The sequence below is a fragment of the Janthinobacterium sp. SUN128 genome (assembly GCF_030587275.1).
Classification (GTDB): domain Bacteria; phylum Pseudomonadota; class Gammaproteobacteria; order Burkholderiales; family Burkholderiaceae_D; genus Janthinobacterium; species Janthinobacterium lividum.
The window spans coordinates 2,639,328-2,864,882 of the sequence record NZ_JAPWHY010000001.1 but is presented as its reverse complement, the minus strand read 5'-3'; the positions used below and the strand labels follow the sequence as shown (position 1 = coordinate 2,864,882).

Below are 225,555 nucleotides of genomic sequence, written 5' to 3'. Positions count from 1 at the left end.
AACGCCGCGCACGGCATGCAATTCGTCGAAAAAGCACCGTGGATTGAAACCTTCAATATCTGGTACTCGCTGGGTATCGACGGCCTGTCGCTGTGGTTCGTGCCACTGACGGCGTTCATCACCGTCATCGTCGTCATTTCCGCTTGGCAAGTGATCGAGAAGCGCATCGCCCAGTACATGGGCTCGTTCCTGATCCTGTCGGGCCTGATGATCGGCGTGTTCTGCGCGCTGGACGGCTTGCTGTTCTACTTCTTCTTTGAAGCAACCCTGATCCCGATGTTCATCATCATCGGTATCTGGGGCGGTTCGAACCGCGTGTACGCGTCGTTCAAGTTCTTCCTGTACACCTTCTTCGGTTCGCTGCTGACCCTGGTTGCCATCATCTACCTGCGCAATGTGTCGGGCACCTTCGACATCCTGGCCTGGCATGCGTTCAAGCTGACGATGAACGAGCAGATCTTCATCTTCCTGGCCTTCCTGATGGCGTTTGCCGTCAAGGTGCCGATGTTCCCCGTCCACACGTGGTTGCCGGACGTCCACGTGGAAGCGCCAACGGGCGGTTCCGCCGTGCTGGCCGCCATCATGCTGAAACTGGGCGCCTACGGCTTCCTGCGTTTCTCGCTGCCGATCACGCCGGACGCCAGCCACTACCTGTCGGGTTTCATGATCGCCTTGTCGCTGATCGCCGTGATCTACATCGGTCTGGTTGCCCTGGTGCAAACCGACATGAAAAAACTGGTCGCCTATTCGTCGATCGCGCACATGGGTTTCGTGACCCTGGGCTTCTTCATGTTCAACGACATCTCGGTGCAGGGCGGTATCGTGCAGATGGTCTCGCACGGCTTCATCTCCGGCGCGATGTTCCTGTGCATCGGCGTGCTGTATGACCGCATGCATACCCGCAACATCGCCGACTACGGCGGCGTCGTAAACCGCATGCCGAAATTTGCCGCCTTCTTCGTGCTGTTCTCGATGGCCAACTGCGGTCTGCCTGCGACGTCCGGCTTCGTCGGCGAGTTCATGGTGATTCTGGGCGCGGTGAAATACAACTTCTGGATCGGTCTGCTGGCTGCAACGGCACTGATCTGGGGCGCGGCGTACTCGCTGTGGATGGCCAAGCGCGTGGTGTTCGGCAAGATCAAGAACAAGCATGTGGCCGAACTGACCGACATCAACAAACGTGAATTCTTCATGCTTGCTGTGCTGGCCATCGCCGTGCTCGTGATGGGTCTGTACCCAGCCCCGTTCACCGACACGATGCAAACTTCGGTTGCTGACCTGCTGCAGCATGTCGCCACCAGCAAGTTGCCTTAAATAGAAGACCGATAACATGACTAATGCACCTAATCTGGTACCGCTGTACGCGGAAATCTTTCTGCTGATCGCCACGTCGGCGCTCTTGCTGATCGATATGTTCTTGCCTGCGGCGAAGCGTTCGATCACCTATGCGCTGTCGCTGCTGACCCTGGCCGGCTGCGCCTTGCTGACCGTGGGCGACTTCAATGCGGGCACCACCGTCTACACGTTCCACAACATGTTCGTGTCGGACCCGATGTCGCAGCTGCTTAAACTGTTCTCGTACGGCGCCGTGGCGCTGACCTTGATCTACTCGCGTGCCTATGCCACCGACCGCAGCATGCTGTCGGGTAACCTGGGCGGCGAGTTCTACGTGCTGGCCCTGTTTGCACTGCTGGGTCAGATGATCATGATCTCGGCCAACAACTTCCTGATCATCTACCTGGGTCTGGAACTGATGTCGCTGTCGCTGTACGCACTGATCGCCTTGCGCCGTGACAATGCCAAGGCCACGGAAGCGGCCATGAAATACTTCATCCTGGGCGCGCTGGCCTCCGGTTTCATGTTGTACGGTATCTCGATGCTGTACGGCGCCTCCGGCACCCTGGACCTGGGCGAACTGCGCGTGGCGCTGGAAAACGGCAAGACCAACGGCACCATCATGGTCTTCGGCCTGGTGTTCCTCGTTGCCGGCCTGGCCTTCAAACTGGGCGTCGTGCCATTCCACATGTGGGTGCCTGACGTGTATCAAGGTTCGCCGACGGCAGTGACCCTGCTGCTGGGCGCGGCGCCGAAACTGGCCGCCTTCGCCATCACCCTGCGCTTGCTGGCCGAAGGCTTGCTGCCGATGGCACATGACTGGCAGCAAATGCTGCTGGTGCTGGCCGTGATGTCGCTGGCTATCGGCAACTTCACCGCGATCGCGCAAACCAACCTGAAGCGCATGTTGGCGTACTCGACCATCGCGCAAATGGGCTTCGTTCTGCTGGGCCTGCTGTCCGGTACCGTGGATGCACCGAACAACACCCTGAACGCGGCTGGCGCAGCCACCGCCTACGGCGCCTCGATGTACTACGTCATCACCTACGTGTTCACCACCCTGGGTACCTTTGGCGTGATCATGTTGTTGGCACGTAATGGTTTCGAAGCAGACGAACTGGCCGACTTCAAGGGCCTGGGCAAACGCAGCCCGATCTTCGCGCTGGTGATGACCCTGTTCATGTTCTCGCTGGCCGGCGTGCCGCCGCTGATGGGCTTCATGGCCAAGTACTCGGTGCTCGCTTCCGTGCTGGCGACGGGCCAGCTGTGGCTGACCATCGCTGCCGTGCTGTTCTCGCTGATCGGCGCCTTCTACTACCTGCGCGTCGTGAAAATGATGTGGTTCGACGAGCCGACGGACGGCAATGTGCTGGTCGTGCATGGCGACATGCGCGTCGTGCTGGCCCTGAACGGCGTGTTCGTCCTGGCGCTGGGTGTGATGCCGAACAGCATCCTGGCTGCCTGCGCGACCGCCATCACCAAGACGCTGGCGTCCTGACCGATGGATGTCACCGCCTCGAGCTGGCTGGTGATCGCCCTGGGCATCCTGGGCGCCAACCTGCCTTTCCTGAACGAGAAACTGTTTGCCGCCGTGCCCCTGAAAAGGGCGGCGCAAGCAGAGCAGGGCTGGCGCAAGCCGCTGGCGCTGCGCCTGCTGGAGATGGTGATTCTGTACTTCATCGTCGGCGCCGTGGCGTTCGCGCTCGAAGCGCGCATCGGCAACGGTTTCCCGCAGACGTGGGAGTTCTATGCCATCACGGGATGTCTGTTCCTGGTGCTGGCCTTTCCCGGCTTCGTCACACGCTACCTGCGCAAACGACATTAGCCCCATCGACCGAAAGCGGCGCCTCTGGCGCCGTTTTTTTTTATTGAGCATAATCAAGGTATGGATACTGAACGCATGGATATGAATTTAACTGAGACCAAGGTGGACGGCGAGCTCGTCTACCAAGGCGGCTTCCTGCGCGTGCAGCGCGACCGGGTTGCGCTGCCGGACGGCAAGATCACGGCGCGCGAATTCGTCCTGCATCCGGGCGCCGTCGTCATCCTGCCGCTGCTCGACGATGGCACGGTGCTGATGGAACGCCAGTACCGCTATCCGCTGGACCGCGTCTTCATTGAATTCCCGGCCGGCAAGATCGACGCGGGCGAATCGCACCTGGCGTGCGCCCAGCGCGAATTGCTGGAAGAGACGGGCTACACGGCCAGCGACTGGCAATTCGTCTCCACCATCCATAATGCCATCGCCTATTCCGATGAACACCTGGAGCTGTTCCTGGCGCGCGGCCTGGTGGCCGGCGAACGCCAGCTCGATGAAGGCGAATTCCTGGAAACCTTTACGGCCACCGTGCCGCAGCTGCTCGACTGGGTCAAGGATGGCACGATCACGGACGTGAAAACCGTCATCGGCATCTTCTGGCTCGACAAGATCACCAGCGGCGCCTGGCAACCGGCCTGATTCCGCACATGCGCGCGGCTCTCTTTTTGCTGCTGGCGTCTGCCAGCCTGGGCGCGCACGGGGCCGCGCGCACGCCGTTCCAGGTGCGCTGCGAAGACACGATCAGCAAGACGGTGTCCGTGCTGACGGCGCAGCAGAATGGCTACAGCATCGACACGCATCTGCCGTACAAGGCCCTGACCGTCATGAAGGGCACGGCGCGCGCCAATACCTGGGTACTCGGATTGACGAAGACGGATTCGCGCGTGGCCATCGCCCTGGCCGGCCCCATGCTGCAAGACCCGGCCAGCGGCTATGAATGCGTGGCGCCGCAGATTACCGTGTCCCTCACGTATGCGCCCGTGGTGATCTATATCGGCCGCGAGTTTGCCCCCGGCACTTGCGCGTATGATGAGATACTCGCGCACGAGCTGCGGCACATGAAGACCTATATGGAACATTTGCCGCGCGTGGAAAAGACCGTGCGCGCGGCGCTGGCCAAACGCTTCGAGGCGCGGCCCCTGTATGCGCCCAGCGGCACGGCCAAGGCGGCGCTGGCGCGCGAGATTGACACGGGCTGGTTGCCGTATATCAAGGCTGAAATGCGCAAGGTGGAAACCTTGCAGGCGGCCATCGATTCTCCGCAAGAATATGCGCGCCTGAGCAAGGCGTGCAAGGGCGAAATCCAGAACATCCTGGCGGGCAAGGCAGCCGCCGCCAACTAGACAAGGAATGGCATGACAGCAGCACCGAACACCGTCCGTTATTTTGCGCTGATCCCCGCCGCCGGCGTGGGCGCGCGCATGGAAGCGGGCAGTCCCAAGCAATACTTACCTATCGCCGGCAAACCCATGCTGCGCCACGCGCTCGACGCCTTTCTCGCCAGCCCCCTGATCGCTCACACGTATGTCGTCGTCAGCGCGGAGGATAGCGTGATCGACACGGTCGTGCCGGAGCAGGGCGTGACTGTGCTGCGCTGCGGCGGCGCCACGCGCATGGAGACGATCCTGAATGGCTTGCAGGCCGTGCACGGCAGCATCGGTGCCCACGACCAGGTGCTGGTGCACGACGCGGCGCGTCCCGGCCTGACGCCGGCCCTGATCGAAAAGCTCATCGGCGAGGTGGGCGACCACCCGGCCGGCGGCCTGCTGGCCTTGCCCGTAGTCGATACCGTCAAGCGGACGGGGCCGGACGGCCTGTCGGCGCAGACGGTGCCGCGCGATCATCTATGGCTGGCGCAGACGCCGCAAATGTTTAGCTATGCGCTGCTGTACCAGGCCTTATCCGAAGCGCCCGACCCGCAAGCGATTACGGACGACGCCAGCGCCGTCGAAGCGCTGGGCCTGGCACCCAGGCTGGTTGAAGGCCACCCGCGCAACCTGAAGGTGACCTTGCCGCGCGACATATACACGGCCGAACTGTATTTGGCCAACCCTTGAATTCTACAGAGACCCGCATGAACACAACGACTCCCGTACTGCCTTTCCGCATCGGCCAGGGCTATGACTGCCACGCGCTGGTGGAAAACCGCGACCTGATCATCGGCGGCGTGAAAATCCCCCATCACCTGGGCTTGCTCGGCCATTCCGATGCGGACGTGCTGCTGCACGCGATCACGGACGCCATCTTCGGCGCCGCCGCCTTGGGCGACATCGGCCGCCATTTCCCCGACACGGACGCACAGTTCAAGGGCGCCGATTCGCGCACCCTGCTGCGCGAGGCCGCGCGCCGCGTGCAAGCGACCGGTTATATCATCGGCAATATCGACGCCACCATCATCGCCCAGCGCCCGAAAATGGCGCCGCACATCGCCGCCATGTGCGCGAACGTGGCCGAAGACCTGGGCGTGAGTGTGGGCCAGGTCAACATCAAGGCCAAGACGAATGAAAAACTGGGCTACCTGGGCCGTGAAGAAGGCATCGCGGCCGAAGCCGTGGCCTTGCTGCTGCGCGCCTGAGCGTACCCGGCAGCTCCTTTTTAAGGATTCCTGAAAATTAATATTTCCAAATTGAAATTTGGTGAAAATTTAACGTTATTGTCATGATAATATTTGTCCGCTTTTTCGGACGCGACAAGACGTCACTTTATAACCACGGGAAATATTGAAAGAACGGAATCATATGCGTAGTCGTATGCAGGGCCCAACCACGCGCTGGTTGGGAGCGGGTATGTTGGCCATCGCCATGCTGGCCGGTTGTGGCGGCGGTAGCGGTGGTGGTGGCGGCGGAAACGATACCGTATCGCCGCCGCCGGTTAACACGGCGCCAAAAGCCGCTGTCTTCTTTGCCGGTACGGTCAGTACTGGCGCCAGCGGCGCCGATGCTACCGTCACCACAGGCGCTGATGTGGTACTCGATGCGTCTGGTAGCAGCGATGCGGAAGGCGACGTGCTCAGCTATATCTGGAGCCTGGTCGCCAAACCTGCTGGTAGCGCTTATGTGCCAGTTACTCCCACCAGTCCCAAGCTCAGTATCAAGCCCGATGTACTGGGTAGCTATGTATTCAATTTGCGTGTGACGGACAGCAAGGGTGCGTTTTCCGAAAAGAGCGTTACTGTGATTGCCGACAATACCCCACCGAATCCGGTCACTGTGATTCGGGCAACCTTTACAGCGGTGCCGGTGAATCAGCCACTCCTGACCGTGTCGGTCGGTTCTGGCGTGGCGCTTGACGCCTCGGGCAGTACGGATGTTGACGGCGACGTCGTCAGTACGACGTGGCAATTGATAACAAAGCCGGTTGACAGCATGTCCACGCTATATGTCACCGGCCAAGGTTCCGTCTTCTCGCCCGATGTGATGGGCATGTACCAAGTCCGCGCCCACACTACCGATGGCAAGGGCGCATATGCCGACACGGTGTACCAGATCAGTGCCGTCAACAGGGCACCGGTCGGCATCATTCGCGGTACGGTGGCTGTTATCAGCCGCGACACGCAGACGGTGCCGATAGGTCAGCCGGTGGTCACTAGCGGCATCCTGAGCTATGACGAGGGTGGCGCACCCCTGAGCTATGCCTGGGCGGTTGATACCCGTCCGTCCGGTTCTGTTGCCGCTGTAGGCGAAGCGACGGCTGCGATTCCTGCATTCACGCCGGACGTGGTTGGTGCTTACGTGTTGTCGCTGACAGTGAGCAACGGCCGCCAGACGGCGGTAGCGTACCTGAAGATCAATGCGGTCACGTCGACTTCGCGCGTGGTCGCATTGCCTTTCAAGCCGGTTGAGATGCGTTATAGCCAGGCTGTCGACCGTCTGGTCGTGGTCACGGCGGAGCCGTACGCCATCAAAGTCATCAATCCGGTCGATGGTGCGACCACCGGCATTGATCTGCCGACAGCGGTCAATGCCTTCAATCTGAGTCCGGACGGCAAACTGGCTGCTGTGTTGCATGATGGCGTGGTCAGTCTGATTGATCTGGTGTCGGGGAGCCTGTTGAAATCGACTGGCACTGGAGGCATGCAGACGGAAGTATTCGTTACCAACGCCGGCGTAGTATTTCTCTCAGGTCAATCGACTGTTTCATATGCGCGGCCCGCTGTTGCTGTTATCAACGCACGTACGGGACAGTCATTGCCTTCGCTTGAGTTTGCCAATAGTGGTTTCTATGGCGCCCTGCGCGGTGTGTTTGCGGCATCGAAGAACAAGGCCTTTCTCTCGCAGGGTAATTACGCGACGCTCTCGTATTTCACTATTGACCCGCAAACGCACGCCATCCTCACCAATAGCACTGTGTATAGCGACTATTACATTTCGTCACCGTTCTTCCTATCGCCGAAGGAAGATATATTGTTTGCCTCAAACGGTAGCTACTTTAATACTGACACGTTGCAATACATGGGGCGCTTTACCTTTGGCTCAAGCAGTGGCAGCAGCAACAGCATGCAATCGATGAGTTATTCGCCTGCCAGAGCGGAAGTGCTGCTGATGGAAAGCTCGCTTGACTACGCTTATCCAGCCTACGATAAGGTATATCAAACCAATTACAAGAAATATAGCGGCGAACTGCTCTTCCCTGCAGGCAGTGTCAGTCTGCCGGTGATTGGCGGCGAGCAAAGTTATGGCATCGGCATTTTCCATACGGCGGCCGGCGATCCGGTGGCGCTGGTCCAAACGGGCGGATCCCAGAAAAATACGCCGCGCGTCAAGTACCATCTGATCTATCGCTGATAGCCTCTGCCAGGCGGCGCGTCTACCTGGTAATCTGTGCTATTTTTAAAGGCGGCGCGATGGCAAAGACCATCGCGGCCGCCTTTTTTATTGACGACACAGGAGAATTCCCGATGCCAATCATCAAGCGCACACGCCTTGCCACCGCATTGCTGCTGGGAGCCTTCGCGGCCTTGGCCATGCCTGCCCACGCCGAACTGCAAGCCACGGGCGAGCCGCCTGCCGCGAAACAGGGTTGGAAGGCCGAGACCGTCGCGCAGGGCGTGCGCCAGCCGTGGGGTATCGCCTGGCTGGGCGAGGGCCGCGCGCTCGTCACCAGCAAGCAGGGAACATTGCATCTGCTGAATGGAAAGACTTTTAGCGACGTGGCGCTGGAAGGCATGCCCAAGGTGTTTACGGGCGGGCAGGGCGGCTTGCTCGATATCGTCCTGCACCCGCAGGATGCGGGCAAGGCGCAGCAGCGCGTCTACATGACGGTGTCGACCGGCAACAATGACGCCAACCGCACGACCCTGGTGCGCGGCGTGTTCGACGGCAAGAAGGTGACGGGCATCCAGACCCTGTTCAAGGTCGCTACGGACAAGAGCGGCGGCCAGCATTTCGGTTCGCGCCTGCTGTGGCTGCCGGACGGCACTTTACTGATGAGCGTGGCCGATGGCGGCAACCCGCCGCTGCGCATCGGCGACCGCCTGGCGCGCGAGCAGGCACAGAATCTGGCCACGCACCAGGGTTCCATCCTGCGCCTGACGGAAGACGGCAAGCCGGCACCTGGCAACCCGCTGGCCGCCAAGGGTGCCTTGCCGGAAATCTGGTCGTATGGCCATCGCAACGTGCAGGGCCTGGCGCTCGATCCTGTTTCCGGCCGCGTGTGGGCCACGGAGCACGGTCCGTATGGCGGCGATGAGCTGAACCTGGTGGCGGCGGGAGGCAACTACGGCTGGCCCCTGCAAAGCTATGGCGCCGACTACACGACGCATGAACCGGTCGGCAAGCATGAAGTGGCCGGCATGCTCAATCCGAGCGTGGCCTGGGTGCCGTCGCCGGCACCGTCGGGCCTGGCCGTCTACACGGGCGACAAGATTGCCGCCTGGCGCGGCAGCATCTTCAGCGGCGGCCTGGCGGCCAAGGATATCCGCCGCATCGCCGTCGATGCCAGCGGCAAGGTGACGGGGCAGGACCGCCTGGCCATCGGCGCGCGCGTGCGCGACGTGCGCCAGGGGCCGGACGGCTATCTGTATGCGCTGACGGATGAAGACAATGGCCGCTTGCTGCGCATCGTGGCGCAGTAGCACGGCAGGCGCCATCTTCGCTTAAGATGGCGCCTTTACTTCATTCAAGGTGGCGGCATGGCCCGTGATACTTATGCATACCGGCACGTCGCCGTCGAATCGCGCGCCATTGATGGCCGCGTGGAAATCCGCCCCGTGCCGGGCCAGGCTTTTTCGCCCGAGCTGGCCGTGCAGTGCTCGCGCCGCCTCGTCGACCTGCAGCGCTACCCGCTGGGCAGCCGCTTTCTGCTCTTTGCCAAGCTGACGGATCGCCTGGGCGGCACGCCCTTCCTGTATGCGTATCACGGCGATGCGGACGTCGTGATGACGCCGGCCGAAGTGACGAAATTCCTTGGCGAATTCCGCCGCGGCCGCATTTGATTCCTACGATGTGACGCAGGCCGCGCCAGCCTTGGGGTTGGCCTGTGGCTTGCCAAAGATGGCGATCGTCAAGGCGCAGCCGAGGGCGAACAGGCCGCCGACCACCATCGCGCTCGATACGCCCAGCCGGTCGACGGCCATGCCTCCCAGCAAGGCGCCCGACGCCAGCGACACTTGCACGATGGCGACAAACAGCGCGCTGCTGCCTTCCATCAGGTGTGGCGCCGCCTTGAACATCCACGTCTGCACGGCGATCGGCATGGCGCCGAAACCGAAACCCCATACGGCCACCAGCAGCATGGCGGTAAGCGAATGGCTGCCGAACGCGGCCAGGGCCAGGGTGGACAAGCCCAGCACGGCACCCGTCACCATCAGCGCGGCCCGTTCGTAGCGGCCGGCAGCCCAGCCGCCCGCGAGGTTGCCGATGAAGCCGGAAGCGCCATACACGAGCAGCATGGCGCTGACCGTGCCGGCCGCCAGGTGCGAGATTTGCGTGAGGAACGGCGCGATATACGTGTAGGCGGCGAACTGGCCCGTGAAGATCATGGCTGTGGCGATTAGGCCCAGCCTGGCCTTGCGGATGCCGAAAATCATCGGCAACTGGCGCAGGCGGATGGCTTGCGTCGGCGGCAGCTTGGGCAGCAGCAACAGCTGGCCGAGGAAGACCAGCACGGCAATGGCGCTGGCCGCGCCGAAAGCGACCCGCCAGCCCACCAGCTCGCCCACCAGCGCGCCGGCCGGCACGCCCGCCACCGTGCCCAGCGAGACGCCGGCGAAGATGATGGACATGGCGCGCGACGCATGCTGCGGCGCCACCAGGCGCGGGCCGATGGCGCTGCCGATGGCCCAGAAGCCGCCCACGCCCACGCCCAGCATGGCGCGGCCCAGCAGTATCCACGCATACGACGGCGCCAGCGCCACCAGCAGGTTCGACGCCACCAGCAGGGCCGTGAGAGCCAGCAGCACGATGCGGCGGTCCAGGCGGCCCGAGCCGACGGTGACAAAGATGGCGGCAAACGCGGCAACGATGCCGGGCGTGGTGATCATCAGCCCCGCCTGGCCCTTGCTGATGGCCAGTTCGGCCGCCATGGCGGGTAGCAGGCCGACGGGCAGGAATTCGGAGGTGACGAGGGCGAAGGCGCCGATGCCGACCGATAAGACGGCCAGCCATGGCGCCACGGTGGTATCGTCGCCAGTAGCGTTGGAAGGTGTGTGCATAGGGGTTCCTGAAAAGCCGGGAGGTTTTTAACCGGTCGGTATATAATCAGGGAAGGCGGACAGTGTTGTCAATAATTTTTTACCGAACGGTATGAAACAAGATAAAAATGAGGAAGCGGTCAAGGCGAAAACGGGGCGGCCACGCACGTTTGACGCGGATCAGGCGCTCGATTGCGCCATGAAAGTATTCTGGGAAAAGGGTTATGAAGGCAGCTCCCTGCCGGAATTGACGAAAGCCATGGGCATGAACCGGCCCAGCCTGTATGCCGTCTTCGGCAACAAGGAGCAATTGTTCCACAAGGCGCTCGAACGCTACAGCGACACGCGCATGCGGTTCTTCGACGCGGCGCTGGAGCAGCCGACGGCGCGCCAGGTGGTGGAAGCCTTGCTGACGCAATATGTCGACGCGCAAACCATGCCGGACGGTCCGCACGGCTGCATGGGCGTCAATGCGGCGCTTGCCTGCAGCGACGATGCCTTGCCGATCCGCGATGAATTGTTTGCGCGCCGGCTGCGCGGTGAAATCAAGCTGCGCGACCGCTTGCGGCGCGCCAGGGAAGAGGGTGATTTGCCGCCCGATTCCTGCCCGGAGCAGCAGGCGCGTTTTGTCGTGACCCTGTCGCAGGGCATGGCCATCCAGGCGGCGGCCGGCGTATCGCGCGAGCAGTTGCAGCAAATGGTGGGATTGCTGCTGCGCAATTGGCCGCTGTAACTATCCTGTCGGGGCGATGGTCTTGGCCAGGTCGCTGGGCGCCTTGCGCCGCCAGGCGGCCGTCAGGGCGGCGGCCAGCATGTCCAGCTCGGCGTCCGCCAGGCGCACCGTGATGCCGGCCAGGCGTTCTCCCCACCAGAGTTTCTCGCAGCCCGATGGCGTGATGACGGTGGCGATGTGCGCCGCTTCCGCATCGAGCAGCACGTTGATGTGCTCGTCATCGGGCAGGGTGGCAAAGATCTTCCCGCCCACGCGGAACGCCGGACGGTCGTGGTGTTCTTCCTCGGTGGTGTCGGGAAACGACAGTGCCAGATAGCGTAGTTCTTCCAGGTCGACCATTCCTCTTTCCCCCTCATCGGACAGATAGCAGCGTGACTGCATTTTGCCATGCTGTTTCACCCCGTGGTGCAGAGGCATGCGAAAAGAAATGCGCAAGATGCGACACTGACGGACTGGTCTGTGGTGCAGCCGCGACACGTCACGTGCCGCGCATGGTCGCCGCTCCAGAGTGAGGGATGGGTTTTTTCTGCCACTGGATAGGTGCTTGCCATAAAAATATCTTTCATGGTTAAAAGAAAAATACTTTTCTTCCAAGGAATTTGAGCTAGAATAGCTTCATCGTCTTACCTGACCCGTCAATTGTCTGGCCTTGTCCCGGGAACCCGAACCCTTTCCAGGACGCTTGCAGTGCCGCCATGGCACGCCGCAAGTCCGCGCTGTTTCGCGGAAGCCATGCCCCCGACCGCTCATTCCTGCAATCCCTAGCGCTACGCCGACACGCCTCAATGCAGCGTGTATTCAGCTCCAGCGCCCCTTGCTGCGCCCACTGAATACTTACTTACTGGATACCATCATGAAAAACTTGCCTAAAATCGCTTTGTCCCTGATCGCTGTCGGTGTGTTTGCCCACGCGAACGCCAGCACCATCACCCTGTCCACCGGCTATTCGGGCGCCGGCGCGCAAAGCTCCGCCGCCGACTACCAGTCCGTTGTGAATGCCGCCGTGGCCACGCCTGGCGCCGGTTATGGCTCGACGACGATTGCCAGCTATGACAACATCAACAACAGCGGCCTGTTTGGCAGCGGCTCGAACATCGCCTTCAAATCCGTCATCAACTTTGGCGTCGGCGCGGCCGATGCGGGCACCTGGAGCTTCCGCAGCGGCGTCGATTTCGGCAAGGGCGGCGCCCTGTTCCTCGACGGCGTGGCGCTGGATTTCAAGAGCAATGACATGTGGTGGGCAGGCAACTACAACAATGGCAGCCAGTTCCTCAGCGGTTCGAGCACCCTGGCGGCCGGCAACCATACTCTGAGTATCTACGGCCTGGAAGGCTGCTGCGATGGCGGCCAGCAAGCGCAGTTCAAGGCGGGCAACAACAATTTCGTCAGCTTCGGCGCCAATGATGGCTTGATCTCGGCTGTTCCAGAGCCAACCACCTACGCCATGCTGCTGATCGGCCTGGGCTTGCTGGGCTTTACGGCACGCCGCAAGCAGGAATCCAAGTTCTAAGTTTGTATCGCCGACCTCGCCGCGCCTGATGGCGCGAGATAAAAAGCCCGCCGGTCTGTCAGGACACGGCGGGCTTTTTGCATGGCGGCGGCTTAATCGCCGCTGTCTTCGTCTTCGTCGGCACCCTTGGCCGCCTTGCCGCGCTCGGCATCGACGGCGCGCTGCAGGCTGGCCGCATCGCGGAAGAAGGCGTCCGTCGTGTGATCCGGGCTCAGGCGTAAGGCGGGCGGGTAGATCACGGACATGTACGGCTCGTCGGCCAGGCGGCCGCTGCTCTGCAAATTGCTCAGCAGGATCAGGGTCGAGCCAAGGATGGCCAGCACGACGGCAACGAGGCCGAAGCGGCGCGGGTGCTGCGGCTTGATCGTGCACAAATGGTAGTAGATCATGGCGCAGACGATGACGATGAACATGTGCCGTCCGTAGCGCGTCAGCACTTCCAGCGACAGCGCATACGCCGCCATGTTGCTGCCCAGTTCCCACGCCTCCATGGCCAGCAAGCCGCAGCCGATGATGAACAGGTGGCGGCCGAAGCGCGCCACATGGCCGAACAGGCGGTTTGCCACGGCCCAGATCGACGCCCACACGAGGCCGCCGGCCAGCGCGTAGGCGATGATCATCAGGTAGGAAATCGGGTCGAAGGCGTCCGCATCGCTGAGCCAGTTGCTGAAGGCGGCCGAGGCGCCGATCATGGCCAGGCCGGCGACGGCGGGGCGCAAGCCTTCCCAGTCATGCCGGGTGGTGTCGCCCAGTTCGGGCGCCACAGGATGGTCGCTGGCGCGCACGCGCAGGCGCGTGTGGCCCAGGCGCACGATGCTGTTGCCGGTCATGGCCACTTGCAGTTGCCGCTGGCCCCGGTGGATCACGCCATTCTGGCTGCCCAGGTCGCGCAGCAGCAGGCCGCCTGCGCCGTCGTCCTCGACAATGGCGTGCGCGGCTGCCGTATGCGCATCATCGAGGATGAAGTCGTTGTCGTAGCCGCGGCCGATGCGGATCGGCAGGGATGCCATGCGCTGGCGCTGCCGCACTTCGCCATTCTCGGCGAGGATTTCGATGAAGTATGGTGCTTTCATGGCTTGCGCCCGCTTTCCCGCGACAGCGCTTCGAGGAAGGTGCGCGTGACGCGCATGCCGTTGGCGTAGGACACGCCGCGCGCGTCGATGCGGCTTTGCAGGCTCATCAATGGCTCATCGGTGCTGGCGGCCAGCAGGGCAAAGTCGTACAGTCCCGTAAACTTGCGGTAGGCGCGCACGCACAGGACGGCGCGCAAGGGTAAGGTCTTGTTCTTGACGAACTGTTCGGTGCAATGGGGGCCCGTCAGGTGCGCGCTCTTGTAGCTGCCGAAACTTTCATTCTTGAACGAGGCACTGGCCAGCTCGGAAAAGCGCAGCGGCCCTAGTTCGCTGCTGCGCAAAAATTCGTGGCGCATCGACACCTGCCCCGTCTGCAGGGCGCCGGAGATGAAGATGGCCGATTCCATGGCACAGCTGGTATTGTCGAGCATATAGGGTTTGTCGGACTTGACGTTGGAGCGGCCCCAGCAGCGCATCTGGTTGGATTCGCGCACGGGCACGCGGTACGGGCCCATGGCTTTCAGGCTCAAGGGCGTGTCGAGCAGGCGCGCCAGCATGACTTCCTGGTGCGCCAGCAGCTGCGCCGTCACCAGCGGCTTGAAGTCCTTCGGCGGCTTGCCTTGCTGCGCCACCTTGGCCAGCAATTGCTGGGCATAGCGGGCGGGCACGAGAAAACTGACGAGTTCGCCATCGAGGCGTTTCGATACGTTCACGCCGGCCACATCGCCATTTGCCGTCACGCTGGGGCCGCCGCTCATGCCGGAATTGATCGGTCCCGTAAACATCAGCTGGTCGTAGAAGCTGCGCGTGACGACGCCATTATAGGAACCTTCCGAAATGGCGAAGCCCAGGTCCAGCGGATTGCCCATCGAATACAGGTACTGGCCTTGCGTCAGCGGCGCCAGCCCTTCCGGCATCTTGAAGAAGCCCGTGCCATGGCGGTTCACGCGCAATACCGCCAGGTCGTGCAGCACGTCGACGGCCAGCAATTCCACATTGCCCCGCTGGCCGCTCGTGTCGACCCATTCGCCCACATAGGTGTCCGGGTCGAGGGCGAACTGGGAGACCACGTGATAGTTGCTCACCACCAGGTCGCCCGTGCCGATCAAAAAGCCCGAGCCGACGGACGACTGCGTGCGGCCGTTCTTCAGCAGCACGCGCACTTGCAGGATGTCGGCGCGCGCGGCCGTGTACAGCTTTTGTGCGGCCGAGGAGGGCGGCGGCAGGGCCGCATGTTCGGTGGCGGCTGGCGCGGCGGTGGCCGGCGGCGGCTTGATGGGGGGAGTCGAAGCGGTGGGGGCCGCGGCTGGCGCGGCAGGTACAGGCGCTGGGCCCGCGTGGGCGCCTGCGGCAGCGCTCAGGCTGGCCAGCAAGAAGGCGAAGTTAGATAATTTCATGCATCCTTTGTGCGTGAGCAGGAGCGCGGCCGGCGCGGCGCGGTATCGAGCACGCACCGGCCCGGGGCACTACAGGGCGCCGTCTTCCAGCGCCGGTGCCGTTTCCGGCGTCATCATGTGACCGAGCTTGCTTTGCTTGGTATTCAGGTAATGCTGGTTGAAGGCGTTGCGGTTGACCAGCAGCGGCACCCGTTCGGCCACCGTGATGCCCAGCGCTTCCATGGCGGCGATCTTGCGCGGGTTGTTCGTCATCAGGCGCAGGCTGTGGATGCCGAACTGCGCAAACATGGGTTTGCACAAGGTGTAGTTGCGCGCGTCGGCCTTGAAGCCCAGCTGTTCATTCGCCTGCACCGTGTCGGCGCCCGCCTCTTGCAGGCGGTAGGCGCGGATCTTGTTGATCAGGCCGATGCCGCGCCCTTCCTGGCGCAGGTACAGCAAGATGCCGCGGCCTTCCTCGGCGATGCGTTTCAGGGCGCCTTCAAGCTGGGCGCCGCAGTCGCAGCGCTGGGAAAACAGCACGTCGCCCGTCAGGCACTCGGAATGCACGCGCGCCAGCACCGGTTCGCCGTTGCCGATATCGCCCAGCACCATGGCCAGGTGTTCCTTGCCCGTGGCGTGCTCGACAAAGGCGTGCAGGGTGAACTGGGCCCACGGCGTCGGCAGTGCGCAGGAAGTCGTGTAATCCAATTCGCCTGTCGCCAGGATGTCTGCGCCGCTTTGCATGGTTGTGCTCATATAAGTAATTATCAAAAATAAAAGGCGCGCGACACCACTCCGGTGCCGGCGCGCCTTGCCATCATACCAAAAAGCAGGGAAACGTTTCCCCTGGCTGCCATTCGGTCGTCGCAATGTCTGGTGATAAGCCTTACTTAGGGACACTTCCTCCTTTTACAAGGTGAACTGCTGGCTTTGCCTGGCGGATGCCGCCGCCAGGCACGGGACATCAACTGCCGATGCGTCCGCCGTCGTTCTTGGTGATCACGATGGTGGCCGAGCGGGGACGCTTGCCGGCGCCATAGCCGGCGTTGGCCGGCCACTGGCTCGTGTATTTGGACGGATCGCCGATATTCGCCAGCGAGGTGTTTTCGCCCGGGTGCTGGATGTTGATGAACATGGTCTTGCCATCGGGCGTTTCGCTGATGCCCGTGATTTCCGAGCCGACCGGTCCCACTAGGAAGCGCTTGAGCGTGTCGGCAGTGGGTTTCTTGCCGATGAAGGTGTCGACCGCCAGGTTGCCGCCGGCCGCCGTCGCGTAGTTCAGGGTGGACTTGGCGCCATCGCCGACCTTGCCGGGAATGGCCGCCAGCATCATGCAGTTGGTCACATCCGTGTAGGCGCCATCATCGGTCTGGATCCAGCAGATGCCCGTGTACGGGCTGAAGGCCAGGCCGTCCGGGCTCGAGAAATCCTGATCGGCCGTCAGGTTCGACAGGTTGATCTTGCTGGCGTCGGCGCCGCTTTCGGCGCCAAACAGGTAGACATCCCAGGTAAAGCTGGTGGCCGCGGCCGCGCCCGTGCCTTCCTTGAAGCGGATGATATGGCCGTTCGGATTGCCGTTCTGCGCGCTGCTGCCCTTCATGTCCGTGTAGGCGCGCGGGTTGGCGCTGTCCGGCGCCAGCTGCGACGAGCCGCTCGGATTGACGGTGCGGTTCGAGTTGTTGGTCAGCGTGTAATAAATCTCGCCATTGGCAGGATTGACCGAGCACCATTCCGGACGGTCCATCTTCGTCGCGCCCACGGCGTCGGCCGCCAGGCGGGCATTGACCAGCACGTCGGCCAAATCGGCGAACTTGTAGGCGCTGTACGCCTGGATCAGCGCGTTCGACATGGCCAGCTCGATCCACTGGCCCGTGCCGTCGGCGGCCAGCTTGGCCACGTACAGCTTGCCCGAATCGAGGTATTTGTCGCCGGTGGCCATGCGGTCGGCCGGATTGGCGTCCGCGGCGGCCCAGACGGCGGTCGTGACGAACTTGTAGATGTATTCGTTGCGCGAATCGTCGCCCATGTAGACGGCCAGCTGCTGGCCCACGGCCGGCACGCTGAAGGCGGCGCTTTCATGCGCGTAGCGGCCCAGGGCCGTGCGCTTGCGGATAGCCTTGGTCTTGTCGTACGGGTCCATTTCGACGATGTAGCCCATGCCGTTCAATTCATTGCGGTAGTCGTCGCTGCCGTTGCTTGATGCGCCGATCTTGCTCAGGTTCCAGCGCGCGTACTTGTCGTCGCTGCCGCCCGTTTCCCAGCCGTGGCGCGAGGCGCCGCCCTGGCTGCGGCCATAGCGGTTCAGCGAAGCGACGGACTTGTCGCCGCGCGCCGCATTGTCGGTGGCCGAGCGGGTGAAGTAGCCGGCCCAGTTTTCTTCGCCGGAAAGGTAGCTGCCCCATGGCGACTTGCCCGTGCCGCAGTTGTTGATGGTGCCGCGCGTCTTGGTGCCGGTCGGCGAATACTTGGTCACCACGAGGGCGTTGCCGCGCACGGGGCCGGCAATCTCGATGTCCGTCAGCGGCGTGACGCGGCGGTTGAAAGCGGAATCGTTGACGGTGGCCCAGGCGCTGCCCGTCTTCCTGACTTCCACCACGCTCAGGCCGTGGACAGCCACTTCCTTGTCGACTTCGGCGGCGGGACGCGGCAGCGTGGTGGTGCCGCCATTGACGTGCAGGAAGTGCGAGGACAGTTTTTCGTCCGTGGTCGCTTCGTGGTTCATGGCCAGCAAGCCCCGTTCCGCGCCGGACGCCAGCGGCGCGCCAGCGGCGGAGAGGCCGTAGTATTCCATGCCGTCGTGGTGGTCGCCGGCGCGGTTGTCGAAATCGGTATCGCTGCCGTCGTTCTTGTAGGCAGGCGTCGCCGCGCGCAGCGAGTCGCCCAGCGCATACAGGGCGGTGGCCGTGTAGCCGGCCGGCACCGACACGACGTCGGCCAGGCTTTTCGGCACGGCCGTGAAGGCCAGCAGTTTTTCGGGCGTTGGTGTTGGCGTCGGCGTGATGGCGACCGCATCGCTGCCGCCGCAAGCGGACAGGCCCATCGAACCCATGACGGCGGTAGCGGCCGTGACGGCGCTGCCGCGCAGCCAGTTGCGGCGGCTCAGGCGGGCGTTCAGGATGCTGTTGAAGTGGTTGTCGTGGGACGCGTTGCTGTCAATGTCGTTCAGATCGGTGGCGCTGATGGCCAGATCGTTGGGCTTGTTCATGGGCTGCGATGTCCTGTGGTTGCGTGATTTAAAGGCAACCGCATGATAGTTGTCGAATGTGACAGCGCCATGTCAGCTTGATGACAAAACGGTGACAGGCTGCCGGCCGGGCGGGGCGCGTCCATGACGGGCCCGTTCGGTCAGGCAGCCTTGGCCTTATTTGGCCTGGCGAAAACCGCGCTCCACCAGCAACAGCATGCCGCCGAAGATGGACAGGTTCTTCAGGAAATTCGTCAACTGGTCCTGGAAGTGGGCCGCGTCGGCGCTCCAGAAGGCGTGGAAGATCAGCGTGGTGGGGATCAGGAACAGCGCCAGGGCCAGCGCCGCCCAGCGCGCCTGCCAGCCCGTGATCAGCAGCAGGCCGCCGCCCACTTCCAGCACGATCACGCCCACCAGCAAAATATTGGCGATCGGCAAGCCCTGGCTGGCCATGTAGCCGGCCACGCCCGCAAAGCCGCCGATTTTCAGCAGGCCCGAGACAAAGAACAGCACGCCAAGGGCGGCACGGCCGAGGGGCAGCAAGACGTTGGTTTTGTTTTCCATGATTTTTCTCTTTTTCTATATTGATCAATTATTTGGGTAAGTCGAAGACGAGGAATTCCGCGTCTTCCGGCTGCGTGATGATGACGCTGGCTTCCTGCGTCAGTTTCAGCGCATCGCCCGCTTTCAATGGCGTGCCGTTGACCACCAGGCTGCCGCGGATCAGGTGCACATAGGCGAGGCGGCCTTCGTCGAGCGCATGTTCGGCCTGTTCGCCTTCCTGCAGGATGCTGGCGTAGATGGCCGCATTCTGGTGGATCAGCACGGAACCCTGGCGGCCGTCGCTCGAGGCGATCAGGCGCAGCTTGCCCCGTTTGCTTTCCGGCGTGAAGTGTTTCTCTTCATAGCTGGGCGGAATGCCCGTCACGTTCGGCTGGATCCAGATCTGCAGGAAGTGCAAGCCATCCGTTGCCGAGTGGTTGAACTCGCTGTGGCGCACGCCGCTGCCGGCGCTCATGCGCTGCACATCGCCGTAGTGCAGGACGGAGCCCGTGCCCATGCTGTCCTTGTGTTCCAGCGCGCCGTCGAGCACATACGAAATGATTTCCATGTCGCGGTGGCCGTGCGTGCCGAAACCCTGGCCTGGCGTGACCCGGTCTTCATTGATCACCAGCAAGGGGCCAAAGCCCATGTGCAGCGGATCATGGTAGCTGCCGAAGGAAAAGCTGTGGTGGGAATTGAGCCAGCCGTGGTTGGCGGCGCCGCGTTCTTCGCTATGACGAATCTGTAACATGGTGGACTCCGTTTCTATAAGTTAATGTGCGATAATTTCGAAGGGCCGTTGCCTGGCGCTGTGCCGTGGCGTCTTTTCTGCCCCTCGCTGTACGATGAACAAAGTATAGGCCCCTCTGCAGAGAAAGAAAAACGGAAAATCTTGCGACCTATGATCGAAAAAATCGAATGTTAAGACTGAGCCTGGAAGCCCTGCAAATCGTTGACGCCATCGACCGCCGCGGATCGTTCTCGTCGGCCGGCAAGGAGTTGCATAAAGTCCCGTCCACCATTTCCTATACCGTGGCCAAGCTGGAAGACGACCTGGGCGTGCAAGTGTTCCAGCGCAATGGCCCGAAAGTCATGCTGACGGCGGCCGGCCAGGAATTGCTGAAGGAGGGCCGTTATCTGTTGAAGGCGGCGCAGGACCTCGAGCACCGCGTGCGCAGAGTGGCGTCCGGCTGGGAAACGGAATTGTCCATCGGCATCGACTCCATGTTTTCCGCCGTGGCCCTGGCCGACGACGTGCGCGCCTTCTATGACGTGGCGCAGCAGACGCGTTTGCGCCTGTCGCAGGACACCCTGTCGGGTACGTGGGAAGCGCTGCTGGACCGGCGCGCCGACTTGCTGGTGGGCGCGCCCGGCGACGGGCCGGCCGGCGGCGGCTATATCGCGCAGCCGATCGGCATGCTCGACTTCGTCTTTACCGTGGCGCCCACGCATCCTCTGGCGCAGGTGCGGGAACCCTTGTCGCGCGGCCACCTGCAGCAGCACCGGGCCGTAGTGGTGGCCGATTCGGCGCGCCAGATGGCGCCGCGCACGGTGGGGCTGTTGCTGGGGCAAGATGCCTTGAGCGTGCCGAACATGCAGGTCAAGTTCGACTACCAGGTGCTGGGGCTGGGTTTTGGCTTCCTGCCGGGGCCGTGCGCCCGCGCCGCCATCGCGCGCGGCTTGCTGGTGGAAAAGGCCGTGGAAGAACCGAAACCGTCGGAAACGTTTTACCTGGCCTGGCGAGTGGGGGAGGATGGCGCTGCGCTGCGCTGGTGGATGGCGCGCATGCGCGAACCGGATGTGTTTGCCCGCCTGGCGCAGCATCTGCCGGGCCATTCGGCGTAGGCCTTAAAATGTTGACATACGCCAACACTTTTAAGTTACCATATTCACAGTATTTCCCGCCCGACCTCCACGCCCCATAGTGGGATTTTGATGATTACACACACCGCAGCGCCCCTGATATGTTCCCCTGACCTGGCTCTAGAGTGGGGTTGCCATGCTTGAGGCGAAGGTTGCGCTGTGCCTGCGCCTGGCCCAGGATGCCCGTGAACAGGCGGGGCCGCAGCAGGCCGCCACCATGGCGCGGCTGGAGGAAGAACTGGAGCGGCTGCGCGGCGCCAGCCGCCCCGTGGTGCGCGTGGCGCCGGCCGACGCCTTGCTGGAAATCGATCCCGATGGCTTTTTGATCGGCTGGAACCATGGGGCCGAACAGATGTTCGGCTATTCCGAACTGGAAGCGCTGGGCCAGCACATCCTGTTTTTGTATCCGGAAGACGACGCGGAAGCGAGCGTGCTGGAGCTGCATTTCACCCAGGGCGACGTGGCCACCGATGTGCGCCGGCGCAAGAAGTCGGGCATGGTGACGTGGTTGCGCATGCACCGCCACGTGATCCACGACCAGGCCGGCAAGGCGTGCGGCATGGCCGTGCGCCTGTCGGCCATGAGCGAGCCCCTGTCCGACGTGGACAAGGTCAGGTTGCACGCGCGCATCATCGAAGACAGCGAGCAAGCCGTGCTGATCACGGATGCGGAAGAGCGCATCGTCTCGATCAACAGTTCCTTCAGCCGCATCACCGGCTATTCGCCGGCAGAAGCCATCGGCCGCACGCCGGACTTGCTGCGTTCTGGCGTGCACGACCCCGATTTCCGCGCCAAGGTGCGCGCCGCCATGCGGGGACACGGCTCCTGGCGCGGCGAAATCATCGGCAAGCGCAAGAATGGCGAACTGTTCCCGCAAGACGTCACCATCAGCGTCGTGCGCGATGAATTTGGCGAGATCAGCCACGTGTTTTCCCTGTTTTCCGATATCTCGGTGCACAAGGATGCCGAAGCGCGCATGCAGCGCATGGCCAACTACGACAGCCTGACGGGCTTGCCCAACCGCTGCCTGCTGAACCAATTGGTCGACCAGGGCCTGGCCGAAGCGAAACGCCAGGGTACGCATGGCGCGCTGATGGTCATCGACATCAGCCGCATCGGTTCCATCAGCGACACGCTGGGCCATGAAGTGGGCGACCAGCTGGTGATCGCCATCGGCCAGCTGTTCCGTGGCGCCCTGCGCGACGCGGACATCCTGGCGCGGGTCGACAACAGCAAGTTCGTCGTGGCCCTGCTGCATATCGAAAAGCGCGAACACGCGGCGAATGTGGCGCAAAAGCTGCTCAATTTGCTCGAAGCGCCGATCAATATCGATACGCACGCCCTGCACGTGGGCGCCAGCATCGGCATCACCGTGTATCCGGAAGACGGCCTGGAAGCGCCGGCCCTGTTCCGCTTTGCCGACGTGGCCGTGTCCAAGGCAAGCCAGACCATCGAATCGACCTTCCTGTTTTACCGCGAAGACATGAACCGCAGGGCCAAGGAACATTTGCGACTGGAAAGCGAAATGCGTTTGGCCTTGGGCGACAAGGAACTGGAATTGCACTACCAGCCGAAAGTGAGCCTGGCCAGCGGGCGCATCGTCGGCGCGGAAGCCTTGCTGCGCTGGAAGCATCCGATGCGCGGCATGGTCTCGCCCGGCGTCTTCATCCCCGTCGCCGAGGAAACCAGTTTGATCCTGGAGCTGGGCACCTGGGTGCTGGACGAGGCGTGCCGCCAGATCCGCAACTGGGAAGACCGGGGCCTGCACATGCCGGCCATCGCCGTCAACCTGTCGGCGCGCCAGTTCGATGAACAATTGCCTGCGCGCATAGCGGCCGTGCTGGAACGCTATGGCGTGCGGCCCGACCAGATCATGCTGGAAATCACGGAAAGCCTGCTGATGCGCGGCGCCGACAAGGTGATCGACATCATGAACCAGCTGGTGGCCATGGGCCTGGCGCTGGCGCTGGACGACTTCGGCACCGGCTATTCCAGCCTGGCCTACCTGAAGAAATTCCCCATCAGTACCTTGAAAATCGACCGCTCCTTCGTCATCGGCTTGCCCTTCGAGGAAAACGATTGCGCCATCGCCCGCGCCATCGTCACCATGGCGCAGCAGTTGCGCCAGGAAATCGTCGCCGAAGGGGTGGAAACGGCCGAACAGATGCGCTTCCTGCGCGAACTCGGTTGCGACCAGTTGCAAGGCTATCTGTTCAGCCCGGCCGTGCCGGCGGCCGAGTTCGAGCTGATGTTCGATGAAGGCCGGCAGTTGCGGCTGGAAGAGCTTGCCTGAGCCAGCGGCTGTCAGACCTTGAGTCGTCCACGGAAACCCCGGCTCGCATAATACGATTCGGCGCCATTGTGGTAGACGAAGACCTGTTCATAGCGGCGGTCGCAAAACAGGGCGCCGCCCAGCGCCCGGATGCTGTCGGGCGTCGCGATCCAGCTCGAGGTTTTGCGGTCGAACGGTTCCAGTTCCTGCAACTGGCGGTATTGCGCCTGCGTCAGCAATGCGATACCCATCGCTTGCGCCATGGCAACCGCGTTGCCGGCCGGCTTGTTGGCCTTGCGCGCGGCCAGGGCCGCGGCATCGAAACACAGGCTGCGCCGGCCGATGGGACTTTCTGCGGAACAATCGCAAAACGTGACGGCGCCCGTGTCGCCGGCATGCCCGATGACGTCCGGTTCGCCGCCCGTGTCTTCCATTTGCTGCAAGGCGGCCAGGCTGGCGGGAGCGGCATTCAACCGCGCCAGCACGCTGTCCCACGTCAAGTCCGGATGGCGGTGCATGTGCTGGCTGAAGCGGGTTTGCAAGGTGTGGATCAAGTCATCGTGCATGACGCGGCTCCCTGAAGTTTCAACGATATCAACGATAGGGCCGATTATAGGACGCGCTGCTTGTCGGCGGCGCTCACCCCAGTTTTACTTTTTCCAGCAGATAATCGAGCATCACGCGCACCCTGGCCGGTACTTGCAAGCCCGGCCCCACAAAGACGGCGTGCACGAGTTCCTTGTCGCCCGGATTGTAGTCCTGCAGCACGGGTATCAAATCGCCTTGCTCGATATCGCGCAGCACGTGCTGGCGCGAAAAGCGTCCCAGTCCCATGCCTGCCAGCACCAGCTGGCGCATGCTTTCGCCATCGCTGACGCAGGTATTGCCCTGCGGCGCCACCTGCACGGTGTGGCCCGCCTCATCGAGAAAGGGCCAGGTTTCGTTCTGGCAGCGGAAATTGAAGGCCAGCAGATTGTGCGTGGATAAGTCTTGCGGCGTGCGCGGCAGGCCGTGGCGCGCCACATACGCGGGCGAGGCGACGACTATCATCGCGTCTTCACCCAGCTTGCGCGCCACCAGGTTCGATTCCTTCAGCTTGCCCGTGCGGATGGCGATGTCCGTGCGGTCTTCCAGCAAGTCGACGATGGCATCGCTGACCACCACGTCAAGCACGATGTCGGGATAGCGCTGCGCGAATTCGGGCAGGATGGGCAGCAGATGGCGCACGCCGAACGGCACGAAGCAGTTGATGCGCAAGCGCCCGCGCGGCGCGGCGCCCTGGGCCGCTTCGCGCTCGGCGCCATCGATATCGTCGAGGATGCGCTTGCACTGCACGAAGAAGGCGTCGCCTTCGGGCGTCGTGTGCAGCTGGCGCGTGCTGCGCTGGAGCAAACGGGCGCCGAGCCGGGCTTCCAGGCGACTGACGAGTTTGCTGACGGCCGACGGCGTCAAGGCCAGGCGGCGCGCAGCGGCGGAAAAGGCGCCCGTTTCCACCACGGCCACAAACACGGCCATCTCGAACGCGCGGTTGATGTCTTGCCTGGCCATTATTGAATCCATTTCACAGGTGTTTCCATTATTGGAGTCTATATCAAAAGCGTTTCCATCGATACACTGGCTGGCTTGAACTCTGCCGGAGAAATACCATGACCACCGCAAGCCCTGTTTCCACTTCAGCCAGCAAGATGCCGCCCGGCGTGCTGGCGCTGGCCGTCGGCGCCTTTGCCATCGGCGTCACCGAATTCATCGTCGTCGGCATCCTGCCGACCATTGCCAAGGATTTGCATATTTCCATCGAGTCGGCCGGCTCGCTGGTCAGCCTGTATGCGCTGGCGCTGGCCATCGGCACGCCGCTGCTGGTGCTGCTGATGTCGCGCCTGCCGCGCAAGGCGGCCTTGCTGGGATTGATGAGCGTGTTCCTTGCCGGTAACCTGCTGGCCGCCTTTTCGCATACGTTTGAACTGTTGCTGCTGGGAAGGGTCATCACGGCCGTGGCGCACGGCACCTACTTTGCCATCGGCGCCACCGTGGCCGCCAGCCTGGTGGACAAGGCGCAGGCGGGCAGGGCGATTTCCGTGATGTTTGCGGGCCTGACGTTGGCCATGGTGATCGGCGTGCCGTTCGGCAGCTTCCTCGGCAATTTGATGGGCTGGCGCTTGCCCTTTTTTGCCGTCGCCGTGCTGGCTGCGCTGGGTCTGGCGGCAATGGCGCGCTGGCTGCCGGCCGGCTTACAGCAGGGCAAGGGCGGCAAGGCCATGACGCAGCTGGCGGCCCTCGGCAGCGGCCCCATCCTGACCATGATGGCCGTGACGACGTTCGGCTTTGGCAGCAGCTTTGCCGCGTTCACGTTCATTACGCCCATCCTGACGGATGTGACGGGGTTTTCCGCCACCATGGCCAGCGCCTTGCTGATCGTGTTCGGTGTCGCCACCTTTGCCGGCAACCTGGCGGGCGGCTACCTGACCAGCCACCTGGGCTGGCAAAAGGCCTTGCGTGCGATGCTGCTGTTGCTGGCCGTCACGCAAGCGGGCGTTGCCTTGAGCATCAGCTCGCCATGGATGATGACGGCGATGCTGTTCGTCTGGGGCGTGTTCGCCTTTGGCCTGTCGCCCGCCTTGCAGGCCGGCATGCTGGCCACGGCCGAGCGCTATACGCCGCAAGCCGTCGATTTCGCTTCGGGCCTGAACATTTCCGCGTTCAACCTGGGCATTTCCTTCGGCTCCATGCTGGGGGCGCTGATGGTCTCGCGCCAGTTGATGGCCTCGTCGCCGTGGGCCGGCGTGGCTGCCGCATTGCTCGCCTTGCTGCCGCTGGCGTGGCTGGCGCGCAAGAACCTGGCCGCCCATGTGGCGGGTGCTGCCGCGCACTGAGGTTCAGGTATGCACGGCGGCGGCCGGCGCCCGTTTCTGGCGCTGCGCCATGTAAGAGCTGCCCATCGATGCCGCCATGATCATGGCGATGGCCAGCCATTGCGGGGCACCGAGGCGCTCGTCGAGCAGGATGTACGCCAGCATGGCTGCCACGGCCGGTTCCATGCTGCTCATGATGCCGAACGCTTGCGGCGTCAGCCGCTTCAGGGCCACCATTTCCAGCGAGATCGGGATGGCGCTGGAAATGAGGGCCACGCCCAGCCCCACGGCCAGCACGACAGGCGAGAGCAGGGCGGCGCCGCTGTGCATCACGCCGACGGGCACGACCACCAGGGCAGCCATGGCCAGGCCCAGCGACACGGAGTGGCCCGCATGTAAATGGCTGGCGCGCTTGCCGAAGACGATATACGAGGCCCAGCAGACGGCGGCGCCCAGGGCGAACAGCACGCCGGTAGGATCGAGGTTGCTGACGTCGTGGCCGAGCGGCAGCAGCAGCGCCAGTCCCGCCACGGCTAGGGCCACCCAGACGAAGTCGATGGGGCGGCGCGAGGCGAGCAGGGCCACGGCCAGCGGGCCGGAAAACTCGATCGCCACGGCGATGCCGAACGGAATCGTGCGCAAGGCCATGTAGAAGCACAGGTTCGTCAAGCCCAGCGCCGCGCCGTACAGGGCCACGGTGCGCAGGTCGGCGCGGCTCAGCTGCCAGCGCCACGGGCGCCAGAACAGCAACAGCAGCAAGGCGGAAAAGCCCACGCGCACGGCCGTCGTGCCCTGTGCGCCCACCAGCGGGAACAGGCTGTGCTTGGCCCATGACGTGCCCAGTCCCAGGCAGGTGACTGAGCCGAGGATGGCCAGCAGGGGAATCAACGAGGAATAGCGGCGTAATGGCATGGTGATAAAAGGCTTGATATCGGAATAGCGAAAGTTTATTGTGTCTGCTCCGATATTTGCACTGCATTTTGACCTTCATGACGCAACTTTCGCTCACGCCTTCTCTTGCCCTCGATGCCTTCGACCTGGCGATCCTCGACATCTTGCAGCGCGATAACACGACCTCGCAGCGCGAAATCGCCCAGGCCGTGCACCTGTCCGCACCTGCCGTGCAGCGGCGCATCCGCCGCCTGCGCGAGAGCGGCGTGATCCGTCATGAAGTGGCAGTGCTCGACGCGAGCCGCCTGGGCCGCCCCCTGATCCTGACGGTGGAAGTGCATTTGCACGACGAGCACCCGCAGCGCACGGCCGGCATGCGCGCGCGCATCATGGCCGAGCCTGCCATACAGCAGTGCTACGGGATCACCGGCGAGGCCGATTACCTGCTGATCATAAGCGCCAGCAGCATGGCCGAATACGAAGCGCTGACGGAACGCCTGTTCGGCGGCGACGACAATATCCGGCGCTACCGCACCTCGGTGGCCTTGACCTGTCTCAAGATGGGCTTGTACGTGCCGCTGGGATAGAGAAAAGGCCAGGCAGATGAAGCTATCCAAAAGCAAGCAAGCCGCCGTGACGGCAGCCATGCCCGCCAGCCTGTCCGCTGCCGTGGCTGCTTATCAATGGGCGCGCGACAGCGGCGGCGAGTCGGACGCTGCCGTCTACCGCCTGCATGGCAGGGACGGTGTGCCGGACCTTTACATGAAGCACGGCAGGGGTTGTGCCGCCGCCGACATCGCCGATGAACTGGCGCGCCTGCGCTGGCTGGCGCAATACCTGCCCGTGCCTGCCGTGGTCGAGTTCGCCCGCGTGGCAGACCCGGAGCAGGCATGGCTGCTGATGACGGCCATCCCAGGCACAACGGCGTCAGCGTTGCTGGAAGCGAACCCTGCGCTGGGCTTCGCCGTGGTCGACGCGCTGGCGGCCTTCCTGCGCCGCCTGCACGCGCTGCCCGTGAGCGACTGCCCGTTTGACGCCGGCCATGCTGTCCGGCTGCCCCAGGCGCGCCAGCGCATCGATGCGGGCCTGGTCGATGCGGGCGATTTCGATGCCGGGCGGGCAGGCTGGACAACGGAGCAAGTGTGGCTGGCGCTGCAGGAGTGTCTACCCCTCGCACCCGACCTCGTCGTCACGCATGGCGATTTCTCGCTGGACAATATCCTCCTGCACGAAGGCGCCGTCGTCGGCTGCATCGATGTGGGGCGGGCAGGCGTCGCCGACCGCTATCAGGACCTGGCCATCGCCTGGCGTGGTCTCGGTGAGTTGGACACCTCGCTACAGCAAAGGTTGTTGCGGCAATATGGGATCCTTGATGCCGATCAAGGCAAGCTGCAATATCACTTGCTGCTCGACGAGCTGTTTTGAATGCGATCCGCGGGTAGCCGCCGCCTGCGTTCCGGGATAATCAGCAGGATGAATGTGGGAGCTGAATGATGGGTGAGCAAGAAAATTCGCGTCTGCTTGAGCCTGGCCTTCTTGCTGCCTGGCTGGCTGCACGTTCGATTGCCCGTGGCTTGGCGTTGCCCGTGCCGGATCACGGCGGCTGGCGCGTCGATACGGGCTTGCCCGGTGAAATCCGGCGCCATGTTTTTTCGGGACCTGTGCCAGGCATCAGCGCGCTGGCAGCCTCGATTGACCATCCGCATATTTTCATCAAGATGTGTGGCTCTGGAGAACAATTGCTCCGCCTCTTGCCGGATCGATGGCAATTGCTACCCGGAGGGTTCTTCATGACGCATGAAGGCAGTCTGCAGGCGCCAGCTCTGCCGGCCGGGTACCTGCTTGACGTCACGACGTCGCAGGCCATCACGACGGCGCGCATTCTGACCGGCGATGGCGCTGTTGTCGCCAGTGGCCATGCCGTGGAATATGCGGGCGTCTTTGTGTTTGACCGCATCGTCACCGAAGCCGGCCACCGGCGTCGGGGGCTGGGGCGGGCACTGATGGCCGCGCTGGCGGCCAGGCAAAGGTCGGGCGGTGCGCGCCGGGTGCTGGTGGCAACGGAAGATGGGTCGAAATTGTATGCGAGCCTGGGCTGGCATACTCAGTCGCCGTATTCGACGGCAACCATCATGTAAGGCCAGGATATTGCACTTGCGTACGTGGATGCTGACAGGCCATGGCACAGCTCACGGTTCGTCGCGTTCGGCATCGCGTTCCCGGCAGCTCAGTGACGCGTAATGGCCTTTCGGCATCCGGGTCTTGATGGCAACTTCGTTCAGTGCATGGCGGATATCGACAGGGTCGGTCAAGGTGCAGCGCTGGGCGCGGGCGAACGCTTGCAGCTTCTGCGTGTTGCCGCGCACCTTCACCGTCATGCCGGCGCCGGGGCTGACACAGCAGCCGATGTATTGCGTGATGTATTCTTCCTCGATGAGCACCAGTTCATGCCCCATGAAGCTGGCGGGCTTTTTCAGCAGGTAGTAATCGGTGTAGTCGGCGCGCTGGTCGGGGTGCTTGCCGATGTAGCCTTCGCGCATGTAGGCCCGGATGGCCTTGCCCGAGGTGCCGACTCTTTCCGTGGTGCCCTTTTTCAGCTGCAGCGCATGGAGCAAGCCGCTTTCAAGGCCTGGATCGGCTGCGGCGTGGGCGCTGGCGCAGCTGGCAGCCAGCAGAAACGAGCCGATCAGGCGGCGGGTGCGGCGCCATTCAAGCATGGGATGGATTGCTGGCATACATTTCACGTGAAGAAGAGAAGAGGCGCAGTGTAGCGCACGCCACGCAGTGCGCATGGCACAATGCGTGATCCGCACGCCACGTGCCACTCACCCCAGGACTTTCATGACCCGCGCCATCCTTGACGAAGCCCAGATCCATCCCGCCGCCCGCCCCTTGATCGGCAGCAAACACAAGGACATCGTGCGCGAGGTGCAGGCGGCCATCGCCGCGCACCAGGTGGTGGTGGTCGGCATGGCGCTCAATCCGTTTCCGCGCAAGGCGCGCAAGATCCTCGACGTGCTGGGCACGCCCTACCAGTACCTGCAATACGGCAGCTATTTGAACCAGTGGCACCGCCGCAATGCCCTCAAGATGTGGACGGGCTGGCCCACGTTTCCCATGGTCTTTGTCAACGGTGTGCTCATCGGTGGCGCCAGCGAGCTGCAAAAGCTGGTGGAAAATGGCGAGTTCAGCGCCATGCTGGCAAAGAAGGTGCGCCAGTTTTAAGGTCTGCCTTATTCCCCAGGCCGCCACGGCGATTTGCGCGTGCGCAAGGGGTCGAGCAAGCCGCGCAAATCGTTGTGGTCGAGCTCGTACATCAGCGCAATCAAGCTGCCCAATTCGCCCGAGGGGAAGCCCTCGCGCGCGAACCAGCCCAGGTAGTGTCCCGGCAAGTCGGCCAGCAAGCGCCCCTGATATTTCCCATATGGCATTTCGCGCGTGACCAGCAGCGCCAGTTTTTCTGAATTCATGGTGGTGATCCCGTGTGGATGCGGCCAGTGTAGCAGACCGCTCTATTGTTGATTTGTGCGCAACTATCTTCTGCCTGATGAGGTATTTTTCGAAACAAAGAAAACCCCGATACTGCATGCCAACATCATTTATCGGAGTTTGCCATGCCCATTGCCTTGCTCGCGCTGACCCTCAGCGCATTTGCCATCGGAACCACCGAGTTTGTCATCGTCGGGCTGTTGCCCACCATCGCCGCGGACCTGGGCGTCAACCTGCCATCGGCCGGCTTGCTGGTCAGCCTGTATGCGCTGGGCGTCGCCGTCGGCGCGCCCGTGCTGACGGCCCTGACGGGCAAGATCCCGCGCAAGACCTTGCTGCTGTCCCTTATGGTCTTGTTCACCCTGGGTAACTTGCTGGCGTGGAAATCGCCCGGCTACGAAACCCTCGTCATCGCCCGCATCCTGACGGGGCTGGCGCATGGCGTGTTCTTTTCCATCGGCTCGACCATCGCCACGTCCCTGGTACCGAAGGACAAGGCGGCCAGCGCGATTGCCATCATGTTTACGGGCCTGACCGTGGCCCTGGTGACGGGCGTGCCGCTGGGCACCTTCATCGGCCAGCATTTCGGCTGGCGCGAAACCTTCCTCGCCGTCTCGGCCCTGGGCCTCGTGGCGTTCATCGGCAGCCTGCTGTACGTGCCATCGAATATCGCCCACAGCAAACCGGCGTCCTTGCTGCAGCAAGTGCAGGTATTGGGCCAGCCGCGCCTGCTGTTGGTGTATGCCATGACGGCCGTCGGTTATGGCGGCTCCTTCATCGCCTTTACCTACTTGGCGCCGATTTTGCAGCAAGTATCGGGTTTCAGCGCGGGCGCCGTGGGCGTGGTGATGCTCGTGTATGGCGTGTCCGTGGCGTTCGGCAATATCTGGGGCGGCAAGCTGGCCGACAGGACAGGCCCTGTCAGTGCCCTGAAACTGATCTTTTTACTGCTGGCGGCCGTCTTGCTGCTGTTGACCTTCACGGCGCCGCATCCCGTGCTCGTCGTCATCACCGTGCTGCTATGGGGCGCCGTGGCCTTCGGTAATGTGGCTGGCCTGCAAGTGTATGTCGTGCAGCAAGCCGAGCACTTCACGCCCCGCGCCGTCGACGTGGCTTCGGGCCTGAATATCGCCGCCTTCAACCTGGGCATCGCCGGCGGCGCCTGGGGCGGCGGCTTGATCGTCGAACACCTGGGTCTCGTGCACACGGGCTGGATCGGTGCCCTCGTCGTGCTGGGCGCGTTCGGCTTGACGGCCTTGAGCGGCCGGATGGATCGGCGCTATCCCATCCCCGTGCGTGCTGGCGGTGAAAAGTCGATCCATGCGGTGGGGCATTAAATTTCTGGCGGCCCGGCCTGTACAGTAAGTTTCTGGCAGAAAACATCAAAACGGGCGAGAATAGGGCTTACCTTCCTCTGGCCCATTCTCCCCATGTCCGATACAGCAACGTCACCCCTGCGCTTGCGCGCCGCCATCAATCCGAAACCGCTGGGCGTTGCGCTTGTGCTCATCCTGCTCGGCGCGTGGTACCTGGCGCAAACGGTCGGCATCAAGCAGGCCGCGCTGTATGTGGTGGGTGCCTTGCTCGGCATCACCCTGTATCACGCGGCCTTCGGTTTTACGTCCGCCTGGCGCGTCTTCATCGCCGATGGCCGCGGCGACGGCTTGCGCGCGCAAATGCTGATGCTGGCCGTGGGCGTGGCGCTGTTCTTCCCCGCGCTGTCGGCCGGGACCCTGTTCGGCACGCCCGTCGCGGGCCTCGTTTCTCCCGCCGGCACCTCGGTGATCTTTGGCGCCTTCATCTTCGGCATCGGCATGCAGCTGGGCGGCGGTTGCGCGTCCGGCACCCTGTACACGGTGGGGGGCGGCAGCACGCGCATGCTCATCACCCTGGCCGCCTTCATCGTCGGCTCCGTGATCGGCACGGCGCACATGCCGTTCTGGACGGCGCTGCCGCAGCTCCAGCCGATTTCCCTCGTCACGACCCTGGGCCTGGCGCCCGCGCTGGCACTGAACTGGATCGTCTTCGCGCTGATCGCCGGCATCACGGTGCTGGTGGAAAAGCGCCGCCATGGCAAGCTCGTCGCCACGCCCCTGCGCCCGGCACAGGCATCACCCTGGCTGTATGGCCCCTGGCCGCTGGTGACGGGCGCCGTTGCGCTCGTCGTGCTGAACTTCGCCACCCTGGCGCTGTCGGGCAAGCCGTGGGGCGTGACGTCCGCGTTCGCCCTGTGGGGTGCCAAGGCCGCATCCGTGGTCGGCATCGACACGGCCAGCTGGGCTTACTGGTCGACCAAGGCGAATGCCGCCGCCCTGGCCGCTCCGTTGACGCAAGACAAGACTTCCGTGATGGATATCGGTATCGTGCTGGGCGCCATGCTGGCAGCCGCCCTGGCCGGCCGCTATGCGCCCGTATGGCGCATCCCGCGCCGCTCGCTGATCGCCGCCGTCGTCGGTGGCTTGCTGCTCGGCTACGGCGCGCGCCTGGCCTATGGCTGCAATATCGGCGCGTATTTCAGCGGCATCGTCTCGGGCAGCCTGCACGGCTGGCTGTGGCTGGTCTGCGCCTTTCTCGGCAACGTCATCGGCACGCGCTTGCGTCCGTGGTTCGGCCTGGAAGTGGAGAGAGTGAAACCGACCGGCTGCTGACGCCGGCGTAATCAGGGGCTTTGCTGTATATTTCTGCCCCTGTTCCCCTTTGTCGCCAGCGCATCGCCCATGTCCCCCCTCATCCTGTTTGCCGTCGTCCTCGCGTATTTCCTGATCCTGCTGGGCGTGGCATGGCGCACGTCGCGCCATGCCACCAACGACAGTTTTTTCATCGGCAACAAGGACAGCAACTGGATGCTGGTGGCCTTCGGCATGGTGGGCACGACGCTTACGGGCGTGACCTTCATCAGCGTGCCTGGCGCCGTGGGGAGCAACGGTTTCGGCTATATCCAGCTGATGATCGGCTATGTGCTGGGCTATCTGACCATCACCTTCATCTTGCTGCCGTTGTACTACCGGCTGCAGCTCACGTCGATTTACCGCTACCTGGAACTGCGCCTGGGGCGGCGTTCCTACCAGAGCGGGGCGGCGTTTTTCATCCTGTCGCGGCTGCTGGGCGCCACGGCGCGGCTGTATCTGGTGGTCAATATCCTGCAAGCGACCATTCTTGATAGCCTGGGCGTGCCATTCTGGCTGACGTCGTGCGTCGTGCTGCTGCTGATCCTGCTGTACACGTATGAAGGGGGCGTCAAGACCATCGTCTGGACCGATACCCTGCAAACGGCGTGCATGCTGGCGGGCCTCGTGATTTGCAGCGTGTTCCTGCTGCGCGAGATGGACCTGTCGCTCGTCGACAGCCTCGAGCGCATGCGCGCGCAAGGCCTCACGCGCATCTTCACCACCGACCCGGACAGTCCCGCCTATGTCTGGAAACACATTCTCGCCGGCATGTTCATCACCATCGCCATGACGGGCATGGACCAGGAGATGATGCAAAAGAACATTTCCGTACGGACCTTGCGCGATTCGCAAAAGAACATGCTCAGCCTGACCGTGGTGCTGACCGGCGTGCTGCTGCTGTTCCTCTTCCTCGGCGGCTTGCTGCACCTGTTTGCGCCGCTGGCGGGTGTCACCGCGACAGGGGATAAACTGTTTCCCGCCGTGGTACTCGGGCATTTCCCCGCCGTGGTGCAGCTGATTTTCTTCATCGCCCTCATTTCCGCCCTGTTTCCCAGCGTGGACGGGGCGTTGACGGCGCTGACGTCCACTTTCTGCATCGACATCCTCGGCGTGCAGCGCAGGCGGGATTTGAGCCCGGCGGCGCAGATGCGCTGGCGCCGCCGCGTGCACCTGGGGTTTGCCGCACTGTTTTTGATCCTGATCATGGCCTTCAAATGGCTCGATGATCCCAGCATGATAGTCGTGATTCTGAAGCTGGCCAGTTATACCTATGGTCCGCTGCTGGGCTTGTTCGCTTTCGGCCTGCTGAGCCGGCGTGGCGTGCGCGACCGCTGGGTGCCTTTGGTGGCCGTGGCCGGGCCGCTGCTGTGCGCGCTGATCGAAGGGGAACAGGCGCTGCTGTTCGAGCATTACCGCATCGGCCTGGAATTGCTGATACTGAATGGTTCCCTCGTGCTGGGCGGCCTGTTCCTCATTTCCACGCCGCCAGGGCAGGGCGCCCAAGGCGCGCAATACTTGTCAAAATAAGACGAATCCCAAGACGATCGCGGCCATTTTCAGCTATATTGATTTCCTTTAGGTACATAACCTCACGGAGCATCAATGTCACTCAACCCCTTCCCGCCGCTGCGCCGCGGCTTTGGCGCATTCTGGCGCGCGCTGGACGCCACCCGCCGCGCGGTCATCAACCTGATTTTCCTGCTGATCGTCATCGCCATCCTGATCGCCATCTTTGGCGGCGGCGCCAAGCCCCTGGCGGAAAAGACCACCCTGGTGCTGGACTTGCAAGGCCCGCTGGTCGAAGAAACCCCGGGCGGCGTGCGCGAGGCCGTGCTGGCCAATGTCAGCGGCGAAGTCAAGAAAAACGTGCAGCTGCGCGACGTGCTGGCGGTGCTCGACACGGCGGCCAAGGACAAGAACATCGGCTCCATGGTGATCCTGCTCGACGAGTTGCAGGGCGGCGGCCTCGCTTCGCTGCGCGAAGTGGCGGCCGGCGTGGAACGCTTCCGCGCCACGGGCAAGAAAGTCACGGCCTGGGGTTCGAGCTACAACCAGCGCCAGTACCTGGTGGCGGCCAAGGCCGACGAGGTATTCCTGCACCCGATGGGCGGCGTCATGCTGGAAGGCTTTGGCCGCTACCGCAATTATTACCGCGACGCGCTCGACAAAGTGGGCGTGACGGTGAACCTGCTGAAAGTGGGCACGTATAAAAGCGCGGCAGAGCCTTTCATCGCCAACGGCCCGTCCGAAGCGGCGGCCGAAGCGGACCGTTACCTGAACAACGGCCTGTGGACCACCTATACGACGGACGTGGAAAAGGCGCGCAAGCTGCCGGCCGGCGCCATCATGCAATCGATCGATGCGCTGCCAGCGCTGATGACGGCCGCCAGCGGCGACCTGGGCAAGCTGTCGCTGGACGCCAAGCTGGTCGACGGCCTGAAAACGCGCGATGAACTGCGCCAGTTCATGATGGCGCGCGGCGCCAAGAACACGGAAGGCACGAATTTCCGCCAGGTGAACTATGCCGATTACCTGGCGCGCCTGCGCCCCGTGCATATCGGCGACGCTGTCGGCGTGGTCATCGCCTCCGGTGAAATCGGCGACGGCATCGCGGCACCGGGTTCCATCGGCGGCCTGTCCACCTCGCGCTTGATCCGTCAGGCACGCGAAGACAAATCGATCAAGGCCGTCGTGCTGCGCGTCGATTCGCCGGGCGGCAGCGCCTTCGGCTCGGAATTGATCCGCCGCGAGCTGGAACTGACGCGCGCCGCCGGCAAGCCGGTGGTCGTCTCGATGGGCAACGTGGCCGCTTCGGGCGGCTACTGGATCAGCACCTCGTCCGATGAAGTGATCGCCGACGCGGCCACCATCACGGGTTCCATCGGCGTCTTCGCGATTCTGCCGACGGCCGACAAGGTGGTGGAAAAGCTGGGCATCCACACGGCCGGCTCGCCGACCACCTGGCTGGCCGACGCGGGCAACCCGTTGCGTCCGCTCGACCCCCGCTTTGCGCAAGTGATCCAGGGTTCGATCAACCACGTGTATGGCGACTTCCTGAACCTGGCCGCCAAGGCGCGCAAGACGACGCCGGAAAAGATCGATGAAGTGGCGCAGGGCCGCGTCTGGACGGGCTTGCAGGCCAAGGAGCGCAACCTGGTCGACCGCATCGGCAGCTATGGCGATGCGCTGGCCTCGGCGGCCAAGCGCGCCAACCTGGGCGCCGACTACCGCGTGACGTACCTGGAGCAGGAAACGTCGAACGTGGACCGCCTGATCGGCATGTTCGGCTCCAAGGCCATGGCCTCGCTGGGGCTGGGCGAGCACGTGAAACTGGGCCTGGCCACGACCGGCTTGCCGGCCGATGCGGCGCTGGGCATGGCGCAGGAGCTGAGCTGGCTGTCGGGCATCACGCGCGAGCACAAACCGTTCATGGCCCTCACGCACTGCCTGTGCGAAGTGCCACTCGGCAGCAAGTAACACCTGACCAAATCTACTGCGCTCGATGATTTGCGGCCTGCGATGCTCACTGTGCTCAAGCACAGCTCCGCTTCTCGGTCACAACTCATCTTCGCTCGCTACGATTTTGTCAGGCGTTACACGGCAATATAGATGACATACTCAAGCCGGCTTTGCCTGGCTTGTTTCACATCAGGAGCAAGGCATGGCAAGCGACATGAGCGGAGAAATTGACACGGCAGTCACCATCCGGCCGTGCGTGAAGGGTGATGAACAGGCGCTGGCGCTGGTGGGGCAGGCCACCTTCCTGGAAGCCTTCGCGGGCATCCTCGATGGCGCCGACGTCATCGCCCATTGCCAGCGCCAGCACGACGCGCAGCTGTACCGCGACTGGCTGGCGCTGCCGGCCATGCACTTGTGGCTGGCCGAGGCCACGCCTGGCGGGGCGCCCGTCGGCTACCTGGTGCTCAGCCCCGCCGGCTTGCCGGTGGCCGACCCGCGGCCGGACGACCTGGAAATCAAGCGCATCTACCTGCTGCACCGCTTCCAGGGCCAGCGCGTGGGCCAGCGCCTGATGCAGGCGGCGCTGAGCCAAGCGCGCGCCAGCGGGGCAGGGCGGGTGCTGCTGGGCGTGTACGCGGAAAACCACGATGCGCTGGCGTTCTATATGCGCTGCGGCTTTGCGCAGGTGGGCCGGCGCACCTTCCGCGTGGGTCGCACCGACTATCAGGATGTCATCCTCGGCATGACGTTGTAAGCGCAAACGTCCCCGCGCGGCGCCAGGTCAAGCCGGCTGGCGGGAGATTTGTAGCGAGTTTGTATCTGCATGCGAGTCGCCCGCGCACCGCTGGCGCCGGGGCGCGACGCCCCGCAAGCCTGATTTTTCCACCGTTCCCCCACAGGGGCGGCATGCCTGCCGGCCCGCCTGATCCTCCCATGCCTGCCAGGCTGTGTGTAATTGTTTCAAGTAGAAATGAAACAGTTACATGACTATGCTAGAGTCGTTTCACGCTAGGGAACGATGTTTTTTCAGCTGATTTTCAGCTCTTGATTCCCCCGGCTTTGTACCGAAACAACCCCGAAAAACGGTCGTCCGGCCTGAGTGTGTCCCACCTCGGCCGGCGCCACAGACTCGCCGTGCCAGCGGCCACTACAAGGATAAGCGATGGATTCGCAGACAACACCCAATACCCCGCGGCGCAGCCGCCGTTCGAAAATCGTCGGCACGGTCATCGCGCTGGCCGTGATGGCTGCGCTGGGGGGCGGTGCCTGGTACCTGACCCACTCCGGCACCAGCGCCCAGGGCGGCCCCGGCATGGGCGGTCCTGGCGGTGCCGGCGGGCCAGGCGGCCCGGGCGGGCGCCGCGGCGGCCCTTCGACCACCGTGGGCGTGGCCACGGCCGTCAAGTCCGACCTGCCCGTGGTGCTCGATGCGCTGGGCACCGTGACGGCCGCCTCCACCGTGACGGTGCGCCCGCAAGTGTCGGGCATCCTGAAGGAATTGAAATTCAAGGAAGGCGGCATGGTCAAGGCGGGCCAGGTGGTGGCGCAGATCGACCCGGCCCAGTTCGAGATGGCGCTGATGCAAGCCACGGGACAGCGCCAGCGCGATGAAGCGCAATTGGAAAACGCGCGCCTGACCCTGAAGCGCTATCAAACCCTGCTGGGCCAGGATTCCATCGCGCGCCAGGACGTCGACACGCAGGCCGCCCTGGTGAAACAGCTGGAAGGCACCGTCATGACGGACCGCGCGGCCGAAGGCACGGCGCGGCTGAACCTGGGCTACACCAAGGTGGTGTCGCCGATCAGCGGACGCGCGGGCCTGAAGGTGGTCGACATCGGCAACCTGGTGAGCACCGGCGATACGGGCGGCGTGGTGGTGGTGACGCAGCTCTCGCCCATCGACGTGGAATTCTCCGTGCCGCAGGATAAGGTGCAGACCATCCAGGAACGCCTGAATTCGGGTTCGGCCCTGGCGGCGCTGGCGCTGGACCGCACGCGCACGCATACCCTGGACAAGGGCAGCTTGAGCGCGCTGGACAACCAGGTCGACGTACAGACGGGCACCGTGCGCGCCAAGGCCCGCTACACGAATGACAAGATGGCCCTGTTCCCCAGCCAGTTCGTCAACGTGCGCCTGGAGCTGGGCAATATCACGGGCGCCGTGCTGGTACCCGTGACGGCCCTGCGTCACAGCAATAACGGCGACTTCGTCTACGTGCTGAAAGCGGATAAAACCGTCACCGTGCGCATGGTCACGCGCGGCCAGGCCACCACCGACATGGTGGAAATCCGCGCCGGCCTGGAAGCGGGAGAACAAGTCATCACGGAAGGCGCCGACCGCCTGAAGGAAGGCGCGAAAGTCACCCTGGCGGGCGACAAGCCTGCCATGGGCGGCGCAGGGGGCGCGGGAACCGCCAACGGCGAACGCCGCCACCGCCGCCAGCACGCTGACGGCGCGGCCAGCGCATCGGCCTTGGCATCCGCGCCGGCCAGTGCACCGGCTGCAACCCCCGCGAAGGGCGCAGCGCAATGAGTCCATCGACGCCATTCATCCAGCGCCCCGTCGCCACGGCGCTGCTGATGCTGGCCATCGTGCTGGCGGGGCTGGTCGGCTTCAAGTTCCTGCCGCTGGCCGCCTTGCCGCAGGTGGACTTCCCCACCATCCAGGTGCAGACCCTGTACCCGGGCGCCAGTCCCGAAGTCATGGGGCAGACCGTGACGGCGCCGCTGGAGCGCCAGTTCGGGCAGATGTCGGGCTTGCAGCGCATGAGTTCCACCAGCGCGGCCGGCGTCTCCATCATCACCCTGCAATTCACCCTGGGCCAGACGCTGGACGTGGCGGAGCAGGAAGTGCAGGCGGCCATCAACGCGGGCGGCTCGCTGCTGCCCACCGACTTGCCGGCGCCGCCCGTGTACGCCAAGATCAACCCGGCCGACGCGCCCGTGCTGACCCTGGCGATTACCTCCGACACGATGCCGCTGACGCAGGTGCAGAACATCGTCAACACGCGCCTGGCGCTGAAGATCAGCCAGGTCAATGGCGTGGGCCTCGTTTCACTGTCGGGCGGCCAGCGTCCGGCCGTGCGCATCCAGGGCGACACCAAATTGCTGGCCTCGTACGGCCTGGGCCTCGACAGCCTGCGCACGGCCATCGCGGCGGCCAACGTCAACAGCGCCAAGGGCAGTTTCGACGGCCCCACGCGCTCGTTTACCATCAACGCCAACGACCAGCTGGTCACGGCGGAAGACTACAAGCGCCTGATCATCACCTATAAAAATGGCGCACCCGTGCGCCTGTCCGACGTGGCGAATGTCGTCGACAGTGCGGAAAACACGCGCCTGGGCGCCTGGTCCGGCAAGCAGCCGGCCATCATCCTGAACGTGCAGCGCCAGCCCGGCGCCAACGTCATCAAGACGGTCGACGCCATCAAGGCCCTGCTGCCGGACTTGCAGGCCAGCCTGCCGGCGGCCATGAAGCTCGATGTGCTGAGCGACCGCACGACGGGCATCCGCGCTTCCGTCGAACACGTGGAAATGGAACTGCTGTTGTCCGTGCTGCTGGTGGTGCTGGTGATCTTCGCCTTCCTGCACAGCATGCGCGCCACGGTGATCGCCAGCCTGTCCGTGCCGATCTCGCTGATCGGCGCCTGCGGCGTCATGTATCTGCTCGGCTACAGCCTGAACAACCTGTCGCTGATGGCGCTGACCATCGCCACGGGCTTTGTCGTCGATGACGCCATCGTCATGATCGAAAACATCGCCCGCTACATCGAAGAGGGCGAAACGCCGATGGCCGCGGCCCTGAAGGGCGCGTCGCAGATTGGCTTTACCATCATCTCGCTGACGGTCTCGCTGATCGCCGTGCTGATTCCCCTGCTGTTCATGGGCGACGTGGTGGGCCGCTTGTTCCGCGAATTTGCCATGACGCTGGCCATCACGATCCTGATTTCCGTCGTGGTCTCGCTCACGCTGGTGCCGATGATGTCGGCGCGCTGGCTGAAAAGCCGCGCCGATGAAAAGGTCAGCGCCACGGGCCAGCGCATCCAGGCCTTCCTCGACCGCGTCATCGTGCAGTACGACCATGCGCTCGTGTGGGTGCTGAAACGCCAGGGCTTGACCCTGCTGGTGGCCCTGGCCACCTTGCTGCTGACCGTCGTCCTGTATATCACCATCCCGAAAGGCCTGTTCCCCACGCAGGACACGGGGCAGCTGAAGGCGCGCATCGAAACTTCGCAAGCCGTCTCGTACGAGCGCATGGCTGCCTTGCAGCAGGCTGCCGCCAGCGCGCTGCTGGAAGATCCCGCTGTCGATACCCTGAGTTCCCTGGTGGGCGTGGATGCGGCCAACAACACCATGCTGCATACGGGCAGCATGCTGATCAATCTGAAGCGTCCGCGCAGCGGCAACCAGGATGACATCATGGAGCGCCTGCGCAACCGCGTGGCCAAGGTGGCCGGCGTGACCCTGTATCTGCAGCCGACGCAGGATCTCACCATCGATGCGGAATCGGGCCCGACGCAGTACCGCGTGTCACTCGAAGGGGCCGACACGGCCACCGTCACCGAGTGGGCCGGCAAGCTGGCCGCGCGCATGCGCGAAAAATCGCAGCTGCGCAATGTCGTCACGGATGCGGGCGCCACGGGCGCCGCCGTCACCGTGGGGATTGACCGCGACAGCGCCGCGCGCATGTCCGTCACCACGGCTACCGTCGACGACGCGCTGTACAACGCCTTCGGCCAGCGCATCATCTCGACGATTTTCACGGAAACCAACCAGTACCGCGTGATCCTCGAAGCGCAGCCGGGCATCGTCACCACGCCGTCCGACCTGTCGGACCTGCAGGTGCGCACGGGTTCCGGCAAGTCGACGCCGCTGTCCGCGTTTGCCAGCGTCAGCGAAAAACAGGCGCCGCTGCAAATCACGCACGTGGCGCAATACCCGGCCACGACACTCGGCTTCGATACGACGCAGGGCGTGGCGCTGGGCAGTGCCGTCGACGCCATCCGCCAGGCCGCAAAGGATATCGCCTTGCCGCCATCGGTGACCCTGACCTTCCTCGGCGCGGCCGGCGCGTATGAAAACTCGCTGTCGAACCAGCTGTGGCTGATTCTGGCCGCCGTCGTCTGCGTGTACATCGTGCTGGGCGTGCTGTACGAAAGCTACATCCACCCGCTGACGATCCTGTCGACCTTGCCGTCGGCCGGCGTGGGCGCCTTGCTGGCGCTGATGCTCTCCGGGCAGGACCTGGGCGTGATCGGCATCATCGGCATCATCCTCCTGATCGGCATCGTCAAGAAGAACGCCATCATGATGATCGACTTCGCCATCGAGGCCGAGCGCGACGAGGGCAAGAGCCCGCAGGAAGCCATCCACCAGGCGGCGCTGCTGCGCTTCCGCCCCATCCTGATGACGACCCTGGCGGCGCTGTTCGCGGCTGTACCGCTGATGCTGGGCTGGGGCGAGGGCGCCGAGTTGCGCCGCCCGCTGGGCCTGGCCATCTTCGGTGGCCTGATCGTCAGCCAGGTGCTGACCCTGTTTACCACGCCCGTCATCTACCTGGGCTTCGACCGCCTGGGCCAGCGTTTCGCTTCAAAGACACGTGGCGTGAGCCTGGACAAGCCGGGCGATAACGCGGGGAGCGCCGCGTGAACCTGTCCGAACCGTTCGTCAAGCGCCCCATCGCCACCGTGCTGCTGACCATCGGCATCGCGCTGGCGGGTATCGGCGCCTTCTTCGTGCTTCCCGTCTCGCCGCTGCCGCAGGTCGATTATCCGACCATTTCCGTCAGCGCCAGCCTGCCCGGCGCCAGTCCCGCCACCATGGCCACGTCGGTGGCCACGCCGCTGGAACGGCGCCTGGGCGTGATCTCGGGCGTGAACGAGATGACGTCGTCGTCGGGCACGGGCTCGGCGCGCATCAACCTGCAGTTTGACTTGAACCGCAAGATCGATTCGGCCGCGCGCGAAGTGCAGGCCGCGATTGCCGCCTCGCGCGTGGACTTGCCGGCCACCTTGCGCAGCAACCCGACCTACCGCAAGGCCAATCCGTCCGACGCGCCCGTGATCATCCTGGCGCTGACGTCGAAAACGCGCACGCCGGGCCAGATCTACGATGCCGTGTCGAACCTGGTGCAGCAGAAGGTGGCGCAAGTCAAAGGCGTGGGCGACGTGGAACTGGGCGGCGGCTCGCTGCCGGCCGTGCGCGTGGAACTGCTGCCGTACCAGCTCAATCACTATGCCGTGTCGATGGAAGACGTGCGCGCGGCCATCCAGGCCAGCAACGCCAACCGCCCGAAAGGGGCGATTTCCGGCGACGAGCGCAGCCTGCAGATCTATTCGGGCGCGACGACGGCTTCGGGCGGGCGCAGCGCCGCCGATTACCGCAGCCTGGTGGTGGCCTGGCGCGACGGCGCCGCCATCCGCCTCGACGACGTGGCCGAAGTGGTCGACGGCGTGGAGAACAACAATACCCTGGGTCTGTTCAACGGCGACCCGGCCGTCATCGTGCTGATCACGCGCCAGCCGGGCGCCAACGTCATCGCCACGGTGGACGGCGTGCGCGCGCTGCTGCCGCAACTGCAGGCGCAACTGCCGGGCGACATCAAGCTGCAGGTGGCGTCCGACAGCACCAACTCCATCCGCTCCTCGCTGCACGAGATCGAGTTCACCCTGATCCTCTCCATCGTGCTGGTCGTGCTGGTGGTCAGCGCCTTTTTGCGCAGCGTGCGCGCCACCATCATCCCGGCCGTGGCCACCATCGTCTCCTTGCTGGGCACCTTCGGCGTGATGTACATGCTGGGCTTTTCCCTGAATAATCTGTCCCTGATGGCGCTCACGGTGGCCACGGGTTTTGTTGTCGACGATGCCATCGTGGTGCTGGAAAACACGCAGCGCCACATCGAGGCGGGCATGGACCGCTTCAAGGCGGCCCTGCTGGGCGCGCGCGAAGTGGGCTTTACGGTGCTGTCGATCAGCCTGTCGCTGGTAGCCGTCTTCATCCCGCTGCTGTTCATGGGCGGTCAGGTGGGGCGTTTGTTCCGCGAATTTGCCGTGACCCTGTCGGCCGCCGTGATGATTTCGCTGGTCATTTCGCTGACGACCACGCCGATGATGTGCGCCTGGCTGCTGAAAAGCGGCGAGCAGCACAAGCCACCCGGCCTTGTCGCGCGCTGGTTCGAACGCGGCTTCGAGCGCATGCTGAAAGTGTACGAGCATTGCCTGGACTGGGCCCTGTCCAGCGCCGCTCTCGTGATGACCATCCTCGTGTTCGTCGTCGGCTTGAACGTGTACCTGTTCGCGGCCGCGCCCAAGGGCTTCTTCCCGCAGCAGGATACGGGCCAGATCAACGGCGGCATGCGCGCCGACCAGAGCATCTCGTTCCAGGCCATGCAGGCTAAATTGCGCCAGCTGGTCGACATCATCAAGGACGATCCGGCCGTCGCCACCGTCGTGGGGTTTACGGGCGGCGGCAGGGCAGGGGGCGGCTTCATGTTCATCGACCTGAAACCCGCGTCGCAGCGCACGGACAAGGGCCAGGCCGTGATCGCGCGCCTGCGTCCGCAGCTGGCCAAGGTGACGGGCATCTCGCTGTTCCTCAACCCCGTGCAGGATTTGCGCATGGGCGGGCGTTCCAGCAATTCGACCTACCAGTACACCCTGATCAGCGACAACCAGGCGGACTTGAAGAAATGGGCGGCCAGGCTGGCCGACCAGATGAAGATGCAGCCGGCCCTGATCGACGTGGACACGGACCAGGCGGAAAACGGCGTGGAAACCTTTGTCAGCATCGACAAGGACCGCGCCACGCAGCTGGGCGTGCAAGTCAAGGATATCGACAATGCGCTGTACAACAGCTTCGGCCAGCGCCAGGTGGCGACCATCTACGATGAGCTCAACCAGTACCACGTGATCATGGAAGTGGCTCCCCGCTATGCGCAAAGCCCGGAAGCGCTGCGCTCCGTGTACGTGCCGGCGTCGAATGCGGCTGCCGTCGCCGCCACCGGCACGACGGCCGCCAGCGCCGCCACGGCCACCACCAGCGTTGCCGCGACGGCGTCCAACACGACGGCGGCGCGCGACCCGTCCAGCGGCTCGGCCCTGTCCACGACCCTGGCGCGCATGGTGCCCCTGTCGTCGTTCAGCAGCTTTGCCGAAAGCTCGACGGCGACGTCCATCAACCACCAGGGAGGGGAACTGGCCACCACCGTGTCGTTCAACCTGGCCGACGGCTATCCGCTCAGCGACGGGCAGGCTGCCGTGGCCCAGGCGGAGTCGGAAATCGGCATGCCCGTGAATGTGCGCGGCAGCTTCCAGGGCTCGGCGAAGAGCGCGCAGGACAGCAACAAGGAGCAGCCGCTGCTGATCCTGGCCGCCATCGTGGTGATCTATATCGTGCTGGGCATCCTGTACGAAAGCCTGATCCACCCGATCACCGTGCTGTCTACCTTGCCGTCGGCAGGGGTGGGCGCCGTGCTGGCATTGCTGATGTTCCGCATGGAGTTTTCCATCATCGCCCTGATCGGCGTGTTTTTGTTGATCGGTATCGTCAAGAAAAATGCTATATTGATCATCGACTTCGCGCTGGAGGCCGAGCGTTCGCGCGGACTGACAGCTGTGGAGGCGGTGCGCGAGGCATGTTTGCTGCGTTTCCGCCCCATTCTGATGACCACCCTGGCGGCGGCGCTTGGCGCCTTGCCGCTGGCGATCGGTTTCGGCGAGGGGTCAGAGCTACGCCAGCCCTTGGGGGTCGCCATCATCGGCGGCCTGATTGCCAGCCAGTTACTCACATTGCTGACCACCCCGGTGGTCTACATCCTGCTCGACAAGCTGCGCACGCGCAGCGCCGACGAGCAGCAATTGAGCCGCATTCCTGGGCCAGATAACCCGAGCACACAATCATGAAGCAAGTAAAACCTATTCCATCCGCCGTTCCCGCGCGCCACCTGCTGGCGCTGGCCGCTGCCGTTCTGCTGGCCGGCTGCGCCGTCAGTCCCGCGTATGAAACGCCGACGGCCGCCGCGCCGCAAACGTTCAAGGAGGCGGCCGGCTGGCAGCCGGCCGTGCCGGCCGACACGCTGGAACGGGGTCCGTGGTGGACCCTGTTCGGCGATGCGCAGCTGAACCAGCTGGCCGACAGCATTGAAGTATCGAACCAGAACGTGGCGGCCGCCATCGCCTCCTACGAGCAGGCGCGCGCGCTGGTGCGCGAACAGCGCGCCTCGCTATTCCCCACCGTGAACCTGACGGGCAGCGGCGCCCGCTCCGGCGGCGGGGGCGAGCAGCAGACGAACAACAACTTCAAGGCCGCCATCGGCGCCTCGTGGGAACCGGATATCTGGGGCCGCCTGCGCGCGGGCGTATCGGGGGCGGACGCCAGTGCCGCGGCCAGCGCGGCGGACCTGGCCGCCGCCCGCCTGTCGGCGCAGGGCGAGCTGGCCACCAATTATTTTTCGCTGCGCCAGAGCGATGCGCAGATCGCGCTGCTCAATTCCACGATCGACGGCTACAAGCGCGTGCTCGAGATTACCGGCAACCGCTTCAATTCCGGCATCGCCGCCAAGTCCGACCTGCTGCAGGCGCAGACGCAGCTGGCCAATGCGCAGATCGATCTGTCCAGCCAGACGCGCGCGCGCGCCCAGCTCGAACACGCGATCGCCATCCTGCTGGGCCGCGCGCCATCCGACTTCAGCCTGGCCGTGGCGCCGTGGACCCTGACCGTGCCGGACGTGCCGCTGGGCGTGCCATCGACCCTGCTGCAGCGCCGTCCCGACATCGCCGCCGCCGAGCGCAGGGTGGCCGTGGCCAACGAGCAGATCGGCATCGCCCGTTCCGCGTATTACCCGAGCCTGAACCTGACGGGTTCCTACGGTTCCGGCGCCAGCAAGGTGGGCGACCTGTTCAATGCATCGTCGAGCCTGTGGTCGCTGGGTGTGTCGGCCGCGCAAACCCTGTTCAACGCGGGCGCCACGACGGCCAGCGTGGACGCGGCCAAGGCGGGGCATGAAGCGGCCGTGGCGCGCTACCGCCAGACAGTGCTGTCCGCCTTTGGCGCCGTGGAAGACCAGTTGTCGGCCACGCGCGCGCTGGCCGAGCAGCTGGCCTTGCGCCAGCAGGCGTCATCGGCGGCCGACCAGGTCGAGCAGCAGATGCTGAACCGCTACAACGCGGGCCAGGTCGGCTATACGGAGGTGGTGACGGCGCAGGTGACGGCCCTGTCGGCGCGCCGTTCGCTGGTGCAGGCGCAGGCGGACCGCCAGACGACGGCCGTGGCCCTGATCCAGTCGCTGGGCGGCGGCTGGCATGTGCCGCAGGCGCAGTAGAGGGCGGGAGTAAAGGGCAGGCTGGCGCAGGGCAAATCCCTGCGCCAAATTTGCGTTTTGCCGCGCATCTTGAGTGCTAGAATGCAAGATTATCAATTGCTGGCCATGGCAAGGTTTGCCGAGGCTGGTTTCTAGCAGACGATGATAACCCGCAAACGCAGCAAAACCAGTCTGGTCAGCCTGCCCACTGTTCCTGAAGCGCCCACCATCGGTTTTCCCGTGGTGGCCATTGGCGCTTCCGCTGGCGGACTCGACCCTATTGTCGCTTTCCTGACCCATGTGCCGCTGGAAAGCGGCATCGCCTATGTGGTGATCCAGCACCTTGATCCCACGCAAAAAGCCCTGTTGCCGGAACTGCTGCAGCGGGCCACCAGCATACCCGTCACGGAAATCACGCACCAGGCGTCATTGCGGCCCAACCATATCTATGTGATTCCGTCGAATGCCGACCTGGGCCTGTCGAAGGGCCGTTTCCTGCTCAGCGAACCGCTGCAGCTGCGCGGACACCGCTTGCCCATCAATGCCTTCTTTGAGAGTCTGGCGGTCGAGCTGGGCGAACTGGCCGTGGGCGTGATCCTGTCGGGCATGGGCAGCGACGGCACGCGCGGCTTGCAGGCCATCAAGCAGGCCGGTGGCCTGACCCTGGCCCAGCATCCCGATACGGCCAAGTTCGACATGATGCCGCAGAGCGCCATTGCCGCCGACGCCGTGGACCTCGTCGATTTTCCCGACAAGATGCCGGAAAAGATCATCAGTTACCTGTTTCGCAGCAGTTTCCTGGAGTTGCCGGGCAAGGAGCCGAGCGGACGCAATTCTTTGCAGGAAATTGTCGCCTTGCTGGCCGAACATACGGGCAACAGCTTCTCGGACTACAAGGTCAATACGGTCCTGCGCCGCATCGAGCGCCGCATGAGCTTGTACCAGATGACATCGATGGAAGAGTACATTCCCTATCTGCGCAACAATCGCGTGGAAATCGACTTGCTGTTCAAGGAATTGCTGATCGGCGTGACGAATTTTTTCCGCGATCCGAAAGTGTGGGAATACCTGAAAATGGTGGTCTTGCCGCAAATGCTCGCGGCCCACCCGGAAGGGCGCGCCTTCAAGGCCTGGATTCCTGCCTGTTCCACGGGAGAGGAAGCGTATTCGCTGGCCATGGTCTTCCATGAAGTGGTAGCCGGCAGCAACCCGCCATCGAAGTACAGCCTGCAGATTTTTGCCACCGACCTGTCGGCCGACGCCATCGACCGCGCGCGCCAGGGCCGGTTTCCGCCAACGATCAGCAGCGATGTGTCGGCCGAGCGCCTGGAACGGTTTTTCTTGCAGGACAAGACCGATTACCTGGTCAGGAAAGAGATCCGCAACATGATCATCTTTGCCCAGCAAAACATCATTTCCGATCCGCCGTTTACCAAGCTCGATATCCTGTGCTGCCGCAACCTGTTGATCTACCTCAATGCCAAGTTGCAGCAGCGTTTGATTCCCCTGTTCCATTACGCCTTGAACCGCGACGGCGTTTTGCTGTTGGGCAGCGCCGACACGCCCGGACATTTTTCCGAGCTGTTCGCGCCGCTGACGACGTCGACCCGGCTGTACCGCCGGCTCGACAACCTGGCGCGCCAGCGCTTGCTGACGTACTTCCCCACGAAGGTATCGTCGGCCACTCCTCCTACCCCCAGCGACACGAGAGAAGTCAGCATGACTGGAAAAATCCAATCCCATGTCGAGCAATTATTGCTCCAGAAATATTCGCCTGCGGCCGTGCTGCTGAACCAGGATGGGGACATCCTGTATATCAACGGGCGCACGGGCGCCTTCCTGGAGCCGGCGGCAGGCAAGGCCAACTGGAATATCCACGCCATGGCGCGCGATGGCCTGCGTTACGAGCTGGCGGGTCTGATCAAGCAGGCGCTGCAAAGCGACAGCCTGGTACGCCTGAAAGGCTTGCTGCTCAAGGATCACGCAGGGCAGGCGCAGGCCGTGGATTTGACGGCGGAAGCCTTGCGCCAGCCCGAAGCGCTGCGCGGCATGCTCTTCGTGACGTTTGCCAGCATGCCGCTGGCCGCCACCCCGCGCCGGGGCCGCTCGCTGAATCCCAAGGTGCTGGAACTGGAACAGCAGCTGATCCAGGCACGCAATGAAATCCAGGCCGTGCGCGATGAAATGCAGACCTCGCGCGAAGAATTGAAATCGGCCAACGAGGAATTGCAATCGACCAATGAAGAGCTGCAATCGGCGAACGAAGAGCTGACTACCTCGAAGGAAGAAATGCAGTCGCTGAACGAAGAACTGTACACGGTCAATGCGGAGCTGCAATCGAAGGTCGACGATTTGTCGCTGGTCAACAGCGACATGAAAAATCTGCTTAATAGTACCGATATCGCCACCATTTTCCTCGACAGTGAGCTGCGCATCCGCCGCTTCACGGCGCCGGCCACGCAAATCTACAAGCTGATCCAGACGGACCTGCGCCGTCCGCTCAGCGACATCGTCAACGACCTCGCCTACCCGAACCTGGAAGTGGACGCGCTGGAGGTCATCCGCAGTCTGGTGTTTTGCGAGCGGCAGGTGCAGACCAAGAACGGGCGCTGGTACAACGTGCGCATCATGCCGTACCGCACGGTGGAAAATGTCATTGATGGTGTGGTCGTGACCTTTATTAACATTACCGAGTCAAAGGTACTGGAGGCCCAGCTGCGCCAGATCCAGGCCGGCGCCGTGGCAGACGGGAAAGCAGGAGAGAGCGCGTCATGAGCGAACCATTCGACGAGGAGGGCGGGCCGGCCAGATTGCGAGAGCAGGCCGGGCAATTGGCGGCGCAGCAGCGCCAGCCCGTAGCGCCGCCGCAGTCGAATGAAGACGTGATGCGCCAGCTGCATGAGCTGCAGGTCAGCCAGATCGAGCTGGAAATGCAGAGCGCGGCCCTGGCCGAACTGGAGCAGCTGAAGAATGAATTTGAAAGCAGCCGCGACCGTTATGCGCAGCTGTATGAGCAGGCGCCCGTCAGCTATTTCTCGCTGGCGCGCGGGGGTGTCATCACACGCGTCAACGTAGCGGCCTGCGGCTTGCTGCAGCGCGACAAGAACCGGCTGTTGGGACGGCGTTTCGAGCAATTCGTTGCGCCGCAGGCGCAAGGGGACTTCCGCCGCTTCCTCGATGCGGTCTTTACCAACGGTGCGCGCCAGGTGCTTGAAGCGCAATTGTTCGAAGGCGAAGCGGGTGGCATGAGCGGCATGGTGCGCATCGAAGCCAATTACGATGCGGACAGCGCCACGGCGCGCATGGTGGTGACGGACCTGGGCGACGAGCACGCGCGCGAATCGGCCTTGCGGCGCGCTTTTGTGATACTCGACAGTATCCGCGAAGGCGTGCTGGTGACGGACAGTGCCAACCGCATCATTTCCGTTAATCCCGCTTTCACTACCATTACCGGCTACCAGGCGGAGGAAGCCATCGGCCGCGATCCGTCCTTCCTCGGCGGCGGCACGCATTTGCCGCATTTCTATGAAGCCATGTGGCGCAGCCTGCACCAGGATGGCAGCTGGTATGGCGAACTGGTGAACCGCCGCAAGAATGGCGAGCGCTTCGTCGAGTCGCTGTCGATCACGCCCATGCGCAGCCCGGATGGCGCGATCAGCCATTTCGTCGGCGTGTTTTCTGACATCACCGAGCGCAAGCTGGCCGAAGCGGACTTGCGCGAGCTGCACCGCGAGCTGGACCAGCGGGTGGTCGACCGCACGGCCGAATTGCTGCGGGCCAACCAGCATCTGCAGCTGGAAGTACACCAGCGCGAGCGGGCGCAGGAAGCCTTGCGCGATGCGGAGCGCTTCTTTCACGCCACCATCGATTCATTGACGGACCGCGTGCTGGTGCTGGACCGGGCGGGCCGCGTCGCGCATGCCAACCAGGCGTGCCTGGATTTTGTCGGGCAGATGCAAAAACCGCAGAATTACCTGGAGTTTTGCGAGCTGGACCCGCGCTGGCAGCGCAGCGCCGGGCGCGAGCTGGCCGCCGGCATTCGCGCCGTCATTGCCGGCAATGCGGACACGTTTGCGCTCGAGTATGAGTTTGCCACGCGCGCCGGTCCCCGCTGGTCGCAGGCCAGGATCAGCCGCTTTCTCGGCGAAGGGCCGCTGCGCGTGGTGGTGGCGCATACGGATATCACCGAACGCAAGCTGATGGATGGTGCCCTGCGCCAGTCGCATGCGCAGCTGCGCCAGCTGGCGCTGCACCTGGAAACGGCCAAGGAGGACGAGCGCAAGCGCATTTCGCGCGATATCCACGATGAACTGGGACAAAACCTGCTGGCGCTGCGCATCGATATTTCCATGCTCAGCGCGCGCACGGAAGGTTCCCATCCGCGCCTGCACCGCCGCGTCGGCGCCGTGCTCAGCAACGTCGACACCACCATCAAGAGCGTGCGCGGCATCATGAACGAGCTGCGCCCGATGGCGCTGGACCTTGGCTTGCAAGCGGCCATCGAGTGGCAGGTGGGCGACTTCCGCAAGCGCAGCGGCGTCGCTTGCCAGCTGCTGATACGCGACGAGGCATTGTTTTCCGCCATCGGCAGCCAGGTCGAGATCGTGCTGTTCCGCATCGTGCAGGAAGCGCTCAGCAACGTCATGCGCCATGCCCAGGCCAGCCAGGTGGAGATCGAACTCAGCTCGGATGCCTGCGCCGTGTATGTGGCCATCAGCGACAACGGCATCGGCATCACGCCGCAGCAGCAGCGCAAGAAACAGTGCTTTGGCCTGATCGGCATCGCCGAGCGGGTGACGGCGCTGGGCGGGCAATTCGAGGTCGGCATGCCGGCATCGGGCGCCGGTTGCCGCCTGGCCCTGCAGATTCCCTTGCAGGGGACGGGGCGGCCGGCCGCCTGATACAGAAATTGCAATGGGTTAATTTTTGCCGACTCATGCCGCCTGGACAGGCTATACTTTCGCCTGCTATTTATGGAGGGGCATATCTTGTTCAAAACAATCGTTTTACCAGTCGCCTTGTTGGGCGCGTTCGCCGGCGCACACGCCGACGAAGGGCAGTGGCAACCACACCAATTGCCACAGCTGAAAGCCGAACTGAAACGGGTCGGCATCGAAATTCCTGCAGAAAAACTGGCTGACCTGAGCAAGCACCCGATGAGCGCCATTGTGTCGCTGGGCGGCTGCTCGGCCGCTTTCGTTTCCGACGCCGGCCTGGTGGTGACGAACCACCATTGCGCGTATGGCGCCGTGCAGCGCAATTCCACGCCGGAACACAATTACATCACCAACGGCTTCCTGGCCAAGACGCGCGCCGCAGAGCTGCCGGGCGGTCCGAACAGCCTCGTGTATGTGACGGACAAGGTGGAGAACGTCAGCGACCGCGTCTTGAAAGGCTTGACGGCCGACATGAGCGGCCGCGCGCGCCACGAAGCCGTGGAAAAGCGTATCAAGGACCTGATCGCCGAATGCGAAACGGACAAGATGTACCGCTGCTCAGTGCCTGCCTTCCACCGCGGCCTCGAGTACTACCGCATCCGCCAGATGATGATACGCGACGTGCGCCTCGTGTACGCGCCATCGGACAAGATCGGCAACTTCGGCGGCGATATCGACAACTACGAATGGCCGCGCCACACGGGCGATTATTCGTTCCTGCGCGCCTACGTGGGCAAGGATGGCCGTCCGGCCGACCCGTCGCCCGACAACGTGCCGTACAAATCGAAGGATTTCCTGGTGGTCTCGGCCGAAGGCTTGAAAGCCGGTGACGGCATCTTGCTGGCGGGCTACCCCGGCCGCACCAGCCGCTACAAGCTGCCGGCGGAAATCCGCTTCGCGCGCGATACGGCCTTCCCTTTGAAAGTGTCGGAACTGCAAGCGGACCTGGCCGTGATGGCTGACGCCACGAATGGCGACGCGGCCGCTGCCGTGCGCTATGCGAGCGTGGTGAAAAGCATCAACAACGTGCTGAAGAAAACCCAGGGCTTGCTCGATGGTTTCGCGCGCAAGGACATCGCCGCCATCAAGGACGTGCAGGATGCCGAGTTCCGCGCCTGGTATGCGAAGCAGCCGAACGTGTCGCCGACCCTGCTGGCCGAACTGGACGCGGCGATCGCCAGCGACATGGCCTTGAGCGAAGAAGAGTTCGCCTGGAGCGTGGCCACCAACAGCGACTTGCTGAAAAGCGCGCGCACCCTCTACCGTTTGTCGCTGGAGCGCCAGAAGGCGGACGCCGAGCGCGAATCGGGCTTCCAGCAGCGCGACCTGGCTTTCATCAAGGCCCGTCTGGCCCGTCTGGAACAGTCGTATGTCAACAAGGTCGACCAGGCGCGTTTTGAAGCCGGTCTGAAGCGCTACGCGCAACTGGCGGCGAAGAGCCATCCGCAAGGCCTGGACGCGCTGCTGCCGGCGCCAGCTGCCGTGGCGGCCCTGTACCAGCAGACGCAACTGGCTGACACGGCCAAGCGCCTGGCCTGGCTGGAAAAGGACCAGGCCGCTGTTGCCCAGTCCGACGACGCCTTCATGGCGCTGGCCATCAAGTTGCAGCCCGTCGAGGCGGCGCTGGAAGAGCGCCGCAAGGAAATCGACGGCAACCTGGAACGCGTGATTCCGCAATACATGCAAGCCGTGATTGCCTGGAAAAAGTCGCAAGGCAAACCGGTCTATCCTGACGCCAACTCGACCCTGCGCGTCACGTATGGCACGGTATCGCCGTACTCGCCGCGCGATGGCATCACCAAGGGACCGTTCACGACCGTGGAAGGCATCGTCGAGAAAGTCACGGGCAAGGCCCCGTTCGAAGCGCCGCAAGGCTTGATTGACGCCGTCAAGCAAAAACGCTACGGCCAGTTCCGCGACCCGGCACTGGGTACGGTTCCCGTCAACTTCCTCACCAGCGCCGACACCACGGGCGGCAATTCCGGCTCGGCCGTGATGAACAAGCGTGGCGAATTGATCGGCCTGAACTTCGATTCGACGTATGAATCGATCACCAAGGACTGGTACTTCGACACGGCCATCACGCGCGCCATCCACCTCGACATCCGCTACATGCTGTGGGTGATGAAGGAAGTGGACCATGCGGATAACTTGCTGCAGGAAATGACCATCAAGTATCCGAAGGCTGCCAAGAAGTAATTTTTCCCAGCTGGGATAAAAGCCGCATCCGCCGCAGGGCCGATGCGGCTTTTTTGCGGCGGCGCCACGTATAATTCCCATTCACCCTTATTCATTTCCGACAGGCCCGCCATGCCCCTGACTCCCGATTCGCCGCCTGATTGGCAAACGTTTGAAACAGCATACGACGTCGAAGAAACCTGCTTCAAGCTGGCCAGCGCGTCGCTGGCCTTGCTGGGCGCGTCCCCATTCAAGGATCAGGCATTTTCCGCCTTTGCCTTCAACGCCGTGTCGTTCCCATCCCTTTCGCTGAGCCTTGACACCGATCCCGCCAATCGGGAGCGCGATTACTATCCTCCGGACTGGTCGAACGAGTGCATCGAAGTCGACGTGCCGGAAATCGGCCAGCTGTGGGAGGAGGGGTATGCAAGGATCGAAGGCGCGCTGCTCGAGCTGATCGACGCTGCCGATGACGAACTGCTCGATGCCATCGAGGAGGGCTATCTGCACAGCCTGAGGAAAACCATGGTGCGGCTTGAAACGCGCCAGGCTTTCGAGCAGATCAAGACCTGCCCGCAATTCTGGACCGTGGTCACGCAGATCGACGCCGATACGGAGGAAGAGGAGCGGCTGCTCGACCAGGTGCGCCAGGGCCTGCCGGCGTGAGCCTCCGCCGCCATTGCAGGCCGCGCGCTATAGCAGGGCCTGCCAGCGCCTGACTTCCGCGTCCGTCAGCATCGGCCCCCAGCTGCCGCGCAGCGCCGCATCGTGCTGCACATAGTGCGCAAGCGGTGGCGTCGCCACGCCGTGCCTGGCACAGATATCAAGGACGGCTTCCAGCTGCCGCCGGCTTGCCGGAAGGTCATCGCCATACCAGGTGCAGGCGCTCGTTTCCAGCACATGCCCGACAAGCTGCTCCAGCGTGCCGAGCAGGTGCCCGGGCATGGCCAGGCGGATGTCATCCGGCCAGGGGTCGCCCATGCCGGTCACCGCCAGGGAAGCAAAACCATGCTCCCATGCCGAAAAATCCCCAGGCGCGATCTGCGCCACTTTCCACACGTGTTCGGCGAATGCGGACAGCGCCGGATGGTGAATGTCAAAGCGCTGGCAAAAGCGTTGCAGGCAGCTTACGGCAATGCATTGCCTGGCGGTCACCGAGAGCGTGTCTATCGATATGTTGTGCATGAAAGTTCCTGACGTTGGCACTCGCCGATCACTGGGTCAATCTGACTTGATTGCGGTTGCCCCGCCTGGCAAGGCAGCCTGCCGCAACGCCTCCACCGGCAACTGGAAAAAGCGCGGCACCATCGCCGGCGACAAATCGTCGCCGCCGTCCGCCATGGCCAGGCGGCCACTGAGCAGCAGCATCACGTAGCCATGGCCCAGCGACCAGCCGGCGCTGGCGGCGGCCTTGTCCCAGCGCGGGTCGAGGCCCGCTTCGCGCACGGCCGCGCCGGCCGTCTGCAGCACGTACTGGAAGCATGCTTGCGCCGCTTCCATCAGGGCGGGGAACTGGCGCACGTCTTGGTGTTCGAACATCAGCCGGTAGTGGGCTGGCGCGGCCAGGGCAAATTCGATGTATTGCTGGCCCAGCAGCTGAAAACGCTGTTCGGAGGGCAGGCTGCCCTGCGGCGGCAGTTCTGCCTCCCATTTGGCGATCAGGCTGGCGAAGCCGGCTGCCGCCACGTCGGCCAGCAAGGCTTCCTTGCTGGGGAAGTGGCGGTACACGGCGGCGATCGACACGCCCACCGTGCGCGCCAGTTCGCGCAGGGAAAGGGTGGCGTCGCTTTGCTGCGCCAGTTGGGCGATGGTGGCGGCGACCAGGGTGTCGCGCAGGTTGCCGTGATGGTAAGTACTTGTGCTTGTCATTCTATGTTATCGCTGTTCACATTGTCGTGTATGATGGCCATGTTATCACTGAACACATGGAGAGCACATGCAAGAGATAAGCAACGTGGTACGCGCCGTGGCCTTGCCGCCAGGCGCCAGCATCGCCCCCTTGTATCCGGGCAGCAACCTGGCCGACGCGTATGCCGTCGGCCTGCCCAGCGCTGGTGTACGGCAGATGGATATGCAGGCCCTGGCGCGTGTGGTGCTATGCAGCCAGCCGCGCTGGGCGCAGTGGCTGCTGGCGGTGCGCGACACGATAGTCTCACCCTTCGGCATCAAGACGGCAAGACAGCTGGCGGCCAAGCCTGATGGACGCATCGGCATCTTCCGCATCTTTGCCGTCAGCGATGATGAAATCATCGTGGGCGAGGACGATAGCCACCTGGACTTCCGTTTGTCCGTGCTGCGCAACCGGGACGCGGGGCTGCATGGCAGCGTTACCTTTTCCACCGTCGTGCATTGCCATAACTGGATAGGGCGTACCTACATCCTGGTGATCCGGCCATTTCACAAGCTGATCGTGCGGCGTACGCTGGCGCGCGCCGTCAAGGGGGGCTTTGCCTGAGTAGGGAAGGGCTGCGGCGGTGCGGGCAATCTTGCTTATTCATGGCTGGTATTGCATACTGCACCACCAGCCTCATCACGATTCCCATGAACGATACGCTTCTCCTGCTGGGTTTTGCCACCACGCCGCTTGAACTGATTTCCTTTGTCCTGGCATTGACAACCGTTGCGCTGAACATCCGCCAGAATCACTGGGCGTGGCTGTTCGCCATCATTTCCTCGGCCGCCTACGGTTTCGTGTTTTTCGAATCGCGCCTGTATGGCGACATGGCCTTGCAACTGCTGTTTATCAGCGTCTCGTTCTGGGGCTGGTACCAGTGGCTGCACCCGGCCAGTGGCGGCAAGACCTTGCCCGTCACGCGCCTCGATGGACGCGGCTGGATGGCGTGCGCCGCGGGCTGGCTGGTCGGTTTTCTGCTGATCGCCTGGCTGCTGACGACGACGGATACGGACGTGCCCCACGCGGACGGCTTCCTCACGGCCGGCAGCCTGGTGGGGCAATTCCTGCTGTCGCGCAAGAAACTGGAAAACTGGATCGCCTGGATCATCGTCGACGTGCTGTATGTGTGGCTATACCTGCACAAGGGACTGACCCTGACGGCCGTGCTGTATGCCTTCTTCGTCGTGATGGCCATCATCGGCTTGCTGGCGTGGAGAAAGTCGGCCCCGGCCGCGCCGAGCGCGATGGTCCTCAAGTGATGGAGCGTTGCGTGCGCGTGGACATCCTGGGCGCGGAATCGTCGGGCAAGTCGACCCTGGCAGCCGCCCTGGCCGAACGCTACGGCACCGTCTGGGTGCCGGAATACTTGCGCGAATTTGTCGAGAAGCAGGGCCGGGTGCCCGTCGCAGCCGACCAGTTTGGCATTGCGCGAACGCAAGTCGAACGTGAAGCGGCTGCCACCGCGCAGGCGCGCCACTTCCTGTTTTGCGATACGACGCCGTTGATGACGGTGGTCTACAGCCGCCATTATTTCAATGGCGCCGATGCGCCGCTGGCGGCGCTGGCCGATGCCACGCAGTACGACCTGACGTTGGTGACGGCGCCCGACAGCCCGTGGGTGGCCGACGGCTTGCAGCGCGAGTCGGAAGCCGTGCGCCAGCTGATCTACCGCTATCTGCTCGACGAGCTCGATGCGCGCGGCATCGCCTACCACGTGCTGCACGACAGCCTGGAGGCGCGCCTGGAACAGGCGGCGCCCTTGCTGCAGCAGGCGCTCGATGCGGCGCCTGCCTCTACGTCAACTTAATTAAAAGTCGAATTGCGCCGACACCTTCAAGGTGCGGCTTGCACCCGGGAACAGGTAGCCGCCTGCTTCCGGAGTCACATCGCGCCAGTAGAACTTGTCCGTCACGTTGTTGACGGTGGCGCGCAGCACGGCTGGCGTGCCGGCCAGGCGCGTGGCCCAGGCGGCGCCCAGGTTGAACACGCTGTACGAAGGCACGAAGGTGGTGTTGTTGTTTTCAAACGCCTTTTTGCCCGCATATTCCCAGCTGCCATTCACGCTCAAGCCCGCCACCTGCTGCACGGCGTAGTTCGCGTGCACGGCCGCCTTGAAGGCCGGCACGTTGGGCACGCGCTTGCCATCGTAGTCCGCACTGCCCGTGCCTGATTGCTGGCTGTTCAGGGCCGTGATGGACGCGCCCAGGTTCAGGTTGGCGCTGGCCTTGCCCTGGGCAGATAATTCCAGGCCACGGTGCTGGGCCTGGCCCGCGCGCACGAAGTTGTAGGTGCTCATGCTGCTGTCGAGGTACTGGTTGAATTCCAGGCCTTTGCGGATCTGGAACAGGGTGGCGGCCACCATGAAGTCCGGCGTCAGGTCCGCCTTTACGCCCAATTCGACCTGCTTCGAGCGGCTCGGCGTCAGTTCCACATTGGCATTTTCCGCGTAGCGGTCGGCCGTGCCGCCGTGCTCCATGCCCTGCGAATACGATGCATACACGGCGATATTGTCTTGCGGGTTGTACACCAGCGCCACGTTCGGCAACAGGAAGTCGTGCTTGGCGCGGATTTCCGTGTCGGCCTTGAGCACATACTGGTAGCCATCCACATTGATGTGGCGCAGGCCGCCATGCAGCTTCCAGTTGGGCGCCAGGCTGACGATGTCTTGCACGAAGACGGATTTTTCCTTGTCGTTGCGTACCAGGCGCACGGGGCCCGTGACGCCGTCGGATGGCACGACGATGACGGGGCGATAAATGTTGCTGATGCCCACTTCGTCGTACACGTACTTGCCGGCCCGGTCCTTGCGGTTGAAGTACGACACGCCGGCAGTGAATTCGTGGCGCAGGCTGCCGGTGGCGAACTTGCCCTGGATCATGGCTTGCGCGCTCAGCGGCTTTTTCGTTTCGCCCAGGCTGCGGAAGTCCCATACGGAGAAATCGCCATTGCTGCAGAAGACGGGCGCCCAGCCTTCCGGGCTGCAGCCATACGGATACGCCGTGTAGTCGTCGCGCTTGAACGAGTGCTGGTTGGCGGACAGGGTGGCGTGCCAGTCGTCATTGAAGGCGTACTGGAAGCGCAGGCCCAGGTTGCTGGTGACGGTTTCCACCGGATGCGTCCACGGCTGCTTGTTGAGCATGGCGTCGGCGCTGATGTTGGCCGGCAGGCTGCCGTTGCTCAGCAGCTGGAAGCCGGGCGCCGTGACCTGCGCCTTGTCCTGGTAGTCGGCGTCGAGCTGCAGCAGGGCTTGCGGGGAAATCTGCCAGTCGAAGGCGCCGGAAATGAACCGACGGTTGCCGTCCGCGCCCTTGATGTAGGAACGCAGGCGCTCGGCCGCCACGTTGACGCGGTAACCGAAGCGCGTGTCTTCCAGGCGTCCGCCCAGGTCGACGGCGCCATACACGGTGCCCCGTTCGCGCGCTTCCACGGTGACGGTGCGCAGCGGTGCGGCGGTGGGGCGCTTGACGATGAAGTCGATCACGCCGCCAGGCGCGGCCACGCCTGCCTGCAAGCCGGCCAGGCCTTTTAAGACTTCGATGCGTTCCTTGTTTTCCAGCGGAATTTGCGTGTCGCCAGGAATGGCTACGCCATCCTTGCGGTAGCTGGAGTTCGTGTCGAGCTTGAAGCCGCGGATGGTGAACTGTTCCGCGTAGCCGACGGCGTTGTACGACTCGTTGATGCTGGCGTCGAGCTTGACGGCATCGCTGAGATTGCGGATCTGCAAGTCCTGCATGTCTTTTTGCGAAATGACGGTGACGGACGCCGGTGTCTGCAGCAGCGGCGCGTCGGCAAAGCCGCCCACGGAGGCGCGCTTGGCGGCCGGCGCCTTGCTGGCCGTGACGACGACTTCGGCCATGTTTTGGGCCTGCGGATCGGCGGCTTCGGCGGTGTCGTTCGCAGCAAAGGCAGGCGCGGCAAACGCGTGCAGGATCGCCAGGGTCAGTACAGGACGGGAAAAATGCGCAGATAAATTCGGTGTGGACATAGATTGCTCGTGGTTCAAGCCGTCTCTGTAAAGAGCACGGCAGGCTGCTTGTTCGGCTGGCGCCAACGCAGGAGCTATCAAAGGAGGGAGGTACTTTGCGCTTTCCTTCGCTGGCATTATCCAGATCAGGTACGAAGGGTATCTCTCACCCGGATGACTGCTCCAGGACCCCTAGCGAAATGACAGCTTAGCATGAACCACGGCCAGCTGTCCCCCTGGCTGACCGTTTTACAACAGTGTGGCTGGAATTTGCAAACTGCGCTACAGACTCAGTTCCAGCACCTTGCGGCTGACGGCGGGCGTCACTTCGCGCTGCTCGCCCAGCGCCGTCATGCCGTGCGCTTCCAGGGCGGACACGACGGCATCCACGCTGGCGTGGTTCAGGCCGTAGTCGGCCAGGCGCGTTTTGACGCCCATGTGGCGGAAGAAGAATTCCGTGCGCGCGATGGCGGCCTCGATGCGGCCATCCTCGTCGCCGCCGTCGAGTCCCCAGACGCGGGCCGCGTATTGCAGCAGCTTGGCGCGCTTGGCCTGCTTGCGCACGCGCAGCATGCTGGGCAGGATGATGGCCAGGGTCTGGGCATGGTCGAGCTCATACAAGGCCGTCAATTCGTGGCCGATGGCGTGCGTGGACCAGTCCTGCGGCACGCCCACGCCGATCAGGCCGTTCAAGGCCAGGGTGGCGCTCCACATCACGTTGGCGCGCACGTCGTAGTCGTCCGGGTGCGACAGGGCTTTCGGGCCTTCCTCGATCAAGGTCAATAAAATGCCTTCGGCGAAGCGGTCCTGCACGGACGCGTTCACAGGGTAGGTCAAATACTGTTCCATGACATGCGCAAACGCATCGACGACGCCATTGCCCACCTGGCGCAGCGGCAAGGTGAACGTTTTCGACGGGTCCAGCACGGAGAATTTCGGATACACCTTGCGGCTCATGAACGAGCGCTTTTCCTGCGTGGCCTTGCGCGTGATCACCGCCGAGCCATTCATTTCGGAACCCGTGGCCGGTAACGTCAATACCGTGCCGAAGGGCAGGGCGGCCTCGACGATCTTGCCGCCTTTCGCCAGGATGTCCCACGCCTCGCCCTCGTGCAGGGCGGCCGCGGCGATGAATTTGGTGCCATCGACCACGGAACCGCCGCCGACGGCCAGCAGGAAATCGATGCGCTCGCTTTTCACCATGGCCACGGCCTGCATCAGGGTTTCATAGCTGGGATTGGGTTCGATGCCGGCAAATTCCAGCAAGGTATGGCCGGCCAGCGCCGCCTTGACTTCATCGTAGACGCCGTTCTGCTTGATGCTGCCGCCGCCATACGTCATGAGCACTCTGGCATGCGGCGGGATCAGCGCCGTGATGGCGGCGATCTGGCCCTGGCCGAAGAGGATTTGCGTCGGATTGTAAAAGTCGAAATTGAACATGGGGCTCCTGCCGCTGGGGTTTAGGCTGTTGCTGAGCCATGATTATGGCCGAACGGGTGGAAACGTGTCGTGGACGCTTGAGCTTTTCGCCCGCGCGGTGGAGAATGCAGCCGATGTCACCACCACGCGAAAAGGAATGCGCATGACCAACGTCCCACTGGAAGAATCCGGCTTGCCGGCCACCGCGCTCGATATGCACCGCGCCATCGGCGCCACCATCGCCGCGCTGCAGGCGCTGGACTTGAACAGCCAGCGTTTCGAGGCATGCACGGACCCGGAACTGCGCCGCGTGCTGGCGCATGCGGGCGACACCAGCCGCAAAGAAGCGGCCATGCTGCTCGAATGGATGCGCCGCCGCGATGCGCGCCTGGACGCGGCCATGAAGGAAGCGCTGTTCAAGGCGGGACCGATTGTTGCCCAGTATCACTATGACGAGAAAATATTGTAACTATTGGTTTGTTGCTGTGGCGTACCATGCGCCACTTTTGCATCGTTTCGCGTAGACTGTGCCCCGAACACGATTTTGGGGGAGTTTGCAACGATGAGATCATTACCATACCGAGAAGGCAGCTGGTTTGCCGTGCCCTTGCCGGGCGGCGGCTATGCCGTCGGCGTGGTGGCGCGCAGGGCGCCTGCCGGGCGCATCATGCTGGCGTATATGTTCGGGCCGAAGCGCGACAGCTTGCCGACGCTCGATGAGCTGGAAGGCTTGCGGCCGGAACAGGCCGTACGTCGCCTGCGCACGGGCGACATGGCCCTGCTCAACGAGCGCTGGCCCCTGCTGGGTGACAGCCTCCACTGGGAGCGCGACGCCTGGCCCATGCCGGCCTTTATCCGCCGCAATGAATCCTTGCAGCGCGCCTGGCGCGCCAGCTATGCGGACGCCGACCCTGCCAAGCTGAACCGCGAGGAATCGATCCCCTTCGATACGCCGGGCATGGAGAGCGATTCCCTGTACGGCTACGGGGCGACGGAATTGCTGATGAATAAATTGCTGGCGCAAGAGCAGGCGTCCGCTTGACCGTTGTCGGGCGGCGAAAACGCCGGAGCCGGTAGCGTAGGTCGGATTAGCGCCTGGCGCGTAATCCGACAGGAACAGCCGACAATGTTGTCGGATTACGCGAGGCAAGGCCTCGCTGATCCGACCTACGCCGCTGGCAAGCTGATCTGAAACGCGAGGCCGCCGCCTTCGCGGTTGCGCACTTGCAATTCGGCACCATGGCGCAGCAGCACGCGGTCGACGATGGCCAGGCCCAGGCCGGCGCCGTTTGCCTGCCCGCGCGCCGTGTCGAGGCGGGTGAACGGCTTCATCAGTTGCTCGATCTTTTCTGCCGGCACGCCCGTGCCGTGGTCTTGCACTTCGATGATGACCTTTTTCGCGCCGTGGCTGGTGCGCACCTGGCAGGCGATGTCGATTTCCGTCACGTCGCTGCCCGGCGTCTTGCCATAGCGGCGCGCATTCTCGATCAGGTTGTTCAGCACGCGGCGCAGGTCGGTGGGGTTGCCCATCGCATGCGCGCCGTCGGCGATGCTGGCGTTGATCTTCACATCCGGCAGGCGCATGGCTTCGCGCGTCATGTCGCTGAGCAGGCCGCTCAGGTCGACGTCCGTAAAGCTCGACGCTTCCGTCGGCTTGGCGTAGTCGAGGAACTGGCCGATGATGGCGTCCATCTGCCCGATATCGGACTGGATGCCTTCGCGCGCCTCGTCCGACAGGTTCGCCATTTCCACTTCCAGCTGCATGCGCGCCAGCGGCGTGCGCAAATCGTGCGAAATGCCGGCCAAAATCACGGCACGGTCCGATTCCACCTGTTTCAGATCATCGACCATCTGGTTGAAGCTGCGGTTCGCCTCGATAATTTCGATCGGGCCCTTTTCCGGCAGCGGCGCCGGCTGCTTGCCCTTGGCGATATCGCGCGCGGCCGCCGTCAAACGCGACAGCGGCAGATTGATCAGGCTGGAAATGATGGCTGCGCCCAGCAGGGACAGCAGCGACACCAGGCTGGCCCAGCCCAGCCACTGGAAGCCCGTCAGGCCGCGCAGGCGCTCACGGTCCAGCATCAGCCAGTACTCGTCGTCGTCGATCTTGAAGCTGACCCAGAAGCCGGCCACGCCGTTGACGCGCGCGGAAAAGCGCGTGTCCTTGCCCAGCTTGGCCTTCACCAGCGCCTCGATGTCGGGCATCAGGTAATTGTCGGGCGGCGGCTCGATGCGGTCGTCCTCTTCCAGCGAGAAGATGCGGATGCCTTCATTGCTGACGAGGTCGAACAGCAGCTCGCGGCGCAGTTCGGGAGCCGAGTGCGTCAGTGCCGCATGCGTGATGGTGACGACGGAAATGATCTGGGCGGAAATCTGCTGCGCCTGCGGCTCGCGCTGGATGAAGGAAATCATGCTGAACCAGGCGATCATGCTGACCGTGGTTAAGGTGCCGAGCAGCAAAAAGGTGCGCCAGAACAAGCCGCTTTTCAGCCGCGCCAGGCTGATATCGGGAAAAAGCTTCATCATGCCTCGCCTGCGATCAGCGCGGCTGTCCGTCCGGGATAAAGACGTAACCTAAGCCCCACACGGTCTGGATGAACAGGGGGCTCGACGGATCAGGTTCGATGAGTTTGCGCAGGCGCGAGATTTGCACGTCCAGGCTGCGGTCGAACACTTCGTATTCGCGGCCGCGCGCCAGCTCCATGAGTTTCTCGCGAGACAGCGGCTGGCGTGCATGGCGGGCAAACACTTTCAGCACCGAAAATTCACCGGTCGTCAGCGGCACTGTTTCGCCATTCTTTTTCAGGGTACGCGTGCCCAGGTCCAGCACGAAGTCGCCGAATTCGAAGGTTTGCGGCGTTTCCGACGGCGCGCCCGGGATTTCATCGGGACCCTTGCGGCGCAGTACGGCGCCGATGCGGGCCACCAGCTCACGCGGATTGAATGGTTTCGGCAGGTAATCGTCGGCACCCATTTCCAGGCCCACGATGCGGTCCACGTCTTCGCCCTTGGCCGTCAGCATGATGATCGGCGTCTGGTCGCCCGCGCCGCGCAGGCGGCGGCAGATCGACAGGCCGTCTTCGCCCGGCAGCATCAGGTCGAGCACCAGCAGGTCGTAGCGTTCGCGCAGCCACAGTTTGTTCATGGCCGTCGCGCTTTCTGCCGTGAAGACATTGAAGCCCTGTTCGGTCAGGTAGCGCCGCAGCAGGTCGCGCAGGCGCACATCGTCATCGACTACCATGATTTTTGCCTGGTGGCCGTGGATCGATTGCGTTGTTGTATTGCTGCCGGAAGTGGAGGTTGTGGTCATTTAGGGTGTCGTGTTATCTTATATTAGTTGCTATAGTAACGCCTCGCGCGGCGTCGGCAAGGGGCTGTGGCGACCCATTACAAAGTGTTACAAACTTTACCCAATTACTCTTACTGCACCGTGTAAAGCATCATACACTGGGGCCACAGTGGAAATCAGCTTTAGTTTATACGGCATCGCGGAAGAGGAACTCAATGAATATCTTTACTAAAAAAATTCACGCCGCTCCCAGCGCAGCTATTGCTGCACGTACGACCGTGCTGTCCGCATTCGCCGTTTGTTCCGTGTTTGCCGCCAGCCTGGCGGCAGCGCAAAACCAGCCGCCGCCACGCCGTGACGACCAGCAGCAAATGCAGGCCCAGCGGTATGAACAGGTACAGCGCAGCAACAGCAATGATACGCGACTGCGCGAACAGCGTGACGCACGCAGTTTCGACACGCGCGCAGAAGAGCAGCGCCGCGCCAACGAAGGCGCCGACGCCTCGCGCCGCACGGGCCGCATGACGCCCGACGAACGGCGCGACCTGCGCCGCCAGATCAACGAAGTGGGGCAGGACATTTACTCGAATCCCCCGCGCCGCTAGACAGCCATCCCCCTCCGACAGGGCCATCTCGCAAGACATGGCCCTGTTTGCATCTGGCCGCATGCATTGTTGCTCAGTCAGGCACACGGCCCCGCCCCGTGATATTGTTCTAGTGCACGGAGGCAATTCTTTGAAATGGCTGCTGGGGGAGGCAAGGCGTGAGCGACGACGACACACCCGTTCCGGATGCGGTCCCCGCAGGCGGCTTGCCGCACGGCCTGGTCCAGCGCGACGAGGGCGTGTTCCTTGACCTGTCGCTGGCGCCGGCGCAGCTGCGCACCGCCGTCGAGCAGCTGTTCCAGTCGGGCCAGCTGCTGGCCGGCCTCGATTACGGTTTGTTCCTGCTGACCCTGTTTCATGCCCCTACTCCCCGCGCCGCGCCCAAGGGCGATGCCCTGCTGCGCATCGCCGTGCGCGTGGCGCCATTCCCGCCCGCGCGCCGTGCGCTGTACAAACAAATCAAGATCCGCGGCGACAGCGCCGAATTTTACTTTGAAGCCTTGCCTGCGGACGCGGACGGCCAGGTGCCGGCGCGCCGCGAATTCGACGAGCTGGTGGCCGACCTGTGGTGCAAGGGCGTGCACTACGGCATCGATAGCGCGGCCGTGCGCGCCATTCTTGCCAGCGGCAAGGCCGAACGCATCACGGTGGCGCGGGTGCTGCCGCCACAGCCGGGGCGCGACGCCCAGCTGGTCGAAGTATCGCAAGGCATCCACCGCGACGATGCGCCGCGCGAACGCTCCGATGGCCGCCTGGATTTGCTCAGCTTCAAGAACCGCTTTCCGCAAGTGAAAAAACACGCGCGCCTGCTGCGTCTGCTGCCGGGGACTCCCGGCTTGCCCGGCTACGACCTGGCCGGCAAGGCGCTGCCACCGCCCGCGCCGCTGGAACTGGACCTGGCCACCGTGGCGGGGCCAGGCACGGCGGTCGAGCATTTCAGCGATGGCGATTTCGTCGTGGCCACGCAAGATGGCTATGTGAATGTCGATGAACACGGCAAGATGTCCATCGAAAACAAGATCGTCAGCCGCGAAGGCGTCAGCAGCCGTACGACGGGCAATTTGAAGCTGAGCGCCGCCTACGAGGAGTATGGCGAAGTGCAGGAGCAGCGCCAGCTCGACGGCAGCGACATCACCATCCATGGCGACGTCTACGGCCACTTGCACTCGCATGGCGGATTAATATGGCTACAGCGCAACCTGGTGGGCGGCACGGCCTTCAACGAGCGTGGCGACGTGCGCGTCGAGGGCGTCGCTTCCGGCTCCGTGCTGCAGGCGCTGAGCGGCGAAGTGCATGTGAAGCGGGCGGAAAGCTGCGTCATCGCCGGCACGCGCGTGGTGATCGACAGCGCCAGCAATTGCGAGATCATCGCCGACGAGGTCGTCATCGAACTGGCCGAAGGCTGCGCCGTGGCGGCGCGCACCATCCGCATCGGCAGCGCCGGTCCCCGCAAGCAGGTGGAGATGCTGCTGTTCCCGCTGGTGCCCGACTTGAGTGCGCTGGAACAAAAGATCGCCGAGAGCCTGGCGAAGGCGGCGCAATTCCTGCAGGTGCAGCACAAGCGCCAGCAGGAAATCGATGCCATCGCGCAATTGCCCGAGGTACGCAACTACCTGACCCTGGCGGGCCAGCTGCGGCGTGGCGAATTGCAACTGCAAGCAACGCAGCAGGTACAGTACGACAAGCTGGCCGCGCGCATCGCTCCCGTCCTGAAAGAGGTGGCGCGGCTGCGCGTGGAGGTAAAACAGTCGGAAATCCTGCACGCGCAGATGCTGGCGCTGGTGGAACAATTGCGCCAGGAGCGGCAGGCAACGGCGGGCCAGTCGCGCTGCACCCTGAGCCTGATTGATGGCGAGACGACGGTGCGCGCCCTCGTCGTGCCGCCCGGTCCGGCCAAGGTCTACGACCGGCCGCCGAAGGAAATCAAGGCCTTGCTGCGCAGCGCCACGCCGGCCACGCAGCCCGTGTTCGCGGACAGCACAGGCAGCCTGGACTGGGCCTACCAGCCGCCACTCTGATCAGTCGATAACCTTGCCGCGAGATTGTTTGAGGACGCTGTGCGTGCTCTTGCTGTCGAGACGGCGCCGCTGCGAGCTGCGCGTGGGCTTGGTGGCGCGGCGCACGGCGGGCAGGAAGGTCACGCTGTCGATGATTTCCTGCAAGCGCCGCAACGCTTCTTCCTTGTTCTGTTCCTGGCTGCGCGACTGCTGCGCCTTGAGCACCAGCACGCCATCCTTGCTGATGCGGCTGTCGCGCAGGGCCAGCAGCCGTTCCTTGTACGCTTCCGGCAGCGACGAGGCGGCGATGGGGAAGCGCAAATGGATGGCGCTGGACACCTTGTTGACGTTCTGCCCGCCCGGGCCTTGGGCGCGGATGGCGGAAAATTCAACTTCAGCGGGGTTGACGAGGTGTTGCATGGCCTGCCTGTTGGGGAATGATGGGGGTATTGTAAGGGAAGATGGCTGCGCCGGCGCAAGGCCGGGCGCTGAGGCCAGGCTGCCTTCCGGGAAAGTTGATGTTTCTCAACGCCGCCTGCGGCGATGCTGGTTAGCATGGGGCCAACGTTGCGCCACTGCGCATCCTGGCAGCGCCTACCGGATGAAAGGAACACCATGCAGCCCACGACCACGCCTGGCGCCGCAACGACCCAATACCTGACGCAGTACTTGAGTTTCCGGCTGGGCGGCCTGGAATACGGCCTCGATTATCGTTGCGTGCGGGAACTGCGTCCTCTGAAGGAACTCGACCGTTTTTCCTCGGAAGGGGAAGTGCTGCACAGCGTGGCCGTTTCGCGCGGCGTAATCATCCCCATCGTCGACATGCGCGCCGCGTTCGGCAGCGCCCACGGCGCGCCCGACCCGGCCACCGACGTGATCATTTTGCAGCTGAGCAATGGCGTGATGGGCATGGTGGTCGATGGCGTCACCGATATCGTCAGCCTGGCCGCCAGCGACATCGCCGCCGTGCCCGGCCTGGGCGAGGCGGAAGCCGATTACCTGCTGGGCCTGGGCACGGTGGCGGGACGCCGATTGATCCTCGTCGACATCGACCGCCTGATGGCGATCCGCAGCCCCAGTCCCATGCAGGCAGCCTAAAAAAAAGACGACCCGGGAGTCGTCTTTGTGTTTTGCGTTAGCCCAGTTTCTCTAACTGATCCTGCAAGTCCAGCCATTCCGCTTCCAGCTGCGCCAGGTCCTTGGTGAAGAAGGTCTGGTCGGCCAGCAATTGCTTGAGCTTGGCCTTGTTGGCCGCGTCGTAGATGGTCGGCTCGCCCAGCTTGGCGTCGGTTTCCGCCTTTTGCGCATTGCGCTTGGCGATCTGCTCTTCCTGGCGCTTGATCTTGTTTTCGATCGGTTTGCGCAGGGCGGCGGCCTTCTGGCGGTCTTCCGCTTCCTTGCGCTTGTCGCGCACGGGCGCGGCAGGGGCCGGGGCGGCGGCTACCGGCGAAGGTACGGAAGACGTCACGGGGAAGTCAGTCTTGTTGGCCTTGCCGGCGGCCGGCAGCACGTCCGTGCCCTTGCCCAGCTTGGTCTTGAACAGCCAATCCTTGTAGTCGTCCAGGTCGCCGTCGAACGGTTGCAGCTTGCCGTCGGCAACGATGATGAATTCGTCCGTGGTGGCGCGCAGCAAGTGGCGATCATGGGAAACGACGACCAGGGTGCCTTCGAACTGCGCCAGCGCTTCCGTCAGCGCTTCGCGCGTTTCCAGATCCAGATGGTTGGTCGGTTCATCGAGCAGCAGCAGGTTAGGACGCTGCCAGACGATCAGGGCCAGCGCCAGGCGGGCTTTTTCGCCGCCCGAGAACGGTGCGATGGACGCGGTGACCATGTTGCCGGGGAAGTTGAAGCCGCCTAGGAAGTTGCGCAGTTCCTGCTCGCGCACGGTCGGGGCGATCTTCGCCAGATGCCACAGCGGCGATTCGTCGTGGCGCAGCATTTCCACCTGGTGCTGGGCGAAGTAGCCGATGTTGAGACCCTTGCCCATGGTGGCGTCGCCCGTCAGCGGCATCAGTTCGCCGGCGATGGTCTTGATCAGGGTCGACTTGCCGGCGCCGTTCTGGCCCAGCAGGCCGATGCGCTGGCCGATCTGTAGCGAAAACTTGATGCCGTTGACGATGGTTTTATGCGTGATTTCGCCCGTCGCTTCGTTCTCGATCTTGTAGCCCGCATCGACGTCTTCCATCACCAGCAGCGGGTTCGGCGCGCTCAAGGGCTCGCGGAATTCGAACGAGAATTCGGCGGCGGCGCGCAATGGCGCCAGCTCTTCCATCTTCGCCAGCGCCTTCATGCGGCTTTGCGCCTGGCGGGCCTTCGAGGCTTGCGCCTTGAAGCGGTTCACGAACGATTCCAGATGGGCACGCTTGCGCTGCTGCTTTTCCAGCGCGCCGGCGGCCAGGATCATCTGCGCCGCGCGTTGGCGCTCGAAGCTCGAGTAGTTGCCCGAATAGCGCTTCAGCTTGCGTTCGTCGATATGCACGACCACGTTGACGACTTCATCGAGGAAGTCTCGGTCATGGGAAATGATCAGCAGGGTGCCGGCGTAGCGCTTGAGCCAGTCTTCCAGCCAGATGATGGCGTCCAGATCCAAATGGTTGGTCGGTTCATCGAGCAGCAGCAGGTCGGATGGGCACATCAGTGCTTGCGCCAGGTTCAAACGCATGCGCCAGCCGCCGGAGAAACTGGCCACCGGTTGCTGCATCTGGTCCAGGGTGAAGCCCAGGCCCAGCAGCAATTGCTCGCCGCGCGACTGCACGGTATACGCGTCGGCATCGGCCATGGCGCTGTAGATTTCGCCGATGGCGATACCGTTTTCCGACGTGGCAGGCTCCGATTCCAGGCGCGCTAGTTCCGCTTCCAGTTTGCGCAGGGTGACGTCGCCGTCGATTGCATAGTCGAGCGCGGCACGGTCCAGCGGCGGCGTTTCCTGCGCCACGTAAGCCACGCGCCATTTGGCCGGGAAATCGATCTCGCCCTGGTCAGGGTGCAATTCGCCACGCATCATGGCGAACAGGCTCGATTTGCCCGCGCCATTGGCGCCGATCAGGCCGATCTTGTCGCCCGGATTGAGGGTGACATCGACTTGTTCGAGCAACGGTTTGATGCCGCGCATCAGGCTTACTTGTAGGAAACGTATCATTTTTTTCTTTGTAAAGGCTGGGCTTTGACCCCCGCCGTAAAAACATCGTGTAGGTCGGATTAGTCCGAAGGACGTAATCCGACGGGTGCCGCACAGGCATGTCGGATTACGCTACGCTAATCCGACCTACCAATTCCATTAAACCAGCTTCAACTGCTCGGCCGTCAGCAGGAAGACCATGTCGTCGCCGGCGCTCGTCGTCAGCCAGGTCAAGCCCAGTTCGCCGAAGGCCGCTTCCGCGTAGGCGCGTTCGTTGCCGATTTCAATCATCAGGATGCCGTCATCCGTCAGGCGTTCGGCCGCGCCGGCGATGATCTTGCGCACCAGGTCCATGCCGTCGCTGCCGCCGTCGAGGGCGATTTGCGGTTCAGCCAGGTATTCCTGGGGCAGGGCGCCCATCGAGGCGGAATTCACGTATGGCGGATTGCTGATGATCAAATCATATTTCTTGGCCGGCACGTTGGCGTACAGGTCCGATTCGATCAGGGTGACGCGGTCCTGCAATTTGTACGTGTCGACGTTGCGCTTGGCCACGGCCAGCGCGTCGGCGGAAATGTCCACGGCGTCGACTGCGGCGTTCGGGAAGGCATCGGCCATCATGATCGACAGGCAGCCCGAGCCGGTGCACAGTTCCAGGATGTTTTCCACGGCTTCCGGTTCCGCCACCCATGGCGAGAAGTATTCAGGGATCAGTTCGGCGATGAAGGAGCGGGGCACGATCACGCGCTCGTCGACGTAGAAGTTATACGTGCCCAGCCAGCCTTCCTTGGTGATGTAGGCGGCCGGCACGCGGTCGATGCTGCGGCGGTCGATGACGCTCATCACGCTGGCCACTTCCGACGGCAGCAGCTTGGCGTCGAGGAAGGGTTCGAGCTTGTCGAGCGGCAACTTCAAGGTGTGCAGGATCAGATAGGCCGCTTCGTCGAACGCTTCGGCGCTGCCGTGGCCGAAAAACAGCTTGGCGGTATTGAAACGGGTAACGGCGTAGCGCAGCAGGTCGCGTGGCGTGGAAAACGGGTTCGGGGTCATGGCATTCTCGAAAAGACGGTGTTCTGGCCCGCCGTGACGGGCCTCGGTATTCTGGTTCAGACGGGCAGCAAATGCTCCAGCGTGCGCCGGTAAATATTCTTCAGAGGATCGATGTGGCGCAGTTCGATGTGCTCGTCGATCTTGTGAATACTGGCATTGGGCGGCCCGAATTCTATCACTTGGGGGCAGATTTGCGCGATAAACCGGCCATCCGAGGTGCCGCCCGTGGTCGACAGCTCCGTCGTGAGGCCCGTTTCTTCCAGGATGGCGGCGGACAGCGCATCGGAGAGGGTGCCGCGCGGCGTGAGGAAGGGCAGGCCGCTCAGGGTCCACTGCAAATCGTATTGCAAATCATGCTTGTCGAGAATGGCGTGGACCCGTTCCTGCAGGTTTTCCGCCGTGCTGGCCGTGGAAAAGCGGAAATTGAAATCGATCACCATGTCGCCGGGAATCACGTTATTGGCACCCGTGCCCGCGTTGATGTTGGACATTTGCCATGAGGTCGGCAAATAGTACTCGTTGCCGGCATCCCATTTTTCCTCGACCAGATCGGCCAGCGCCTGCGCCGCTTCGTGAATCGGGTTTTTTGCCAGGTGCGGGTAGGCGATATGGCCTTGCACGCCCTTGATCGTCAGCCGGCCCGACAGCGAACCGCGGCGGCCGTTCTTGATCATGTCGCCCAGCTGCGCGCTCGACGTCGGCTCGCCCACCAGGCAATAGTCGATCTGCTCGCCGCGTGCCTTCAATTGCTCGCAGACGATGACGGTGCCATCCGTGGCCGGGCCTTCCTCGTCGCTCGTGATCAGAAAGGCGATCGAGCCCGTGTGCCCGGGCGTGGCGGCGATGAATTCCTCGCAAGCGACCACCATGGCGGCGATCGAGGTCTTCATGTCGGCCGCGCCACGGCCGTACAGCTTGCCGTCGCGGTGCGTGGGAATAAAGGGCAGCGAACGCCATTGCTCGACGGGACCGGTCGGCACCACGTCCGTATGCCCGGCAAAGACGAAGACGGGCGATGTCGTGCCACGGCGCGCCCACAGATTGGTGACGTCGTTCGACTGTATCGTCTCGCAGACAAAGCCCAGCGGCGTGAGGATATCGATCAGGTGCTGCTGGCAGCCCTTGTCGTCGGGCGTGACCGAAGACAGGGCGATCAGTTTTTCGGTCAGGGCAAGGGTTTTGGAGGTGGTCATGGGTAAGGTCGTGCCGGCAACATCGTTCCGGTGGTCAACTAAGTATGGTTACAGCGAGAAAAGGGTCTTGTACTGCGCATCGGAAAACGCCACGCTGAACTGGCCATCCTTGTCCAGTACGGGGCGCTTGATGATGGACGGGTTTTCCAGCATCAGGTCCAGGGCACTGGCTGCATCGACGGTGGACGCCTTGCGCTCGTCGGACAGGGCGCGCCAGGTCGTGCCTTTCTTGTTGACCAGCACATCCCACGGCAATTGCTGCAGCCACGCCTCGACGGTGGCGCGTTCCAGGCCCTGCTTCTTGAAGTCGTGGAAGGTGAAATCGAGTTGTTGCGCGGCCAGCCAGGTGCGGGCCTTTTTGACGGTATCGCAGTTGGGGATACCGTAGAGTGTAATGGTCGTCATGGGTAGGGCTAAGGGGAATGAATGCGGTTCGCTTGACCGTGGCGCTTGCGCCAGGGAAAAATGCGATGGTAGCCGCCATTATACAGTCGATGCGCAGTCGATGCGGCAGTGCAACACGCCCCAGTGATTTGCCCTACACGGGCCGTGGCGCCGCCTTGCCCGATTCGGCCGGACCGAAATGCAGGCCAAGTCGCAAGGCCAGGGCGCGCAGGGCGCCGCTTTCCTGCAGGTGCAGGGCCAGCGCGATGTGGCCGTCGGGGCGCACGAGATAGGCCGCGTCGCGGCCCAGGCCGGCCAGTTTGGCGGCCACGTTATAGGTGTAGCAATGCACGGGCAGTTTCAGCACGCGCGCTTCGTCGAGCAGCTCGGGCGCTGCTTCGCCATAGATGTGCAATTGCCAATCCATGCTGCGCAAGGCCGTGAAATTGTCTTGCGTGCCGTCCGAGAACCACGGCAGGCGGTCGCCGCCGCGCAGGTATTCCGCATGGCCGGCGGAAAGGGCGCTGTCTTCATAGCTGATCTGGATTTGCGACACGGTCCGGAACAGCAGCCGGCGCGCGCGCGCGAAGCCGGAGAGGAAGGGCAGCGCGTGCGGCACCAGCCAGCGGCGCAGGAATTGCCCGGCCATGCCTTGCGCGACGATGGCCTGGAAGGCCCGGTCGGTGGTGGCGACGAGCTTGCGGGCAAACACGATGCGCTCGCTTTCATAGGTGTCGAGCAGGGCGTCGTTGCTTTGTCCCCGCAGTTTTTGCGCCAGTTTCCAGGCCAGGTTGACGGCGTCGCCCAGGCCCGTATTCATGCCCTGGCCGCCCACGGGGCTGTGCAGGTGGGCCGCGTCGCCGAGGATGAAGCAGCGCCGTTCGCGAAACTGGGCCGCCACCCGGTGGTGCACCTTATACGTGGAAAACCAGTTCACGTGTTCGACCTCGATGCCCAGCAAGGCTTGCACCTGCTCCCGCACGTCGTCGAAGACGGGCGCCGGCGCGCCATCGGGGCGGTCGGGCAGGATGCCGATCAGGCGCTGCATGCCGCTGGTGCGCACGGGCAGCATCAGCGCAAACGAGTTCGCGCCCAAATGGGCGTGCAAGTCCGTATTCTTGCCGGCCACTTGCGCGTCGGCCACGTAATACAGGTGGTCGTAGGTGCCGCCGGAGAACGCAAAGCCGGCGATCTCGCGCACCTTGCTGCGGGCGCCGTCGCAGCCGCAAATATAGTTAAACGTGCAATATTGGCGTTCGCCATTGTTCAGCAGGATGGCTTGCACTTCGCTATCGTCCTGCGTCCACAGGTCCAGCGCCACGTTCCATTCCACGTGCACGCCGGCCGCCGCCAGTTTGCTGATCAGGAAGCGTTCATGCTCGTCCTGGGGCAGGCTCAGCACGAAAGGATAGGGGCTCAGCCCTTCGCCGATCTCGCCCAGCGCCAGTTTCACCAGCTCCTCGCCGCCTTCGTGGATATGCATGGCATTGATCTTGATGCCCAGGTGCACCAGCTCGTCGGCAAAGCCCAGCTGCTGGTAAAACTCCAGCGTGCGCGCATGCACGGCCATGGCCCGCGACGCCTGGCCCGGACCGCTATTCCTGTCGATGATGCGGCAATCGACGCCATGGCGCGCCAGGCGCAAGGCAAGCATGAGGCCGGTAGGACCGGCGCCGACGATCAAGACGGGAGGAGTATTCATGCCATCCAGTATAGGACAGGATGGGGGATGGCTGCGCGACGATTGAAGTTGCTCGCCGGAAATGAAAATGTCCCGCCGAAGCGGGACATTCAGGGTGCTACGTGCGCCTTGCGGCGCAGTAATTAAATACCGCGCAGCAGTTCGTTGATGCCGGTCTTGGCGCGGGTTTTTGCATCCACGCGCTTGACGATCACGGCGCAGTACAGCGAGTACTTGCCGTCTTCCGAAGGCAGGTTGCCCGAGACCACGACGGAACCGGCTGGCACGCGGCCGTACGTCACTTCGCCCGTGGCGCGGTCGTAGATCTTGGTCGACTGGCCGATGTAGACGCCCATCGAGATGACCGAGTTTTCCTCGACGATCACGCCTTCGACGATTTCCGAGCGGGCGCCGATGAAGCAGTTGTCTTCGATGATGGTCGGGTTCGCTTGCATAGGCTCCAGCACGCCGCCGATGCCGACGCCGCCGGACAGGTGGACGTTCTTGCCGATCTGCGCGCAGGAACCGACGGTGGCCCAGGTGTCGACCATGGCGCCTTCATCGACGTAGGCGCCGATGTTGACGTAGGACGGCATCAGCACGACGTTCTTGGCGATGAAGCTGCCGCGGCGGGCAACGGCTGGCGGCACCACGCGGAAACCGCCCTTGACGAAGTCTTCCTTCGTGTAGTTGGCGAACTTGGTCGGCACCTTGTCGTAGAACTGCATCGTGCCGTCCGATGGCAGGACGACGTTGTCTTCCAGGCGGAACGACAGCAGCACGGCTTTCTTGACCCACTGGTTGACGACCCAGTCGCCCGAGGTTTTTTCCGCTACGCGGATGCTGCCGTTGTCCAGGCCATTGATGACATGGGAGACGGCGTCGCGCAGTTCGGCAGTGCCGTTGCCCGGATTGATCTCGGCGCGGTTTTCCCAGGCCAGGTCGATGATGTTTTGCAGTTGTTGGCTCATGATGATGTCTTGTTTATGTAGGGGTTGATGCGGATGCGGAAAGCTGCTGGCAGAATTTTACTATGCGCAACGCTGCTTCCAGCCCTTCGGCCGTTTCGGCCACGAGGGCCATGCGGATGCGGTTGCGGCCCGGATTGATGCCGTGCGCGTCGCGCGCCAGGTAGCTGCCAGGCAATACCGTGACATTATATTCGGCGTACAGCCGTTGCGCGAATTGCGTGTCGGACAGTCCCGTGCGGCTGACGTCGGCCCACAGGTAGAAGCCGGCGTCCGGCAATTGCACGTCCATCACCGATTGCAGCAGCGGCGTGATGGCGTCGAACTTTGCGCGATACTTTGCGCGATTTTCCTCGACATGGGTTTCGTCGTTCCAGGCCGCGACGGAGGCCGCCTGCACGGCAGGGCTCATGGCGCCGCCGTGGTAGGTTCGGTAGAGCAGGAATTTTTTCAGGACTTCCGCGTCGCCGGCGACAAAGCCCGAGCGCATGCCCGGCACGTTCGAACGCTTCGACAGGCTGGAAAACACCACCAGGCGCGCATACGGGCGCTCGATGGTGGACAGGCCCAGCATGTGCGCCGCCTGCAGCGCGCCCAGCGGGGGCGTGTCGCCGTGGTAGATCTCGGAATAGCACTCGTCGGCGGCGATGACGAAGTCGTAGCGCTCGGACAGGGCGAACAGGTGTTCCCAGTCCGTCAGGGTCAAGACGGCGCCCGTCGGGTTGCCGGGCGAACACAGGAACAGCAGTTTGACCTTTTCCCACACGCTGGCCGGTACGCTGTCGTAGTCGCAGCCGAAATTGCGCGCCGGGTCGGAATTGACGAAATACGGTTCGGCGCCAGCCAGGTAGGCCGCGCCTTCATAGATCTGGTAAAACGGATTCGGGCTGATCACGAGCGAGCCGGCCGACGGGTCGATCACCGTTTGCGCCAGCGCAAACAGCGCTTCGCGCGAACCGTTCACGGGCAGGATTTGCGTGGCAGGATTGAGCTTGGGGATGCCGTAGCGGCGTTCCAGCCAGCCGGCGATGGCCGTGCGCAAGGCTTCCGAGCCGATGGTGGTCGGATAGCTGGCCAGGCCATGGATATTGTCGGTCAATGCCTGTTCGATGAACGCCGGCGTCGGGTGCTTGGGTTCGCCCATGCCCAGGCTGATGGGCGCATACTCGGGGTTGACCGTCACGCCAGCAAACAGCTGGCGCAGCTTTTCAAATGGATATGGTTGCAGTTTAGCAAGAAGTGGATTCACGGAACGGACCAGGGCAAGAGTGGAAAGACGATGTTGCTAAGCGGCTAACTGGCGCGGCAAACTTGATGCCGGTCAAATAATAAGCTGCGTCTTTCATTATAGCCGTCCTCGCGGGCCCGCTGTGCAAGCCGCATCGGGCCGCGTCGGCCTGATCGTTGCCCGGCTTGCCACGGCATGCCGTAGCGGGGAGTGCCGCGCCATGGCGTGGCAAGGTAAAATACGCTATGTCTACCTTACTTCCCACCCTGCTTGCTATTGAAACGTCGTCCGAACTGGCCTCCTGCGCCTTGTTGCGCGGCGATGCCGTCCTGTCCCGCGCCTCGTCCGGCGTGCGCACCCATTCCCAATCCATCTTGCCGATGGTGCAAGAATTGCTGGCCGAAGCGGGCGTCAGCCTGGCCGACGTGGACGCCATCGCCTACGGCTCCGGTCCCGGCTCGTTTACGGGCGTGCGCACGGCCTGCGGCATCGCGCAAGGCCTGGCCTATGGCGCCAGCCTGCCCGTCGTGCCCGTTGTCACGCTCGACGCCATGGCCCTCGCTTGCCACCAGCAGCATGGGGCGCAACGCATCGTGACCGTGCTTGACGCCCGCATGGGCGAAGTGTACTGGGCGCAATATGATTACCAGGATGGCTTGCAGCTCGTTTCGCCACCGGCACTGAGCGCGCCGACTGGCGTAGCGCCGCAAGGCGATGTTGCCGGCTGTGGCAACGGCTTTAGTGCCTATGCCGAAGCACTGGCCGCGCTGCCATGCGCTGCGACTGCTGACGCGGCCATCATGCCGCATGCCGTGCAGGTGGCGCAACTGGCGCGCATCGCCTTTGCCGCCGGACATTTCGTGAAGGCGGCCGAGGCGCAGCCTTTGTACTTGCGCAACAAGATCGCTTACACGAGCGCGGAACGGCACGAGATGCAACAGGCCAAGGCCGCCGCGGAGCCGGCACAATGATGGAGGCGGGCAAGGACGCAGTGACGCAGGACGGCAGCGCGGCAGGCTGGGACTTGCTGCGCCTCGACTATCAGCCCATGGTCGAAGCGGACCTGGTTGAGGTGCTGGCGCTGGAGCAGCGCGTGTATCCGCATCCTTGGACACATGGCAATTTCGTCGATTCCCTCAAGAGCGGCTACCCGGCCTGGGTGCTGCGTGACGTGGACGGCACCTTGCTCGGCTACTTTTTGCTGATGCTGGTTGTCGATGAAGCGCACTTGCTCAACGTGGCCGTCGAGGGCGCCATCCAGGGCCAGGGGCTGGGCCGCTTCCTGTTGAATCAGTCCTGCGCCTGCGCGCGCCAGTTGGGCATGGAATCGATGCTGCTGGAAGTGCGCCCGTCGAACGTGCGCGCGCTCGATATTTACCAGCGCTATGGATTTGAACAGATCGGCCGGCGCAAGGGATACTATCCGGCCAGCAACTCGCAACGTGAGGACGCCATCGTGATGCGTTATACCTTATGAGCCGCAGCGCCGTTTTCCTCGATGAAATGGGCGTCGGTCCCCTGTGGCGCTTGCGCCAGGGCGCCGCACCCGAAGCCGTTGATGTCGTCGAAGCTCCCGTGGAGATGGAAGTCGCCGTGGCGGCTCCCATGGCCGAAGCCGCTCAAGCCGTGACTGAGGTGGTTGCCGAGGTGGCCGCTGCTGTCGTCGCCGAAGTGGTCGCCGAGGTGAAGGCTGACGTACCCGTACCCGTCGCCGTTGCCGCTACACCCGTTCCCGCCGCCGAGCCGGACGACACGGCCTGGTTCGACGATGCGCCGCCACCGCCGCCTGCCAAACAGCTGAGCGATACGGATATCGCCGCCCTCGACTGGGAAGGCTTGACGGTCGCCGTCGCCAAGTGCGCGCGCTGCGACTTGTGCAAGACGCGCAAGGGCGTCGTCATGGGCCGTGGCGACCGCCAGGGCGCTTGGCTGATGCTGGCCAGCAGCCCCTCGCGCACGGAAGAACGCGAAGGGCGCGCCTTGCCGGGCGAGCAGGGCAAGTTGCTCGACAATATGCTGAAAGCCATCGAAGTCGATGCGGGTCGCGACGTGTACATCACGCATTTGCTGAAATGCCGTCCGCTCGACGAGGCTGGCCAGGAGCGCTTGCCGACTGAATCCGAGGCCGCCGCCTGCCGTCCGTACTTTGATCGCGAACTGGCTCTGCTGCAGCCGCGCACCATCGTGACACTGGGGTCGATGGCCGCCGCCGGCATCAATCAGGGCGAAAAACCCGTGCGTGGCAAGGTGCGCCAATTGGGCAATGCCTCGGTCGTGGCCACCTTCCATCCGGAAATGTTGTTGCAGGACAAGACGGGCAAAGCCAAGGCGCGCGCCTGGGCCGACCTGTGCCTGGCGAAAAGCACGCACGGTGATTCGCACGGTGAGTGATGCGGCCGTCGTCACCTTCCAGGCCCGCTTCGAGCAGCGCTGGGGGCATCTGACGCACCCCCGCGTGCGTGCGCTGGCCTGGCTGCTGGACTCGCCCGACTTGCTGGACCCGGCCAGCCCCCACTGGCGCGGGCGCATCGCCAGCCTCGCGCCCGTCACGCCCTTTGTCGCGGCATGGATGGGGGCGCTGCAGGATGATCCGTCGCCGCTCGATGCGGCGCTGGGGCCGAAATTCTATTCCCGCCTGGGCCTGTATGCTGAAAAGCTGCTGGCCTTTTATTTTGAGCAGCATGGAGTATTGCAAGCGCATGGCTTGCAAGTGCAGGTCAATCGCAACGACACGGTGGGCGAGTTCGATTTTTTGCTGCGTGATGGTAACGACTTGCTGCACTGGGAATTCGCCACCAAGTTCTACCTGCTGGAAGGCGCACCCGATCCCGGCATTTTCAACCACTTGATCGGCCCCAATCTGGCCGACACTTTGGGCTTGAAGATGCGCAAGATTCTCGACAAGCAGCTGGCCTTGTCCCGTCATCCGGCCGCGCAAAGCCTGCTGGCGCAACCTGTGCGCGCGGCGCAGGCACTGGTCAAGGGCTGGCTGTTCTATCCATCGGACGCCACGCCCGCCATGGACGGCATTTCCCGGGAGCATGGACACGGCTTCTGGTGCACGCCGGCCCAACTGCCGGCGCGGCGCTATGTCGTGCTGCCGCGCCTGCAATGGCTGGCGCCATTCAAGGGGCGCGACGTGGAAGTGCTGGACGTGGATGCCTTGCGCGCACAGTTGTTTGATCTGGCGCAACCCGTGATGGTGGCAACGGTGGATACTATCGAAGGCTGGGAAGTGGAGTGCACGCGCGGTTTTGTCGTGCCACATGACTGGGTGGAGCAGGCTGCCGCGCGGCGGCTGACAGGCACGTTACCTGCGTAACCATGTACCGTGAGCCTAATGCCGAAGTCATGTAGGTCGGATTAGCGCGTAGCGCGTAATCCGACGTCACATTGCTTAATGTTTCTGCTCGCCAATCAAGGACAGATTGTCATGCTCTGCCTGGTTCAGCTTGTGCTTGCGCATGATCATGTACATGGTGCCGGCGACGAACAGGCCGAACAGGGTGATGATGATATTGAGCGGCAGGTGCAGGCGGATCATGATCGAATACACGGCCAGCATGGTCAGAATCGACAGGTTTTCATTGAAGTTCTGCACGGCGATGGAATGGCCCGCGCTCATCAGCACGTGGCCACGGTGTTGCAGCAGGGCGTTCATGGGCACGACGAAGAAGCCGGACAGGGCGCCGATCAGTATCAGCAGCGGGTAGGCGATCCACACGGAGTGCACTTGCGTCATCATCATGACGATCACGCCCATGGCGATGCCCAGCGGAATGACGGTCAGCGATTTGCGCAGTGGAATGAAACGTGCCGATAGCACGGCGCCGGCGGCCACGCCGATGGCGACCACGCCCACCAGGCTGGTCGCCTTGTCGAAGGGCATGTTCAAGGATTGCTTGGCCCATTCCAGCACGATCAGTTGCAAGGTGGCGCCAGCGCCCCAGAACAGGGTCGTCACGGCCAGGGTGATCTGGCCCAGCTTGTCTTTCCACAGGATGGAATAGCAATTGGCAAAATCGGTAATGAGTTTGATAGGATTGCGTTCCTGGTGCGGATACACGCAGCCCGTGTCGGGAATCTTCAGGTTGGCCAGGGTCGCCAGCACATAGATGCCGACCACCACGCACAGGGCCGCTTCCGTCTTGTTGGTGATACCCGTGTCGATCAGGGGGAAATCGAAGGACAGCAGCATGTCGGACACGTGGCCGCTGACGAGCGCGCCGCCCATGACGGTGCCGAGGATGATGGAGGTGACGGTCAAGCCTTCGATCCAGCCATTCGCCGCCACCAGCTTTTCCGGCGGCAGCAGTTCCGTCAGGATGCCGTACTTGGCGGGCGAGTACACGGCCGCGCCAAAACCGACGACGGCGTAGGCCAGCAGCGGGTGTACGTGGAAGAAGACGAGGGCGCAGCCGAAGATCTTGACCATGTTGGCGATGAACATGACCTTGCCTTTCGGCAGAGCATCCGCGAAGGCGCCGACAAAAGCGGCCAACAGCACGTAAAACAGGACGAATGACAGTTTGAGCAGCGGCGTGATCCACGCCGGTGATTTCATGGACACCAATAAATCGACGGCGACAAAAAAGAGGGCGTTATCTGCCAGCGAGGAAAAGAACTGCGCCGCCATGATGGTATAAAAACCACGATTCATTCTGGAATGCCTGAAATCATATCTGGCTTGCTTTATACCACGAAAAAACGGCAAACCCCAAGTTTGGACGGGGCTGCTTTGCATAGTCTTGTCTAAGCGAAGCTTAATTTTTCTGCCGTAGAAAAATACACATACATGTGAGCATTTTGTACATGCTGTCCTGGGCGACCATCGCAGGCATTCCCTTGCCGGCTTGCCGACCCGCATCCAGCCCATCCGGTAAAATACGGCTTTCCCACCCGCCGTGAACGACGCATATGCCCAGGCCCCTTATCGCCACCATCCATCTCGATGCCATGCAACACAATCTGGCGCGCGCCCGTGCCGGCGCCCGCGGCGCCAAGGTGTGGGCCGTCGTCAAGGCGAACGCCTATGGCCACGGCCTGGAACGGGCCATGCGGGGCTTTTCTGACGCTGACGGCCTCGCGCTGGTCGAGGTCGATTATGCCGTGCGCTTGCGCGAACTGGGGTGGACCAAGCCCATCTTGCTGCTGGAAGGGTTTTTTGATGCCAGTGATTTGCCGGTCATGGCGCAATATGGATTGAACGGCAGCGTGCATTGCGAAGAACAGATCGCCATGCTGGCAGCGGCGCACTTGCCGTACAGCATCGATGTGCACTTGAAAATGAATACGGGCATGAATCGCCTGGGTTTCACGCCGCAGGCCGTGGCGGGTGCGTATGCGCGCCTGCGCGCCATCCCGCATATCGGTACGATCACCTTGATGACGCACTTCGCCAATGCGGACGAGGCGGCGCCCACGCGCTTGCCTTTGGCCCAGCAGATGCTGCGTTTTGAAGCGGGCGCAGCCAGCATAGGCACGCCGCTGCCGCGCAGCCTGTGCAATTCGGCCGGCGTGCTGCTGCACCACCTGGACAGCGATTGGGTGCGCCCCGGCATCATGCTGTATGGCGGCACGCCCAGTGGCGCTCCCGGCGGCACGTCGGCGCAGGCATTCGGCTTGCTGCCCACCATGACCTTGCGCAGTCGCATTATCGGCATCCAGGATATCGCCGCCGGCGAAGTGGTGGGCTATGGCAGCCGCTACGAAGCGGCCGGCAATATCAAGGTGGGCGTGGTGGCCTGCGGCTATGCGGATGGCTACCCGCGCCACGCGCCCGAAGGCACGCCCGTGCTGGTCGACGGCGTGCGCACGGGCCTCATCGGCCGGGTGTCGATGGACATGCTGATGGTCGATCTGACGCACGTGCCGGGCGCAAAAGTTGGCAGCGCCGTCACCTTGTGGGGCCAGGGCATGCCGATCGACGAGGTGGCCCTGGCTGCCGGCACCATCGGCTACGAGCTGATGTGCGCACTGGCGCCGCGTGTGCCCGTGGTCGAAGCGACACAGTGACGGCGGCCCGCTGTTTGTATATACTGTATATATAGACAGCAGTTTCACCTTACCCGGGCAAAGTACATCATGGCAAAAGTCAAGACCATCTACACCTGCAGCGATTGCGGCGCCATCAGCAACAAATGGATGGGGCAATGCACCTCGTGCAACCAGTGGAACACCATGGTGGAAACCCTGCCTGAGACGGGCGGCAACAACCGCTATTCGAATCCGCAGCACATGTCGCTGGCGCAGACGGCGCCCGTGCTGTCGCTCGATGATATTGACGCCATCGACGTGCCCCGCTTCGGCACGGGCATCGAGGAATTCGACCGCGTGCTGGGCGGCGGCATGGTGGCGGGCGGCGTCGTGCTGATCGGCGGCGACCCCGGCATCGGCAAGTCGACCCTGCTGCTGCAGGCGCTGGCCAACATGTCGCACCACAAGCGCGTGCTGTACGTCAGTGGCGAGGAATCGGGCGCGCAGATCGCCCTGCGCGCCAAGCGCCTCGTCATCGATGCCAAGGAACTCAAATTGCAGGCCGAGATCCAGCTGGAAAAGATCCTGTCCACCTTGAACGACCTGAAGCCGGAAGTGGTGGTGATCGACTCGATCCAGACCGTGTATTCGGACGCGCTCAGCTCGGCGCCCGGTTCCGTGGCGCAAGTGCGCGAATGCGCGGCCCAGCTCACGCGCGCGGCCAAGCAGACGGGCGTGACCATCATTCTGGTCGGCCACGTGACGAAAGAGGGGGCGCTGGCCGGTCCCCGCGTGCTCGAGCATATTGTCGACACGGTGCTGTATTTCGAGGGTGACGCGCACTCCAGCTTCCGCCTCGTGCGCGCCATCAAGAACCGTTTCGGCGCCGTCAATGAGCTGGGCGTGTTCGCCATGACGGAAAAGGGTCTGAAGGGAGTATCGAACCCGTCCGCCCTGTTCCTGTCGCAGCATGACAATCAGGTGCCCGGTTCCTGTGTGATGGTGACGCAGGAGGGCACGCGTCCGCTGCTGGTGGAAATCCAGGCCCTCGTTGACACGAGCCACTTGCCCAACGCGCGCCGCCTGTCCGTCGGCCTGGAGCAGAATCGCCTGGCCATGCTGCTGGCCGTGGCGCACCGCCATGCGGGCATCGCCGCCTTCGACCAGGATGTGTTCATCAACGCCGTTGGCGGTGTCAAAATTACGGAACCGGCGGCCGACCTGGCCGTGTTGCTGGCGATCAACTCGTCGATGCGCAACAAGCCCTTGCCGCGGGGACTCGTGGTGTTTGGCGAGGTGGGGCTGGCCGGTGAGATCCGCCCCGCGCCACGGGGCCAGGAGCGCTTGCGCGAAGCGGCCAAGCTTGGCTTTACCCTGGCCGTGGTGCCCAAGTCGAACTTGCCCAAGCAAGTCATCGAAGGCCTCAAGGTCATCGGCGTCGAGCGTATCGATGAAGCATTCAACAAGCTGCGCGACCACGAGTAAAAGTTGGTATGGTTTAAATGCCAAGCTTGAGACAAGTCAAACAGAATTTCCGTTTAGAACTATAATATTTGTCCGATGGATTCTCCCCATGAATCCGCATCGACAATGAATTGATAGAGAAGCGGAATACAGTGTCAGTTGAGCAAAGGCAGGGCGCACGCAAGATATTGCGTGCCAAGGCGATGTTGGTAATGGATGGTGCGGGCCCCGTGGCGGCGCGCACCCTCGATGTGGGGCCGGGCGGGATGGCGGCCGTCATCGCGGAACCGGTGCCGACAGGCAAGAAGGGCAAGGTGCTGTTCGAATTGTTTTACGATGGCGCAGCGCACATCATCGAGGCGCGCGTGTCCGTCTCGCACTGCATTTTCAGCAGCGCAGGTTTCAAGGTGGGACTCACTTTCCTGCAGTTGGACATGGCCGTCAGCAGCGCCATCTCGAAATTCATGCGCTGAGGCAAGCCGGGAGGGGGCTGCAGGTGAACTGCGCTAAAATGGTGCATATGGGTTTGCAGTCAGGAAAAACCTGTTCTGTTCGCTGTTTTGATATTCCAGTAATACTGCATAATTATCAACCAGAAGAGGGGCCTTGCCGCGTCACGCGCGCCTGCCGTCCGTCTCTCGCGCAGCACGGTCACGACCTGAACCGTGCGCCATGACCTTACATCCGACGGGAATGCCTACCATGTTTAATTCGACCATCAACAGCAGGGCCTACACCAACAATACGCAGCAGACGACGCAGGGCAATATCTCGGCCGATGTGTATGCGAAGGTGGAGCGCCAGATGCAGTCGCAAAACACGGGCGTCGTCAAGCTCAACGCCAGCCTGGCGCGCGACCAGGCCAAGTTCTCGGGCCTGGGCCAGCTGCAATCGGCGCTGGCGAAATTTCAGACCGTGGCCAAGAACATGGCCGGCAGCGGCCTGGCCACGTCGGCCACGTCCAGCAGCAAGGATGTGCTGAGCGCCACCACCACCGACAAGGCCGCCAGTGGCAGCCATGAACTGAACGTCAAGCAACTGGCGCAGGGCCAGACTCTGCTCAGCGGCGCACAGAAATCCTCGAGCGCGGCGATCGGCACGGGCGCGCCCGCGCTGGTGAAGATCGAAGTGGGCTCGGCCGACGGCAAGCAATTTACGCCAGGCAGCGGCAAGATCATTTCGCTGACGATTGACAGCAGCAACAATAGTCTCGACGGCATCGCCGCCGCGCTCAAGCAGCAGGGGATCGACGCCAGCGTGGTCAAGGGCCCCGATGGCTACTCGCTGGCCTTGAATGGCAAGAGCGGCGCCGACAGCAGCATGCGCATCAGCGTGGCTGGCGACGCGGCCGTCAGTAATTTGCTCAGCTATGCGCCCGGCGCCGGCAAGGGCATGCAGCAGACGGCCGCCGCGCAGGACGCGCTGCTGACCGTTGACGGCAAGGAAATCAAGAGCGCCACGAATACCCTGACGACGGCCGTCGAGGGCGCCACCATCGAATTGAAGAAAAAAGGCACGACGGACCTCGTCATCGCCAAGGACAGCAGTCAGATCGCCAGCAACGTGGCCAACTTCGTCACGGCCTACAATGAACTGAACAGTAAGCTGCAGAGTCTGCAGCAGGGCGATTTGAAGTCCGACACGGCCCTGGGCCAGGTGCGTTCGCAGATGGAGCAGGTGCTGCGCACGGCCAGCACGGGCGTGCCATCGTCGGTGCTGGGCAGTGCCGGCGTGACCTTGGGCAAGAGCGGCGAACTGGTGCTGGACGATAAAAAGCTCAAGGCCGCCATCGCGGCCGATCCGGACGCCGTCAGCAAGATGTTTACCAATAACGGCAAGGGCGTGGCGGACCAGTTCGTCAGCAAGATCGGCGAGCTGACGGGCGAAACGAGCATCATCCGCAAGGAAGTGCAGACGGTCGGCAAGGACATCACGACGCTCACCAACAAGAAAGCCGTGCTGGCCAAGGCGCTGACGGCCCAGGCGCAGGCGCTGGTGAAAGCATATTCGGCCCAGGAACAGATGGGAACGAACTCGGCCTTGCCTGGTTATACCGGCAAGAATTCCTTGTTCGACTTCATGGCTTAAGAGCGCACCGCTAAAGCGCCCATGGCGGCGTTGCATCGCCTTGCCGTACCAGCGTACTGCCTGCGGCGCTGCGCCTTGCCCTGAGCGCTGTATCGGCGCGCTTTCCAGTTGGCTAGATTCTGTCGCCCTGGGCAAAGAAGGCTGACGGCGAGCTGCCGAAAGTCTTCTTGAACATGGCGGAAAAGGCCGACTGGCTGGCATAGCCCAGTTCTTCGGCCACTTGCGACAGCGGCACGCCGCGCGCGATCAGGGGCGCCGCGTGCGCCAGGCGCACTTGCTGGCGCCACTGGCCAAAACTCATGCCCAATTCCCGTTCGAACAGCCGCGCCAGGGTGCGCTCCGAGGCGCCGACTTGCTGCGCCCAGTGTTCCAGGGTCTGGTGCGAACCCGGTTTCTCGATCAGGCTGTCGCACAGGGTTTTCAGGCGCTTGTCGCTGGGCAAGGGCACGCGGATGGGGCGCGTGGCCGAGCGTTTCAACTCATCAAGGATCAGTTCGGCCAGCAGCGCCTCGCGCGCCGGTTCCTGGCCCGGATCCAGCTGTTCCAGCGCCATGATCAGCTGGCGCAGCAGGTTCGACACTTCCAGCACCTTGCAGTCGCGGCCCGCGAATGGCGCGCGCGCGGCATGGATGCACAGGGGGCGCAAGCGGGTTTTTTCCAGTATCGTGACGGCATGCTCCACGTTGGGCGCGATCCAGATGGCGCGCATGGGCGGCAGCACCCAGCTGCTGTTGTTGGCGGTGATGCGCAGCACGCCTTCGAGCGCCATGGTCACCTGACCCCATGGATGGCTGTGCGGCAAGAGAAATTCATCGGTTTGCAGGTCGCGCGCGACCATCGTCACGGGGATGGTCGCGCTGGGCACTTCCCGTGGCGGACACATGCGGGTATGGTGGAGGATAGGTACACCCATCAGCTTGGCCTTAATTCGATAAATTATGTCGTTCTGTCGGAAAACAGACGATGGTATTTTGCATACACTTGAGCTTCACCAGTATAAGACAGGGTATGACATGATAACAACTAACTCGGCAATGGACTTGCCACCTCACTCACCGCCAACTCTGCGCAACGATGCGCGCGTCATCGCCCTGGTGGGGCTGGCGCATGGCGTGTCGCACTTCTACCATCTGATCCTCGCGGCCCTGTTCGTCTGGCTGAAACCGGCCTTCGACCTGTCGTATGCGGAGCTGGGCCTGCTGATGACGGTATTCTTCATCATCTCGGGCGTGGGGCAGGCGCTGGCCGGCTTTGTCGTCGACCGTTTTGGCGCCCGCGCCGTGTTGTTTTCTGGCATCTTCTTGCTGGGCGTGTCGGCGCTGGCCCTGTCCACCGCGCACAGCTATGCGGCGCTGATGCTGGGCGCCATGCTGGCCGGTATGGGCAACAGCGTGTTTCATCCAGCCGACTACACGATCCTCAACCAGCGCGTTTCGGCGGCCCGCGTGGCCTACGGCTTTTCCGTGCATGGCATCAGCGGCAACATCGGCTGGGCCCTGGCGCCCCTGTTCATGACGTATGTGGCCACCCAGTATGACTGGCGAGTGGCGCTGCAATGCGCGGCCGTGCTGCCGTTTGGCGTGCTGCTGATCCTGTTCCTGAACCGCCACGCCATCCGCCCCGAGCCCGTGAAAATGGTTGCGCCAGGCCAGGCGGCCGGCGGCGAAGGCACGCTGGACTTTCTGCGTTTGCCAGCCGTGTGGATGTGCTTTGCCTTCTTCTTCATTACGGCCATCGCCCTGGGCGGCATCCAGAGCTTTGCCAGCGTGGCCCTCGTCAAGCTGTATGGCATGAGCCTGGCGCTGGCCACCAGCGCCTACACGGCCTATATGCTGGCCTCGGCCGTGGGCATGCTGGCCGGCGGCGTGGTGGGCGCGCGCAGCAAGCAGCCGGACCGTAACGTCGCCATCGCCTTTTCCGCCGCCGCGCTGCTGGCCGTGCTGCTGGCCATGGCCGTCGTGCCGGCCTGGGGCGCGGTGGTGCTGATGGGCGCCATCGGCTTGATGTCGGGCGTGGCGGGGCCATCGCGCGACCTGATGATACGCGCGGCAGCGCCGAAGAATGCCACCGGGCGCGTGTATGGCGTCGTGTATTCGGGCCTCGACAGCGGCCTGGCCGTCGGTCCCCTGTTCTTTGGCGCGCTGATGGATGGCAACCATCCGGCCCTGCTGTTTGTCTTCATCGGCGTGTTCCAGGCGCTGGCGATTGCCACGGCCGTGGGCGTGGGCGGCAAAACCCGCGCGGCGGCGCTGCAAAAGGCTTAGAATCGTTGCCATCTGCCACTCAAGGAACTCCCATGACCTTTGCCACCACCGACCTGTGCGACGACTATGCAGCCATGCTGGATGATGGCACCCTGGCCGTGCTGCCGCCCGTGTACCGCGCCTTTGGCCAGCGCGTGCGTTTCAGCGGCCCCGCCACCACCTTGCACGTGTTCGAAGACAACGCGCTCGTGCGCAGCACCCTGGAAACGCCGGGCCACGGCCATGTGCTGGTGATCGATGGCGGCGGCAGCCTGCGCCGCGCGCTGGTGGGCGGCCAGCTGGGCGTGCTGGCCGAAAGCAATGGCTGGGCTGGCATCGTCGTCGATGGCTGCATCCGCGACAGCGAGGAAATCAATGTCTGCCAGATCGGCGTGCGCGCCCTGGCCACGCATCCGCGCAAGAGCAACAAGACGGGCGCCGGCCAGCGCGACGTGCGCGTGCAGATCAGCGGCGTGGCCGTGCATCCGGGCGACTGGATCTACGCCGATGCGGACGGCATCCTGGTGGCGCGCCAGGAACTTGATTGAGGCATTCCTCTCCGGAAGATGCGTTGCAAATTGTCTACATTAAATATATTTTTGCAAAGTTCTTTGATTTTTATCATGGCTGGGATATGATTTCACTTAAGGTAACTTTAATGTCAACAAAGCAAGGAAATCAGATCATGAAAATCGCCACCATCGCCGCAGTTGCCGCCCTGTTCGTCGCCGGCAGCGCCAGCGCCAGCCCCGTCAACCTGATCGCGAATGGCAATTTTGAAACGGTCGCTTCCGGTTACGCCTTCGACAGCGGCTTTAAAGTCGTCAACAGCGGTTCGTCGGGCATCACGGGCTGGACCGTGGGTGCCAGTTCCGTCGACCTGATCCGCAATGCGTATAACGCCATCGATGGCTACAGCATCGATTTGCTGGGCACGCCAGGTCCGGGTTTCCTGTCGCAAAATTTCAGTGTCGTTGCCGGCCAGACATATAACCTGAGCTTTGACATGGCGCGCAATTCCGGCGGCCCGGCAGGCCAGGGCGTGAGTGTCAATTTCGGCGGCGTGGCCGGGGATTTCTACTCGACGGCTGCCGCTTCGAACACCTTGTACAGCAACACGCTGAGCTTCACGGCCGCTGCCACCGGCCTGGCGACCCTGTCGTTTGCCAGCGCCGCCAAGGCCGGTACGCCGTTCGACAATTACTCGGGCGCCGTGATCGATAATGTTTCCGTGATGGTCGCCGTGCCGGAACCGGAAACCTATGCCATGCTGCTGGCTGGCCTGGGCCTGATGGGTTTCCTGCGCCGCCGCAAGGCCGCCAGGTAATCCCGGCTCCGCCCCACGTCAGACCGCCTGCTGCATTGCACAGGCGGTTTTTTGTTTTTCAGGGGGCTGGTGCTGCCTCGGCATCTCCCCGCAACGGACAGGCGGCCGCCTGCGGCTCCATCCGCCGCGCCAGTTCGCCGCGCAGCTGCGTCAAACCGGCGATGCGCGCATCGATGTCGGCCAGCTTGCGCGCCAGCGCCGCGCGCAGCAGGTCCGCCATGGCCGGATCGCCTGCGCCGGCCAGCAGCGGCATGTCGGCCTCGATTTCCGCCAGCGTAAAACCCAGCTGCTGCGCCGTGCGCAGGTAGCGCAGCCAGTCGGCCGCCTCGGGCGGATAGTCGCGGTAGCCATTCGCGCCGCGCCGCGCGCGCAGCAAGCCCCGCTTTTCATAGAAGCGCAGGGTATCGCGGCTCAAGCCGGTCGCCTGCGCCATCTCGCCGATCTGCATGGAAATATTCCTTCATAAAATGCTTGACCATGGAGTGTACTCCAGCCTTGAGAATGAATGCTTTCCATACACAGGAGTTCCCATGTTATCTGTTGTTGCTTTCCGCCGCCTGGTGCGCGCCAGCGCCATTTATGATGTGCTCATGACGGCCGCGTTTGTCACGCCGTGGACGTTCCTGCTCATGCGCGAGCACTTGAACGCCCTCAACCTGGCCCTGGGCGGCGCGCCACTGCCAGTGTTCGAACCCTTGCATTTGCTCATCAGCAGCATGATGGGCAGCGTGGTGATGGTCTGGTCGGTGCTGCGCATGCTCGATCCGCAGCCGCGCTTCGGCCGCTACGACGCGGTGGCCCGCTACCTGTTTTCCACCTGGATGGCGTGGGCCTTGCTGATGACGGGCCAGCCCCTGCTGTGGCTGTTCCTCGTGCCGGAACTGGCCTGGGGCCTCGCGCAAAGCTTGCCATTGCGCCGCAGCGAAGGTGGGCGGGAAGGGCATCCACGCGAATCGCTGTTGAGATGACGATAACGAAATGCAATAATGGCCGTGCTCGCAGTGCAACAATGACTGCAATGAACGACTCTAAGGGAATGAATATGCAGCAGGATGCCGCTGGAAAAAACATGGCGTTGCTCGATCCGGTGGTGGCGCCGCGCATCGCGGTGACGCGCCTGGTGACGGGCCTGCTGCAAGGCTTGTTGCTGTACTGGCTGTACAGCACTGCCCAGGACAAGGTGTGGCCCGCCACGGAAGCCTATCTGCTGGGTCCGTTGATGTTGATCAGCCTGCTGCTACCGATCCTGCTGGTATCCAGCCTGGGCCATATGTCGGCGAAGCGCATCGTGCTGTGGATGGCGGGCGCCGCCGTCGTGCTGGCCGTGCTGGCCTGGCATGACGTGGCGCGCGGCGCCGAGCACGTAATCTGGGGCAACTACAAGCCGGGCGCGCCCCTGCGCGTCATTTCCGCCCAGCTGTTCGGTTTTTGCGTGGTGGGCTTCTATATTGCCCACGCGCTGGTGCTGGCCAGTGCCCAGGATGGACAGCGCATCGCCCGCTATCCCACCTACTTTGAAATCGCCTGGAAGCTCGGCATCCAGCTGCTGTTTTCCCTGCTGTTCGTGCTGGGCCTGTGGCTGGTGCTGTGGCTGGGCGGGCAGCTGTTCCTGCTCATCAAGCTGAGTTTCCTGAAAAAACTGCTGGGCCAGGCCTGGTTCGTGATTCCCGTCATCTGCTTCGCGTTTTCGTTTGCCATCCATATCACGGACGTGCGCCCGTCCATCGTGCGCGGCATCCGTACCTTGCTGCTGGTGCTGCTGTCGTGGCTGATGCCGATCGCCGCCGTGCTGGTCTCCGGCTTCCTGCTGACCTTGCCATTCATCGGTTTCGAGCGCCTGTGGGCCACGCGCCATGCGGCGTCCGTGCTGCTGGGCATGGCCGGCGTGCTGGTGGTGCTGATCAATGCCGCCTTCCAGAATGGCGAAGTGGGCCATGGCGTGGTGCGCGGCATCCGCCTGGGCACGCGCCTGGCCTGCCTGCTGCTGCCGTGGGTGGTGGGCATCGCCATCTATGCGCTGACCCTGCGCGTGATGTCGCACGGCTGGACATCCGACCGCCTGATCGCGGCCGCCTGCCTGCTGGTCGCCACCTGCTACGCCGCCGGCTATGCCTGGGCGGCCAGCAAGTATGGCGACTGGCTGCACCTGATCGCCAACGTCAACGTAGCCACCGCCGGCGTCACCCTGCTGGTGCTGTTTGCCCTGTTCTCGCCGCTGGCGGACCCGGCGCGCATTTCCGTGGCCAGCCAGATGGCGCGCCTGAACAGCGGCAAGGTTGGCGTGGACAAGTTCGATTTCGAATACCTGCGCTTCCAGGGCGCCCGCTATGGCCAGGCGGCCTTGCAGGAATTGAGCAAACGCACGACGGGGCCCGACGCGGCCATCGTGCGGGCCCGCGCCGACGCCATGCTCAAGCGCCAGAACCGCCTCGACGAAACGGGCGCGCTGAGCGACGTGTCGATCAACCTGACCCTGCGCCCGGCCACGGCGAAGTTGCCGGAGAGTTTCCTGCGCCAGGATTGGACGCAAGTGAGTCCGGCCTGGCGCCTGCCCGCCTGCTTGAAGCGGGCAGGGCCGCAGTGCGACGCGTATCTGCTCGATTTCGATGGCGATGGCAAGCAGGACGTACTGCTGATCAGCACTGACCCGCGCGCCTCGTCGGTGTTGCTCGCGGAAAAGGAAGACGGCAGCTGGTCGGCGCGCGGGCAAATCCCCACGGATGCCCTGCGCTGCAAGCCCCTGCGCGAGAAGCTGCAGGCGGGCGAATTCCAGCTGGTGCCGCCGAAAGTGCGCGAACTGGAAGTCGACGGCCAGCGCGTGCCGATGACTTTATATACGCCAGAGGACGAGGTCAGCTGCCCCGATGAGACGGCGCCGACTCCGTAAATGGCAGTGAGAGGACTTGGCGCACGGGACCAAGCCTCTTGCTGCTTCCGAAAGCAGCAACTTCGTGCGCTGAATCATTCAGACTGCCCGGTATCGGCTGCGGATTCAATCGCTCAACGCAACACACTGTTCAGATCGTTGAGCAGGTGTCTGGTAGTGTAGCGTCTTCCTGTGGCAGTTCGACTTGAACTCTGAAAGCGATGACGAGAGAAGCGAACAGCATCACAACGCCAGCAATAATGAAAACGCCTGTGACGCCACCAAACCCGAACATCATGCCACCCAATGCCGCGCCGGCAGCTATTGAGGATTGCACCGCAGCGACGACCATGCCGCCAGCCGTCTCCGCTTGATCTGGAACGGCACGAGCTACCCAGTTGGACCAGGCGACAGGTACGCCGCCGAACGCCAAGCCCCAGAGGGCCACCAAAAGCATCAGGCCGGTTCCCTGGACTGGCAGTAAAATCATGCCGAATGCCGCCAAGCCCACCAGCGCAGGCATACCCACTAAAGTAGCATGCAGGCTACGCTCCATTAGCCAGCCGGCCAGCAGCGTGCCAATGAAGTTGGCGACACCAAAACCCAGGAGCATCAGAGACAAACTGTTTACATCAATATGGGCAACGCTTTCAAGCGCGGGGCGAATATAGGTGAACAATGCGTATTGCCCCGTATGGGCAAGTACACAGCCCAACATCCCGATCCCGATCCCCGAGCGACGCAGCAGTGCCAGGACAGACGGGGTGCGCATCATCGTGCGCGGTGCCATACGGGGCAGTGTGAACAATTGAAACAACAGTGTTAGCCCTCCGACAGCTGCGGCTGCTATAAATGCACTGCGCCAGCCATATATCCCCCCCAAGTAGCTGCCCAACGGTACGGAAACAACCGTCCCGATGGCGATACCGCTGAAGATTATGGATAGCGCTCGCGGCACTGATTTTGCTGGCACCAGTCGCATAGCCACGGCTGCCGCCATACTCCAAAAGCCTCCCAAGGCGACGCCCAGCAGAATGCGCATCACCAACAACACTGTCAGGCTTGACGATAACGCCACCAACAAGTTCGACGCGATCATCAGCACTGTGAAAGCTAACAAGACGACACGTCGGTCAAAACTGCGCGTCAGGCGCGGCACTGAAAGCCCAGCGACCATGGCCACGACGGCCGTCACCGTCACTGCCTGACCAGCTAGCGCCTCCGACACACCGAGATCGAAGGCCATCGGGGTCAATAGGCTGGCTGGCAGGTACTCCGCCGTCAGGAGGCCGAAAACGCCCATTGCCAGTGAAAACACTGCCATCCATGCTGCTGCCGCTGGCTCTGCAACAGACGCATCGCTCGCGTTGGGCGTTTGCCCATTACCCAAAACATCATTGTTCATCTCTAACATTCCTAAAACGATCAGAGTCGAAAGTCTAGAGCTAAAGCCCAGGATGATCTATGATGACAAGTCTTGATGTTTTGATCGAAACTCCTGAAATGCCCAAGAAGAATCAAGTTTTCCCGTCCTCTGGTCTCGTCAGTGAACTGTTGATGGGGATGCGCCTGCGTGGCGTCCAGTACCGCCGCATTCAGACCGGTCCAGCTTTCGGCATAGGCTTTGAAGACAAGCCAGGCCACGCCTACTTCCACTTCGTGGCTGTTGGCACTGCCTATCTATGTACGGATGATGGCGAGTTGCATGAGCTGTCCGCCGGTAGCGCGGTGTTCATGCCGCACGGCAGGAGGCACCAGCTGCTATCGGATGCGGGCGTTGCATTTCAGGACATCGACAAGTTCGATGTCGCGCCCCTTGGTGACGCCGTTAGCGGAGTCGACACATGTCCCAGTACGGCCTCCGTGCCCAGTGCAATTATTTTTTACGGCTGCATGGAATTCGATCTCGGCGGGATGCAGGGGGTCGGTAAGTTGATGCCAACCGTCATGGTGGCCGACACGCAAGCGCAAGATTATCCGGGCTTGCTGCCTGTGCTGGATTCAATGAAGCGTGAAATCTGCGCCGGTCGTATTGGCTTTGCAGGCATTCTGGCTCGACTGGCAGAGGTTGCTGCAGCAATGATCGTGCGCGGCTGGATTGAATGCGGTTGTGAAAGCGCCTCCGGTCTCCTCGCCGCATTGCGTGATCCGCGCCTCGCTCTTGCCATATTGGCGCTGCACCGCCAGCCAGGACGGGAATGGACAGTTGCACAGTTGGCTGCGGAGTCGCATGTCTCTCGTTCTGTCTTCGCACGACGCTTTCAAACCACCATCGGGGTGCCGCCCCTGCGGTATGCCACGGAGCTGCGGATGCGTCTTGCTAAACAATTGCTCACTCACGAAAGAGTGTCCATCGACGCCGTTGCCCAACGCCTTGGCTATACATCTCAAGCCGCGTTCAGTCGTGCTTTTAAGCGCGTCATCGGCAGGCCGCCGGGTCGCGATCGGGAAGTGCTGTGAGGAGAATAGCTTTCGGGGAGCAAATATTGATTTGGTGCGCCACTTTTCAAACCTCGCCACTAGAAGGTTTATTTTTGATATGTTATTGAAAAGACCGTGTGTAACGTTTACACCGACGCAGGAAGACGACGCGGATGAACTTGTCGCACTGCGCATTGAGGCGATGCGCGATAGCCTGATGCAGGTGGGGAGATTCGATCCGGTTCGAGCGAGAGAGCGGTTTCTGTCAGGCTTCTTGCCGGAGCACACACGCCATATTGAAACAGAAGGCAAACGGGTCGGCTTTGTTGTTCTCAAACAGCAACCAAAGGCCATGCTGCTCGACCACCTCTATATTCATCCAAACAACCAGGGCAATGGTATCGGGGCCGTTGTTCTCGCTCGTATTATCGAAGAGGCAAACGCTCTTGGTTTGCCGGTTCGAGTGGGAGCCCTGCGCGGTAGCGACTCAAACCGTTTCTATGTGCGCCACGGATTTATATTGATCGAGGAAGGAGACTTTGACAATTATTACATTCGTCCATGCGAAATGGACACCAGGCGCCCGGATCAAATGTAAAGCGCCATTTATAATAAAGATGAGCCTCCGTTTTGTGGCGGAAACTGCCAATGAGCCCAATTGGCAATCCACCAGTTGCGTTGCGCGCCTGCGGTGGAGTTTGTCCGGGCAGGGCCGCCTGTATCGCCGCTGTAGCAGTCGTCCGACTGATACAGCATGTGCTTGTACGCGTCGCCTTGTGCCTTGTCCCTGCCGTGCCGCGCTTCTAGACTGGGGCCTTCTCCACGCTGCGACTGCCTGCCATGACCGAACTCCTGCCCCTGATGAGCTATTGCTTTGTGATGTCCGCCACGCCCGGGCCGAACAATGTCATGCTGGCCACCACCGGCGCCAATTTCGGCTATCGCGGTGCGCTGCCGGTGATCCTCGGCATCCAGGCCGGCATCTTCGTGCAGACCGTGCTCATGTGCGTGGGGCTGGGCAGCGTGTTTGTCGCGTATCCGATGGCGCAGCAGGTGCTGCGGATCGCGGGCGCGCTGTACCTGATATTCCTGGCCTGGAAGCTGGCTGGCGCCTCGGTGGCCGGAAGCAGCGCGCCGAAGGCCGTGTCGTTTGCGCAGGCGGCCCTGTTTCAGGCGCTGAATCCCAAGAGCTGGCTCAAGGCGGTTACCATGGCGTCGGTCTTCATGCCTGCGCAGGGCAATATGCTGGCCAGCGCGCTGCTGGTGTCCGTGACCGGCACCGTGGTGGGCACGCCGTGCAACGCCATGTGGGCGCTGTTCGGCGTCTCGATCCGCAGCGTGCTGAAAGCGCCCCGCAACCAGCGCCTATTCAATCTGGCGATGGGGGCCGTCCTGCTGCTCCTCGCCCTGATGTTTTTACGCTAGACTGCCACCCATGTTCGCCATCGACCGCTCCTCCCCCATCGCCCTGTTCAAGCAGATCGAGGCCGCATTGCGCCTGCAGATCGCGCAACGCGTCCTGCCTGGCGGGACCAGGCTGCCGTCGATCCGCCAGCTTGCCACGCAGCTCGCGGTCAGCACCAACACCGTGGTGGTGGCGTATGACAGGCTGGTGGCCGCAGGCGTCATCGATACGCACGGCACGACAGGCTTCTTCGTCTGCGCACCAAGCGATGCCAGCCGCGCCATTCCCGACGAGGTGGCGCTGGAAGCGGGCCAGGAGCAGGAGCCGGTTTGGCTGAGCCAGCAAGTGAACGACCAGCGGCCGGGCGTGCTGCTGGCCAGCAGCGGCGCCTTGCCGCCCACCTGGCTGCAGGACGCGCTGCCGGCGGCTGCCGTGCAACGCGGTCTGGCGCGCAGCGCGGCCGGCATGGCCTCGCGCTGTCCGCCGCAAGGGCTGGCCGAACTGCGCGAGCAGATCGCGCTGCTGTTGCGCGGCATCGGCATCGCTGCGGATGCCAGCCACATCCTCACCACTTTCGGCGGCACCCATGCAATCGACCTGATCTGCCGCACGTTTCTGCAGCCCGGCGATACGGTGCTGGTGGAAGACCCCGGATACTTCCTGATGTTCGGCAGGCTGCGCCAGGACGGCGTGCGCCTGGTGCCCATCAAGCGCCGCCCCGATGGCCTCGACCTGGACGAACTGGAAGCGGCCTGCCGCGCGCACCGTCCGCGCCTGCTGTTCGTGCAGACGGCTTTGCACAATCCCACCGGGTGGAGCAGCAGCGCCGCCAACCTGCACAAGGTGCTGATCATGGCGCAGCAGCATGGCTTCCTGATCGCCGAAGACGACGTGCACGGCCATTTCCAGCAGGGCCACAGCACGCGGCTGGCATCGTTGTCCGGACTGGACGGCGTGATCTATTACTCGAGCCTGTGCAAGGCGCTGAGCCCGGCCCTGCGCATGGGCTACCTGGCTGCGGCGCCCGCTTTGCTCAAGCTGCTGATGCGCACCAAGATCCACGCCATCATGACTCTGCCTGCGCTGAACGAATACGTTTTGCTGGAAGTGCTCAAGGCCGGCAACCTGCGCAAGCACCTGGAGCGGCTGCAACGCAAGATCATGGTGGCGCGCAACGCCAGCACGCGGCAACTGAGCGCGGCCGGCGTGCTGTTCGAGCAGCCCGGCGACGCCGGCATTTTCCTGTGGGGCAGCATGCCCGAAGGGCTGGACGTGGACTTGCTGGTGCAGGACGCCTACCGCAACAAGATCCTGCTGATGCGCGGCGCCGCGTTCTCGGCCAACGACACGCCCGACCAGCACATCCGCTTCAACGTCGCCTTCAGCCAGCATCCCCGCGTGAGCGCCTACCTTGAAGAACGCCTGCAGGCGGTGGCTGGCGCGCGCTCAAGCCTGGCCCGCGCCAGCGGCGCCGCCAGCATCGGCGGCAAGTTCTGAGCATGGTCTGCGCCTGCCTTCATGATTTGTTGATATTCTGGAGGGGCTCTTTTTTCGCCAGCGTGTCAATTTGGTGTGCCGCCACCCTTCACCGGGACGGCGCACCGGTTGCCCATTCCACTTTTATCAGGGAAGCGCCATGAACAGACAGATCATCCTCAACCTGCCCGTGAAGGACCTGGAGAAATCCAGGGCCTTCTTTTCCGCCCTGGGCTTTGCCTTCGATTCCCGCTTCAGCGGCGAAAACGCGGCGTTCATGAATATCGTCGACGGCAGCATCCAGGCCATGCTGACGACCGAAGCCTTTTTCCAGTCACTGATCGGCAAGCCGGTGGCGAATGCGAAGCAAGCCAATGAAGTCGTCATTTGCCTCAGCTGCGAAAGCCGGGAAGAGGTGGACAGCCTGATCGCCAGGGCCAAGGCCGCAGGTGGCCGCATACCGCATCCGCCCGAGGACCACGGTTTCATGTATGACCAGGGCTTCGAGGATATCGATGGCCACCTGTGGAACCTGGTCTGGACGGCGCCGGAAGCCTGACGCGCCGAGTCAGCGGAACAGGCCGTATCAGTTCTTCGTGCGCACCTGGCGCACATGGTTTTCCAGTTCGCTGAACGAGGGGCGTTCCGTGGCGGAAATGACCTTGCGGCCGAATTCCACGGCCAGCGCCGGGGCGTAGCCGTTCAGGCTGGCCAACAAGGTGACTTTCACGCATTGGTACATCTTTGCCGTTTCATGGTGCTTGCGGCGCAGCAAGCTGGCCAGCGGCGCGATGAAACCGTAGGCCAGCAAGATGCCGATGAAGGTGCCCACCAGCGCCTGCGCGATCAGCACGCCCAGCTCGGCCGGCGGCAAGCCGACGGAGGCCATCGTGTGCACCACGCCCATCACGGCGGCCACGATGCCGAAGGCGGGCATGGCGTCGGCCAGCTGCGAAATCGTCTGGATAGGCATTTCCGCATCTTCATGGTGCGTTTCGATCTCGTTATCCATCAGGTTTTCGATCTGGTAAGCATCCATATTGCCCGACACCATCAGGCGCAGGTAGTCGGTGATGAATTCCAGGATGTGCTCGTCACCAAGCGTGTACGGGTATTTCACGAAGATGGGGCTGCGGTAAGGGTCGTCGATATCGTCTTCGACCGACATCAAGCCTTCCTTGCGGATCTTGCTGAGGATTTCATACATCAGCCCCATCAGTTCCATATAGCGCGCCTTCGTGTATTGCGAACCGTGGAACAGGGTGGGCAGGGCGGCGAACGTGGCGCGGATGGCCTTGGCGTCATTGCCGACAAAGAAGGTGCCCAGCGCGGCGCCGCCGATCATCAGCAGTTCCAGCGGCTGGAACAGGGCGCCCAGGTGGCCCCCCTGCATGGCGAAGCCGCCAAAGACGGAAAACAGCACGACGAGAAATCCGAGTATGACTAGCAAAACCTACTCCTTCATAATATTGCCATATCGCAATATTGTAGTTTAACCTGATTTGGCCGCCGTGGCCGCTTCCGGCTGCAACTGCTGGATGAGAAAATTGATAAAAGCGCGCACTTTGGCGGGCAACTGATGGCGGCTCGGATAATAGGCGTACAGGTCGGCCGGCGCCAGCGCGTAGTCGGCCAGCACCACGCGCAGGCGGCCGCTGTCGAGGTAGCGGGCCAGGTCCCATTCCGAGCGCAGCAGGATGCCGTGCCCGTCCAGCGCCCAGCCCAGCACCACGTCGCCATCATTGCTGGCCACCGTGCCGCGCACCTTCACCGTGTGCGTGGCGCGGCCTTTACTCAGGCGCCAGATGCCGTAGGCGTCGTCGTTTTGCCGGTGCACGATGCAGCGGTGCTGCGCCAGCTCGTCCGGGGTGTGCGGCGTGCCGTGCGCCTGCAGGTAGGCGGGTGAAGCGCACAGGAAACGCCGGTTCGACATGATGCGCCGCGCCGACAGGCGCGTGTCGGGCAAGTCGCCGAAGCGGATGCCCAGGTCGTACGCCTGCTCGACCAGGTTGATGGGGCTGTCCGTCAGTTGCAGCTGCACTTCCAGCTGCGGGTGGCGCAGGGCGAATTGCGACAGCAGGGGGGCGATCACCGTGCGGCCGAAACCCAGCGTGGCATTCACGCGCAGCAAGCCTTTCGGCTCCGCGCTGCCGCTGGCCAAGGACTCTTCCATGGCGCGGATATCGTCGAGGATTTGCCGCGCCTGCTGCAGATAGCTTTCGCCGTCGCCCGTCAGGCTGATGCGCCGCGTGCTGCGGTTCAGCAAACGCACGCCCAGGCGCTGCTCCATGAGCACCAATCGCTTGCTGACGGCGGGCGGCGTGATGCCCAGCTCGCGCGCCGTGGCCGACAGGCTGCCCAGCTTGGCCAGCAGCACAAAGAAGGCCATTTCCGTCGTGGCGTCGCTTTTCATTATTAACTTCAAGTGAAGAATGGTTTAAATTACTATCGATTATACGGTTTCATATCGCGGTTAAGCTGGCGTCCTTGTTTTCACCTCCAGGAGACCCGCATGAAAATCGTCGAAATCCGCGAAAAGACCATCCCCATCTCTTCCCCCATCCGCAATGCCTACATCGATTTCACGAAGATGACCCTGAGCCTGGTGGCCGTCGTCACGGATGTCATGCGCGACGGCAAGCCCATCGTCGGCTACGGCTTCAATTCGAATGGCCGCTACGGCCAGGGCATGCTGATGCGCGAGCGCTTCATCCCGCGCATCCTCGACGCCGATCCGGCCAGCCTCGTGACGGATGACGGCAGCAACCTCGACCCGCACAAGGTGTGGGACTGCATGTACACGAATGAAAAGCCGGGCGGCCACGGCGAACGTTCGGTGGCCATCGGCACCATCGACATGGCCATCTGGGACGCCGTGGCGAAGATCGACAACAAGCCGCTGTTCCAGCTGCTGGCCGAGCGCCACGGCACGGGCGTGCCGGAAAAAAAAGTCTTCGTGTATGCGGCCGGCGGCTATTACTATCCGGGCCAGAGCCTGTCTGCCTTGCAGGATGAGATGCGCAGCTATATCGACCGCGGCTACACGGTGGTCAAGAAAAAGATCGGCGGCGCCTCGCTGGACGAGGATCTGCGTCGCATCGACGCCATCATGGAGGTGCTGCAGGACGGCCAGAAGCTGTGCGTGGATGCCAACGGCCGTTTCGACCTCGACACCTCGATCGCCTACGCCAAGGCGCTGCGCCAGTACGACCTGTTCTGGTATGAAGAGGCGGGCGACCCGCTCGACTTCGAGCTGCAATCGACCTTGCGCAGCTATTACGACAAGCCCATGGCGACGGGCGAAAACCTGTTTTCCATGCAGGATGCGCGCAATCTGATCCGCTACGGCGGCATGCGCGCCGACCGCGACTGGCTGCAGTTCGATTGCGCCCTCAGCTACGGTCTGGTGGAATATTTACGCACGCTGGATATGCTGCACCAGCACGGCTGGTCGCGCAGCCGCTGCATTCCGCACGGCGGCCACCAGATGTCCTTGAATATCGCGGCCGGCCTGGGCCTGGGCGGCAATGAATCGTATCCCGATCTGTTCCAGCCGTTCGGCGGTTTTCCCGATGGCGTGCGGGTGGAAAACGGCCATATCACCATGCCGGATCTGGTTGGCATCGGCTTCGAGGGCAAGGCCAACCTGTATGCGGAAATGCGTGCCCTGAGCGGCCAGTAAGCGCTATGGCGTTCTTTGCCAGAAGCGCAGCCGGTTGCCGAACGGGTCCGCCACTTCCAGGATGCGGCCCCAGTCCTCGTCGCGGATGCCGGGCCGCGCATACGGGTAATCCTTCGCCTGCAGCTCCGCGTGCAGGGCGGCGATATCGTCGACGGGGATCAAGAGCGCAGCACCCGGCGTGGCATCGCCGTAGTGCTCGGACAGGTGCAGCACCAGATCGCCGCGCGTCACCTGCAGGTATAGCGGCGCCGTGGGCGCGAAGCGGTGTTCCCAGTCCAGGGTAAAACCGAGAAAACCGAGGTAGAACTCGCGCGTTTTTTCTTCGGAAAAGCTGCGCAGGATGGGGATGGCGGGGGACAGCTGCATGGCGGCCCTTTCAACAAAGGTGGCAAGATTCCTATTCTAGCGTCAGGCCAGCGCCTGCCGTTTCATGCGCGCGGCGGGGCTGGCCTTCTCCCAGCGGAACAGCCACATGATGATCAATTTGGTCGTGGCGCTGACGCAGGCCAGCAGCAGCAAGGGCCAGCCTGTCGCCAGTCCCATGACGCAGGCAAAGAAGATGGTGCTGACATCCATCGCCAGGATGAACTGGCTCATTTTCAGGGACACGGCACCCGTCTTGCCCGAGCGCCAGATCAAGCGGATCTGGTGCGCGTAGCCCTGCGCCAGCAGCACGGTGACGGCAACGATCAGGCTTTGCGAGATCACGCGTTTTTCATCCGTGAAGGTGGGACCGAACAGCAATCCCGCCACGCCCGCACCCAGCAGCAGCGCGCACGCCAGCAGCGCGTTGCGCGATGCCCGGCTGCGGCGGTCGCGGTCGATTTCATACAGGATGCCCAGCGCGATCAGCGAGGCGATCAGGCGCGGCCAGACGATGTAGTGGTTGAAGGGCGTGATCGAATAGCCGTACACGAAGAAGGCGCAGTAGGCGAGGAAGCTGACGGTGAACTGGTTGAGCGACAGGATGTCCGTCGCATGGCCTGCGCCCAGGCTGGCGCCGTGCTTGCGCCGCCAGATTTTTTGCAGCTGCGACCATAAACCAAGCAGGCTGACGACGATGAAGAGGGAGTTGAGGCTGCCGGCGATGGCGTACAGTGAACTGGATTGCAAGGTGTCTCCCTGGAGGGCAAGGCAGCCCTGTGAGATGGGACGCCTTGTCTATACATTTTGCAACATATTCTCATGAGGTAAATTGCCATGCAAGCAATATTTCATGTCTGGCTGACTTTGCCAATACTTGCCCGAACTCACCTCTCGCCGTACTTGCCCCTATAATCATGGCATGACTTTCTTATCACTGCGTGCCCGCTCCGTGCTGGGCAGTATCGGCAAAATGGCCGTTTCCCTGATTCTCCTGTTGACTGCACTGTGGGGCGCGCTGGCGCTGTGGTACCAGCTGTCCGGCGGCACGGCGGCGCAAGCCATCGGCGCGCTGCTGTGGGGTGCGCTGGGCGTGGCCAGCATCGCGCTGTGGTGGACGCGCGGCGATGCGCGCGTGCTGCTGCCGTATGCGGCCGGTTTTATCCTGCTGCTCGTGTGGTGGAGCCTGATCACGCCGAAACAGCAGCGCGTGTGGGCCGACGATGTGGCGCGCAATGTGACGGGCACGCTGAAGGGCAATCTCGTCACCCTGGACAATGTGCGCAATTTCGACTGGCGCAGCGACGACGACTACACGGTCAAGTGGGAACAGCGCAGCTACGACCTCGACGAACTGCGCACGGTGGACACGGCGCTGTCGTACTGGACGGGGCCCTATATCGCGCATACCCTGATCTCGTTCGGCTTTGCGGACGGGCGCTTTTTGACGTTTTCCATCGAAATCCGCAAGGAGAAGGGCGAGAGCTTTTCCGCCATCGGCGGCTTCTTCAAGCATTTCGAGATGAGCCTGATCGCCGCCGACGAGCGCGACATCCTGCGCGTGCGCACGAATGCGCGGGGCGAGGACATGCATCTGTACCGCGTGATGATGCCGAAAGCGGCCATGCGCTCGCTGTTCCTGGCCTACCTGGACGAGGCGCAGGCGCTGAAGAACAAGCCGCAGTTCTACAACACCCTGACGGCCAACTGCACCACCATCGTCTTCGAGATGGTGCGCCGCATCGTGCCGGGCCTGCCGCTCGATTATCGGCTGATGGCTTCGGGCTACCTGGACCGCTACCTGTTCGACGTGAAAGGCCTGGTGCCCGGCCTGAGCTTCCAGCAGCTGCGCACAGGGGGCCACATCACGGCGCGCGCGCGCGCCGCCAACGACGATGCGGATTTTTCGCACACGATCCGGCGCGGCATGCCGGGCTATGACGAAGCGGGCTTCCCGAAGCTGCAAATGCCCAGGCAGTAAGCGCCTGCTTTATACTGTCGCTATTCCGACCGGCCGCACATTGCGGCCGGTCTCACTTCATGACTAAATAATAAGAAGGCCCGCTATGCCATTTTCCTCACTGGGTCTGATTCCCTCCCTGGTCCGCGCCGTCGACAAGGCCGGCTATGCCGCGCCGACGGCCATCCAGGCGGCCGCCATTCCCGCCATCCTGCGCGGCAGCGACGTGCTGGGCGCGGCGCAGACGGGTTCCGGCAAGACGGCCGCCTACGCGCTGCCGCTGCTGCAGGCGCTGATGGCGCCCGTTTCCGGCCCGCGCCAGGTGCGCGCGCTGATCCTCGTGCCTACGCGCGAGCTGGCGGCGCAGGTGGGGCAGACGGTGCACGCGCTGGCCAAGCCGCTGCCGATCAAACTGAAGATTTCCGTGCTGTTCGGCGGCGTGTCGATCAATCCGCAGATGATGGACTTGCGCGGCGGCGCCGATATCGTCGTCGCCACGCCGGGCCGCCTGCTGGACCTGGTGCGCCAGAATGCCATCAAATTGGGCGGCGTGTCGCTGTTCGTCCTGGATGAAGCCGACCGTTTGCTCGACATGGGTTTCAGCGAGGAGATCAACGCCATCCTGGCGCTGCTGCCCAAGCAGCGGCAAAACCTGTTCTTCTCCGCCACCTTCCCCGACAGCGTGCAGGCACTGGCCGACAGCCTGCTCAAGGAGCCCGTGCGCATCGAAGTGGCGTCCGAACCGCAGGATAGGCCCGACATCGTGCAGCGGGCCATCACGGTCGACGTGCCGCGCCGCACGCAGCTGCTGCGCTACCTGATCCTGCAGCAGCAGTGGGAGCGCGTGCTGGTGTTTGTCGCCACCAAGTACGCGGCCGAACACGTGGCCGACAAGCTGCAGCGCGCGGGCTTGCACGTGGGCGCCTTCCACGGAGAATTCAGCCAGGGCACGCGCAGCCAGCTGCTGGCCGACTTCAAGGCGTGCCGCTTGCAGGTGCTGGTGGCCACCGACGTGGCCGCGCGCGGCATCGACATCGCCGGCTTGCCGGCCGTCGTCAATTACGACTTGCCCCGTTCGGCCGTCGACTACACGCACCGCATCGGCCGCACGGGCCGCGCCGGCGAAAGCGGCACGGCCATCAGTTTCGTGACGGCCGACACGGAAGCGCATTTCCGCCTGATCGAAAACCGCAACGACTTGCGCATCGTGCGCGAAGTGGTGGCCGGTTTCGAGCCAACGGAACTGCCCGAGCCCGTGAGCACCGTGACGGACACGGTGAACGGCGGCGTGAAGGGTGCGCGCAAGAGCAAGAAGGATAAATTGCGCGAAGCGGCAGCCCTGGCGGCGAAGGCGGCCGAGGGCAATTAAATCGCCCTTATGTGCGCTAGCCGCTTGAACGGCTGGCCGTCCCGCTTTAAGATGATGTTTCTATAAAGCAAGGGGACTGTTGATGCACATGACATTCATCACGCGTGCGGGCGCTCTGGCTTGCGCGCTGGCGCTGGCAGGCTGTGCCGGCATGGGCGGCAAAAGTGATGGCAGCGGCATGCAGATGCCGGGCAAGGCGCCTGCCGATGCCGCCGTGGCCGCCACCTGGTACAACCCGCCCAGCGAATTTCCCGGCATTTGCCTGACCCAGTTCAAGGATGGCAGCCTGCGTTTCGATGGCGGCTTCGCCTTCTATAATCCGGGCCGCTGGGCGTATGACAGCGCCACGTCCGAGCTGCGTTTGCAACTGGCGCCGACGCCATCGCTGGAACTGTCGCACGCGCAAATCGTGCAACACATGAACCTGCTGCGCATCGAGGCGGACAGGAGCACGCTGGTGTATGGTGTGAAAGCCGATACCAAGGCCATCGGCCTGGGCGGTTTTGTGTTTTACCGCGATACGCCTTGCCCGCCACGGCGCGGATAGGTAGCGGATAAATGCCATACAGGAATATTTAGTCGTATAATTTCAACGCAAGCTGGCTGCCGCGCAAGACTCGCAAGACTGTCCCGCGTAGCAGATTCCCCCTCCAGGCAAGCTCCGATATCGCCATGGCGATGAGAGGATGGTCCGATGGATTTGCACGACGAGCATGGCATGCCGGCTACAGCGGTGCTGGCGGCGGATGCCGGGCAGCAGCCTGCGGCGCCACCGCGCACCTTGCTGCTGGTCGATGACGAGCCGAATATCCTCGCTTCCCTCAAGCGCCTGCTGCGGCGCGATGGTTACCATATCCTGACGGCGGGCAGCGGCCAGGAAGGGCTGGAGGTGCTGGCCAGCCATGTCGTCGACGTGATCGTGTCGGACCAGCGCATGCCCGGCATGCTGGGCGCCGACTTCCTGCGCAAGGCCAAGCTGCTGTGTCCGCAAACCATCCGCATCATGCTGTCGGGCTATACCGAGTTGCAGGCCGTCACGGATGCCGTCAACGAGGGCGCCATCTTCAAGTTCCTCACCAAACCATGGGAAGACCATCAGTTGCGCGAGCATATCGCCGAAGCCTTTCGCCTGAAGGGCATCGATGACGACAATGTGCGGCTCAATGGGCAGTTGCGCGAGGTCAACCTGGCGCTGGCGGCAGCCAATGCCGCCATGCAGGCGCTGGTGAGCCAGCAGCAGCACCAGATCAGCCGCGACGAAGTCAGCCTGGGCATCGCGCGCGAATTGCTGCAATTTCTGCCGCTGCCCGTGATCGGGCTCGATGAGGACGGCATGATCGCCTTCATCAACGCGGCGGCGGCCAATCTGTTCGAACGGGGTGCGGCCCTGCTGGGCAACGAAGCGGCGATCGTCTTGCCGCAGCTGTTCGGCGGGCAGGGCGCACCTTGCCTGGCCGCCATCGATGGCCAGCCGTATGCCGTGGCGATCCATCCGATGGGCATGCATTCGCGTTCGCGCGGCAGCCTGGTCACCCTGAGCCGTCATGGAGCGGGTACATGAGTATAAGCGTGAGTACAAGCGTGAGTGACAGCGGCCGCGAGATTTCCATGGAGCAGGCGCAGGAAGGTATGGTGCTGGCGCAGGCGCTGAGCGACGCCAGCGGCGCCGTACTGCTGGCCCAGGGCGCCACCCTGACGGCGGCGAACCTGACGGCCTTGCGCAGGCGCAATGTGGAGCGCTGCCACGTCGTCATGGACGAGGCGATTGACCCCGCCGCGCAGGCGCATGCCGAGCAGGAACGGGCGCGCCGCCTGGAACGGCTGGCCGTGCTGTTCCGCGCCACGCCGCCCGATTCCGCAGGGGCGGAACTGCTGGCGCTGCTGCAGCGCTACCGGCAAGGGGGCGCGGCATGACAAGGCTCAGTTTTGAACACATCATCCGCCAGATACAGGAACTGCCCTCGCTGCCGGTGGTGGTGCTGGAGCTGCTGTCGAGCATGGACCAGGACGACACGGACGTGCATGTGCTGGCGCAAAAGATCGAGCTGGACCAGGCCCTGGCGGCGAAGACCCTGCGCATCGCCAACTCCTCGTTCTACGGCATGCAATCGAAGGTCACCAGCATTCCGCAAGCCGTTTCCGTACTGGGTTTTCACAGCATCCGCACCGTCGTCACGGCCTGCGCGTTGACGGGCAGTTTCGCGCCCGTCAGCGGCGGCTTCGATTTCCAGGCGTTCTGGCGCCATTCGCTGGCCACGGCCATCGCCGCGCGCCTGCTGGCGCCGCACTTGCGCGTCAATCCCGAAACGGCGTTCACGGCCGGCCTGCTGCACGACCTGGGCACCCTGGTGCTGGTGACGCGCTTCCCGGCCGAGCACGCGCTCGTGCGCAGCTACCGCCAGGCGCATGACTGCCAGATGGCCGATGCGGAACTGGCCGTCATCGGCATCGACCACGCGCAGGTGGGAAGCGCCCTGGCCGCCTACTGGAAGTTTCCCGAGGCGATACAGCAGGCGGTGGCCGACCACCACGCCATCGACCGGCTGGAGGCGGGCGGCTTGCCGCTGGCCGTGCATCTGGCCAATGCCGTCGCCCTGGCGCTCGACCTGGCCGGCGTCGATGATGCGCTGGTGCCGCCCCTGTCGCCCGCGGGCTGGCGCAGCGTCGCGCTGGATGAGCAGGCCTGGCTGGCGCTGCTGCGGCAAACGGAACACACCTTCGATGAAATGTCGCGGATCATGCTGGCATGAACAGGATACAGGCCATGGAAACAGACGCAGGGCAGGCACTGTCCGCCACGCCGGAACGCCGTCAGGGCGATTCCATCGCGCTGTCGGCGTTTTTCGATGGCCATCCCGTGGCCACTTTCGCCATCGACACGGACCACGTGATCACGCACTGGAACAGCGCCTGCGAACAGTTGACGGGCTTTACGGCCGCCGAGATGGTCGGCACGCGCGACCACTGGAAGGCGTTTTATCCGCAGCCGCGCGCCTGCCTGGCCGACTTGCTGGTGGCCGACGATATCGCGCTCGGCGAAAATGACCTCTACCTCGGCAAGCTGAAGCGCTCTCCCGTGATCCCGGGCGCCTTTGAGGCCGAGGATTTCTTTGCCGATATCGGCCCCGAAGGCCACTGGCTGCATTTCACGGCGGCGCCCCTGCGCGACCGCCAGGGACGCCTGGTGGGCGCCATCGAAACCCTGCGCGACGTGAGCGAGCGGCGCCTTGCGGAACTGGCGCTGCGCAAGGCGCACGACAACCTGGAACACCTGGTGGCCAAGCGTACGGCCCAGCTGGCCGACATGAACGAGCGCCTGGCCGACGATATCCGCCAGCGCCAGATCGCCGATCTCGAATTGCGCGAGCGTAACCTGGCCCTGACGGAATTGAACAGCAAGCTGTCGCTGGCCCAGCAAAAACTGCTGCAGTCGGAAAAACTGGCCTCGATCGGCCAGCTGGCCGCCGGCGTGGCGCACGAGATCAACAATCCCATCGGCTATGTGTTTTCCAATGTCGGCACGCTGGAAGGGTATCTGGACGACCTGTTCAGCATGCTCGACGCCTATGAGGAAGCGGAACCGGCCGTCGCCGACCCCGTGGTGGCGGCGCGCCTGCGGGCGCTGCGCGAACAGGTCGACCTGGACTTCCTGCGCACCGACATTCCGCTGCTGATGGGCGAGTCGAAGGAAGGCATTGCGCGCGTACGCCGCATCGTGCAGGACCTGAAGGATTTTTCGCGCACGGATGCGCACCAGGAGTGGGTCTGGGCCGACCTGCGCCAGGGCATCGACACCACGCTCAATATCGTGAACAACGAGGTCAAGTACAAGGCCGACGTGGTGCGCGAGTACGCCGACATTCCCGATATCGAATGCCAGCCTTCCGAACTGAATCAGGTGATCATGAACCTGGTCGTCAACGCGGCCCACGCCATGGGCGAGGCGCGCGGATGCATCACCCTGCGCACGGGCAGCGACAACGCGACGGAAGTGTGGATCGAGGTCGAGGACACGGGCGGCGGCATCGCGCCCGAACACCTGTCGCGCATTTTCGACCCGTTCTTCACCACCAAGGCCGTCGGCAAGGGCACGGGGCTGGGCCTGTCGCTGGCCTACACCACGGTGCAGAAACATCACGGCCGCATCGACGTGCGCAGCATCATCGGCCGCGGCACCACCTTCCGCATCACCTTGCCCGTGCGCCAGGCGCAGGCCGTCGCACCATGACCGAACAGGACAGCATGAGCACCGGTACCAGCGCCAGCACCGCGGCCGCGCCGCCCACCATCCTGTGCGTCGATGACGAACCGAATATCCTCTCGTCGCTGCGCCGGCTGTTCCGCCCGCACGGCTACCGCGTGCTGACGGCCGATGGCGGCGCGGCCGGCCTGGCCCTGCTCGAGAGCGAGACGGTGGACCTGGTCATTTCCGACATGCGCATGCCGCACATGGATGGCGCGCAGTTCCTGGCCCAGGTGCGCCAGCGCTGGCCCGGCACCATACGCTTGCTGCTGACCGGCTATGCCGACATCCAGTCCATCCTCGACGCCATCAATCAGGGCGAGATCTACCGCTACGTGACCAAGCCGTGGGACGAGAACGATATCGTGCTGGTGGTGCGCCACGCGCTGGAACGGCGCGCGCTGGAGCAGGAAAAGCTGCGCCTGGAAGCGCTGACGGCCAGCCAGAACGTGGAGCTGCAGGCGCTCAACGCCAGCCTGGAAGCGAAGGTGGCCACGCGCACGCAGCAGCTGAAGCAGTCGCACGACGAAGTGCAGGCGGCCAACGAGCGCCTGAAGGCCACGTTTGTGACGACGATCAAGGTGTTTTCCAACCTGATCGAGATGCGCGGCGGCAAGCTGGCAGGCCATGCGCGGCGGGTGGCCGAGCTGTCGCGCAAGCTGGCGCAGGCGCTGGGCCTGGAAGGGCAGGAGGCGCGCGACGTGTTCATCGCGGCCCTGCTCAAGGATATCGGCAAGCTCAGCTTGAGCGACGATGTGCTGGAGTTGCCGGCCAGCGCCTGGACGGGCGAGCAGCTGGCCGCGTTCCGCAAGCATCCGCTGCGCGCCGAACAATTATTGATGGCGCTCGAGGAGCTGCGCGCCGTTTCCGTGATCCTGCGCTCGCAGCTCGAGCGCTTCGACGGCGGCGGCTTTCCCGATGGCCTGGTGGGCCTGGCCATTCCGATGGGGGCGCGCATCCTCGCGCTGGCGTCCGATTACGACGGCTTGCAGATCGGCGCCATGGTGCAGCGCAGCCTGCGCGCCGAGGAGGCCCGCACCCTGATCTACGACAGCGTCGGCAAGCGCTACGACCCGGCCGTGGTGGCCGCTTTCCGCAGCATCATGGAAGAGACAGAACCGCCGGCGCGCGACCTGACCGTGCTGTCGGGCCAGCTGGAACCGGGCATGGTGCTGTCGCGCGACCTGATCAGCCGTGATGGCTTGATGCTGCTGGCGGCCGAGCACGTGCTGACGGCCCGCGTGATCGCCCAGCTGCTCGACTTCGAAAGCAAGAATGGCGGCCGCCTCAGCATCCGCGTGTATGTGCCCGTCAAGGAAGGCTAGGACACTGCCTGGGCCGCTGGCGGCGATATGGGCAGGTGCACGGTAAAGCGCGTGCCGCGACCCACCTCCGACGCCACGTCGATGCGTCCGCCGTGCTTGTTGACGATGCCGTATGACAGCGACAGGCCCAGGCCCGTGCCGCTGCCGACGGCCTTGGTGGTGAAGAACGGTTCGAAGATGCGGTTCAGGTGCTCGGGCGCGATGCCGGCGCCCGTGTCGCCGATCTCCACCCAGACCCAGTCGTCCGCGTGGCCGGTGCGGATGCTGATCACGCCGTCGCTGCCGATGGCCTGGCCCGCGTTGACGAGCAGGTTCATGAAGACCTGGTTCAGCTGCGAGGCGAGGCACAGTATCGGTGGCAGTTCGCCATAGTGTTTCTCGATGCGCGCCTTGTATTTCAATTCGTTGGCGACGATATTCAGGGTGCTGTCCAGGCCCGCATGCAGGCTGGCCACTTGCCAGTCCGTCTCGCCCACGTGGGAAAAATCCTTCAGCGCCTGCACGATGTCGCGCACGCGTTTGAGGCCATCCATCGATTCGCGCACCAGGTCGCCGATGTCGTCCTGCAGGAAGGCCAGGTCGGCCTGCGCGCGCACCTGGACCACGTGCGCGGCCAGGGCCGGGCCGTCGAGCGGCTCGCGCATCGCCGCCTCATATCGGGCGATGACGTCGAACAGGGTGCCGACATAGGCTTGCAGCGAACTCATGTTCGAGTTGACGAAGCCGATCGGGTTATTGATTTCATGCGCGATGCCGGCCGCCAGCTGGCCGATGGACGCCATCTTTTCCGATTGCAGCAACTGGTCGTGCGCTTCCTGCAGCTTGCTGATCAGTAGTTGCTGCTCTTCGCCGCGCGCCTGCAGCATCGCTTCCATGCCCTTGCGTTCCGTGATGTCCGTCAGCGAGCCGATCACTTCGAACGGCACGCCATGCTCGTCGCGCACGAGGCGCAGGCTGTCGTGCATCCACAGATAGCTGCCGTCGCGCACGCGGAAGCGGTATTCGTAGGCGCGCGCGCCTTCGACGAAGATCTGCGCCAGGCTGGAAAAAATCCCGGGAGCATCGTCGGGGTGGATATGGTCGAACCAGAAATTGGGGTCGGCCACCATCTCCTCGGGCTGGTAGCCCAGCACATTCAGGGCATTGTTGCTGACAAACGTCATCTTGAAGTCGCCGCTGGGCACGGTGCAATAGATGATGGAGGGAGTATTGTCGAGCAGGTATTGCAGACGCACGGCCGTGGCGGCCGGTGCATCATCGCCAGGAGCCGCCCCGGCATGCCGGCCGGTATCGGGAGTGGAAAGGTCGAAATCCTCGAACTGCATCGTCACACCTCGCTGCCTGCACGGCATAGCTGTCATCCTGCTTCGATTATGCCTGATTCCGCCTGCCTTGGGCCGCCATCGGCGCGCTCAGGGGGCCAGCGGCTGCTCGACGATTGCCATGCGCCGCGCGATGCGCTGCGCCGCCAGCGTGTCGCCCGCCTGTTCGGCGCGCAGGCGCTGCACGCCCAGCCACGCCAGCAGCGGCCGGCGCCAGCCCTGGTCCGAGGCGGTGGCCACGGCCGTATCGAGCAGTTCCGGCGTGGCGCGGCTGGCACGCAGCAGCACGCCGGCCGCCACCAGTTGCGACAGCGGGTCCTTGATGGCCGCCACGGCGCTGGCGGCGGCCGTGTCGGAGCTGGCGCTGGCTGCCGCCCGCTGCACTTCCGGCAGCAGGGCGACGTCGGCCGCCTGCGCCTTGCCGGCCAGCCAGGCCGCATACGCGCGGTCGGCGGCTGTCGCATCGGCTTGCAGGGCGTCAAAGCCGGTGCAGTCCTCGAAGGCCAGGCTGGCCACGCGCGTGGCGCAGCGCAGCAGTTCGATGCGCGCCACGAGTTCAAGCTTGCCCGTGCCGGCCACCTGGCTGCGGGCGCGCCGGAATTCCGTCTGCTCGACGAGGGCGTTGCCGCCCAGGTAGGCCGCCTGGAAGCGCTCGACGGAACTTTGCGCATTCATTTTCCAGTCCGGCACGGGCGGGCCGCTGGAGCAGGCGGCAAGCAAGGTGCACAGCAGGGCGGCGATGGCGGGGCGGGATATTTTCATGGCAGTTTGATCTCCGGATTGCGCTTGAACGGCCATTTGCGGTTGATTTCATTGACCAACTGCTCGACCTTGCGCAGATTGCTTTCCACGTCGGCGCGCAGCGGACCCAGGTCGGCTGTCGCCGCCTTGGCATTGGCGCCCACGGCCTGCGCCTCGACCAGCACGGCGTCGACTTTTTTCAGGCTGTTGCGGGTGTCGGCCAGCAGGGCGTTCAGCTGCACGATGGTCGCCTGCGCATCCGTCATCACGCCTTTGTCGCCGAAGACGCGCGTATCGGCATTCGCCACCAGGCCATCCGTGCGGCGGGCCAGCTGGTCCGCCGTGATCAGCAGGGCGTTGGCCCGCTCGACCAGCAGGCGCGACTGCTTGTCGTCGCCCGTCAGCAAGCCCATGGCGCCGCCCGGGCCGCTCAGCTTGCCGGTGACGGCCTGCACATTGCGCAAGGTGCCGTCGAGCGCGGAATCGGTGCCCGTCAGGCTGGCCACGTTGTTCAGCAAGTCCTTGGCGGCGGCCAGCAGGCGGGGGATTTCGGCCGCCATGTCGCCCACCAGCAAGTCGCGCGTGGCGTCGTCGGGCAGCGGCGGGTCCGTCAGGATGCCGCTGTAGGCGCGCAGCTTGGCGCCGCCCACGATGCCACGTTCCAGGGTGAAGATGGAGCTGGTGCGCAGCCAGTGCGCATCTTTTCTCGGCACGTCGATGATGACGCGCGCGCGACCGTCCGGCGCCAGCTCGATGCGTTGCACGCGGCCGATGGGAAAGCCGGAAAAGGTCAGGTCGGCGCCCACGCCGACGCCGTCGGAATCGTCGGCCGTCAGCACCAGCGTCTGCGTGGCTTCGAAGGCGCCGCGCGCATACATCAGGTAGACGACGGAACCGACCACCAGCACGAACATGAAGACGAGCAGGATGGCCGCCTTCAGTTCCGCGTGGCGCACGGGCGGCGGGGCGGGCAGCACGGAATCTTGCGTGAGACCGGCGGGCGCCGTGACGTCGACCTGGTCGGGATTCGGGGGTTGGCTCTGGCTCATGGCTTCTGGCTCTCGTATGGGTGGTTCGGGATCGCTGGCGGTGGCGGGCGGGGCATCAGTAGTAATTGCCCATCAGCGAAGCCACTTCGACCAGCAGGATGACGGAAAACAGGCGCAGCATTTCGGACAGGCCGTGCGCGGCCCACAGGCGGTTGCGCCGGCCGTGCGGCTCCTCCGGATAGTAGGAAGAGGCCAGCGGGATCAGGGCCACGGCAAAGCTGAAGAAGATGACCTTGAGCATCAGGATCAGGGCCACGGCCGGATTGAATATCTGCCCCACGACGCGCGTGTAGCCCTGCAGCGCCCACGGCGTAAAACCGTAGATGGTGACATAGGCGAGGATGAGCGAGGTGACGCAGCTGACGATAGCCAGCATCCACACGGCGAAGATGCCTGACATGACACGCGGAAAGTATTCGCGGCGCAGCAGGTCGACGCCCTGGCGCTGCATTTTCTCGAGCATGCCGGACGAGCGCATTTGCGCGAACGCAATGCCGTCGGGCAAGGTCAGGCGCAGCGCCACGAACAGGGCGGCCGTCAGCGGTATCAGTTCCAGCACCAGCACGCGCACCACCATTTCCAGCGCATAGCGCGACAGGCCGTAGCTTTGCGCGCTGACGACGACGATGCGTATCAGCACCAGGCTGACCAGCGCGCAGGCGACGCTGAACCACACGAGGTTCGGCGCCGTATTCGTCACCAGGCGGTGCGCGAGGATGGGGCGGTTGTCGCGGTTATAGCTCGATGGCGACAGGGCCAGCGAAAACACGAGGATGGCGAAATGCAGCATGCGCCACCAGCTGACCAGCCAGGCCATGGTGGCCCGGTGCAGGCGGCGCAGGCTGATGATGAGGGAGACGGATAGAGTCATCATGGCATCTTAACATTGGATGCGTTCGATACAAGCGATTGTCCAGCAGTGCACGGCAGGCCCGCTATTGGCCGGCCACGCTGGCGACGCTGTGGATAATCGCGTCGGCCGCCGCCCGTACACGGGCAGAGCGGTTCAGGTCGGCATGCATGACCAGCCACACGTCGTAGCTTTCCGCCCGCTCGGGCCAGATGCGCACGAGCTGCGGGTCGATGTCGCCCAGGTGCGTGGCCAGTTCGGCCACGCCCAGGCCCGCGCGCGTGGCTTCCTGCAGCATCGCCGCCGAGTTTACTTCCATGGCGACCCGGGCGTTGGCGACGGGTTCGCAGGCGATTTTCTCCGCATGGCGGGGCGTCACGGAATGGTGGTAGATGACGATATCGTGGCCGGCCAGCGCCGTGCCGCGCACGGGTTCGCCCCGTTCGGCCAGGTAGCTTTTCGACGCGTACAGGCCCAGGCTGCGCTTGACGAGGTGGCGCGAGATCAGGTCCGGGTCGGTGGGACGCACGCCGCGCACGGCCAGGTCCGCTTCGCGCCGCGTCAGGCTGGCCAGCGCGGGCGCCACGTTGAGCACGATGCGGATGTCTGGGTGCGCCGCATGCAGCTGCTGCATGGCGCGGATGACGAAATGGCTGGCCATGGTGTCGGTGGTGGCCACGCGCACCAGGCCGCTTAAACGATTGTCGACGCCCTGCATCTCGCGCTGCAGCTTGTCGGCCGCCCGTTCCATCGCTTCGGCCGCCGTGAGCGCCAGTTCGCCGGCCGGCGTGGGCACGTAGCCGGACGGCGTGCGCAGGAACAGGGTGGCGCCCAGCGAGCTTTCCAGCGCGGCCAGGCGGCGCCCGCACGTGGCCTGGTCGATGTGCAGCAGGGCCGCCGCGCCGCGCAGGGTGCCGGCCCGGCCGATGGCCAGAAAGATGCGCGCGTTATCCCAGTCCATAAGCCCAGTCCATGACTTGTTTTCCTGTCGTGATGCTGATGCATTTTTGCATCATAGTGCTGATTTTATGCCTGTTTACTGCATCATGCAACGCTCGCATAATGGCTGCCCCGCTGTCCCTGCAAGGAAATACCATGTCCGCCCCCACACCGAGCCGCGCCAGCGGCTTCATCCTGCTGACCCTGGCGTTCGGCTTCGTCATGGCGATGATCGACGTCACGGCCGTCAACGTGGCCCTGTCCGATATCGCGCTGGACCTGGCCATACCGCTGACGGGCCTGGTCTGGGTGGTCGACGGCTACACCCTGACGTTTGCCGCGCTGCTGCTGGCCGGCGGCGCGCTGGCCGACCGCTACGGCCCGAAAGCCGTGTACCAGGGCGGCCTGGGCGTCTTCCTCCTCGGCTCGATCCTGTGCGGCGCCGCGCCCGACGGGCATTTCCTCACCGCCGCGCGCTTGCTGCAGGGGGCGGGCGCGGCCCTGTTCATGCCCAGTTCCCTGAGCTTGCTGACGCACAGCTTTGACGACGAGCGCGAGCGCACGCGCATGCTGGGTGCCTGGTCGGCGCTGGTGGGCGTGGCCGGCGCATCCGGCCCCTTGATCGGCGGCATCCTTGTGCACCAGTTCGGCTGGCGCAGCGTGTTCTGGGTGAATGTGCCGCTCGGCGTGCTGGCCATCGTCATGGCGCAAGTGCTGCTGGCCGCGCCGGCGCGCCAGCCGCGCGATCTGTCGCTGCTCAGCCATGCCTTGGGCGTGGCGGCGCTGGCGGGCCTCAGTTTCGTGCTGATCGAAGGTCCCGTGCTGGGCTGGCTGGCGCCGGGCGTGCTGGCGGCGGGGGCCTTGACGGTGCTGTCCGCCGGGCAATTGCTGCGGCGCGAGCGCAGCGGCAGCCATCCGCTGTTGCCGCGCGCACTGTTCCACAGCAGCAGCTTTGGCGCGGCCAATGGCGTGGGTTTCCTGATCAACTTCTGCGTGTTCGGCCAGCTGTTCTTATTGAGCCTGTTCCTGCAGCAGTCGGGCGGCGCCGATGCCTTGCAGTCGGGCTTGCGCCTGCTGCCCATGATGGCGGCCTATACGGTAGGAAACTTTATGGCGGGAAGTATTGCGGCGCGTTATGGCACGCGCTTGCCCATGCTGCTAGGCTTGCTGGTGGGCGCTGGCATGGCCTTGCTGCTGATGGCCTTGCGTCCGGGCACGCCATATTTTCTGCTGGCGCTGGGCACGGCCGTCATGAACGTGGCCATCGGCATCGCCATTCCCGCCATGACGGCCACCGTGATGCGGGTGGCCGGCAAGCTGCATGCGAACAGCGCGGCGGCAGCCCTGAATGCGAACCGCCAGATCGGCGCCCTGGTGGGGGTGGCCCTGATCGGCAGCATCCTGCACATGGTGCCGGACTGGTCGCTGCGCTTGCCGCTGGCCTACGCGACGATTGCCGTCGCGTATGGCCTGGCGGCGTGCCTTGTGTACAAGCATGTACATTTGCCCAAGGCCGTGGCCGCCTTAAGCTAGCTTACTGTTCGCGCGTGCTGCGCCACTCCACCAGTTCCTCGATGGTGAGGATCGGCATGCCGTGCAATTCGGCGAAGCGTTCGATATCGTCGCCGCGCATCATGGTGCCGTCCGGGTTCATCAGCTCGCACAGCACGGCGGCCGGGTTCAGGCCCGCCATGCGCGACAGGTCGACGGAGCCTTCCGTGTGGCCACGGCGCTCGAGCACGCCACCGGGCGCGGCGCGCAGGGGAAATACGTGGCCAGGGCGCACCAGGTCGGATGGCTTGGCGTTCGGCGCGATGGCGGCGCGGATGGTGGTCACGCGGTCGGCGGCCGACACGCCCGTCGTGACGCCGTCGCGCGCCTCGATGGAGATCGTGAACGGCGTGCCGTAGCGGCTGCCATTGTCGGACGACATGGGCGGCAATTCCAGCGCGCTGACGACGTCCGTCGGCAGGCACAGGCAGACGATGCCGCTGCATTCGCGGATCAGCAGGGCCATGGTTTCGTTCGTCAATTTTTCGGCCGACAGGATCAAATCGGCTTCGTTTTCACGGTCGAAATCGTCGAGCAGGATGACGGGAATGCCGGCGCGCATGGCGGCCAGGGCGGATTGGATGCGACCTTCCAGGTCGTTGGAAAGCAGGGTGTAGCTGTTGACTAACATGGTGAAACGCTCCTCGCATAGGCGAAAAACGCTGCAGGGCAAGCGAATAGACGCAGCCGGCCGCATCGACAGGTCGATCGGACATCGCGTTTACTGCACATCTTCTTTCATCCGGACTATACCGTCGGCTCTGGAATCACACCAGATCTGCTGACCTTATCAGGCGAAACCTGACAAGCGCTCGCGGGCTTGACCGTTGCCGGTCTTACCGCCGGTGGGGAATCGCACCCCGCCCCGAAGACGTATTGTTGTGCCGGTCCACATGACCGGCGGCAATACTTTAGCACAATTGAAAGAAGCTGGCAGGGCACTGTTGAGTTTGTCATTGGGCAAAGTTGCCTGGGGAAAGCAGTTCTTCCTAAGCTGTTTTTAATGGCGGAAAGACGATTTCAGTGTAAGGTACGCTTACTGAATCTTACCGTTGAGAATACATGAAGCTGAGTAAATTACGCCTGATCTCGGGCGCCGTCTTGCTGGCGTGCGCCTGCATGGCCCAGGCGGAAATCCGTTTGAGCGATCCCCTGCCGCTGGCACCAGAAGTTACCGTCGGAAAACTGCCGAACGGCTTGACCTATTACATCAAGAAAAATGCCCGTCCCGCGCAAAAAGTGGAATTGCGCCTGGTGGTGAAAGCCGGTTCCATCCTGGAAGATGACGACCAGCAAGGCCTGGCCCATTTCACGGAACACATGGCCTTCAATGGCTCGACGCATTTCAAGCGCAATGAACTGATTTCCTATCTGCAATCGATCGGCGTGAAGTTCGGCGCCGACCTGAATGCCTACACGAGCTTTGATGAAACCGTGTACGTGCTGCCGATTCCGACGAACAAGAAGGAAAACCTGGAAAAGGGTTTTCTCGTGCTGGAAGACTGGGCGCATGGCTTGAAATTCAATCCGGCCGATATCAACAGCGAGCGCGGCATCGTGCTGGAAGAGGCACGCCTGGGCAAGGGTGCCAGCGACCGCATGAACAAGATCCTGTATCCGAAGCTGCTGAACGGTTCGCGCTATGCGGAACGCATGCCGATCGGCAAGGAATCCGTCTTGAAGACGTTCAAGCCGGAAGCCATCAAGCGTTTCTACAAGGATTGGTACCGTCCCGACCTGATGGCCGTGATGGTGGTCGGTGATGTGGAACCGAAACAGGCTGAAAAGCTGATCCAGCAGCATTTCGGCAAACTGAAAAATCCCGTGAAACCGCGTCCGCGCCTGTACGCGGAAGTGCCGCAGCGCTCGCAAACGGAAGCGCTGGTGATCACGGACAAGGAAGCGCCGGACGACACCGTCTTCATCCGCTACCCGATCCGCGCCGCGCAGGAGCCCGTCACCATTGCCGACTACCGCCGCCAGATGATCGAAAACCTGTATGGGCAAATGCTCAGCGCGCGCATGCAGGAATTGACGCAGCAAGCCAATCCCCCGTTCATCCAGGGCGGCAGCAGCATGGGCAAGCTGGTGCGCGGCTATGAATCGTTCAGCGCGTATGCCTTGTTGGGCAAGGGCGGCGTGCAGCCGGCCGTCGATGCGCTGGTGCAGGAAGATGAGCGGGCGCGCCGCTTCGGTTTCAGCCAGGACGAGCTGGACCGCGCGCGCAAGAACATGCTGCGCAATTACGAGCGCGCGTACAGCGAGCGCGACAAGTCCGATTCGGCCGGTTTCGTGGCCGAGTATTCGCGTAACTTCCTGGAGCAGGAAGCCATCCCCGGCATCGCCAATGAATTGTTGTACGCGCAGGAACTCTTGCCGCAGGTAACTCTGCAGGAAATCAACGAGACGGTGGCCAAGGTGATTCCCGACCAGCAAAAGAAATTGGTGGTCTTCATGGGCGCCGAGCCGAAAGCGGGTGCCAGCGTGCCGACGCAGCAGCAATTGCTCGACGCGGTGGCGAAGGCCGAGCAGCAAACCATCGAGCCGCGCACGGAAAAAGTCCTGGCCAGCAAGCTGATGGACGGCCCGCCGGCCGGCGGCAGCATCGCCTCGGAAAAGTTGAATAGCGCCATCGGCGTGACGGAACTGACCCTGGGCAATGGCGTGCGCGTGCTGCTCAAACCCACGGACTTCAAGAATGACCAGGTGCTGATGGGCTCGACGCGTTTCGGCGGCCAGTCGCTGTTTGGCGATGCCGACATCTACAACGCCCGCTACGCGAGCGCCGTGGTCGGCAGCATGGGCTTGAAAGACCTGGCGCCGCTGGACTTGCAGAAAGTGCTGGCCGGTAAGACGGTCAACGTGGGCGCTTCGCTGGGCGAACTGAGCGAAGGCTTTGGCGGCTCGGCCAGCAGCGCCGACGTGGAAGCCATGCTGCAACTGGTGTACCTGTATTTCAACGATGTGCGCAAGGATGCGGGCCTGTACCAGTCCTTCATCGGCAAGCAGCAGGACCTGGCGAAAAACAGCATGGCGCAGCCGGAGGCCGTGTTTTACGATGCCATCCAGCACGCCATGTTTGGCGACAACCCGCGCGTCGATGGCGTGCCGCGTGTGGCCGACTTCGACAAGGTGGGCCTGGACCGTTCGCTGGAAATCTTCCGCCAGCGTTTTTCCAGCGCGCGCGGCATGACCTTCATCTTCACAGGCAGCTTCGAGCTCGACAAGATCAAGCCCCTGATCGCCAGCTACCTGGGCACCTTGCCCGTGGCCGACGTGCCGCACGCCTACCGCGACGTGGGCATGCGTCCGGTGACCGGGATCGTCAAGAAGGATATCTACATGGGCAGCGAGCCCAAAAGCACGATTTCCATCACCTTCAATGGCGACGTGGCGTATTCGGATGAGCAAAAGCTGACCCTGCAGGCGCTGGGCGAGGTGCTGAACCTGAAAGTCATCGAAGTGCTGCGCGAAAAGATGAGCATGATCTATGGCGGCGGCTTTGAAACCTCGATGGGCCAGCATCCGTACGGCCATTACTCGGTGGCCTTGAACTTGCCCACCGGACCGGAAAACGTGGACAAGGTGATCGCCGCGGCGTTTGCCGAAATCAACAAGATGAAGACGGACGGGCCATCCGCGGCGGACCTGGAAAAGGTCAAGCTGAACTGGATCACGCGCCAGCAGAAATCCTTGCGGGAAAACAATTACTGGATGAACCAATTGATGGGTTCGGTAACGCAGGGGCGCGACCCTGCGCACATCCTGCGCTACGAGCAGCGCGTGCGCGCCATCACGCCGCAAGCCGTGAAACTGGCGGCGCAGCGCTACCTGGACATGCACAATTATGTGCAGGTAGTACTGTATCCGGAACGTAAAAACGTTGCAGCCAAGTAAGCTTCATTGTTGAACTGCAGGGGCGGCAGTGTGGCGAAGCTGTTAAACTGCTGCTTATTGATGTGATCGCAATTTAACAAGCAAGGAAATACGATGGCTAAGAAAGAAGAACTCGATCCGGAAACCCTGGAGTTGATCAACTGGTGTATCGAGGTCGAAGGCTTCCTCGTGGCGGGCGGCGCCACCGTGGCGCAGGCGCAGGACCACATCGAAGAGCAGGTCGAGTGGTTTACCGACCAGTTCTACGACGGCTTGACGCCGGAAGAGGCAGCCAAGGAAGCCTTGGCCTGACCTTTCAGTCAGACTTCAGCAAGACATATGCGGGCGGTGCCTGCCGGGCATCAGCCTGGTAGCGCCGCCCGCTTTGCTTTTCTGAAAAGATTTCCACATGGAAATTGTTTATAATTCCACATTTTATTCTTTACCCAGGCACCCATGACACTCCGTTCGCGCATTCTCCTCCTGTGTTTCAGCACCTTGCTGGGCATCGTCCTCATCGCCTCGTTTTCCCTGTATTCCTTGCGCCAGACCATGATGGCGGAAAGGGTCGAGCAGCTGACGGTGCTGGTGGAATTGGCCAATGCCTCGGTGGAAAAGGCGTATGCGCTGGAACAGTCTGGCAAGCTCACGCGTGAACAGGCGCAGCAGCAGGCCAAGCTGGCCATCGGCAGCTTCGTCAAGGACGAGATGTATTATTTCGTGCGTGATTTCAGCACGGACTTGCTGTACGTGCACCCGAATGCGTCGCGCATCGGCACGCCGCAAAAGAACATGAAGCAGTCGGGCGACCGCTACCGCGCGGCCCTGGCCACCAGCCGCATCGGCCTGGTGCAGGCGGACGGCACGCGTCCGGGCGTGAAGGACCCGGTGGCGAAGATGTATGCCGTGGTGAAATTTGCGCCGTGGGATTGGCTGATCGGCACAGGCACGTACATCGATGACATCAACCACAAGTTCTGGGCCCAGGCAGGCGTGCTGCTGGCTATCGGCGGCGCGCTGATGCTGGTGGTGGGCGCCCTGGCGGCCTTGATGCTGCGCCGCATCCTGGGCCAGCTCGGTGGCGAACCCGACTATGCAGCGGCCATCGTGGCGCAAATCGCCCAGGGCGACCTGACCACGCAGATCGACACCCGCCCCGGCGATACGTCCAGTCTGTTGATGGCGATCAAGGCCATGCGCGACAACCTGGCCCATCTGGTGAGCCAGGTGCGCACCGATGCGGAATCCATTTCCACGGCATCGGGCGAGATCGCTTCCGGCAACCACGACCTGTCGGCGCGCACGGAGCAGCAGGCGGGATCGCTGGAAGAGACGGCCTCGACCATGGAAGAAATGACCTCGACCGTGCGTCAGAATGCGGACAATGCGCGCCAGGCGAACCAGCTGGCTATTTCTGCCTCGCAAGTGGCGAGCCAGGCGGGCGGTGTCGTGAGCCAGGTGGTCGACACCATGGGCGCCATCAATGCCTCGTCGAAGAAGATCGGCGACATCATCGCCGTCATCGACGGCATCGCCTTCCAGACGAATATCCTGGCCTTGAACGCGGCCGTGGAAGCGGCGCGCGCGGGCGAGCAGGGCCGTGGCTTCGCCGTCGTCGCCAGCGAGGTGCGCAACCTGGCGCAGCGTTCGGCTGCGGCCGCCAAGGAGATCAAGCAATTGATCGACAGTTCCGCCGAGCAAGTGGGCGCCGGTGAAAAACTGGTGGCGCTGGCGGGCGAGACGATGGAAAAAGTCGTCTCCAGCGTGCAGCATGTGACCGATATCGTGGCCGAGATTTCCTCGGCCAGCGCCGAGCAAAGCGCCGGCATCGAGCAGATCAACCAGGCCATCGTCGAGATGGACAACATGACGCAGCAAAACTCGGCCCTCGTCGAGCAGGCGTCGGCGGCGGCGCAAGCGATGAACGAGCAGGCGGCGGGGCTGGCGCAGATCGTCAGCGTGTTCAAGGTGGGTGCAGTGGCGCCGGCAGCGGCAGCACTACAGCGCAGCGTGCCTGCGGCGCGGCGCCTGACGCGCTAAGCGTTTTTTTCTGTCACTGGGGGAACTTAATCCCGGCTCACCTGTCCAAACTTTTTCGTCCTCACTGGACGCACAGAAGAGGTGAGCATGACAGACGGTTTTTCCTATCACGCGGCGTTCGCCCGCAACCTGGGCTGGGTCACGCAGGCGGAGCAGGATAGCTTGCGCGGCAAGCGCGTAGCCATCGCCGGCATGGGCGGCGTCGGTGGCGTGCATTTGCTGACCCTGGCGCGGCTCGGTATCGGCGCTTTTCATATCGCCGATTTCGATACCTTCGATATCGCCAACTTCAACCGCCAGGCCGGCGCCATGGTCTCCACCCTGGGGCAGCCCAAGGTGGCCGTGCTGGCGCAGATGGCGCGGGATATCAATCCCGAACTTGAGATTAAACAATTTCCAGACGGTATACACGACAGCAACCTGGCCGAGTTTTTTGCCGGTGTCGACCTGTATGTGGACGGCCTGGATTTCTTCGCCTTTCCCGCGCGCCAGGCTACCTTCGCCACGTGCGCCCGCCTGGGCATCCCCGCCATCACGGCCGCGCCGCTGGGCATGGGCACGGCCGTGCTCAGCTTCATGCCGGGCGGCATGACGTTCGAAGAGTATTTTGGCTGGGGCGACTTGCCCGAGGAAGAAAAAGCCTTGCGTTTCCTGGTCGGATTGGCGCCGGCCGGCTTGCACGGCCCCTATCTGGTCGACCCGTCCGCCATCAACCTGAAGGAGCGGCGCGGGCCGTCGACCATCATGGGCTGCCAGCTGTGCGCGGGCGCGGCCGCCACGGAAGCCTTGAAGATATTGTTAAAGCGGGGCAAGGTGATGGCGGCGCCGCACGGCATGCATTTCGACGCCTACCGCAACAAGCTCGTGCATACCTGGCGTCCGGGCGGCAACCGTCATCCGCTGCAGCGCCTGACGATGGCCATCATCAAGCGGCGCCGCGCGGCGCAGGGGGCATAAATGGCGCAAGCACCGCAGATCGATCCCGTACTGGAAAACATCCTCGACCAGGCGCGCTGGGCGCCCAGCGGCGACAACACGCAGCCGTGGCGCTTTGAAGTCGTGGACCCGCGGCACGTGGTCGTGCATGGCTTCGATACGCGCAGCCATTGCGTGTATGACCTCGACGGCCATCCCAGCCAGCTATCGCTCGGTGCCTTGCTCGAAAGCATGGCACTGGCGGCCAGCAGCCATGGCTTGCGCATGGAAGCGCGCCGGCGTCTGTCCATGCCCGACACGCTACCCACCTTCGATGTGCGCCTGGTCGACAGTCCCGGCATGCAGCCCGACCCGCTGGCGGCCTTCTTGCCGCAGCGCAGTGTGCAGCGGCGCCGGCTCAGCACGCGCAGCTTGCGCGCCAGCGAAAAGGCGGCGCTGGCGGCCAGCTTGCCGCCCGGGTACGGCGTGCAGTGGTTCGAAGGCGGGCGCGCGCGCCTGGCCTGCGCGCGCCTGATGTTCGACAATGCGAAGCTGCGCCTGACCATGCCCGAGGCGCACAAGGTGCACCGCGACGTCATCGAATGGGGCGCGCGCTTCAGCAGCGACCGCATCCCGGAGCAGGCGCTCGGCGTCGACCCGATGACGGCGCGCCTGATGCGCTGGGTCATGCACAGCTGGCGCCGCGTGGATTTTTTCAATACCTGGCTGGCTGGCACCGTCGCGCCGCGCCTGCAGATGGACTTGCTGCCGGGCCTGTATTGTGCCGCGCATTTCATGCTGCTGGCCGATGCGCCGCCGCGCCACATCGACGATTACGTGGCGGCCGGCCGCGCCATGCAGCGCTTCTGGCTGACGGCCACGCAGCTGGGCCTGCAATTGCAGCCGGAACTGACGCCGCTGATCTTTGCCCGCTATGTGCGCGAACGGCGCACTTTTTCGCGCACCGATGGCATGCAGGAGTTGGCGCAGGAGCTGGCCGCGCAATGCCAGGCCGTGCTGGGCGCCACGGCGGTTGAGCGGGCCGTGTTTCTCGGGCGCATAGGCGCCGGGCCGGCGGCCAGTGCGCGCTCGCTGCGCCGTCCGCTGCAAGACTTGCTGGTGGCGCCAACGGCGGGGCAGTGAGGCGCGCGTGACGCCATGCGCGCGCCTCAGCCTTGTCGGCGCCGTGGCGCCAGGCTGGCCAGCGCTGCCAGGCCAGCCGCCAATAGCGGCAAGGTTCCCGGCAGCGTCACTGGCGTGACGCCTGGCACGTAGACCAGTTCGGAACTGTTCAGCATGTTCAACACCAGCGTGTAGTTGCCCGCCACCAGGTGATCCGTGACGGCGCTGTACTGCCCGCCGCATGTCGTGCCGATGCCGGTGCCTGTGGGGGCGCCGCAGCCGCTGGGGTCGTAGGTGAACATGCTGCCGCTGGTGAGCGGCGTTTGCGCGTAGCCGGTATTGAGGTTGGCGGCATCGGCCAGTTCGGTGCCGCCCAGGATGCCGGAACCGAGATTGCCGTCGGGCGCCCAGCTGAAGACGATCTGGCCATGTTCATCGATGATGCTAAACGTCATCGCCATATTCGTGGTGGCCGCCGAGCCTGTGCCGGCCAAGGCGTCCAGGTACAGCTGCATGAAGGGCAGGGCCTGGAAGTCGAAGGCCATGGTTGCGCCCGGTTGGCCGACGACAAAATTGACGGTCATCGCGGTGCTGGAACCATTGCGTCCCGAGGCGTCGGCGCTGCCGCCGCCCGCCAGGAAGGTTTCTGCCGCGTTTACGGTATGTGTGCTGGTCGAGCCCGGTGGAAAGGGGGGGATTTGCGAGGTGACGATTTGCGCCTCGCCGCGCGCATACGAGGCATTGCCCATGCCTTGCTGGGTGAAATCATTCTCTCCCTTGGTGACGGCGCCGCGTGTCGCTTGCGGCGCGTCGATCTCATTGCTGCCGCCCTTGATGATGCTGCTGCCGTTGAGCGTGGCGGTGGTGCGCGACAGGTCGATGTTGCTGAGCAGGGAGACGGAGCCGGAGGGATTGCTGATGACCAGGCCAAAGACACTGGTGTACGAATAGCCGTAGGCGGCGGCGCTGGCGGTGCCGCTGCTGGCCAGCAGCAGAAAGGCGAACAAGACCGTTGGCAGTCGGGTGCAAGAAAATGTCGTCATGAAAAATCCTCATCTCCTGATCGGCCGCGTTGTAAGGAAAACCGACAGGCTTGCCACATAAAAAAGGCGAGGAGAGCCTCCTCGCCTGTGAATCCCCCTGTTGCCTGGTTCAGGCGGCAACCTTGCGGCGACGGGCATAGCCCAGGCCAGCCAGACCCAGGCCCAGCAGAGCCAGGGTGCCGGGCTCAGGCGCGGCCTGTTTCACCAGATCCACGCTTTCCACCGCATTCAGGGTCAAGGTGTAGTTGCCGGCTGTCAAAGCATTGCTGACGGAGCTGAAGTTGCTGCCGCACGCGGTGCCGACACCGGTGCCCGTGGGCGTGCCGCAGCCGGATGGGTCGTAGGTGAATAGATTGCCGCGCGTGAGGAAATTGGTCGCCAGGCTGGTGTTCAGGTTGGCGCCATCGGCGTTTTCCGTGCCGCCCGAGATGCCCGAGCCGATCACGCCATCGGGCGTCCAGTTGAACACGGTTGCGCCGGTCGCATCCGTGATGGTGAAGGTGACGACCAGATTGGCCGTGGCGGTGGACAGCTGCCCGACCGTGCTTTGCAGGAAGACCTGCATGAAGGGCGAGGCCAGGAAGTCAAAGCTCAGCGTTGCCGTGGGCGAACCGACGATGAAATCGACGGAGAAGCCCGTGGTCGAGCCATTGCGCCCGGACGCATCGGCCGTGCCGGCGGGGCCGTCCAGGTGGGCTTCGGCCACGTTCACCACCTGGGTGGAGGTGGAGCCGGGCGGGAACGAAGGGAACTGCGTGCTGACGATCTGCGCATCGCCGCGCGAATAGGTGTTGGTGGGGCCTTGCTGCGTGAAGTCGTTCTCGCCTTTGGTGACGGCGCCGACGTTGGCGCGGAGGGCATCGAGCGAGCCGGCGCCGCCATTGATGACGCTTACCCCATTCAGGGTGGCCGTGCTGCGCGAGATGGTGGTGCTGTTGGCCACCGTGATCTGGCCCGTTGGCACGCCGATCACGAGGCCGAAGATGTTGTTGTAGGAATAGCCGTAGGCGCCCGCCTGTGCGCTACCTGCGGCGCACAGCATGGCCAGTGCCGCTGCGGCCGGGAGCAGTTTCAGTTTCGAGAGTTTCATTGTATTCACCTCGTGGTTGAGTGAGTCTGGAAGTCTTGCTGAGTCCTGTCGGCAGGTGCTCATGGCCAGTACCTAGCGACTTCCATGCCAACGCATGAGGCCCTTTTGAAATCAATGACTTGGCGTGTTTTTGTTGATGCGGTGCAGGCTTTGCCGGACTCGCTGTAAGAAAAACCGACGCTGCCCGTCAAGGCTGGCTGCCTTGCGGCAACGAGCCCAGCAGGGCGTGCACATGGGGTAGCAAGCGTTGCCCTGGCACATAGTCGCGCATGGCCGTGGCCAGCTGGCGCGCCGCCAGCTTGACCTGGCCATCGTCGAGCATGCGCGTGGCGGCATGGCGCAGGGCGGTTTCCTGGAAGCGGTCGGCGCGCAGCAGCAGGCCGGCCCCGGCCTCCGTGATGCCGTGCATGTTGAGGAATTGATCGAGGTTGCCGGCGATACCGATGACGGGTACGCCCGCCGTCAGCGCCTGTTGGCTGGTGGGGCTGCCGCCGTTGCAGATCACCAGGCTGGCGCGCCGTGCGGCCACATCGCCCGGCAGAAAGGGCGCGACATAGGCATTCGGCGGCACGGCATCGACGCGGATGGTGCCGGCCGTGGCTGCCAATACGGTGACAGGCAGGGGCGCCAGCGCGCGCAGCACGCGCGGTAGCAATTGCCCCTGGCCGGAACTGCCCAAGGTGACATAGATGATGGGGCGTCCGCTGCTCAGTTCCGGACGCTGCCACCAGTCCGGCAAGTCGAGCGGCGGCGCCCAGATGATGGCGCCCAGGTAGTCGTGCGTGGACGGCATGGCGTGCGGCGGGAACAGTTGCGGAATATCCGCATACAAGGTGCGGTCGGCATCCGTATAGATGCGCCGCAAGTCGCTGCCCAAGGATGGCAGGCCATGGCGGCGGCGCACGCGGTTCAGGGGCACGGCATGCGAGGCGAAGGCCAGCGGGCGGATCAGGCGGAACAGGGGGGCGGCCAGCCAGATGGGCAGCAGGCTTGTCAGGGGCAGGCTGGGCACCGTGTAGTGCTGGCGCACGTACGGACTCCAATAGGCATTGCTGAGCGTAATGTAGGGAATGCGCTGCAGGCGCGCGCTGACCGACAGCGACAGGCGGAAGTCGCCGATCACGAGATCGGGCTGGACCGCATTGAGCAGGCGCAAGTCGTCTTCCACGTACGCGTGCAGGGTGCTTTCCGTGTAGACAGGCTTGCCGTGCGCCAGCGCCTGCAGGAATTGCAGCGATGAAATGCTGTCGATGCGCCAGCGCCGGAAGGAGGCTTGCTTGAAGCAAAAGTCATAGCCATCGGCGCAGGCAAAATGCATCTCATATTTGTCCTCGTCGAGTCCCTGGGCCAGGCTCAGGGGGCGGCCGACGTGGGCCAGGGTCACTGCCTCGGCCATAAAGAGGATTTTTTTGCGCGCCATGGGGATCGCTTGCACTCGCAGGAGAGAGACCTGCCAGGTTGGAGTGGCGCTGCGCCGTTTAGTTCCCCCGTCGCGTGCCACTGGCGGGCGCCAGGATTTGGCCGCATCGGCTAGAGTGGGGCAAAGGAGGTCACATGCAAACCCAATTCCGTCCTGCCCTGTTGCGTGCGCACAGCACGCCCGAACCCGATATGCCGCCACCGCCGGAAGGCGATCCCGTCACGCCGCCGCCGGAAACGCCGCCCCACATCGATCCCGTGCCCGTCGAGGAGCCGACGCCGCCGCCACCGCCCGTGAAAATGCAGTGACGGGGAGGTGTGTGCCGCGTTTATTTCCGATCGGAAATGGACTGCGCGGTAGCCGCCGGCGCCACGCCATTTAAACAACAAAAACGTCAATAAATGTTGCCGAGTGGATACAAATCAAACTCTAACTGTCGAGTGTCATGCGGCCGTCACGATTCTGTTCTTATAATGAGACATCATAAAAATTCTTGTACAGGAGACCATCATGGGCAATTCCTTGCATAACAAAATCTACCTGGGCCGGCGGCCTGTGATGACCAGCAAAAACCTCGTGGCGCTGGCCCTGGCGGGCGCCGTGGCGGGTTGCGGCCTGGCCTGGCTGCTGCTGCGCAACTATAAATAAGGGCTGTCCTGCCCGTCTTCCAGTCAGCCGTCCGCCGCGCGGGCGGTGACTGATTCACGTTGCCTGTTGCCGATGCGCAGCGGGGCGCGTACCATGGGGGCCGAACACCTGGCCTTTTATGGAAAAGTAATGAAGAACGAGAAATTAACAACCGATGAATATGACGCGCTGGAGCAAGTTGCACGCGGCATCAAGACCGAGCGCCCCAGCGCTTGCGTTGCCCGCAATGCCAAGCGCCTGTCCGGCCTGAAGCTGCTCAGCTATGCACGCGATGGCCGTCTGTCCATCACCGAGAAAGCACAGCAACTGCTGTTCCTGCGCCGCTGCATCATGGGGCTGCGCGCCGTCGCCACCGATCCCCTGACCAAGCTGGAATCGGACGTGGCTTACTTCCTGGGCAAGAAAGCCCACATCGTGGCGCGCGCCGAAGGCGAAGGCTACGACATTTCCGACAAAGGCCGCGAGTCGCTGGCCGATATCGACACCCTGGGCCTGTAAGGCTCACAACCGGCCCTCGTGGCCGGTTTTCACATCTCCCCTCACTTTTAATTTCCCCCTTTGGAGAATACTTTGGACAGCGCGATGAACTGGTCGGCCCACGAACTGACGATGACGGTCTTGATGACGCCCGATATGGCCAATTTTTCCGGCAACGTGCACGGCGGCACCATCCTGAAATACCTCGACAGCGTCGCCTATGCTTGCGCCAGCCGCTATTCGGGCAGCTATGTGGTGACCCTGTCGGTGGACCAGGTGATGTTCCTGCAGCCTATCCACGTGGGCGAACTGGTGACGTTCCTCGCGTCGATCAACTACACGGGCACGACGTCGATGGAAGTGGGTATCCGCGTGGTGACGGAAAACATCCAGCAGCGCCTGGTGCGCCACGCCAACAGCTGCTATTTCACGATGGTGGCCGTGGATGCCAACCGCAAACCGGTGGCCGTGCCGCCGCTGGTACTGGAAACGCCGGAACAGCACGCGCGCTTCGAGCAGGCCAAGCTGCGCAAGCTGTCGCGCCAGAAAGTGTCGAAGAAATAAATGCGGCGGGCATGAAAAAAACGGCCACCAGAGCGATCTGGTGGCCGTTTTTTATTGCTTGCCGCCCGTGGGCGGCATGGCGCCGTGATTAACGGTCGCCGTAGCTGCGGCGTGCGCCGTCGGTGCTGCGCGGGTTGGAACCCTTGTAGCCGCCGCCGGTGCTCGGTGCGCCGTCTTTGCGTGGTGCGCCTGGCTTGCTGAACGTGCGTTGACCTGGCTTCGCGCCGCCACGGTTGTCGCCTGGTTTCCAGCCGCCTGGACGGGCGCTCGAACGTGGAGCCGATGCCGTTTTCTTAGGCTCGAAACCTTCGATGACATTGACCGGGATCAATTGCTTGGTGAAGCGTTCGATACGCTTGACGTTCATGCCTTCAGCGTGGTTCACCAGCGAGATGGCCAGGCCATTGCGGCCAGCGCGGCCGGTACGGCCGATGCGGTGGACGTAGTCTTCCGGGAACTTCGGCAGATCGTAGTTGAACACGTGGGTGATCGTTGGCACGTCGATGCCGCGGGCGGCAACGTCGGTGGCAACCAGCACCTTGACCTGGCCGCGGCGCATGCCGTCCAGGGTGCGGTTACGCGCGCCCTGATGCATGTCGCCGTGCAAGGCGGCAGCCGAGAAGCCGGCGATGTTCAGACGGTCGGCGATGGTGTCGGCGTCACGCTTGGTGGCGGTAAACACAACAGCCTGGTCCAGCGATTCGTCGCGCAGCAGGTGGTCCAGCAGGCGATTCTTGTGCGACAGGTCGTCGACGAAGTGAACGCGTTGGGTGATGTTTTCATGCTTGTTGCTCGAGCTTGCCACCTGGATGACCAGCGGGTTCTTCGTGATGCGGCGAGCCATGTTGCCGACGACGCCGTCCAGCGTTGCCGAGAACAGCATGGTTTGACGGCCTTCCGGCGTCGCTTCCACGATCTTTTCGATGTCGTCGATGAAACCCATGTCCAGCATGCGGTCGGCTTCGTCCAGCACCAGGATTTCCAGTTGCGAGAAGTCGATCTTGCCCGAGTCCATGTGGTCGATCAGACGGCCAGGGGTAGCGACCAGGATCTCAGGATTCTTGGCCAGCAATTGCATCTGTTTAGGGTAAGGCATGCCGCCCAGGATCGACACAGCCTTGATGCGGCGGATGCCGGTGCTGTACTTGTCGGTATTGGTGGTCACTTGCAGGGCCAGTTCGCGCGTTGGCGTCAGCACCAGCATTTTTGGCTGGGCAGCCTTGAAACGTGGACGCTCGCCGCGGGCGCGCGATGCTTGCATTTCCTGGTTCGGCGTCTTGCCGGCGGCGCTTTGTTCGGCGCTGGCCAGTTTGTGCAGCGATGGCAGCATGAAAGCTGCCGTCTTGCCCGAACCGGTCTGCGACGAGACCAGCAGGTCACGGCCTTCGATCGCGGCTGGAATCGCTTGCGACTGTACCGCGGTTGGCGCGGTGTAGCCCGATTCGGTCAGAGCGGCGATGATGGACGGATGCAGGCCTAAGGATTCAAATGTCATTCTTTTTCTTTCGTGAAAATCAGCGTTCTTGCAAAAAGCAGAACGCAAAATAGCAACGCCAACCAAAACGAAATGACTCAACTAGAAAGAAATTTCGGCACAAAAGCTTTGCGCCGGGACGGTGTCAGGTGCGACACACAAGGCGGGAGGGCTTTATAAGCGGCATCCTGTGGATGCGCTAAGGCTTGCGAAGCTGCTAAGTTTGTAGTGCATGTAACTGCGGTGTTGCCAACGCTTCAAGGAAACATATTGCAGCGCACAACGACACTATACCGTATTTGCAGCCGTTTTGCACGGCTTAAATGGGAAGAAACGACAGTCCTACCACGTTTTGATCATGTTTCCTATGTGAAATCAGTAAGAATACGTAGTTTTCTTCCGTTTAATGGAGCATGGCCACGATGTCGGCGGGCAGCGGCGGCGCCTGTCGCGTTTCCCTGGCCAGGTTGATTTGCCGGGCCGCTTGCGCCACGTCGACCAGGCTGCGTTCCAGCTGGTAAGTCCCCTTGGCCTGCAGCCAGGCCAGCACGTCGGCCAGGTGCCAGATGGTGGCGCTGCCCTCATGTACGGGCGCGGGGAAGTTGTGGCGGTGTTTGTTCATCAGCTTGTGCAGGTTTTGGCGAGACAAGCCCAGCACTTGCGCCACGTCCGTCAGTCCCACGAAGTCGGGGGCGGCCTCGGCCAGCACGGCCCCGGGCACGATGGCTTTCACATCGGCCATGGCGCTCAGCAGTGCTTCGCTGGCATTGCTGGCCTCGCGCGTGAATTCCAGCGCCAGGCGTCCCGCTTGCCCGATGCCGGCCAGGGCATCGTCGCAACCGCCGCCGCCTAGGCGCTCGGTCAGCGCATCGAGGTCGGTTTCGTTATCGGGCAGGCGGTATTTGAGAGTAAAGATGTAATCCATGATGGCTACCCCTTGGATTTGCGTTGCATGCAGTCGTGCATCAGCTTATTGAAAGTGCAATTGTCGACCACCCGCCGTATCGCCCGCGCATGGTTGCCGGGATTTTTCGGCGTGCTCCAGATGCAGGCGATGCAGAATTCGCCGCAACGGCAGCCGGCATCGTTGTACGGGCAGCAGATCTTGCCCCAGGCATGGCTGCCACCCGTTTCCACGCGCCAGCCCTGGCTTTCCGCGTGGCGCAGCGCCGCTTCGATGTCCTTCTTCGGGTGCGGGGAGCGCGCCATGCGATGCCTCCAATGTAGGTCGATATTTTGTGGTTGTCAAGTGACAACCACAAAATATCGGCCATCACCGCCTCACTCTACTTCGGGATTCACGGCCATCACTTGCGAAAAGCCGCCATCGACGTAGGTAATCTCGCCCGTGATGCCGGAAGCCAGGTCGGACAGCAGGAAGGCGGCCGTGTTGCCGACCTCTTCGATGGTGACGTTGCGGCGCAGCGGGGCGTGTTCGGCCACAAAGCCCAGGAGTTTGCTGAAATCCTTGATGCCGGAAGCGGCCAGGGTCTTGATGGGGCCGGCCGAGATGCCGTTGGCGCGGATGCCGCGCGGACCCAGCGATTCGGCCAGGTAGCGCACGGATGCTTCCAGCGAGGCCTTGGCCAGGCCCATGGTGTTGTAGTAGGGCACGGCGCGCACGGCGCCCAGGTAGGTCAGGGTCAGCACCGAAGCGCCCGGATGCAGCAGGGGCAGGGCGGCCTTGGCCATGGCGGGAAAGCTGTAGGCGGAAATGTCGTGCGCGATACGGAAGCTGTCGCGCGACAGGCCATCGAGGAAGTCGCCGGCGATCGCTTCGCGCGGCGCAAAACCGATGGCGTGCACCAGGCCATCGAGATGTTCCCAGTGGCGCGCCAGGTCGCTGAAGACGGCGCTGATCTGTTCATCGCTGGAAACGTCGCAGTCGAATACCAGTTCGCTGCCGAATTCCGCCGCAAATTCCGTGATGCGCTCCTTGAAGCGTTCGCCCACATACGTGAAGGCGAGGGTGGCGCCTTCACGGTGGCAAGCCTTGGCGATGCCATAGGCGATGGAACGGTTCGACAGCAAGCCCGTGATGAGGATTTTTTTGCCTTGCAAGAAAGCCATGACGACTCCTGTCTGGGTAGGTGGGCGGGGTGGGCGGATGTACAACCGGCCGCGACAGCAAAGCTGTGGCGGCCGGTGAGGTAGGTCAATACAGCTCAGGCGATCAGTGACGGGCCTTGGCGCGACTGTTGCCACCGCCGCGCTGGATGCGCGGTTTCACCAGGGAAATTGGCGCGGCTTGCACCTTGCCACCCTTGGCGGCGCGGCGCAGTGCCTTGGCGGCCCGTTCCGGACGGTCCGCTTCCAGCAGCATGGTGGCGCTGTCGGCGATTTCCTGTGTGATGTCCTTGTTCATCGTGGCCGAAGTTTTCGGCACGAGGATGGTGGAGCCGGCGCGCAGGCTGGTGCGCTGGGGAATATTGTTGGCCTGGCGCAGCACGTCGGCCGTGGTGCCGAATTTCGACGCCAGGGTTTCGATGCGTTCGCGCGCATTGGTGATCTTGTGCGTCGTCCAGCTGGACAAGGCATGGCCCCATTGCGCCAGGTTGGTGGTGAACTTGGCGGCGTTTTCCTGCGGCAACAGAATCTTGGTCTTTTCGCCGCCGATGATGACGGGGCGGTTAAATTGCGGATTCAAGGCCTTGAATTCATCCATTGACAGCTCGGCCAGCTGGGCGGCAACGGTGATGTCGATGTCGCTGGTCTTGTCGATGGCCGTGAAATACGGCTGGTTGTCGACCACGGGCAGGGTCAGGCCGAACTGGGCCGGATTGGCGATGATGTTTTTCACCGCTTGCAGTTTCGGCACGTAGTTGCGCGTTTCGGCCGGCATCAGGTCGGCCAGGCTTTCGAAGTCGGTCGGCTTGCCCAGCGCCTGGTTTTTCTTGATGGCGCGCTGCACGGAGCCTTCGCCCCAGTTGTAGGCGGCCAGGGCCAGTTGCCAGTCGCCAAACATGTCATACAGGCGCTGCAGGTAGGTCAGGGCCGCATCGGTCGAGGCCAGCACGCCGCGGCGCTCGTCCTTGAACATGTTTTGCTTGAGGTTGAAATCACGCCCGGTGGCGGGCACGAATTGCCACATGCCGGCCGCATTGGCGCTGGAGAATGCTTGCGGGTTGAAGGCGGACTCGATGAACGGCAGCAAGGCCAGTTCCGTTGGCATGCCGCGCTTTTCCAGTTCCTGCACCACGTGGAAGATGTAGCGCGATGCGCGCGCCGTGGTGCGGGCGATGTAGTCGGGGCGGGTGGCGTACCAGTTGACGTGGTTCGCCACCAGCTGGTTGTTGATGTCGGGAATCGCATAGCCGCTGCGGATGCGGCCCCAGACGTCGGCTTCGCGCAGCGGATCGGAATTGTCGCTGAGGTTTTTCAGCAGACGGTCGGTCTTTTGCAGGCGGTTGTCGAGGGTGGGGAGTTTCGCCGTGACCTGGGCGGTCATCGGGATCAGGGCGGGTGCGGCGGCGGCGACTGGCGCGTTATCGCTCTCAACACCGGCTTCGTACGCCTGGCTGAGGGCGGGCGCAAGCGCCAGGGCCAACGCCGCCAGGACGGTAGATTTAAAGGAGTTTTCGTGCATAGTGTTCCATTGTTGTCGTCGGAGAAACATCGGACAGACCCATGATCAAGCAGCGAGTGTACGTATATCCACATGCCGGAGTCAAGAATTATGTCAGCATGATGACAGGAAATAAGCGGCAATAAGTGGGTAACGGCTGAGTTTCCATTCGCAAATGCTGTCATTATTGCAAATTTAATTTGCCCGATGCGTGATTCGGCCGCTGTTATAGCATACATGGAGAGGAGGCTGGCGCAAGCCTGGATGGCGCCCGGTATGAGGCTGCGCAAAAGTGCGTACAATTTGGCTTTGGCCGGCCATTCAGCCGCCGGCCGCCTTATTAATAGAGAGTTAAGTATATGAACACCCCGCCGCGCCACGACGACGACAACGCCGTCATCATCGCCAATACCGTTGCCTGGCTGGAAAAGGCCGTGATCGGCCTGAACCTGTGCCCGTTCGCCAAGGCCGTGCACGTCAAGAAGCAGATCCGTTATGTGGTGTGCGAATCGGGCAATCCGGAAGATCTGCTGGCGATGCTGATGGACGAGCTGCAAACCCTGGCCGACACGGATCCCGAACAGATCGACACGACCCTGCTGATCCATCCGTACACCTTGAACGATTTCCTCGACTACAACGAGTTTCTCGACGTGGCCGACGCGGCCGTGGAAGACATGCACCTGGCCGGCGAACTGCAAGTGGCCAGTTTCCATCCGAATTACCAGTTTGCCGAAACGTTCGAGGACGACATCAGCAACTACACCAACCGCTCGCCGTACCCGACCCTGCACCTGCTGCGCGAAGACAGCATCGAGCGCGCCGTCGAGGCGTTCCCGGAAGCGTCGGAGATCTTTGACAAGAATATTGCCACGCTGGAAGCGTTGGGTACCGAAGGCTGGGAAAAGCTCGGCTTGCCGAAGGTGTCCTGATGGCGGACAAGGAATTGCCGCCGCGTCCAGACACGCCCTGCGTGGCCGTGTGCTCGACAACCTTTGATGAAATCTGCCGCGGCTGCGGCCGCAGCGTAGTGGAAGTGGCCCACTGGGTGTCGATGACGGATGAAGAGAAGGAAGTGGTGTGGGTGAGGATTCTGGCGCAAGGCTATCCGCGCCGGAATACCTGATTTACCCCAACTGCGACTGTCGGGGTCAGACCAGACGGGGGAATGCTTCCCAATGGGAAGCATTCCGATTCCGAAGGAACTGACCCCGCTACTTTTGGCGCTAGTGATTAATAGCTGCCAATAAAATCTTTCTTGCCCACTTCAATGCCATTGTGGCGCAGGATGTCGTACGCCGTCGTCGCGTGGAAGAAGAAGTGCGGCAGCGCGTAGTGGAACAGATAGGTCTGGCCCGTGAAGTGCTTGGTCTTTTCGCCGCTGCCGGTGGTGATGGCGCGCGTTTCGCTGCCGTCGATGTCCGCTTGCGGCAGGCTTTCCAGGAAAGCGATGGTTTTCACGATGCGCGCTTTCAGTTCCGCAAAGCTCTGTTCGCTGTCTTCATACGGTGGCACGGCCACGCCGGCCAGGCGCGCGCCGCAGCCCTTGGCGAAGTCGGTGGCGATCTGGATCTGGCGCACGAACGGCAGCATGTCCGGGAACAGGCGGAATTGCAGCAGGGCGTTCGGGTCGATTTTCTTGTCTTGCGCGTGCGTTTCCGCCTTGTCCAGGATGGCAGCCAGGCTGCCCAGGATCTGTTTGAAGACGGGGATCGAAGCGGAGTAGATGGAGAAGGTCATGGTGGTTCCTCTAGGTAAAGTGGCGCGATGATAGCAAGCTGCGCGCTTTTCTGCTGGCGCCGGCCGGGCGCGCCGGGCGGCGTGTGGTTTTTCAACCCTGTTTATATGACATGAGGTAGGCGCTGGCGTGTGTTTATTGGTGACTTCCCCCGCTTTTTCCATGCATAATTGCTCCTGATAAAGTTTCTTCCCGCCTCACCACCCGATTCCCCTGTAAAGTCAATGATCGCCCGCCTGATCCCTGTTGCCCTGTTGCCGCATGTTTAATTCACCTTACCAGCGCCTGCGCGCCAGCCTGCGTGTGCTGTACGGCTCGTCTATCTATGGCGCCTTGCTGCTGGTGGTATTTGGCGGCCTCGTCGTTCCCGCCATCTTCGGCAGCTATGTGCTGGTCGGCGTGCATGAGCGCCAGTCGGCGCGCACCAGCCTGAACGAAGCCTTGCAGCGCAATGCCGATATCCTGGCGCTGGGCATGCAGGAGTCGCTGTGGAACATGAACGCGGAATCGGCCCACTCGCTGGTCGAGTCGGTGATGCGCGACCGTTCCGTGCTGCTGGTGAAGGTGCTGGGGCAGGGCGACACGGAATTCATCCGCCTGCAGGCGCCGCAGCGGCCCGTGGGCAATCTGTACCGCGCCGAGCGCGACATCCTCGTGCGCGGCGAACGCATCGGCCACGTCGTCGTCGAGATGGACGATGCGCGCAGCCAGCAGGAGCTGCGCGAAAAGCAGATCTCCTATATTTTCGTGCTGGGCGCGCAACTGGCCGTGTCGATGGCGCTGATCGTGCTGTTCCTGAACCGCCGCCTGTTGAAGCCCCTGCGCCGCCTGACGCGCTTTTCCGACCGCCTGTCGCACGGCGATTTCGACACGCCCCTGACCTCGCACAGCACTGACGAGCTGGGTCGCCTGACGGCCCAGCTTGAGCAAATGCGCGCGGCCATCGGCCAGTTGTTCGAGGATGTGGGCCAGCGGGAAGAGCGTTTCCGCACCATCGTCACGCAGGTGCCGGGCGCCGTCTTCCGCTACCGGCCCGACGGCCCCATCGATTTTGTCAGCGATGCCATCGAAGAGATTTCCGGCTATTCGGCGCGCCAGTTCATGCGCGGCACCACGCATGCCTGGGCCGACCTGATCTGCCCGGAAGACCGCCGCGAGCACCGCCGCGCCGTCCGCCAGGCGGTGGCCGAGGTGCGTCCATATGCGCTGGAATACCGCATCATCGACGCTTTCGGCATCGAGCGCTGGGTGGCCGAGAATGGCCAGCCGCAGGCGGGCGAGCAGGGCGTCATCTGGGTCGACGGCATCATTGCCGACATCAGCCAGCGCAAGCACCACGAGATGCGCATCGAAGCGCTGCTGACGGAGCAGAGCGCGATTCTCGACAACGTGATGTTCGGCGTGATGTTCGTGCGCCATCGCCGTATCATTTCCGTCAACCGCCGCTGCGAAGAACTGTTCGGCTACGAGCATGCCGAGATGACGGGTAATTCGACGGCCATGGTGTTTATGAGTTCGTATGACTTCGAGGAGGCGGGCGAGCGCCAGTATCCGGCGCTGGCCATGGGCGGCGATTTCAGCGAGGAGCGCCAGTACAAGCGCCGCGACGGCAGCCTGTTCTGGGCGTTGGTCAGCGGCTGCGCGCTCGATCCGCTGCGCCCCAATGAAGGCAGCATCTGGGTGTATGCCGACATCACGGCGCGCAAGGAAGCCGAGGAAAAACTGCGCCTGTCGGCCACCGTGCTCGAACATATCGCCGACGGCGTGATGGTGGTCGATGCCAGCGGCATCATCGTCACCGTCAATCCCGCCTTCACGCAGATCACCGGCTATGCCGAAGCGGAGGCGGTGGGCCAGCACTCTTCGCTGACCCGCTCGGCGCGCCACGACTCTGCGTTCTACGAAGCCATGTGGAACGAGCTGAAGGGCAGCGGCTTCTGGCGCGGCGAAATCTGGCATCAGCGCAAGAATGGCGAGCTGTATCTGGAGTGGCTGACCATCAGCGCCGTGCGCGACGCGCGCGCCGGCACCACGCATTACGTGGGCGTGTTCAGCGATATCACCCTGATCAAGGAGTCGCAGGAAAAGCTCGACCACATGGCCCACCACGATCCGCTGACGGCCCTGCCGAACCGTTTGCTGTTCCACGACCGCCTGCAGCACGCCTTGCTGCGCGCCGCGCGCGACCAGGAGCAGCTGGCCGTGCTGTTCATCGACCTGGACCGCTTCAAGAACGTCAACGACACCCTGGGCCACCATGTGGGCGACGAATTGCTGCAAAAGGTGGCCGGCCAGCTGGCGGCCCGTCTGCGCGAAGGCGATACCCTGGCGCGCCTGGGCGGCGACGAGTTCATCGTGCTGCTCGAACGCGTCGACGGCGAGTACGGTGCGACGCAGGTGGCGGAAAAGCTGATGACCATGTTCGATCAGCCGTTCACGGTGGCCGACCACGAACTGTTCGTCACCTGCAGCGTGGGCATCAGCCTGTATCCGGACGATGCGCTGGACTTGAACATGTTGATCCGCAATGCCGACGTGGCCATGTACCAGGCCAAGGCGCGCGGGCGCAATGGCTACCGCTTCTATGCGCCGTCGATGACGGGCGAAGGCGTCGAGCGGCTGCGCCTGGAAACCTTTTTGCGCCGTTCGCTGGAAAAGAACGAGATGTTCCTCAATTACCAGCCGCAGGTGGAAATCGACACGGGCCGCCTGGTCGGCGTCGAGGCGCTGGTGCGCTGGAACCACCCGGAACTGGGCCTGGTGCCGCCGGCGCGCTTCATCCCGCTGGCCGAAGACAGCGGCTTCATCAACCAGCTGGGCAAATGGGTGCTCGACGAAGCATGCCGCCAGATGATGCGCTGGCAGGCGCAGGGCTTGCACGTGCCGAAGATGGCCGTGAATCTGTCGGTAAAGCAGTTCGAGCGGGGCAGCATCGCCGGCATGGTGGCCGACATTCTGAAGGAAACGGGTCTCGAGCCGCAGCGCCTGCAGCTGGAAGTGACGGAGTCCGTCATCATGAACACGGGCGACGCGCTCGGTTTCATCAACGACTTGCACGCCATCGGTGTGGGCCTGGCCATCGACGATTTCGGCACCGGCTATTCCTCGCTCGCGTATCTGAAGCAGCTGCCCGTGCAAACCCTGAAGATCGACCGCTCCTTCATCAAGGATATCTCGACGGACGTCAATGACGAAGCGATTGCGATTGCCATCATCCAGCTGGGCAAGAGCATGCAATTGTCCGTGATCGCCGAAGGCGTGGAGACGGAAGAGCAGGCGGCTTTCCTGCTGCGCCATGGCTGCAAGCTGGCGCAAGGTTATTTTTATAGCCGCCCGGTGCTGGCACAGGATATGCTGGAGCGCTGGATCGACCCGCTGGATCAACCACTAACCAATTAAAGGGTATCCCATGGCCGGAGAAAAAAATACGTCGCGCCGCCGTTTCCTGCTCCGCGGCCTGGGTCTCGGCGTGGCCGGCGTGGGTGCCCTGGTGCTGGGCTGGGGCGTGCTGCCGCCGCGCCAGCGCCTGCATGGCAGCGTGCCGCTGCCGCTGCAGGATGGCGCCGTGGCGCTGAACGGCTGGCTGGCCGTCGGCACCGACGGCACGGTGACCCTGGCCATGCCGCGCAGCGAGATGGGGCAGGGCGTGCACACGGCCTTGCCGATGCTGGTCGCAGAGGAGCTCGACGTGCCGCTCTCCAGCGTGAAGCTGATCCAGGCACCCATGGACAAGATCTTCGGCAATGTCGCCATGCTCCAGGACGGCTTGCCTTTCCACCCGGACGACCAGGGCCGCGTAAAAGCGCTGGCCCAGTGGACGGTGGCCAAGGCGGCGCGCGAGCTGGGCGTGATCGTCACGGGCGGCTCGTCGAGCGTGAAGGATGGCTGGGGTCCCATGCGCGAAGCGGGCGCGTCGGCGCGCGCCATGCTGGTGGGGGCCGCCGCCGCGTTGTGGCAGGTGCCGGCGACGCAGTGCCGCACGGAAAATGGCGCAGTGCTGCACCCGGATGGGCGGCGCGCCAGCTACGCCAGCCTGGCGCAGCGCGCCGCCGCAATCGACCCGGGCACGCCCGTGCTGAAGCTGCCCAGGGATTTTAAATTGATCGGCCAGCCGGCGCCGCGCCGCGATACGCCATCCAAAGTCAATGGCAGCGCGCGTTTCGGCATCGATGCGCGCCCGCCCGGCATGCTGTATGCGGCCCTGCATCTGCCGCCGCGCCTGGGCGATATCCTGTCCGCGTTCGACGCGGCGCCCGTGCTTGCCATGCCCGGGGTGAAAAAGGTGCTGGACCTGACGCCGCACCTGGCTCAGCGCAGCGTCTCGTGTGCCGCCGTGGTGGCCGACACCTGGTGGCGCGCCAGGCAGGCGGCCGCCGCCTTGCCGACGCAGTGGAAGGCTGGCCCGCAGGCGAATTTGTCCAGCGCCGGCGTGTATGCGGAGTTTGCCCGTCTGCTCGATAGCGAAGCGGGCTATGCCTATCACACCAGCGGCCAGGTGGAAAGCAAGGCCGTGCAGGGCATGCGGCAGGTTACTGCCGAGTACCGCGCGCCATTCCTCGCGCACGCCGCCATGGAGCCCGTCAATTGCACCGCGCAAGTCAAGGATGGCAAGGTGATGCTGTGGGTCTCGACGCAGGCGCCCGGCATCGCCGTCGACGTGGCGGCGAAAGTGGCCGGCGTCGCTGCGAAGGACGTCGTCATCGAGGTGCTGCTGCTCGGTGGCGGTTTCGGCCGCCGCCTGGAAGTGGACATGATTGCCCAGGCCGTGGCCATCGCACTGCAGTGCGGCGGTGCGCCCGTGCAGTTGGTGTGGACGCGCGAACAGGATACGCAGCACGATATGTACCGTCCCGCCGCGCTGGCCCGCTTTGCGGCCCGCCTTGATGAACACGGCCGCATCGCTTCCTGGGACAATAAATCCGTCAGCGGCTCCATCACGCACCAGTTTTTGCAGCGTAATTTCGGCTTGCCCGGTGCGGGGCCGGACAAGACCACGGCCGAAGGCGAATTCGACATGCCGTATGAAATTGCCAGCCAGCGCATCGCCCACGTGATCGCCGACAGTCCCGTGCCCATCGGTTACTGGCGCTCGGTGGGACACTCGCACAACGCTTTTTTCAAGGAAAGCTTTATCGACGAACTGGCCCACGCGGCGGGGCAGGATGGCATCGCTTTCCGCCGTGCCATGCTGGTGCGGCACCCGCGCCACCTTGCCGTGCTCGATGCGGCAGTTGCCAAGGCGGGAACGCCTCCGCCCGGCCATGCGTATGGCGTGGCCTTGCATCAGTCGTTCGGCAGCATCGTGGCGCAAGTGGCGCAGGTGTCCGTGGAAAATGGAGAAATCCGCGTGCAGCGCGTGGTGTGCGCCATCGATTGCGGCATCGCCGTCAATCCGAACATCATCGCCCAGCAGATGGAGTCGGCCGTGCTGTTTGGCCTGTCGGCGGCGCTGGACGGCGAGATCACCTTCAAGGAGGGAAAAGTCGAGCAGGCTAACTTCCACGACTATCCCGTGCTGCGCATGGGGCAAACGCCCGAGGTGGAAACCGTCATCATCGCCAGCGCCGAGCATCCAGAAGGCGTGGGAGAGCCCGGTACGCCGCCGATTGCGCCGGCCGTGGCCAACGCCGTGTTCATCCTGACGGGAAAACGGCTGCGCAGCCTGCCGCTGCGCCTTGGGTGATGTTTAATCGGCCAGGGTGGCGGCGAGGAGGTTGCGCAGATTGCAGTCGCGCTGCCAGTCGCGCCGCTCCTGCGTGCTGGCGGCCAGCGCCGCCAGTTCCGCCCCGCTGAGCGCCTGCTGCGCCTGCACCATGCGGTGCGCCAGGCCGCCGTCGGGCAGCACGGTGCCGAAAAAGGCCACGTTGTCCTCGTGCTGGATCAGCAGGGTGGGGAAGTTGTCGATGTCGAGGTCGCCCACCACGTCGGCCTGGTCTTCGATGTCGACCCAGACGAAGACGGTGTCCGGATGGCGCGCGGCCAGTTCCTCGAATGTGGCGCGGTAGCTGCCGCAAGTGCCGCACCACAGCGCGCACAGGCAGGCCACCGTCCAGCGCGGGCCGGCCAGGGCTGCCGCGACGTCGGCGCGGTTATCGGTCGTGAGGGTCAGGCTGTGCATGGTCGTATCTAGTTAGTAGGGCGATGGACGCCGGGCGCCCGATGCGCGTATTCTACCGCGCCCGGCCACCACAGTCCCGGGAATGCATGGGCTTGTTTATCCGTGTTTTTTGATGCAATACACCTTTCTGGTGGATAATGCTGGTAATTGCGCGCTGATTACGCTGGTCCATGCTGTTTCCTGGCCCCGCAGCCTGACCCCTCCAGTCTGTTTTCATGCCCTGCCCGGTGTCAGCGCTCCCGCCTTTATTTATTTTTATTATGGAATTAGCCAGCTTATGTTGAGTTACCGCCACGCCTTTCACGCGGGTAATCACGCCGATGTGTTGAAACATTATGTGCAGATTCAGTTGTTGCAATATCTGAATCAAAAAGATACCGCCTATAGTTATATCGATACCCACTCCGGCGCGGGTGTGTATGCGCTCGACGGCGGCTATGCGTCGAAAAATGCCGAGTACGAAACGGGCATCGCGCCCCTGTGGGACCGCACGGACTTGCCGGCCTCGCTGGCCGAGTACATGAAGCTGATCAAGGAAATGAATCCGAGCGGCAAGATGCGCTACTACCCGGGGTCGCCGTACTGCGCGGACAAGGTCAGCCGCGAGCAAGACCGTCTGCGCCTGTTCGAGCTGCATCCGGCGGACGCAAAGATTCTGGCCGACAACTTCCGCAAGGTCGAGGCGCATGCGCTGGCCCAGGGCGAGCGTCCAACCGTGCGCGGCAAGCGCGTGCTGATCACCAAGGCGGACGGTTTCCAGAGCCTGAAAGCCCTGCTGCCGCCGCCATCGCGCCGCGCGCTGGTGCTGATCGACCCGCCGTATGAAGACAAGATGGATTACCGCAAGGTCAAGGACACCCTGGCCGACGCCCTCGTGCGCTTCCCTTCGGGCATGTATGCCGTCTGGTACCCGGTGCTGCAGCGCATGGAATCGCGCCAGTTTGCCGACAAGCTCAAGCAATTGCCCAGCTCGGACTGGCTGCACGTGACCCTGACGGTCAACACTCCGTCGCCGGACGGTTTTGGCTTGCACAGCAGCGGCATGTTCATCTTGAACCCGCCGTACACGCTGGAGCCGATGTTGCGCGAAGTCATGCCGTACCTGGTGAAGGTGCTGGGCCGCGACGATGGCGCGAAGTTCGTATTGGAAACGGGCAAGGGCGGACAGAAAAATACCGGTACAAGAAGAGTGTAATCATACTTCTCTTGGTAGTGCTGTAATAAAAAACGCCACGGGCAATGTACCCGTGGCGTTTTTTTATGGGCGGGGGATTACTGTCCCAGCAGCAAGAACACGGTCGGTTTCTTGTGGAAGTCAGGTGCCTTGCCGGCGGCCAATTGTTTCTTCCACTGGCCGCCATTCCACGTTTGCACGCTTTCCGTGTCCAGGCTCAGGTCGGTGGCAACGCAGATCAGGGTCGATGGCGCGCATTGCGCCACCAGCGCTTCGAGCATGGCCGCATTGCGGTACGGAGTTTCGATGAACAGCTGGGTCTGCTTTTCCGTGCGCGAACGCACTTCCAGTTCCTTGATGCGCTTGGCGCGCAGGGCCGCATCCGTGGGCAGGTAGCCGTTGAAGGCGAAACTTTGGCCGTTCAAGCCGCTGGCCATCACGGCCAGCAGGATCGACGATGGCCCCACCAGCGGGCGCACCTTGATGCCGTGCTGATGCGCCAGGCGCACCAGGTCGGCGCCGGGGTCGGCCACGGCGGGTACGCCTGCTTCCGAGACGAGGCCCGCATCGCGCCCCGCCAGCAGGGGTGCCAGCAAGCCGGCCAGCGCTTGCGCCGGGGTATTTACGTTAAGTTCGGAAATCGTGATTTCCTGCAGCGGCTTGGCCAGCGGATGCTGGTTGCCGATCAGTTTCAGGAAGGCGCGCGCCGTCTTGGCGTTTTCTGCCACGAAATAATCGAGCTGCGACGTGATCTGCCGTACTTGCTCTGGAATGATGTGGGCCAGCGGGTCGGCCGGGCTGTCGGACAGGCCGAGGTGGTTGGGAATCAGGTACAGGGTGCCGGTCATATTGTTATTGTCGGTAAATTAAAGGGTGAAGAACGCGACGCCCGCCTTGCGCAGCATGCCGGTGAGGGCGATCAGGGGCAAGCCGGTGAGGGCGGTCGGGTCAACGCTGTCGATGCGCTCGAGCAGGGCGATGCCCAGGCCCTCGTTCTTGGCGCTGCCGGCGCAATCGTACGGCTGCTCGATGCGCAGGTAGGCATCCAGCTCGGCATCGGGCAAGTCGCGCACGGTGACGAGCGTCTGGATATCTTCCACTTGCGCCACAGGCGGACTCTGGCGGCCATCGAGCAGGCACAGGGCCGTGTGGAACACGGTCTGGCGCCCGCGCATGGTTTGCAGCTGCAGCAGGGCGTTCGCATGGTTGCCCGGCTTGCCGATCTGCGCGCCATCCAGGGTGGCGACCTGGTCGGAGCCGATGACGAGGCTGCCAGGATAGCGGTCGAGCACGGCCTGCGCCTTTGCCTGGGCCAGGCGCAGGGCCGTGGCGCTGGGGCTTTCGCCTGGCAGCGGGCTTTCGTCGAGATCGGGAACGGCGACCTCGAAAGGCAGGCGCAGGCGTTCCAGCAATTCCTTGCGGTAGGTCGAACTCGATGCAAGAATCAAGCGCAATGGGACGGAAGTTGGTATCATTCGGTAGTGGATGGCGGCCGGCATGGTCGCGCTGGTCGATGTCAGTGGAATTTCACGCAAATTCCAGGGCGCAGAGCCCACAACTGAGGCTCCATGCGGCATGACGGTGTTGATGAAGTTGTCATGTTTATGGCAATGATTGCGTCAAAAAAGATGCTTAGCCTTTGACTCCGTGCTAAAAACCCTGTTATTATCGCAGGTTTTCCGGGGAAATTTTCTACCAATGAATGCTTTTGTGATCGACGCCTTTGATTTTTGTCGTATCAGCGGGAGCCGCGAGGGTGTAACTCCTGTCGCTGAAATGACCCGGTTGACCAAGGATTGTGCAGATAGTTCTGGCGAGATCGCCTGGAAGATCGTCGGCGGTACCAGCAAGCTGGGCTACCCACAACTGACCTTGTCGGTCAACGGCACCGTTCAGCTGGTTTGCCAGCGCTGCCTGACTCCGTATGCTTACGCAATTGATTCGACGACCACTCTGATGCTGGGCAAGGATGACGAGCACGCGGACGAGATCGAAGAAATCATCAACGATGAATCGATCGACGTGATCGTCGGCAGCCGCAGCATGGATGCCGCGGCCCTGATCGAAGATGAAGCCTTGCTGGCCCTGCCGCAGGTACCCAAACACGACGTCTGCCCCGATACGGCGCAGCTCGATGCTCTCAAGACTGAAAAGAAGTCGCCGTTTGCGGCACTGAAAGACTTGAAGCCAGAATAAGTAGTGTAAGAAAGGAAGCCTCAAAAGCCGTAGCGAGTGGTCAGCGCAGCAGGTTTGTGAGGTTCCGAGTAAAGAACGTGTCAAACGCGTGTAGTAATCGAGTATGGCAAGTGTAGTGAAATGTAATTGTAATAAACGATGTCGGTCCGGGCTATTTTCGGGTAGTCTTTGCCGCTGGGATACTCGATTCGCATGTATTTGCTAATCGATTGTGCTAAAATTTTAGAACTTATGTATTAGGAGTCATCATGGCAGTTCAACAGAACAAGAAAACCCCTTCCAAGCGCGGCATGCACCGTTCGCACGACTTCCTGGTCGCGCCGCAATTGAGCGTCGAGCCAGTTACCGGCGAAACACACATGCGTCACCATATCAGCCCTAACGGCTTCTATCGTGGCCGTAAAGTGTTGAAGACCAAAAACGACGAGTAATCGACGTTTTTGTTGGGTAAGATGAAAGCGGTGTTGCGTGGTTATTCGGCGTGGCGCCGCTTCTTCTTTTTTATCGGCTGCAATTCATCTTGCGCACCCGTCATTTTGAATCAAGCTTGCTCAGGCGGTGCATGACATGCTGCGCCCTGCATATGCTCCAGTCCGATTCACATCTTGCCGCACGCCCGCAGCGGTATTGAATCAACACAAATGACAATCAAAATTTCTATCGACTGCATGGGCGGAGATCACGGTCCCTCAGTCACTATCCCCGCAGCAATTTCCTTCGTAAAACATGAGCCTGAAGCTGAACTGATCCTGGTTGGATTGGAAGACGTGATCCGTGCCGAACTGAAAAAACATAAAGCCGACACGCATCCGCGCCTGTCGGTATTGCATGCCTCCGAACAAGTTACCATGGACGATCCCCTGGAAGTGGCCCTGCGCCGCAAGAAGGATTCCTCCATGCGCGTGGCCATCGAACAGGTCAAGAACGGCGTGGCGCAAGCCTCCGTTTCCGCCGGTAATACGGCAGCCCTGATGGCCGTCTCGCGCTATGTATTGAAAACCATGTCCGGCGTCGACCGCCCGGCCATCTGCAGCATCTTGCCGAATCAAAAGAACGGCCCCACCTACATGCTGGACCTGGGCGCCAACGTCGATTGCGAACCGCATCACTTGCACCAGTTCGCCATCATGGGTTCCGTGCTGGTGTCCGCCATGGAAGGCATCGCACGCCCGACGATCGGCTTGCTGAACGTGGGCACGGAAGATATCAAGGGCAATGAAGTGGTGAAACTCACCTCGAAGCTGCTGCAGGCCGACCACGAGCGTGGCGCGCTGAACTTCTACGGCAACGTGGAAGGCAACGATATCTTCAAGGGCACGACCGATATCGTCGTCTGCGACGGTTTTGTCGGCAATGTCACCCTGAAAGCCATCGAAGGTCTGGCGCGCTTCATGAAAGACGTGCTCACTTCCGAATTCAAGCGCAATCCGATTACCATGCTGGGCGCGCTGATCGCCCGCGGGGCCCTGAAAGCCATCGGCAACCGTTTGAATCCATCGCGTTACAACGGCGCCAGCCTGCTGGGCTTGCGTGGCCTCGTCTTCAAGAGCCATGGCAGCGCCGATGCCTATTCGTTCGAATGGGCCTTGCGCCGCGCCTTTGATGCGGCAAAAAATGACGTGCAAGCGCACCTGGCCAGCCTGATCGCCGAGCTGATGCCGCGCACGCCAGTACCGGACGAACCTACATCAACAAGCTCTACCATTTAGTGGACGGGTATTTGCATGACTGTTTTTAGCAAAACTTACAGCAAAATTATCGGTACCGGCAGCTACTTGCCGGAGAAGCGCGTCACCAACCAGGATTTGACCGAACAGCTCGCCGCCAAGGGCATCGAGACGTCGGATGAATGGATCGTGTCGCGCAGCGGCATTTCGGCGCGCCATTACGCGGCGCCGTCGCAAAACTCCTCGGACCTGGGCGTGGAAGCGGCCAAAAAAGCCCTGGAAATGGCTGGCCTGAACGGCAATGACCTGGACCTGATCATCGTTGCCAGCTCGACTCCCGATTTCTTCGGCAGCTTCCCCAGCACGGCCTGCATCGTGCAAAACAAGCTGGGCATCACGAACAACTGCGCTGCCGTCGACGTGCAAGCCGTCTGCAGCGGTTTCGTGTATGCGGTGGCCACGGCCGACAGCTTCATCCAGTCGGGCATGCACAAGAATGTGCTGGTGATCGGCGCCGAAGTGTTTTCACGCATCCTCAATTTCGACGACCGCGGCACCTGCGTGCTGTTCGGCGACGGCGCCGGCGCCATCGTCATGACGGCCTCGAAGGAGCCGGGCATCCTGGCCACCAAGCTGCACGCGGACGGCCGCCACTCGAACATCCTCAGCGTGCCGGGCAGCCTGGCTGGCGGCGCGCTGGACGGCAGCGCCTTCCTCTACATGGATGGCCCGGCCGTATTCAAGCTGGCCGTGTCCGTGCTGGAAAAGGTCGCGCACGAAGCGCTGGAACACGCCAACATGACGTCGGACCAGATCGACTGGCTGATCCCGCACCAGGCGAATATCCGCATCATGAACAGCACGGCCAAGAAACTTGGCTTGCCGCTGGAGAAGATGGTTGTCACCGTCGACCAGCATGGCAACACCTCGGCCGCCTCGATCCCGCTGGCGCTGGACATCGCCGTGCGCGATGGCCGCGTCAAGAAGGGCGACAACGTCATGATGGAAGGCGTGGGCGGCGGCTTTACCTGGGGCGCCGTGCTGGCGCGCATGTAATCCCGCAACACTATTAAAAAAACGGAGTCGACATGACACAATTTGCATTTGTTTTCCCAGGTCAAGGCTCGCAAGCGATTGCGATGCTCGACGGTTTCGCCGGCAACCCCGTGGTTGCGCAGACCGTTGCCGAAGCGTCGGACGCCCTGCAATTCGACCTGGGCAAGCTGATCGCCGAAGGTCCGAAGGAAGAACTCGATCTCACCACCAATACGCAGCCGGTGATGCTGACGGCGGCCGTGGCTTTCTACCGCGCCTGGCTGGCGGCCGGCGGCCCCGTGCCGACGGTCGTGGCCGGTCACAGCCTCGGTGAATACTCGGCGCTGGTCGCCGCTGGCGTCATCCCGTTCAAGGATGCCGTGCCGCTCGTGCGTTTCCGCGCGCAAGCCATGCAGGAAGCCGTGCCCGTCGGGCAGGGCACGATGGCTGTCGTGCTGGGCCTGTCGGATGACGACGTGCGCGCCGCCTGTGCGGAAGCGGCGGCGGAAAACCCGGCCTTGGTGGTCGAGCCCGTCAATTTCAATGCGCCAGCACAAGTCGTCATCGCCGGCCATACGGCGGCCGTCGAGCGTGCCTGCGAACTGGCCAAGGCCAAGGGCGCCAAGCGCGCCATGAAGCTGCCCGTCTCCGCGCCATTCCACTCGTCGCTGCTGAAGCCCGCATCGGACCGTTTGCGCGAATACATGGCCGGCTTGACGTTCTCGGCGCCGCAAATCGCCCTGATCAACAACGTCGACGTGGCCATCGTCAACGATGTGGCCGGCATCAAGGATGCACTGGTGCGCCAGGCAGCCAGCCCCGTGCGCTGGGTGGAAACCATGCAAAAAGTGGCGGCCGACGGCATCACGCAAGTGATCGAGTGCGGTCCGGGCAAGGTCCTGATGGGCCTGGCCAAGCGCATCGATCCGGTGCTGGTGGGCGACGCCATCGTCGACCAGGCCTCGCTGGAACGCATTTTGACGCAGCTCAAATAAACATCAGACCGCGGCAGCCTGCCTGCCGCGGTTGCTCTTAAGGATACTCATGAATTTAGCAAATCAAGTCGTGCTGGTCACGGGCGCCTCGCGCGGCATCGGCCGCGCCATCGCCACCGAACTGGGCAAGCAGGGTGCCACCGTGGTCGGCACCGCCACCTCGGAAAGCGGCGCGCAAGCCATCACCGATTACCTGGCCGCCGAAGGCGTGACGGGCAAGGGCCTGGTCCTGAACGTGACCGATGCGGCGCGCTGCGCTGCCGTCGTCGATGAGGTGCAGAAAACCTACGGCAGCCTGTCGATCCTCGTCAACAATGCAGGCATCACGCAAGACCAGCTGGCCATGCGCATGAAGGACGAAGAGTGGGACAGCGTCATTTCCACCAACCTGTCGGCCGTCGGCCGCCTGTCGCGTGCCGTGCTGCGCGGCATGATGAAAGCCAAAACTGGGCGTATCATCAACATCACGTCGGTGGTGGCTTCGTCGGGTAATCCTGGGCAAATGAATTACGCGGCGGCCAAGGCCGGCGTGGAAGGCATGAGCCGCGCCCTGGCGCGCGAAATCGGCAGCCGCAACATTACCGTGAACTGCATCGCCCCGGGCTTCATCGATACCGACATGACCAAGGCGCTGAGCGAAGAGCAGCACGCGGCCCTGTTGACGCAAATTCCCCTGTCCCGCCTGGGCAAGCCGGAAGACGTGGCAGCTGCGGTGGCCTTTTTGGCTTCGCCGCAAGCGGCGTATATCACGGGCACGACCCTGCACGTGAACGGTGGAATGTACATGAATTGATGTGAAAGCTAGACGGGGCGGGCGTTTGTGGCATGATTCAACGGCCGTTTTTGTCTATAATCGCATCTTTTAGCAGCAGCTTCGGTCGAATTAGCAGCAGACACCGAAATTAGTATTCGGACGCGCAAACCTGATAAAATGCGCGCACTTTCCGTAACACACACTTTGGAGCCATAACATGTCGGATATCGAACAACGCGTTAAGAAAATCGTCGCTGAGCAACTGGGCGTTGCAGAAGCAGACATCAAAATCGAATCCTCCTTCGTCGACGATCTCGGCGCCGATTCCCTGGACACCGTGGAACTGGTCATGGCCCTGGAAGACGAATTCGAAATGGAAATCCCTGACGAACAAGCTGAAAAAATCACCACCGTGCAACAGGCGATCGACTACGCCACTGCACACGTCAAGGCCTAAGCCTGTCTGACCGACTTCAGGAGAATCGCTTGAGCCGTTCTAAAAACCGTCGTGTTGTTGTCACCGGCCTGGGCTGCGTTTCACCTGTCGGCAATACTATTGCCGAGGCGTGGGGCGCAATCATTGAAGGTAAATCCGGCATTGCCACGATTACCAAGTTCGATGCACTGCCATTCACCACGCATTTTGCTGGTGAAGTCAAAGGCTTCAATATCGAAGAGTACATCTCCGGTAAGGAAGCCCGCCACATGGATACCTTTATCCATTACGGCATGGCTGCAGGCATCCAGGCGATGCAGGATTCCGGTCTGGAAGTCACTGAAGAGAACGCCGAGCGTATCGGCGTGATCATCGGTTCCGGTATCGGTGGCTTGCCGCTGATCGAAGAGACCAAGTCCGAGTACGAAAAGCGCGGTCCGCGCCGTATCTCGCCATTTTTCGTGCCTGCCTCGATCATTAACATGATCTCTGGCAACCTTTCGATCAAATATGGTCTGAAGGGCCCGAACCTGGCGATCGTTACAGCGTGTACCACCGGTTTGCACAGCATCGGTGCCGCAGCGCGCATGATCGAGTACGGCGATGCCGACGTCATGATCGCCGGCGGTGCTGAATCGACCGTGTCGCCACTGGGCCTGGGCGGTTTCGCTTCGGCGCGTGCCTTGTCGACCCGCAACGACGATCCGGCAACGGCATCGCGTCCGTGGGATACCGACCGCGACGGCTTCGTGCTGGGCGAGGGCGCTGGCGTCATGGTGCTGGAAGAGTGCGAGCACGCGGTGGCCCGTGGTGCCAAGATCTATGCCGAAGTGCATGGTTTCGGGATGAGCGCAGATGCTTATCACATGACCTCGCCGCTGGAAGATGGTAGCGGCGGCAGCAAATCGGTGATCGCGGCCCTCAACAACGCTGGCTTGAACGCGGATCAGATTCAGTACCTGAACGCGCACGGCACGTCGACCCCGCAAGGCGACGTGGCGGAAGTGATGGGCATCAAGCGCACCTTCGGCGAGCACGCCAAGAATCTGGTTGTCAACTCGACCAAGTCGATGACGGGCCATTTGCTGGGCGGCGCGGGCGGTCTGGAAGCGGTGTTTACGGTCTTGGCATTGCACCATCAGGTGTCGCCACCGACCATCAACATCTTCAACCAGGATCCGGCTTGCGATCTCGATTTCTGTGCCAACACGGCACGTGATATGAAGATCGATTATGCAGTGAAGAATTCGTTCGGCTTCGGCGGAACGAATGGCACGCTGATTTTCGGTAAAGCGAAATAAGCAGGAACTTTCAAGCGCTCGCTACGGTCAAACTGTAGTGAGCGCTGATTCGGCGCCAACGCTCGTTGGCGCCTGAATTTGCCCGGCATGGTGCTGGCGCGCCTTTTTTTCCCATGAAGTATGTCGATCGCGGTAGCGGCTGTCATTCGCACGCCTGTCTGTTTGCGCCTGTTGCAAGCGGTGCTGGGGTTGTGCGCGGTGCTGGCCGCCTGGCCCTTGAGCGGTGCGTGGCGCGTTGCTGCCCTGTCCGGGACTGCTTCCGGCCCTAGTCAGCTGGTGGGCGGCTACGCGCTGGGCTGGGGTTCTGCGCTGCTGAGCGCGGCTGGCGGCGTGTTTTTGCTGGCTTTGCTGCGCCGGCGCAGAAAGCCGCAGGCGCTTGATATTTCGCCGGTTGGCCAGTTGCGCCTGGCGGTATATCTGGAGCATGGCGAGGTGCCAGGGGCTATTGCTGACGGGGGAGCGGAGCCGGCCGGGCCGGGGCTTGCGGGGGTGCAGGGGCTGCGCCTGTTGCCGGGCTCGACCTTGTGGCCGTCGCTGCTCGTGCTGTGCCTGGCCGATGCGGCCGGGCGGCGCACGGATGTGCTGGTGCAGCGGGGCGGCGGCTGCGCCGCCTTCCGTCCGCTGGCCGTGGCTTGCCGGGCGATCGCGGCGCGGAACAGGGAAGAATAAAAGTGCGGCGAACACTGAACTTCTTGCAGCGGGCCAACTCTATATCCATACAGGCGCCCACGCTGCATGACTACAGGGACATCGGGCGTGAGGACAGAGCGCGAGTATGATCAGTTACTGGTCGAGCGGGTACAGGCTGGCGACAAACGGGCATTTGATGTGCTGGTATCGAAATATCAGCGCCGCTTGATGCGCCTGGTGTCGCGCCTCGTGCATGACCCGGCGGAGGCCGAAGATGTGGTGCAGGAAACCTTTATCAAGGCCTACCGGGCGCTGCGCCATTTCCGCGGCGAGGCCGCCTTTTATACGTGGTTGTACCGCATCGGCATCAATACGGCCAAGAATTATCTCGTCACGCAGGGGCGGCGCGCCGCCACGTCCAGCGATACCGACGCCGAGCAGGCGGAGTCTTTCGATGACGGTAATAAATTGCGCGATAACAATACACCCGAATCGGTGCTGGCCAGCAAGCAGATTGCCGCCACCGTCAATGCGGCCATGGATGTGCTGCCCATCGAGTTGCGCACGGCCATCGTGCTGCGCGAGATCGAGGGCCTGAGCTATGAGGAAATATCGGAGATCATGGCGTGCCCCATCGGCACCGTGCGCAGCCGGATTTTTCGCGCGCGCGAAGTGATTGCGGAGAAATTGAAGCCATTGCTGGACATGCCGATTGACAAGCGCTGGTAATCTGGGGAGTATGAGGTTGGCATGGCTGCGTCCGTTTTCCGCACCGACCCTCTTGAAATGGCAGGATCCATCATGGATACGCACACACGATTGCACGAGACTATTTCCGCGCTGGCCGATGGCGAGCTGGCGGCGAACGAACTCGAACTGGCTTTTGCCGCCCTCGATACGCCATCGGGACGGCAAGCCTGGGATGCCTATCGCCATATCGGTGACGTGCTGCGCTCGGAGCAGTGCGGCCATGCCTTGAGCGCCCAGTTCGATGCGCGCCTGGCCAGCCGCCTGGCCGCCGAGCCGGCGCCCGATGAGCCGGCTGCCCATGCGGAACCGCTGCCACCCCGTGCCGCCGGCATCGTGCCGCCGGGCGCGGCCGAACCGCTGGAGGCGGGGCCGCTGGCGCAGCGCTAGCTGTCGCGTTTTCCATCTTATGCCAGGCTTAACGTTCCTGTCGCCCTCTTGACACTGGCCTTCGGTACGATTGACACTGTGCACAGGCAATATCTTGCTTTTGCGATATATTGTTGCATTGTTTGCTATGCGCGCTGTCAGGTGGGTTTGCCCCTGGTTTTCCGACATGACGGCCAATCATGCGCGCAGGCAATTGCCTGATCCGCGTTTTGATCCGTTTACCGTTTATATATACTCGAAAAGATCCTTTCCATGAAAAAAAACATGTGTGCCGCCAGCAAGTCGTTTTCAGTGAAGACGCTTTCCGCCTTATTGTTCGGTACGGCTGGCGTCTTCCTTGCTCCCACCATGCTGGGCCTGGCGCCACAGGCGCAGGCCGCCGTGCCTTCCGTGAAACTGCCTGATTTTTCTGATCTGGTCGATGCCGTCGGCCCGGCCGTGGTGAATATCCGCACCACCGAGCGCCTGAAAATGGGCGCCGCCGGGGCTGGCGTGGGCGGCCAGGATGAGCAGGAAATGCAGGAATTCCTGCGCCGCTTCTTTGGCGGCGCCATGCCCACGCCGCGCCAGCAGGCGCCACGCGGTGGCCGCCGCGCCGTGCCGCAGGAGCAGGAAGTGCAGCGCGGCGTCGGTTCCGGCTTCATCATCTCGGCCGATGGCTATGTGCTGAGCAATGCCCACGTGGTCGATGGCGCCGACGAGGTGTACGTGACCTTGACGGACAAGCGCGAATTCAAGGCCAAGGTGATTGGCGCCGATGCGCGTACCGACGTTGCTCTGCTGAAAATCGAGGGCGGCAACCTGCCGCGCCTGACCATCGGCGACTCGGACAAGATCCGCGTGGGCGAGTGGGTCATCGCCATCGGTTCGCCGTTCAACCTGGAAAATACGGTGACGGCCGGCATCATTTCCGCCAAGTCGCGCGACACGGGTGACTACTTGCCGCTGATCCAGAGCGACGTGGCCGTCAATCCTGGCAACTCGGGCGGTCCGCTGATCAATATGCGCGGCGAAGTGATCGGCATTAATTCGCAGATCGCCACCTTGTCTGGCGCCTACAATGGCATTTCGTTTGCCGTGCCCATCGATGAAGCCATGCGCGTGGGCGAGCAGCTGAAAAAGACGGGTAAAGTTGTGCGCGGGCGCATCGGCGTGCAGATCGGCGAAGTGAGCAAGGACGTGGCGGAATCGCTGGGCTTGCCGAACGCCAAGGGCGCGCAAGTATCGATGGTGGAGCCGGGCGGCCCGGCCGACAAGGCGGGCATCAAGCCGGGCGACATCATCCTGAAATTCAACGGTGCTCAGATCGAGCGTTCGTCCGATCTGCCGCGCCTGGTAGGCGGTGCCGCCGTCAACGGCAAATCCACGATAACGGTCTGGCGCAAGGGCGCGCAGCAGGATATTCCCGTCACCGTCGTCGAGCTGGAAAGCGAGAAGACGGCGAAGAAGGGCGCCAAGGAGCCGGAAGCGCAAGCCGTCAACGCACTGGGGCTGAAGGTCAGCGACGTGCCGGCCGCGAAGAAGCTGGAATTGAAGATCGATGCGGGCGTGCTGGTCGACGAGGCGGATGGTGTGGCGGCCCTGGCTGGCCTGCAGCCTGGCGACGTGATTTTGCAATTGAATAACGTTGCCGTGAAAGACGCCAAGCAATTCAACGCCCTGGTCGCCAAGCTCGATCCGAAAAAGACATCGGCCGTGCTGGTGCGCCGTGGCGACGTGGCGCAATTCGTTTCGCTGCGTCCATCAGCGAAGTAACTATGTGATCATCCCGCATTCCGGCCGCAGCCGGGATGCGGTATTCTTCCCGCTATGCACTTCACCCTCTATTCCCGCAGTTATTGCCACTTATGCCAGGATATGCTTGATGCCTTGCTCCTGCTGCAGCCGCCTGAAACACCGTTTACCGTGGACGTGATCGATATCGATGCCTCGCCCGATGCCTCGCTGCTGGCCCGTTTCGATGAACTGGTGCCGGTGCTGTTTGGCGACCTGGCGCAGCCCGAGCTATGTCATTATTTTCTTGACGAAGAGGCTGTGCGGCGCTGCCTGGTGTAGCTTAACTGTCAATATTGACACTGCATTGCACCATTCTGGTGCCGAAAACAGCCGAAAATGTCGGCTTGCCCCGGTGCCGGCCTCATAAGACGGGCTTTCTACTCTGAAATCCGGTAAAATGGGGAGGTCGAAAAAGCTACTGTCCGAGGCAGCAGCTTCTGTCGCTTCAAAAGCGCTCGCCTGGGCATGCAGATGTCCTGCTCGGAGCGCTTTTTTTCATCATGAGTGGGGCGCCCGGTTTTGGCCCTGTTTGGCCCGAGCATGATCCCCATGATTCCTGTTAAAGCAGTGTCGTCAACTTCGCACTTATATTAGTTAATGAACAACATACGCAATTTCTCCATCATCGCCCATATTGACCACGGTAAATCGACCCTGGCTGACCGCATCATTCAATTGTGCGGCGGCTTGTCCGACCGCGAGATGGAGGCGCAGGTGCTCGATTCGATGGATCTGGAGCGCGAGCGCGGCATTACCATCAAGGCGCAAACGGCGGCCTTGCACTACAAGGCGCGCGATGGCCAGATCTACAATCTGAACCTGATCGATACGCCAGGCCACGTCGACTTCAGCTATGAAGTGTCGCGCTCGCTGTCGGCGTGCGAAGGCGCGCTGCTGGTTGTTGACGCGTCGCAAGGCGTGGAAGCGCAAACCGTGGCCAACTGCTACACGGCGCTGGACCTGGGCGTGGAAGTGGTGCCCGTCCTGAACAAGATCGACTTGCCGAACGCGGATCCTCCGAGCGCCATTGCCGAGATCGAAGACGTGATCGGCATCGACGCGGGCGACGCCGTGCATTGCTCGGCCAAGACGGGCTTCGGCGTGCTGGACGTGCTCGAACAATTGATCGTCAAGGTGCCGCCACCGAAGGGCGACCCCGATGCGCCGCTGCAGGCGCTGATCGTCGACTCCTGGTATGACGCCTATGTGGGCGTGGTCATGCTGGTGCGCGTCATCAACGGCACCCTGAAACCGAAAGACAAGATCCGCCTGATGGCCACCGATTCGGTGCAGCTGGTGGAAGACATCGGCGTGTTTTCGCCCCGTTCGCAATCCTTGCCGCAATTGTCGGCAGGCCAGGTGGGCTTCATCATCGCCGGCATCAAGGAATTGAAAGCGGCGAAAGTGGGCGACACCGTCACCCTGGCCAACCGTCCTGCCGCCGCGCCATTGCCCGGTTTCAAGGAAGTGCAGCCGCAAGTGTTCGCCGGCCTGTTCCCCGTGGAAGCGAACCAGTACGACGCGCTGCGCGACTCGCTGGAAAAACTGAAATTGAACGACGCGGCCCTGATGTACGAGCCGGAAGTGTCGCAGGCGCTGGGCTTCGGCTTCCGCTGCGGCTTCCTGGGCTTGCTGCACATGGAAATCGTGCAGGAACGCCTCGAGCGCGAATTCGACATGGATCTGATCACGACGGCGCCAACCGTGGTGTATGAAGTGATCCAGCGCGACGGCACCATGATCAACGTCGACAATCCATCGAAGATGCCCGATCCGTCGCGCATCGAGGAAGTGCGCGAACCTATCGTCACGGTCAATCTGTACATGCCGCAGGAATACGTGGGCTCCGTGATCACCCTGTGTATCGGCAAGCGCGGCATCCAGATGGACATGAGCTACCACGGCCGCCAGGTCAAGCTCGTGTATGAAATGCCGATGGCGGAAATCGTGCTGGACTTCTTCGACCGCCTGAAGTCGACGTCGCGCGGCTATGCCTCGATGGATTACGAGTTCAAGGAATACCGCGCGGCCGACGTGGTCAAGGTCGACATGCTGATCAACAGCGAAAAAGTCGATGCGCTGGCGATTATCGTCCACCGTTCGAACAGCCAGTACCGTGGCCGCCAGGTGGCTGCCAAGATGCGTGAACTGATCCCGCGCCAGATGTTCGATGTGGCCATTCAAGCCACCATCGGCGCCAACATCATTTCGCGCGAGAACGTGAAAGCCTTGCGCAAGAACGTGCTGGCCAAGTGCTATGGCGGCGATATCAGCCGCAAGAAAAAATTGCTGGAAAAACAAAAGGCGGGTAAGAAACGCATGAAGCAAGTGGGTTCCGTGGAGATCCCGCAAGAGGCATTCCTGGCAATTTTACAAGTGGATGGTTAATCAATGAACCTGCAAGTGATTTTAGGAAATTTCGCTTTAATCCTGTTCGTGCTGATGGTGTTGACGGGCCTGGTCTGGTGCCTGGATGTGTTTTATCTGTCCAAGCAGCGCCGCAAGGCGGCCGACCGCGCCCTGGCCGAGTTCGACGCACGCCAGTCCAAGCTGGCCGCCGAGGGCATCAAGTCCGATGCGGGCGGCAGCCGCGCCAGCATCGAGGCGGCCCTGTTGCGCCAGCCGACCTGGGTCGAGTATTCGGGCAGCTTCTTCCCCGTCATCGCGCTCGTGTTCTGCCTGCGCTCGTTCCTGTACGAGCCATTCAAGATCCCGTCGAGCTCGATGGTGCCGACCTTGCTGGTGGGCGACCTGATCCTGGTGAACAAGTTCACCTATGGTATCCGTTTGCCGATCGTCAACAAGCGCATCATTGAAGTCAACGATCCGCAGCGCGGCGACGTGATGGTGTTCAAGTATCCGAAAGATATGTCGCAAGACTATATCAAGCGCGTGATCGGTGTGCCCGGTGATAAAATCACCTATGAAAACAAGCGCTTGACGGTCAACGGCAAGGAAGTGGCCTACACGCCGCTGGACGACTACCTCGATGACGAAAGCACGGTCTACCACAAGCAGTTGGAAGAAAACCTGACGGGCGTGAGCCACCGCATCCTCAACGACGAGCCTGCTCCAACGTTGAACTTGCGCGAAGTGAAGGATTTCCCGCACAAGGATGCGTGCAACTACAACGAAGACGGTTTTACGTGTGTAGTGCCACAAGGCAATTACTTCATGATGGGCGACAACCGCGACAATAGTGCGGACAGCCGCTACTGGGGCTTCGTGCCGAACGAGAACATCGTCGGCAAGGCTTTCCTTGTGTGGATGAACTTCAGCAATCCGAAACGCGTGGGCGGCATACACTAAGCCGGTCTGGTCTGTAAAGGACCAGCCATGGCTGCCGCGCCGATTCCCCGCGTGGCGGCCAGCCGAATTACTCAGATGACACAGAAACAACAATGAATCTTCAGCTATTGCAAACCCGTTTAGGCTATACGTTCCAGGATGCTGGCCTGTTGCAGCAAGCCTTGACGCATCGTAGCCACAGCAGTTTGCATAACGAGCGGCTGGAATTCCTCGGCGACTCCATCCTCAACTGCGTGGTCGCTTCCATCCTGTACGAGCGCTTCAAGTCCATCGACGAGGGCGACCTGTCGCGCCTGCGCGCCAATCTGGTCAAGCAGCAGTCGCTGTATGAAATCGCGCAAAAGCTGGAACTGTCGCAATTCCTGCGCCTGGGCGAAGGCGAGCTGAAATCGGGCGGTTTCCGCCGTCCGTCCATCCTCGCCGATACCCTGGAAGCCTTGCTGGGCGCGATTTTCCTCGACACGGGCTTCGACGCCGCCAGCACGGTGATCCGCGCCTTCTACATCCCCATCCTCGATTCGGTCGATCCGCAAACCCTGGGCAAGGATGCCAAGACCCTGCTGCAGGAGTTTTTGCAAAGCAAGAAAATTTCGCTGCCACAGTACAACGTGGTGGCCACCCACGGCGCCGCCCACAGCCAGGAATTCGAGATCGAATGCCTGGTGCCGAAATTGAACATCCAGGTCTACGGCCGTGGCGGAAGCCGCCGCGCCGGTGAGCAAGCCGCCGCCAAACTGGCGCTGGACGTGGCCGAGCAGGCGCTGTTGAAGTCGCCTGCCGCCAGCCGCAAGCCCAAACCGCGCGCCGCCCAGCTCAAGCTGGCCGGCATTGCCACCATCCAGAGCGACGACGCGCAAGCTCCTGCAGCCCCGGCGATCGCCGCTCACACTAAACAGAATCGACACTAGCATGACAGCCACCAAAATGCCCGACAACTTCCGCTGTGGCTATATCGCCATCGTGGGCCGCCCCAACGTGGGCAAATCGACCCTGATGAACGTGCTGATCGGCGCGAAGGTCAGCATCACTTCGCGCAAGGCGCAAACCACGCGCCACCGCATCACGGGCATCCAGACGGTGCCGGACGCGCAGTTCATCTACGTCGACACGCCTGGCTTCCAGACGCGCCACTCGAACGCGCTGAACAAGACGCTGAACAAGACCGTCACGAACACCCTGATTTCCTCGGACGTCATCCTGTACGTGATCGAGGCGGGCACGTTCGGCCCGGCCGACCAGCAAGTGATGGACCTGTTGCCGAAGGAAGTGCCATGCATCCTCGTCATCAATAAATCGGACCGCGTGAAGGACAAGGCCGTGCTGCTGCCGTTCGCGCAAAAGATCGCCGCCATGCGCGACTTCGCCGCCATCGTGCCTGTTTCCGCCAAGCTGCACTTCCAGTTGGAAGGCTTGCAGAATGAAATCAAGCGCTTCTTGCCGGAAAACCAGCCGATCTTTGGACCGGACGACATCACGGACCGCAGCGAGAAATTCCTCGCCTCGGAGATCGTGCGTGAAAAACTCTTCCGTTTCGTGGGCGACGAACTGCCGTACACGAGCACCGTGCTGATCGAGAAATTCGAGCAGGAAGGCGATCTGCGCCGCGTGTTTGCCGCCATCCTGGTCGAGCGCGATACGCACAAGTCCATGATTATCGGCAACAAGGGCGCGCGCCTGAAGGAAGTTTCCACCCAGGCCCGCCTGGATATGGAAAAGCTGTTCGGCGGCCCCGTGTACCTGGAAATCTGGGTCAAGGTCAAGTCGGGCTGGGCCGACAACGAGGCGGGCTTGCGCGCCTACGGCTACGAGTAATCCGCAACCCGGGGGCGACGCCACACGCATGAGCACCACCACGCCAGCGCTGCACCATCCTGCGCCAGCTTCACCTGCTGTTTCCGCACCTGTCCCCGCGCCGGTGGCCATCGCGCCGCCGGCCGTACCTCCCACAGCACCCCGGCGCAGCCGTCCGCCCACGCGCGACGGCCGCATCACGGGCCAGCCAGCCTTCGTGCTGCACAGCTACCCGCATAAAGAAACCAGCCTCATCGTCGACGTGTTTACGCGCGAGTACGGCCGCATCGCGCTCGTTGCCAAGGGCGCCAAGCGGCCCCATTCGCAGTTGCGCGGCGTGCTGCAGACGTTCCAGCCGCTGCAAGCGGGCTGGACGGGCAAGTCCGAGCTGCGCATTCTCACCGGTGCGGAATGGGTGGGTGGTATGTTGCCGCTGGAAAAGACTGCCTTGCTGTGCGGCTTTTATTTGAACGAATTGCTGGTCAAATTGCTCGCGCGCGACGACCCGCATCCCGTCCTGTTCGACCACTACGTTGCTACCTTGAATCAACTGGCGCACAATGAGCCGCCGCCCATCGTGCTGCGCAAGTTCGAGCGCGCCCTGCTCAAGGAAACGGGCGTGGCGGCCGACCTGACGCGCTGCACGGGCACGCGCCAGGTCGTCGAGGCGGGGCAGGTGTACGTGGTCGACCCGGAACGGGGGCCGCGCCCGGCGCGCGCCGCCGACGCCTGGCCCAGGATCACGGGCAAGACCTTGCTCGACATGGAGCGCGAAGATTATCTTGACGTGGCCACGCAGGCGCAAAGCAAGCTGCTGATGCGCTTTTTGCTGGCCCATCAACTGGGCGGCGCCACCTTGAACACGCGCCAGATACTGATTGATTTAATGCAGCTGTAGCTGCGGTTTGCAGCAGGACAGCACTTTACGGATACCATTTATATGAGCTTTTTGCAGCCTTCCGGCCCCGTCATCGACCTGGGCGTCAACATCGACCACGTGGCCACCTTGCGCAATGCGCGCGGCACCGCGTATCCGGACCCGGTCCGCGCGGCCCTGCTGGCCGAACAGGCCGGCGCCGACGCCATCACCCTGCATTTGCGCGAAGACCGCCGCCACATCAAGGATGCAGACGTGATCGCCATCGCGCCGCAATTACTGACGCGCATGAACCTGGAAGCGGCTGTCACGGCCGAGATGATCGATTTCGCCTGCCGCATCAAGCCGGCGGACGTCTGCCTGGTGCCGGAAAAGCGCACGGAAGTGACGACCGAAGGGGGCCTGGACGTGGTGCGCTACTTCAAGGAAGTGCAGGCGGCGGTGCAACAATTGCAAGGCGAGGGCATCCGCGTGAGCCTGTTCATCGATGCGGACGAGCAGCAGATCGCTGCCGCCGCCGAGCTCGGCGCGCCCGTGATCGAGCTGCACACGGGGCGCTATGCCGATACGCAAGGCGCCGAGCAGCTGGCGGAACTGGAGCGCATCAAGGCGGGCGTGCTGTTTGGCGTGGGCCGCGGCTTGAAAGTCAACGCGGGCCACGGCTTGCATTACACCAATGTGCAGGCCATCGCCGCCATTCCCGATATTGCTGAGCTGAACATCGGCCACGCCATCGTCGCGCATGCCGTGTTTGTCGGCTGGGAAAACGCCGTGCGCGAAATGAAGGCCATCATGGTGGCCACGCGCCTCGGTCACAGGGCCTGACAGGGGAGTAGGGCATGATCTACGGCATCGGTACCGATATCTGCAAGATACCCCGCATCGAGGCGGCCCTGGCGCGGCACGGCGAGCGTTTCGCGAAAAAGATACTGGGGCCGCAGGAGCTGGAAAAATTCCGCGCCCGCAGCGCCAAGAATGCCGCGCGCGGCGTGCGCTTCCTTGCCACGCGCTTCGCGGCAAAGGAAGCGTTTTCCAAGGCCATCGGCCTGGGCTTGCGCATGCCGATGACCTGGCCCGCCGCGCAGATGCTGAACCACCCCAGCGGCAAGCCGATGATCGTCTGCAGTGGCGTGCTGGCGCAGTTCATGGAGAAAAATCGCCTGAGCGCGCAAGTGACCATCAGCGACGAGGAAGAATATGCGGTCGCGTTCGTGATCGTGGAACAGGCAGTGTAACTATAAGTGCGCAATGAGCCAGCAATGACCGAAGCAAGCCCAGAACCTTCCTTGGCGGAAACGCCACCCGATCCCCGCGCGCAAGTGCTGGCGACCGTCGCCAAGCTGCCGAATTTGCCCGGCGTGTACCGCTATTTCGACGCCGCCGACAAGGTGCTGTATGTCGGCAAGGCGCGCGACCTGAAAAAACGCGTCTCCAGCTACTTCCAGAAGAACCTGGCCAGTCCCCGCATCGCCATGATGGTCGAGCGCATCGCGCGCCTGGAAACGACGGTCACGCACAGCGAAGCGGAAGCATTGATCCTGGAAAACAACCTGATCAAGGCGCTGCAGCCGCGCTACAACATCCTGTTCCGCGACGACAAGTCGTATCCGTATCTGAAGATCACGAATGGCGATGCGCCGCGCATGGTGTATTACCGGGGCGCGGTGGACAAGAAAAACCAGTATTTCGGGCCGTTCCCCAGCTCCTGGGCCGTCAAGGAATCGATGCAGATCCTGCAAAAGGTGTTCCTGATCCGTACCTGCGAGGACAGCGTGTATGCGAACCGCACCCGTCCCTGCCTGCTGCACCAGATCGGCCGCTGCAGTGCGCCCTGTGTGGACCTGATCAGCAAGGAAGACTACAAGAACGACGTGGAAAACGCGGCGCGCTTCCTGCGCGGGCGCCAGAGCGAAGTGCTGGCCGACCTGGAAAAGAAAATGCACGCGTTTGCCGCTGAATTAAAATTCGAGCAGGCCGTGGTGGTGCGCAACCAGATCGCCTCGCTGTCGCGCGTGCTGCACCAGCAAAGCATGGAGACGACGGGTGACGCCGATGTCGACATTCTCGCCGTGCTGTTGCAGGGCGGGCGCGCCTGCGTCAACCTGGCCATGGTACGCGGCGGACGCCATCTGGGCGACCGCGCTTATTTCCCCAGCCAGCTCAGCGATGCGGCAGCGATTGCCGAAGAACCGATCGAGGTGGAAGTGCTGGCCGCCTTCCTGGCCCAGCACTACACGGAAAAATTCATCCCCGGCACCCTGATCCTGAATATCGAATTCGACCAGCCGGCCCTGATGGTGGCGCTGATGGAGCAGTGCGGCCACCGCATCAACCTGATCTTCCAGCCGCAGGGTCAGCGCCGCCAGTGGCTGGAGATGGCGCAAAAGGGCGCCGAGATTTCGCTGGCGCGCTTGTTGTCGGAACAGGGTTCGCAGCAGTCGCGCACGCGCGCGCTGGCCGAAGCGCTGCGCCTGGAAACGGAAGACCTCGACAGCCTGCGCGTGGAGTGTTTCGACATCAGCCATACGCAGGGCGAGGCGACGCAGGCGTCGTGCGTGGTGTTCCACCACCACGCCATGCAGAACGGCGAATACCGGCGCTACAACATCAATGACATCACGCCCGGCGACGATTACGCGGCCATGCGCCAGGTCCTCATGCGCCGTTACGAGAAAGTGGCGAATGGCGATGGCGTGATGCCCGACGTGGTCTTGATCGACGGCGGCAAGGGACAGATCGAAATGGCGCGCCAGGTGTTCGCCGAGCTTGGACTCGATATCAGCTTGATTGTCGGCGTAGCCAAGGGGGAGGGGCGCAAGGTGGGCCTGGAAACCCTGCTGTTCGTCGATGGCCGCGCGGCGCAGGAACTGGGCAAGGAATCGGCGGCTCTGATGCTGATCGCGCAAATCCGCGACGAGGCGCACCGCTTCGCCATCACCGGCATGCGCGCCAAGCGGGCCAAGACGCGCCAGACCTCGCGCCTGGAAGAGATCGAGGGCATCGGCGCCAAGCGCCGCCAGAAATTGCTGTCGCGCTTTGGCGGCTTGCGCGGCGTGGTCGACGCCAGCATCGAGGATCTGATGTCGGTGGAGGGGATTTCCACGCAGCTGGCAGAAGAGATTTACAAGCAGCTGCATTAGAACTCCTAACCAAACCTACTGCGCGTCGCGACTTGCGGCCTGCGATGTTCACTGGCTCGGCGCCCCCGTGTCAAGCACAGCTGCGCTTCTCGGTCGCAACTCACTACCGCTCGCTACGGTTTTGTGAGGGTTCTATGACGGCCTGGTCCGGTGCCGCGGTAACCGGACTAGGCTAATACCCTGGGGCCATGTAGACTAGTGGCGCTTTCTTCACGCTTTCCTCATGTTCAATTTACCCGTCGGCCGATTGCTCTCTTATGCCTTTTAATATTCCCATCCTTTTGACCTGGCTGCGCGTGGCCCTGATACCGCTCGTCGTCGGCGTGTTTTATCTGCCGCCGTCGATGCTGCTGCATGGCGACCAGAACCTGGTCGCCACCCTGGTCTTCATTGTTGCGGCCGTCACCGACTGGTTCGACGGTTTCCTCGCGCGACGCTGGAACCAGACCTCGGCCTTCGGCGCCTTCCTTGACCCGGTCGCCGACAAGCTGATGGTGGCGGGGGCCTTGCTGGTGCTGGTGCAGCTGGACCGTGTGAATGCCGTGCTGGCCTTCATCATCATCGGCCGCGAAATCACGATTTCCGCGCTGCGCGAATGGATGGCGCAGATCGGTGCATCGAAATCGGTGGCCGTCAGCTCGATCGGCAAGATCAAGACGGCCGCGCAAATGACGGCCATTCCCCTGCTGCTGTACCACGAAGTGATCTTTGGCGCGATCGACACGCACGTGTGGGGCGAGAAGCTGCTGTGGATCGCCTGCGTGCTGACAGTGTGGTCGATGTTCTATTATTTGCGTCTGGCATGGCCGCTGATCAAGGAAAAGGCCGGCAACCTGCATTGAGGTGGATAAACGCCGATAGCATTGGTCTGGCGTCTTTTTAACCCAAACGCAAGAGCTGGGGTCAGACCCAAAGGGTCTGACCCCAAATATTTTGCAAAACACCAGATATTGCCCGTTGACAGCCCCTGTAATCCCTCTATAATGCTGGCCTGTTGTTGATGACGCGGGAGTAGCTCAGTTGGTAGAGCGCAACCTTGCCAAGGTTGAGGTCGAGAGTTCGAGACTCTTCTCCCGCTCCAGTTTTCTGGATCGTGTCATAGGTAAAAACAGCGAATGCAGTAAAAAGTAGTACTGGCGATGTAGTAGAGCTTCTGATACAATGTTGTCCACTGCGGGAGTAGCTCAGTTGGTAGAGCGCAACCTTGCCAAGGTTGAGGTCGAGAGTTCGAGACTCTTCTCCCGCTCCAGTGAATACTGGATCAGCAGTAAAGCAGCACTGGTAAACGGTAGTAAAAAGCAGTAAAATAGCGGTTCGTATGCGGGAGTAGCTCAGTTGGTAGAGCGCAACCTTGCCAAGGTTGAGGTCGAGAGTTCGAGACTCTTCTCCCGCTCCAGCGAAAGCTGAAGCAGTACAGCAAGAATGGCAGTAGCAGAAAATAGAAGCTCCAATGCGGGAGTAGCTCAGTTGGTAGAGCGCAACCTTGCCAAGGTTGAGGTCGAGAGTTCGAGACTCTTCTCCCGCTCCAGAATTCTAAAGGGAAGCTAAGCTGGCTTCCTTTTTTTATCCGCCGCGGTACGCAGCGAGATTAAGCAGTAACCAAGCTCCAATGCGGGAGTAGCTCAGTTGGTAGAGCGCAACCTTGCCAAGGTTGAGGTCGAGAGTTCGAGACTCTTCTCCCGCTCCAGTTTTCAAGGTGTGCCGCAAGGCCCATCCAAGCAGTTCCTCTGGCGAGGTAGCAAAGAGGTTATGCAGCGGCCTGCAAAGCCGTTTAGACGGGTTCGATTCCCGTCCTCGCCTCCAGATGAAAAAAATAGCCCACTTTCGAGTGGGCTATTTTTTTGTCCGCGCATTTGCCTGACTTTTGCCGGCTGCGCATCTTGTATAATGCCGGCAAGCTCAGCCGCGCCGCCTGGCGCCTTGATGAAACTTCCCCTTTCCGCCATACCGATGTAGTCACTGACGACTTTCCTGCTCCGATCGACCTCAGCGCAGCTTTTTTGTGAGGCCCGCTGGTATGGCTGTGCCTGATGATTGTCCATCAGGCCGGCATTTTCCTGTTCCGACTTTGGATACGCATCAATGATCAACACAACTTTTCGGGATGAGTGGTTCTCGAACCTGCAAAAGAACGTCCTGGCGGGCTTGACCACTTCCTTTGCCCTGGTGCCTGAATGCATCGCCTTTGCCCTGGTGGCGCAATTGAATCCCCTGATGGGCCTGTATGGCGCCTTCATCATTTGCGCATTCACGGCCATCTTTGGCGGACGCCCCGGCATGATTTCCGGCGCCGCCGGTTCCATGGCCGTCGTCATCGTGGCACTGGTGGCTCAGCATGGCGTGCAGTATCTGCTGGCCACCGTGGTGCTGAGCGGCATCCTGATGGCCTTGTTCGGCATCTTGCGCCTAGGTAAGCTGATACGCATGGTGCCGTATCCGGTGATGCTGGGCTTTGTGAATGGCCTGGCCATCGTCATCGCCATGGCCCAGCTGGAACACTTTCGCCAGGCCACGCCGCAAGGCGAAACCTGGCTGCAAGGCAGCCCTTTGTATGTGATGGGCGCGCTGGTGCTGCTGACCATGGCCATCGTCTACGTGCTGCCGCGCCTGACCAAAGCCGTGCCGCCGGCGCTGGTGGCCATCCTCGGCGTGGGCGTGCTCAGCCATTTCTTGCACCTGCCCACGCGCACCCTGGGCGACCTCGCGCATATCGCCGGCGGCCTGCCGGCCCTGCATTGGCCCACCGTGCCGCTGGACATGGCGACCTTGCATATCATTTTCCCGTATGCAGCCCTGATGGCCATGGTGGGCTTGCTGGAAACACTGCTCACTTTTAATCTTACCGATGAGATGACTGAAACGCGGGGCCAGCCGAACCGCGAATGCATCGCCCTCGGCGCATCGAACGTCGTTTCCGGCCTGTTTGGCGGCATGGGCGGCTGCGCCATGATCGGGCAGACGATGATCAACCTGAGCTCGGGCGGCCGTTCGCGCCTGTCGGGCGTGACGGCTGGCGTGATGATTTTACTGTTCATCCTGTTCCTGTCGCCGCTGATCGAGCGCATCCCGCTGGCCGCCCTGGTGGGCGTGATGTTCGTCGTGGCGCAGCAGACGTTTGCCTGGGGTTCCTTGCGCGTACTGGGCAAGGTGCCTTTGCAGGATGCGCTGGTGATCGTTGCCGTGACGGTCATTACCGTATTCACGGACCTGGCGATGGCCGTGCTGTGCGGCATCGTCATCGCCGCCTTGAATTTTGCCTGGCAGCATGCGCGTGAAATGCGTGCCGATATCGATGACAGCAGCGCCGGCATGCGCGTGTACCTGCCGCATGGCACGCTGTTTTTTGCTTCCACTACGCATTTCCAGGAACTGTTCCAGCCAGCGTCGGACCCGGCCCGCGTCATCCTTGACTGCCGGCACCTGCACATGGCCGATCACTCGGCCATTGCCGCCATCGAATCCTTGTATGAACGCTATGACAAGGCGGGCAAGCATCTGCAGGTGACGCATCTGTCCGTCCGCAACCAGGCCTTGCTGCAGCGGGCCGGGGTGGATGTCGGCGTGGCGTAAAATAGGGGATTGTTGAATGTCTGTGGAGTGTGAATGCTGTCGAACGAACAAGAGCAATTGTTGCAACAAAGCCAGGCGGGATTCGACGCCTACTATGACGCGCTGGGCGCCTCGCTGGTGAATTTCGTTGAGCGCCTGGGCATCCAGCCGGCGCACGAAGTGCTGACCAACGCGGCCGAATACCTGCCGTATATCGACGCGGCCATGCGCACCATCGTCATCCGCGACGAGAGCTGGCAGTGGGTAAAAACCATGCTCGGCTATTTTATCGGCGAATACTTCGTGCAAGGCCATGCGGGCTGCTGGTATGTGGAAACGCGGGCGGAGTCGCCGCATTTTTGCCGCATCATGGTGGGGGGCTTCGAGCATGGCTTGCCAGCGGACGCCGCCATCGATCCGGAGGCGCTCGCGCTGGAATTTCTGGGGCAATCCGTGCCGCGCGAGTTGGCGGTACTGATCGCCAAAGCGCAAGCCCATGCGGCTTGATGCCGCACGGCTTGCTTAAGCAGATTTAAAACTCTTCCCACTCGCCTTCGGCCGGCGCAGTTGCCTTGCTGCTGGCGCGCGTCGCGGGCAGGCGCAGGGCAGGGGCCGAAGCCTTGCGGGCTGGTGCGGCAGCAGTTGGCGTTGCGCTGCGCTGTGCCGCTTTTACGCTGAAACGGTCGGTCGCTACTGCATTGGCATCGAGGCGGAAGACGCTGACCACCTGCGCCAGTTCGCTCGCCTGTTCCTGCATCGCTTCGGCCGCTGCCGAGGCTTCTTCCACCAGGGCCGCATTTTGCTGGGTCACCTGGTCCATTTCGGAAATGGCCTGGTTGACTTGCTCGATGCCCGCGCTCTGCTCTTCGCTGGCGTTGCTGATCTCGCTCATGATGGACGTGACAAAGCCGATGCTTTGCACGATTTCTTCCATCGTCTTGCCGGCCTTGTCGACCAGGTCCGTGCCCACGTCGACCTTTTGCACGGAGTCGTCGATCAAGCCCTTGATCTCTTTTGCCGCCGCTGCCGAGCGCTGCGCCAGGTTGCGCACTTCCGTGGCCACCACGGCGAAGCCGCGGCCCTGTTCGCCGGCGCGCGCCGCTTCCACGGCCGCGTTCAATGCCAGGATGTTGGTCTGGAAGGCGATGCCGTCGATGACGGAAATGATGTCGACGATTTTCTTCGACGAGGTATTGATTTCGCCCATGGTGGCGACCACTTCGGCCACCACGGCGCCGCCGCGGCTGGCGATGCCGGCCGCGTCGCCGGCCAGTTTATTCGCCTGGCGCGCGTTGTCGGCGTTCTGTTTGACGGTCGAGGTCAGTTCTTCCATCGACGAGGCCGTTTCTTCCAGCGAACTGGCTTGCTGTTCCGTGCGCGACGACAGGTCCTGGTTGCCGGCGGCGATTTCCGCGGAGGCCGTGGCGATGGTGTCGGTGCCGCTGCGCACCTGGCCCACGATACCCACCAGGCTGTCGTTCATGGTTTTCAGGGCATGCATCAGCTGGCCCGTTTCATCGCGGCCCTGTGCCGTGATGGTGCTGGTGAGGTCGCCAGCTGCCACGGTTTCCGCCACTTTCACGGCGGCGCGGATGGGGCCGGTGATCGAGCGCGTGATCCACCACGCGAAACCGATGCCCATCAGCACGGCCAGCACGCCCATGGTGATCAAGAAGATGCGGGTGCCGCTGTAGGCTTCGATGATGCTGGCGCCGACGCCGTCGGCAGCCTTGATCTGCATGTTGGCAAAGCGTTTGACTTCGGCCAGGTAGGCCACGGTGATGGGTGCCACTTCCTTGTCGAACACGACCTTGGCGCCTGCCACGTCGCCGTCGGCCTTCATCTTGAAGGCGCGCGCGCGCGTCGTCACGTAGTCGGTGCGGACCTTGCGCACGACCTTGAATTGCTCGATCACGGCAGGATTGAGCAAGGACGCGATGATGTCATCCTGCAGCTTGCTGGAACGCTCCGCATCGACTTTCAAGTCTTCCTCGATCTTGGCGCGCACGACAGGATCGGTGATCTCGAACGAGGCGACGCCGCGCACGCTGTTGAGTTCAATGATCTTCGACCATTCGGCCACCATGCGCTGGTTCTTGATGCTGGTATTGATGAGGCGGTAAGTCAGGTCGCTGGCCGTCTGCATGCGCACGAGGGCGGTGATGGTCAAGGCGGCAAGCAACAGCAATACGACAGCAAAGCCGACGCCAAGGCGGCTGCCGATGTTCAGGTTTTTCATGTAATTCCTAACAGTTTAATAGTCATGATCGCCGCCGCCAGCAGGGGCGGACAGGCGCCGCAAGGCGCAGGGGATCGGGGTCTTCGGGTGCCGCGTGATGGCTGTGCGGCGCGCCACGCTGAGCGTGGCGATGGAGGTGAAGCAAGGGGCATGTCGGTCAGGCTGACCGCTGCCCAGCAAGCCGCAAGTATAGCATTGACGCAGAGAAATAGTTTTTCAAAGCAATTTTAATTGTTTTTTGATATTAATTTCCTGTTGTGTTTTTACATCAAGTACCTGTTCTATAAGTACTATCACTTACATAAGTGCTGACTTATCGCATGGCCGCCTGATAAAATACTAATGATAATCATTCGTATTAAAACATCGACCAGGGAATTGTATGCAGCGCAAGCCAGGATTCAAACCGATCACCATCGCCGTACTGGGCGCCTTGACCTTTGGCGCCACGCCATTGGCTACTTGGGCACAGGAAAGCTTGCCCGCCGTCACCGTGACGGCGGCTAAGGACAAGGATGGCTATGTTGCCGCCACCTCCGCCAGCGGCACCAAGACGGAAATGGCTTTGCGCGACGTGCCGCAGACGATCAACGTGGTGCCGGCCGCCGTCATCCGCGACCAGAACGCCATGTCGATCCAGGACATCATGAAGAACATCCCCGGCGTGGGCCTGTCCACGGGCGACGGCCAGCGCGACCAGGTGTTCATCCGCGGCTTCACGGCCATCGGCGACCAGTTCGTTGACGGCTTCCGCGATGACGCGCTGTACTTCCGCGACCTGTCGAATGTGGAGCGCCTGGAAGTGATCAAGGGGCCGGCTGCCGTGCTGTACGGCCGCGGCTCCTCGGGTGGCCTGGTCAATCGCATCACCAAAAAACCGGGCGTGGATATCACGGACGTGGCTCTGAGCCTGACGAACACAAAAGGGCGCCGCGGCGAAGTCGACGTCGGCCGTGTCGGCGAGACGGTGGACTGGCGTGTCACGGGCGCGCGCGAATTGTCGGACAGCTACCGCGACCAGCAATTCATCAACCGCACGGCGCTGGCCCCTTCCGTGGCCATCCGCTTGTCGAGCGCGACGAAACTGCTGCTGCAGGGCGATTACCTGGAAGACCGCCGCCTGACGGACTTCGGCATTCCGTCCTACCAGGGCCGCCCCGTCGCCGTCGATGCGGGCACCTATTATGGCGCCGCCAACGCCCGCGATGCGGACTTCAGCCAGTCGCGCGTGGTCTCCACGGCCGCGACACTGACGCACAAGTTCAGCGATAGCTTGTCGCTGCGCAATGCCTTCCGTTACTACGATTACCACCTGGACCGCAACAACACTAACATTTCCGGCAACGTCAACGAAGTCAAGGGCACGATGAGCCTGGGTCACGCCAAGCTCAACCGCGACGAGAGCGGCTGGTTTAACCAGACGGAACTGACGCAAAAGCTGGTCACGGGCACCTTGCGCCATGAAGTGCTGTACGGCGCCGAATTCGGCAAGCAAACCAAGGATGCGTCGAGCTGGGCTTCGACCGTGGTGGCGACGAATGTATCGATCTTCAACCCCGTCCTGCCGCAGGTGAACCGCAGCAAGCTGGGCGTGCGCAGCGATACCTTCGGCACCTATGACACGGCCGCCGCCTACGTGCAGGACGCCATCAGCTTCAGCGACGAATGGAAGGCGCTGGCCGGCCTGCGCTACGACCGCTACAAGCAGCAGTCGCGCCTGGCCAATGCGCTTGGCGTGACGACGGCGGACCTGTCACGCACGGATTCGGCCTACAGCCCCCGCGCCGGCCTCGTCTGGCAACCGAGCGCCGTGCAATCGTATTACGCGTCGTGGAGCCGTTCGTTCCAGCCGAGCGGAGAAAACTTCGCCCTGGCCGCCAACAATGCCGACCTGGCGCCGGAAACCACGCGCAACACGGAAGTGGGTGCCAAGTACGACCTGTGGGGTGGCCGCGCCAACGCCACCGTGTCGCTGTTCCGCTTGGAGCGCGACAATATCAAGACCAGCGACCCGATCACGAACCGCATCGTGCCCGTCGGCACGCAGCGTACGGACGGCCTGGAACTGACCTTCAACGCGGACTTGCACGATGGCTGGAAGATGATGGCCGGCTACGCTTACCTGGACGCCACCATCACCGATTCCATCGCCGTCGACCGCAGCGTGAATGCGCCGGGCACGACGACGGCCAGTTCCGTCGCCATCAAGGGCAAGCGCGCCACTTTGACGGCGCGCAACACGGCCAATCTGTGGCTGACGAAAGACCTGGGCCACGGCTTCACCGTGGGCGGCGGCGCGAATGCCGTGGGCAGCCGCTTCGCCAACCCGGGCAACACCGTCGTGCTGCCAGGCTACGTGACGGCCGACGCCATGGCCGCTTACCGCACGGGCCGCTATGAAGTGCAACTGAACGTCAACAATATCGGCGACACGCGCTACATCGTCTCGGGTCACGGTTCCAGCCCGAACCTGAGCTTGCCGGGCGCGCCGCGCAACGTGGCGCTGACCTTGCGCTACAGCTTGTAATTTGTCATTTTTCTGACGCATACCAAACCCGCTCGCGAGCGGGTTTTTTCATGGTGGGTAGCGATGTGCAAGCGTGCCGGGCAGGCTGGCATTGTTTAGAGGGAATATTCGGTATCGTCAAATTAATGTTGACTAAAGGCAATTTTTTCCAGCGGACTAAGCCTTGTCGGAGTTTGAGGGGTAAAATACTGTCATACGGCACAGGCATGGTGCTTATATCTTGGTGATATGACACGACCACGACGCCGTATGACTTTTATTTACTCACATCATAGAGGCCTGAATATGGTTCAGATGTCCAGGCGCCAGTTCCTTCGGGTAACTGGCGCGACCATTGCTGGTTCCAGCCTCGCCCTGCTCGGTTTCGCACCGGGCCAGGCGATGGCGGAAGTGCGGCAATACAAGCTGTCTCGCACGACCGAGACACGCAATACCTGTCCCTACTGTTCGGTAGGATGCGGCGTCCTGCTGTATGGGCTGGGCGACGGCGCGAAAAATGCCGTTTCCAGCATCATCCACGTGGAAGGCGATGCCGATCACCCGGTGAACCGCGGCACGCTGTGCCCGAAAGGCGCCAGCCTGGTCGACTTCATCCACAGTCCGAACCGCCTGAAAGTGCCCGAATACCGCGCACCGGGCGGCACGGAATGGCAACCGATCTCCTGGGATGTGGCGCTCGACAAGATCGCGCGCCTGATGAAGGATGACCGCGATGCCAACCTGATCGAAAAGAATGCCGACGGCAAGACCGTCAACCGCTGGCTCTCCACCGGCATGCTTGCCGCGTCCGCCGGCAGCAACGAGGTGGGGTATCTGACCCACAAGACAGTGCGCAGCATGGGGATGCTGACCTTTGATAATCAGGCGCGTGTATGACACGGACCGACGGTGGCAGGTCTTGCCCCGACGTTTGGCCGTGGCGCGATGACGAATCATTGGGTCGATATCAAGAATGCCGATGTGATCTTGGTCATGGGCGGCAATGCAGCAGAAGCACATCCTTGCGGATTCAAATGGGTAACGGAAGCGAAGGCGCATAACAAGGCCAAGCTGATCGTTGTCGATCCGCGCTTTACCCGTACCGCATCCGTGGCAGATTACTACTGCGCCACGCGTACCGGCACGGACATCGTCTTCCTCGGCGCGATCATCAATTACCTGCTGACGAACGACAAGATCCAGCATGAGTACGTGCGCAACTACACGGACATGCCCTTTATCGTGCGCGAAGACTATGCGTTCGAGGATGGCCTGTTCTCGGGTTTCGACAAGGAAAAAGGCAAGTACACGGACAAGGCCACCTGGGATTACGAGATCGGCGACGACGGCTATGCCAAGGTCGACCCGACCCTGGAACACCCGCGCTGCGTCTACCAGATGATGAAGAAGCACTACGCGCGCTACACGACCGAGATGGTCGAACGCACGTGCGGCGTGTCGGCCGACAAGTTCCACAAGGTGGCGGAGGCATTGGCTTCGACCGCCGTGCCGGGACGCGCCGGTACCATCCTGTACGCGCTGGGCTGGACGCACCACTCGACGGGCGCGCAAACCATCCGCACGGGCGCCATGGTGCAGCTGTTGCTGGGTAATATGGGGATCGCCGGCGGCGGCATGAACGCCTTGCGTGGCCACTCGAACATCCAGGGCTTGACCGATCTGGGCCTGATGTCGAACCTGTTGCCAGGTTACATGACCCTGCCCAACGAAGGCGAGCAGGATTTCGACGCCTACATCGCCGCGCGCGCCACCAAGCCGCTGCGGCCGAACCAGCTCAGCTACTGGAGCAATTACCGCAAATTCCACGTCAGCTTCATGAAGACGTGGTGGGGCGACTTTGCCACGGCGGAAAATAACTACGCCTTCGACTACCTGCCGAAACTCGACAAGCCGTATGACTTGATGCAAGCCATCGAGAACATGCACCAAGGCAAGATGACGGGCTATATCTGCCAGGGCTTCAATGTGCTGGCGTCCGCGCCGAACAAGCAGAAGGTCACGGAAGCGCTGTCGAAGCTGAAGTTCCTCGTCATCATGGATCCGCTGGCCGTGGAAACGGGCGAATTCTGGAAGGCGCACGGGCAGTACCACGAAGTCGATCCCACCAAGATCATGACGGAAGTGTTCCGCCTGCCGACCAGCTGCTTCGCCGAAGAACGCGGTTCGCTGGTGAGCTCTTCGCGCGTGCTGCAATGGCACTGGCAGGCGGCCGAACCGCCGGGCCAGGCGCGCAGCGACCTGGAGATCATGTCCGGCCTGTTTCTGCGCATGCGCAGCATGTACCAGAAGGAGGGCGGCAAGTTCCCCGATCCTATCGTCAACCTGACGTGGAATTATGCGCAGCCGCATAATCCGCAGCCGGAAGAAATCGCCCGCGAATTCAACGGCCGTGCGCTGGCCGACCTGTACGATCCGAAGGACGCGACCAAGCTGCTGGTGAAAAAGGGCGAGCAGCTGGCTTCGTTTGCGCAATTGCGCGACGACGGCACGACCACCAGCGGTTGCTGGATCTTCGCCGGCAGCTGGACGCAGGCGGGCAACCAGATGGGACGGCGCGACAATAGCGACCCGACCGGCATCGGCCAGACGTTAGGCTGGGCCTGGGCGTGGCCGGCGAACCGCCGCGTGCTGTACAACCGCGCCTCGTGCGACTTGAAGGGCAAGCCTTTCGACCCGACCCGCAAGCTCATCGAGTGGAATGGCACGAACTGGAGCGGGGCCGATATTCCCGACTTCAAGGTCGACGAACCGCCGGAAAACGGCATGGGTCCGTTCATCATGCTTGGCGAGGGCGTGGCGCGCTTCTTTGCGCGTGGCGCCATGGCCGAAGGGCCGTTCCCCGAGCATTACGAGCCGTTCGAAAATCCGCTGGGCTACAACCCCATGCATCCGAAAAACCCGCAGGCGACCAGCAATCCGGCCGCGCGCGTGTTTGCCGATGACCGGAAAATGTTCGGCACGCACGAGGAATATCCGCATGTGGCCACCAGCTACCGCCTGACCGAGCATTTCCATTACTGGACCAAGCATGCACGCCTGAATGCCATCATCCAGCCGCAGCAATTCGTTGAAATCGGCGAAGAGCTGGCCAAGAGCATCGGCGTCGTCGCCGGTGGGGAAGTGCGCGTCAGTTCCAAGCGCGGTCACATCATCGCCAAGGCCGTCGTCACCAAGCGCATCAAGGCTTTGATGATCGAGGGCAAGCCGGTGCATACCGTGGGCCTGCCGCTGCACTGGGGCTTTACGGGCGTGGCCAAGCCGGGGTATCTGATCAATACCCTGACACCGGGCGTGGGGGATGCGAATTCGCAAACGCCGGAATTCAAGTCCTTCCTCGTGAAGGTGGAAAAAGCATGATGGGAGCTCAATAATGGCACTGCAATCCTTAGATATCCGGCGCCTGTCGGCTACCACGGTAACGCCGCCGCAAGCGCGCAGCCCGGTGACGGGCACCGTGGCCAAGCTGATCGATGTGTCGAAATGCATCGGCTGCAAGGCTTGCCAGACGGCGTGCATGGAATGGAACGACTTGCGCGATGAAGTCGGTGAAAACCATGGCACCTATGACAATCCGACGGACCTGACGCCGCAATCGTGGACGGTGATGCGTTTTGCCGAACACGAAAACAACGACGGCAACCTCGAGTGGCTGATCCGCAAGGATGGCTGCATGCACTGCGAGGACCCGGGCTGTCTGAAAGCCTGTCCGGCGCCGGGCGCCATCGTGCAGTACACGAACGGCATCGTGGATTTCCACCAGGAAAACTGCATCGGCTGCGGCTACTGCGTGGCCGGCTGTCCTTTCGACGTGCCCCGCATTTCGAAAAAGGACGACCGCGCCTACAAGTGCACGCTCTGCTCCGACCGCGTGGCCGTGGGCCAGGAACCGGCCTGCGTGAAAACCTGCCCGACGGGCGCCATCGTTTTCGGCACCAAGGAAGACATGAAGGTGCATGCGGAAGAGCGCATCGTCGACCTGAAGTCGCGCGGTTTCGAGAACGCGGGCCTGTACGATCCGCTGGGCGTGGGCGGCACGCACGTGATGTACGTGCTGCATCATGCGGACAAGCCGAAGCTGTATTCGAACTTGCCGGAGCGCCCGCGCATCAGTCCGATGGTGGGCTTCTGGAAGGGCTGGTCCAAGCCGCTGGCGGTGGCCGGCATGGCCGCCACGGCCCTGGCAGGCTTCTTCCATTACACGCGTGTCGGTCCGAACGAAGTGAGCAAGGACGAAGAGCACGAAGCGCTGGAAGAGGCCAAGCGCATCCGGGAGGAAGACCATGAGCCACAGTGATCTGCATGATGGAAAGCTGCGCGACAAGGATGGCAACCCGCTGATCCAGCGCTACGACCCGAACGAGCGCACGAATCACTGGGTGACTGCCATCACCTTCGTCATGCTGGCGCTGTCCGGCCTGGCCATGTTCCATCCCTCGATGGCGTGGCTGGCGAACCTGTTCGGCGGCGGGCAATGGACGCGCATCCTGCATCCGTTTGCCGGCCTGGTGATGTTTGTCTCGTTCGCGATCCTCGTGGTGCGCTTCTGGCACCACAACAAGTTCGAGGACGGCGACAAGCAGTGGCTGAAACAGATGGACGACGTGCTCAACAACCGCGAAGAAAAGCTTCCGAAGATCGGCAAATACAATGCCGGCCAGAAGATCCTGTTCTTCGTGCTGCTCGCTTGCATGGTGGGCTTGCTGCTGTCGGGCATCGTGATCTGGCGCGCGTACTTTGCGTTCTATTTCCCGATTCCCGTCATCCGCGCGGCCGCCCTGCTGCACGCCGTGTGTGCGTTCGGCATCATCTGCTCCATCATCGTGCACATCTATGCGGCACTGTGGGTCAAGGGTTCGATCGGCGCCATGGTGCGCGGCACCGTCACCTACGGCTGGGCGCGCAAGCACCATCCGAAGTGGTTTGAGGCTGTCATTCGCAATACAAAAGACTAAGTTCTTGATATTGATGACACCGGCATTACCCGGGGTCAGTCCCAGGACTGACCCCTTTCTTTTTATCGATTAGAATACTTTACAGCCCCTTTTTTGATGGGAAACTCCATTGGTACAACGCATTCTTCAGCCAGGCGAAATCGAAGGCCTGGACCACAACGCGATTCCGCGCCTGCTGCTGCCGCAGCCTGACAGCCTGTTCAAGGCGCGCGCCTTGCGCTTGCGCGAACTGGCGCAAGGAAAAATCAAGGGCATTCCCGTCGATGCGGGCATGCAGGGCTACCTGGTGCTGATGGCCGCGCTGGCCGATGCGCAGGCCGCCGTGGTGGGAAAACTGGCGCCCGGCGCCGTGCCTGCCGCCGACCCGGACGCGCTGCGCCGCGCCATCCAGCACCGCATGCCCGTGCTGCCCGTCAGCGGCGCCCGTCCGCCCGTCTGGCGCGACATCTTTGCCAGCCTGCTCGATGAACTGGCCGCCACGGCGACAAGCCAGCTGGCATTGTCCGGCGGCCTGACGCAGGTGCTGGCCCAGCTGCGCGCGCTCGATGCGCCAGCGCTGGACGCCTGCGCCGATGCCGTGCTCGATGAAAACGGCGACAACCTCAATCCCATGCATGCGCCGTTCGTCGCGGCCGCCCTGCAAATTTTATGGTCGGTGTCGGCCAGCGAATTGCGCGCCGCGCGCGTGCCGGACCTGGAAACGGGCGCCCTGTGCCCCGTCTGCGGTTCGCACCCCGTCGCCAGCGTGATCCGCATCGGCGGCGGGTCGCAGGGCTACCGCTATCTGCACTGCGGCATCTGCGAAAGCGAATGGCATATGGTGCGCGTGAAGTGCTCGACCTGCGAACAGAATGGCAAGATCGCCTACCAGGGCCTGGACGCTGCCGACGCCGCGCCGTTCGACCCCGTGACGGCGAAGGACGACAAATTGCCCAACAAGGCGAACGATCCGAAGAAGGTGGCGCGCGCGGAAACCTGCGACGACTGCCACACCTACCGCAAGGTCTTCAACCAGGAACACGATTACAACGTCGAACCGCTGGCCGACGACCTGGCCAGCCTGATGCTCGACCTGCTGGTGGGCGAAGCGGGCTACCAGCGCGCCAGCGGCAATCCGTTGCTGTGGCTGGGAAAGAGCGACAGCGGCGAGGGCCAGCAGTCATGACGACGGGGCAAACCGTGCGCCTGCCATCGGTAGACCGCATCCTGGGCGACACGGCTTGCCTGGCCCTGATTGCGCACCATGGCCGCGTGCAAACGCTGGCCTGTGCGCGCGCCGTGCTGGCCGAATTGCGTACGGCCATGCTGGCGGGCGCCGTGTGCGAAGAGGGCGCGTCGATTGCCGCCATCGCCGCGCACATGGAGGAACGGCTGCAATCGCAGTCGCGCTCGCAACTGCGCGCCGTCTTCAACCTGACGGGCACCGTGCTGCACACGAACCTGGGCCGCGCGCTGCTGCCCGACGCCGCCGTGCAAGCCGTGGTGGAAGCGCTGCAGTGGCCGATGAACCTGGAATTTGACCTGGAAACGGGCAAGCGCGGCGACCGCGACGACCTCGTCGAGGAATTGCTGCGCGAACTGACGGGGGCCGAAGCGGCCACCGTCGTCAACAACAATGCGGCCGCCGTGCTGCTGATGCTGAACACCCTGGCGCAGAACAGGGAAGTCATCGTCTCGCGCGGCGAACTCGTGGAAATCGGCGGCGCCTTCCGCATCCCCGACGTCATGACGCGCGCCGGCGCCGTGCTGCGCGAAGTGGGCAGCACCAACCGCACGCACCTGGCCGACTATGCGAATGGCGTGAATGACGACACGGCCCTGTTGATGAAGGTCCATTGCAGCAATTACGCGATCACCGGTTTTACCAAGAGCGTGGAGCTCGACGAACTGGTGCCGCTGGCGGCAAAACACCATGTGCCGACCGCCGTGGACCTGGGCAGCGGGACCCTGGTCGACCTGGCGCAATACGGCCTGCCGCATGAAACGACGGTGCGCGAAACCATAGCAGCGGGGGCCGACCTGGTCACCTTCAGCGGCGACAAGCTGCTCGGTGGCCCCCAATGCGGCGTCATCGTCGGGCGCGCCGACCTGATCGCAAAGATCAAGCGAAACCCCTTGAAACGCGCGCTGCGGGTCGGCAAGCTGACTCTGGCCGCCCTGGCCCCCGTGCTGCAGCTGTACCGCGCGCCGGACTTGCTGGCCGAACGGCTGACCACCTTGCGTCTGCTGACGCGTCCCGCGGCCGCCATGCGCGCGCAGGCGGAAGTCCTGCTGCCGCTGCTGCAAGGCGCGCTGGGCTTGCAGTACGTGGTGACGGCTGAAGCCATGACAAGCCAGATCGGCAGCGGCGCCTTGCCCGTCGACCAGCTGCCCAGCTTTGGCCTGGCCATTCGCAGCGCGCCCGGTTCGCGCCTGAGCAATCCATTGGGCGTGCTGGAGCAGCGTTTGCGCGCTTTGCCGTACCCCGTGATCGGACGCATCGGGCAAGATACGCTAAGGCTCGACTTGCGCTGCCTGGAAGCGGCGCACGAGACGACCTTCATCGCGCAGCTTGCCGGGTTGTCCGCATGATCGTCGGCACCGCAGGCCATATCGACCATGGCAAGACGACGCTGACGCGCGCGCTGACGGGCGTGCACACGGACCGCCTGAAGGAAGAACAGGCGCGCGGCATTTCGATAGAACTCGGTTATGCCTATCTGCCGCTGGCGGACGGCACGGTGCTGGGCGTGATCGACGTGCCCGGCCACGAGAAATTCATCCGCACCATGGCCTCCGGCGTGACGGGCATCGACTTCGCCCTGCTGGTGGTGGCGGCCGACGACGGCATCATGCCGCAGACGCACGAGCACCTGGCCATCTTGCAGCTGCTGGGCGTGACGCAGGGTGCCGTGGCGCTGACCAAGATCGACCGCGCCGATGGCGCCCGCGTGGCGCAGGTGGAAGCGGATATCGAAGTGCTGCTGGCCGGCACGCCGCTGGCCGGCAGCCCGATTTTCCCCACGGCCGCCAATGGCGACAACGATGCCGGCGTGGCCGCTTTGCTGGCGCACCTGACGCAAGCGGCGCGCAGCCTGCCGCAGCGTGATGAACGGCGCTTGTTCCGCCTCGGCGTGGACCGGGTGTTCACCTTGTCGGGGCAGGGCACCATCGTCACCGGCACGGCGCTGGCGGGAAGGGTGCAAGTGGGCGACATGCTGCAACTGGCGCCCGGTGGCGCGCAAGCGCGGGTGCGCAGCATCCATGCGCAGAACCGCGCAGCCGGGACGGGCATGGCGGGCCAGAGATTGGCGCTGAACCTGGCAGGCATCGACCGCGAGCGCATCGAGCGGGGCAACTGGATCGTCGCGCCCGAGCTGGCGCAGTGTGCCGAACGCCTCGACGTGGAACTGACCCTGCTGCCCGACGCCGGAGTACACCTGAAGGCCTGGTCGCCGCTGCACGTGCACCTGGGCGCGGCGCACCAGCTGGCGCGCGCCGTCATGCTCGATGGCGAAACCCTGTCGCCGGGACAGACGGGCAGGGTACAACTGGTATTCGAGTCTCCCATGCACGGCGTGCCGGGCGACCGTTTCGTCGTGCGCAACGCGCAGGCGACGCAAACGGTGGGCGGCGGCATGGTGCTCGATCCGTTCGGTCCCGCGCGCAAGCGGCGCAGCCCGGCCAGGCTGGCCTGGCTCGATGCGCTGGCCGCGTTTGTCGCGCACGGCGACTATGCGGCCCTGCTGGCGCAAGGCCCGCTGGGCTTGCGCGAATCGCTGCTGGTGCGCCTGTCCCTGCTGCCGGCGGACGCCCTGGCGCTGCCGCCCGACACGCGGCGTATCGCCCTGCGCGGTGGCGATGCCCTGCTGGTGGCGCCGCCGGCGTTGCTGGCGCTGGAAGGGCGGGTGCTGGCAGCATTGGAAACCTTCCACGCGCGCGCGCCCGACGAGGCGGGGCCGGAACTGTGGCGTTTGAAACGCATCGTCGACGCGGAGATGGAAGACGCCTTGTGGAGCCACCTGGTCGAAGGCTTGCTGGCGCGCGGCGAGGTGCTGGCGCGCGGCGCCAGCCTGCACTTGCCGACGCACAGCGTGGAACTGACGCCGCAGGAGCAGGCGGTGGCCGAGCCCTTGCTGGCCGCCCTGGAGCAGGGGCGATCCGATCCCCCGTGGACGCGCGACCTGGCGCGCGGCTTCGGCCTGGCCGAGGATGAAACGCGCCGGCTGTTGCGCAAACTTGCCAAGGCAGGGCAGATCAGCCAGGTCGTGCACGACCTGTTTTATCACCAGGCGGCGCTGGCCGAGCTGGCGCAGCTGGTGCGGGAACTGGCGCACAAGGCGGAAGGGGATGCAGGCTTGCCGGCCGGTAATGGCGCCGTGGGCGCGGCCACCTTCCGCGACGCCAGCGGCCTGGGCCGCAAGCGGGCGATCCAGGTTTTGGAATTTTTTGACCGCGTCGGTTATACTCGCCGTGTTGGCAATGGGCATCTATTACGCCCGCAAGCGTTGTGGTCCTACACCGCAGCCTTGCCCAAGAGCTAAGTACTAGTTCAGGTACCGCGGAAAGCACACTCATCCGGTGATGTGGCCGGGCTTCAAACCCGGTGGAGGGCGTCAGACGTTCTCCCGTAGGTTCGACTCCTACTGTTTTCCGCCAATCATTTCTCTCTCCTCCTCCCTTGCATCATCCTCCGCTGGCGTTGGCCTGTTGCCACGTTGTGGAAAGTATGTCCCGAAATTGACAATATCCGGCAATGCCAGGGTGAGCCGATGGTAACATCGGCTTGTATCCCCTGTGGCAGATGAAAGCAAGCATGAAACAAGCAAGCATGGCACGGCTGCTGGCAGTGGCGCTGCTGATGCCGGCGCTGGCCGCGGCGGCGGACGTGCGCATCGTCGGCGAGCATTTGCCGCCGTCGAGCATGATGGAAGGCAATGTCGTCGTGGGACGTGAAACGCTCAAGGTGCGCGACATCATGGCGCGCGCCGGCCTTTCCTACAGCATCGAGCTGCTGCCGTGGAAGCGCGCGTATGCGCAGGCGCTGCGCGAGCGTGATACCTGCATCTTTTCCACCAGCCGCACGCAGGAGCGCGAAGCGCAATTTCGCTGGATCGGTCCCCTCAACGAAGCCGAATGGATACTCTACGGCCTGGCCGAACGGCACCTGGCGTTGCGCACGCTGGCCGATGCGCGCGGCCTGGTAATCGGCACGGTGCTCGGCGACGCGCGCGACGATTACCTGCGCCAGCACGGCTTGAGAGTTGCGCCCGTGACGCAGGAGTGGCTCAATCCGCAAAAGCTGCTGCTCGGACGCATCGACTTGTGGGCCGTCGGCATGGCGGTGGGCAGCAAGCCGTTTGCCGGCAAGGAGTGGGAGGGCAAGGTGGTGCCGCTGCTGACCTTCAACCGGGTGCAGACTTACCTCGCCTGCAACAAGCAATTGCCCGAGACGCAGGCATTGGCCATGCAGCGGGCGGCGGCGGCCATGCGCCGCGACGGCAGCATGGCGCGCGAACATATCCGCTAAGGGCCGCTTCAGCTTTCCAGCCACTGGCGCACGCAATTGCGTCCTTCGCGCTTGGCCTGGTACAGGGCCTGGTCCGCGTGGCTGTAGGCCGTTTCAAATGCCGTGCCGGCGCGGTTCCAGCTCAGGCCCACGCTGATGGTGATGGCGCGCGTGATGGGCGCGGCATGGCGCTGGCGGCCGACAGTCTCGCAGATGCGCTGCGCCACTTGCGCCGCGTCGTCGCGCGAGGAGGTGGGCCAGACCACGGAAAACTCTTCGCCGCCGACCCGGCCGATGGCCGTCTCCTGTCCCAGCAATCCTTTCAGGCAGTCGACCACGGCCTGGATTACGCCATCGCCGGCAGGGTGGCCGAAATCGTCGTTGACCTGCTTGAACAGGTCGATGTCGAGCACGATCAGCGCCATGTCGCCCTGCGCCAGGCAGCGCGAGGCGTGGTCGATCACGGCGCCGCGATTCAGGGCGCCCGTCAGCGGGTCGTGCGTGGCGCGGTATTCGAGCTGGCCGGCCAGGGTTTGCAATTGCCGGTTCAGCAGATGCATGTCGCGCTCGGCGCGGTCGCTGCGGCCGATCAGGCGCCGCGTCTCGCGCATCAGCCGCTCGTAGTGATTGATCAGTTCACCGAGCACGCGCCGCTGTTCCGCGCTCGACGCGCTGGCGTCGGCGTGCATGCGGCGCGCGGCAGCCAGCGCCGCCGCTTCCACGGTGAACAGGTCGGGCTCCAGTCCGGACTCGGAGATGGCGGCGCGCATGTCCTAGTTGCCCTGCACGGGATGGTCGCGGAAGTCCAGCGCAGTGAAGTCCTGCTGCAGCTCCTGGCCGAATTCCAGGATGGTGTCGTCGTCCTCGTCGTGATACCAGTTCAGGCGCACCTGGTTGCCGTCCACGGCCGCCTGGTTCAGGGTGTCGAACAGGGTAAACAGCATCTTCGTGCTGGAGCTGTTGAAGTAGGCCAGCGAGACGTTGACGGTGATGGCTGCTTCGCGGCAGCCTTCCAGGTAGGCGCGCACGGCGGCGATCAGCGGGCCATAGAAGGCGGCCGCGTTTTCCGGATACGACTCGCCCTTGATCGACAGGGTGTGCTGCTCGAAACGAAAGTCGATTTCGGGCGAACTCGGGGTCGCGGCGATGAACAGTGGTGACGGTAATTGCATATGCTTTCCTGAGTCGGCTCTTTCAAATGATGGCTTTGATGCAGAAGATGGTGTGGCCCGGTTCCTGGGGATCCTGGACGAATTCGAATTCCAGCGGCTCGCTGGCGTCGCGCGCCATGGTGAGGAAACCCAGGCCGGCGCCCTTGCTGTCGGCGGGCGCTTCCTCGCGCAGGGCCTTTTTATACGCCAGGCGGATTTCCTCCATCGTCATCGTGTGCAGCGGTTCCAGCCGGGCGCGGATCTGCGCCACGTTGTCCGTCGAGACGGGGTTGGCGCACAGCAGGAAAAAGCTGTCGCCGCGCGTGCCGATGCAGAACGAGCCGCGCCGCATCTGCTGGTCCAGCTGCGCATCGGGCGTCAGGCTGTCGGCGGAATAATGCATGATGTTTTGCGACATCTCGATGAACGAGGAAAAGATGCGCCGCCGCGTGGGCCCGGCCGCACCGGCCGTATCGAGGCGCGCCTTGATGGTTTCGGAAATGGCATTCACCACGTGCTGCGAGAAATAGCCCACGTAAAAAAAGATGATGTTGCGCTTGCGGGCCACATCCCAAAACTCGTTGAATTCTTCGTACAGCACGTCCGTGCTCCTGGCTAGCCGGTGACCCGGTTTCTTGTTGATAAGGTGGCTCGATGGCGCCAAAACTACAGGCGGAAACAGAAAAAGGTCAGGTCGTCGCGGCGCGGCTGCTTGCCTTGCCATGCGGCGCTGTCCTGCAGCAGCGCCGCCGCCACGTCGCTGGCGGAAGCGTCGCGCCGCGCCAGCAATTGCTCGCGCATGCGCCGCTTGCCGTAGGCGATGTCGCGCGCACCGCCGATCTGGTCGAGCAAGCCGTCGGTGGTGAGGAACAGCAGGCTGCCGGCGGGAATGGCCAGCGTCTCGTTGTGCCAGCAGTAGCCGGCTGGCGTGTCGACATAGCCCACGCCCATGCGCGCGCCGTCGATGGCGCGCACGCTCTCTTCGCCCGGCGCGACCACATGCAGCGCCAGTTTCGCGCCCGCAAAACGCAGGCTGGCGCTGGCCGTGTCGTAGCACAGGAAGGCGCAATCCATGCCGTCGTTCGAGCCGGCGTGGCTGGTGGCTTCACCGCTGCCGGCGCCATCCTGGCCCAGCAGGGTCTTGATGGCGCGGCTGACGGCGCCGATCAGGGCGGCCGGATCGTGCGGCCCCAGCTCGCGCAAGGCCTGGCTCAAGGCCGACGAGGCGATCAGGGTCATGAAGGCGCCCGGCACGCCGTGGCCGGTGCAGTCGGCGATGGCGGCGAACCAGCCGCCCGCGTGGCGCTCGAAAAAGTAAAAATCGCCGCCGACGACGTCGCGCGGCTGCCATTCCAGGTGCGCGTCGGGCAGGGTGGCGCGCAATTCCGCATCGGAGGTGCGCAGCAGGGCGCGCTGGATCACGCTGGCGTAATCGATGCTGTGCATGATTTGCCGGTTTTTTTCCGCCTGCATGGTGGCCACCACGTTCATCAGCTGCAAGCCGAAGCCCACGCCGGCCAGCGCGCCATCGGAAGTGATGATGAAGCCGTCGGCCAGCGCCTTTTCGCCCGCTTCCACGGCGCGGAAGGTGAGGTCTTCGATGCTCATGGCGCCATCGACGATCAGCGGTTCCTTGTCCATGAAGGCGATGCAGCTCTTCTTGCCGTACACCTCGTGATAAAAGGGCTTGGACATCTGCGACATGAAGATGTTGCGGCTGATCAGGCCGATGGGCTTCTGCTGCTCGGTGACGGGCAGGCTCATCATGTCGCGCCGTTCCGTGAACAATTCCAGCACGGCGAAGTTGCTGGCGTCGGCCTGCACGGATTCCGTGGGGATGCACAGGTCGGACGCCACGGACGTGCGATAACGGGGAAGATGCAATCGAGAAGCGTTGAACTCCACAGCGGCTACCTTTACATGACGATCGGACCCTTGTTGTCGCGACGGCAAGGCGACTGACAAACAGGCAATATCATCATGGTAGCCTTGGAATATGACGGCTTGATTACCAGCTTGTCAAAACCGTATGCAAGATGGCTGCATGGCAAGCAACTTACAGGCGCCGGGCCAGCACCTGTGCCTGCGCCAGCCAGCGCGCGCGCTGCGGCTCGGTGGAGTGCAGGATGGGGCCGAAGCTGGCCACCCTGACGGGCTGGATGCCGCAAAATTCCAGCGTCGTCTTGCGCAGCTGGTGGATGCCGGGCATGCGGTAGACCCAGCGGAAATACCAGGGCGGCGTATCCATCGTCACCAGCAGCTGGGCCGTGCGGCCTTTCAGCAGTTGCGCCGGGAAGGCCTTGCCGGGGCGATATTTGAAAGCGTAGCCGGGCAGGAAGACGCGGTCGACAAAGCCCTTCAGCAGGGCCGGTGCGCCGCCCCACCAGATCGGGTAGGCGAACACCAGGTGTTCGGCCCAGCTGATGGCTTCCTGCGCCGCCAGCAAGTCCGCTTCCAGCGGCTGCACCTGGCGGTAGCCTTCGTGCAGGATGGGATCGAAGTCCAGCTGGCCCAGGCGCAGTTCGCGCACAGTGTGGCCTTCGCTGCGGGCCGTGGTGGCATAGGCCTCGGCCAGGGCGGCGCAAAAGCTGTCGCCCGACGGGTGGCCGAGGAGTATCAAAATGCGCTTGGGTGTCGTCTTGGTCATGATGCAGGCTGTCCGTTAAAGAAGAGCTTGCATGCTAAAGCCTGCCCCTGGGGGCAGAGTCAAGCGGCCTCTTGCAGACGCTGCTGTGCCAGGCAGTCGCGGATTTCCGTGTCGATGTCGGCCAATTGCGCATCGAGCTGGCGCAGGCGGGCGATATCCTGCCGCACCTGTGCGCGCTTGGCGGCGATGTGCTGCGACAGGACGGCCCAGTCGGTATCGTCGCCGGCCAGGATGGGCAGCAGTTCGGCCAGGCGGAAGCCCAGAGCCTGCGCCTGGCGTATCAGCCTCACTTGCGCCAGGTCTTGCTGCGTGTAGACGCGGTAGGCGCCCGAGCGGCGCACGTCGCCCAGCAAGCCCAGCGCTTCATAGTGGCGCAAGGCCTTGGGCGAGGTGCCCGCCAGGCGGGCGATTTCTCCGATGTACATGCTGGTCCTTTGTTGAGCTGAGCTGCGGCGCACGCAGTGTAGCGCAGGTGGCTTGCCAGGCGCTACGCTGCGCGCTGCCTCAGGACGCTTTGCGCGGCGGGACTTTCTTCGCCGTGCACTCGGCGCAGGTGCCGTACAGCGACAGAGCGTGCTCGTGCAGCACGAAGCCCCGCTCGGCGGCGATCTCGTTCTGGCGCAGTTCAATGCCTTCGTCGACGAATTCATCGACCTTGCCGCAGCCTGTGCAGACCAGGTGGTCGTGGTGCTGGCCTTCGTTCAGTTCGAACACGGCGTGGCCGGATTCGAAGTGCCGGCGAAACAAAATGCCCGCTTCGGCAAACTGCATCAGCACGCGGTAGATGGTGGCCAGGCCCACGTCAATTTTTTCGGCCAGCAAGAGTTTGTAGACATCGTCCGCACTCAGGTGCTTGATCGTGCCTTCTTGAAACAGCTGCAGAATCCGCAAGCGGGGGATGGTTACTTTCAAGCCCGATTCACGCAGTTCCCTCAATATATCCATGTCTCCCATTCCTTTTTGTAGTCGCTTGAGCGAGGTAGTGCATTATATCGCAAATGATAATCATTACTATTCTCATTTGTATTGTGCGGAGTGGAAATATTATGCTGGCTAGCCGGCCGGCAGACCAGTGACATCGGCGCAAGCGTCGATTGCGTTGCACGCATCTTGCGTTGCAATTGCAAAACCAACGGTGATATCGCTACACTGTGCAGCAAGGAATAACAATGGGGCAGGAAGATGGACCGATTTGATGCGATGCGCATTTTTACCCGCATCGTCGAACTGCGCAGTTTCACGCAGGCGGCGCATGACCTCGGCTACCCGAAGGCGACCGTCACGCATGCGATCAAGCAGCTTGAAGCGCGGCTGCGCGTGCGCCTGCTGCAGCGGACCACGCGGCAAGTGACGCCCACGCCCGATGGCGAGGCATATTACCAGCGCTGCGCGCGCCTGCTGGCGGACCTGGAAGAAACGGAAGCCGTGTTCAGTTCGGCGGCCCAGCAGCCGGCCGGCAAGCTGCGCATCGACCTGCACGCGACCCTGGCCATGCATTTCGTCATGCCCGTGCTGGACCAGTTCTGCACCCGCTATCCGCTGATCGAACTGGAAATCGGCATGGGCGACCGCCTCGTCGACCTGGTGCGCGAAGGCGTCGATTGCGTGCTGCGCGTGGGCGAGCTGGGCGATTCGTCCATGGTGGCGCGCCGCGTGGCGCTGCTGGAGCAGGTGACGTGCGCCAGCCCCGCCTACCTGGCCGCGCACGGCACGCCGGAGAGTCTGGCGCAACTGGATGGCCACCGCGCCGTCAATTTCTTTTCCACCCAGACGGGCAAGGTCTGGCCCTTCGATTTCAAGGCGGATGGGCAGCGGCACAGCGTGGCCTTGCCGGGCACCGTGTCCGTCAACAGTGCGGACGCATACCACGCCTGTTGCCGCGCGGGCATGGGCTTGATCCAGGCGCCCCGCTACCATCTGGAGCGGGCGCTGGCGGACGGCGACCTGGTGGAAGTGCTGCGGGACTTGCGGCCCGACCCGTTGCCCGTGTCCGTGCTGTATCCCCACCACCGGCAATTGTCGCCCCGTGTGCGCGTGTTTGCCGACTGGGTCGCCAGCCTGTTTGGCGGCGTGCATTGATACGTAGGCGTGCGCTGCGCTGCCGCATTTTCTTGACTTGGGCAAAGGAAAAAATCCCTCTGATGATGCCATCTAGCACTATTTGATGTGGATCAAAGTTTTTGTTGCACTGCACTCTTAGACTTCGCAGCGTTACTTAACGACAGAGGGAAATAAAATGAAAAAGTCCGCAACTGCAGCAGCAATCGTCCTGGCCGCCATCGGCGCATTCGCCGGCAACGCAATGGCACAGGAAAGCCCATGGCTGGTCCGTGCGCGCGCCGTGCATATCGATCCGGCCAACAAATCTGCTCCCGTTGGTGGCGTCGGCGCATCCGACCTGATTCACGTCAGCAGCAAGACGATTCCTGAAATCGATATTTCCTACTTCTTCACGCCAAATATCGCTGCCGAGCTGATCCTGACGTATCCGCAAAAGCATGACGTCACCTTGTCCGGCACGAAGATCGGCAGCTTCAAGCATTTGCCGCCGACCCTGTCGCTGCAATACCACTTCATGCCTGAAAAACAGTTCAGCCCATACGTGGGTGCGGGCGTGAACTACACGAATATCTCGGACGTGAAATTGCTGAACGGGGCCGGCCGCCTGGAACATGACAGCTGGGGCTTTTCGCTGCAAGCCGGTGTCGATTACAAACTGGACAAAAACTGGTCCTTGAACTTCGACATCAAGAAAGTGCAGATCCGCAGCGACGTATTGGCCGGTGGCGCCAAGATCAGCGAAGTCAAGGTGGATCCACTCCTGATCGGCGTCGGTGTGGGTTACCGTTTCTAAGCATGGCATGACGGCGTCCACGCGGCGCGGGCAATAAAAAAACGGCCAGGTGTGAACCTGGCCGTTTTTTTGCGTGCAGCGCTTTGCTTTATTTTTTCAGCGTCTTTTCCAGCGCCAGCTGGTAGTCCGTCTTTTCGTAGCCGGCCAGGTATTTGTTCGTCGCGTCGAGGAAGGCGCGCGAGCGGTAGGCCGCTTCCAGGTCCTTGACCCATGGCTTGGCCTTGTCGGCCGTGCGGATGGCGACCAGGTTGATGTAGCTGTCCGAGATCTTTTCCACGGCGAGGGCCGACGTCAGCTTCATGCCGGCGGCCAGGGCGAAGTTACCGTTGACAAAAGCGTAGTCGGCGTCGGCCAGCGAACGTGGCAGCTGCGCCGCTTCCAGCGGCACCAGTTTCAGCTTCTTCGGGTTTTCCAGCACGTCGCGCTCGGAAGCGCGCAGCGGATCGACGTTCGGTTTGAGCTTGATCCAGCCCATCTTGGCCAGCATCACCAGCGCGCGCGCCTGGTTGGTCGGATCGTTCGGCATGGTGATGGTGGCGCCGTTCTTCACGTCGGCCAAGGACTTTTGCTTGCCGCCGTACAGGCCGATCGGCATGGTCGGCACGGTGATCAATGAGCTCAGTGGCAGCTTGTTATCGGTGGCGAACTTGGTCAGATAGACGATGTGCTGGAATACGTTGGCGTCCAGCGAACCTTCGGCCAGCGCGTAGTTCGGCTGCACGTAGTCGTTGAATTCCACGATCTTGACCTTGTAGCCCTGTTTTTCCAGGATAGGCTTGATGCCCAGCTTCAGCTGGTCCGAATACGGGCCGGAGCTGGTGCCGATGACGAGTTCTTTCGGGTCCTTGGCGTGGGCGGCGGTGGCGAAGGCCAGGCTGGCGGCGGCCAGGAGCAGGTTGCGGCGAATGTGGTTCATGCTTTTCCTTGTACTGAAATACTGAATATGAATTAACGTTTGTCGAGGCGCTTGGCGATGCGCGTGCCGGCGAACTGGATGGTTTGCACCAGCACGATCAGGATGGCCACGGTGGCGACCATGATGTCCGTCTCGAAGCGGTAGTAGCCGTAGCGGATGGCCAGGTCGCCGATACCGCCGCCGCCCACCACGCCGGCCACGGCCGAATACGACAGGAAGCTGATCGACAGCACGGTCAGGGCCAGCACCAGGCCGGAGCGCGCTTCCACCAGCAGCACGCGGAAGATGATCTGCATTTCTGACGCGCCCATGGCATGCGCCGCTTCGATCACGCCGCGCGGCACTTCGCGCAGGTTCTGTTCCACCAGGCGCGCCAGGTAGGGAATGGCGGCGAACGACAGCGGTACGCTGGCTGCCAGCGGGCCGATCGAGGTGCCGGCGATGATGCGCGTAAACGGCGTCAGGGCGACCAGCAGGATGATGAACGGGAAGCTGCGCACGGTATTCACCAGCCAGCCGAGGATCGTCGACAGCGGACGGTTTTCCAGCGACTGGCCTTCCGAGACGAGGAACAGCAGGATGCCCAGCGGGCCGCCGATCAGGATGGCGGCGGTCAGTCCAATGCCCAGCATGGTCATGGTCTGGCCCAGCGCCACCCAGATTTCCGGCAGCAGGTTGATGACGTTATTGATCGATTCTTCAAACATGTGTTGCATCCTTCCATGCGGTGGCTTCAAACGCCTCGGTGCCGTAATAAGCCAGCTCGCGTCCCAGCGCCGTCTTGCGCGGGGTGGCCGTGTCGCTCAAATCGAATTGTTCGGCGATGGCGCCGTTTTCCACGACAGCCACGCGGTTGCAGATGGCGCCCAGCACCGACAGCTCATGGCTGACGATGACGATGGTCACTCCCAGGCGCGCATTGATGTCGCGCAGGGTGTCGAGCAGGGCGCGCGTGGTTTCCGCATCCAGCGCGGACGTCGGCTCGTCGCACAGCAGCACGTCCGGGTGGCTGGCCAGGGCGCGGGCAATGGCCACGCGCTGTTTCTGCCCGCCGGACAATTGTGCCGGATAGCTGTGCAGCTTGTCGGACAGGCCCACCAGCGCCAGACATTCCTCGACGCGGGCTGCGATCTGCTCGCCCTTGGTCGTGCCATGGATTTTCAGTGGGAAGGCGACGTTGTCGAACACGCTGGCGTTTTGCAGCAGGTTGAATTGCTGGAAAATCATGCCGATATTCTGGCGCGCGTCGCGCAATTCGCTCTTGCCCAGGCGTGTCAATTCGCGCCCGGCCACGGTAATGGTGCCGCTGTCGGGGCGCTCGAGCAGGTTAATCAGGCGCAGCAAGGTCGATTTGCCGGCGCCGCTCTTGCCGATCAGGCCGAAAATATCACCGGGATAGACTTCCAGCGTGACCGATTTGACCGCGTGGAATTGTTCGCCTTTGGGCAGCGCGAAGGTCTTGTTTGCGCCATCGATGCGAATCACCGGCGTACGGTGTGGTGTGGTCATGCAGTGTTTCCTTTTTTATTGGACCGTGACAGGCTTGCTTGCAGGGGCCAAATCGCCCAGCCTGCCACGTCGGTTGCGTAGTATACCTCCGATCGTGTTATTACTCCTACGACAGAATCTTGCTTTGAATATGCAAATAATGTCTATATGGGTGTTTGGCGAGAGTAAAAGCGGTTTTTGCGCGATCAGCCAATGGAAAATTCGACGGGAATCGATAATTCCAGCGGGTCCGGCCGTTCCTTGGGGATGCGCGGCAGTGGCGCGGCCCGTTGCAAAGTATCGAGCGCTGCCTGATCCAGCGCCGCGGAACCGGAGCTGCGCTCGATGGCGGCGGCCAGCACCTGGCCATCGCGGTCGATGCGGCAGCGCAGATACACCACGCCCTGTTCCTGCTTGGCGCGCGACGCCGTCGGGTAGCGGCGGAAGCGCTCCATGCGCGCCAAAACCTTGCCTTCCCAGCTCGATACGCCGCTGCGTAGCTCCTGCGGCGCGGGCGGCAGGGCAGGCGAGGGCGGCGCCGCCGCGATGGACGGCGCCGCCGCCGGTGCCGGTGTCACGGGCGCATGCCGCACCTCGGCAACGGCCGCGATGCTCTCGGCTTGCGGCGGCATGGGTGCGGCATCCGGCTGCGGCAGCACCAATTGTTGGATTGCCGGCGCTGCCTTTTTGGCAATGGCGGCGGATGGCGCGGCGGCGGCGCTGACCCGTTCAGCAAGATTCTGCTCCAAAGGGCGGGGCGGGGCGGCGGCCGGCAGGAACAGCAGCATGGCCGGTTGCGCGGAGTCGGGCACGATGGCCAGCACGGGCGCTGCCGGCGCGCGGTGGTACAGCGCCCATCCCAGCAGGGCGCCATGCATGGCGAAGACGGCGGCTATCGTCAGTGGACGGCGCCAGTCGGTCGGCGGCGTCTTGTCGGCGGCGGCCGTCGGCGCCGGCCCTTCCGGGCGGCGCAGCAGATAGATGAGGACGGCGATTTCCATCGCGCCCACCATGGCGATCACCCACCAGGGTGGATGGCCGAGGCACATGGCGACAAAGCCGATGGCCATGCCCAGGCAGGCCATGGCCTTGCCGCGCCGCGACACGGCGCGATGTTCGCGCCACTGCCGCAGGGGCGCGCCAAAGCGGGGGTGATGCAGCAGCCAGTGCTCCAGGCGCGGCGAGGCGCGGCTGAAGCAGGCCAGCGCCAGGATCAGGAAGATCGTCGTCGGCATGACGGGCAGCAGGGCGCCGATCACGCCCAGCGCCACCATCAGCATGCCGGCGGCCGTCCACGCCCAGCGGCGCAGGCGTGCCGTGTGCGCTTCCGCGCCGGCCTGGATGACTGGCTCTTCCATCAGGCGCAGGCCTCCACGTGGCCGTGCATGCGCAGGAAAGCGGCGCGCGCGCCGTCGATCATGCGCGCTTCACCCGCCTCATCGAGGATGGCCGTATCGAGCACGGAGGTAAATTCGCGCCAGTGCCGCGCGCGTCCGTCAGGGTGGCCGGCCAGGTGGCGCGCGCCGTGATGCTCGTCCAGGCCGATCTTGCCGGCCAGTTTATACAGGATGGCCGCGCCCAGCTTCGAGCCTTCGCTCACATACAGCCAGCCCAGCGCCGTGGCCAGGTCCAGCTGCGCGTCGAACGGCGGCGTGGCCGCATCGGACGGCAGCGCGGTGTCCAGGTCGCGCAGGTCGGCGGCGATGCTGGCGTAGCGGCGGCGCTGTTCCAGGTCCGGCAGCAGGGCCGCCAGCTGCGCGTTGTCGTACAGCGCGTCGACGTCGCGCAGGAACGCGTACTGCGCCTGCAAAAAGCGCGCATAGTTCTCGCGGCTGGAAAACGGTGCGCTGGCCATGATGCGCTGGTCCAGCAATTCGTGGGTGGCCATGGTGTCGGCTTTCAGGCGCTGGCTGCGGGTTGGGGCCGCGTTAATCGGAACGGCGTTCAAGGTGCTGCTGGTGTCGCTTGCTGCATGCATGGAATATCTGCTCTCTATTATAAGGATGAATCAAATCAGAAACGAAGGCCAAGCGTGACGCGTGCCGTGCGGCCCGGTCCCGGCATCAGGCTCAGGGTCAGCGGATCGAGGTAGTAGCGGTCCGTCAGGTTGTCCACCGCCACGTCCAGGGTGGCGTTGGGCGTGATTTTGTAGCTGGCAAACAGGTCGGCCAGGGTGTAGGCCTGCGTCAGTACTTGCGGCGAGGTGCCTGTCCACGACTGCCAGACGGCCTTGTCGTCCTGGCGCGCGAGCGGATGGCCGACATGGGTCAGGCGCGTGCCCACGGTGAGCTTTTCCTGCAGCCAGCGCGTACCCAGGGTCAGGTTGGCGCTCAGCTTGGGCTGGATATGGTTGCTGACATACGAGCTGGAAAAACCGATGGGCGAGCAGTCTGGCGTGTTCCAGATATCCGATTGCCACTTGCTGGCCTTGCGCAAATACGCTGCCGTGGCCGCGTCGCAGATCAGGGTCTTGCGGTTCCAGGTGCCGGAAAAATCGGCAAACACGCTACCCCGGTCATATGACGATTGCAGTTCGATCCCCGAGACGCTGTATTTGTCCGTGTTGGCCATCGAGAAGTTTTGCGCATAGGCCGGCAGGTCCGGGATCGGGCGGCGCGTGATGTAGCCATGCGTGACGTTGTCGAAATACGCGACGCGCAGGCGCAGCTTGTCCGCGGCGCTCCATACGCCGTCCTTGACCAGGCTGACGCCGATTTCGCGGTTATGGCTGCGCTCCGGCTTGAGCGGCGACGAATACGTGGCGGAAAAGCCCATCGTCGATTCGTACAGGCTGGGCATGCGCAGGCCGCGCGCGTCGCGCAGGAACAGGCTGACGCTGTCGGACAGGCGCGCCGTCAGCGCGAAGGTGGGCGAGAAACCGTGGTCCTTGCGGCGGATCGGCGTGCTGTACTTGAACAGGCCGGGGATGGCGTCGCGGAAGACATAATCGTTGCCGCTCCACTGGTCCACCTGCGAGATGTCCAGCGGCGCCGGTTCCTCGCCATAGCGTTCCACCATGCCGCCCACCAGCGCGGGATTGGTGGCCGCCGTGAACTGGCCCTGCGCATCCTGGTACCATTTCGCGGCGCCGAGCTGGTCGCCGTCCTTGTCCCACATGGTGACCCATTGCCAGCCCTGCGGCTGGTACTGCTGTTCCGCGCGGCGGTTGCGGTCGCGGGAATCAAAGCGCTGGAAGCGTCCGCCCGCGTCAACGGTCAGCCAGTCGCGTGCCTGCCACTGCAGCGACGCGAATACGCTTTGCTCGTGGCGCTTGCCGTTGCGCAGGGTGTGATTGGCGTTCAAGTCTTCATCTAGGATGCGCACGCTGTCGGCCGGACCGATATCCTCGTTCTGCAGGGACAAGCCGTAATCGAGCTTGAGCGCGCCCATGGCGGTGGCGAAGCGCGAGGTGTTCGTCAGGTCGGCGCCGACGCGGCGCGCCTGGTTCTTCGCCAGGTACAGCACTTCCACGCACTCCTTGCATTCATGGTCGCCCGGATTGGCCTTGCCTTCCAGCGGATTGCTGAAGATGTCGCCGTTGCGCGACTTGCTCTGCATGTCCGTCAGCCACAGGTTGGCCTTCAGGTCGATGAGGTTCTGGCCTTCCGGCTTCCACTCGTAGCGCGCCGTCAGCGCGTTGGTGCGCACCTGGCTGGGGTCCCACTGGGGGATGCTGCCGGTGCTGTTGCGGTAGATTTGCGAGGGCATGATTTCGCCATAGCTGCTGTCGAAATAGCGGTAGCCCAGTTCCAGCTTCTGCTCGTGCGGCAGGCGCAGGTTGGCCTTCAGCAGGGCCGAGGTGGTGCGGTTGGCCGTGTTCAGCACCTCATCGCCGCGCTTGAAGAACTGCGTCACGCCATTGTCGTCGCCCCATTCGTTGAGCATCTGATAGCGTTCGAAACCGCGGGTGCCGGAAAAATAATTGCCGATGCTGCGGTGGCTGATGGCCGCCACCAGGTCGTAGTCGTCCTGGCGCGTCGCCACGGCGATGCTGCCAAAGCCGCTGCGCGGGTCGCCCAGCTTGTTGCGGTGCGTGCGCGGCGCGCTGCCGAAATCGCCGGGTGCCGTGACGCTGTTGTCCTGGATGCCGCCGCGCAGGCGCACGCCCGTGCGCTGGCCTGCCAGCAGAATGTCTTCCGGGCGCAGGGTCTGCATGCTGACCATGCCGCCGATGGCGCCGGCGCCCTGCGCCGACAGGTTCGGGCCCTTGTCGATGCGGATGGCGCTGATCAGGTCCGGGTCGATGTAGCTGCGGTCGGCGATACCCGCGTAGCCGCGGTAGACGGTCGACGATTGCAGGCTGCCGTCGATCAGCACGGGCACGCGGCCCTGGCCCTGCATGCCGCGCACGTTGACGTCGACGGCGCCGCTGTTGCGGCTGTCGCCCACCTGCACGCCGGCCACGCCCTTGAAGATATCGGCCGGCGAGGTGCCGCGGAAGCGCTCGATCTGTTCGCGCCCGATGTACACGGAGGCGGCCGGCGTCAGGTAGGGCAGGTCGGCCGGATCCGTGTCGTCCGCCTCGAACGTGCCGCTGCCGCCCTGGCCATTCACGCGCAGGGTGCCGATCTGCACCGCGCCGGCGGCGACAGGCGCGGGTGCGCTGATGATGATGGTCGTGCCGCCCTGCAGCTGTGCTTGCAGGCCGCTGCCGGCCAGCAGCTGGCGCAGCGCCTCGGGCAGCGAATGCCGGCCTTGCAGCGGGGCGCTGTGCCGGCCTTCGGTCAGGCGCGCATCGGCCAGCAGCACCATGCCTGCCTGGCGCGCCAGTTCGTTCAGCGCGCGGTTCAACGGTTGCGCGGGGATCTGCCATTCCACCTGCGCCACCGGTGCGGTGGCGGCATGCGTGGCGGGTGTGGCGAAGGCCAGGCCGATGGCCAGGAACAGGGGAGACAGGCGGGCGTGCAAGGGATGGCGCGGTGGAGTCATGTGCATGTTTTTCCTATGGTGATGTGGTGATCATTCATAGTTAAAACGAATGAGTATCATTTACCCTGACGTGCGGATTGATTTTATTTCGCTGCATGTTCCGGCAATCAGCGGGCGACGATATGCAGCTTGCCGTCCTGGCGCAGCAGGCGCACGGGTAGCGCCAACGGCAGGGCGGCGGCAAATTGCGCTGGCAGCTTCGCGTCGAAGCTGCCGTTCAGGCGCAGGCCGGCCAGCGCCGGATCGCCGAGCACGAGGTTTGTGTCGCCATAGCGCTCGAATTCGGCCAGCGCTTCGGCCAGGGTGGCGTCCTCGAAATCGAGGCGCCCGGCACGCCAGTTGCCCACCGCTTGCGCGCTGACCCTGGTCAGCGTTTTCACGCCCTGCGGCGTGACGGTGACAGCGTCGCCCGCCTGCAGCACTTCAGCGCGCGCGTCGCCTTCCCCTTCCACGCGCACCGTGCCTTGCGCCACGCTGACTTGCGTGGCGGCCCCTACATGGCGCACGGAAAAATGCGTGCCCAGCACCGTGGCCGTGGCCGGCCCCGCCAGCACCTGGAATGGACGCGCCGGGTCGGCCTGCACATGGAACATGGCCTGGCCGCGCAGCAGGCGCACGGTGCGCCGGTCGCGGTACAGGGCCACGTCGACGGCGCTGCCGCTATCGAGTTCGATGCGGCTGCCATCGGGCAGGACTTGCGTGGCGAACTGGCCGCGCAGCGTGCTGTAATCGTGCTGGAAGCCGGGCTGCTGCAGATGGCTGGCCAGCGGCCAGGCCAGCAGGCCGCACAGCAGCAGGCAGCCGCCGGCTAGCGCGCCGCGCGGCAGCCGGCTCGCCGCCAGCGGTAAATGCGCCAATCGCTGTAGCAGCGAAACAGGGGCCGCGGCGGATGAGGGCAGGGCGGGCTGGCTGAAGGCGGCCACGCGCTGGGCGGGCAGGCTGGCCAGCAGCGCGTCGGTGCGCGCCAGCGCATCCCAGGCATGCTGGTGGCGCGCGTCCGCTTCCAGCCATTGCCGCAGCGCCGCCAGTTCAGGCGCGGCCAGGCCGGCGTCGTGGCGCAGCAGCCACTGCGCGGCCTGGAAATCGATATCGTCTGCCGGAGTCGGGTTGGGTGTCATGCGCGGTCTTTTCCAGTATCGCGTTCGGGCATGCCTTTTTTACAGGCGAGCATGCCATTGATGATATGTTTTTCCACCATGTTGACGGAGATATCCATCTGGGCGGCGATCTCGATCTGGCTCATACCTTCGAATTTGTACAGCGCGAAAGCCTGTCGGCAGCGCGGCGGCAAGGCTTCGATGATGGCCAGCAGGCGTTCCATGGTTTGCCGGTCGTGCAGCCGTTGTTCGGGTTCGTCGGCGCGTGGCGCGCGCAGCTGGAAATGCGGTGTGTCGATGTCGTCGTGGGGGCGGCGCTGGCGCAAGCGCTGTTCGTCGATGGCGATGTTCTTTGCCGTCACGTACAGCAGTGCGCGCTGGCCGCTATCGGATGCTATGCCCCCTTGCAGGGGAGCTGCGCCGCCGAGCGGCTTGCGCGCCAGGATGCGGGCGTAGGCTTCCTGCACCACGTCCTGCGCCTTGTCGCGGCAGCCGGTGGAGCGCGAAATCAAGCGCAGCAATTCCTGGTAATAGCGTTCAAGCACCGCGCGTTTCCTCGTTATCAAAGCCGGCAATGATAGCAAGCCCATCAAATAATAACAAGAATCATTCTCATCTGTGTTGCTGGATAACGCTGGATATTTTTGGCAATGCAGACAATAATCGGCAACAGAAGGCGCTGTGGCGGACCTTATTGGCGGGTATTATCGATTTTATCGATGCTAACTAGGTATATTTTCCGTTTTACATCGATCTTCATGCCATGCATAATCTGTTGCAACTGAAGCCAGACAATCAGCCGCATGCGCCATTCGCCTGCAGCTGCTTGCGGTTTTGACATCCTCCACTTTCTATCAGGAACCTACAATGAAAAAACTGCTCGCTTTTATCGCCGCCGCCGGCTTCTCGCTGTCCGCGTTTGCCGCTCCTGAAGTCTATGTCATCGATGGCAGCCACACCTTCCCCCGTTTCGAGTACACCCACATGGGCTTCTCGACGCAGCAAAGCCGTTTCAATAACACCACCGGCAAGGTCACGCTGGACCGTGCCGCCAAGACGGGCGCCGTCGAAGTGCTGATCGACACCAAGTCCGTCGATACGGGTTCGACCCTGTTCAACTCGCACATCCAGGGCGAAGATTTCCTCGACACGGCCAAGTACCCGGTCGCCACCTACAAATCGACCAAGTTCAATTTTGACGGCGACAAGCTGGCTTCCGTCGACGGCAACCTGACCCTGAAAGGCGTGACCAAGCCAGTTACCCTGACCGTCACCTCGTTCACCTGCGCACCGCACCCGATGCTGAAAAAAGACGCTTGCGGCGCCAACGCCACGGCCAAGATCAAGCGCTCGGAATTCAACGCCGGCAAATATGCGCCAGCTGTCAGCGATGATGTCACCCTGACGTTTGCCATCGAAGCCATCAAACAGTAATTGTTGGCAGCATGATGCAAAATGGCGGCGGACTTCGGTCCGTCGCCATTTTTTTGTCATTGGTGGGTCGGATTACGCGCTTCCCGCGCTAATCCGACCTACACGGGTTGCTGGCTACGATCACGCCAGGTGATGCACCTCCTGCTGCCCATACACGGGGGTAGTTAATCCCTCCATGCGCGCCTTCAGCTGCAGCGACAGGTATTGCGAATAGTGGCGCGACTGGTGCAGGTTACCGCCGTGGAACCACAGCGCCTGCTGCTGCGTGGGCTTCCACATATTGCGCTGTTCGCCCTCCCACGGGCCCGGGTCCTTCGTCGTGGCGGAACCGAGTCCCCAGACCTTGCCCACCTTGTTGGCCACCTCGGGCGAGATCAGGTCGGCCGCCCAGCCATTCATGGAGCCGTAGCCGGTGGCGTACACCACCAGGTCGGCCGGCAGTTCCGTGCCGTCGGACAGCACGATGGAACGGGCTTTCAATTCCTGCACGCCAACGCCGCTTTTCAGCTTGATCTTGCCCTCGGCGACCAGCTCGGAGGCGCCCACGTCGATGTAGTAGCCGGAGCCGCGGCGCAGGTATTTCATGAACAGGCCGGAATCGTCGTCGCCGAAATCGAGCATGAAGCCCCGTTCTTCCAGGCGCGCATAAAAGTCCGCGTCGCGTTCGCGAATGGCCTTGAAGACGGGCTTCTGGAAGTCGGCCAGTATCTTGTACGGGATCGAGGCGAACGTCAGGTCGGCCTTGGCCGTCGTCATGCCGGCGGCCAGCGCCCGTTCCGAGTACAGGTCGCCCAGCGCCAGGTCCATCAGCGAGTCCGACTTGACGATGTGCGTCGACGAGCGCTGCACCATGGTCACGTCCACGCCAGCTTCCCACAGGGCGGCGCAGATATCGTGCGCAGAATTGTTCGCGCCGATGACCACCACCTTCTTGCCGGCATACGCATCCGGCCCCGGATGCTGCGACGAGTGCTGCTGCTCGCCCTGGAATATGTCCATGCCCTTGAACTTCGGCATGTTCGCCTTGCCCGACATGCCGGTGGCCAGCACCAGCTGTTTGGGCTTGAGGGTGACGGGCTGGCCGTCGCGCAGGACCTGCACCGTCCACTCGCCGCTGGCCTCGTCGAAGCTGGCCGATTCGCATGAAGTCGAACCCCAGTAGTTCAGCTCCATCACCTTGGTGTACATTTCCAGCCAGTCGCCGACCTTGTCCTTGGGCGTGAAGACGGGCCAGTTGTCGGGGAAGGGGATGTACGGCATGTGGTCGTACCAGACGGGGTCGTGCAGGCACAAGGATTTGTAGCGCTTGCGCCAGCTGTCGCCGGGGCGCGCATTTTTCTCGATGATGATGGTGGGGACGTTCAGCTGGCGCAGCCGCGCGCCGAGCGCGATGCCCCCCTGGCCGCCGCCGATGATGACGCAGTAGGGCTGGCGCGCGTAGCCCAGTTCCGCCGCTTCCTGCTCGCGGTGCTCCAGCCAGCTGCTGCGATTCGTGCGCGCGCCGTGTTCCGCGCCCATGGGCCGCCGGCCGCCCTTGGCTTCCTCAAAACCCTTCAATTCGCTCATGGTGGTAAGCAGGGTCCAGATCTTGCCGTCGCGGATGCGGATGAAGCCCACGCCGCGCGCCACGTTCGTTTCCACCGTGATCCAGCTTTGCAGCACGCCACCGGCTTCCACCGCATGTTCGCCATCGGCGATGCGGATGGAAACGGGCTGCACGGCGCCCAGCTGGACGGCCAGCATGGCGGCGATCTGCTCGCGGCCCTCCAGGGTTTTCAGGTTCCAGGTAAACAGCACCAGGTCGCGCCAGTAGCCGTCCTGTTCGAACAGTTGCGCGGCGCCCGTGCCGTCGCTGGCGCGCAGAGCGCCTTCGAGCTGCTCCAGGATGCCGGCCACGGCCAGGTCGTGCGGGTTGATTTCGGTTTGCATCGTGTCTCCTCCAAGTCTGCTGACTTTATGATGGGATGCGGCTGTCTTGCCGCTGACGATGTTGTAACACTGGCGTTCTGGCGCCGCATCCCGCAGCGCAGCATGGCTGAAGTTGAGACGGAAATCTCAGCTTTTCGATCGGTTACTGGCGGTGCGGCGGCACGATTTTCAAGTGCTTGAGGCGGCGGTACAGGGTGGCGCGCGAGATGCCCAGCATGGCGGCAGCCTGCAGCGGACGCCATTTGGCGGCGTTCATGGCGTGGGCGATGCGCGTGCGCTCGGCCAGCTCCGGCGGCGTGCAGGCCAGCACGCCCTCCGTCACAGGGGCCGTGTTCTTGACGCGTGTTCGCGCGCTGGCCTGGCGCAGCGGCGCGCGCACGCGGGCGTGCAGCCAGGTGCTGCCGCCGGCCAGGCGCAGGGACAGCAGATTGTGTCCCGCGCGCGCATCGAACAGCCGCTCGGCGCGCACTTCCAGCACCTCGCCGACGGGACGCGGCAGGACGTCCAGGCCCCCGATGACATCGCGCGCGCAGCGGTTGGCGGCGACGATGTCGCCATGCTCGTCGATGGCGAGCAGCATCTCCGGCTGCACTTCCACGAAGTGGCGGTTGCGGTGCGCCAGCAGGATGCAGCAATGGCCGTAGGACTTGAGAAAAAATCCGTCTTCGATCAGCGTCGCGCCTTGCCGCACCAGTTGTTTTACCAGGCGCTGGCTGTCGCGCGCGTCGGGCGAACTCAGGGCCGACGCATCGAGCACGCCGATCAAGTCGCCGTGCGGCGAAAAAATCGGCGCGGCGCTGCAGGTCAGGCCGGTGAACGCGGCGCGGAAATGGTCGGTCTTGTGCACGGTGATGGCTTCGTGGTCGAGCAGCACGGAGGCGATGCCGCACGTGCCTTCCTCTTCTTCCGACCAGCACGAACCGGGATACAGGCCCGCCTTCTTGAAATCCTTGCGCTGGTCCGTGTCGACCACGTAGTCGATGGTCACGCCGCGCGCATTGGCGAGGATGACGCAGTAGCCCGCTTCGCGCACCATGGCGTGCAGGCGCGGCAGGCACTGGCCCGTGGAGCGCAGAAAATTTTCCTCGGACTGCTGGATGGCGCGCAGTTCGGCGCTTGTCAGGATGCGCGGCCCTGTCGTCGAGGCGGGGTCGAGCCGGTAGTCGTCCAGCGAGCGCCGGTACGACGAGGCCAGCCTGGCCGTATCGGCTCCCGGATTGACGATACGGCCGGCGATCAGGTCGCGCACGCGGTCGATATGGCTGGTCTGGCGGACGTAGGGCATGGCGCTCTCCAGTGTCTCGGTATCTGGTGTTGTGATGGTCTTTCCGTTTGTAGCACGAAGCGCCGGCACATGCATGCCGCATTGCAGCATGGGACTGCCGTGAGACGTTTGTCTCACCACGGCCGCACCGCACGATAGGATGCCTTACAACAAGAGCATCTCTGATAACATTCGCTCAAATTGACAGTCAGCCAGCGCAAGGGATATCTATGGCAATGCAAACGATGTTCCTGGTACGCAGAACGATGGTGCTGGCCTTGCTGGGCGTGAGCGCCGCCTGCGGCGCCGCCGGCCAGCTCGATCCCGATGGCCAGAGCAGCATGGAAAAGGAAGTGGCCCGGCGCGCCGCCGTCGAGCCGGCCATCGGCGCCGACTGGCAGGTGACGCGTTCCATCGAAGCGGGCGTGCAGGTGGCAGGCGAGAGCAATCTGTTCTGGAAGCTGTCGAATACGCCAGCGCGCAATCCCGGCTTCGATTTCCATCCCTACTGGTACGAGTTCTATGTCAAGCCGGCGCTCGGCTTCAAGCGCAATCTGGGCGACGGCAAGCAGCTGTATGCGCGCGTTTCCGCCGTCGGCTCGGGCACCTTGCGCCACGACCCTTTTGGCGCGGGCGATACGGGCCGCATCTCGATCGAGGAATTCGTCGCCGGCATCCGCATGCCGATCGGCGGTACGCGCGCCACCCTCGACCTGTCGGCCGGCGCACAGAGTTTCACGCTGGGCACGGGCATGCTGGTCGCCAATGGCGGCTCGAACGGTTTTGACCGTGGCGCGCTGAAACTGGGGCCGCGCAAGGCCTTTCAGAATTCCGTGGTGGCCAAAATAAGCCAGGATGCGCTCAGCGCCCAGGCGTTCTATCTTGACCCGAATGAAAACCCCGACAACGATTCGGGCACGCGCGTCGTGGGCGTTGACGTCAGCTACGCGCCCGCGAACGACCGCAAGGCGGGCATCGCGTATGGCAAGGCGCCCCGTTCGCATGCCGCGTATCCGCAGGCGGCGCCGGGCGGCATCGGCGCGCCGCTGGCCGTGCCCGATGGCCGCAAGGACCTGCAGTTCGTGTATGGCTACGCGCGCGTGCCCGTACTGCCCGCCGTGCTGCCGAAAGGCTGGTTCGGTGTCGACGCGGCGCGCGAATGGAATACGCGCGAGCCGATGCGGGCCTGGGGCTGGCGCACGGAGGGGGGCTTTTCCCTGCCCGACGTGGCGTGGACGCCGAAGTTCACCCTCGGCTACCAGAGCTTTTCCGGCGACGATCCGCGCACGGCGCGCAACGAGCGCTTCGATCCGCTGTTTTTTGAAGGCACGCCAGGCGCCTGGGCTTCGGGCAGCAAGGCGACCTGGGTCTTTGTCAATGCCAACGTGAATGCGCTGCAGGCCACCATCGAGCTTCACCCGACGCCGAAAGACACCGTGACTGCTTACCTGGCCCAGGTACGCGCCAACCGGATGGGCAGCCCGCTGCAGTTCGGCCAGGCGACGCGCCTCGACGTGCCGGGCGACGCGCCCGTGGTGATCTCCGGCGTGCTGCGTCCGATGCTGGCGAACGATGTCTTCGTCAAGTATGTGCGCGTCGTCAACCCGAATACCTACCTGACCCTGGGCTTCAGCGCCTCGTTCGCGCAGTCCGGCGTGAACCAGCTGGTGAACGGGCAGGCCCGGACCTGGACGGGCTGGCTGGCCAACGTCGTATGGGTATATTAAGTATTCCGTTTATCAAGGAGAGCATCACATGAACGATTTCCCCAGCATGAAACGCCTGGCCCTGGCTGCCACCTGCCTGGCGCTGGCCGCCGGCGCCCATGCGGCAGAAGCGACGGCGCCGCTGTCGGCCGCCGCCAGCGACCCGGCTACACTGCAATGGATGGTGGGCGCGCCGCCGCCGGCCGATAAGATCATCCGCTTCGACGATGGCAGCTATTTCAATTTCCCCCAGCTTCGCTGGAGCGTGTCGCACTTCCGCCAGCTGATGCCGACGGTGGAAGTGGCGCGCGGCCTGAAAGCGCCCGTGCCTTTGCCGCGCGCGCTGCGCAGTGATATCGACAGCCTGCGCTTTACGCCCCTGGGCGCGCAGGACGCGATGACCTGGGAGCAGTCGCTGGGTGCCAACTACACGGACGGCATCGTCGTGCTGCACCGGGGCCGCATCGTGTATGAACGCTATTTCGGCGTATTGAAGGAGAGCGGCCAGCACGGCGCCATGTCCGTGACGAAGTCCGTCATGGGCACCATCGGCGCGGCCCTGGTAGCCGAAGGCAAGCTCGATCCAGGCAAGAAAGTGGCCGAGTATGTGCCGGAACTGGCGAAGTCCGCGTTTGGCGACGCCACCGTGCGCCAGGTGCTCGACATGACCACGGGCCTGAAATTCAGCGAAGATTATGCGGATCCGAACGCGGAAGTATGGCAGCACGCGGCGGCCGGCAGCCCGCTGCCCAAGCCGAAGGATTACACGGGGCCGCGCAGTTATTTCGAGTACCTGCAGACGGTGCGGCACGAGGGCAGGCATGGCGAGGGCTTCGGCTACCGCACGGTCAACTCCGACGTGCTGGGCTGGATCATCGCCCGCGTCACGGGGCAGAACGTCAACGAATACCTGTCCGAGCATATCTGGAAAAAGCTGGGGGCCGAGCAGGATGCCTACATGACGGTCGATTCGACGGGCACGCCGTTTGCCGGCGGCGGCTTGAATGTGGGCTTGCGCGACCTGGCCCGCTTCGGCGAGATGCTGCGCAACGATGGCCGCTACAACGGCCAGCAAATCATCCCCCGCGCGGCCGTCGACGATATCCGCCGCGGCGGCGACAAACAGCTGTTCGCCAAGGGCGGTTATGATTTGCTCAAGGGCTGGAGCTACCGCGACATGTGGTGGGTCACGCATAACGACCATGGCGCCTACATGGCGCGCGGCGTGTACGGCCAGCGCATCTACATCGACCCGAAGGCGGAAATGGTGATCGTGCGTTTCGCCTCCACGCCGACGGCGGCCAACGCGGCCAACGACCCGACCACCACGCCGGCCTTCGAGGCGCTGGGCAAGTTGTTGCTGGCCAAGCCGAAGTAATCTGCGGGCGGGCCCGTGCCAGCCGTGCGGCGGAACGGGCGCAACTGCAATACACTATCCTTTCGTCATTATTTGTTGCTTGAATGATATTCATGCAGCGCACGCAAGGGGAAGCACCGTGGAAACCAGCCAGCAGGATCAACCGCGCCCGCCGCTCTGGCGGCGCCTGCTGTGGCCGGTTGCCCAGCTGGGCTCGGCCTTCAAGCTGACGGGCACGCACCTGCTGCACCACGTGATCGGCGCCAGCCTGATCGCCGCGCTGATGCTGGCGCTGGAAGGTTTTCACGTGCTCGAATGGCTCGATGCGGCCATGCTGCGCGCCAGCGCGGAACAGGGGCAACTGCTAAACCGGGGCAAGGACCCGGGCGCCGCCTACCGGCCCGGCATCATCGAAATCGACCAGCCTGCGTTCGAGCAGGTCTTCGACGAGCGCGAACCGCTGGAGCGTTCACGCCTGGAACAATTGATCGCCAGCGCCGCCGCGCGCGGCAGCAAGGTGCTGGCCATCGACCTGGACCTGGCGCCAGCCGTGTACGAGCAGCACAAGGCGGGCGAGCGGCCGCTGGACCGCCTGCTCGACCGGCTGGCCGCCGATGGCCGGCAACTGGTGCTGATCTTGCCCGAGCAATCGGACCGCAATGCGAACCTGCCGTGGATACGTGCGCGCTGCGCCGCCGGCATCCACTTTGCCAGCCCGCGGATCCGCGAACGCATGGGCGCCGTTACGCGCATCGAGCTGAAAAGCCCCGTGCTGGCGGCCGTGGCCTTCGAGCTGGCGCATGGCGCCGACGAGCAGGAGCAGAAGCAACCCATGCCGGCCGCCCTGTCCGAGCAAAAGGAAGTGGTGGCGCTGGCTGGCCGCGTGTGCCAACTGGCGCGGCGTACGGGCAGCGAAAAGGAGTTGGCGCGCTGGGCGTTCGAGCCCGTCATCCGCGGCGACGCCAAGGCGGCGGCCGAACAGAACGCCGTCACCGCACCGTTTCACCCGGCCGCCGTGGCGCCGGCATTCCTGAATCCCACGCGCACGCGCGTCAAACTGATCGATGGCCAGGCCGGCGTGGAGGCCGTGGCATTGCGCAAGAATGTCGTGTATCTCGGCAGCACGTATGACGTGCGCGACCGCTACACGACGGCCGAAGGCGAGCAGGCCAGCCTGCACCTGCATGCGGCCGCCCACACATCGCTGGGCATCGGCACGGCCGACGTCAATAAATATGCGGTGTTCGCGGCCGACATCGTCATCGGCGTGCTGCTGGGCTGCCTGTTCGGCGGCCTGTGGACCCTGTACGGCCGCGCCGAACTGGCCATCGACCGGCGCATGGAAGACCACGATTTCAGCCGCCTGCACCGCATGGGCACCCTGGCGGAATTCTATGGCATCCGCCTGATGCTGGTGCTGGTGTGGGCCTCGCCGTTTGCCATCGGCGCACTGGCCATCTATTTGTCGCGCGGCTTGCTCGAACAGGGCTGGTGGGTCAACCCCGGCCCCCTGATCGCCGGCATGTTCCTGCACGCGATGTCGCTGCGCGACGAAGCCCACCATCCGCACGAGGAAGTGCCGGGCCTGTCCGTGTGGGCCCAGCTGCGCCGCACGCATCCGGGCATCGTGCTGGTGCAGGCGCCGCTGGCGGTGCTGCTGTTGGTGGTGGCGCTGGTGTAGCGAGATGGCAGTTGATTAATTGATCAGCTTCAACCCCGGCGGCAGCGCCTCGCCCAGCATGCGTTTGGTGTTCGCTTCGTCCAGCTGCGTCACTTCGCTGACCATCGCTTGCCACAGGGGCGGGGCGCCCACGGCTTTCAGGCGGGCCAGGATGGTGGTCCGCAGCTCGTCGCCGATGTCGCGCGAGCGGTCGCCCGTCATGCGTGCCAGGTGGGTGGCGGCGAAGGCGGCCGGTTCCACTTTTTTCCAGTCCAGCGCCAGCAGCACGTGCAGCCAGTCGGCCACGCTGGCGCTGTCGACCACTTCGTGCGCGCTGCCGTGGAAGGGCTGGCGCGCGCCGACCCTGGCCAGCGCCCACAGGGTATTCGTATCGGCCGCTTCCCCCTTCTTGCTGGCTTTCTCCAGCCGCTTGATCAGCCAGGCGCCCACTTCGGCCTTGTAGGCGCCGGGGATGCGCTCGAGCGAGGCGCCCAGGCGCAGCATGTCGTCGTCGCTGCCGTTGACCAGGGTGACGGGGCGGCTGCCGCGCTGGGCCGCATCGGCTTGCAGGTTGAAGGCGAAGTCGTCCAGCAGGCGCAGTTGCTGTTCAGGGTTCAAGCCACCGGCCACCCGGCGCCATAGGGTCCACCATTCGGCGCACACCTGGTTGTCCTTGTGATGCTGCACGCCCGCGTCGAACATCGCCCACAACTGCTCGATGCGCCACGGGTCCAGCGCGTCGCCATAGCCGGGCCGCAAACAGTAGCCGGCCAGGTTCAGCCAGACCCGCTCATGCTCGGCGGAGCGGCGCCGGCCACGGGCGCGCAGCAGCAGGGCGTCGAACAGCTGGCGCAGCAGGGGAGTCTCCCAGCTTTCGCGTCCGCTCAGCCCCCGTTCCAGGTGCTGGCGCAGCTGCCGCACTTCCTTGGCTTCGACCTTTTGCGCCTTGCCGCCGAAGATGCGCTCGATCTTCTCGACCGCTTCCTTGATGCGTGGCGAAACGGCTTGAGCCTCGCCATCTCCTTGCTCTTCCTGCCCAGCGCGCAACTGGAATTCCAGCAGCCAGCGCTGGCTGGCATCCGCTGCGGCCACGCAATGCACTTCCAAAGTCCCTACCTCGGTCATGACTGTCGCCAGCTGCACGGTGATTTCGCGCTTGTCACTGGCATCCTGTTTGTCGTGCAGCACGCTGGCCAGCGGCGGCAGGCGCAAGTATTCTCCGGCGTCCAGGTCGACGATTTCGCCCAGTTGCGGCGGCGTGCCCGCCTCAAAGAGGGACGTGGCCAGGTGGAAGCGCACGGGCCTGCCCAGGCGCAGCGCGAACAGCCGTTCGGTCAGGCGGATTTCCTCGCCGCTTGCGCTGCCACGGGGCAGGATGCAGACGGCGCGCTTGTCCTTGCCCGCTTCGCCCAGCACGAGGAAATAGCTGCGCGGCGAGCCGCCGCCGATGCGCGGCGCCTGGCCGCGCCGGGCCAGCGCGTAGGCGACGGCGCCACGGGCCACGGCCACGTCTGGATTGTCATTGTGCAGGATGGTCAAGGGCTGACCACGCCAGTGTGCCAGGGTCTCGGCCAGGCGGCGCGCCAGCGCGTCGGCGCGGAACACGCCGCCATTGAGCAGCAGGGTATCGGGCAGTGCGCCCTGATGTTGTTGTAAAAAGCCGGCCAGGTGACGCGTGATGGCCGCGTCCTGCGCATACGGTAGGCCGAATTCGACGATGCCTGCGCGGCCCTTTCTGGCCACCTCGCTCAGTTCCACCTTCGGGAAGAAGCCATCGACCACCATGGCCGCCACTTCCTCGCGCGTGACGTCGACGGAACGGCTGCCGCCGATCAAACGAGATCCTGCACCCAGCAGGGTGACGGTGGCGCTCTCAGGTGCATCGTTCGACAGCAGCAATTCCTTGGCGGCGCGGCAGCGTTCCATCAGCTGCGACAAGCGCGCGGCCGATAGCTTCATGCCACCTTCGCTGCCCGCCGCCATGCGCGTTTCCACCAGGTGGGCCAGCGCCAGGTCCATATTGTCGCCGCCGAGGATCAAATGATTGCCCACGCTGCTGCGCGTGAGCTGCGGTTCGCCGTCGTCATCGAAGTCCACGTCGATCAGGCTGAAATCCGTGGTGCCGCCGCCCACGTCGCAGACCAGAATGCGGCGCGTGTTGGCCAGGTCCTCGCGCAGGGTGGCGCGCTGGCGCTGCAGGAAGTCATAAAAGGCCGCCTGCGGTTCTTCTACCAATCGTAGCGCAGGCAAGCCCGCCATGCGGGCCGCTTCCAGGGTGAGTGCGCGCGCACCCTCGTCGAACGAGGCGGGGATGGTCAGCACCAGTTCCTGTTCCTCCAGCGGAGAATCCGGGAAGCGGTGATTCCACGCGGCGCGTACATACGCGAGATAGCTGGCGCTGGCCGCGACAGGCGACACCTTGGCCACGTCGGCCTCGGCGCCCCACGGCAGGATGGGCGCCTGGCGGTCCACGTTCGCGTGCGACAGCCAGCTCTTCGCGCTGGAAACGAGGCGGCCCGGCACCTGGGCGCCGAGCTGGCGTGCCAGAGCGCCCAGCACGGCATGCTCCAGGTCCTGCTGCGGCCATGGCAGCTGCAAGTCGCCCGCCGCCAGTTCGCCGGCGGCAGGGTGGTAGCGCAAGGACGGCAGCAGGGGGCGTGCACCCACTTCGCCGGGAGCGACCAGCTGCTCGATGGCGAACAGCTGGATGCCCGCCTGCATATCGGCTGCATTGGCCGCATTGGCATAGGCGACCACCGTGTTGGTGGTGCCCAGGTCGATGCCGACCAGGAAGGCCGGCTTGCCCACAGCGCTGCGCATGCCTATTGCTGCGGCGTGCCGCGCACGTCGAATTCCACCTTCCAGCGCTCGGTGCCATCAGGGGAGACGGCCAGCAGCTCCAGCGTGCCCGCTTCCGTCACGCGCGCGTGCAGCTTGACTTGCACCACGTCGCCGGCCTGACGGCCTTCGGCGGACAATGTCGCCTGGATTTCGCTCAGCTCCTGCAATTCATCGGGGCCCCAGAAATCGAGCAAGTCGCCGATCTGGTCGTTGCGCCGCGTGGACGAGGCGAAGAAGCGGAAGTGCACAGGCTCGCCCACGACCAGGCCGAATTGCTGGCCTGGCAGTTCCAGTTCGCTGCCTTCTTCCATGCCGAACGGCGCCACGCACAGGGCCTGGATAGGCGGTTCCATGCCGGGGATGGCCGGCATGGCCGACTCGATGGCGACATAAAAGGCGCTGGCCGTGCCGCCGCGGATGCGTACGCCATGGCCGCGCCGCACGTAGCTGTAGTAGGCCGCGCCGCGCGCCACGGCCAGGTCCAGGTCGGCCCCGGCCAGCATGCGCGCCGGTTCCGCGCCTTCCATGTACAGCCAGTCGTTGACGGTGGCCATGATGCGCTGCACCAGCAGGTCCGACTTGAAGACGCCGCCGTTGAACAGCACGGCCGTCGGGTGCAGGAAGCTGGCGCCGTCCGCCTGGCGGCCGGCAAAGCCTTCTAGTTCGGCCGTTGCCGCCACCTGGCGGCCCAGGAACGCGGCCAGGTGGCGCGTGATGGCCGCATCCTGCGCATACGGCAAGCCCAGTTGCGTCAGGCCGGCGCGCGTGCGCACGGCAGGACGGCTCGATGCTTCCACTTGCGGGAAGAAGCCGTCGAGGATGAAGGTGGACACTTCCGCGCGCGTCAGTTCCGTGCGGATGGAGCCGCCGATCAGTTTCGAACCGCGGCTCGGCACGACGATGGGCGCCACATCGAGGCCGCTGTCGGCCAGCAGGCTTTCCTTGGCGCTGCGGCAGCCGTAGGTCAGCGCGCGCATCTGCCAGGCGTCCAGTTGGGTGCCATTGGCGGCCAGCTTGCGGGCCACCAGGTGGGCCAGCGCCAGGTCCATATTGTCGCCGCCCAGCAGGATATGTTCACCGACTGCCACGCGGTGCGGTTCCAGCACGCTATCGCGCTCGAGCACGGCGATCAGCGAAAAGTCGCTGGTGCCGCCGCCCACGTCGACCACCAGGATGATGTCGCCCGGCTTGACTTCCTTGCGCCAGCGGCCTTCGCTGGTCTGGATCCAGCTGTACAGGGCCGCTTGCGGCTCTTCCAGCAAGGTCAATGAGGAATAACCGGCCGCCTGCGCCGCTTCCATCGTCAACTCGCGCGCTGCCGGGTCGAACGAGGCGGGAATGGTGACGGTGATTTCCTGCTCGGCGAACGGCGCTTGCGGGTGGGCGTTGTCCCAGGCCTGGCGCAAGTGCGTCAGGTAGCGCGTGGCGGCCGTGATGGGCGAAATGCGCGCGACTTCGGCTGGCGCGTCGTTCGGCAAGATCGCCGCGCGGCGGTCCACGCCCGGGTGGCACAGCCAGCTTTTCGCGCTCGACACCAAGCGGATCGGCGTGGTGGCGCCGCGGCTGCGGGCCATTTCGCCAACGACGAACGGCGCTTCGGCTTCCTCGGTGACCCAGGGCAGGGCCAGGTCGCCCGCCGCCACTTCATCGGCGTGCGGCAGGTAGACGAACGACGGCAGCAGCGACAGCTCTTCGACGGTGCCCGGCGCCGACAGCTGCGGCACTTTCAGCACGCCATGGCTGGACTTTTCGCCGTCGCTCTCGACCAGGTTGACATATGACAGGGCGCTGTGGGTGGTGCCCAGGTCGATGCCGATGGCGTAGCGCGGGGTAGGGTTGATCGTGTCGCTCACAGTTCCACCTCGGCCGGTGCCAGGATGGCGGCGTCGTGCTGCTCGCTCAGTTTCGGCAGGCGCATGCTGGAGGCGCGCCAGCCGCGGTGGCTGAGGGTACCCGTGAACGGCGCGGAGCCGACCACGTTGCCCGTCAGGCGTACCTGGGCGCTATCAAAACCTTCCTGAAGGACGATGCGGCTGCCTTCGGCTTCCTGGCGCACGGCCTCGATGGTGAAATACTCGCGCATGACCTTGGCGCAGCCTTCATGCACCACGCGGGCGGCCGCGCCGATATCGGCATCGGTATGGCTGCCCAGGTTTTCCTGGGTGAAATCGATCAATCGCGCTTCGCGTTGCAGCAGGGCCAGCAATTGCAGGGCCGCGTCCGGCGTCGCTTCCTTCAAAATGACGGGCGCGGCGGCTGGCACCGGGGCAGGGGCCACTGGCGCGACGGGAGCGGCGGGCGCCGCCTCGGGCAAGGCCAGCTTTTCCACGCGGGCCGCATAGGCGGCGTCCGACAGGGTGCTGAAGAAGGCGCCGAAGGCCAGCGGGACACGGCGCCAGAACGATGGGTGCGACGATGATGTGCTCATAGGGAACTCGTTTCTCTGATCTGTAGGGAGGCGTCGGCGGCGCGCCGGAGGGCAGGTCCGCTTCGCAGGGTAGTGCATGTGCCGCGCCAATATGGCCGGCTGCGTTTGCCCGCATGATACCAGCTACCGGGCCGCCGCCAAAGTCGCCGCCCCCCGCGCAGTAAGGCTGAGGCGTGGTTTTTCTTTGTTCCTGCGCAAGGAAACGCTCGATTTCGTGCCGTTTCGACTAGAATCGCGCATTATCTTTTTGCATGACCTTGATGCCATGTCTACCGACTTTTCCCCGTATCTAGCCAGCAGCACTTACATCGACAGCGACCATCCTGCCGTGCGCGCCAAGGCGGCTGCACTGGCGGCAGGCGCGGTGGGCGACGCCGCCATCGCGGCCCGCTGCTTTGCCTTCGTGCGCGACGAGATCGCCCATAGCTGGGACTACCAGCGCAATCCCGTCACCTGCCGCGCTTCCGACGTCTTGCAGCATGGCACGGGCTATTGCTATGCGAAGAGCCATCTGCTGGCGGCGCTGCTGCGCGCCAACGGCATTCCTGCCGGCCTGTGCTACCAGCGCCTGGCCGTGGGCGAGGTGGGGCCACCGTTCTGCCTGCATGGCTTGAATGCCGTGCATCTGCAGGAGTTCGGCTGGTACCGCATCGATGCGCGCGGCAACAAGCCCGGCGTCGCTGCCGCCTTCACGCCGCCACGGGAACAGCTGGCCTTTCCCGTGCTGGCGCCCGAAGAGCGCGACTTGCCGGAAATCTGGCCAGAACCGTTGCCGCAGGTGGTGGCGTCCTTGACCTGCCATGCGACCGTGCAGGATGTGGCGGCGCACCTGCCCGATATCGAATTGTTGCCGCTGCAAAAATAATCCAAAGAAAGAAATCATGAAAAAAATATCCATATGCCTGTTTGGACTGTTGCTGCTGGCCGGCTGCGGCAGCAAGGGCGAGAGCGGCGGGCAGTCGAGCGCCGCGCGTCTCGAAGGCAAGGAAAAGGGCAGCGAGTTCCTTGCCTATGAACATAATGTCAGCGTCGATACGCGCGAGGCGCAAGTGCGGCCCCTGTATGAAAAAGTGGTCGCCGCCTGCAAGGCCGATACGGAAAACGGCTGCCTGCTGCTCGATTCCAGCGTCGACAGCGGCCGCTACGTGCATGCGCGCATCAGCATGCGCGCCAAGCCGGCCGGCATCAAGAAGCTCGTCGCGCTGGTCGCGGCCGAAGGCGACGTCACCAGCCAGGGCACCAAGGTGGAAGACCTGGGCCGTCCCGTGCTCGACAGCAAGAAACGCCTGGAAATGCTCAAGCAATACCAGGCGCAATTGCAAGACCTGGAAAAACGTTCGGGCACCAACGTCGATGCCCTCATCAAGGTGACCAAGGAACTGGCCACCGTGCAAGTGGAACTGGAGCAGGCGACGGCCGCCAATGCGCTGTTGATGCAGCGTATCGATACGGACTTGTTGAACGTGGCCATCAGCGCCGAAGGCAGGCAATCGTTCTGGCGGCCCGTCAAGCGCGCGCTGGGCAATTTCACGGAAAACCTGTCGGAAGGCGTGGCCAACGCCATCACTGCCATGGCCTACATCCTGCCGTGGCTGATCGCTTTCGTGCTGCTGTTCCCGCTGGGCCGCAAGGGCTGGCGCCGCCTGCGTGGAGCTCCGCGCAAGGATTGATGCCGGGATTGCTGCGTCCTGCGCACCGTTTTACGGCAATTTGAAACCTGGCTGCACAGTCCTTGTGCAGCCAGGTTTTTTTTCGTGCGGCGAGCGCCGCTTGCACCATGGCGGACGCCTGCCGGTGCTGGCATGCATTCTGCTTTAACAACATGGCAGACCCAGCTCGACCCCCACGAACCCATCACAGGAGTCCCCATGACACGACGCATCATCCTGAAAGCGGCCGCCGCCGGCGCACTGGCCCTGGCCATGTCCACCACCATGCAGGCAGCCTTGGCCGCCGACACGATCAAGGTGGGCATCTTGCACTCCCTGTCGGGCACCATGGCCATTTCCGAAACGTCGCTCAAGGATGTGGCGCTGATGACGATCGCCGAGATCAATGCCAAGGGCGGCGTGCTGGGCAAGAAGCTGGAAGCCGTCGTCGTCGATCCCGCGTCGAACTGGCCCTTGTTCGCGGAAAAAGCGCGCCAGCTGGTGGCGCAGGATAAAGTGGCTGTCGTGTTCGGCTGCTGGACATCCGTGTCACGCAAATCCGTCTTGCCGGTGTTCAAGGAACTCAACAGCCTGCTGTTTTACCCGGTGCAATACGAGGGCGAGGAGCTGGAAAAGAATGTGTTTTATACGGGTGCCGCGCCGAACCAGCAGGCGATTCCTGCCGTGGAATACCTGATGAGCAAGGATGGCGGCGGCGCCAAACGCTTCGTGCTGCTGGGCACGGATTATGTGTATCCGCGCACCACCAACAAGATCCTGCGCGCCTTCCTGAAAAGCAAAGGTGTCAAGGATAGCGATATCAGCGAGGTCTACACGCCGTTCGGCCACGCCGATTATCAAACCATCGTCGCCAACATCAAGAAGTTTTCCACGGGCGGCAAGACGGCCGTCATTTCCACTATCAATGGCGATTCCAACGTGCCGTTCTACAAGGAATTGGGCAATGCGGGCTTGAAAGCCACGGACGTGCCCGTCGTCGCGTTTTCCGTGGGCGAGGAAGAGCTGCGCGGCATCGATACCAAGCCCTTGCTGGGGCACTTGGCGGCGTGGAATTACTTTGAATCCGTCAAGAACCCCGTGAATGCGGTCTTCATCAAGCAGTGGAAAGCGTATGCCGTGGCGCAAAAGCTGCCGAACGCGGGTTCGGTCGTGACGAACGACCCGATGGAAGCGACCTATGTGGGCATCCACATGTGGGCGCAAGCCGTGGAAAAAGCGAAATCGACGGACACGGACAAGGTGATCGCCGCCATGGCCGGCCAGAGCGTCAAGTCGCCGTCCGGCTTTACCCTGACCATGGACCCGACCAACCACCACCTGCACAAGCCCGTGATGATCGGCGAGATCAAGGCCGACGGGCAATTCAATGTCGTGTGGAAAACCAAGGAACCGATACGCGCCCAGCCGTGGAGCCCGTTTATCAAGGGGAATGAGGGCAAGCAGAAGTTGTAGGCGCTATTACCCACCAGCAAATGCCGGGGTCGGACCCTCAGGGTCCGACCCCAGTCCTCGCCTTTGGGGTAAGCGCACGCCCCGTGCAGTTTTTCCATGGAACTTACAATGAGGTTCATCTCCAAACTGCTGGTCCTCGCCTGCCTGTTGCTATCCTCGTTCGCGCAGGCTGCCATCCCTCCCGATCTGCTCAAAGCGCTATCCGGCGACGATCCCGATACCAGGATCGCCGCCGTCGCCCAGATTGCCGCCCTGGCCACGCCCGAGGCCGCCCGGGTGCTGCAAGCCTTGCAGGACGATCAGTTATATGCGGCCCCCGACGGCAAGGTGTATATCGTCGACGGCGAGCAGGCATATGAGCCGGCAAGCGGCCAGAGCGTGCCGCTGCCCGATGGCATCGACGGCGTGATGGTCAATAACCGCTTGCGCGCGGCCGTGGCGGGCGCCTTGTCGGGGTTGAAACTGCTGGCGCCCGAGCGGGCCACGCGCCTGGCCGCCGCGCAGGCGCTGCAGCAATCCGTCGATCCCGCACAGGTCCCCCTGATCCGCACTGCGCTGGCGCAGGAAAACGATGCTGACATCAAACAGATATTGCAGCTGCTGATCGCCAGCGCCAACCTGCATGCGCCCGACGCCGCCACGCGCAAGGCCGCCGTGCAGGCGCTGGCGGGCAGCAGCGATGCGCGCCTGCTGCCCGTGCTGCAAGCCATGCTGGAGAAAGGACCAGATGGCAAGGCCGGCGAGCCGGACGAGGCCGTGCAGCTGGCCGCCATCGAGACCATGCGCCAGATCAAGGGACGGGTGGCGCGCATGGAGTTCGCCGGCAATGTGTTCTACGGCATTTCGCTGGGCAGCGTGCTGCTGCTGGCCGCGCTGGGGCTGGCCATCACGTTTGGCTTGATGGGCATCATCAACATGGCGCATGGCGAACTGCTGATGATAGGCGCCTACACGACCTACCTGTGCCAGCTGTTCTTCCGCAGCTATCTGCCTGGCTTGCAGGATGCGTATCTGCTGGCCGCCTTGCCGGCCGCCTTTTTTGTCGCGGGACTGGTGGGCGTGATGCTGGAGCGCACGGTGATCCGCTGGCTGTATGGCCGGCCGCTGGAAACCCTGCTGGCCACCTGGGGCATCAGCCTGATCCTCATGCAGGCCGTGCGCACGGTCTTCGGCGCGCAAAACGTGGAAGTGGCCAATCCCGCCTGGATGTCGGGCGGCGTCACCGTGCTGGGCGGCCTCGTGCTGCCGTACAACCGCCTGGCCATCATCGCCTTTGCCATCGTCGTCGTCGTGGCCGTATGGCTGATCCTGAACAGGACGCGGCTGGGACTGTTCGTGCGGGCCGTCACGCAAAACCGCCGCATGGCCGATTGCGTGGGCGTGGCCACGGGCAAGGTCGACATGCTGACCTTCGGTCTCGGTTCCGGCATCGCGGGGCTCGGTGGCGTGGCCCTGTCGCAGCTGGGCAATGTGGGGCCGGATCTGGGCCAAAGCTACATCGTCGATTCCTTCATGGTGGTGGTGCTTGGCGGCGTGGGCCAGCTGGCCGGCACCGTGATCGCCGCGCTGGGGCTGGGTGAAGTCAACAAATTCCTCGAACCGGTGGCGGGCGCCGTGCTGGCGAAGATCGCCATTCTGGTGTTCATCATCATTTTCATCCAGCGCCGGCCGCAGGGCCTGTTTGCCATGAAGGGACGCAGCGTCGAATGACTACCTCCTATCAAATCAAGCCTGGCCTGTTCACGCGGCCCGTCTGGCTGGCCATCGCCGCATGCACGGTGATGGCGGCGTTGTTGCCGGTTTTCAACCTGGCGTTTGCGGAAGGGCATGCGCTGCATGTGTCCGCCTATACGGTGGCGCTGGTGGGCAAGTTCATGTGCTACGCGCTGGCCGCGCTGGCGCTGGACCTCGTCTGGGGCTACACGGGCATATTGTCCCTGGGCCACGGCGTGTTCTTCGCCCTGGGCGCGTATGCGCACGGCATGTATCTGATGCGCGCCATCGGCGACCAGGGCCAGTACCGCAGCAGCCTGCCCGACTTCATGGTCTTTCTCGACTGGAAAACCTACCCCTGGTACTGGGCGTTTACGGAACATTTCTGGTACTGCATGGCGCTCGTCGTGCTGGTGCCGGGCGTGCTCGCCTTTGTGTTTGGCTACTTTGCCTTTCGCTCGCGCATCAAGGGCGTGTATTTTTCCATCATCACCCAGGCGATGACATATGCCTTCATGCTCTTGTTCTTCCGCAATGACACTGGCTTTGGCGGCAACAACGGTTTCACGGATTTCAAGACCATCCTCGGCCATAGCATCACGGCGCCCGCCACGCGGGCTGTGCTGTTCCTGCTGACTTTGGCTTTCCTGCTGGCGGCCTTGATCGGTGCGCGCGTCATCGTCCGCTCGAAACTGGGCCGGGTGCTGCAGGGCGTGCGCGACAGCGAGGCGCGCTTGATGTTCCTAGGCTACAACCCGTTGTGGTTCAAGCTGTTTGTCTGGACCTTGTCGGCCGTGCTGTGCGGCATCGCCGGCGCCCTGTACGTGCCGCAGGTGGGCATCATCAACCCGTCCGAAATGTCGCCGGCGAACTCCATCGAGATGGTCGTGTGGGTGGCCGTGGGCGGACGTGGCACGCTGATCGGTCCCATCCTGGGCGCCTTCACCGTCAACGGCTTGAAAAGCTGGTTCACGGCTGCCTTGCCGGAACTGTGGCTGTTCGCGCTGGGCCTGTTGTTCATCGTCGTGACGCTGTTCATGCAGCAGGGCATGCTGGGCGTGCTGAACAAGCTCAAACGTAAAAAACTCGCCGCCATGGCAGAGGAGGCCGCATGAGTATCCGCATGTTGCCCGGCATGGCCAGCGCGGAAGCGGGGCCGACGTACTCGCGCGTGAAAGGTGAGGGCGTCGATACGACGCACGGCGCCATTTTGTACCTGGAAGACATCAGCGTGTCCTTCGACGGCTTCAAGGCCATCAACAAGCTCAGCCTCGATATTTCCGTGGGCGAATTGCGCTGCATCATCGGCCCGAACGGGGCGGGCAAGACGACGATGATGGATGTGATCACGGGCAAGACGCGTCCCACGTCCGGCACGGCCTGGTTTGGCCAGACCATGAACCTAGCCACCATGACGGAAGCGCAGATCGCCCACGCGGGTATCGGCCGCAAGTTCCAGCGCCCCACCGTGTTCGAGCAGCACACGGTGTTCGACAACCTGGAACTGGCGATGAAGATGGACAAGCGCGTGGCGCCCACCCTGTTTGCGCGCCTCACGTCCGAGCAGGAAGGCAAGATCGAAGCGATATTGCGCCTGATCCGCCTCAACGGCCAGGAGGCGCGGCCGGCGGGTTTGCTGTCGCACGGGCAAAAGCAGTGGCTGGAAATCGGCATGCTGCTGATGCAGGAGCCGCAGCTGATTCTGCTGGACGAACCCGTGGCCGGCATGTCGGATGCGGAAACGGCGCGCACGGCCGAGTTGCTCAATGAATTGCGCGGCAAGCATTCGATCATGGTGGTCGAACACGACATGGGTTTTGTGACGGAGATTGCCCGGCAAGGCATCGTTACCGTGCTGCATGAAGGCGCCGTGCTGGCGCAGGGCCGCATGGACGAGGTGCAAGCGGACGAGCGGGTCATCGAAGTCTATCTGGGAAGGTAAGCATGCTGGAAGTCGAACAATTGAATCAATACTATGGCTCCTCGCACACCTTGCGCGGCATCAACCTGTCGGCGCGCAAGGGCGAATGCCTGGCCTTGCTGGGCAGGAATGGCGTGGGCAAGACAACCTTGCTGAAATGCCTGATGGGCGTGCTGCCCGTGGCGCAGGGCAAGGTGGTGTTCCACGGGCGCGACATCACCAGGCTGGCGCCCCATGCGCGGGCAAAGCTGGGCATGGCTTACGTGCCGCAGGGCCGCGACATCTTTGCGCGCCTGACGGTCGAGGAAAACTTGCTGATGGGTATGGCGAGCAAGGGTGGCCGGCAAGCTGCGCGCATCGATCCCCACGTGTATGAGCTGTTTCCGGTGCTCAAGGAGATGCTGCAGCGGCGCGGCGGAGATTTATCGGGCGGGCAACAGCAGCAACTGGCCATCGCCCGCGCCCTGCTGGCCGAGCCGCAGCTGATCATCTTCGACGAGCCGACGGAAGGCATCCAGCCCTCCGTCATCAAGGATATCGGCCGCGTGATCAGCGTGTTGAAACAGCGGGGCGACATGGCCATCGTGCTGTGCGAACAGTATTTTGATTTTGCCCGCGAGCTGGCCGACGAATTCATCGTCCTGTCGCGCGGCAGTGTCGTCGCCAGCGGCAAGGCGGAACAGATGGATGGCGAGGACGTGAAGCGGCACCTGGCCGTGTAAGGTCAGACGAGCTGGAACCAGCCCAGCACGGCGCCGGCTGCCAGCAGCCACAATAAATGGATCTTCGTGCGCCAGATGATCAGGCCAGCCACGATGGACAGGCTCCACAGGGGCCAGTCCGTACGGATGTCATGGTTGGCGCCGCCCAGTATCATGCCCGTGGAAATCAGCAGGGCGACGACGATGGGCGCCATGCCTTGCTTGAAGGCGCGCACGGGGCGCAGGTCGCGGTTGCGGTAGCCCCACTGGGCCGCCACGTAGGTGAGGGTGGTGCTGGGCAGCATGATGCCCACCATGGTCACCAGCACGCCGAGGTAGGCCGCCGCGTAGCTGCCCGCGTTCATGCCCACGTTCCAGCCCATCAGGGCGACGAACAGCACGTTGGGGCCGGGCGCGGCCTGGGCGATGGCGATCGATTCGTTGAATTGCGCCTGTGTCAGCCAGCCATGCTGTTCGACGAGGAAGCGGTGCATTTCGGACGTGGTGGAAATGGCGCCTCCGATCGACATCAGCGACAGCATCAGGTAGTGGCCGAACAGGTTCAGCCAGTCGCCCGCGCTCAACACCAGTTGCAAGGGCGGATTCATGCGGACAGCTTTCGGTAGGTCAGCAGGCAGCCGATGCCGCCCAGGCCCAGCAGGATGTACAGCAGGGGCCAGCGGAAGATCGCCACCATCAGCACGCCGAGCACGGTGATGGACAAGGTCAGCCACAAGGGCAGCGGATGCTTGCCCAGCGCGGCAGCCAGTTTCACGCCCGTGGCGGCGATCATGCCGGCCGAGACGGCCGCCATGCCGCGCAAGGCGCCCGCCATCTGCGCATTGTCGCCAAAGCGCGTGTACAGCACGCCCAGCACGAGCACGATGAGGAGGGGCACGGCCAGCATGCCGGCCAGCGCCGTCAGCGCGCCTTTCAAACCGAAATAGCGCCCGCCCACCATCAGCGACAGGTTGACGACATTTGGCCCGGGCATGATTTGCGCCACGGCCCAGTCTTCCAGAAATTCTTCCTGCGTCAGCCAGCGCTTGCGCTCGACCATCTCGCGCTGGATCACGGCCAGCACGCCGCCAAATCCCTGCAGGGCCAGCCAGGTGAACGAGAAGAACAGGTCGGCAAGCGAGGCGGGCTGCGGGCGGGGCAGGTCGGGCTGGATGGAGGAGGGGGAGGGCATGGCTGATTATCGCCGTGGCCGATCGCGCTTGTCCATCGCTTTCGGCTGCGCTTGTGCCTGCAAGAAAAAAACCGTGGCTCATGTTTCCCTGCCATTGACATCGAGAGTTTATCGGCAATACTTTTATCGGCAACATGACCGCTGTCCCTGTCCGGGCTGTCGCGGGTCGCACCGCTACGCCGTCTCCTCCCTCCGTCCCCTTCGCAGGAGTTGTTCATCATGCCTCATTCCACAGAAACGCTGCATATGCCCGTCAAAACCGTGGTGCTGCATGCCCGGGTCGACCAGAAGATGTGCGATATCGTCAATCTGGGCATCGCCGTGCAGGCGGCCTTCAGTACCTTGTGCGCACTGGAATACCTGAAGTCATACAATGTCGCCCCGGAACTGATCGAGCGCGTGCTGCTGCATCCCGAGCAGCGCCGCCAGACCGTGCATTGAGTATCCCCACGGCAACTGTGTTGCCGGAGGCCGCGATCCGCTGTTGTCGGATTGATCATTACGGCTCAGTTATGCACAAATGATGAGTTAACGAAATTGGCGAAATAATTTTCTTGTGATTATGTGTGAGTTTCTAAGTACTTGATTTTAATGTGTTTTATTTTTGCTGTTTGATTGAGCAGTTTATTGAAAGCCGCACGGGCTGTGGCTTTGAGGCCTGTCAATAGGCCCTTATCCACAAAGATATCCACAGTCCGTGTGGATATCTGAAAAAGCGCTTAACAATCCGCCACTTAGGAAATGGGAGCCGCCCAACCCATGCAATCGGCGGGCAAGATGGGCCAAAACGGGGCATTCCACAAGCCTGTATGCCTATCCAGTGCTCTTGTTTTTATGACTGAAAGTAGCGGCCGATGGTCAGGGCGTGCCGCTGGCCGGCGCCGCCGGCGTGTCGCCGCACTGGGCCAGGGCGGCAGCAAGTTCGGTAACCTGTTGCTGCGCTTCGCGCAAGGTGGCATAGGTGCGCAGCGAGGCGATCACGGTGGTAAACAACTTGCGCGTGGTGAGGTCGGTCTTGCACCAGAAATCGTTGATGTCGTAGTCGATGATGATGCGGTGTTCCAGGGCCTGGCCGGGCTGGCCCGTGCGCAGGATGATGCGCACGGCGCTGTTGTGCAGTTCTTCGCGGACCTGGCGCGCCACTTGCAGCCCGGCATCCTGGGTTTCCATGATGACATCGAGCAGCACCACGGCGATATCAGGCGTGCTGCGTAGCAAGGCCAGCGCCTCGGCGCCCGAATACGCGTGCAAAAAGCTCAGCCTGCGTCCCTGGAAGCTGGCCTGGCTGAGGGCGAACTTGGTCACCACATGCACGTCGACATCGTCATCGACAATCAGCACGCGCCAAGGCGCCGCAGTGGACGGTTCTGCCGCCGCGTCTGTCCGTCCCAGCGGTTCGTCGACCAGCCAGTCGGGTTCGTCCGCCTCCTTGGCGGCGCTATCGCTATCTATATTCATGCGTTTATCCACCGTTGATCGTACTCGCTACTCCACACTATGCCAGTCTGCGGGGTTTGTCAAAACAATGCTGTTCAAGCAAGACGGCCTCGCGCCACATCGGCTTATGCACAGCAAAAATATATTTTCATGGTGGCAGATTAAGTTTGCGCCAGCGCAAATTCATGATTGCAAGTCATTGATTTCATTGGGGTAAAAAATTGCCTGTGAAATCAGCAAATTATTGAAACCCGCATCAATACTGGCGTTGCGGCTTGTCAAGAGGGGCTTATCAACAACTTTATCCACAGTTGCTGTGGATATCTAAAAAAGCCGTGAAAAAACCGGGGCTTAGCGCCGATTCGTACGGCGGGGGGAAGCATTCATGCGGCCAGACCAAGCCCGCCCAGTTGGGCAAAGGCATGCAGGAAGCGCTGCTTGGCTTCGGCCGGACCCATGGCCTCGATTATACCGGGCAAGGGGGCGATGCCGTCAAGGTAAGCCCAGCGTTCGGCCGAGTGCGGCATCAGGTCGCGCTTTTCCGTGGCCAGCGCGATCAGGTCGGCCCGCTTGATGGGCGCGTAATCGGAAAAATCCAGCCCATACGTGGCGGCGATGATGGCGCTGACCTTGTCTTCCAGTACGGCAAATTCCGGCAGCAACACTTTCAAGGGTTTCACCATGTCGCCCAGATAGGCTTCGGCCGCGTCGTGCAGCAGGGCGGCCAGGCGCAAATGGGGTGGCACCAGTCCGGCGACGATCAGGCTGTGCTGGGCGACCGAGTAAAACACCTGCGTCTGTCCATTGAAGCGGCACTGGTAGGCGAGGCCGTGGGCGATGTCCTCGATGGCTACCTTGTCGATATGCGGGCGCAAGGGATAAAAACGGTTGCCTGAATAGGTGGAAACGTAGTCGGTGGTAATCATTGCCATGGCATGTTGCTCGGAATGCTCAAGATGCTTCATCGTACACCCGATGGCATGGGCTTGCCCCGGCTGCCGTGCGCAAGCGGCTTTCTGCCGGGATCGCCTCCAAGCCTATGCATCTTGGCAAATCCTTTAATTTATTTCATATCATTCATTGATATTTCTCAAATACACTGTAGAAATCTTGTTTGACTGAAACTTAAAGGGGACAGGGCAATGACG

The 225,555-nt window shown here is 63.1% G+C and carries 207 protein-coding genes, 7 tRNA genes and 2 riboswitches (2 of these 216 running past the window's edge); of the genes, 136 read left to right on the top strand and 78 right to left on the bottom strand.

The window, feature by feature from the left end:
- From O3297_RS12940 to O3297_RS12895, 10 genes are all read left to right on the top strand, one after another.
- A protein-coding gene (locus O3297_RS12940) for an NADH-quinone oxidoreductase subunit M (protein WP_034749975.1) crosses the window boundary here: on the top strand, positions 1 to 1,314 show its 3' portion. It extends 186 nt beyond the left edge of the window; the window shows 1,314 of its 1,500 coding nt (coding positions 187-1,500); its start codon lies beyond the left edge, outside the window; it ends in the stop codon at positions 1,312 to 1,314.
- Positions 1,315 to 1,330: 16 nt separating this feature from the next.
- Positions 1,331 to 2,833 carry an NADH-quinone oxidoreductase subunit NuoN gene (nuoN, locus tag O3297_RS12935; protein WP_034779502.1) on the top strand — a complete coding sequence of 501 codons (1,503 nt, stop codon included), beginning with the start codon at positions 1,331 to 1,333 and terminating at the stop codon, positions 2,831 to 2,833.
- Between the two features lie 3 nt (positions 2,834 to 2,836).
- The gene (locus tag O3297_RS12930; RefSeq protein ID WP_070255601.1) at positions 2,837 to 3,160 is read left to right on the top strand and encodes a DUF2818 family protein; all 324 of its coding nucleotides are present in this window, start codon (positions 2,837 to 2,839) and stop codon (positions 3,158 to 3,160) included.
- A 75-nt stretch (positions 3,161 to 3,235) separates the two neighbouring features.
- Positions 3,236 to 3,793, top strand: coding sequence for an NUDIX domain-containing protein (locus O3297_RS12925; protein ID WP_070255807.1), 558 nt, complete (start codon positions 3,236 to 3,238; stop codon positions 3,791 to 3,793).
- Positions 3,794 to 3,801: 8 nt separating this feature from the next.
- Positions 3,802 to 4,497: a hypothetical protein gene (locus O3297_RS12920; protein WP_305048884.1), complete on the top strand. Its 696-nt coding sequence runs from the start codon at positions 3,802 to 3,804 to the stop codon at positions 4,495 to 4,497.
- 12 nt (positions 4,498 to 4,509) lie between these two features.
- Complete coding sequence (gene ispD / locus O3297_RS12915; protein ID WP_305048883.1) at positions 4,510 to 5,211, top strand: 2-C-methyl-D-erythritol 4-phosphate cytidylyltransferase; 702 nt, start codon at positions 4,510 to 4,512, stop codon at positions 5,209 to 5,211.
- Positions 5,212 to 5,228: 17 nt separating this feature from the next.
- Positions 5,229 to 5,729, top strand: a complete 501-nt coding sequence (ispF, locus tag O3297_RS12910) for a 2-C-methyl-D-erythritol 2,4-cyclodiphosphate synthase (RefSeq protein ID WP_034779491.1) — start codon at positions 5,229 to 5,231, stop codon at positions 5,727 to 5,729.
- A 211-nt stretch (positions 5,730 to 5,940) separates the two neighbouring features.
- Positions 5,941 to 7,938: a hypothetical protein gene (locus O3297_RS12905; protein ID WP_176384990.1), complete on the top strand. Its 1,998-nt coding sequence runs from the start codon at positions 5,941 to 5,943 to the stop codon at positions 7,936 to 7,938.
- A gap of 113 nt (positions 7,939 to 8,051) precedes the next feature.
- Positions 8,052 to 9,227, top strand: coding sequence for a PQQ-dependent sugar dehydrogenase (locus O3297_RS12900; protein ID WP_305048882.1), 1,176 nt, complete (start codon positions 8,052 to 8,054; stop codon positions 9,225 to 9,227).
- Positions 9,228 to 9,284: 57 nt separating this feature from the next.
- Complete coding sequence (locus tag O3297_RS12895; RefSeq protein ID WP_070282169.1) at positions 9,285 to 9,587, top strand: hypothetical protein; 303 nt, start codon at positions 9,285 to 9,287, stop codon at positions 9,585 to 9,587.
- A gap of 3 nt (positions 9,588 to 9,590) precedes the next feature.
- Here the strand turns inward: O3297_RS12895 and O3297_RS12890 are convergent, their stop codons facing one another.
- Complete coding sequence (locus O3297_RS12890) at positions 9,591 to 10,805, bottom strand: MFS transporter (RefSeq protein WP_305048881.1); 1,215 nt, start codon at positions 10,803 to 10,805, stop codon at positions 9,591 to 9,593.
- Between the two features lie 91 nt (positions 10,806 to 10,896).
- On the opposite strand from O3297_RS12890, the gene O3297_RS12885 reads away from it, so the two are divergent.
- Positions 10,897 to 11,517, top strand: a complete 621-nt coding sequence (locus tag O3297_RS12885) for a TetR/AcrR family transcriptional regulator (RefSeq protein ID WP_034779484.1) — start codon at positions 10,897 to 10,899, stop codon at positions 11,515 to 11,517.
- Here O3297_RS12885 and O3297_RS12880 read toward each other — a convergent pair whose 3' ends face one another.
- Entirely contained in the window at positions 11,518 to 11,856 is a 339-nt protein-coding gene (locus O3297_RS12880) for an MmcQ/YjbR family DNA-binding protein (RefSeq protein WP_034779482.1), read from the bottom strand. It abuts the gene before it with no gap.
- A gap of 514 nt (positions 11,857 to 12,370) precedes the next feature.
- Here O3297_RS12880 and O3297_RS12875 point away from each other — a divergent pair.
- Positions 12,371 to 13,027 carry a CCXG family PEP-CTERM protein gene (locus tag O3297_RS12875; RefSeq protein ID WP_305048880.1) on the top strand — a complete coding sequence of 219 codons (657 nt, stop codon included), beginning with the start codon at positions 12,371 to 12,373 and terminating at the stop codon, positions 13,025 to 13,027.
- Between the two features lie 92 nt (positions 13,028 to 13,119).
- Here O3297_RS12875 and O3297_RS12870 read toward each other — a convergent pair whose 3' ends face one another.
- From O3297_RS12870 to O3297_RS12845, 6 genes are all read right to left on the bottom strand, one after another.
- Complete coding sequence (locus O3297_RS12870; protein WP_070255585.1) at positions 13,120 to 14,100, bottom strand: FHA domain-containing protein; 981 nt, start codon at positions 14,098 to 14,100, stop codon at positions 13,120 to 13,122.
- Positions 14,097 to 15,497, bottom strand: coding sequence for a serine protease (locus O3297_RS12865; protein WP_305048879.1), 1,401 nt, complete (start codon positions 15,495 to 15,497; stop codon positions 14,097 to 14,099). The genes O3297_RS12870 and O3297_RS12865 overlap by 4 nt, the downstream gene beginning before the upstream one ends.
- Positions 15,498 to 15,566: 69 nt before the next feature.
- The gene (gene ribA, locus O3297_RS12860; protein ID WP_034749940.1) at positions 15,567 to 16,220 is read right to left on the bottom strand and encodes a GTP cyclohydrolase II; all 654 of its coding nucleotides are present in this window, start codon (positions 16,218 to 16,220) and stop codon (positions 15,567 to 15,569) included.
- 220 nt (positions 16,221 to 16,440) lie between these two features.
- Complete coding sequence (locus tag O3297_RS12855) at positions 16,441 to 18,681, bottom strand: PhoX family phosphatase (RefSeq protein ID WP_034779476.1); 2,241 nt, start codon at positions 18,679 to 18,681, stop codon at positions 16,441 to 16,443.
- 156 nt (positions 18,682 to 18,837) lie between these two features.
- Positions 18,838 to 19,224 (bottom strand): DoxX family protein, encoded by a 387-nt coding sequence (locus O3297_RS12850; protein ID WP_034779474.1) that lies wholly within the window; start codon positions 19,222 to 19,224, stop codon positions 18,838 to 18,840.
- A 28-nt stretch (positions 19,225 to 19,252) separates the two neighbouring features.
- A complete protein-coding gene (locus tag O3297_RS12845; RefSeq protein ID WP_034779472.1) occupies positions 19,253 to 19,954 on the bottom strand; it encodes a pirin family protein in 702 nt (233 codons plus the stop codon).
- 167 nt (positions 19,955 to 20,121) lie between these two features.
- Between O3297_RS12845 and O3297_RS12840 the strand changes: the two genes are divergently transcribed.
- On the top strand, positions 20,122 to 21,048 hold the full coding sequence (locus O3297_RS12840; RefSeq protein WP_034749931.1) for a LysR family transcriptional regulator: 927 nt from the start codon (positions 20,122 to 20,124) through the stop codon (positions 21,046 to 21,048).
- 154 nt (positions 21,049 to 21,202) lie between these two features.
- Positions 21,203 to 23,359 (top strand): bifunctional diguanylate cyclase/phosphodiesterase, encoded by a 2,157-nt coding sequence (locus O3297_RS12835; protein WP_099388371.1) that lies wholly within the window; start codon positions 21,203 to 21,205, stop codon positions 23,357 to 23,359.
- Between the two features lie 11 nt (positions 23,360 to 23,370).
- Here the strand turns inward: O3297_RS12835 and O3297_RS12830 are convergent, their stop codons facing one another.
- Together O3297_RS12830 and O3297_RS12825 are read right to left on the bottom strand one after the other, a co-directional pair.
- Positions 23,371 to 23,904 carry a DUF4256 domain-containing protein gene (locus O3297_RS12830; RefSeq protein WP_092606096.1) on the bottom strand — a complete coding sequence of 178 codons (534 nt, stop codon included), beginning with the start codon at positions 23,902 to 23,904 and terminating at the stop codon, positions 23,371 to 23,373.
- A gap of 73 nt (positions 23,905 to 23,977) precedes the next feature.
- The gene (locus tag O3297_RS12825; protein WP_305048878.1) at positions 23,978 to 24,886 is read right to left on the bottom strand and encodes a LysR family transcriptional regulator; all 909 of its coding nucleotides are present in this window, start codon (positions 24,884 to 24,886) and stop codon (positions 23,978 to 23,980) included.
- Between the two features lie 98 nt (positions 24,887 to 24,984).
- On the opposite strand from O3297_RS12825, the gene O3297_RS12820 reads away from it, so the two are divergent.
- Positions 24,985 to 26,208: an MFS transporter gene (locus O3297_RS12820; RefSeq protein ID WP_176376161.1), complete on the top strand. Its 1,224-nt coding sequence runs from the start codon at positions 24,985 to 24,987 to the stop codon at positions 26,206 to 26,208.
- A 3-nt stretch (positions 26,209 to 26,211) separates the two neighbouring features.
- Here O3297_RS12820 and O3297_RS12815 read toward each other — a convergent pair whose 3' ends face one another.
- Complete coding sequence (locus O3297_RS12815) at positions 26,212 to 27,099, bottom strand: DMT family transporter (RefSeq protein ID WP_034779458.1); 888 nt, start codon at positions 27,097 to 27,099, stop codon at positions 26,212 to 26,214.
- A gap of 77 nt (positions 27,100 to 27,176) precedes the next feature.
- On the opposite strand from O3297_RS12815, the gene O3297_RS12810 reads away from it, so the two are divergent.
- The 3 genes from O3297_RS12810 (at position 27,177) to O3297_RS12800 (ending at position 29,216) form a co-directional block, all read left to right on the top strand.
- Entirely contained in the window at positions 27,177 to 27,665 is a 489-nt protein-coding gene (locus O3297_RS12810; RefSeq protein WP_305048877.1) for an Lrp/AsnC family transcriptional regulator, read from the top strand.
- 16 nt (positions 27,666 to 27,681) lie between these two features.
- Positions 27,682 to 28,503 (top strand): APH(3')-I family aminoglycoside O-phosphotransferase, encoded by an 822-nt coding sequence (locus tag O3297_RS12805; RefSeq protein WP_305048876.1) that lies wholly within the window; start codon positions 27,682 to 27,684, stop codon positions 28,501 to 28,503.
- Positions 28,504 to 28,568: 65 nt separating this feature from the next.
- A complete protein-coding gene (locus tag O3297_RS12800) occupies positions 28,569 to 29,216 on the top strand; it encodes a GNAT family N-acetyltransferase (protein WP_305048875.1) in 648 nt (215 codons plus the stop codon).
- 51 nt (positions 29,217 to 29,267) lie between these two features.
- Here the strand turns inward: O3297_RS12800 and O3297_RS12795 are convergent, their stop codons facing one another.
- Positions 29,268 to 29,795 carry a hypothetical protein gene (locus O3297_RS12795; protein WP_305048874.1) on the bottom strand — a complete coding sequence of 176 codons (528 nt, stop codon included), beginning with the start codon at positions 29,793 to 29,795 and terminating at the stop codon, positions 29,268 to 29,270.
- Positions 29,796 to 29,919: 124 nt separating this feature from the next.
- On the opposite strand from O3297_RS12795, the gene O3297_RS12790 reads away from it, so the two are divergent.
- A complete protein-coding gene (locus tag O3297_RS12790; protein WP_070282182.1) occupies positions 29,920 to 30,303 on the top strand; it encodes a glutaredoxin domain-containing protein in 384 nt (127 codons plus the stop codon).
- An 8-nt stretch (positions 30,304 to 30,311) separates the two neighbouring features.
- Here O3297_RS12790 and O3297_RS12785 read toward each other — a convergent pair whose 3' ends face one another.
- Positions 30,312 to 30,548: a DUF3820 family protein gene (locus O3297_RS12785; RefSeq protein ID WP_071076391.1), complete on the bottom strand. Its 237-nt coding sequence runs from the start codon at positions 30,546 to 30,548 to the stop codon at positions 30,312 to 30,314.
- 144 nt (positions 30,549 to 30,692) lie between these two features.
- Here O3297_RS12785 and O3297_RS12780 point away from each other — a divergent pair, with 144 nt between their 5' ends.
- From O3297_RS12780 to O3297_RS12720, 13 genes are all read left to right on the top strand, one after another.
- Positions 30,693 to 31,904, top strand: a complete 1,212-nt coding sequence (locus O3297_RS12780) for an MFS transporter (protein ID WP_305048873.1) — start codon at positions 30,693 to 30,695, stop codon at positions 31,902 to 31,904.
- A gap of 93 nt (positions 31,905 to 31,997) precedes the next feature.
- Positions 31,998 to 33,215 carry a YeeE/YedE family protein gene (locus tag O3297_RS12775; RefSeq protein ID WP_305048872.1) on the top strand — a complete coding sequence of 406 codons (1,218 nt, stop codon included), beginning with the start codon at positions 31,998 to 32,000 and terminating at the stop codon, positions 33,213 to 33,215.
- A gap of 69 nt (positions 33,216 to 33,284) precedes the next feature.
- The gene (locus tag O3297_RS12770; RefSeq protein ID WP_305048871.1) at positions 33,285 to 34,763 is read left to right on the top strand and encodes a sodium:solute symporter; all 1,479 of its coding nucleotides are present in this window, start codon (positions 33,285 to 33,287) and stop codon (positions 34,761 to 34,763) included.
- 75 nt (positions 34,764 to 34,838) lie between these two features.
- A complete protein-coding gene (sppA, locus tag O3297_RS12765; RefSeq protein WP_305048870.1) occupies positions 34,839 to 36,713 on the top strand; it encodes a signal peptide peptidase SppA in 1,875 nt (624 codons plus the stop codon).
- Positions 36,714 to 36,909: 196 nt separating this feature from the next.
- On the top strand, positions 36,910 to 37,449 hold the full coding sequence (locus O3297_RS12760) for a GNAT family N-acetyltransferase (protein WP_305048869.1): 540 nt from the start codon (positions 36,910 to 36,912) through the stop codon (positions 37,447 to 37,449).
- Between the two features lie 408 nt (positions 37,450 to 37,857).
- Positions 37,858 to 39,228 (top strand): efflux RND transporter periplasmic adaptor subunit, encoded by a 1,371-nt coding sequence (locus tag O3297_RS12755; protein WP_305048868.1) that lies wholly within the window; start codon positions 37,858 to 37,860, stop codon positions 39,226 to 39,228.
- Complete coding sequence (locus O3297_RS12750) at positions 39,225 to 42,344, top strand: efflux RND transporter permease subunit (protein WP_305048867.1); 3,120 nt, start codon at positions 39,225 to 39,227, stop codon at positions 42,342 to 42,344. Before O3297_RS12755 ends, O3297_RS12750 begins: the two co-directional genes overlap by 4 nt.
- The gene (locus O3297_RS12745) at positions 42,341 to 45,595 is read left to right on the top strand and encodes an efflux RND transporter permease subunit (RefSeq protein WP_305048866.1); all 3,255 of its coding nucleotides are present in this window, start codon (positions 42,341 to 42,343) and stop codon (positions 45,593 to 45,595) included. Before O3297_RS12750 ends, O3297_RS12745 begins: the two co-directional genes overlap by 4 nt.
- On the top strand, positions 45,592 to 47,013 hold the full coding sequence (locus tag O3297_RS12740) for an efflux transporter outer membrane subunit (RefSeq protein ID WP_305048865.1): 1,422 nt from the start codon (positions 45,592 to 45,594) through the stop codon (positions 47,011 to 47,013). Before O3297_RS12745 ends, O3297_RS12740 begins: the two co-directional genes overlap by 4 nt.
- A gap of 141 nt (positions 47,014 to 47,154) precedes the next feature.
- Positions 47,155 to 49,767, top strand: coding sequence for a chemotaxis protein CheB (locus tag O3297_RS12735; protein WP_305048864.1), 2,613 nt, complete (start codon positions 47,155 to 47,157; stop codon positions 49,765 to 49,767).
- Entirely contained in the window at positions 49,764 to 51,893 is a 2,130-nt protein-coding gene (locus tag O3297_RS12730; RefSeq protein ID WP_305048863.1) for a PAS domain S-box protein, read from the top strand. The genes O3297_RS12735 and O3297_RS12730 overlap by 4 nt, the downstream gene beginning before the upstream one ends.
- Before the next feature lie 87 nt (positions 51,894 to 51,980).
- Entirely contained in the window at positions 51,981 to 54,128 is a 2,148-nt protein-coding gene (locus tag O3297_RS12725; RefSeq protein ID WP_370385405.1) for a S46 family peptidase, read from the top strand.
- Between the two features lie 111 nt (positions 54,129 to 54,239).
- Positions 54,240 to 54,773 carry a hypothetical protein gene (locus tag O3297_RS12720; protein ID WP_305048862.1) on the top strand — a complete coding sequence of 178 codons (534 nt, stop codon included), beginning with the start codon at positions 54,240 to 54,242 and terminating at the stop codon, positions 54,771 to 54,773.
- A 27-nt stretch (positions 54,774 to 54,800) separates the two neighbouring features.
- Here the strand turns inward: O3297_RS12720 and O3297_RS12715 are convergent, their stop codons facing one another.
- Positions 54,801 to 55,292, bottom strand: a complete 492-nt coding sequence (locus tag O3297_RS12715; protein ID WP_305048861.1) for a hypothetical protein — start codon at positions 55,290 to 55,292, stop codon at positions 54,801 to 54,803.
- 36 nt (positions 55,293 to 55,328) lie between these two features.
- A complete protein-coding gene (locus tag O3297_RS12710) occupies positions 55,329 to 55,976 on the bottom strand; it encodes a TetR/AcrR family transcriptional regulator (RefSeq protein WP_305048860.1) in 648 nt (215 codons plus the stop codon).
- Between the two features lie 67 nt (positions 55,977 to 56,043).
- Between O3297_RS12710 and O3297_RS12705 the strand changes: the two genes are divergently transcribed.
- From O3297_RS12705 to O3297_RS12695, 3 genes are all read left to right on the top strand, one after another.
- On the top strand, positions 56,044 to 56,562 hold the full coding sequence (locus O3297_RS12705; protein ID WP_151096484.1) for a DUF2867 domain-containing protein: 519 nt from the start codon (positions 56,044 to 56,046) through the stop codon (positions 56,560 to 56,562).
- Between the two features lie 86 nt (positions 56,563 to 56,648).
- A complete protein-coding gene (gene pnuC, locus O3297_RS12700; protein ID WP_070282197.1) occupies positions 56,649 to 57,260 on the top strand; it encodes a nicotinamide riboside transporter PnuC in 612 nt (203 codons plus the stop codon).
- Complete coding sequence (locus O3297_RS12695) at positions 57,260 to 57,808, top strand: ATP-binding protein (RefSeq protein WP_305049668.1); 549 nt, start codon at positions 57,260 to 57,262, stop codon at positions 57,806 to 57,808. The genes pnuC and O3297_RS12695 overlap by 1 nt, the downstream gene beginning before the upstream one ends.
- On the opposite strand, the gene O3297_RS12690 is transcribed toward O3297_RS12695, so the two are convergent.
- A complete protein-coding gene (locus tag O3297_RS12690) occupies positions 57,809 to 59,986 on the bottom strand; it encodes a TonB-dependent siderophore receptor (protein ID WP_305048859.1) in 2,178 nt (725 codons plus the stop codon). It abuts the gene before it with no gap.
- 85 nt (positions 59,987 to 60,071) lie between these two features.
- Positions 60,072 to 60,169, bottom strand: a riboswitch (TPP riboswitch).
- A gap of 78 nt (positions 60,170 to 60,247) precedes the next feature.
- The gene (locus O3297_RS12685; RefSeq protein ID WP_034779411.1) at positions 60,248 to 61,405 is read right to left on the bottom strand and encodes an iron-containing alcohol dehydrogenase; all 1,158 of its coding nucleotides are present in this window, start codon (positions 61,403 to 61,405) and stop codon (positions 60,248 to 60,250) included.
- A 142-nt stretch (positions 61,406 to 61,547) separates the two neighbouring features.
- Between O3297_RS12685 and O3297_RS12680 the strand changes: the two genes are divergently transcribed.
- Both O3297_RS12680 and O3297_RS12675 read left to right on the top strand, forming a co-directional pair.
- On the top strand, positions 61,548 to 61,853 hold the full coding sequence (locus tag O3297_RS12680; protein ID WP_070282200.1) for a hypothetical protein: 306 nt from the start codon (positions 61,548 to 61,550) through the stop codon (positions 61,851 to 61,853).
- A 93-nt stretch (positions 61,854 to 61,946) separates the two neighbouring features.
- Positions 61,947 to 62,426 (top strand): Imm26 family immunity protein, encoded by a 480-nt coding sequence (locus tag O3297_RS12675; RefSeq protein ID WP_034779408.1) that lies wholly within the window; start codon positions 61,947 to 61,949, stop codon positions 62,424 to 62,426.
- Between the two features lie 125 nt (positions 62,427 to 62,551).
- On the opposite strand, the gene O3297_RS12670 is transcribed toward O3297_RS12675, so the two are convergent.
- Entirely contained in the window at positions 62,552 to 63,910 is a 1,359-nt protein-coding gene (locus O3297_RS12670) for a sensor histidine kinase (RefSeq protein WP_034779404.1), read from the bottom strand.
- Positions 63,911 to 63,923: 13 nt separating this feature from the next.
- Positions 63,924 to 64,625 carry a two-component system response regulator OmpR gene (gene ompR, locus O3297_RS12665; protein ID WP_223278807.1) on the bottom strand — a complete coding sequence of 234 codons (702 nt, stop codon included), beginning with the start codon at positions 64,623 to 64,625 and terminating at the stop codon, positions 63,924 to 63,926.
- Positions 64,626 to 64,888: 263 nt separating this feature from the next.
- On the opposite strand from ompR, the gene O3297_RS12660 reads away from it, so the two are divergent.
- Positions 64,889 to 65,278, top strand: a complete 390-nt coding sequence (locus O3297_RS12660; protein WP_070255514.1) for a hypothetical protein — start codon at positions 64,889 to 64,891, stop codon at positions 65,276 to 65,278.
- A 158-nt stretch (positions 65,279 to 65,436) separates the two neighbouring features.
- Positions 65,437 to 67,296, top strand: coding sequence for a flagellar assembly protein A (locus O3297_RS12655; protein ID WP_305048858.1), 1,860 nt, complete (start codon positions 65,437 to 65,439; stop codon positions 67,294 to 67,296).
- Here O3297_RS12655 and arfB read toward each other — a convergent pair whose 3' ends face one another.
- Complete coding sequence (arfB, locus tag O3297_RS12650) at positions 67,297 to 67,695, bottom strand: alternative ribosome rescue aminoacyl-tRNA hydrolase ArfB (RefSeq protein WP_034779396.1); 399 nt, start codon at positions 67,693 to 67,695, stop codon at positions 67,297 to 67,299.
- A gap of 195 nt (positions 67,696 to 67,890) precedes the next feature.
- On the opposite strand from arfB, the gene O3297_RS12645 reads away from it, so the two are divergent.
- Positions 67,891 to 68,373: a chemotaxis protein CheW gene (locus O3297_RS12645; RefSeq protein WP_034779394.1), complete on the top strand. Its 483-nt coding sequence runs from the start codon at positions 67,891 to 67,893 to the stop codon at positions 68,371 to 68,373.
- 37 nt (positions 68,374 to 68,410) lie between these two features.
- On the opposite strand, the gene O3297_RS12640 is transcribed toward O3297_RS12645, so the two are convergent.
- The 7 genes from O3297_RS12640 to dapC form a co-directional block, all read right to left on the bottom strand.
- Positions 68,411 to 70,414: an ATP-binding cassette domain-containing protein gene (locus O3297_RS12640; protein WP_092606050.1), complete on the bottom strand. Its 2,004-nt coding sequence runs from the start codon at positions 70,412 to 70,414 to the stop codon at positions 68,411 to 68,413.
- A gap of 138 nt (positions 70,415 to 70,552) precedes the next feature.
- Positions 70,553 to 71,443 (bottom strand): 50S ribosomal protein L3 N(5)-glutamine methyltransferase, encoded by an 891-nt coding sequence (gene prmB, locus O3297_RS12635; protein ID WP_305048857.1) that lies wholly within the window; start codon positions 71,441 to 71,443, stop codon positions 70,553 to 70,555.
- A gap of 56 nt (positions 71,444 to 71,499) precedes the next feature.
- The gene (dapE, locus tag O3297_RS12630; RefSeq protein WP_305048856.1) at positions 71,500 to 72,636 is read right to left on the bottom strand and encodes a succinyl-diaminopimelate desuccinylase; all 1,137 of its coding nucleotides are present in this window, start codon (positions 72,634 to 72,636) and stop codon (positions 71,500 to 71,502) included.
- Positions 72,637 to 72,684: 48 nt separating this feature from the next.
- Positions 72,685 to 73,041 (bottom strand): ArsC family reductase, encoded by a 357-nt coding sequence (locus O3297_RS12625; RefSeq protein WP_070282205.1) that lies wholly within the window; start codon positions 73,039 to 73,041, stop codon positions 72,685 to 72,687.
- A 133-nt stretch (positions 73,042 to 73,174) separates the two neighbouring features.
- Complete coding sequence (locus O3297_RS12620) at positions 73,175 to 74,722, bottom strand: FAD-dependent oxidoreductase (RefSeq protein ID WP_305048855.1); 1,548 nt, start codon at positions 74,720 to 74,722, stop codon at positions 73,175 to 73,177.
- Positions 74,723 to 74,844: 122 nt separating this feature from the next.
- Positions 74,845 to 75,672: a 2,3,4,5-tetrahydropyridine-2,6-dicarboxylate N-succinyltransferase gene (dapD, locus tag O3297_RS12615; protein ID WP_077406885.1), complete on the bottom strand. Its 828-nt coding sequence runs from the start codon at positions 75,670 to 75,672 to the stop codon at positions 74,845 to 74,847.
- Between the two features lie 13 nt (positions 75,673 to 75,685).
- Entirely contained in the window at positions 75,686 to 76,918 is a 1,233-nt protein-coding gene (dapC, locus tag O3297_RS12610) for a succinyldiaminopimelate transaminase (protein WP_070255503.1), read from the bottom strand.
- Positions 76,919 to 77,142: 224 nt separating this feature from the next.
- On the opposite strand from dapC, the gene tsaB reads away from it, so the two are divergent.
- The 4 genes from tsaB to O3297_RS12590 are packed head-to-tail and all read left to right on the top strand — an operon-like array spanning position 77,143 to position 80,219.
- Positions 77,143 to 77,868: a tRNA (adenosine(37)-N6)-threonylcarbamoyltransferase complex dimerization subunit type 1 TsaB gene (gene tsaB / locus O3297_RS12605; RefSeq protein WP_305048854.1), complete on the top strand. Its 726-nt coding sequence runs from the start codon at positions 77,143 to 77,145 to the stop codon at positions 77,866 to 77,868.
- Complete coding sequence (rimI, locus tag O3297_RS12600; protein ID WP_305048853.1) at positions 77,865 to 78,374, top strand: ribosomal protein S18-alanine N-acetyltransferase; 510 nt, start codon at positions 77,865 to 77,867, stop codon at positions 78,372 to 78,374. Before tsaB ends, rimI begins: the two co-directional genes overlap by 4 nt.
- On the top strand, positions 78,371 to 79,288 hold the full coding sequence (locus tag O3297_RS12595; protein WP_305048852.1) for a uracil-DNA glycosylase: 918 nt from the start codon (positions 78,371 to 78,373) through the stop codon (positions 79,286 to 79,288). The genes rimI and O3297_RS12595 overlap by 4 nt, the downstream gene beginning before the upstream one ends.
- Complete coding sequence (locus tag O3297_RS12590) at positions 79,269 to 80,219, top strand: DUF1853 family protein (RefSeq protein ID WP_370385404.1); 951 nt, start codon at positions 79,269 to 79,271, stop codon at positions 80,217 to 80,219. Before O3297_RS12595 ends, O3297_RS12590 begins: the two co-directional genes overlap by 20 nt.
- Positions 80,220 to 80,294: 75 nt before the next feature.
- Here O3297_RS12590 and lplT read toward each other — a convergent pair whose 3' ends face one another.
- Entirely contained in the window at positions 80,295 to 81,557 is a 1,263-nt protein-coding gene (gene lplT / locus O3297_RS12585) for a lysophospholipid transporter LplT (protein WP_034779369.1), read from the bottom strand.
- A gap of 257 nt (positions 81,558 to 81,814) precedes the next feature.
- Here lplT and alr point away from each other — a divergent pair, with 257 nt between their 5' ends.
- From alr to fliD, 4 genes are all read left to right on the top strand, one after another.
- Positions 81,815 to 82,912: an alanine racemase gene (alr, locus tag O3297_RS12580; RefSeq protein ID WP_305048851.1), complete on the top strand. Its 1,098-nt coding sequence runs from the start codon at positions 81,815 to 81,817 to the stop codon at positions 82,910 to 82,912.
- 69 nt (positions 82,913 to 82,981) lie between these two features.
- Complete coding sequence (gene radA / locus O3297_RS12575) at positions 82,982 to 84,358, top strand: DNA repair protein RadA (RefSeq protein ID WP_070255485.1); 1,377 nt, start codon at positions 82,982 to 82,984, stop codon at positions 84,356 to 84,358.
- 131 nt (positions 84,359 to 84,489) lie between these two features.
- Entirely contained in the window at positions 84,490 to 84,810 is a 321-nt protein-coding gene (locus O3297_RS12570) for a PilZ domain-containing protein (RefSeq protein WP_071653418.1), read from the top strand.
- Between the two features lie 229 nt (positions 84,811 to 85,039).
- A complete protein-coding gene (gene fliD / locus O3297_RS12565) occupies positions 85,040 to 86,425 on the top strand; it encodes a flagellar filament capping protein FliD (RefSeq protein WP_092606030.1) in 1,386 nt (461 codons plus the stop codon).
- 112 nt (positions 86,426 to 86,537) lie between these two features.
- Here the strand turns inward: fliD and O3297_RS12560 are convergent, their stop codons facing one another.
- Positions 86,538 to 87,338 carry a helix-turn-helix domain-containing protein gene (locus O3297_RS12560; RefSeq protein WP_305048850.1) on the bottom strand — a complete coding sequence of 267 codons (801 nt, stop codon included), beginning with the start codon at positions 87,336 to 87,338 and terminating at the stop codon, positions 86,538 to 86,540.
- Positions 87,339 to 87,438: 100 nt separating this feature from the next.
- Here O3297_RS12560 and O3297_RS12555 point away from each other — a divergent pair, with 100 nt between their 5' ends.
- The 3 genes from O3297_RS12555 (at position 87,439) to O3297_RS12545 (ending at position 89,995) form a co-directional block, all read left to right on the top strand.
- Positions 87,439 to 88,689 (top strand): MFS transporter, encoded by a 1,251-nt coding sequence (locus O3297_RS12555; protein ID WP_257219197.1) that lies wholly within the window; start codon positions 87,439 to 87,441, stop codon positions 88,687 to 88,689.
- Positions 88,690 to 88,721: 32 nt separating this feature from the next.
- Positions 88,722 to 89,216, top strand: coding sequence for a ribonuclease E activity regulator RraA (gene rraA, locus O3297_RS12550; RefSeq protein WP_034779352.1), 495 nt, complete (start codon positions 88,722 to 88,724; stop codon positions 89,214 to 89,216).
- 137 nt (positions 89,217 to 89,353) lie between these two features.
- A complete protein-coding gene (locus tag O3297_RS12545) occupies positions 89,354 to 89,995 on the top strand; it encodes a choice-of-anchor C family PEP-CTERM protein (protein ID WP_305048849.1) in 642 nt (213 codons plus the stop codon).
- Between the two features lie 58 nt (positions 89,996 to 90,053).
- Here the strand turns inward: O3297_RS12545 and O3297_RS12540 are convergent, their stop codons facing one another.
- Positions 90,054 to 90,443, bottom strand: coding sequence for a MerR family transcriptional regulator (locus O3297_RS12540; RefSeq protein WP_092606024.1), 390 nt, complete (start codon positions 90,441 to 90,443; stop codon positions 90,054 to 90,056).
- An 82-nt stretch (positions 90,444 to 90,525) separates the two neighbouring features.
- Between O3297_RS12540 and O3297_RS12535 the strand changes: the two genes are divergently transcribed.
- Together O3297_RS12535 and O3297_RS12530 are read left to right on the top strand one after the other, a co-directional pair.
- Entirely contained in the window at positions 90,526 to 90,963 is a 438-nt protein-coding gene (locus O3297_RS12535; RefSeq protein WP_092606022.1) for a hypothetical protein, read from the top strand.
- 101 nt (positions 90,964 to 91,064) lie between these two features.
- Positions 91,065 to 92,882 (top strand): DUF4153 domain-containing protein, encoded by a 1,818-nt coding sequence (locus tag O3297_RS12530; RefSeq protein ID WP_305048848.1) that lies wholly within the window; start codon positions 91,065 to 91,067, stop codon positions 92,880 to 92,882.
- 130 nt (positions 92,883 to 93,012) lie between these two features.
- On the opposite strand, the gene O3297_RS12525 is transcribed toward O3297_RS12530, so the two are convergent.
- On the bottom strand, positions 93,013 to 94,266 hold the full coding sequence (locus O3297_RS12525; RefSeq protein ID WP_305048847.1) for an MFS transporter: 1,254 nt from the start codon (positions 94,264 to 94,266) through the stop codon (positions 93,013 to 93,015).
- A 59-nt stretch (positions 94,267 to 94,325) separates the two neighbouring features.
- On the opposite strand from O3297_RS12525, the gene O3297_RS12520 reads away from it, so the two are divergent.
- The 5 genes from O3297_RS12520 to O3297_RS12500 all read left to right on the top strand — a co-directional run bounded on the left by O3297_RS12520 (position 94,326) and on the right by O3297_RS12500 (position 98,722).
- On the top strand, positions 94,326 to 95,321 hold the full coding sequence (locus tag O3297_RS12520) for an AraC family transcriptional regulator (protein ID WP_305048846.1): 996 nt from the start codon (positions 94,326 to 94,328) through the stop codon (positions 95,319 to 95,321).
- Between the two features lie 34 nt (positions 95,322 to 95,355).
- Positions 95,356 to 95,880 (top strand): GNAT family N-acetyltransferase, encoded by a 525-nt coding sequence (locus O3297_RS12515; protein ID WP_370385428.1) that lies wholly within the window; start codon positions 95,356 to 95,358, stop codon positions 95,878 to 95,880.
- Between the two features lie 242 nt (positions 95,881 to 96,122).
- Positions 96,123 to 96,707 (top strand): LysE family translocator, encoded by a 585-nt coding sequence (locus tag O3297_RS12510; protein ID WP_099394207.1) that lies wholly within the window; start codon positions 96,123 to 96,125, stop codon positions 96,705 to 96,707.
- Positions 96,708 to 96,717: 10 nt separating this feature from the next.
- Positions 96,718 to 98,184 (top strand): PLP-dependent aminotransferase family protein, encoded by a 1,467-nt coding sequence (locus O3297_RS12505; protein WP_305048845.1) that lies wholly within the window; start codon positions 96,718 to 96,720, stop codon positions 98,182 to 98,184.
- Between the two features lie 139 nt (positions 98,185 to 98,323).
- Positions 98,324 to 98,722 carry a VOC family protein gene (locus O3297_RS12500; RefSeq protein ID WP_305048844.1) on the top strand — a complete coding sequence of 133 codons (399 nt, stop codon included), beginning with the start codon at positions 98,324 to 98,326 and terminating at the stop codon, positions 98,720 to 98,722.
- A gap of 27 nt (positions 98,723 to 98,749) precedes the next feature.
- Here the strand turns inward: O3297_RS12500 and motA are convergent, their stop codons facing one another.
- Positions 98,750 to 99,613, bottom strand: a complete 864-nt coding sequence (gene motA, locus O3297_RS12495) for a flagellar motor stator protein MotA (protein WP_034779327.1) — start codon at positions 99,611 to 99,613, stop codon at positions 98,750 to 98,752.
- Between the two features lie 42 nt (positions 99,614 to 99,655).
- Positions 99,656 to 100,576 carry a LysR family transcriptional regulator gene (locus O3297_RS12490; RefSeq protein WP_305048843.1) on the bottom strand — a complete coding sequence of 307 codons (921 nt, stop codon included), beginning with the start codon at positions 100,574 to 100,576 and terminating at the stop codon, positions 99,656 to 99,658.
- A gap of 99 nt (positions 100,577 to 100,675) precedes the next feature.
- Between O3297_RS12490 and O3297_RS12485 the strand changes: the two genes are divergently transcribed.
- Positions 100,676 to 101,845 carry a mandelate racemase/muconate lactonizing enzyme family protein gene (locus tag O3297_RS12485; RefSeq protein ID WP_305048842.1) on the top strand — a complete coding sequence of 390 codons (1,170 nt, stop codon included), beginning with the start codon at positions 100,676 to 100,678 and terminating at the stop codon, positions 101,843 to 101,845.
- Between the two features lie 3 nt (positions 101,846 to 101,848).
- On the opposite strand, the gene O3297_RS12480 is transcribed toward O3297_RS12485, so the two are convergent.
- Both O3297_RS12480 and O3297_RS12475 read right to left on the bottom strand, forming a co-directional pair.
- On the bottom strand, positions 101,849 to 102,211 hold the full coding sequence (locus tag O3297_RS12480) for a glyoxalase superfamily protein (protein WP_099394202.1): 363 nt from the start codon (positions 102,209 to 102,211) through the stop codon (positions 101,849 to 101,851).
- Between the two features lie 42 nt (positions 102,212 to 102,253).
- Positions 102,254 to 102,958 (bottom strand): hypothetical protein, encoded by a 705-nt coding sequence (locus O3297_RS12475; RefSeq protein ID WP_305048841.1) that lies wholly within the window; start codon positions 102,956 to 102,958, stop codon positions 102,254 to 102,256.
- A 172-nt stretch (positions 102,959 to 103,130) separates the two neighbouring features.
- Between O3297_RS12475 and O3297_RS12470 the strand changes: the two genes are divergently transcribed.
- From O3297_RS12470 to O3297_RS12435, 8 genes are all read left to right on the top strand, one after another.
- Positions 103,131 to 104,189, top strand: a complete 1,059-nt coding sequence (locus tag O3297_RS12470) for a DUF4105 domain-containing protein (protein ID WP_305048840.1) — start codon at positions 103,131 to 103,133, stop codon at positions 104,187 to 104,189.
- Positions 104,190 to 104,274: 85 nt separating this feature from the next.
- Positions 104,275 to 105,537 (top strand): DEAD/DEAH box helicase, encoded by a 1,263-nt coding sequence (locus O3297_RS12465; protein ID WP_305048839.1) that lies wholly within the window; start codon positions 104,275 to 104,277, stop codon positions 105,535 to 105,537.
- An 82-nt stretch (positions 105,538 to 105,619) separates the two neighbouring features.
- Positions 105,620 to 106,084, top strand: a complete 465-nt coding sequence (locus O3297_RS12460) for a hypothetical protein (protein WP_305048838.1) — start codon at positions 105,620 to 105,622, stop codon at positions 106,082 to 106,084.
- A gap of 147 nt (positions 106,085 to 106,231) precedes the next feature.
- On the top strand, positions 106,232 to 107,098 hold the full coding sequence (locus O3297_RS12455) for a response regulator (RefSeq protein ID WP_305048837.1): 867 nt from the start codon (positions 106,232 to 106,234) through the stop codon (positions 107,096 to 107,098).
- An 8-nt stretch (positions 107,099 to 107,106) separates the two neighbouring features.
- A complete protein-coding gene (locus O3297_RS12450) occupies positions 107,107 to 107,451 on the top strand; it encodes a hypothetical protein (protein ID WP_139144674.1) in 345 nt (114 codons plus the stop codon).
- Positions 107,448 to 108,287, top strand: coding sequence for an HDOD domain-containing protein (locus tag O3297_RS12445; RefSeq protein WP_034779311.1), 840 nt, complete (start codon positions 107,448 to 107,450; stop codon positions 108,285 to 108,287). Before O3297_RS12450 ends, O3297_RS12445 begins: the two co-directional genes overlap by 4 nt.
- Positions 108,288 to 108,301: 14 nt before the next feature.
- Positions 108,302 to 109,765 (top strand): ATP-binding protein, encoded by a 1,464-nt coding sequence (locus O3297_RS12440; RefSeq protein WP_099394687.1) that lies wholly within the window; start codon positions 108,302 to 108,304, stop codon positions 109,763 to 109,765.
- Entirely contained in the window at positions 109,762 to 111,105 is a 1,344-nt protein-coding gene (locus O3297_RS12435; RefSeq protein WP_305048836.1) for an HD domain-containing phosphohydrolase, read from the top strand. Before O3297_RS12440 ends, O3297_RS12435 begins: the two co-directional genes overlap by 4 nt.
- On the opposite strand, the gene O3297_RS12430 is transcribed toward O3297_RS12435, so the two are convergent.
- From O3297_RS12430 to O3297_RS12410, 5 genes are all read right to left on the bottom strand, one after another.
- Positions 111,102 to 112,430: an ATP-binding protein gene (locus O3297_RS12430; RefSeq protein WP_305048835.1), complete on the bottom strand. Its 1,329-nt coding sequence runs from the start codon at positions 112,428 to 112,430 to the stop codon at positions 111,102 to 111,104. The genes O3297_RS12435 and O3297_RS12430 overlap by 4 nt on opposite strands.
- 87 nt (positions 112,431 to 112,517) lie before the next feature.
- A complete protein-coding gene (locus O3297_RS12425; RefSeq protein ID WP_305048834.1) occupies positions 112,518 to 113,189 on the bottom strand; it encodes a hypothetical protein in 672 nt (223 codons plus the stop codon).
- Entirely contained in the window at positions 113,186 to 114,217 is a 1,032-nt protein-coding gene (locus tag O3297_RS12420) for an MlaD family protein (RefSeq protein ID WP_034779304.1), read from the bottom strand. Before O3297_RS12420 ends, O3297_RS12425 begins: the two co-directional genes overlap by 4 nt.
- A gap of 55 nt (positions 114,218 to 114,272) precedes the next feature.
- The gene (locus O3297_RS12415; RefSeq protein ID WP_092605990.1) at positions 114,273 to 115,091 is read right to left on the bottom strand and encodes an ABC transporter permease; all 819 of its coding nucleotides are present in this window, start codon (positions 115,089 to 115,091) and stop codon (positions 114,273 to 114,275) included.
- Between the two features lie 61 nt (positions 115,092 to 115,152).
- Positions 115,153 to 116,028, bottom strand: a complete 876-nt coding sequence (locus tag O3297_RS12410) for a LysR family transcriptional regulator (protein WP_305048833.1) — start codon at positions 116,026 to 116,028, stop codon at positions 115,153 to 115,155.
- Positions 116,029 to 116,162: 134 nt separating this feature from the next.
- Here O3297_RS12410 and O3297_RS12405 point away from each other — a divergent pair, with 134 nt between their 5' ends.
- A complete protein-coding gene (locus O3297_RS12405) occupies positions 116,163 to 117,539 on the top strand; it encodes an MFS transporter (protein ID WP_305048832.1) in 1,377 nt (458 codons plus the stop codon).
- Position 117,540: 1 nt separating this feature from the next.
- Here O3297_RS12405 and ribB read toward each other — a convergent pair whose 3' ends face one another.
- Complete coding sequence (gene ribB, locus O3297_RS12400) at positions 117,541 to 118,188, bottom strand: 3,4-dihydroxy-2-butanone-4-phosphate synthase (RefSeq protein WP_151096458.1); 648 nt, start codon at positions 118,186 to 118,188, stop codon at positions 117,541 to 117,543.
- Positions 118,189 to 118,283: 95 nt separating this feature from the next.
- Positions 118,284 to 118,434, bottom strand: a riboswitch (FMN riboswitch).
- Between the two features lie 185 nt (positions 118,435 to 118,619).
- Here ribB and O3297_RS12395 point away from each other — a divergent pair.
- The 5 genes from O3297_RS12395 to O3297_RS12375 all read left to right on the top strand — a co-directional run bounded on the left by O3297_RS12395 (position 118,620) and on the right by O3297_RS12375 (position 125,531).
- Positions 118,620 to 121,454, top strand: coding sequence for a pitrilysin family protein (locus O3297_RS12395; RefSeq protein WP_034779297.1), 2,835 nt, complete (start codon positions 118,620 to 118,622; stop codon positions 121,452 to 121,454).
- A 93-nt stretch (positions 121,455 to 121,547) separates the two neighbouring features.
- On the top strand, positions 121,548 to 121,745 hold the full coding sequence (locus O3297_RS12390) for a hypothetical protein (RefSeq protein WP_010399555.1): 198 nt from the start codon (positions 121,548 to 121,550) through the stop codon (positions 121,743 to 121,745).
- A gap of 144 nt (positions 121,746 to 121,889) precedes the next feature.
- On the top strand, positions 121,890 to 123,473 hold the full coding sequence (locus O3297_RS12385; protein ID WP_305048831.1) for a methyl-accepting chemotaxis protein: 1,584 nt from the start codon (positions 121,890 to 121,892) through the stop codon (positions 123,471 to 123,473).
- Between the two features lie 87 nt (positions 123,474 to 123,560).
- On the top strand, positions 123,561 to 124,430 hold the full coding sequence (locus O3297_RS12380) for a ThiF family adenylyltransferase (protein ID WP_034779294.1): 870 nt from the start codon (positions 123,561 to 123,563) through the stop codon (positions 124,428 to 124,430).
- Entirely contained in the window at positions 124,431 to 125,531 is a 1,101-nt protein-coding gene (locus O3297_RS12375) for a nitroreductase family protein (RefSeq protein ID WP_305048830.1), read from the top strand.
- 26 nt (positions 125,532 to 125,557) lie between these two features.
- Here the strand turns inward: O3297_RS12375 and O3297_RS12370 are convergent, their stop codons facing one another.
- The 3 genes from O3297_RS12370 to O3297_RS12360 all read right to left on the bottom strand — a co-directional run bounded on the left by O3297_RS12370 (position 125,558) and on the right by O3297_RS12360 (position 129,063).
- Positions 125,558 to 126,553, bottom strand: a complete 996-nt coding sequence (locus tag O3297_RS12370) for an EDSAP-1 family PEP-CTERM protein (protein ID WP_305048829.1) — start codon at positions 126,551 to 126,553, stop codon at positions 125,558 to 125,560.
- A gap of 109 nt (positions 126,554 to 126,662) precedes the next feature.
- Positions 126,663 to 127,643: an EDSAP-1 family PEP-CTERM protein gene (locus O3297_RS12365; RefSeq protein ID WP_070280200.1), complete on the bottom strand. Its 981-nt coding sequence runs from the start codon at positions 127,641 to 127,643 to the stop codon at positions 126,663 to 126,665.
- A 187-nt stretch (positions 127,644 to 127,830) separates the two neighbouring features.
- Complete coding sequence (locus O3297_RS12360; RefSeq protein ID WP_305048828.1) at positions 127,831 to 129,063, bottom strand: glycosyltransferase; 1,233 nt, start codon at positions 129,061 to 129,063, stop codon at positions 127,831 to 127,833.
- Between the two features lie 134 nt (positions 129,064 to 129,197).
- On the opposite strand from O3297_RS12360, the gene O3297_RS12355 reads away from it, so the two are divergent.
- The 4 genes from O3297_RS12355 (at position 129,198) to O3297_RS12340 (ending at position 130,752) form a co-directional block, all read left to right on the top strand.
- Positions 129,198 to 129,371, top strand: a complete 174-nt coding sequence (locus O3297_RS12355) for a hypothetical protein (RefSeq protein ID WP_305048827.1) — start codon at positions 129,198 to 129,200, stop codon at positions 129,369 to 129,371.
- Between the two features lie 202 nt (positions 129,372 to 129,573).
- A complete protein-coding gene (locus tag O3297_RS12350; protein WP_162483240.1) occupies positions 129,574 to 129,711 on the top strand; it encodes a hypothetical protein in 138 nt (45 codons plus the stop codon).
- 129 nt (positions 129,712 to 129,840) lie between these two features.
- On the top strand, positions 129,841 to 130,209 hold the full coding sequence (locus tag O3297_RS12345; protein WP_034779283.1) for a hypothetical protein: 369 nt from the start codon (positions 129,841 to 129,843) through the stop codon (positions 130,207 to 130,209).
- Between the two features lie 84 nt (positions 130,210 to 130,293).
- Entirely contained in the window at positions 130,294 to 130,752 is a 459-nt protein-coding gene (locus tag O3297_RS12340) for an acyl-CoA thioesterase (protein WP_034750191.1), read from the top strand.
- Between the two features lie 88 nt (positions 130,753 to 130,840).
- On the opposite strand, the gene O3297_RS12335 is transcribed toward O3297_RS12340, so the two are convergent.
- From O3297_RS12335 to O3297_RS12315, 5 genes are all read right to left on the bottom strand, one after another.
- Positions 130,841 to 132,247 (bottom strand): DEAD/DEAH box helicase, encoded by a 1,407-nt coding sequence (locus tag O3297_RS12335; RefSeq protein WP_035820280.1) that lies wholly within the window; start codon positions 132,245 to 132,247, stop codon positions 130,841 to 130,843.
- A gap of 382 nt (positions 132,248 to 132,629) precedes the next feature.
- On the bottom strand, positions 132,630 to 133,151 hold the full coding sequence (locus O3297_RS12330; protein ID WP_305048826.1) for an AlpA family transcriptional regulator: 522 nt from the start codon (positions 133,149 to 133,151) through the stop codon (positions 132,630 to 132,632).
- A 5-nt stretch (positions 133,152 to 133,156) separates the two neighbouring features.
- Positions 133,157 to 133,435 (bottom strand): hypothetical protein, encoded by a 279-nt coding sequence (locus O3297_RS12325; RefSeq protein ID WP_305048824.1) that lies wholly within the window; start codon positions 133,433 to 133,435, stop codon positions 133,157 to 133,159.
- Between the two features lie 72 nt (positions 133,436 to 133,507).
- Positions 133,508 to 134,296, bottom strand: coding sequence for an enoyl-ACP reductase FabI (fabI, locus tag O3297_RS12320; RefSeq protein WP_092605975.1), 789 nt, complete (start codon positions 134,294 to 134,296; stop codon positions 133,508 to 133,510).
- Between the two features lie 103 nt (positions 134,297 to 134,399).
- Positions 134,400 to 135,812, bottom strand: a complete 1,413-nt coding sequence (locus O3297_RS12315) for a transglycosylase SLT domain-containing protein (RefSeq protein WP_034779271.1) — start codon at positions 135,810 to 135,812, stop codon at positions 134,400 to 134,402.
- A 338-nt stretch (positions 135,813 to 136,150) separates the two neighbouring features.
- Between O3297_RS12315 and O3297_RS12310 the strand changes: the two genes are divergently transcribed.
- Entirely contained in the window at positions 136,151 to 136,723 is a 573-nt protein-coding gene (locus tag O3297_RS12310) for a DUF1415 domain-containing protein (protein ID WP_034779269.1), read from the top strand.
- Entirely contained in the window at positions 136,723 to 136,917 is a 195-nt protein-coding gene (locus tag O3297_RS12305) for a DUF1289 domain-containing protein (protein WP_034779267.1), read from the top strand. The genes O3297_RS12310 and O3297_RS12305 overlap by 1 nt, the downstream gene beginning before the upstream one ends.
- 107 nt (positions 136,918 to 137,024) lie before the next feature.
- Here the strand turns inward: O3297_RS12305 and O3297_RS12300 are convergent, their stop codons facing one another.
- The gene (locus O3297_RS12300; protein WP_034779265.1) at positions 137,025 to 137,531 is read right to left on the bottom strand and encodes a DUF1993 family protein; all 507 of its coding nucleotides are present in this window, start codon (positions 137,529 to 137,531) and stop codon (positions 137,025 to 137,027) included.
- A gap of 259 nt (positions 137,532 to 137,790) precedes the next feature.
- On the opposite strand from O3297_RS12300, the gene O3297_RS12295 reads away from it, so the two are divergent.
- Together O3297_RS12295 and O3297_RS12290 are read left to right on the top strand one after the other, a co-directional pair.
- Positions 137,791 to 140,928 (top strand): EAL domain-containing protein, encoded by a 3,138-nt coding sequence (locus tag O3297_RS12295; protein ID WP_070280207.1) that lies wholly within the window; start codon positions 137,791 to 137,793, stop codon positions 140,926 to 140,928.
- 10 nt (positions 140,929 to 140,938) lie between these two features.
- A complete protein-coding gene (locus O3297_RS12290; RefSeq protein ID WP_305048823.1) occupies positions 140,939 to 143,212 on the top strand; it encodes a xanthine dehydrogenase family protein molybdopterin-binding subunit in 2,274 nt (757 codons plus the stop codon).
- Between the two features lie 3 nt (positions 143,213 to 143,215).
- Here the strand turns inward: O3297_RS12290 and O3297_RS12285 are convergent, their stop codons facing one another.
- Positions 143,216 to 143,647, bottom strand: coding sequence for a thioredoxin family protein (locus O3297_RS12285; protein ID WP_211550680.1), 432 nt, complete (start codon positions 143,645 to 143,647; stop codon positions 143,216 to 143,218).
- 277 nt (positions 143,648 to 143,924) lie between these two features.
- On the opposite strand from O3297_RS12285, the gene O3297_RS12280 reads away from it, so the two are divergent.
- Positions 143,925 to 144,842: a 23S rRNA (adenine(2030)-N(6))-methyltransferase RlmJ gene (locus O3297_RS12280; protein WP_034749665.1), complete on the top strand. Its 918-nt coding sequence runs from the start codon at positions 143,925 to 143,927 to the stop codon at positions 144,840 to 144,842.
- Positions 144,843 to 144,919: 77 nt separating this feature from the next.
- Here O3297_RS12280 and O3297_RS12275 read toward each other — a convergent pair whose 3' ends face one another.
- On the bottom strand, positions 144,920 to 145,669 hold the full coding sequence (locus O3297_RS12275; protein ID WP_211550678.1) for an SAM-dependent methyltransferase: 750 nt from the start codon (positions 145,667 to 145,669) through the stop codon (positions 144,920 to 144,922).
- 18 nt (positions 145,670 to 145,687) lie between these two features.
- Positions 145,688 to 146,296, bottom strand: a complete 609-nt coding sequence (locus O3297_RS12270) for a Maf-like protein (protein ID WP_230522211.1) — start codon at positions 146,294 to 146,296, stop codon at positions 145,688 to 145,690.
- 223 nt (positions 146,297 to 146,519) lie between these two features.
- Here O3297_RS12270 and O3297_RS12265 point away from each other — a divergent pair, with 223 nt between their 5' ends.
- From O3297_RS12265 to O3297_RS12120, 30 genes are all read left to right on the top strand, one after another.
- Entirely contained in the window at positions 146,520 to 147,017 is a 498-nt protein-coding gene (locus O3297_RS12265) for a DUF177 domain-containing protein (RefSeq protein WP_034779242.1), read from the top strand.
- Between the two features lie 248 nt (positions 147,018 to 147,265).
- A complete protein-coding gene (gene rpmF, locus O3297_RS12260) occupies positions 147,266 to 147,448 on the top strand; it encodes a 50S ribosomal protein L32 (protein ID WP_034749653.1) in 183 nt (60 codons plus the stop codon).
- 210 nt (positions 147,449 to 147,658) lie between these two features.
- Positions 147,659 to 148,726 carry a phosphate acyltransferase PlsX gene (plsX, locus tag O3297_RS12255; RefSeq protein ID WP_034779241.1) on the top strand — a complete coding sequence of 356 codons (1,068 nt, stop codon included), beginning with the start codon at positions 147,659 to 147,661 and terminating at the stop codon, positions 148,724 to 148,726.
- 15 nt (positions 148,727 to 148,741) lie between these two features.
- Positions 148,742 to 149,740 (top strand): beta-ketoacyl-ACP synthase III, encoded by a 999-nt coding sequence (locus O3297_RS12250; RefSeq protein ID WP_034779239.1) that lies wholly within the window; start codon positions 148,742 to 148,744, stop codon positions 149,738 to 149,740.
- A gap of 32 nt (positions 149,741 to 149,772) precedes the next feature.
- The gene (fabD, locus tag O3297_RS12245; protein ID WP_070255347.1) at positions 149,773 to 150,714 is read left to right on the top strand and encodes an ACP S-malonyltransferase; all 942 of its coding nucleotides are present in this window, start codon (positions 149,773 to 149,775) and stop codon (positions 150,712 to 150,714) included.
- A 49-nt stretch (positions 150,715 to 150,763) separates the two neighbouring features.
- A complete protein-coding gene (gene fabG, locus O3297_RS12240) occupies positions 150,764 to 151,507 on the top strand; it encodes a 3-oxoacyl-ACP reductase FabG (protein ID WP_034749638.1) in 744 nt (247 codons plus the stop codon).
- A 178-nt stretch (positions 151,508 to 151,685) separates the two neighbouring features.
- Entirely contained in the window at positions 151,686 to 151,925 is a 240-nt protein-coding gene (acpP, locus tag O3297_RS12235) for an acyl carrier protein (RefSeq protein WP_008449912.1), read from the top strand.
- A gap of 29 nt (positions 151,926 to 151,954) precedes the next feature.
- Entirely contained in the window at positions 151,955 to 153,205 is a 1,251-nt protein-coding gene (gene fabF, locus O3297_RS12230; protein ID WP_305048822.1) for a beta-ketoacyl-ACP synthase II, read from the top strand.
- A 120-nt stretch (positions 153,206 to 153,325) separates the two neighbouring features.
- Positions 153,326 to 153,874, top strand: coding sequence for a hypothetical protein (locus O3297_RS12225; RefSeq protein ID WP_305048821.1), 549 nt, complete (start codon positions 153,326 to 153,328; stop codon positions 153,872 to 153,874).
- A 66-nt stretch (positions 153,875 to 153,940) separates the two neighbouring features.
- Positions 153,941 to 154,564, top strand: a complete 624-nt coding sequence (gene rpoE, locus O3297_RS12220) for an RNA polymerase sigma factor RpoE (RefSeq protein WP_070280215.1) — start codon at positions 153,941 to 153,943, stop codon at positions 154,562 to 154,564.
- A 72-nt stretch (positions 154,565 to 154,636) separates the two neighbouring features.
- Positions 154,637 to 154,972, top strand: a complete 336-nt coding sequence (locus tag O3297_RS12215) for a sigma-E factor negative regulatory protein (protein ID WP_305048820.1) — start codon at positions 154,637 to 154,639, stop codon at positions 154,970 to 154,972.
- Positions 154,973 to 155,224: 252 nt separating this feature from the next.
- The gene (locus tag O3297_RS12210; protein WP_070255333.1) at positions 155,225 to 156,727 is read left to right on the top strand and encodes a DegQ family serine endoprotease; all 1,503 of its coding nucleotides are present in this window, start codon (positions 155,225 to 155,227) and stop codon (positions 156,725 to 156,727) included.
- A 54-nt stretch (positions 156,728 to 156,781) separates the two neighbouring features.
- Positions 156,782 to 157,027, top strand: a complete 246-nt coding sequence (locus O3297_RS12205) for a glutaredoxin family protein (RefSeq protein ID WP_099394181.1) — start codon at positions 156,782 to 156,784, stop codon at positions 157,025 to 157,027.
- A gap of 318 nt (positions 157,028 to 157,345) precedes the next feature.
- Complete coding sequence (gene lepA / locus O3297_RS12200) at positions 157,346 to 159,136, top strand: translation elongation factor 4 (RefSeq protein WP_034749621.1); 1,791 nt, start codon at positions 157,346 to 157,348, stop codon at positions 159,134 to 159,136.
- Positions 159,137 to 159,139: 3 nt separating this feature from the next.
- On the top strand, positions 159,140 to 160,057 hold the full coding sequence (gene lepB, locus O3297_RS12195; RefSeq protein WP_034749618.1) for a signal peptidase I: 918 nt from the start codon (positions 159,140 to 159,142) through the stop codon (positions 160,055 to 160,057).
- A 92-nt stretch (positions 160,058 to 160,149) separates the two neighbouring features.
- Positions 160,150 to 160,965, top strand: a complete 816-nt coding sequence (gene rnc, locus O3297_RS12190; RefSeq protein ID WP_034749615.1) for a ribonuclease III — start codon at positions 160,150 to 160,152, stop codon at positions 160,963 to 160,965.
- A gap of 1 nt (position 160,966) precedes the next feature.
- Positions 160,967 to 161,869 carry a GTPase Era gene (gene era, locus O3297_RS12185; RefSeq protein ID WP_034749612.1) on the top strand — a complete coding sequence of 301 codons (903 nt, stop codon included), beginning with the start codon at positions 160,967 to 160,969 and terminating at the stop codon, positions 161,867 to 161,869.
- A 28-nt stretch (positions 161,870 to 161,897) separates the two neighbouring features.
- Positions 161,898 to 162,746, top strand: a complete 849-nt coding sequence (gene recO, locus O3297_RS12180) for a DNA repair protein RecO (protein ID WP_305048819.1) — start codon at positions 161,898 to 161,900, stop codon at positions 162,744 to 162,746.
- A 42-nt stretch (positions 162,747 to 162,788) separates the two neighbouring features.
- A complete protein-coding gene (gene pdxJ / locus O3297_RS12175) occupies positions 162,789 to 163,550 on the top strand; it encodes a pyridoxine 5'-phosphate synthase (protein WP_305048818.1) in 762 nt (253 codons plus the stop codon).
- A gap of 14 nt (positions 163,551 to 163,564) precedes the next feature.
- Positions 163,565 to 163,960, top strand: a complete 396-nt coding sequence (acpS, locus tag O3297_RS12170) for a holo-ACP synthase (protein WP_070280220.1) — start codon at positions 163,565 to 163,567, stop codon at positions 163,958 to 163,960.
- 24 nt (positions 163,961 to 163,984) lie between these two features.
- On the top strand, positions 163,985 to 165,865 hold the full coding sequence (gene uvrC / locus O3297_RS12165; protein WP_305048817.1) for an excinuclease ABC subunit UvrC: 1,881 nt from the start codon (positions 163,985 to 163,987) through the stop codon (positions 165,863 to 165,865).
- Positions 165,866 to 166,122: 257 nt separating this feature from the next.
- Complete coding sequence (pgsA, locus tag O3297_RS12160; RefSeq protein ID WP_034749601.1) at positions 166,123 to 166,707, top strand: CDP-diacylglycerol--glycerol-3-phosphate 3-phosphatidyltransferase; 585 nt, start codon at positions 166,123 to 166,125, stop codon at positions 166,705 to 166,707.
- A 163-nt stretch (positions 166,708 to 166,870) separates the two neighbouring features.
- Positions 166,871 to 166,946, top strand: a tRNA-Gly gene (locus tag O3297_RS12155).
- Between the two features lie 92 nt (positions 166,947 to 167,038).
- Positions 167,039 to 167,114: transfer RNA gene (locus tag O3297_RS12150), tRNA-Gly, on the top strand.
- Positions 167,115 to 167,185: 71 nt separating this feature from the next.
- A tRNA-Gly gene (locus tag O3297_RS12145) sits at positions 167,186 to 167,261 on the top strand.
- A gap of 56 nt (positions 167,262 to 167,317) precedes the next feature.
- Positions 167,318 to 167,393 (top strand) — tRNA-Gly (locus O3297_RS12140).
- Positions 167,394 to 167,476: 83 nt separating this feature from the next.
- Positions 167,477 to 167,552, top strand: a tRNA-Gly gene (locus O3297_RS12135).
- Positions 167,553 to 167,594: 42 nt separating this feature from the next.
- Positions 167,595 to 167,668: transfer RNA gene (locus O3297_RS12130), tRNA-Cys, on the top strand.
- Between the two features lie 279 nt (positions 167,669 to 167,947).
- Positions 167,948 to 169,435, top strand: coding sequence for a SulP family inorganic anion transporter (locus O3297_RS12125; protein ID WP_305048816.1), 1,488 nt, complete (start codon positions 167,948 to 167,950; stop codon positions 169,433 to 169,435).
- A gap of 33 nt (positions 169,436 to 169,468) precedes the next feature.
- Positions 169,469 to 169,921, top strand: a complete 453-nt coding sequence (locus O3297_RS12120) for a hypothetical protein (RefSeq protein ID WP_305048815.1) — start codon at positions 169,469 to 169,471, stop codon at positions 169,919 to 169,921.
- Between the two features lie 25 nt (positions 169,922 to 169,946).
- Here the strand turns inward: O3297_RS12120 and O3297_RS12115 are convergent, their stop codons facing one another.
- Positions 169,947 to 171,653, bottom strand: coding sequence for a methyl-accepting chemotaxis protein (locus O3297_RS12115; protein ID WP_070254521.1), 1,707 nt, complete (start codon positions 171,651 to 171,653; stop codon positions 169,947 to 169,949).
- Positions 171,654 to 172,035: 382 nt separating this feature from the next.
- Between O3297_RS12115 and O3297_RS12110 the strand changes: the two genes are divergently transcribed.
- The 9 genes from O3297_RS12110 to O3297_RS12070 all read left to right on the top strand — a co-directional run bounded on the left by O3297_RS12110 (position 172,036) and on the right by O3297_RS12070 (position 184,641).
- The gene (locus tag O3297_RS12110; protein ID WP_305048814.1) at positions 172,036 to 174,180 is read left to right on the top strand and encodes a TonB-dependent siderophore receptor; all 2,145 of its coding nucleotides are present in this window, start codon (positions 172,036 to 172,038) and stop codon (positions 174,178 to 174,180) included.
- A 285-nt stretch (positions 174,181 to 174,465) separates the two neighbouring features.
- Entirely contained in the window at positions 174,466 to 177,537 is a 3,072-nt protein-coding gene (fdnG, locus tag O3297_RS12105) for a formate dehydrogenase-N subunit alpha (protein ID WP_092605954.1), read from the top strand.
- Between the two features lie 13 nt (positions 177,538 to 177,550).
- The gene (gene fdxH, locus O3297_RS12100; RefSeq protein WP_034779207.1) at positions 177,551 to 178,474 is read left to right on the top strand and encodes a formate dehydrogenase subunit beta; all 924 of its coding nucleotides are present in this window, start codon (positions 177,551 to 177,553) and stop codon (positions 178,472 to 178,474) included.
- Entirely contained in the window at positions 178,461 to 179,132 is a 672-nt protein-coding gene (locus O3297_RS12095; protein WP_034779204.1) for a formate dehydrogenase subunit gamma, read from the top strand. Before fdxH ends, O3297_RS12095 begins: the two co-directional genes overlap by 14 nt.
- Before the next feature lie 109 nt (positions 179,133 to 179,241).
- Complete coding sequence (gene fdhE, locus O3297_RS12090; RefSeq protein WP_305048813.1) at positions 179,242 to 180,297, top strand: formate dehydrogenase accessory protein FdhE; 1,056 nt, start codon at positions 179,242 to 179,244, stop codon at positions 180,295 to 180,297.
- A complete protein-coding gene (gene selA, locus O3297_RS12085) occupies positions 180,294 to 181,703 on the top strand; it encodes an L-seryl-tRNA(Sec) selenium transferase (RefSeq protein WP_305048812.1) in 1,410 nt (469 codons plus the stop codon). Before fdhE ends, selA begins: the two co-directional genes overlap by 4 nt.
- Positions 181,700 to 183,655, top strand: a complete 1,956-nt coding sequence (selB, locus tag O3297_RS12080) for a selenocysteine-specific translation elongation factor (protein WP_305048811.1) — start codon at positions 181,700 to 181,702, stop codon at positions 183,653 to 183,655. Before selA ends, selB begins: the two co-directional genes overlap by 4 nt.
- 19 nt (positions 183,656 to 183,674) lie before the next feature.
- A tRNA-Sec gene (locus tag O3297_RS12075) sits at positions 183,675 to 183,770 on the top strand.
- A 157-nt stretch (positions 183,771 to 183,927) separates the two neighbouring features.
- A complete protein-coding gene (locus O3297_RS12070) occupies positions 183,928 to 184,641 on the top strand; it encodes an ABC transporter substrate-binding protein (protein ID WP_305048810.1) in 714 nt (237 codons plus the stop codon).
- 8 nt (positions 184,642 to 184,649) lie between these two features.
- Here O3297_RS12070 and O3297_RS12065 read toward each other — a convergent pair whose 3' ends face one another.
- From O3297_RS12065 to fur, 7 genes are all read right to left on the bottom strand, one after another.
- Complete coding sequence (locus O3297_RS12065; RefSeq protein ID WP_092605946.1) at positions 184,650 to 185,390, bottom strand: GGDEF domain-containing protein; 741 nt, start codon at positions 185,388 to 185,390, stop codon at positions 184,650 to 184,652.
- Positions 185,391 to 185,393: 3 nt separating this feature from the next.
- Positions 185,394 to 185,792: a DUF1987 domain-containing protein gene (locus tag O3297_RS12060; protein ID WP_305048809.1), complete on the bottom strand. Its 399-nt coding sequence runs from the start codon at positions 185,790 to 185,792 to the stop codon at positions 185,394 to 185,396.
- Positions 185,793 to 185,814: 22 nt separating this feature from the next.
- Complete coding sequence (locus tag O3297_RS12055; RefSeq protein WP_034756676.1) at positions 185,815 to 186,372, bottom strand: SiaB family protein kinase; 558 nt, start codon at positions 186,370 to 186,372, stop codon at positions 185,815 to 185,817.
- A gap of 65 nt (positions 186,373 to 186,437) precedes the next feature.
- Positions 186,438 to 187,655 (bottom strand): SpoIIE family protein phosphatase, encoded by a 1,218-nt coding sequence (locus O3297_RS12050; RefSeq protein WP_305048808.1) that lies wholly within the window; start codon positions 187,653 to 187,655, stop codon positions 186,438 to 186,440.
- A 172-nt stretch (positions 187,656 to 187,827) separates the two neighbouring features.
- The gene (locus O3297_RS12045) at positions 187,828 to 188,418 is read right to left on the bottom strand and encodes an NAD(P)H-dependent oxidoreductase (RefSeq protein ID WP_305048807.1); all 591 of its coding nucleotides are present in this window, start codon (positions 188,416 to 188,418) and stop codon (positions 187,828 to 187,830) included.
- A 59-nt stretch (positions 188,419 to 188,477) separates the two neighbouring features.
- Positions 188,478 to 188,843, bottom strand: coding sequence for a MerR family transcriptional regulator (locus O3297_RS12040; RefSeq protein ID WP_092605938.1), 366 nt, complete (start codon positions 188,841 to 188,843; stop codon positions 188,478 to 188,480).
- A gap of 79 nt (positions 188,844 to 188,922) precedes the next feature.
- Positions 188,923 to 189,363: a ferric iron uptake transcriptional regulator gene (gene fur / locus O3297_RS12035; RefSeq protein WP_034756687.1), complete on the bottom strand. Its 441-nt coding sequence runs from the start codon at positions 189,361 to 189,363 to the stop codon at positions 188,923 to 188,925.
- Positions 189,364 to 189,600: 237 nt separating this feature from the next.
- Between fur and O3297_RS12030 the strand changes: the two genes are divergently transcribed.
- Positions 189,601 to 190,497 carry a LysR family transcriptional regulator gene (locus tag O3297_RS12030; protein WP_305048806.1) on the top strand — a complete coding sequence of 299 codons (897 nt, stop codon included), beginning with the start codon at positions 189,601 to 189,603 and terminating at the stop codon, positions 190,495 to 190,497.
- Positions 190,498 to 190,654: 157 nt separating this feature from the next.
- Complete coding sequence (locus O3297_RS12025; RefSeq protein WP_034779183.1) at positions 190,655 to 191,272, top strand: OmpW family protein; 618 nt, start codon at positions 190,655 to 190,657, stop codon at positions 191,270 to 191,272.
- Between the two features lie 88 nt (positions 191,273 to 191,360).
- Here O3297_RS12025 and O3297_RS12020 read toward each other — a convergent pair whose 3' ends face one another.
- The 8 genes from O3297_RS12020 to O3297_RS11980 all read right to left on the bottom strand — a co-directional run bounded on the left by O3297_RS12020 (position 191,361) and on the right by O3297_RS11980 (position 200,247).
- A complete protein-coding gene (locus tag O3297_RS12020; protein ID WP_034779181.1) occupies positions 191,361 to 192,188 on the bottom strand; it encodes a MetQ/NlpA family ABC transporter substrate-binding protein in 828 nt (275 codons plus the stop codon).
- A 32-nt stretch (positions 192,189 to 192,220) separates the two neighbouring features.
- Positions 192,221 to 192,895 carry a methionine ABC transporter permease gene (locus O3297_RS12015; protein ID WP_046683994.1) on the bottom strand — a complete coding sequence of 225 codons (675 nt, stop codon included), beginning with the start codon at positions 192,893 to 192,895 and terminating at the stop codon, positions 192,221 to 192,223.
- Positions 192,888 to 193,697: a methionine ABC transporter ATP-binding protein gene (locus O3297_RS12010; protein WP_070222288.1), complete on the bottom strand. Its 810-nt coding sequence runs from the start codon at positions 193,695 to 193,697 to the stop codon at positions 192,888 to 192,890. The genes O3297_RS12015 and O3297_RS12010 overlap by 8 nt, the downstream gene beginning before the upstream one ends.
- A gap of 185 nt (positions 193,698 to 193,882) precedes the next feature.
- Entirely contained in the window at positions 193,883 to 195,034 is a 1,152-nt protein-coding gene (locus O3297_RS28770; RefSeq protein WP_370385403.1) for a TonB family protein, read from the bottom strand.
- Complete coding sequence (locus O3297_RS11995; RefSeq protein ID WP_099394166.1) at positions 195,034 to 195,654, bottom strand: biliverdin-producing heme oxygenase; 621 nt, start codon at positions 195,652 to 195,654, stop codon at positions 195,034 to 195,036. Before O3297_RS11995 ends, O3297_RS28770 begins: the two co-directional genes overlap by 1 nt.
- Positions 195,655 to 195,689: 35 nt before the next feature.
- The gene (locus O3297_RS11990; RefSeq protein ID WP_305048805.1) at positions 195,690 to 198,611 is read right to left on the bottom strand and encodes a TonB-dependent receptor; all 2,922 of its coding nucleotides are present in this window, start codon (positions 198,609 to 198,611) and stop codon (positions 195,690 to 195,692) included.
- Positions 198,612 to 198,712: 101 nt separating this feature from the next.
- Positions 198,713 to 199,723 (bottom strand): FecR domain-containing protein, encoded by a 1,011-nt coding sequence (locus O3297_RS11985; RefSeq protein ID WP_305048804.1) that lies wholly within the window; start codon positions 199,721 to 199,723, stop codon positions 198,713 to 198,715.
- The gene (locus tag O3297_RS11980) at positions 199,720 to 200,247 is read right to left on the bottom strand and encodes an RNA polymerase sigma factor (protein ID WP_305048803.1); all 528 of its coding nucleotides are present in this window, start codon (positions 200,245 to 200,247) and stop codon (positions 199,720 to 199,722) included. The genes O3297_RS11985 and O3297_RS11980 overlap by 4 nt, the downstream gene beginning before the upstream one ends.
- Before the next feature lie 322 nt (positions 200,248 to 200,569).
- Here O3297_RS11980 and O3297_RS11975 point away from each other — a divergent pair, with 322 nt between their 5' ends.
- Positions 200,570 to 201,136: a YceI family protein gene (locus O3297_RS11975; RefSeq protein WP_070254538.1), complete on the top strand. Its 567-nt coding sequence runs from the start codon at positions 200,570 to 200,572 to the stop codon at positions 201,134 to 201,136.
- A gap of 120 nt (positions 201,137 to 201,256) precedes the next feature.
- On the opposite strand, the gene O3297_RS11970 is transcribed toward O3297_RS11975, so the two are convergent.
- Both O3297_RS11970 and O3297_RS11965 read right to left on the bottom strand, forming a co-directional pair.
- Positions 201,257 to 203,065, bottom strand: a complete 1,809-nt coding sequence (locus tag O3297_RS11970) for an NAD(P)/FAD-dependent oxidoreductase (RefSeq protein ID WP_305048802.1) — start codon at positions 203,063 to 203,065, stop codon at positions 201,257 to 201,259.
- 142 nt (positions 203,066 to 203,207) lie between these two features.
- Entirely contained in the window at positions 203,208 to 204,350 is a 1,143-nt protein-coding gene (locus O3297_RS11965; RefSeq protein WP_305048801.1) for a sigma-54-dependent Fis family transcriptional regulator, read from the bottom strand.
- Positions 204,351 to 204,559: 209 nt separating this feature from the next.
- Between O3297_RS11965 and O3297_RS11960 the strand changes: the two genes are divergently transcribed.
- The 3 genes from O3297_RS11960 to O3297_RS11950 all read left to right on the top strand — a co-directional run bounded on the left by O3297_RS11960 (position 204,560) and on the right by O3297_RS11950 (position 209,073).
- Entirely contained in the window at positions 204,560 to 206,056 is a 1,497-nt protein-coding gene (locus O3297_RS11960; protein WP_305048800.1) for an alginate export family protein, read from the top strand.
- A 28-nt stretch (positions 206,057 to 206,084) separates the two neighbouring features.
- Complete coding sequence (locus O3297_RS11955) at positions 206,085 to 207,413, top strand: serine hydrolase domain-containing protein (RefSeq protein ID WP_370385402.1); 1,329 nt, start codon at positions 206,085 to 206,087, stop codon at positions 207,411 to 207,413.
- A 118-nt stretch (positions 207,414 to 207,531) separates the two neighbouring features.
- Positions 207,532 to 209,073 (top strand): CHASE2 domain-containing protein, encoded by a 1,542-nt coding sequence (locus O3297_RS11950; protein ID WP_305048799.1) that lies wholly within the window; start codon positions 207,532 to 207,534, stop codon positions 209,071 to 209,073.
- Between the two features lie 15 nt (positions 209,074 to 209,088).
- Here O3297_RS11950 and O3297_RS11945 read toward each other — a convergent pair whose 3' ends face one another.
- The 3 genes from O3297_RS11945 to O3297_RS11935 are packed head-to-tail and all read right to left on the bottom strand — an operon-like array spanning position 209,089 to position 214,321.
- Complete coding sequence (locus O3297_RS11945; RefSeq protein ID WP_305048798.1) at positions 209,089 to 211,872, bottom strand: Hsp70 family protein; 2,784 nt, start codon at positions 211,870 to 211,872, stop codon at positions 209,089 to 209,091.
- A gap of 2 nt (positions 211,873 to 211,874) precedes the next feature.
- Positions 211,875 to 213,746 (bottom strand): Hsp70 family protein, encoded by a 1,872-nt coding sequence (locus tag O3297_RS11940; RefSeq protein ID WP_305048797.1) that lies wholly within the window; start codon positions 213,744 to 213,746, stop codon positions 211,875 to 211,877.
- The gene (locus O3297_RS11935; protein ID WP_305048796.1) at positions 213,743 to 214,321 is read right to left on the bottom strand and encodes a DUF2760 domain-containing protein; all 579 of its coding nucleotides are present in this window, start codon (positions 214,319 to 214,321) and stop codon (positions 213,743 to 213,745) included. Before O3297_RS11935 ends, O3297_RS11940 begins: the two co-directional genes overlap by 4 nt.
- Positions 214,322 to 214,586: 265 nt before the next feature.
- On the opposite strand from O3297_RS11935, the gene O3297_RS11930 reads away from it, so the two are divergent.
- The 7 genes from O3297_RS11930 (at position 214,587) to urtE (ending at position 221,799) form a co-directional block, all read left to right on the top strand.
- Positions 214,587 to 215,186, top strand: coding sequence for a transglutaminase family protein (locus O3297_RS11930; protein ID WP_176384850.1), 600 nt, complete (start codon positions 214,587 to 214,589; stop codon positions 215,184 to 215,186).
- Between the two features lie 16 nt (positions 215,187 to 215,202).
- Positions 215,203 to 215,991 (top strand): DUF4349 domain-containing protein, encoded by a 789-nt coding sequence (locus O3297_RS11925; protein WP_070254544.1) that lies wholly within the window; start codon positions 215,203 to 215,205, stop codon positions 215,989 to 215,991.
- 198 nt (positions 215,992 to 216,189) lie between these two features.
- Positions 216,190 to 217,443 (top strand): urea ABC transporter substrate-binding protein, encoded by a 1,254-nt coding sequence (gene urtA / locus O3297_RS11920; protein WP_305048795.1) that lies wholly within the window; start codon positions 216,190 to 216,192, stop codon positions 217,441 to 217,443.
- A gap of 96 nt (positions 217,444 to 217,539) precedes the next feature.
- A complete protein-coding gene (gene urtB, locus O3297_RS11915; protein WP_370385401.1) occupies positions 217,540 to 219,153 on the top strand; it encodes an urea ABC transporter permease subunit UrtB in 1,614 nt (537 codons plus the stop codon).
- The gene (urtC, locus tag O3297_RS11910; RefSeq protein ID WP_305048793.1) at positions 219,150 to 220,271 is read left to right on the top strand and encodes an urea ABC transporter permease subunit UrtC; all 1,122 of its coding nucleotides are present in this window, start codon (positions 219,150 to 219,152) and stop codon (positions 220,269 to 220,271) included. The genes urtB and urtC overlap by 4 nt, the downstream gene beginning before the upstream one ends.
- Complete coding sequence (urtD, locus tag O3297_RS11905) at positions 220,268 to 221,098, top strand: urea ABC transporter ATP-binding protein UrtD (RefSeq protein WP_151096415.1); 831 nt, start codon at positions 220,268 to 220,270, stop codon at positions 221,096 to 221,098. The genes urtC and urtD overlap by 4 nt, the downstream gene beginning before the upstream one ends.
- Before the next feature lie 2 nt (positions 221,099 to 221,100).
- Complete coding sequence (gene urtE, locus O3297_RS11900) at positions 221,101 to 221,799, top strand: urea ABC transporter ATP-binding subunit UrtE (RefSeq protein ID WP_151096414.1); 699 nt, start codon at positions 221,101 to 221,103, stop codon at positions 221,797 to 221,799.
- Positions 221,800 to 221,801: 2 nt separating this feature from the next.
- Here urtE and O3297_RS11895 read toward each other — a convergent pair whose 3' ends face one another.
- Positions 221,802 to 222,386 (bottom strand): chromate transporter, encoded by a 585-nt coding sequence (locus O3297_RS11895; RefSeq protein WP_034779146.1) that lies wholly within the window; start codon positions 222,384 to 222,386, stop codon positions 221,802 to 221,804.
- The gene (locus O3297_RS11890) at positions 222,383 to 222,970 is read right to left on the bottom strand and encodes a chromate transporter (protein WP_052139945.1); all 588 of its coding nucleotides are present in this window, start codon (positions 222,968 to 222,970) and stop codon (positions 222,383 to 222,385) included. The genes O3297_RS11895 and O3297_RS11890 overlap by 4 nt, the downstream gene beginning before the upstream one ends.
- A gap of 219 nt (positions 222,971 to 223,189) precedes the next feature.
- Here O3297_RS11890 and O3297_RS11885 point away from each other — a divergent pair, with 219 nt between their 5' ends.
- Complete coding sequence (locus O3297_RS11885; protein WP_099388279.1) at positions 223,190 to 223,411, top strand: hypothetical protein; 222 nt, start codon at positions 223,190 to 223,192, stop codon at positions 223,409 to 223,411.
- Between the two features lie 417 nt (positions 223,412 to 223,828).
- Here O3297_RS11885 and O3297_RS11880 read toward each other — a convergent pair whose 3' ends face one another.
- Both O3297_RS11880 and O3297_RS11875 read right to left on the bottom strand, forming a co-directional pair.
- The gene (locus O3297_RS11880) at positions 223,829 to 224,428 is read right to left on the bottom strand and encodes a response regulator (protein ID WP_083299743.1); all 600 of its coding nucleotides are present in this window, start codon (positions 224,426 to 224,428) and stop codon (positions 223,829 to 223,831) included.
- Positions 224,429 to 224,790: 362 nt separating this feature from the next.
- On the bottom strand, positions 224,791 to 225,339 hold the full coding sequence (locus O3297_RS11875) for a phosphohydrolase (RefSeq protein ID WP_052139943.1): 549 nt from the start codon (positions 225,337 to 225,339) through the stop codon (positions 224,791 to 224,793).
- Between the two features lie 210 nt (positions 225,340 to 225,549).
- On the opposite strand from O3297_RS11875, the gene O3297_RS11870 reads away from it, so the two are divergent.
- Positions 225,550 to 225,555, top strand: the 5' portion of a protein-coding gene (locus tag O3297_RS11870; protein WP_305048792.1) for an FAD/NAD(P)-binding protein. The gene runs 3,132 nt beyond the window's last position; only the first 6 of its 3,138 coding nucleotides appear in the window; the start codon lies at positions 225,550 to 225,552; the stop codon falls past the right edge of the window.

What these genes read in the sequence shown, in the direction of transcription:
- nuoN (WP_034779502.1), top strand. Translation starts at nt 1,331, where the DNA reads ATGACTAATGCACCTAATCTGGTACCGCTGTACGCGGAAATCTTTCTG.
- O3297_RS12930 (WP_070255601.1), top strand. Translation starts at nt 2,837, where the DNA reads ATGGATGTCACCGCCTCGAGCTGGCTGGTGATCGCCCTGGGCATCCTG.
- O3297_RS12925 (WP_070255807.1), top strand. Translation starts at nt 3,236, where the DNA reads ATGGATATGAATTTAACTGAGACCAAGGTGGACGGCGAGCTCGTCTAC.
- O3297_RS12920 (WP_305048884.1), top strand. Translation starts at nt 3,802, where the DNA reads ATGCGCGCGGCTCTCTTTTTGCTGCTGGCGTCTGCCAGCCTGGGCGCG.
- ispD (WP_305048883.1), top strand. Translation starts at nt 4,510, where the DNA reads ATGACAGCAGCACCGAACACCGTCCGTTATTTTGCGCTGATCCCCGCC.
- ispF (WP_034779491.1), top strand. Translation starts at nt 5,229, where the DNA reads ATGAACACAACGACTCCCGTACTGCCTTTCCGCATCGGCCAGGGCTAT.
- O3297_RS12905 (WP_176384990.1), top strand. Translation starts at nt 5,941, where the DNA reads ATGTTGGCCATCGCCATGCTGGCCGGTTGTGGCGGCGGTAGCGGTGGT.
- O3297_RS12900 (WP_305048882.1), top strand. Translation starts at nt 8,052, where the DNA reads ATGCCAATCATCAAGCGCACACGCCTTGCCACCGCATTGCTGCTGGGA.
- O3297_RS12895 (WP_070282169.1), top strand. Translation starts at nt 9,285, where the DNA reads ATGGCCCGTGATACTTATGCATACCGGCACGTCGCCGTCGAATCGCGC.
- O3297_RS12890 (WP_305048881.1), bottom strand. Translation starts at nt 10,805, where the DNA reads ATGCACACACCTTCCAACGCTACTGGCGACGATACCACCGTGGCGCCA.
- O3297_RS12885 (WP_034779484.1), top strand. Translation starts at nt 10,897, where the DNA reads ATGAAACAAGATAAAAATGAGGAAGCGGTCAAGGCGAAAACGGGGCGG.
- O3297_RS12880 (WP_034779482.1), bottom strand. Translation starts at nt 11,856, where the DNA reads ATGGTCGACCTGGAAGAACTACGCTATCTGGCACTGTCGTTTCCCGAC.
- O3297_RS12875 (WP_305048880.1), top strand. Translation starts at nt 12,371, where the DNA reads ATGAAAAACTTGCCTAAAATCGCTTTGTCCCTGATCGCTGTCGGTGTG.
- O3297_RS12870 (WP_070255585.1), bottom strand. Translation starts at nt 14,100, where the DNA reads ATGAAAGCACCATACTTCATCGAAATCCTCGCCGAGAATGGCGAAGTG.
- O3297_RS12865 (WP_305048879.1), bottom strand. Translation starts at nt 15,497, where the DNA reads ATGAAATTATCTAACTTCGCCTTCTTGCTGGCCAGCCTGAGCGCTGCC.
- ribA (WP_034749940.1), bottom strand. Translation starts at nt 16,220, where the DNA reads ATGCAAAGCGGCGCAGACATCCTGGCGACAGGCGAATTGGATTACACG.
- O3297_RS12855 (WP_034779476.1), bottom strand. Translation starts at nt 18,681, where the DNA reads ATGAACAAGCCCAACGATCTGGCCATCAGCGCCACCGATCTGAACGAC.
- O3297_RS12850 (WP_034779474.1), bottom strand. Translation starts at nt 19,224, where the DNA reads ATGGAAAACAAAACCAACGTCTTGCTGCCCCTCGGCCGTGCCGCCCTT.
- O3297_RS12845 (WP_034779472.1), bottom strand. Translation starts at nt 19,954, where the DNA reads ATGTTACAGATTCGTCATAGCGAAGAACGCGGCGCCGCCAACCACGGC.
- O3297_RS12840 (WP_034749931.1), top strand. Translation starts at nt 20,122, where the DNA reads ATGTTAAGACTGAGCCTGGAAGCCCTGCAAATCGTTGACGCCATCGAC.
- O3297_RS12835 (WP_099388371.1), top strand. Translation starts at nt 21,203, where the DNA reads ATGCTTGAGGCGAAGGTTGCGCTGTGCCTGCGCCTGGCCCAGGATGCC.
- O3297_RS12830 (WP_092606096.1), bottom strand. Translation starts at nt 23,904, where the DNA reads ATGCACGATGACTTGATCCACACCTTGCAAACCCGCTTCAGCCAGCAC.
- O3297_RS12825 (WP_305048878.1), bottom strand. Translation starts at nt 24,886, where the DNA reads ATGGCCAGGCAAGACATCAACCGCGCGTTCGAGATGGCCGTGTTTGTG.
- O3297_RS12820 (WP_176376161.1), top strand. Translation starts at nt 24,985, where the DNA reads ATGACCACCGCAAGCCCTGTTTCCACTTCAGCCAGCAAGATGCCGCCC.
- O3297_RS12815 (WP_034779458.1), bottom strand. Translation starts at nt 27,099, where the DNA reads ATGCCATTACGCCGCTATTCCTCGTTGATTCCCCTGCTGGCCATCCTC.
- O3297_RS12810 (WP_305048877.1), top strand. Translation starts at nt 27,177, where the DNA reads ATGACGCAACTTTCGCTCACGCCTTCTCTTGCCCTCGATGCCTTCGAC.
- O3297_RS12805 (WP_305048876.1), top strand. Translation starts at nt 27,682, where the DNA reads ATGAAGCTATCCAAAAGCAAGCAAGCCGCCGTGACGGCAGCCATGCCC.
- O3297_RS12800 (WP_305048875.1), top strand. Translation starts at nt 28,569, where the DNA reads ATGATGGGTGAGCAAGAAAATTCGCGTCTGCTTGAGCCTGGCCTTCTT.
- O3297_RS12795 (WP_305048874.1), bottom strand. Translation starts at nt 29,795, where the DNA reads ATGCTTGAATGGCGCCGCACCCGCCGCCTGATCGGCTCGTTTCTGCTG.
- O3297_RS12790 (WP_070282182.1), top strand. Translation starts at nt 29,920, where the DNA reads ATGACCCGCGCCATCCTTGACGAAGCCCAGATCCATCCCGCCGCCCGC.
- O3297_RS12785 (WP_071076391.1), bottom strand. Translation starts at nt 30,548, where the DNA reads ATGAATTCAGAAAAACTGGCGCTGCTGGTCACGCGCGAAATGCCATAT.
- O3297_RS12780 (WP_305048873.1), top strand. Translation starts at nt 30,693, where the DNA reads ATGCCCATTGCCTTGCTCGCGCTGACCCTCAGCGCATTTGCCATCGGA.
- O3297_RS12775 (WP_305048872.1), top strand. Translation starts at nt 31,998, where the DNA reads ATGTCCGATACAGCAACGTCACCCCTGCGCTTGCGCGCCGCCATCAAT.
- O3297_RS12770 (WP_305048871.1), top strand. Translation starts at nt 33,285, where the DNA reads ATGTCCCCCCTCATCCTGTTTGCCGTCGTCCTCGCGTATTTCCTGATC.
- sppA (WP_305048870.1), top strand. Translation starts at nt 34,839, where the DNA reads ATGTCACTCAACCCCTTCCCGCCGCTGCGCCGCGGCTTTGGCGCATTC.
- O3297_RS12760 (WP_305048869.1), top strand. Translation starts at nt 36,910, where the DNA reads ATGAGCGGAGAAATTGACACGGCAGTCACCATCCGGCCGTGCGTGAAG.
- O3297_RS12755 (WP_305048868.1), top strand. Translation starts at nt 37,858, where the DNA reads ATGGATTCGCAGACAACACCCAATACCCCGCGGCGCAGCCGCCGTTCG.
- O3297_RS12750 (WP_305048867.1), top strand. Translation starts at nt 39,225, where the DNA reads ATGAGTCCATCGACGCCATTCATCCAGCGCCCCGTCGCCACGGCGCTG.
- O3297_RS12740 (WP_305048865.1), top strand. Translation starts at nt 45,592, where the DNA reads ATGAAGCAAGTAAAACCTATTCCATCCGCCGTTCCCGCGCGCCACCTG.
- O3297_RS12735 (WP_305048864.1), top strand. Translation starts at nt 47,155, where the DNA reads ATGATAACCCGCAAACGCAGCAAAACCAGTCTGGTCAGCCTGCCCACT.
- O3297_RS12730 (WP_305048863.1), top strand. Translation starts at nt 49,764, where the DNA reads ATGAGCGAACCATTCGACGAGGAGGGCGGGCCGGCCAGATTGCGAGAG.
- O3297_RS12720 (WP_305048862.1), top strand. Translation starts at nt 54,240, where the DNA reads ATGCCCCTGACTCCCGATTCGCCGCCTGATTGGCAAACGTTTGAAACA.
- O3297_RS12715 (WP_305048861.1), bottom strand. Translation starts at nt 55,292, where the DNA reads ATGCACAACATATCGATAGACACGCTCTCGGTGACCGCCAGGCAATGC.
- O3297_RS12710 (WP_305048860.1), bottom strand. Translation starts at nt 55,976, where the DNA reads ATGACAAGCACAAGTACTTACCATCACGGCAACCTGCGCGACACCCTG.
- O3297_RS12705 (WP_151096484.1), top strand. Translation starts at nt 56,044, where the DNA reads ATGCAAGAGATAAGCAACGTGGTACGCGCCGTGGCCTTGCCGCCAGGC.
- pnuC (WP_070282197.1), top strand. Translation starts at nt 56,649, where the DNA reads ATGAACGATACGCTTCTCCTGCTGGGTTTTGCCACCACGCCGCTTGAA.
- O3297_RS12695 (WP_305049668.1), top strand. Translation starts at nt 57,260, where the DNA reads ATGGAGCGTTGCGTGCGCGTGGACATCCTGGGCGCGGAATCGTCGGGC.
- O3297_RS12690 (WP_305048859.1), bottom strand. Translation starts at nt 59,986, where the DNA reads ATGTCCACACCGAATTTATCTGCGCATTTTTCCCGTCCTGTACTGACC.
- O3297_RS12685 (WP_034779411.1), bottom strand. Translation starts at nt 61,405, where the DNA reads ATGTTCAATTTCGACTTTTACAATCCGACGCAAATCCTCTTCGGCCAG.
- O3297_RS12680 (WP_070282200.1), top strand. Translation starts at nt 61,548, where the DNA reads ATGACCAACGTCCCACTGGAAGAATCCGGCTTGCCGGCCACCGCGCTC.
- O3297_RS12675 (WP_034779408.1), top strand. Translation starts at nt 61,947, where the DNA reads ATGAGATCATTACCATACCGAGAAGGCAGCTGGTTTGCCGTGCCCTTG.
- O3297_RS12670 (WP_034779404.1), bottom strand. Translation starts at nt 63,910, where the DNA reads ATGATGAAGCTTTTTCCCGATATCAGCCTGGCGCGGCTGAAAAGCGGC.
- ompR (WP_223278807.1), bottom strand. Translation starts at nt 64,625, where the DNA reads ATGGTAGTCGATGACGATGTGCGCCTGCGCGACCTGCTGCGGCGCTAC.
- O3297_RS12660 (WP_070255514.1), top strand. Translation starts at nt 64,889, where the DNA reads ATGAATATCTTTACTAAAAAAATTCACGCCGCTCCCAGCGCAGCTATT.
- arfB (WP_034779396.1), bottom strand. Translation starts at nt 67,695, where the DNA reads ATGCAACACCTCGTCAACCCCGCTGAAGTTGAATTTTCCGCCATCCGC.
- O3297_RS12645 (WP_034779394.1), top strand. Translation starts at nt 67,891, where the DNA reads ATGCAGCCCACGACCACGCCTGGCGCCGCAACGACCCAATACCTGACG.
- O3297_RS12640 (WP_092606050.1), bottom strand. Translation starts at nt 70,414, where the DNA reads ATGATACGTTTCCTACAAGTAAGCCTGATGCGCGGCATCAAACCGTTG.
- prmB (WP_305048857.1), bottom strand. Translation starts at nt 71,443, where the DNA reads ATGACCCCGAACCCGTTTTCCACGCCACGCGACCTGCTGCGCTACGCC.
- dapE (WP_305048856.1), bottom strand. Translation starts at nt 72,636, where the DNA reads ATGACCACCTCCAAAACCCTTGCCCTGACCGAAAAACTGATCGCCCTG.
- O3297_RS12625 (WP_070282205.1), bottom strand. Translation starts at nt 73,041, where the DNA reads ATGACGACCATTACACTCTACGGTATCCCCAACTGCGATACCGTCAAA.
- O3297_RS12620 (WP_305048855.1), bottom strand. Translation starts at nt 74,722, where the DNA reads ATGAATACTCCTCCCGTCTTGATCGTCGGCGCCGGTCCTACCGGCCTC.
- dapD (WP_077406885.1), bottom strand. Translation starts at nt 75,672, where the DNA reads ATGAGCCAACAACTGCAAAACATCATCGACCTGGCCTGGGAAAACCGC.
- tsaB (WP_305048854.1), top strand. Translation starts at nt 77,143, where the DNA reads ATGTCTACCTTACTTCCCACCCTGCTTGCTATTGAAACGTCGTCCGAA.
- rimI (WP_305048853.1), top strand. Translation starts at nt 77,865, where the DNA reads ATGATGGAGGCGGGCAAGGACGCAGTGACGCAGGACGGCAGCGCGGCA.
- O3297_RS12595 (WP_305048852.1), top strand. Translation starts at nt 78,371, where the DNA reads ATGAGCCGCAGCGCCGTTTTCCTCGATGAAATGGGCGTCGGTCCCCTG.
- lplT (WP_034779369.1), bottom strand. Translation starts at nt 81,557, where the DNA reads ATGAATCGTGGTTTTTATACCATCATGGCGGCGCAGTTCTTTTCCTCG.
- alr (WP_305048851.1), top strand. Translation starts at nt 81,815, where the DNA reads ATGCCCAGGCCCCTTATCGCCACCATCCATCTCGATGCCATGCAACAC.
- radA (WP_070255485.1), top strand. Translation starts at nt 82,982, where the DNA reads ATGGCAAAAGTCAAGACCATCTACACCTGCAGCGATTGCGGCGCCATC.
- fliD (WP_092606030.1), top strand. Translation starts at nt 85,040, where the DNA reads ATGTTTAATTCGACCATCAACAGCAGGGCCTACACCAACAATACGCAG.
- O3297_RS12560 (WP_305048850.1), bottom strand. Translation starts at nt 87,338, where the DNA reads ATGGGTGTACCTATCCTCCACCATACCCGCATGTGTCCGCCACGGGAA.
- O3297_RS12555 (WP_257219197.1), top strand. Translation starts at nt 87,439, where the DNA reads ATGATAACAACTAACTCGGCAATGGACTTGCCACCTCACTCACCGCCA.
- rraA (WP_034779352.1), top strand. Translation starts at nt 88,722, where the DNA reads ATGACCTTTGCCACCACCGACCTGTGCGACGACTATGCAGCCATGCTG.
- O3297_RS12545 (WP_305048849.1), top strand. Translation starts at nt 89,354, where the DNA reads ATGAAAATCGCCACCATCGCCGCAGTTGCCGCCCTGTTCGTCGCCGGC.
- O3297_RS12540 (WP_092606024.1), bottom strand. Translation starts at nt 90,443, where the DNA reads ATGCAGATCGGCGAGATGGCGCAGGCGACCGGCTTGAGCCGCGATACC.
- O3297_RS12535 (WP_092606022.1), top strand. Translation starts at nt 90,526, where the DNA reads ATGTTATCTGTTGTTGCTTTCCGCCGCCTGGTGCGCGCCAGCGCCATT.
- O3297_RS12530 (WP_305048848.1), top strand. Translation starts at nt 91,065, where the DNA reads ATGGCGTTGCTCGATCCGGTGGTGGCGCCGCGCATCGCGGTGACGCGC.
- O3297_RS12525 (WP_305048847.1), bottom strand. Translation starts at nt 94,266, where the DNA reads ATGAACAATGATGTTTTGGGTAATGGGCAAACGCCCAACGCGAGCGAT.
- O3297_RS12520 (WP_305048846.1), top strand. Translation starts at nt 94,326, where the DNA reads ATGATGACAAGTCTTGATGTTTTGATCGAAACTCCTGAAATGCCCAAG.
- O3297_RS12510 (WP_099394207.1), top strand. Translation starts at nt 96,123, where the DNA reads ATGACCGAACTCCTGCCCCTGATGAGCTATTGCTTTGTGATGTCCGCC.
- O3297_RS12505 (WP_305048845.1), top strand. Translation starts at nt 96,718, where the DNA reads ATGTTCGCCATCGACCGCTCCTCCCCCATCGCCCTGTTCAAGCAGATC.
- O3297_RS12500 (WP_305048844.1), top strand. Translation starts at nt 98,324, where the DNA reads ATGAACAGACAGATCATCCTCAACCTGCCCGTGAAGGACCTGGAGAAA.
- O3297_RS12490 (WP_305048843.1), bottom strand. Translation starts at nt 100,576, where the DNA reads ATGAAAAGCGACGCCACGACGGAAATGGCCTTCTTTGTGCTGCTGGCC.
- O3297_RS12485 (WP_305048842.1), top strand. Translation starts at nt 100,676, where the DNA reads ATGAAAATCGTCGAAATCCGCGAAAAGACCATCCCCATCTCTTCCCCC.
- O3297_RS12480 (WP_099394202.1), bottom strand. Translation starts at nt 102,211, where the DNA reads ATGCAGCTGTCCCCCGCCATCCCCATCCTGCGCAGCTTTTCCGAAGAA.
- O3297_RS12470 (WP_305048840.1), top strand. Translation starts at nt 103,131, where the DNA reads ATGACTTTCTTATCACTGCGTGCCCGCTCCGTGCTGGGCAGTATCGGC.
- O3297_RS12465 (WP_305048839.1), top strand. Translation starts at nt 104,275, where the DNA reads ATGCCATTTTCCTCACTGGGTCTGATTCCCTCCCTGGTCCGCGCCGTC.
- O3297_RS12460 (WP_305048838.1), top strand. Translation starts at nt 105,620, where the DNA reads ATGCACATGACATTCATCACGCGTGCGGGCGCTCTGGCTTGCGCGCTG.
- O3297_RS12455 (WP_305048837.1), top strand. Translation starts at nt 106,232, where the DNA reads ATGGATTTGCACGACGAGCATGGCATGCCGGCTACAGCGGTGCTGGCG.
- O3297_RS12445 (WP_034779311.1), top strand. Translation starts at nt 107,448, where the DNA reads ATGACAAGGCTCAGTTTTGAACACATCATCCGCCAGATACAGGAACTG.
- O3297_RS12440 (WP_099394687.1), top strand. Translation starts at nt 108,302, where the DNA reads ATGGAAACAGACGCAGGGCAGGCACTGTCCGCCACGCCGGAACGCCGT.
- O3297_RS12435 (WP_305048836.1), top strand. Translation starts at nt 109,762, where the DNA reads ATGACCGAACAGGACAGCATGAGCACCGGTACCAGCGCCAGCACCGCG.
- O3297_RS12430 (WP_305048835.1), bottom strand. Translation starts at nt 112,430, where the DNA reads ATGCAGTTCGAGGATTTCGACCTTTCCACTCCCGATACCGGCCGGCAT.
- O3297_RS12425 (WP_305048834.1), bottom strand. Translation starts at nt 113,189, where the DNA reads ATGAAAATATCCCGCCCCGCCATCGCCGCCCTGCTGTGCACCTTGCTT.
- O3297_RS12420 (WP_034779304.1), bottom strand. Translation starts at nt 114,217, where the DNA reads ATGAGCCAGAGCCAACCCCCGAATCCCGACCAGGTCGACGTCACGGCG.
- O3297_RS12415 (WP_092605990.1), bottom strand. Translation starts at nt 115,091, where the DNA reads ATGATGACTCTATCCGTCTCCCTCATCATCAGCCTGCGCCGCCTGCAC.
- O3297_RS12410 (WP_305048833.1), bottom strand. Translation starts at nt 116,028, where the DNA reads ATGGACTGGGATAACGCGCGCATCTTTCTGGCCATCGGCCGGGCCGGC.
- O3297_RS12405 (WP_305048832.1), top strand. Translation starts at nt 116,163, where the DNA reads ATGTCCGCCCCCACACCGAGCCGCGCCAGCGGCTTCATCCTGCTGACC.
- ribB (WP_151096458.1), bottom strand. Translation starts at nt 118,188, where the DNA reads ATGTTAGTCAACAGCTACACCCTGCTTTCCAACGACCTGGAAGGTCGC.
- O3297_RS12395 (WP_034779297.1), top strand. Translation starts at nt 118,620, where the DNA reads ATGAAGCTGAGTAAATTACGCCTGATCTCGGGCGCCGTCTTGCTGGCG.
- O3297_RS12390 (WP_010399555.1), top strand. Translation starts at nt 121,548, where the DNA reads ATGGCTAAGAAAGAAGAACTCGATCCGGAAACCCTGGAGTTGATCAAC.
- O3297_RS12385 (WP_305048831.1), top strand. Translation starts at nt 121,890, where the DNA reads ATGACACTCCGTTCGCGCATTCTCCTCCTGTGTTTCAGCACCTTGCTG.
- O3297_RS12380 (WP_034779294.1), top strand. Translation starts at nt 123,561, where the DNA reads ATGACAGACGGTTTTTCCTATCACGCGGCGTTCGCCCGCAACCTGGGC.
- O3297_RS12375 (WP_305048830.1), top strand. Translation starts at nt 124,431, where the DNA reads ATGGCGCAAGCACCGCAGATCGATCCCGTACTGGAAAACATCCTCGAC.
- O3297_RS12370 (WP_305048829.1), bottom strand. Translation starts at nt 126,553, where the DNA reads ATGACGACATTTTCTTGCACCCGACTGCCAACGGTCTTGTTCGCCTTT.
- O3297_RS12365 (WP_070280200.1), bottom strand. Translation starts at nt 127,643, where the DNA reads ATGAAACTCTCGAAACTGAAACTGCTCCCGGCCGCAGCGGCACTGGCC.
- O3297_RS12360 (WP_305048828.1), bottom strand. Translation starts at nt 129,063, where the DNA reads ATGGCGCGCAAAAAAATCCTCTTTATGGCCGAGGCAGTGACCCTGGCC.
- O3297_RS12355 (WP_305048827.1), top strand. Translation starts at nt 129,198, where the DNA reads ATGCAAACCCAATTCCGTCCTGCCCTGTTGCGTGCGCACAGCACGCCC.
- O3297_RS12350 (WP_162483240.1), top strand. Translation starts at nt 129,574, where the DNA reads ATGGGCAATTCCTTGCATAACAAAATCTACCTGGGCCGGCGGCCTGTG.
- O3297_RS12345 (WP_034779283.1), top strand. Translation starts at nt 129,841, where the DNA reads ATGAAGAACGAGAAATTAACAACCGATGAATATGACGCGCTGGAGCAA.
- O3297_RS12340 (WP_034750191.1), top strand. Translation starts at nt 130,294, where the DNA reads ATGAACTGGTCGGCCCACGAACTGACGATGACGGTCTTGATGACGCCC.
- O3297_RS12335 (WP_035820280.1), bottom strand. Translation starts at nt 132,247, where the DNA reads ATGACATTTGAATCCTTAGGCCTGCATCCGTCCATCATCGCCGCTCTG.
- O3297_RS12330 (WP_305048826.1), bottom strand. Translation starts at nt 133,151, where the DNA reads ATGGATTACATCTTTACTCTCAAATACCGCCTGCCCGATAACGAAACC.
- O3297_RS12325 (WP_305048824.1), bottom strand. Translation starts at nt 133,435, where the DNA reads ATGGCGCGCTCCCCGCACCCGAAGAAGGACATCGAAGCGGCGCTGCGC.
- fabI (WP_092605975.1), bottom strand. Translation starts at nt 134,296, where the DNA reads ATGGCTTTCTTGCAAGGCAAAAAAATCCTCATCACGGGCTTGCTGTCG.
- O3297_RS12315 (WP_034779271.1), bottom strand. Translation starts at nt 135,812, where the DNA reads ATGCACGAAAACTCCTTTAAATCTACCGTCCTGGCGGCGTTGGCCCTG.
- O3297_RS12310 (WP_034779269.1), top strand. Translation starts at nt 136,151, where the DNA reads ATGAACACCCCGCCGCGCCACGACGACGACAACGCCGTCATCATCGCC.
- O3297_RS12305 (WP_034779267.1), top strand. Translation starts at nt 136,723, where the DNA reads ATGGCGGACAAGGAATTGCCGCCGCGTCCAGACACGCCCTGCGTGGCC.
- O3297_RS12300 (WP_034779265.1), bottom strand. Translation starts at nt 137,531, where the DNA reads ATGACCTTCTCCATCTACTCCGCTTCGATCCCCGTCTTCAAACAGATC.
- O3297_RS12295 (WP_070280207.1), top strand. Translation starts at nt 137,791, where the DNA reads ATGTTTAATTCACCTTACCAGCGCCTGCGCGCCAGCCTGCGTGTGCTG.
- O3297_RS12290 (WP_305048823.1), top strand. Translation starts at nt 140,939, where the DNA reads ATGGCCGGAGAAAAAAATACGTCGCGCCGCCGTTTCCTGCTCCGCGGC.
- O3297_RS12285 (WP_211550680.1), bottom strand. Translation starts at nt 143,647, where the DNA reads ATGCACAGCCTGACCCTCACGACCGATAACCGCGCCGACGTCGCGGCA.
- O3297_RS12280 (WP_034749665.1), top strand. Translation starts at nt 143,925, where the DNA reads ATGTTGAGTTACCGCCACGCCTTTCACGCGGGTAATCACGCCGATGTG.
- O3297_RS12275 (WP_211550678.1), bottom strand. Translation starts at nt 145,669, where the DNA reads ATGACCGGCACCCTGTACCTGATTCCCAACCACCTCGGCCTGTCCGAC.
- O3297_RS12270 (WP_230522211.1), bottom strand. Translation starts at nt 146,296, where the DNA reads ATGATACCAACTTCCGTCCCATTGCGCTTGATTCTTGCATCGAGTTCG.
- O3297_RS12265 (WP_034779242.1), top strand. Translation starts at nt 146,520, where the DNA reads ATGAATGCTTTTGTGATCGACGCCTTTGATTTTTGTCGTATCAGCGGG.
- rpmF (WP_034749653.1), top strand. Translation starts at nt 147,266, where the DNA reads ATGGCAGTTCAACAGAACAAGAAAACCCCTTCCAAGCGCGGCATGCAC.
- plsX (WP_034779241.1), top strand. Translation starts at nt 147,659, where the DNA reads ATGACAATCAAAATTTCTATCGACTGCATGGGCGGAGATCACGGTCCC.
- O3297_RS12250 (WP_034779239.1), top strand. Translation starts at nt 148,742, where the DNA reads ATGACTGTTTTTAGCAAAACTTACAGCAAAATTATCGGTACCGGCAGC.
- fabD (WP_070255347.1), top strand. Translation starts at nt 149,773, where the DNA reads ATGACACAATTTGCATTTGTTTTCCCAGGTCAAGGCTCGCAAGCGATT.
- fabG (WP_034749638.1), top strand. Translation starts at nt 150,764, where the DNA reads ATGAATTTAGCAAATCAAGTCGTGCTGGTCACGGGCGCCTCGCGCGGC.
- acpP (WP_008449912.1), top strand. Translation starts at nt 151,686, where the DNA reads ATGTCGGATATCGAACAACGCGTTAAGAAAATCGTCGCTGAGCAACTG.
- O3297_RS12225 (WP_305048821.1), top strand. Translation starts at nt 153,326, where the DNA reads ATGTCGATCGCGGTAGCGGCTGTCATTCGCACGCCTGTCTGTTTGCGC.
- rpoE (WP_070280215.1), top strand. Translation starts at nt 153,941, where the DNA reads ATGACTACAGGGACATCGGGCGTGAGGACAGAGCGCGAGTATGATCAG.
- O3297_RS12215 (WP_305048820.1), top strand. Translation starts at nt 154,637, where the DNA reads ATGGATACGCACACACGATTGCACGAGACTATTTCCGCGCTGGCCGAT.
- O3297_RS12210 (WP_070255333.1), top strand. Translation starts at nt 155,225, where the DNA reads ATGAAAAAAAACATGTGTGCCGCCAGCAAGTCGTTTTCAGTGAAGACG.
- O3297_RS12205 (WP_099394181.1), top strand. Translation starts at nt 156,782, where the DNA reads ATGCACTTCACCCTCTATTCCCGCAGTTATTGCCACTTATGCCAGGAT.
- lepA (WP_034749621.1), top strand. Translation starts at nt 157,346, where the DNA reads ATGAACAACATACGCAATTTCTCCATCATCGCCCATATTGACCACGGT.
- lepB (WP_034749618.1), top strand. Translation starts at nt 159,140, where the DNA reads ATGAACCTGCAAGTGATTTTAGGAAATTTCGCTTTAATCCTGTTCGTG.
- rnc (WP_034749615.1), top strand. Translation starts at nt 160,150, where the DNA reads ATGAATCTTCAGCTATTGCAAACCCGTTTAGGCTATACGTTCCAGGAT.
- era (WP_034749612.1), top strand. Translation starts at nt 160,967, where the DNA reads ATGACAGCCACCAAAATGCCCGACAACTTCCGCTGTGGCTATATCGCC.
- recO (WP_305048819.1), top strand. Translation starts at nt 161,898, where the DNA reads ATGAGCACCACCACGCCAGCGCTGCACCATCCTGCGCCAGCTTCACCT.
- pdxJ (WP_305048818.1), top strand. Translation starts at nt 162,789, where the DNA reads ATGAGCTTTTTGCAGCCTTCCGGCCCCGTCATCGACCTGGGCGTCAAC.
- acpS (WP_070280220.1), top strand. Translation starts at nt 163,565, where the DNA reads ATGATCTACGGCATCGGTACCGATATCTGCAAGATACCCCGCATCGAG.
- uvrC (WP_305048817.1), top strand. Translation starts at nt 163,985, where the DNA reads ATGACCGAAGCAAGCCCAGAACCTTCCTTGGCGGAAACGCCACCCGAT.
- pgsA (WP_034749601.1), top strand. Translation starts at nt 166,123, where the DNA reads ATGCCTTTTAATATTCCCATCCTTTTGACCTGGCTGCGCGTGGCCCTG.
- O3297_RS12125 (WP_305048816.1), top strand. Translation starts at nt 167,948, where the DNA reads ATGATCAACACAACTTTTCGGGATGAGTGGTTCTCGAACCTGCAAAAG.
- O3297_RS12120 (WP_305048815.1), top strand. Translation starts at nt 169,469, where the DNA reads ATGCTGTCGAACGAACAAGAGCAATTGTTGCAACAAAGCCAGGCGGGA.
- O3297_RS12115 (WP_070254521.1), bottom strand. Translation starts at nt 171,653, where the DNA reads ATGAAAAACCTGAACATCGGCAGCCGCCTTGGCGTCGGCTTTGCTGTC.
- O3297_RS12110 (WP_305048814.1), top strand. Translation starts at nt 172,036, where the DNA reads ATGCAGCGCAAGCCAGGATTCAAACCGATCACCATCGCCGTACTGGGC.
- fdxH (WP_034779207.1), top strand. Translation starts at nt 177,551, where the DNA reads ATGGCACTGCAATCCTTAGATATCCGGCGCCTGTCGGCTACCACGGTA.
- O3297_RS12095 (WP_034779204.1), top strand. Translation starts at nt 178,461, where the DNA reads ATGAGCCACAGTGATCTGCATGATGGAAAGCTGCGCGACAAGGATGGC.
- selA (WP_305048812.1), top strand. Translation starts at nt 180,294, where the DNA reads ATGACGACGGGGCAAACCGTGCGCCTGCCATCGGTAGACCGCATCCTG.
- selB (WP_305048811.1), top strand. Translation starts at nt 181,700, where the DNA reads ATGATCGTCGGCACCGCAGGCCATATCGACCATGGCAAGACGACGCTG.
- O3297_RS12070 (WP_305048810.1), top strand. Translation starts at nt 183,928, where the DNA reads ATGAAACAAGCAAGCATGGCACGGCTGCTGGCAGTGGCGCTGCTGATG.
- O3297_RS12065 (WP_092605946.1), bottom strand. Translation starts at nt 185,390, where the DNA reads ATGCGCGCCGCCATCTCCGAGTCCGGACTGGAGCCCGACCTGTTCACC.
- O3297_RS12060 (WP_305048809.1), bottom strand. Translation starts at nt 185,792, where the DNA reads ATGCAATTACCGTCACCACTGTTCATCGCCGCGACCCCGAGTTCGCCC.
- O3297_RS12045 (WP_305048807.1), bottom strand. Translation starts at nt 188,418, where the DNA reads ATGACCAAGACGACACCCAAGCGCATTTTGATACTCCTCGGCCACCCG.
- O3297_RS12040 (WP_092605938.1), bottom strand. Translation starts at nt 188,843, where the DNA reads ATGTACATCGGAGAAATCGCCCGCCTGGCGGGCACCTCGCCCAAGGCC.
- fur (WP_034756687.1), bottom strand. Translation starts at nt 189,363, where the DNA reads ATGGATATATTGAGGGAACTGCGTGAATCGGGCTTGAAAGTAACCATC.
- O3297_RS12030 (WP_305048806.1), top strand. Translation starts at nt 189,601, where the DNA reads ATGGACCGATTTGATGCGATGCGCATTTTTACCCGCATCGTCGAACTG.
- O3297_RS12025 (WP_034779183.1), top strand. Translation starts at nt 190,655, where the DNA reads ATGAAAAAGTCCGCAACTGCAGCAGCAATCGTCCTGGCCGCCATCGGC.
- O3297_RS12020 (WP_034779181.1), bottom strand. Translation starts at nt 192,188, where the DNA reads ATGAACCACATTCGCCGCAACCTGCTCCTGGCCGCCGCCAGCCTGGCC.
- O3297_RS12015 (WP_046683994.1), bottom strand. Translation starts at nt 192,895, where the DNA reads ATGTTTGAAGAATCGATCAATAACGTCATCAACCTGCTGCCGGAAATC.
- O3297_RS12010 (WP_070222288.1), bottom strand. Translation starts at nt 193,697, where the DNA reads ATGACCACACCACACCGTACGCCGGTGATTCGCATCGATGGCGCAAAC.
- O3297_RS28770 (WP_370385403.1), bottom strand. Translation starts at nt 195,034, where the DNA reads ATGGAAGAGCCAGTCATCCAGGCCGGCGCGGAAGCGCACACGGCACGC.
- O3297_RS11995 (WP_099394166.1), bottom strand. Translation starts at nt 195,654, where the DNA reads ATGCATGCAGCAAGCGACACCAGCAGCACCTTGAACGCCGTTCCGATT.
- O3297_RS11990 (WP_305048805.1), bottom strand. Translation starts at nt 198,611, where the DNA reads ATGCACATGACTCCACCGCGCCATCCCTTGCACGCCCGCCTGTCTCCC.
- O3297_RS11985 (WP_305048804.1), bottom strand. Translation starts at nt 199,723, where the DNA reads ATGACACCCAACCCGACTCCGGCAGACGATATCGATTTCCAGGCCGCG.
- O3297_RS11975 (WP_070254538.1), top strand. Translation starts at nt 200,570, where the DNA reads ATGAAAAAACTGCTCGCTTTTATCGCCGCCGCCGGCTTCTCGCTGTCC.
- O3297_RS11970 (WP_305048802.1), bottom strand. Translation starts at nt 203,065, where the DNA reads ATGCAAACCGAAATCAACCCGCACGACCTGGCCGTGGCCGGCATCCTG.
- O3297_RS11965 (WP_305048801.1), bottom strand. Translation starts at nt 204,350, where the DNA reads ATGCCCTACGTCCGCCAGACCAGCCATATCGACCGCGTGCGCGACCTG.
- O3297_RS11960 (WP_305048800.1), top strand. Translation starts at nt 204,560, where the DNA reads ATGGCAATGCAAACGATGTTCCTGGTACGCAGAACGATGGTGCTGGCC.
- O3297_RS11955 (WP_370385402.1), top strand. Translation starts at nt 206,085, where the DNA reads ATGAACGATTTCCCCAGCATGAAACGCCTGGCCCTGGCTGCCACCTGC.
- O3297_RS11945 (WP_305048798.1), bottom strand. Translation starts at nt 211,872, where the DNA reads ATGCGCAGCGCTGTGGGCAAGCCGGCCTTCCTGGTCGGCATCGACCTG.
- O3297_RS11935 (WP_305048796.1), bottom strand. Translation starts at nt 214,321, where the DNA reads ATGAGCACATCATCGTCGCACCCATCGTTCTGGCGCCGTGTCCCGCTG.
- O3297_RS11930 (WP_176384850.1), top strand. Translation starts at nt 214,587, where the DNA reads ATGTCTACCGACTTTTCCCCGTATCTAGCCAGCAGCACTTACATCGAC.
- O3297_RS11925 (WP_070254544.1), top strand. Translation starts at nt 215,203, where the DNA reads ATGAAAAAAATATCCATATGCCTGTTTGGACTGTTGCTGCTGGCCGGC.
- urtA (WP_305048795.1), top strand. Translation starts at nt 216,190, where the DNA reads ATGACACGACGCATCATCCTGAAAGCGGCCGCCGCCGGCGCACTGGCC.
- urtB (WP_370385401.1), top strand. Translation starts at nt 217,540, where the DNA reads ATGGAACTTACAATGAGGTTCATCTCCAAACTGCTGGTCCTCGCCTGC.
- urtC (WP_305048793.1), top strand. Translation starts at nt 219,150, where the DNA reads ATGACTACCTCCTATCAAATCAAGCCTGGCCTGTTCACGCGGCCCGTC.
- urtD (WP_151096415.1), top strand. Translation starts at nt 220,268, where the DNA reads ATGAGTATCCGCATGTTGCCCGGCATGGCCAGCGCGGAAGCGGGGCCG.
- urtE (WP_151096414.1), top strand. Translation starts at nt 221,101, where the DNA reads ATGCTGGAAGTCGAACAATTGAATCAATACTATGGCTCCTCGCACACC.
- O3297_RS11895 (WP_034779146.1), bottom strand. Translation starts at nt 222,386, where the DNA reads ATGAATCCGCCCTTGCAACTGGTGTTGAGCGCGGGCGACTGGCTGAAC.
- O3297_RS11890 (WP_052139945.1), bottom strand. Translation starts at nt 222,970, where the DNA reads ATGCCCTCCCCCTCCTCCATCCAGCCCGACCTGCCCCGCCCGCAGCCC.
- O3297_RS11885 (WP_099388279.1), top strand. Translation starts at nt 223,190, where the DNA reads ATGCCTCATTCCACAGAAACGCTGCATATGCCCGTCAAAACCGTGGTG.
- O3297_RS11880 (WP_083299743.1), bottom strand. Translation starts at nt 224,428, where the DNA reads ATGAATATAGATAGCGATAGCGCCGCCAAGGAGGCGGACGAACCCGAC.
- O3297_RS11875 (WP_052139943.1), bottom strand. Translation starts at nt 225,339, where the DNA reads ATGGCAATGATTACCACCGACTACGTTTCCACCTATTCAGGCAACCGT.